This is a genomic window from Rugamonas sp. GW822-FHT03B10 (assembly GCF_058801745.1).
The window spans coordinates 225029-454472 of sequence record NZ_JBXANP010000001.1; the positions used below are offsets into that span (position 1 = coordinate 225029).

The following is a 229444-nucleotide window of genomic DNA, read 5'->3' on the forward strand; positions in this document are numbered from 1 at the left end:
CCACGCCCGCCATGACGCCGCGCAACGCCCGCCCCCCGTGGCGGGCGTTGGTTTTTCCCCATCGCAACAATCTGTGAGTATGTTGCGCAATGTACTGACTATACTAAAACCATAGGTACGGCTGGTATCACGGCCGGGCGGGCCCGATTGCCCGCGCAAACCCCATGGCGACACCCCCATCCCCGGTTCGCGGTTCCGATGTGCATCATTTTTGTCTGACGGTGCTTCTTCTACGAGGATAGCGACAATGCGCAACAACACGCCGGTCACCCAACACGAATACTTGCTGGACGACGACAAGACCATCGTTTCCACCACCGATCTGAAGGGCAAGATCAATTACGCCAATCCCTATTTCATCGAGGTGAGCGGCTTCACGGAAGCGGAACTGATCGGCGCGCCGCAGAACATCGTGCGCCATCCGGACATGCCGGCCGAAGCGTTCGCCGACCTGTGGACGACCATCAAGAACGGCATGCCGTGGACCGGCATGGTCAAGAACCGCTGCAAGAATGGCGACTACTACTGGGTGCTGGCCAATGTGACGCCGGTGATCGAACAGGGCAAGCCGGTCGGCTACATGTCCGTGCGCAGCAAGCCCAGCCGCCAGCAGGTGGCCGAGGCCGACGCCCTGTACCGCCAGTTCAAGGCCGGCAACCCGCAGCGCCTGCGCATCGTCAACGGCCGCGCCGTGTCGACCGGGGTGCTGGCGCGGCTGCGCGCGCTGACCCGCTTGTCGTTCAGCCGCCATGTGGCGCTCAACGCCGGCTTCATCACGCTGATGATGGCCGTGTTCGCGGTCGCGTTCTGGCGCATCGACGGCAGCACCACCGATGGCGCGCGCATGGGCCTGACGGCGGCGGCCGGCGTCGCGGCGGCCGTCATGCTGGCGTTCTGGGTCAGCCTGCAGCGCAGCGTGGCCGAACCGCTGCGGCGCGCCACCAGCGCGGCCCGCAAGATGGCCGGCGGCGACCTGACCGGCGTGATCGAGGTGCCGCGCGACGACGAGATGGGCCAGCTGCTGGCCGCGCTGCGCCAGACCAATGTCAACCTGCACAGCATCATCGGCGACGTGCGGCGCAATTTCGACGAGATCACGGTGGCCACCGGCGAGATCGCCACCGGCAATTTGGATTTGTCGGGGCGCACCGAGTCGCAGGCGTCGAGCCTGCAGCAGACGGCGGCCAGCATGGAGCAACTGACCACCAACCTCCAGCAAAGCGCCAGCAGCGTGGCCAGCGCCAATGAACTGGCGGGGCGCGCGTCCAGGGTGGCCGAGCATGGCGGCGAGATCGTCGAGCGCGTGGTGCACACGATGGACGAGATCAGCGCCTCGTCGCGCAAGATCCAGGACATCATCGGCCTGATCGATGGCATCGCGTTCCAGACCAACATCCTGGCCTTGAACGCGGCGGTGGAGGCGGCCCGCGCCGGCGAGGAGGGCCGTGGCTTCGCCGTGGTGGCCGGCGAAGTGCGCAACCTGGCGCAGCGGGCGGCCACGGCGGCCCACGAGATCAAGCAGCTGATCGACCTGTCGATCGCCAAGGTCAACGCGGGCGCGGAGCTGACCAGCAGCGCCGGCGCCACCATGCACGAGGTGATCGCGTCGGTGTGCCAGGTGACGCAGGTGATGGACGAGATTTCCACCGCCACCCGCGAGCAGAGCCACGGCATCGGCCAGGTCAACATCGCCGTGGGCCAGATCGACGACCTGACGCAGCAGAACGCGGCGCTGGTGGAGCAGGCCGCCGCCGCCGCCGGCAACCTGGCGCAGCAGGCGCAGCACGTGGCGCAGGCGATGGCCGTGTTCAAGCTGCAAGCGATGCGCGCGGCGGCCGGCGCCGCGCACGGCCAGCCGCCGTCACCGCGGCGCGGCGCGCCGTCACGGCCGCCGGTGCCGGCATCGCAGCCGGTGCGCCAGCTGGCTTGAGATCGCCGCGCCCGCATTCGGACACCGCTTGCCGTTTCCATCTATCATGTCGCTTCAACGACAACGGGGCGGCGCAGGATGGACACGGTGGCACGGCGGATCACGCTGGAAGGCAAGCAATGGCAATTCGACGCGGGCGCGGAGACGACCGTGCTGGCGGCGGCCGAGCAGGCCGGCATCCGCCTGCCCAGTTCCTGCCGCAACGGCACGTGCCGCACCTGCCTGTGTCAGCTGCGCAGCGGCAGCGTGCGTTACAAGATCGAATGGCCGGGTGTCAGCCTTGATGAAAAGCGCGAAGGCTATTTTCTGCCATGCGTGGCGCTGGCCGAGACGGACCTGATCATCGTCGCGCCGGCGGCAACTAAGATCGCCTGAGTTGGCGTGGCCAGCGCCGCCGGTTAGCCGGTCCGGGCCACCACCCGCACCACGGTGTGCCGGTGCTCGGCGAAGCCCATGCGCTGATAAAGCTGGCGGGCCGCGTCGTTGGCCGCCATCACGTGCAGGTAGGACTGTTCATCGCGCAGCATGTGGTTGCGGATCAGCTTGAGCATCAGGCGCCGCGCCAGCCCCCGGCCCTGGTGATCGGGAGCGGTGCACACGCCGCTGATTTCGCGCAGGCCGCTGGCGCAGGTGCGCTCGCCGGCCATGGCGACCAGCCGCCCGCCATCGACATAACCGTAGTAGTCGCCCAATTCCAGCGTGCGCGGGCCGAACGGGCCGGGTTTGGTCAGATCGGCCAGCGCCACCGCCTGCGCCACGTGTTGCGGCCCCAGCGCGATGGCGTCCGGCGCCGCGTCGGCGGCGGGCAGGCTGCCGCGCCAGACCATGCAGATCATCATCGCCTCCACTTCCACCGCCCAGCCTTCCGGCGCCGGCCCGGACCAGCCGGCGCAGTAGAAGCGCTCGCCCGGCGTGCAGAACGGCGCCAGCGCCGCGAAGTCGGGCTGCTCCGGGTCGGCGAAGCCGATGATGGGGGAAAAGCCCGGCGCGAAGCGGCGCGCGGCGCCGACGCCCGTGGCCAGGTGCGCTTGCGGCCCGCTCAGCGCGTGCCAGAAAATGTTGTCGAGCTGGTCAAGCATGGCGCCACGGTGTGGGTTGAGGTGGCGCCAGTGTAGCACCGCGCCGGCCACCCCGCGTGGGGGGGCGGGCATGGGCGCGCGCCCGTCGCTCAGTCGCCCTTGCTCAGCCGGCTCAGCAGGGCGGCCGTGCTCTCGCTCAGCGGCAGGCCGTGGCGCCGCAGCAGCTGGACGTTGAGGACCATGTTTTCCAGCACCAGCTTGGCGGCCACGGCCAGCAGGGTCAGTTGCCGGTCCTCCTCGCTGAAGTTCGCCATCGCGTCGGCCATCTCGCACAGGTGGTTGGCGATCAGGGCGCGCAGGTCGTGCTCGTCGAACGGCAGGTCGGCGAAATCGATCGGGTCTTCCCGTTCCACTTCCTCCATCAGCACTTCCAGTTGTTGCGGGGTGATCGTCATGGCGCGCTCCGGTGGTTGGCACGATTCAATTGTAGACCGGGCACGGCGCGAACCGCGTTAGAATCGCTGTTCCGATGACGAAAAATTAACGGCGATGGCGCACCTGATCTTTACCCAGCAGCTGGCCCGCTTCCTGCCCGTGCCCGAGGTGGACACGCGCGCGGCCGACCTGCGCGGCGCGCTCGACGACGCCTTCGCCGGCCAGCCCCGCCTGCGCGGCTATGTGCTCGACGAGCAAGGCCACCTGCGCGAGAACGTCGTCATCTTCATCGACGGCCAGCGCACGCGCGAGCGCCAGCGGCTCGACGATGCCCTGCGTCCCGATTCCCGGGTGTACATCCTGCAAGCCTTATCCGGAGGTTGACATGGCAGCACGCGCGTTTCTCGGTACCCGCAAGGGCTTGTTCGAACTGGCGCCGGTGAACGGCGTGTGGCAGCTGGGCGCCAGCCACTTCCTCGGCGATCCCGTGTCCATGGTGCTGGCCGATCCGCGCGACGGCGCGCTGTACGCGGCCCTCAACCTCGGCCATTTCGGCGCCAAGCTGCACCGGCGCGACGCCGGCGCCGACACGTGGACGGAGGTGGGCGTGCCCGCCTATCCGCCCAAGCCCGAGGGCAGCGACGACCCGCTCGAATGGAAGCTCAAGCAGATCTGGTCGCTGGCGGCCGGCGGCGCCGACGAGCCCGGCGTGCTGTGGGCCGGCACCCTGCCCGGCGGCCTGTTCCGCTCGGCCGACCGCGGCGCGACCTGGCAGCTGGTGGAGGCGCTGTGGCACGCGCCCGGGCGCACCCAATGGGCAGGCGGCGGCTACGACGTGCCGGGCATCCACAGCATCTGCGTCGACCCGCGCGACAGCCGTTCGGTGCTGGTGGGCGTGTCCACCGGCGGCGTGTGGCTGACCACCGACGGCGGCGCCAGCTGGACGCTGCGCGGCAAGGGCTTGCGCGCGAGCTACATGCCGCCGGAACTGGCCGAGGACCAGCTGGCGCAGGATCCGCACCGCATCGTGCGCTGCGCCGGCGCGCCCGACACCTTGTGGTGCCAGCATCACTGCGGCATCTGGCGCAGCACCGACAATGGCGCGCTGTGGGATGCCGTGCAGACGGCGCCGCTGTCCGGTTTCGGTTTCGCCGTCGCCGTCCATCCGCAGGACGGCGGGACGGCCTGGTTCGTGCCGGCCGAGGCCGACCAGCGCCGCATCCCGCCCGACGCGGCCCTGTCCGTCACGCGCACCACCGATGGCGGCGCGACGCTGGCGTCCATGCGCAGCGGTCTGCCGCAGGAAGATTGCTACGATCTGATCTACCGCCACGGCCTGGCTGTCGACGACGACGGCAAGACCTTGCTGATGGGCTCGACGACGGGCGCGGTCTGGCTGTCGGCCAATGGCGGCGAGCACTGGCAAACCATCGGCGTGCACTTGCCACCCGTGTACGCGGTGGCGTTCGGCTGATGGCCGGCCCGACGCTTGCGGTTTCCACGCATGGCCCCACATAACGACGACCCCCACCATCGGCCGCCCCGGCGACTACCGACATGACGACTGCCACCGCCCGCCTCAGCGCCACATTGAGCAAATACCATCAGAAGGATGGCAAATACCGCAATCCGGCCCGCATGCGCCGGGGCGGCCTGCTGAAAGGTCTCGGCATCGCGCTGCGCTTCCTGTTCGCCAAGCCGGCCAACACGGCGCCGAGCAAGCCGCTGCCCGTCCACGGCCTCAGCGCAGAACAATTGTTTGATGCTGATGACAATAGTTTGTTCCGTTTGGGCCATTCCACGCTGCTGCTCAAGCTGGGCGGCCAGTTCTGGCTGACCGACCCCGTGTTCTCGGAGCGCGCCTCGCCCGTGCAGTGGGCCGGGCCGCAACGCTTCCACGCGCCGCCGATCGCCATCGCCGACTTGCCGCCCATCCACGGCGTGATCCTGTCGCACGACCATTACGACCACCTGGACAAGGCCGCCGTGCTGGCCCTGGCCGAGCGCACCACCCACTTCGTCGCGCCGCTGGGCGTGGGCGACACGCTGGTGAGCTGGGGCATCGCGGCCGACAAGGTGCATCAGCTGGACTGGTGGCAAAGCAAGCATCTGGACGGCGTGAAGCTGGTGGCCACGCCGGCCCAGCACTTCTCCGGACGCGGCATGTTCGACGGCAACCGCACGCTGTGGTCGTCGTGGGTCATCGAGACGGCCCACACCCGCATCTTTTTCAGCGGCGACAGCGGCTATTTCAAGGGATTCAAGGAGATCGGCGACCTGTACGGTCCGTTCGACCTGACCATGATCGAGACCGGCGCCTACGACCCGCAGTGGCCGGACGTCCACATGCAGCCGGAGGAGAGCCTGCAGGCCCACGTGGACCTGCGCGGCAAGGTGCTGTTGCCGATCCACAATGGCACCTTCGACTTGGCCATGCACGCGTGGCATGAGCCGTTCGAGCGCATCGTGGCGCTGGCCCGCGAGCGCGAACTGCCGATCGCCACGCCGGCCATCGGCAAGGCGCTCAGCCTGACCGAACCGGACGCGCGCGAACACTGGTGGCTGCACGCGAAATAGGGCGGCGGCCGGCGCGCCGGTTCAGGCGACGGTGTTGATGAATTTGCCGATGGTCTGGCCCAGCGTGTTCACTTGCGGCCTGGCCGTGGTCAGCGCGGACGGCAGCGCTTGCTGGGAGGGGAGCGGTTTCTCGATGGCGTTGTCGATGCGGACCGGCGTGGCCGCTTTCAGCGCCGGCTGGGACGCCTGGCGGCTTTGCTGCTGGGCATCGCTGAGCTGCTGCTTGTCCTTGGTCAGCTGGGTCTGGCTTTGTTCCAGCCGGCTGGCATCCTGGTTCACGCGCGTCTGGTCCTGCTGCACCAGCTGTTGGGCCTGTGCGACCGATGCTTGCAACGCGTTGACGGATGTAAGGGCAGCCACCTCGATCACCTCAAAACGGAAACCGGCAGCGCAATCGCAGGCACGCGCCGGCGCCATCGCCACCAATCCTGTACATTTCAAGCGTAGGTCAAAATACGCACGGATGCCAGCAGTATCTGCCAAAACGGGCGCGTTGTCACGATGTCACCATGCATGGCGTCATGCGGGCACGCAAAATGGCGGCGGGCGCCGGCGGCGCTATCATGTTGATTATGTTGCATTTTTCCAAGAGCATGCCGGCGCCGGGGGCGGAAAAAGATTGCTGATTAAGCTATAATCGACGGTCAACACGGAATTGCAGGTATGAATCTCAAGAGTCTGGCCAATCTGCTGGGTATATCCAAGACAACGGTGAGCCGCGCATTGAATGGCTACCCGGAAGTGAACCGCCGCACGCGCGAGCGCGTGCTGAAGGCGGCCAAGGAGGCCGGTTACCAGGCCAACCCCATGGCCCGCAGCCTGGCGCTGGGGCGTTCCAACGTGTTCGGCATCATTTATCCGCTCGCGCCCAGCGACCTGGGCGACCCCATGTTCCTGGACGTGGTGGGCGGCATGTCGGAGGCGCTGGAGCAAGCCGGCCGCAACCTGATCATCGCCCCCGTGTCGCCCCAGAACGAGCTGCGCTCGTACCAGCAAGTGGTGCGCGGGCGGCGCGTGGACGGGCTGGTGGTGGCGCGCACGCTGGTGCACGACGAGCGCATCGCCTTCCTGAACAAGATCGGCTTCCCGTTCGTGGCCCATGGCCGCACCGAACTCGATGCGCCCTACGCGTGGTTCGATTACGACCACGAGGCCGGCATGCGGCTGGCCGCGCAGCATTTGCTGGCGCACGGCCACCAGCGCATCGCCATGTTGAGCGCGCCGCTGGAACTCAATTTCGCGCGCGCGCGCCAGGCCAGCCTGCTCGCCATCCTGGCCGAGGCGGGGCTGGCGCCCGACCCGCGCCACCTGATCGCCAACATCCTGGACCGCCGCAGCGGCCACCACGCGATGCAGCAGTTGCTGGCCTGCTCGCCGCGGCCGACGGCCGTGATCGTGGACAACCACCTGTCCGGCGTGGGCGCCGTGCGGGCGCTGGTGGACGCCGGCATCGCCATCGGCAAGGAGATCTCCATCATCGTGTGGGGCAACATGCCCGACACGCTGGCCTGTTCCGACGTGACCATCATCGACCAGCCCGAGCCGCGCCGCGCCGGCGAGCGCATGATCGAAATGCTGCTGGCGCTGGCCGACGGCACGCCGGCCGGTGAGTTGCAGGAGCTGTGGCAGCCGGTGCTGGTGCCCGGTTCCACAGTCGGCCCGCGCCCCGCCTCTTAAAAACAAACCGGGGTCAGGTCATACCGTCACGCAAGATGCGCGCATCTTGCGTGACGGTATGACCTGACCCCGGTTTTGGTTGGCGCCTGCGGCTTACATGTTGCGGCGGTACTGGCCGCCCACTTCGAACAGCGCCGTCGTGATCTGGCCCAGCGAGCAGACGCGCACGGCGTCCATCAGCTTGTCGAACACGTTGGCGTTGTCGATGGCGGCCTGCTGCAGCGCGGCCAGCGCGGCCGGGGCGGCGGCCGCGTTGCGGGCGTGGAAGTCCGCCAGGCGCGTGAGCTGCGATTGCTTTTCATCGTCCGTGGAACGCGCCAGTTCGATCTTCTGCGGCGCGTCGCTGGCCTTTGGATTGCGGAAGGTGTTGACGCCGATGATGGGCAGCGTGCCGTCGTGCTTCTGGTGCTCGTACAGCAGCGACTCCTCCTGGATCTTGCCGCGCTGGTAGCCGGTCTCCATCGCGCCGAGCACGCCGCCACGCTCGGCGATGCGCTCGAATTCCTGCAGCACGGCTTCCTCCACCAGGTCGGTCAGCTCGTCGATGATGAACGAGCCCTGGTTCGGGTTCTCGTTCTTGGCCAGGCCCCATTCGCGGTTGATGATCAGCTGGATCGCCAGTGCCCTGCGCACCGATTCGTCGGTCGGTGTGGTGATGGCCTCGTCGTAGGCGTTGGTGTGCAGCGAGTTGCAGTTGTCGTAGATGGCGATCAGCGCCTGCAGCGTGGTGCGGATGTCGTTGAAGTCGATCTCCTGCGCGTGCAGCGAGCGGCCCGACGTCTGCACGTGGTACTTGAGCTTCTGGCTGCGGTCGTTGGCGCCGTACTTGTCGCGCATGGCCACGGCCCAGATGCGGCGCGCCACGCGGCCCAGCACCGTGTATTCCGGGTCCATGCCGTTGGAGAAGAAGAACGACAGGTTGGGCGCGAAATCGTCGATGTGCATGCCGCGCGCCAGGTAGGCTTCCACGAACGTGAAGCCGTTCGACAGCGTGAACGCCAGCTGCGAGATCGGGTTCGCGCCCGCCTCGGCGATGTGGTAGCCGGAGATCGACACCGAGTAGAAGTTGCGCACCTGGTGGTGGACGAAGTATTCTTGGATGTCGCCCATCACCTTGAGCGAGAACTCGGTCGAGAAGATGCAGGTGTTCTGGCCCTGGTCTTCCTTGAGGATGTCGGCCTGCACCGTGCCGCGCACGTTCTGCAGCACCCAGGCGCGGATCTTGGCCGCTTCGTCGGCGCTCGGCTCGCGCTGGTTCTCGGCCTTGAACTTGTCGACCTGCTGGTCGATGGCGGTGTTCATGAACATGGCCAGGATGGTGGGCGCCGGGCCGTTGATGGTCATCGACACCGAGGTGCTCGGGCTGCACAGGTTGAAGCCGTCGTACAGCACCTTCATGTCGTCCAGCGTGGCGATCGACACGCCCGAGTTGCCCACCTTGCCGTAGATGTCGGGGCGCACGGCCGGGTCGGCGCCGTACAGGGTGACCGAGTCGAACGCGGTCGACAGGCGCTTGGCGTCCATGCCGGTGGAGACCAGCTTGAAGCGGCGGTTGGTGCGGAAGGCGTCGCCTTCGCCGGCGAACATGCGGGTCGGGTCTTCGCCTTCGCGCTTGAAGGCGAACACGCCGGCCGTGAACGGGAACGAGCCGGGCACGTTTTCCAGCATCAGGAAGCGCAGCACTTCGCCGTGGTCCTCGTAGCGGGGCAGGGCCACCTTGCGGATCTTGGTGCCCGACAGCGTGTGCTGGATCAACCGGGTGCGGATTTCCTTGTCGCGGATTTTGACCACGTAATCATCGCCCGCATACGCTGCCTGCAGGTCCGGCCATTGGGCCAGCAGCTTCTTGGCGCCGGCGTCCATGGCGCCGTCGCGCTCGGAGATCAGTTCGTCGAAATCGGCGCCCAGGTTCAAGTTTTTCTTGGCGGCGGCCAGCATGCGCTTCGATTCGGTCAGCTGCTGGCGTTCGCGCGCCAGCGTGACCTGCTTGCCGGTGAATTTGTGGTAGCCGCGCACGGTGTCGGCGATTTCGGCCAGGTAGCGGGCGCGCGCCGGCGGCACGATCACGTGCTTGCCGCTCGAATATTTGACATCGACGGCGGCCAGCTTGCCCGGCTTGGCCTGCAGGCCGAACTGGGCCAGCTTGGGCAACAGGCCTTGATACAGCGCCGTGACACCGTCGTCGTTGAAGCGCGACGCCTGGGTGCCGTACACGGGCATCTCGTCGGGGCGCTTGGACCACAGTTCGCGGTTGCGCTGGTACTGCTTGGCCACGTCGCGCAGCGCGTCCTGCGCGCCCTTGCGGTCGAACTTGTTGATGGCGATGAAGTCGGCGAAATCGAGCATGTCGATTTTTTCCAGCTGCGAGGCGGCGCCGAATTCGGGCGTCATCACGTACATCGACACATCCACGTGCGGCACGATGGCGGCGTCGCCCTGGCCGATGCCCGAGGTTTCCACGATCACCAGGTCGAAGCCGGCCACCTTGCAGGCGGCGATCACGTCCGGCAGCGCCTGCGAAATCTCGGAGCCAGCCTCGCGCGTGGCGAGCGAGCGCATGAACACGCGCGTCTGGCCGGCCCACGGGTTGATGGCGTTCATGCGGATGCGGTCGCCCAGCAGCGCGCCGCCCGATTTGCGGCGCGACGGGTCGATCGAGATCACGGCGATGTTGAGCGCGTCGCCCTGGTCGAGGCGGATGCGGCGGATCAGTTCATCGGTCAGCGACGATTTGCCGGCGCCGCCGGTGCCGGTGATGCCCAGCGTGGGCACGCCCAGGCCGATGGCCGCGTCCAGCAGTTCGGCGCGCAGCGCGGGCGATGCCTTTTCATTTTCCAGCGCCGTGATCAGCTGGGCCAGCGGCCGGTGGCGCTGGGCGATGTCACCTTCCTTGAGCGGGGCCAGCGAGGTGGGCGAGTACTGCGACAGGTCGATGTCGCACTGCTGCACCATCCACTGGATCATGCCCACCAGGCCCATGCGCTGGCCATCCTCGGGGCTGAAGATGCGGGTCACGCCGTAGGCATGCAGTTCCGCGATCTCGTCGGGCACAATCACGCCGCCGCCGCCGCCGAACACCTTGATGTGGGCGCCGCCGCGCTGGCGCAGCAGGTCGATCATGTACTTGAAGTATTCGACGTGGCCGCCCTGGTAGCTGGAGATGGCGATGCCTTGCACGTCTTCGGCCAGGGCCGCCGTCACCACCTCGTCGACCGAGCGGTTGTGGCCCAGGTGGACCACTTCCACGCCGTTGGACTGCAGGATGCGGCGCATGATGTTGATCGAGGCGTCGTGGCCGTCGAACAGGGAGGCGGCGGTGACGAAGCGCACCTTGTTGGCCAGCTTGGGCTGTTCCGGCACGGCGGCGATTTTCGGAGCGGAGAGGTCGTTCATGGGTGTCCTTGTCATTCTGGGCGCGAGGCGTGGTCAGGCTGTCGTCAAATTATATGACGTTTACGTTAACGTCAAGTCAAGCGAAATCGCTGGCTGGCGATTCGCTTGTATGACGCCAGCCACGCCCCGGCCCGGGTGGTGTCTGCTGGCGGCGGGCCGGCCTTGATTTCCGGGCAAGATTGCACGGGAATGCGGGCCGGCCGCGCCTTTGGAATCAGGCCGCGTGCTGGCGGCCGCCGTCGAGCACGCCCATCAGGCGCGCCTTCTCGGCGTGGAACAGGGCCACGGCCTTTTCCTTCACGTGGCCGAAGCCGCGCACTTTCTCCGGCAGCGCGGCCAGCGCCACCGCCGTTTCGTGGTTTTCGGCCGTCAGCTTGCCGAGGATGGCGGCCGTCATCTCGCGGTATTCCGCGATCAGGGCACGCTCCATCTTACGCTCTTCCGTGTAGCCGAAGATGTCGAACACGCCGCCGCGCAGGCCCTTGGCCTTGGCCAGCAGCTGGAACGCGCGCCACATCCACGAGCCGAATTCCGCCTTCACCAGGTGGCCTTTGGCATCCTTGCGCGCCAGCAGCGGCGGGGCCAGGTTGAACTTGAGCGTGAAGTCGCCGTCGAACTGCTGCTGGAGCTGTTCGACGAAGCGGCCATCCGTGTACAGGCGCGCCACTTCGTACTCGTCCTTGTACGACATCAGCTTGAAGTAGGACTTGGCCACGGCCGTGGTCAGCTTGTTGCCGAGGCCGAGCGTCGTCTCCTTGGCGCGCACCTGCGCCACCAGTTCCTCGTAGCCGGCCGCGTAGGCTTCGTTCTGGTAGTCGGTGAGGAACTGCACGCGGCGTTTGATGATCGTGTCCAGGCTTTGCGGCATCTGCACCACGATGGCCTGGGTCGGCGTGGCGATCTTTTCCACGCGCTTGAAATCGACGGCGGCGCGGCGGCCCCACAGGAAGCTCTGCTTGTTGGCGGCGATGCCCACGCCGTTCAATTCGATGGCGCGCAGCAGCGACGCCTCGTTGAGCGGGATGCGGCCCTTCTGCCACGCGTAACCGAGCATGAACAGGTTGGCCGCGATCGAGTCGCCCATCAGCGCCGTGGCCAGCTTGGTGGCGTTGATGAAGTCGGCGCTGTGGTACTGCGCGGCGCCCACCGATTCGCTGATCAGGGCGCGCACCTCGTCCACCGGGTACTGCCAGTCCGGTTGCTGGGCGAAGGTGCCGGGCGGCTGCTCGTGCAGGTTGACCACGGCCATGGTGCGGCCCGGACGCATCTTGGACACGGCGTCGGCGGCGCCGGCCGTCAGCATGTCGCAGCCGAGCACCAGGTCGGCCTCACCGGTGGCGATGCGCTGGGCGCGCAGGTGGGCCGGGGTGCGGGCGATCTTCACGTGCGAGGTGACGGAGCCGTTCTTCTGCGACATGCCCGTCATGTCGAGCACGGACGCGCCCTTGCCCTCCAGGTGGGCGGCCATGCCCATCAGCGCGCCGACCGTGATCACGCCGGTGCCGCCGATGCCGTTGATGAGGATGTTGTACGGCTGTTCGCAGTCGGGCAGGGCGGGCACGGGCAGCGCGCCGAAGCCGTCGTCCTCGTTATCCTTGCGCACGCCCGTCTTCGATTTCTTCAGGGTGCCGCCTTCCACTGTCACGAAGCTGGGGCAGAAGCCTTTCACGCACGAGTAGTCCTTGTTGCACGACGACTGGTCGATGGTGCGCTTGCGGCCGAACTCCGTCTCCTTGGGCAGGATGGAGGTGCAGTTGGACTGGATGCCGCAGTCGCCGCAGCCTTCGCACACGGCTTCGTTGATCACCATGCGCTTGGCCGGGTCGGGGAACTCGCCCTTCTTGCGGCGGCGGCGCTTCTCGGCCGCGCAGGTCTGGTCGTAGATCAGCACCGACACGCCTTGCACTTCGCGCAGTTCGCGCTGCACGGCGTCCATCTCCTTGCGGTCGTGCAGGCTGACGATGGTGGGCAGGGCCGAGCGGTCGGTGTAGCGGTTCAGGTCTTCCGTCACCAGCGCGATGCGCTTCACGCCTTCGGCCGCCATCTGCTGGGCGATCATGGGCACGGAGGTGGTGCCGTCGACCGGCTGGCCGCCCGTCATGGCGACGGCGTCGTTGTACAGGATCTTGTAGGTCATGTTGACCTTGGCCGCCACGGCCGCGCGGATCGCCAGGTAGCCGGAGTGGAAATAGGTGCCGTCGCCAAGGTTCTGGAACACGTGCGGCAGCTTGGAGAACGCGGCCTGGCCGATCCACGGCGCGCCTTCGCCGCCCATGTGGGTGGTCAGCTTGTTGTGTTCTGGGTAGATCGAGGTGGCCATCACGTGGCAGCCGATGCCGGCCAGCGCCAGGCTGCCGTCGGGCACCTTGGTCGAGGTGTTGTGCGGGCAGCCGGAGCAGTAGAAGGCGGGGCGGAAGGGCGTGTCGATGGCTTTCTTGAGCACGGCGTCCTTGGCGTCCAGGAAGCTCAGGCGGGCCTTGATGTGGTCGCAGGTCACCGGGTCCGAGATCAGGCGCGACACCCGGCTGGCGATCACGCGCGCCACCTGCGACACGGAAAAGTCGGCCTTGGAGGTCAGCAGCCATTCGCCGCGCGGGGCCACCCATTCGCCTTTTTCGTCGAACTTGCCGATCACGCGCGGGCGCACGTCGTCGCGCCAGTTGTACAGCTGTTCCTTGAGCTGGTATTCGACGATCTGGCGTTTTTCCTCGACCACCAGGATCTCGTCCAGACCCTGCGCGAATTCGCGCACGCTGTCCGGTTCCAGCGGCCACGGCATGGCGACCTTGAACAGGCGCAGGCCGACCTTGGCCGCCATCTGCTCATCGATGCCCAGTTCCTCCAGCGCTTCGAGCACGTCGAGGTAGGACTTGCCGGAGGCGATGATGCCGAGCTTGGCGTCGGGGCTGGTGATGGTGGTGTGGTTGAGCTTGTTCTCGCGGGCGTAGGCCAGGGCCGCGTAGATCTTGTAGTCCTGCATCAGCGCTTCCTGGTTGCGCGCCTGCTGGCCCAGCGGGATGCTGGACAGGCGCGCGTTCAGGCCGCCTTCGGGCATCTGGAAATCCTGCGGGATCTTGCATTCGACGCGGAACGGGTTGGCATCGACCGAGGCCGACGATTCGACCGTGTCGGCCAGCGCCTTGAACGCCACCGTGCAGCCGGAGAAGCGCGACATGGCCCAGCCGTGCAGGCCCAGGTCCAGGTACTCCTGCACATTGCATGGGTACAGCACGGGGATCATGGAGGCCGAGAACAGGTGGTCGGACTGGTGCGGCAGCGTGGACGAGTAGGCGCCATGGTCGTCGCCGGCCACCAGCAGCACGCCGCCGTGCCTGGACGTGCCCGCATGGTTCATGTGCTTGAAGACGTCGCCGCAGCGGTCCACACCGGGACCCTTGCCGTACCACATGGCGAACACGCCGTCGTACTTGGCTTCGCCGATCAGGTCCACCTGCTGCGAGCCCCACACGGCGGTGGCGGCCAGGTCCTCGTTGACGCCGGGCACGAACTGGACGTGGTGCTCGGCCAGGTGTTTCTGCGCCTTCCACAGGTTTTCATCGAGGCCGCCCAGCGGCGAGCCGCGGTAGCCGGAAATGAAGCCGGCCGTGTTCAGGCCGGCGGCCAGGTCGCGCTGGCGCTGCATCATGGGCAGGCGCACCAGGGCTTGGATGCCGGACAGGAAGATGGCGCCGTCGGTGGCGGTGTATTTGTCGTCGAGGGTGACGGTGGTGAGGCGGTCGGTGGCGGTCGCCGCGACGCCGGTGGACGTGGCAGGGCCGTTGGCCGTGGTATCAGGCATGGTGTTGTCTCCGTGGTATCAGATCGCGCCCGGTCTGTGGAAGCGCCGGGTAGGCGCACCAGGGTCGGGCCATTGGCCGCCGGTTATGGCGGCGAAGCGGATCGTTGGGGCTCAACAATCCGCGTCGCGCCCAGTGTAGAGATTAGTTGACGTGAACGGAAATAGCGTTTGCGGATGGGGGTATAAGAAAAATTGATGGGATGGGGCGATCGGGCGCACTGCTGCGTTGGCACAAATCCGGCTGATTGGGCGAGCGCAGACTGGGGCGGTTGGCCACGGTCGGCTGCAGTTATCAATCCGGTCTAGGTTTCACTTGACAACCGTGGAGGTGGTGACTAATCTGGAGGCAGCAATGAAACGAACATCGCATCCGCACAAAGATGTTGATGCCGCATTACGGTACGCAGAGGAACATGGGTGGTCAGTCAAAGTGGGTGGTAGCCATGCGTGGGGGCGGATTTACTGCCCCTACAACAACAATGACTGCCGCTGCGGCGAATTTTGCATCACCAGTATCTGGAGCACGCCCAAGAACCCGGGCAACCACGCCAAATCCATACGGCGCGCCGTTGATAATTGCACCGAGCATAAGGCTGTTGTAGCGGCAAAAAAACCGGAGTGACATCATGGAATATCTGTTTATCCTCAAGTATCAACTGTCGGCGCAAGACTGCAATCAGGAAGATATTGTGGAACGCTTGGGCGCCGCCGGCTGCGACGATGCGCTGATCGGTATCGGCCAACCGGGCCGCATCGCGCTGGAATTCACCCGCGAGGCTGACAGCGCGCAAGCGGCGCTGCTCAGCGCGCTGGCCGACGTCAAACAGGCCGTGCCCAGCGCCCGGCTGATCGAGGCCGGCCCCGATTATGTTGGCCTGACCGATGTGGCCGAGCTGGTCGGCACCACGCGCCAGAACATGCGCAAGATGATGGTTAACCACGCCACCAGTTTTCCACCGCCTGTGCATGACGGCAGCATCGCCGTGTGGCATCTGGTGGACGTGTTGAAATGGCTGCTGGCCAGGGGGGCCTACCCGGTCGCCGCCGGCGTGGCCGAGGTGGCGGAGACGGCCAAGCAGGTCAATCTGGCCAAGGCCGCGCCCGCGCTGGCGCCGGGCATGCAGCGGCAATTGCAGGCGCTGCTGGTCTGAGTGGCGACGGCCGCCGACTAGGGCAGTGGCCGGGCGCCCAGCCAGGTGCCGCCGGCGCACAGTTCGGCCGCCACCTGCACCGCCAGCCGGCTGATGGCGTTCGCCGCAGCGGTCAGCGGGATGTTTTTCGACGCGCACAACACCACCGTGCGCGAGATGGCGGGGTTGTGGATGCGGTAGCTGCGCATGGCGCCCCGTTCCACTTCGTCCTGCAGCGGCGCCACGGGCAGGATGGTGGCGCCCATGCCGGCCAGGATGGCCGACTTGAGGATGGCGATCGAATTGATCTCGATGACGTCGCCGGGCGTGAGTCCCGCCGTGCGCGCCACGCTTTCGATGCGCGGGCGCACGCCATGCTGCAGGCCCGGCAGGATCAGTGGCGCGGCCAGCGCCTGCGCCAGCGTGATGGATGCGCCTTCCGGCGCGCAAGCGGCGTCGGCGCGGCAAATGAAGCGTAATTCCTCCTCCGCCAGCACGGTGCAGGCGAACGGCGTGAGCTGGCCGTCGTCGAACAGCACGGCCAGGTTGACCCGGCCCGATTGCAGCTGTTCGCTCAGGTTGCCCGTCAATTCCTCCGTCAATTGCAGCGTAATTTCAGGATAGTGCTGGCGGGCGGCCATCAGCAGCGGCAGCGCCAGCGCGCCCGAGATGCTGTGCGGCAGCCCCAGGGTCACGCTGCCCGACGGGCGTGTGGCCGACTGGGTCACGGCCGAGCGGGCGTCGGCCACCTGCTTGAGGATGGCTTGCGCATGCTGGTAGAACACCTTGCCGGCCTCGGTGCTGAGCACGCCCTGGGCCGTGCGGTGCAGTAGTTGCGCGTCCAGTTCCTGTTCCAGCTGGCGTAGCTGCTGGGTCAGTGCGGGTTGGGCCACGTGCAGCACCAGCGCCGCGCGCGATAGCGAGCCATGATCGACGATAGCGACAAAATAGCGGAGTTGACGTAATTCCATGGGACTTGTGTTGCGCAGTATGTAAAAAACCGGATACAAATGCTGCCGGAATAGCAAAACATAGTCCTGGACAGAAACTATTTGTTATACTCATTCTAACGCTTCCTGTCCCTCCAGCTACCTTTGTGAGTGTTTTGTATGTTTAAGAAAGTCGATTCCTCACAGCTGAAAGTGGGCATGTACATCCATGATCTCAGTTGCGACTGGATGACCCATCCGTTTATCCGCAACCGTTTCCTCATCGGCAGCGAAGACGAGATCCGCAAGATCATCCAGGCCGGCATCCACGACGTCGTGATCGACAGCGACAAGGGGCTGGACGTGGAGGACGCGCCCACGCTGGACGAGGCGCAGGCGGAAACGGAACGCGAACTGGTGGAGCTGGCGGCCAAGCCGGTGGTGGTGACGCGCGTGTCGCTGGGCGAGGAAATGGCGCGCGCGACCCAGATCCGGCACCAGGCCTCGAACCTGGTGCGCACCGTCATGCGCGACGCCCGGCTCGGCAAGGCGATCGAACTGGACCAGGTGCAGCCCGTGGTGCAGAACATCACGGAGTCGATCCTGCGCAATCCGGGCGCGCTGGTCGGTTTGCTGCGCATCAAGACCAAGGACGATTACACCTTCCTCCATTCCGTCAGCGTGTGCGCGCTGCTGGTGGCGTTCTGCCGTTCGCGCGGCATGGACGCCGCACTGACCCACCAGGCCGGCCTCGGCGGCCTGCTGCACGACACCGGCAAGGCGCTGGTGCCGGACGCCATCCTGAACAAGCCGGGCCCGCTGACGGACGAGGAGTTCGCCATCATCAAACGCCATCCCAAGGATGGCTACGACATCCTGTTGCAGTCGCCCGAGGTGGGCCCGATTCCGCTCGACATCACGCTGCACCACCACGAGCGGCGCGACGGCAGCGGCTATCCGAACAAGCAGGCCGGCGACGAGATCAGCGAATTGGCGCAGATGGCGGCCATTGTCGACGTTTATGATGCGATCACGGCCGATCGCTGCTATCACAAGGGCATGTCGGCGGCGGCCGCCCTGCGCAAGATCTACGAGTGGAGCAAGTTCCACTTCAATCCCGCCTATGCGCAGGACTTCATGCGTTGCGTGGGGATTTATCCGGTCGGCACCATGGTGCTGCTGGAATCGGGGCGGCTGGCGGTGGTGATCGAACCGCACGAGACCAATCTGCTGGCGCCCAAGGTCAATGTGTTCTTCAACACCAAGCAAAACCTCTACATCAAGCCGGAAACCATCGACTTGTCGCGCGGGCTGGGCTTCGGCGGCGGCGACAAGATCGTCGGCCACGAGTCGCCGTCCAAGTGGAAGGTCGATCCCATGCGCTTCCTCACGCTGGCCTGACGCCGACGCGCGCCGGCGTCAGAAGAATTCGGCCGTATCGTTCGATTCTATGGTTTGCAGCAAGCCGCCTTCGACCAGCTCGTCGTAGTGGCAGGCCAGGTTGCGGCCGTGGCTCTTGGCGTAGTACAGCGCCTGGTCGGCCTTGCCCAGGATGATCACGGGCGCCTCCACCGCGCTGATGCTGACGAAGCCGACACTGACGGTGACCCGGCCCACTTGCGGGAAATCGTGCGCCTCCACGTTCATGCGGAAGCGGTCGATGATCTTTTTGACGTTGTCGAGCGTGGTCGAGCGCAGCAAGACGACGAATTCCTCGCCGCCGAAGCGGAACACGCGGTCCTGGGCCCGGAACGAGGACGTCATCAGGTTGGCGATCAGGATCAGCACCTCGTCGCCGTACAGGTGGCCGAAGCGGTCGTTGACATGTTTGAAATGGTCGACGTCCACCACGGCCAGCCACTGCTTTTCCTGGTCCCGGTGGTGGCGCCGCTCGGGCTCGCCGGGCAGGGTCACCGGTTCCGGCTCGGGGCTGGCGGCCAGCATCTTGCTGAGCTGGTCGTCGAAGGTCTTGCGGTTGAGCAAACCCGTCAGCGAATCGCGCTCGCTGTAGTCGAGCAGGTTCTGGAAATTGCGGTACACGCTGACGATGCCGCCGATCACGTGGATGGTGTCGCTCGTGTAGGGCGTGGGATTGACGATTTCCAGGCAGGTGTCGGCCTTGTCGCCCAGCCAGATCGGCAGCCACAAGGTGTGCTCGCCTTGCGCGTTGGCCACGTCGGCGCTCGCCTCGTGGCCCGCGATGCAGGCCGCCAGCGCGGGGAAATTGCTGATCGGTTCGCCGGGGCTGCCGGGATCGGGATTGTCCACCATCCTGGCGGGCAGGCCATCGGTGATGATGGCGCGCGGACGCACGAACAGCTGGCCGCGCACCTGCGCCAGTGACAAGACCCGGGTCTGAGTGGCATGGGCGAGCTCCTGCACCGCCGAGATCACGGAGATGTCGAGCATCGTGTGATCGCGGTGGCCGGTCATGTCCACCATGTGTTTCAGTAGGGAATCCATTCGCGTCTCTGGAAAATTTTCACACAACCATTGTGACTAGCCACATTTCGTTCACGTCTATCAAGTATCAGCGCAAGGTTTTTTTGATAGTAAGGCGCACAGTGAAACGATTGCACGGGGCCTTTCCAAAGAACAGCTAAGCAGGATAATAGCTTTTTGCATTCTAGGCAATTCATGTGTGCGAAAAAAAACATTCCTCACGATTCCATGCATCTTTTTCCCGACACCGGCGGCCGGCCTTAGCCTGTGCCAGCGTACTCGCGGGAAAACCCATGCAGTTTGACATAAGCCAGCCCCAGCGTGTGCATGCTGCTGAAATTTTCCGCAGAAATGGTGCCGCATGGAAAGCTTGCGTAACGTCAACTTCCACTTCGCGGCAGACCCTATAGTGAACCCAATGGCGCGGTAATGACAGAGGGAAACTGAAGTTTCTCTCTTGTATGTTCGACACGCGCCAGGGGCAGGGTATTTCAATCACTTTTGGGAGTTTGTCATGAATGCATACATAACGGCGGTGAAGCAATTTGCCAACGATGAGGCGGGGATCACGGCCATTGAATACGGCTTGATCGCGGCGGTGATGGCGGCGGCCGTGCTGGCCTCGGTCGCGCTGCTGAAACAGCCGCTGATCGATACCTTCACCGGCATCGGCACCAAGCTGACCTCGCCTTGAACGGGCCCGTCCTCTCGGGCTGGCCATGCCGGGAGGACTACCGCGCACAGCCGACATCATGAATGACGCCATCGAACTGATCCTGATCTGCATGGTCGCGCAGGCTGCGTACACGGACTTGTCCGTGCGCCGCATCCCCAACGTGCTGGTGCTCAGCGGCCTGCTGCTGGCGCTGGTGCTGCACCTCTTGGGCAACCACCACTGGGCGCCCGTGAGCGACTGGCTGGCCGGCGCGCTGGCCGGCTTCTTTCTTTTCCTGCCGCTGTACCTGGCGCGCGGCATGGCGGCCGGCGACGTCAAGCTGATGGCCATGGTGGGTGCGTTCACGGGCCCGCTGGCGGCGCTGAAGATCGCCGTGCTGGCCTGCCTGATCGGCGGCTTGATGGGCCTGGCGATGCTGGTCTACAGCGGCCGCTGGCGCGCGGGCTGGCGCAATCTGGTCGCCCTGAGCCAGCCGCTGTTGCTGCGCTTGCTGGGCGTGCCGCTGCGGGCCGTGCCGTTGCCGGCCGGCGCCAGCGCGGGCGGCATGCCCTACGGCCTGGCCATCGCGCTGGGCACCCTGGCTTATGTGCTGTGGGGACAGTCCTAGTCCGTTGCCTTGTGGCGGATCAAAGCCGAACCCGCCCCCATCGCTAGAATCGATTGCTCGTGGGAACAATCTTGCGAGCCAGACAGATTGAGGAGGACCACCATGTCCGAGCTTGAACTGCAAGTGTGTGCCGCCGACGGTTTGCCACCGCTGCCGCCCCAGCCCAAATCGGTGCGGGAGACGGGACTGGAGCAGGCGCTGCTGGTCGAGCTGATCGCCAAGTGCCTGTACATCGGTGGCCGCACCCATCTGCCCATCCTGACCGGCAAGCTGCGCCTGTCCATCAACGTGCTGCGCGAAACGCTGGACTTCATGGTGGCCGAGCAGCTGGCCGAGGTGGCGTGGCGCGGCGAGTCCGACATCGATGTGCAGTACCAGCTGACCACGGTGGGCAAGCAGCGCGCGGCCACCTGGCTGGAGCGCTGCGCGTACGCGGGGCCGGCGCCCGTCACGCTGGACGCCTATCGCGCCATGGTCGAGCAGCAGGCCGCGCTGCTGCCGCCCGTCACGGCCGACGACCTGGCCGTGGAGGTGGCGGACGACCATCTGGCGCCGGCCATGCACGGCTTGCTGGGGGCGGCCATGTATTCGGGCCGCTCCATCCTGTTGTACGGATTGCCCGGCAGCGGCAAGACCTGGCTGGCGCGCAAGCTGGGGCGGCTGCTGCAAGGCGTGGTGGCCGTGCCGCACGCGGTGGCCGTGGGCCAGGACATCATCCAGCTGTACGACGCGGCCGTGCATCAGGCCCCGCCGCCACGGCTGGCGGCGCGGGTGCGCCAGGCGCTGGAGCGGCGCAGCTGCGATTCGCGCTGGATGCTGTGCCAGCGGCCGCTGGTGTCGCTGGGCGCCGAGCTGAGCGCGGACCTGCTCGAGCCGCAGTGGGACGCCAGCAGCGGCGGCTACCGCGCGCCGCCCCACTTCAAGGCCAACAATGGCTTGCTGGTGGTGGACGACCTGGGGCGCCAGCGCATGCCGGCGGCCGATGTGCTCAACCGCTACCTGGGGCCGCTCGACGCCGGCTGCGACCAGGTCACGCTGCAGGGCGGCGTCAAGTTCGCCGCGCCGTTCCGGCTGCTGCTGATGTTCGCCACCAACCGGCCGCCCGAGCATCTGCTGGATCCGGCCGCGCTGCGCCGGCTGGCCTACAAGATCGAAGTGGGGGCCCTGAGCGAGGCCCGCTACCGCAGCCTGTTCCGCGAACTGTGCGACGGCGCGGCCGTGGCGCCGGACGAGGCGGCCCTCGATTACCTGATCGAACAACTGCACGCGGGCAGCGGCGAACCGCTGCTGGCAAGCTACCCGCGCGACATTCTGGCCCGCATCGCCGATTTCGCCGGTTTCGCCGGCGAGCCGCCACGGCTGACGGTGGCCGCGCTGGACCAGGCCTGGATCAGCATGTTCGCCGCCTGCGGCGGCGCGGCCGACAGCGAGAACACCATCCTGTGCGAGAAAATAGCATGAAGCACCGGCGCGCCATTTTGATGCTGGGGCTGGCCGTGCTGCTGGGGCTGGGCGCCGTGGTCATGGCCTCGCGCTGGCTGCTGCACCAGGCCGCAGGGGCGGGCAACAAGATCGTGGTGGCCGCCGCCGACGTCAACCTCGGGCAGCGCCTGGCGCCGGAGCTGGTCAAGCTGGTGGACTGGCCGGCCGACAGCCTGCCGCGCGGCGCCCTGCGCGATCCGGCCAAGCTTGGCGGCCGGGTGCTCAAGAGCAGCGTGCTGCGCGGCGAACCGCTGACGGAAGCCAAGCTGGCGCCGGCCGGCACCCTGGGCGGCCTGTCGGCCCTGATCGCCGAGGGCAAGCGCGCCATCACCGTGCGCGTGAACGATGTGGTGGGCGTGGCCGGGTTCGCGCTGCCGGGTAATTTCGTCGACATCATCGTCTACACCCAGAGCGAAGGCGCGGCCGGCCGCGACCAGGGCATTTCCAAGATCGTGCTGGAGCGGATCCTGGTGCTGGCCGTGGCGCAGGAGGTGGGGCGTGACGAGACCAAGCCGCGCGTGGTCAACGCCGTCACGCTGGAGGTGACGCCGGAACAGGCCGAGAAGCTGGATCTGGCGCGCAGCGTGGGCACGCTGTCGCTGGCGCTGCGCAACCAGGTCGACCCGCAACCAGGGGTGACGGAAGGGGCGACCAAGGCTTCCTTGCTGGGTCAGCGCGCGTTGCCGGCAGCGGCGCCGGTGGCGGCCGAGATGGCGCCTCCTGTGCCGGCGCCGCAAGCCTTGCCCGCCATGCGCGCGGAACTGGCGCCGCGCCAGCCGCAACGCCATTGCATCGCCGCCATCGACGGCTTGCGCAGCACGCAGGAGTGCCTGTGAACGCGCCGGCCACGATGGTGGCGTCGATGCCGGTGCCGGTGCCGATGCCGATGCCGATGCCAATCCCGATGCGCGGCGCGCTGGCGTGCGCGGTCGTCATCCTCATGGCCGGCGGCGCGGTGGCCGCGCCGGCGGCGGGCAGCTTGCCGCGCGCAGACATGGGGCCGGCCGTCGCCGCGCTGGCGTCGGCGCGTGCCGGCGGCGCCGCCCCGGCCGCCCCGGCTGCCGCCCCGGCCGCGCGCCAGGACGCGCAGCTGCGTTGCACGGGCGAGGCGGCCACGCCGGGCCAGCTCACACTGGGGCTGGGCAAGTCCACCTTGATGCGTCTGCCCGAGACGGTGGCGGCGCGCGCGGTCGGCAATCCGGCCGTGGTGCAGGCGATGCTGGTGTCGCCCGACACGCTGTATGTGGCGGGGGTCGACGTTGGCAGCACCAACCTGATCGTGCAGGGCCGCAGCGGCACCTGCAGCGTGGTCGACGTGACGGTGGGGGTAGACCCGGCCGCGCTGCAGGCCACGCTGGCCGCGCTGCTGCCGCAGGAGCGCAATATCCGCGTCAGCGCGGCGGCCGATGCGCTGGTGCTGAGCGGGACGGTGGACGATGGCGCCACCCTGGCCCACGTGCTGGAGCTGGCGGCGGCCTATGTGCGCCGGCCGGCGCAGCCGCTGTCCGCACCCAAGGGCGAGGCTGGCGGCGGGTCCGCGTCCGCATCCGCGTCCAGCGCCGGCGCAGCGGCCGGCGGCGCCGGCACGCCGCGCATCGTCAACCTGCTGGGCGTGAGCGCGCCGCAGCAGGTGATGCTGGAAGTGAAGATCGCGGAAGTGTCCAAGACCCTGCTCGACAAGCTGGAAGCGGGCGCCACCTTGCGCTTCGCTTCGGGCAGCTGGAGCGGCAAGCTGCTGTCGAACTTCCTGAGCGGCACGCTCCGGGGCATGCTTGATGCGAGCAAGTCGAACGGCAGCCAGCTCACCGTGGAGGCGGAGAAGCAGGATGGCCTGGTGCGCATCCTGGCCGAACCGACGGTGATGGCCATCAGTGGCCAGGAGGGCAGCTTTCTGGCTGGCGGCAAGATCTTCATCCCGGTGGCGCAGGACAACAACAAGGTCACGCTGGAGGAGAAGGAGTTCGGCGTCGGCCTGCGCTTCACGCCCACCGTGCTGGCCGGCGGCCGCATCAACCTGCGGGTGGCGCCGGAAGTGTCGGAGCTGTCGCGCGATGGCGTGGGCATTTCGGCGGCCGGCTTTTCCAGTGGCGCGATCCTGCCGCTGATCACCACGCGGCGCGCGGCCACCACAGTGGAACTGATGGATGGCCAGAGCTTCGCCATCGGTGGCCTGATCAAGAACAACCAGGTCAGCAACATCCACGGCCTGCCCGTGCTGGGCGAGCTGCCGGTGCTGGGCGCGCTGTTCCGCAGCACGGACTTCCAGCACGACCGCACGGAGCTGCTGTTCGTGGTCACTGCCCATCTGGTCAAGCCGCTGCCGCCCGACTACGCGCTGCCGACGGACGCCATCGGCACGCCGGGCCGGGCCGCGTTGTTCCTCGGCGGGCGCATGGAAGGCAAGCCGCCCGCGCCGGCCGTCCCCCGCGACGGCACGCGCGCCAATTCGAACTGAGATGAACGGAGGCCCGACCATGATGTTCGCTGTCTCGTCCCGCGCCCGCGCGCGGCTGGTCATGTGCCTGGGCGTGGCGCTGTTGCCGGCCTGCGCCGCCACCACCCCCGATTGGGACCGCCGGTTCGGCCAGGCCACGCGCGCCACGCTGGCGCAGCAGGTGCTGCATCCGGAGGCGGCGCGCAACGCCGATCCGGTGGCCGGCATGGACGGGCGGGCGGCCGGCGCGGCCCAGGCCCGTTACCAGAAATCGTTCGCCGAACCCAAGCCGCAGCCGGCCAGTTTCACCATCGGCGTGAGCGGCGCCCGATGACGTACCGGCCCGCGCGCGCGGCCGCCCTCAACAACGATGTGAAGGAACCGGAATGAAAGCGCTGATGATTAGCCGCGACAGCCTGCTGCATGCGGAAATCGCCGCCCAGGGGTCGGCCCGCATGCCGCCCGTGCAGCTGGTGGCGTCCCGCAACGGCCTGCGCGACGCGGTGGAACGGTTGATGCCGGAGCCGCCCGCGCTGGTGATCTTCGACGCCAGCGAGGTGGCGGCCGCCGAGGCGGAGCTGGTCGAACGGCTGAGCAAGCACTATCCGTCCGCCTCGTTCATCCTGCTCACGCGCGAGGCCCAGCAGGACTTGCTGATCCGCGCCATGCGGGCCGGCATGCGCGAAGTGCTGCAGCTGCCGCTGGTGCACCGCGCCTTCCACGAGGCGATGGACCGGATCGAGGTGGCGGCCGGCGTCAGCCATATGCGCGACGGCAAGGTGCTGGCCTTCATCTCCTGCAAGGGCGGCAGCGGCGCCACCTTCCTGTCCACCAATTTCGGCTACGCGCTGGCGGCGCTGGCCGAACGCAAGGTGCTGCTGATCGACCTGCACGGCCAGTTCGGCGACGCCACCCTGTACGTGTCGGACCAGAAGCCGGCCATGACGCTGTCGGACATCTGCGCCCAGATCGCGCGCATGGACGGCGCCTTCCTCGATTCCTGCCTGGTGCACGTGGCCTCCAACTTCGGCGTGCTGGCGGCGGCCGATGATCCCAACCACGCGGTGGACATGAAGCCCGAGCACATGGACACCATCCTGCGCGTGGCGCGCCAGCACTACGACTACATCGTGCTCGACGTGGGGCGCCAGATCGACGCCATCTCGCTGCGCGCGCTGGACCAGGCCGACGCCATCCATCCGGTGCTGCAGCTGGCGCTGCCCGATATCCGCGACGGCCGCCGCCTGCTCGACATCTTCCGTTCGCTCGGCTACCCCACCGACCGCACGCGCCTGATCGTCAACCGCTACGAGAAGGGCGGCAAGCTGCGCCTCGCCGACCTGGAACACGCGCTGGGCGCGGAAGTGGTGCACACGGTGCCCAACGATTACATCTCGGCCACCGATTCCGTCAACCAGGGCATCCCCGTGCTGCAGCTCTCGCGCAGCAGCGCCGTGGCGCGCAGCCTGGCCGACCTGGTGGAACTGGTGACGGCGCGCCGCGTCTCCGAGAGCAAGGGACTGTTCGACCGGCTGTTCGGTCGCAGCGTGGCGGAGTAGGGCCCATCACCGGAAGGAGAGCGACATGAGTCTACGCGAACGGCTGGCCGTGGCCGACGAGCCCAGGGCGAACCACGGCGGCCCGCCGGCGCTGGCCGCCAGCGCCTACCTGGAGCTGAAGAAGCGCATGCACCAGACCATCCTGGACCGCATCGACCTGGAGCGCCTCAAGCGGCTCACGCCGGAGCAGTTCAAGCACGAGCTGGCGCTGCTGGTCCAGCGCATCATCGAGGACGAGCGGATCGCGCTCAACCAGAACGAGCGCCACAGCCTGGTGCTCGACATCCAGCACGAGATGCTCGGCTTCGGCCCGCTGGAGCCGCTGCTGGCCGATCCCGGCGTGTCCGACATCCTCGTCAACACCTGCGACAAGGTGTATGTGGAGCGCGCCGGCCGGCTGGAGCTGACCGACGTGAGCTTCCACGACAACACGCACCTGATGAAGATCATCGAGAAGATCGTCTCGCGCGTGGGGCGGCGGGTGGACGAGTCGAGCCCGATGGTGGACGCGCGGCTGCCGGACGGCTCGCGCGTGAACGCCATCATCCCGCCGCTGGCCGTCGATGGCCCCATCCTGTCGATCCGCCGCTTCGCCGCCAACCCGCTCACCATCCAGCGCCTGCTCGACTACAAAAGCCTCACGCCGCCCATGGTGCAGGTGCTGCAGGCGCTGGGCCAGGCCAAGATCAACATCCTGATCTCGGGCGGCACCGGCAGTGGCAAGACCACCCTGCTCAACGTGCTGTCGGGCTTCATTCCGGCCAATGAGCGCGTGGTCACCATCGAGGACGCGGCCGAGCTGCAATTGCGCCAGCCCCACGTGGTGCGGCTGGAGACGCGGCCGCCCAACATCGAGGGCAAGGGCGAGGTCAACCAGCGCTCGCTGGTGCGCAACGCGCTGCGCATGCGGCCCGACCGCATCATCCTGGGCGAGGTGCGCGGCGCCGAGGCGCTCGACATGCTGCAGGCCATGAACACGGGCCACGAGGGCTCGCTCGCCACGATCCACTCCAACACCCCGCGCGACGCCCTGTCGCGACTGGAGAACATGGTGGGCATGGCCGGCGTGCACCTGACGCCGCGCGCCATGCGCCAGCAGATCTGTTCGGCCGTGACGGTGGTGATGCAGGTGTCGCGCCTGACGGACGGCACGCGCAAGCTGGTCAGCCTGCAGGAGATCACGGGCATGGAGGGCGAGGTGGTGGCCATGCACGAGATCTTCCGTTTCGAGCAGACCGGGGTCGACGCGGCGGGCAAGGTGCTGGGCCAGTTCTACGCGACCGGCGTGCGGCCGCGTTTCGCGGACCGGTTGCGCATGTTCGGCGTGCCCGTGCCGGATGCCGTGTTCGATCCGGACCGGGTGTTCGAATAGGAGGACGCGATGGACATGTTCATGACCGGCTTCGCGGTGCTGCTGTTCGCCGCCGTGATCCTGGCGATTGAAGGCAGCTGGCTGTGGTGGTCCGGCAGCCATGGCGGCGGCGCGCGCCGCATCGCCCGGCGGCTGCGCCTGATGGCGGGCGGCGCCGACGGCGGCGTCGAACAGCTCAGCATCCTCAAGCAGCGCCGCTACGCGACGGCGCCGGCGCTGGAGCGGATGCTGCGCCGCGTGCCGCAACTGGCGGCGCTGGACCGCTTGTTGTTGCAGGCGGGCGTCGCGTGGACCGTGGCGCAGTTCCTGGGCGTGTCCTTGGCGACGCTGCTGGCCGGGGTGCTGCTGCCGGCGCTGTGGGATCTGCCGGTGCCGGCAGCGCTCGCGGCGATGGCGGCGGGCTTGCTGCTGCCGGGCGGCTTGCTGTTGCGTGCGCGCGCGGCGCGGTTGAAGAAAATCGAGCAGCAACTGCCGGAGGCGGCCGATTTCCTTGGCCGCGCCCTGCGCGCCGGCCACTCGTTCGCCAACGTGCTGCACATGGCGGGCGAGGAGATGCCCGACCCGATCGCCGCCGAATTCCGCTACACCCACCGGGAAATCAACTACGGCGCGCCGATGAATGAAGCGCTGCACAACCTGGCCACGCGGGTGCCGTTGACGGATCTGCGCTACCTGGTGATCGCGGTGCTGATCCAGCGCGAATCGGGCGGCAATCTGGCCGAGATCCTGGGCAGCATCAGCCGCCTGATACGGGCCCGCCTCAAGTTGCTGGGCCAGGTGCGCGTGATGTCGGCCGAAGGAAGGATGTCGGCCTGGATCCTGGGACTGCTGCCGATCGGCGTGCTGCTGGTGATGACGGTGGTGAACCCGGAATACGTGCGGCCCTTGTGGCACGATCCGACGGGCGTGCGGCTGATGTGGTACGCGGCCGGCATCAGCGCGCTCGGTGTGTTCTGGATGCGCAGCCTGATCCGCATCCGCGTGTGAACGGGGGCGCGACATGGACGGACGGCAGATCCTGTTTCTGGTGATCGTATTCGCGGTGGTGGTGGCGCTGGTGCTGCTGGCGATGTTGATGTTCTCCCCGGTGCCGCTGCGTGAACGGCTGGGCGCATTCATCGCCGCGCCGGCGTCCGAGGCGCAGGGCGATAACGACGAAAACGGCTGGGTCGAGCGGGTGGCCAAGGTGGCGCAGCCGTTCATGAAGTTGTCGTTGCCGGAGGAGGGCTGGGAGAAGCATCCGCTGCGCACGCGCTTCATGAACGCCGGCTGGCGCAACGCCAACGCGCCCACCGTGTACTTCGGCGCCAAGACGCTGCTGGCGCTGGGCGTGCCGGCCATGCTGGCCGTGCTGGGCGCGGCCGCCCTCGACAGCGTGCTGCACAACGGCTTCCTGCTGTTGCTGCTGCTGGGCGCGAGCCTCGGCTATTACAGCCCGAACGTGATCCTGGCGCGGGCCGCCGCCCGCCGCCAGCGCGAGATCTTCGAGAACTTCCCGGACGGGCTGGATCTGCTCACCGTGTGCGTGGAGGCGGGCCTGAGCCTGGAGCGCGCGCTGGCCAAGGTGGCCGGCGAGATCCATATCAAGAGCGTGGCGCTGGCCCAGGAGCTGCAACTGGTGTTGATGGAGATGCGGGCCGGCTTCAGCAAGGAGAAAGCGCTGCGCAATCTGGCCCTGCGCAGCGGCGTGGAGGACGTGGACACGCTGGTGGCCATGCTGATCCAGTCCGAACGCTTCGGCACCAGCATGGGCGACTCGCTGCGCGTGCATTCGGACAACCTGCGCCACAAGCGCAGCCTGGCGGCCGAGGAGTCGGCCGCCAAGATTGCGCTGAAACTGCTGTTCCCCCTGATCTTCTGCATCTTCCCCACGCTGATGCTGGTATTGCTGGGGCCTGCGGCCATGCAGATCGTGCGCGTCCTGTTGCCGACGCTGGCCAACACAACGTAACCGAGGGAGCCGATCATGCGAACTGCGATCCATTTGTTGAGTGCCGCCTGTGCCGGCACGGCGCTGCTGGCGTGCGGCAGCGCCGGCGTGGCACCGCCGGTTGTGCCATCGGCGGCCTTGCCCGCACCCGCACCCGCACCCGCACCCGCACCCGCACCCGCACCCGCGCCCGCACTCGCGCAGGAGGTCGCCGCACTGGAGAAGGCTTGCGTGCATGACCCCTTGGACCCCATGCATTGGGAACAGCTGGCGCAGGCGCTGGAGCGGCAGGGACAAGACGCCCGGGCGGCGCTGATGCGCAGGCAGGCGCAATCGTTGCGGGACCATGACGTGCAGCGCGACTATGCACTGCTGGCTGAGCAATCGGCAGCGGCGGAACCTCGCCTGCCGCTGGCGCGCACCGAGGTGGTCGCGGTGGGCGGCGCGATGGTGCTGGTGCGGCGGGTGGCGGCGCCGGGCGTGGCGTCAACTTTGCCAGTGCAGCCGGCGGCTGGGTCATCGCGGCCTTCCTTCGCGCTTGTGCCGCCGGCACTGGCGGCGGACGGCGCGCTCCCCGTCCGGCTGGAGATCAGCAACGGCAACGGCGTGACCGGCATGGCCGCCGCGCTGGCGCGCACCCTGCGCGGCGATGACGTGAAGGTGGTGCGGCTGACGAATGTGCGGCCGTTCGTGGTGCCCGTGAGCCGGGTCGAATACCGCGCCGACCAGCGGGCGGCGGCCAAGGTGCTGGCCACCAGGCTGGGCATGACGGTGACCGCATCCAGCGAGGGTCAGCAGCGTGGCGACGTGCGCATCGTGCTGGGACGCGATCTGCTCAGCCCCGCTGTGCTGCGGCAGCGTTATTTGAAGTAAGCGTGCGGACGAAAAAAAAGTCCGGGGGAGGGGCCCGGACTGAAGAAAAACACACCCAAGAAATCGTTCGTCGCGCCGGGCCGCAATGTTATTCCCAGTGCACACTTCCCATGCCGCGCGCGTTGGCCTGGCGATTGGCCGGATTGCCGTAGACGGTCGCCGAACCAAGGCCCGTCAGATTCATGTTGGCGCTGTCCTTTGCGAACAGGCGCGCGCTGCCCATGCCCGTCAGGCTCACGTCGATGCTGTCGGCCTGTAGTTGGCGCGCATCGAGGCTGCCCACGCCGCTCAGGATGGCGTGCAGCTTTTTGGCCTGGCCGTGGACATGCATGCTGCCCGCGCCGCGCAGGTTCAGATCCATGCTGTCGCTGCTGCCCGCGTCGAGGTTGATGCTGCCCACGCCGGCCAGCTTCACGTTCACGTTCCGGTAGTGCGACTTGGCGTTGATGGCGCCGGCGCCATCGAGCACCAGGCGCAGCGTGTCGCCGTTGAAGCCGTTGATCTCGGTGGAGCCCACGCCGCCCGACAACAGTTCATGCAGATTGGGCAGCGTCAGCTCGGCGCGCAGGTCCGTTTTCCCGATGTGGAAACCGCGCAGTTCGGTGCCGATGTGCAGGCTGTCGCCATGCTGTTCCACCACCACCTTGGGCAGGTAGCGCGGTTCGCCGTAGATGGTCAGCGCGGCCGGTCCCTGCTTGATGTTCAAGCTGATCACGCCATCGAGGTTGATGTTGACGGTGCGCGCGTCGACGGCCCGCTGTTCGCTGACTGTATCATCGGCCAGCGCGGTGTGTGCTCCGCTGCACAGTGCCGTGGCCAGGAATGCGGCGCCTAAGATTCGCTTCATGTCGATGCTCCCGTCGTCGTGATGTGGCGTTGGTGTGCGCTTAGTTGCCCAGCGCGGCTTTCTGTTCCGGCGTCAGGCGCTTGGCGCTGATGGTCACCACTTGCATGGGGGCGTTGTCGACCTTGGCCACGGCGTGCGGGGCGGCGTGGTGCGCGGGAACGGCGGCGGTGGCCAGGCTGGTGCCGGCGATCAGCACGGTGGCGATGATGAAGATGGCTTCCATGTTTTTGGCGATGTTCATGATGATGCTCCTTGTCGTTGGTGCTGCGTTTGAATGTGTGCTGCGATGAGTGAACTATAGACGCGCCCCATCCACCCCACCATCGGGATGCGACGAACTGCGTTTTTTGCGGGCCAGAATGCGGATAGCCAGCGGGAAGCGCCGCGCGGCGCGGCGGCGGGAAGGGCGCGGGGACAGGACAAAACAGCTATTGCGCCCCATCGGGCGACACTCTAAGCTGGCACTTCGATAGTCTCGGGACAGGACGGCAACGATGACGCTACTCTATGCCAGCACGATTTTTCTGAGCGCCTTCCTGCTGTTCCAGATCCAGCCCATGGTCGGCAAAATGATCCTGCCGTGGTTCGGCGGTTCGGCCGCCGTGTGGAGCACCTGCATGCTGTTCTTCCAGTTGCTGCTGTTGCTGGGCTATCTGTACGCGCACCTGACCGTGCGGTTCCTGCGTCCTCGTCGCCAGGCCGTGCTGCACATCGCTCTGCTGGCCGCCAGCCTGGCCCTGCTGCCCGTCGTGCCGGACGCCAGCTGGAAGCCCGCCGGCGACGCCGACCCCTCGTGGCGCATCCTCGGACTGATGGCGGCGATGATCGGCCTGCCGTATTTCCTGCTGTCGTCCACCGGACCGCTGGTGCAGGCCTGGTATGCGCGCGAGGAGGCGGGGCGCATCCCCTATCGATTGTTCGCGTTGTCCAATTTCGGCTCCCTGCTTGGGCTGCTCAGCTATCCGCTGTTCTTCGAGCCCCGCCTGGCGACGGGCGCCATGTCGCTCGGATGGTCGGCCGGCTATGGCGTGTTCGTGCTGTGTTGCGTCGTGCTATCCACGCGTGGGGCGTGGATGGCGACCGGCGCGTCCATGCCAGCGCCCGCCGCCGCGCCGGATGCGCTGCCGCCCCATGCGTACGCGCGCTGGGCGGGGCTGGCGGCGTTGCCGACGGTGCTGCTGATGTCCATCACCAGCCACCTGACGGAAAATATCGCGCCCATCCCGCTGCTGTGGGTGCTGCCGCTGGTGCTGTACCTGCTCAGTTTCATCCTGTGCTTCGAGGGGGGCGGCTGGTATCGGCGAGAGCGCTACCTGCCCCTGTTCGCCGTCACCGTGCCGGTCATGATCGTGCTGTGCATGTTCCCTCTGCTGCTCAGCGGGAATGTGATATGGCAAGTGCTGTTCTTCAACGCCGGCCTGTTCGTCTGCTGCATGGTGTGCCATGGCGAGCTGGCCAGGCTAAAACCGGCGCCCGCCCGCTTGACGGCCTATTACCTGATGATCGCCGCCGGTGGCGCCCTCGGCGGCGTGTTCGTCGCGCTGCTGGCGCCACGGCTGTTCAACGACAATTACGAACTGGCCATGGCCGCCATCGGCGCGCTGTTGCTGGTGTTTCTCACCGTGTGCCGGGAGCCGGAAGTGGCCATGCCATTCAATCTGTCCGGCGCATCATGGAAGAAGGCCATCGTGTTCACGGCCACGCTCAGCACCTGCCTGTTCGTGGCCAAGGAATTTCTGATCGAACGGGGCATCACCAAGGTCAGGAATTTCTACGGCATCGTCAAGGTGCGCGACGTGGGCGAGGGCAGGGACGCCGCGCGCCAGTTGTCGCATGGAACCATCCTGCACGGTTTCCAGTACCTGCGGGCCGACCGGCGGCGCTGGCCCACGTCCTATTACGGGAGCGCCGGCGGCGCCGGGGTGGGCATCGCCGCCAGCCGCACGGACGCAGCGCAACGGGTGGGCGTGGTCGGCCTGGGCGCGGGCACCATGGCCGCCTATTGCCGGCCGGGCGACTACTACCGCTTTTACGAAATCAATCCGCTGGTCAGCAAGCTGGCCGCGTCAGCGTTCAGTTTCCTGTCCGATTGCAAGGCCACGCTCGAGATCGCCCATGGCGACGCCCGGCTGTCGCTGGAGGCCGAGCCACCCCAGCATTTCGACCTGATCGTGCTGGACGCCTTCTCCGGTGACGCCATCCCCGTCCACCTGCTCACGCGCGAAGCGTTCGGCGAATACTTCCGCCACCTCAATGGCGGCGGCGTGCTGGCGGTGCACGTGTCCAACCTGCACCTGGACCTGGTGCCCGTGGTGCAAAGCGCGGCCGCCTACTACCAGCGTGATAGCTTCCTCGTCGATTCGTACTCGGACCCGCAAGCGGGCCTGACGCGCGCCCAGTGGGTGCTGGTGGGGCGGCCGGCCAGCATCGCCCATCCGGAGCGGATACGGCACGTGGCTGCGCAAGTGCCGCGCCGCAGCGCGATCCGCCCGTGGACGGATGACTACAGCAGTATTTTCAGCATCCTCAAATAAGACAGGACGGCCGTGGTGGCAGATTTCTTGCTTATAATGCAAGCAAGCTGATCCCGATGGTAAAGATGGAAAAATGCCACAGTTGGTGGCGTTTTTTTGCCATTCTTGCACTGATTCGTGCACCATGCGAGAGCGCAGATGTCATTACATGGAGCAACCTCGCCACTCTTGGAAAGATCCGCATGAAAATACGCAGAAAAGTTCTCGTCGCCGCCGTGGCCGCCGCGCTGGGCGCGCCGGCATGGTCGCAACAGGTGCAGTCCGACCAGATCGAGGTGGTCAAGGTCACCGCGCAAAAGCGCAAGGAAGACCCGAGCAAGGTGGCGATGAGCATCAGCGCAGTCACGGGCGCGCAACTGCAAAACGAACACGTCAACGACATCACCGACCTCACGCGCGCGGTGCCGAACGTCTCCTTCACGGCCGCCACCGGCAACGGCGGCGCCGGGCCGGGTACCTCGAACATCGAGATCCGCGGCATCAGCTCGGCCGCCGGCGCGGCCACGGTGGGCATCTACCTGGGCGAAGTGCCGGTCACGGTGGGCAATGTCTACACGATGGGCAATATCGAACCCAAGTTCTTCGACCTCGACCGCGTGGAAGTGCTGCGCGGGCCGCAGGCCACGCTGTATGGCGCCGGCTCCATGGGCGGCACCATCAAGTTCGTGCCCAACGAGCCGGACCTGAAGGAGCGCGAATTCACCACCTACACGGAAGCGTCCAGCACCAAGGGCGGCAGCATGAATTACGCCGCCAACGTGGTCGGCAACTTCCCGCTGGCGAAAGATGAACTGGCGCTGCGCATCGGCGCGCAAGTGCAGCACACGGGCGGCTTCATCAACCAGGTCGATGGCGCCGGCGACACGCTGGCCAACAACATCAACAAGATCGACGACCAGGAACTGCGCGTGGCGCTCAAGTGGTTGCCGACGCGCACGCTGACGGTGTCGCCGTCGATCTACTACCAGAAGGTGAACGCCAAGGACATCGCCGCGTTCAACCTGGAGTTGCCGCGCTACCAGGCGCAAAAGCAGGTGCGCGAACCGTCCAACGACGTGCTGTTCGCGCCCAGCGTGACGGTCAACTGGGACATGGGCGCGGCCGACCTCACGGCCAGCACCAGCTATTTCCAGCGCAAGTTCGACCGCACGCAGAACGGCTCGGCCTACAACAGCTATTCGCTATCGACCTTCCTGACCTCCGTGGCCGATGGCGGCACGGCGCCGCAGGAATTGATCGACGGCGTGGCCGCGCTGCCGTCGGCCGTCTACCTGAACAACCAGGTGCGCCAGATCGCGCAGGAAGTGCGGGTTGCATCCAAGCCGTATGACGCGGCCGTGTCGCCGTGGACCTGGCTGGCCGGCGCCTACTATGCCAACCAGCACACCAATGTGACGGAGAACGACCCCATCTTCGGCGTCGACGCGCTGTTCCAGCAATTCGGCCTCAGTACCTCGGACCCCGATGTGTTGCCGGGCGCGTTCCCGAACGACTTCCCCAACGACAACTCGTTCTCCGGCAACTTCCACTACCGCGAACGGCAGGGCTCGGTGTTTGGCGAGGCCAATTACTACTTCACGCCCACGGTGCACGCCACGGTGGGCGCGCGCTACCTGAAGGCCACCTCGACGCTGTCCCAGCTCAATGGCAACTACCTGGCCGGCGCCGGCAGCAACGGCGGCGGCGAGCAGTCGTCCAAGGCGTTCACGCCGAAATACGCGCTGACGTGGGAGGTCGACCCCAGCAACACCGTCTACACCAGCGTGGCCAAGGGCTTCCGGCTGGGCGGCTCCAACGTCTACGTGCCGCCCACCACCTGCGGCCAGGATCTGGCGGCCAACGGCATCACGGCCGCACCGGGCACCTATGCGCCGGACAGCCTGTGGAGCTACGAGGTCGGCAACAAGTCGCGCTTCATGGGCGGCCGGCTGACCGTCAACGCCGACCTGTTCTACGTGAAGTGGAAGAACATCCAGCAGGGCGTGTATCTGCCGACCTGCGCCTACACCTACAACGCCAACGCGGGCGACGCCACCAGCAAGGGCTTCGAATTCGAGATCAAGGGCAAGCCGGTGTCCGGCCTGACCTTGAGCGCGTCGGGCGGGTACGTGAAGGCGGAACTGTCGAACGATATCGGGCTGCAGTCGGGCATCGTGGGCGCGCACGAGGGCGCGCCTATCCAGGGCGTGCCCAAGTACAACGCGGCCATCAATGCGCAATACAACTTCGCCGTCGGCGAGCGCGGCGCGTTCGTGATGGGGGGCGTGCAGTGGGTGGGCGCCAGCCATGGATCGCTCGATCCGGATCAGACCGATTACCTGCGGCCGGCCTATCACACGGTCGATCTCAGCGCCGGCACGAGTTTCGACCGCGTCAGCCTGACCGTGTTCGTGAAGAACGCGCTGGATGAGGATACGTTGATCCAGCACCCGCAGGTGGCGTCGATCGTGCAGGGTTACCGCGTCAATCCGCGCAGCATTGGGATGAGCTTGTCGAGCAAGTTCTGATGGTAGTTTGAACGTTGGAGCGAAGGCTGATCGGGCAACTGATCGGCCTTTTCATTTTTGGGCTGCCTGGCGCCCGTCAGGTCGCTTCCTGCAACTGCATTTGGACTTGCAGTCCGGCAAGGAACGCCAAGGACGCAGCGACGATGGCTCCCAAGAACGACGTCACGGTTGACTCAAAAAAAATCATACTGACTTCAAGCACTATTTTTTGTCGCAAAAAATTGCATGAATGGACATATTTTGCGCATGTCTAGTGGTGGGTTTTCAGATCATTTTTTGATCAATTTAAGATAAGAAGAATTGTCAACTTTCACAAGTATTTGATTGTACAAGAATTTTTCTTAAAAATTTGAGATAATTGTTGACGCCATTGTTAATAACTTTTGACATGATTATGGATAGCCCCAAACTCACGCACTTCGCTCTCCAACTGCACAACCCGACGTTTGACTCGCCGCTGGTTGATGTCGTCACTGAACTGGAGCATCTTCGGCGCTTACAACTCGGTGGGACTACCCCACCTGAGGTCTTCTTTCAGTTGAAGCAAATATTTCATCTGCTTGAGAGTCTAGGCTCTGCTCGTATCGAAGGCAATCACACTACGCTCGCAGACCTTGTGGAAAACACCGTGCAAGGCAATCCCGGCGATGGCGACCAGATGAAGGAAATCACCAACATCGAAGAAGCTATGAAGTATGTCGATGACGCGATGACGCCCGGAGCGCCGCTCACCGAAACCTTCATTCGTGAGCTGCACAGCATCGCCGTAAATGGCTTACAACGAGAAGGAGACAAGACGCCAGGTGCGTACCGAGAACGCCCGGTCAAAATTGCGATGTCTGCCCATCTGCCACCTGAAGCAATGGCCGTTTCTCAGTACATGAGGGAGCTCACCGACTTCGTAAATCAACACGTAGCCCCCAAGTACGACCTGATCAAAGTTGCCCTTACCCATCACCGCTTTGGCTGGATACATCCGTTCTCCAATGGTAATGGCCGTGTCGTTCGACTGCTCACGTACGCGCTGCTCATCAAGTATGGCTTCAATGTGAAGGACGGTCGCGTACTAAATCCAACGGCAGTTTTCTGCAACGACAGGGAACGCTACTATCAGATGCTCAGCGCCGCCGATACTGGACAAACGGAAGGCATCGACGCATGGTGCACCTACGTACTCGAAGGCATCCTGACTGAACTGAGAAAAGTAGACCGACTTACCCAATATGACTACTTGGAACGACAAATCCTAGTCCCAGCACTGTCAGTTTCACGCCAGCGGCAACTGATTACCATTGATGAATACCACATCCTGCTTGAGGTTGTTAGACTCAAGAGCGCAAAATCTGGTGATCTCAGGAAGGTGATGCCCAAGCTCACTGACAACCAACGAAACTATCAAGTCAAAAAGCTTGTCGAGCGGAAAATGCTACAACCAATCCACGAAGGCGCGAGACAGTATTCGATCTGCTTCACCAACAACTACCTGCTCCGGGGAGTAGTGAAGGCACTAACAGACGAGGGCTTTATCCCCAACTCCCTGGAGGTATAAGTTCATCTTTTAGCTGCGTCGAGTTGCTACGCGACTGTGTAGCTACTCCATTGACTCCTGCGAGCTAGCAGCGTCTTTACCCGTGTCCGTTAATGCCATTGCCTCGCCCTTTGTTGGTTTGCAGTTTTTTCCACTTCGTCGATACCAACAAAAATCCCATCATTTTGTTGGTATCGCATGCTATTGCATAACTTGGGGTGAGACAACAAAAAACCCGCGTCACCTATGAGGCGAGCGGGTTTCGATACTGCGTAATACAGGGTGATGCGTGTTGCTGGTGCCGACTGCCGGTTTCGAACTGGCCACCTGATGATTACAAATTAGCTGAGAAGACCGTATGTCTTTGATTATTAAGCTAATTATACCGTAAACTGTAGAAAGCAAGAGTACTTTAGAATCAGTAACTTACCGTAATTTCGCGAAGTCGATACGAACTGACGGTTGTGCCGAATTTGTACCTCATACGATAGCTTTGCTGGCTATGCCGCGCTTGAGGTGAATGACTGAAAGCTTGAGCTAAGGGAGAAAGCCACTTCGGCGGCTGGTGACGCGACAGCGTTAGAGCTAGAGAGGTTGGCTGCGTCTTGGCTGGCATTGCCGTCAGAAGACAAACACGTCTCGCATAACAAAACGCCCAGATCTTTCGATCTGGGCGATTGCGTATCCCTCTAGGGGAAAAATTTTACTACTGGCCTCGATGGGCGATGAACAGATTATGCCCAACGTCGACCGACACTGCAATCCGGGAGACATGAAGGTCTAGGGGTAGTTTTAGCCTATACGTATAGTTACTTTTGTTCTTGCCTATAAATTTATCATTATTAGGGAGACTTGAATGACTCCCGTGCCAGAGACATACATGACTCTCCTCCCCAGGACATAAATTCGCCGTTTTTGGCTTGATTTGTCATTGCAGAGAGCGTATCTTCATTCTGTCTTAGTTGCAAGAGGTTGTGATGGCTGAAATTATTGATAGCGAAGTGGAGCGTGCGGATCGTCCGAAGAAGGAGGGGCAGCAGGCGTCTTCCAAAAAATGGGGTAAGGCCGTCTTAGGCTTGGGATTTTGCGTCATCCCCTCGCTGCTACTGCGGGGGCAGGCCAGATTGGGAATCAGCCCAGTTCAACTAGTTATTCTTTTGCACATTATCGATCACTGGTGGTACGCGGAACAACTACCCTTCCCCAGCAAGGCCAGTATCGCCAGTAGATGCAACCTCAGTCCTCGACAAGTACAGAGATATCTGACTGAGCTAGAGGACCGTGGATACATTCGGCGCGTTGATCGCTTCGTGGATCACAAAGGTCAGCAAAGCAACTACTACGATTTGAGCGGCCTGGTGGCCCAGCTCAAGAAGCTTGAACCGGAATTTTCCTCCGTTGAAGAATTGCGTAAAGCAGTTGCCAAGCGTGGCGGACTGGCAAATCTTCAAGCTGGCATCATAAAAAATTGAACTCCAATAATGTTGCATTAAAATAATCAAAAGAGATAAGAAGATGGCAATTAGTCGTAGTCCTAATGTGGGTGAGGTAATTCAGTGTGATTTCGGCGACGATTATCCTCGCGACGCCCAAGATGAGGTAATTAAAACAGAGCTGAGCGTAAACACACGTTTGCCACCTGAAATGGTTAAAAAACGCCTCGTCGTTGTACTCAACGGTAAGATGGCCGGTGGGTGTGTGGTGGTGCCAATTTCCTCGTCAAAAAAGAGAGGTCAAAGCACGACAACCTCTAAATTCCATGTTCATATCCCTCCCGGTGTAGTTCGGGGGCACGATTACTTTACTAGCGATGTTGACCGCTGGGCCCTCGCACAACAGGTACAGTTGGTTAGTAAGGACCGGTTGAATCCCTTTCACCCGGACCCAAGCATGACCTTGTCCTTATCTCACGCACTGGTAACTCAGATTCAGAGAGCTGTGGTTAAAGCGATTAGCGCTGGCAGCTTACTCATACCGGATGCAACGACTGCTGCGCCGCAAACTGTTGAGACTGCGCCGGTAGCACAAGTTCCAACGAGTTCCCTCGGCGCAGCATTAAAAGCTGCTCAAACAAAAAAAGCGGCCCGGCCAGAGCCGGTACGTCCCACCGTCTCGTTGGAACAGGGGGAAATGAAGGGACAGGCGGTCCCACCAGACGGTAAGGAAGCCGCCTAGTTCGGACGATGGGTCGCGATTGCGCGCGAATTCGTCTATGACGGTCTGAGCCACAACAAGAGCCACTCGGCCTTCTTGAGTCATCGTCACAACCGCATCCAAGAGGGGAATGTGGTGGTGGTCTTTGGTCAGGTCGAGCCATACCGATGTATCGATTATTAGATTCAAGGAAACTCGCGTCCATTCCCCTCATTTGCGGTGTCGATTTCACTCACTTTCGAAGGACGGATCGTTGGACTTGCCGTTAGTAATTCGCTCAATCGACTTCAGAAAACTCTCCGCTGCCAACTGCTGGTCTTGCGTCAGGCTTCCGTTTGCTATCGCTTTAGAGACATGATCTTGAAAAAGGCTAATGTCCACGAGTTCAGCTATGTTTTCCGCACTCATGCTCACAATGCGCTTTGTTCCAGGATCACCCATAACTTGCGAAGAACCGACTTGCTTAAACTTATCGAGAAGAATTGCACACGCATCCTCACGGTCAAACGCTGGCTGCAACTTCCCTTTTACTAGATCGGGTCCACCCCATCGGTGCCAAGCGAACGAGACCATCGCTAGATTATTGAGTGCCAAGAACTCATCAGTCGTCATTCTAGCAAGCCGGTCATTCACGATTGCCTGCAAATCTGCATACTCAGGTTCTCCCATTGGCGCGAAAGCTGCGCCAGGTGACTCACTGGGTTTGTCGAGATACTGCCTAAATCTGTCCACTGTAAATACGCAGAGGCCAATTGCTGTCCCATTAGACACAAGCTCTCGCAACGTGCGGTGCCGCTCCTGCTCATCCACATGGATCAAAAGATGATTGACAGTTCCCATGAGCCGCCAGTGGATGGGTACTTGAAAAAATCCCCGGCCGGCGTCTCCTAAACTCAGGATTGTGTCGCCAACTTCAAATAGAGCACGTAAAAGTCCTGTAGCAACAGCCGGCGAAATCTCGCGATCAAGGTCGCGCAGACGCTCAAGATATCCACCTGCTTTACTACTTCCGTCTAAGCGAAATATTGTTGCGGATTGCTGCAATAAGCCTACAAGCCCCACGTGATCAGTGGTAGCTAACTCCACAAGGCGGTTTAATTCTGCACGGCGAATGACTTCGTGCGGGACGCCAAATTGGAAATAGATGTCGAAAAGGTCGGGCGAGCAAACACGAAGATCGCCGCGCCAAGACGCTAGCCAGTCGGAATCGGTTCCAGCCTCTCCCCAAGCACTTGCGGCTTTTGGAAACAGGCGAGTGATTATCGATTTTGCGATGTGACGTCGATCGCCAGGCAATTTCTCAAGAACAGCGTCATGGAATTTTCGTACCGGTTCCGTAGGGTCACGATTCTGATTCGCGTGACCCGCGTAATGTTCTCGATTGTTCCGTATCTCCTCATACAGGGTGGGTTCGAAAACGCGTATCGCTTCTATTGCAATAAAGTCCACCGCGTTCACCTCACCGGCCACGGCAGGATAGGAAACGAAAAGGGCATTTGTGAGGCGAACCACGTCTCTCGGCTTTTCAATCAAACGATCAATTCCATCAAAATAGACATTCTCCCAATGGACCTTTTCAAATCGTGTATTACTGAAGGCACCCAATAAGTCATTCAGGTTATCAAATAGATGTTTTCTCAAGCGTGGCTTGTCGATAAGAGGCAACGTAAAGGGGACTTGTACGATCTTTTCTAGATAGGACGCACCATTGATCTTAAGCGAAGTGCCAAGCGCACTAGCCACCACATCGCGATCAAACGACAGTAAATATATTACATTTGGAAAGTCGGCCAGTGCTTTAATAACCTTAAACACTTCGCGGATTTCGTCAGGAGTCAGACGATCTATATCGTCAATGACAAACAGCACTCGGAGTTTAGATTCATTAAGGACCTTCGCAATGTTCTTCTTAAGCTGAGGTAGTTCTTCCTTCTTAATTTTGAACCAGCTCAGAAATGCTGCAACTGGCTTTAATGCCCAAGGAACACCCATGCTAGTTGTTGCTGTGGTTGCCAATCCTGTCGAATACTTGGCCATAAGGTCACCAATTTTTCGAATTGCTGTTGGCTCAAGTTTCAGAGCCGACATGAAGCTTGCTGTAAATTGTGCAGCCAAATGGTCCTTGTCGCTGAACCACCAAGGATTGAAATCGATTACTAGAACTTGTTCCTCAATCGGTTGACTAGGGAAGAATCGAAACCAGATTTTCTGAAAGACGTTATGTTCTTGAGCAGTCTTTTTCGAATTAAGTTGGTACTTAATAAAATTGAGTAATGTGGATTTGCCAATACCCCACTTCCCATTAATCGCCATAACAAGGCCATTCGGGCTAGGTGTTTTGAGTATTGCTTCCGCTATCTGCTCAGCGAACGCTGCGTATCCATAGGCATCATCAGAGGGAGAGGTTTTGGGGGTGTCTGAACCAAGTGAAAGTGATGAGGATGGCAATTTTTCAGAACTAGGCATCAGATACCCCTCCATGCGAAATTAACAACCATTTTCGCATAGTTTTTGCCCAGAAATTCTCAGCTTGTCTATCCAGATGCGAATCGCTGAACCGGATAGCTTTTCCCCTGACTTGCCGCCAAGGTCACTCAGCCTCAGTGCTCCTGAGCGACAGGGAAGCTTGTCTTTTTCAAAGCCCGCGCTTCCATCCGACGATAGCCTCCAACCAACTCTGCGTCATCGATCTCCCTGAACTGGATGACCTCCACCAGCGTGGGGGGGATATGTAAAACCATCCATGCTTCATCTGCCCCCAGTTCGCCCAACTCATCTAAGTCGAAGCGCGTGATTGGATTCACTATCATCGTCTTCGTACTGTTGTCCTCCCAGACCACGAAGTACAGACCGCTCAACTCGATCAGGTAGTGAATCTCCCCGTAACCGAAAACCTCTCCGGCCGGATCGTAAAAGAACTCAGTACGCTCAATACAGGACAGCCGCCATAACGCATCATGGATTGCGCCAATTTCATTCATAACTTGTCTTCTCCGTCGTTGGAATATCTTTCAAAAGAATCAAGAATCAATAGGCTCCGCGCCTGTACCCAGTCGAGGGCGTCCGTCGGCATCCTCATATCTGGCGTCGCATGTTGGCGTTGCATCCCAATTTGAGCAATACCAGAACAATCCGCGTTTCCCCTCTTTGCATTTCAATATGCCAGTTCCACAAGCTGGGCACTCGAGTGCTGCAGAGTTTTTCGAGGTCATATATGTGGTGATCTTCGCTCTCCCTTGAGAAACCATCATTAAAGGCAAATCCCGAAAGAAGGCTTCAGTACGCTCACGCTGAATTTCTTTGGCCGCAGCCTTATCTGCAACCGCCGGAAGCGCGAACGCCAGCCATTCCCTCAGATAATCCAACATGCCTGCAATGAGTTGCTGTTCCGCTCGGTCCTTTTCTACTTGGCGGCCTAGCCGGTTAATAGCCGTAGCGATCCTTGCCTCTACTTCTGACAAGTAATCCTTCTCTTCTTGCTGTCGTAAGAAATCATTAATAGCCGTACGGATAAGGTGTCCGACCGGCAGTCCAATCGAGTCTGACCGTTCTTCAAGTTGCCTGCGCTGTTGTTCATCCAACCGCACGGAATATGTCTGTTTTGCCACCATGTTCAATCCTAAAATTCGTATTGCTAATCCGTACTGCAATCGCCATACATTTCGGAGAATCGCAGTACGTGAGAATTCGCATAATGCCGAATGAAACCACCAATAAAAGCCACCCAGCGCAATACCCCCTTTATGTTCCACTACCTTATTCATGGGGTTGTGGTGAAATGCATTTCGTTGCCGATCTCGCTGTGTATAGCCTTCCGGGGCCACCGCAGCAGCGGCGGGTAGCCAGCTGAACGAGAAGTCGCGTTGAGGGATGCACTTCGGATGCAACAACGCAACGAAAAACTTACATGCGGCTGAGGTGACTCAACAAAAACTCAACAAAAAACTTACACGCCACAACAGAAACCCCACAAATACTCAACAGAAAACTTACATCGCGCCACATCAAGAACAGCAAAGGCGGCGCGTGTACCAGCGCTGGCAATGGATGAAATGGCGAGCGCGAGACATGGAGGCAGTGCTTTCTTATTCATGGATTCACTCCTTACTTTGGTTGACTGAAGACTGGTGCGTAGGTGGGCGAGGGCTAGTAACCATCCCTTTGATATGAGCCAGCGCTTGCTTCGCTGCAGCCTTGTCTGTAGGTCGTGACGTGGCATCGCGGATAGCGGACGATGATTCTTCTTGGCGTGCCCGTCGCGAAGCGACTCGAAGGCCTCCTACGGCTACGAATTCGCCCTTGCTATATCTCGTGACCAAGCCGCGGAACCAACGCATGGCGTTGGTTTTGATGGTGGCTGTCTCCAAAGCGTCAGCTAACTCATCAAGCAAGGCTTGCGCATCTTCCCGAGGTATTGCACGTGCGAGCGATGAAATCCCTTGCCGCTCTAGCTTGGATAACGTGCTCGGAATGTGTAGTGGTTGTTGTTCAGATTCATGTTGTGGTTCTAGTGGTGACGCAGCTATGTCACCGACGTAGGTGACAGGACCTGACACCATCGACCCTGACAAATTGTCACCTGCTGCTTCTTTTGATTGGCGTGGGGGTGACAAATTGTCGGGGTAGGTCTGCGGGGCGATATTGAGCCGGTATTTGTTCGATGTGCATCGGCCATTTCGGGGATCGTGCTGGGCCTTGATAGATACCAGTTTCGCAGCGTCGAAATCCTGAAGCACTCGCTGAACCGTGCGCTCAGAGACGCAGCACTTGCGGGCAATGAACCGAATTCCGGGCCAGCACTCGTCCTTGTCGTTGGCAGCGTCCGCCAATGCCATCAAGATCAGCTTCGGCGTCGGTGATAATTCTTGTTCCCAGGCCCAGTTCATGGCGCGAATACTCATTTGCCTTGTGCGTCATCCAAGATTTGGCTGATGACGCTGGCTTTGAACAAGATGCGCCGGCCGATCTTCACTTTCGCGGGGCGAAGACGATTGGCGAATTCGTTATCGCCGGAGAGAGTGACCCGCAGCCCCTCTGCGCTTCGGCAGAATAGTTCGGCACAGTCACGGAGGGAAAGCAGCACGCCGTAGCGGTGAATCAGGATTTCTTCAGTGGTCATTTCCGGCTCCAATTTATTGATGGAAGCCAATGTAATTTGACGGAACTTGGTCGTCAATTACGCATAAATCGCGAATGTTTCGCAGATTTTCGGAAAATTCTCTGAAATTTATGAGGGGCAAGCTACCCGGGTTTTTGTTTCCGGGCGCTCAAGAATGCAATTTCGGGAATAAGCATTTTTATGGAATCAACCACTTATACTCAATGTTGTATTTGAGATAATTATTGCGCAAATGATTGTTAATTCGGGCGATGATGTGAGATGTTCCTGTTACAAATTGTTTCAACTCTCCCTGTGCCTTTAAGGCTGAAAAGCTTACTCAGTTGATTTCTGAGGCGGTTGCTCTTGTTTTAGCTTGTCGAGCTTTGCCACAAGGTCCTCGGCACGAAGGTGGGTATAGCGGCGCAACATTTGCATCGATTTATGTCCGCTGATTGCTGCCGCTTCCTGATCGGTGAAGCCGGCCTCTACCAGGCGGCTGACGGCCTCATGACGCAGATCGTGGAAGTGAAGGTTAGCAATGCCAACTTCGCGCTTTATGCCATCCCAAATCTTCACAAACTGATAGGGGCGTCGTTCGCCGTCTTTGCCTGGCTCGCCGAAGAACACTAGGTCAGTTTCTTTAGGGCGAATTGGATTTGCCAATGCCTGCTTGAATGCCTCCGTGGCGGCTGGACTGAGAGGGACGGTACGTGCGCTGTTGTTCTTGGTGTCCTTCAGACGAATAACCCGATTTTGCATATCCACGTTGGGTAATCGCAGGTTTAGTATTTCGGACTGCCGCATACTGGTTTCAATTGCGATTCGGACAATCCAGCCCAACATCGGATTACTGTGACGGTCTACTGCATCTAGCAGGCGCTGCTCCTCGTCCTGGCCTAACCTGCGATCACGACCTTGACCTGGGCTTGGCTTGCGGATTGAAGCCACCGGATTGTGTGTGAGGCCCAGCCCCCATTCTTGAATCGCTATGGTGAAGAGATTGCTGAGCAATGCCAGCTCGATTCGCACGGTATTGTTGGACTTGCCGCCTGCAATGCGGTGATCGCGGTATGACGCGACCAGCTCGCTTGATAGCGCAGCCATGGAGTACTTACCGAGGAAGCTGATGATATGCTGGGCGGAAGTCTTCTCGCTGCGCTGGGTGGTCGGCTTCTTCGTTGGAGTCACCTCAGAGAGGTAGCGTTGAAGAGCTTCACTGACGGCGAGACGCTCCGCGCCGGCGCGTGATATGTAGACGCCCCGCACCATCTCATCCTCAGTGCCACGCGCCCAATCAGTGGCGGCGCGTTTGGTGCGAAAAGTCTTGGACGTGATGGGCCAACCCTGCTTGCGGATGATCGCTTTCCACGTGCCGGAATCGGTCTTAACAAATGTAGCCATGAAGCCTCCGTGATCTGTGACTGTACCTAAAGTGTACCCATTCTCGATTCACAAAGACAAACGCCTTACGTGAAAGACACGTAAGGCGTTGAATTCAAAGCTAATTTTTGGTGCCGACTGCCGGTTTCGAACTGGCCACCTGATGATTACAAATCAACTGCTCTACCAAATGAGCTAAGTCGGCGAAACTTGTACGGTGCGGATTATAGCTTATTTAATTCGCGTGAGGGTGGGGCGGCCACCCTTTTTGGGCGGGTCGGTGTCGTCGTCCGGGGCGCCGGCGGAGGCGCTGTCGGGCTCGCCCTGGGCCGGCGGCACGGCGGCCAGCGATGGTGCGGACGGGGCCGGTTCCGGGGCCGGTTCGGCGTAGCCGGGCTGGGTTTCGAACGCCATGCCCTGGCCGTTCTCGTTGGCGTAGATCGCCATCACGTTGTTGACCGGGACGAAGATTTCACGCGAGACGCCGCCGAAACGGGCGTGGAAGCGGATGCTGTCGTTGTCCATCTTGAGGCCGGAGGTGGCGCCGAAACTGATGTTGAGGACGATCTCGCCCTTCTTCACATATTCCATCGGGACCGTGGTCGCGCCATCGACCTTGACGGCCAGGTAGGGGGTGTAGCCGCTATCGGTGCACCATTCGTAGATGGCGCGCAGCATGTAGGGCTTGGTTGAGATTTCGGACATGATGAGTCAGCAGTAAAACGCGGCGCGCCGCCGCTGTGGGCGAAGGCGTGCCGATACTTCGAGTGAGGCGGTCGGCGTCCGCTTCGAAGTCATTTCAAAAAGCCCCTGGCGTCGTTGCGGTGCCTTGCCGTGCTAGCGCACTGTCTTCGGCACCACGCCTAGCCATGGTCATTTTGAAACGACTTCTTAGCGGCGCATGACCTTTTCCGACGGGGTCAGCGCTTCGATGTAGGCGGGGCGCGAGAAGATGCGCTCGGCGTACTTCATCAGCGGCGCGGCCGTCTTCGACAGTTCGATGCCGTAGTGGTCGAGGCGCCACAGCAGCGGGGCCACGGCCACGTCCAGCATCGAGAACTCGTCGCCCAGCATGTACTTGTTCTTCAGGAACAGCGGCGCCAGCGTCGTCAGGCGGTCGCGGATCTCCGCGCGCGCCTTGTCGTGGCTCTTGTCGTTGCCCTTGGCGCGTTCGCTTTCCAGCACGTGCACGTGGACGAACAACTCCTTCTCGAAGTTGAACAGCATCAGGCGCGCGCGCGCGCGCATCAGCGGGTCGGCCGGCATCAGTTGCGGGTGCGGGAAGCGCTCGTCGATGTACTCGTTGATGATGTTCGATTCGTACAGGATCAGTTCGCGCTCGACCAGGATCGGCACCTGGCCATACGGGTTCATGGTCGAGATGTCTTCCGGCTTGTTGAACAGGTCGACGTCGCGCACCTCGAAGTCCATGCCTTTTTCAAACAGGACCAGACGGCAGCGCTGGGAAAATGGGCAGGTCGTACCCGAATAGAGAACCATCATTTTTATAGTTCCTTAGAAACAAAGAGGGTGAATCCGAAAAAACGGATCACCCTGGATCGCCCGCCAACGCGGGCCACGCAAACACATGCGCCGCCACGTCGCCGCGGCGGCGCACAATCTTATTTGACTTCTTTCCAGTAGGAGGCGTTCAAACGCCATGCCAGCAAGGCGAACAGCGACATGAACATCACCACCGCCACGCCGAGGCGCTTGCGGGTTCCCTGGGCAGGTTCAGCCATCCATTCCATGTAGCCTACCAGATCGGCGACGGCCGTATCATACTCGATCTTGGACATCTTACCCGGCGTGACCTGCTCGAAGCCGGCGAAATGGTGGATTTTCTTGCCCGGTTCATGCGGATCGTCGATCTCTTCCATCTTGGCCGTCTGCACGCCTTGCAGTTCCCACAACACGTGCGGCATGGCCACGTTGGCCAGCACCAGGTTGTTCCAGCCGGTCGGGCGGGTGTCGTCCTTGTAGAACGTGCGCAGGTAGGTGTACAGATAGTCGCCGCCGGTGCCGGCGCCCGACGCCTTGGCGCGGGCGATCACGGACAGGTCGGGCGGCACCACGCCGAACCATGCTTTCGCATCCTTCGGATTCATGGTGGTGGTCATCATGTCGCCCACCTTCTCGCCGGTGAACAGCAGGTTGGCCTTGATCTGGTCTTCCGTCAGGCCCAGGTCCTTCAGGCGGTTGTAGCGCATGGAGGAGGCGTTGTGGCAGTTCAGGCAATAGTTGACGAACAGCTTGGCGCCGTGCTGCAGCGCGGCCATGTTGTTGGAACGGTCGGGTGCCTTGTCCAGCGGATAGCCACCCTCGTTGGCCAGTGCCAGGCCTGGCAGCAGGGCCAGCATGGCGAGCAATTTCTTCGTGAAATTCATGTAATGTCCTTTGTGTGCTGAGCGTGGGTCGGCTTAGTGCGCGTGGAACGTCACACGGTCCGGCACTTTCTTGAAGCTACCCATGGTGCTCCACCACGGCATCAGCAGGAAGAAGCTGAAGTAGAACAGCGTGCACACTTGCGAAATCATGGTCTTGGTTTCCGTTGGCGGCTGGGTACCCAGGTAGCCCAGCGTGATGAACGCCAGGCCGAACAGCAGGTACACGTATTTGTGCCAGTTCGGACGGTAGCGGATCGACTTCACCGGCGAGTGGTCCAGCCATGGCAGGAACGCCAGGATCACGACCGAGCCGCCGAAGAACACCACGCCCCAGAACTTCGCGTCCAGCACCTGCGGCAGCATGCCGATGATGGCCAGCAGGGCGATGCCGGCGATGGCGGCCTTGACCTTGCTTGGCAGGCGCGACTTGAGCCACACGAACGACACATAGGCGGCCGTGGCGAACATCAGCACGTACATGAAGTCGGCCGTGGTGGCGCGCAGCACCGAGTAGAACGGCGTGAAGTACCAGGTCGGGGCGATGTGCAGCGGGGTCTTGAGCGAATCGCCCGGCAGGAAGTTGTTGTACTCCAGGAAGTAGCCGCCCATTTCCGGCGCGAAGAACACCACGGCGCTGAAGATGGTCAGGAACACGGACACGCCGAACAGGTCGTGCACGGTGTAGTACGGGTGCGACGGGATGGAATCGACCGGATGGCCGTCCGGACCCAGGTTTTCCTTCACCTCGATGCCGTCCGGATTGCTCGAACCGATCTCGTGCAGCGCGATCAGGTGGGCGGCAACCAGGCCCAGCAGCACCAGCGGGATCGCGATCACGTGGAACGCGAAGAAGCGGTTCAGGGTGGCGTCGGACACCACGTAGTCGCCGCGGATCCACAGCGACAGGTCGGGGCCGATGAACGGAATGGCGCCGAACAGGTTGACGATCACCTGTGCGCCCCAGTACGACATCTGGCCCCATGGCAGCAGGTAGCCGAAGAACGCCTCGGCCATCAGGCACAGGAAGATGGCGAAACCGAACAGCCAGATCAGTTCGCGTGGCTTGCGGTAGGAACCGTACATCAGGCCGCGCGTCATGTGCAGGTAGACGATGATGAAGAACGACGAGGCGCCGGTCGAGTGCATATAGCGCACCAGCCAGCCCCACGGCACTTCACGCATGATGTATTCGACCGAACCGAAGGCCAGGTTGGCGTCCGGCTTGTAGTGCATGGTCAGGAAGATGCCGGTGACGATCTGCAGCACCAGCACCAGCATGGCCAGCGAACCGAAGATGTACCAGAAGTTGAAGTTTTTCGGGGCGTAGTACTTGCCCCATTGGTCGTTCCACAGCTTGGTCAGCGGGAAGCGGTCGTCGACCCAGCCCAGCGCCTTTTGCGCCACCGGTGCGTCGGCGGGGAATTTGGTTTCTTTGAAAGCCGCCATATTATGCCTCGCCCTTTTCGTCTTTACCGATGACCAGTTTGGTGTCGCTCAGATACATGTGGCGCGGCACTTGCAGGTTGTCCGGCGCCGGTTTGTTCTTGAACACGCGGCCGGCCAGGTCGAAGGTCGAACCGTGGCAAGGGCACAGGAAGCCGCCGGCCCAGTCGTCGGGCAGCGAGGGCTGCGGACCGGGCGCGAATTTGGACGAGGGCGAGCAGCCGAGGTGGGTGCAGATGCCGACCGCCACCAGGAATTCCGGCTTGATCGAGCGCCATTCGTTGCGCGCGTACTCGGGCGTGAATTCGGCCGGATTGCGCTTCGAGTCCGCGTCGGCCACCTTGCCGTCCGTTTGCTTGAGCGAGGCGATCATCTCCGGCGTGCGGCGCAGGATCCACACCGGCTTGCCGCGCCATTCGACCGTCTTCATCTCGCCCGGGTTGAGGGTGGAGATGTCCACTTCCACCGGCGCGCCGGCGGCTTTTGCCCGCTCCGACGGCTGGAATGTACTCACCAAGGCTCCTGCGGTGCCTACACCGACCACACTGCCCGCCGCACACGTGGCGACGAGCAAGCCACGTCGGCCGGAATCGACCTGCTTTTCGTTACTCATACAAACCCCAATCAGTCAAAATGCGAACAAAACTCGAAAGCTTACGATGCGCTAAGATAGCCGCTAATAACCTTAAATTATATGTGAACCGTGTTGCGAGTTAAAGCAAAAACGTTGCCCAGACCGTAAGTGAGATCAAGCCGGAGCCACTCAGGACTTGAATTTCCGCAACCCCGTCCCGAAGTGGGCGCACCCGCCTCGCCAAACTGATGCAAATCAAGCTTATAGCGCAAAAAGCATGCGTTGCGTGCAACTCTATGCGTTGTTTGGCTTCTAAATGAATCAATAGTATGATCGAGTGGCAACTTTGTTCAAAATTGACCACATAGCGAGGATAAGAAGATGGCAATGATGCAGGAATTTAAAGAATTCGCCATGAAGGGCAACGTGGTCGATCTGGCCGTCGGCGTGATCATCGGCGGCGCGTTCGGCAAGATCGTCGACTCCCTGGTGCAAGATATCATCATGCCGCCCATCAGCAAGCTGTTCGGCGGCCTCGACTTCGCCAACTATTACCTGCCGCTCAATGGGCAGGACCCGGCGCTGAGCCTGGTGGAGGCGAAAAAGCTCGGGGCTGTCTTCGCGTACGGTAACTTCGCCACCATCCTGTTAAACTTCGTCATACTGGCGTTCGTGATCTTCCAGATGGTACGCCTGATGAACAAGGCGCGCCACCTGGCCGAACCGGTCAAGCCGGCCGAGCCGGAAGCGGCGCCGCCCACGCCGGAAGACGTGGTGCTGCTGCGCGAGATCCGCGACGCCCTGAAGAACCGCTAGACCCCGGCCATGCCCGCGCGCACCAGCGCGGCGTGCCCACCTGATAGAAACGCTATGCGACGACTGTGGTTATTGTTTGCGCAAACGGTGACCATCGTACTGGCACTGTATTTTGTCTATACGGCCCTGGGCAACGGGGCCGTGGGCGGGCGGGCGCCCGCGTCCGCCGGTCCGGCGCCGGCATTGGCGTTGCCGGCGTCGTCGGCGCACAGCTCGGGCAGCTACCGCCTGGCGGCCGCGCGCGCCATGCCGGCCGTCGTCAACATCCTCACCAGCAAGGCGCCGCGGCGCGGCAAGCATTTGCTGCGCGACCCGTTCTTCAAGAAATTCTTCGGCGACCGCGACGGCGAGCCCGACGATGAGGAATCGAGCCTCGGCTCGGGCGTCATCGTCAGCCCGGAAGGCTACATCCTGACCAACAACCACGTGGTGGAGGCGGCCGACGAGATCGAAGTGGTGCTGGCCGATGGCCGCAAGTCGGCCGCCAAGGTGGTGGGCACGGATCCGGAAACGGACCTGGCCGTCATCAAGATCGGCCTCGACAAGCTGCCCGTGATCGTGCTGGGCCAGCCCGAGCAAGCCCAGGTCGGCGACGTGGTGCTGGCCATCGGCAACCCGTTCGGCGTGGGCCAGACCGTCACCATGGGCATCATTTCCGCGCTGGGCCGCAACAACCTGCACATCAACCACTTCGAGAACTTCATCCAGACCGACGCCGCCATCAACTTCGGCAACTCGGGCGGCGCGCTGATCGACACCAACGGCAACCTGCTCGGCATCAACTCGGCGATCTACTCGCAGACCGGCGGCTCGGTCGGCATCGGCTTCGCCATCCCCGTCTCCACCGCCCGCTCCGTGATGGAGGCGATCATCAAGTCCGGCCACGTGGTGCGCGGCTGGATCGGGGTGGAGACCCAGGAGATCACGCCCGAGCTGGCGGAAAGCTTCGGCCTGAGCCGGCAGAGCGGCGCCATCATCGCCGGCGTGGTGCGCAACGGCCCGGCCGACAAGGGCGGCATGAAGCCGGGCGACATCCTGCTGTCGGTGGAAGGCCGGCCGGTGGCCGACACCAATGAAGTGCTGAACCTGATCGCCCAGCTCACGCCGGGCGGCAACGCCAAAATGACGGTGCTGCGCAAGAGCCGCGAAACCACGCTCGACATCGTCGTGGGCAAGCGGCCGGCCGGCGTCAAATAACCTCACCGGAACCTGCATGCACCTGCGCGACCTGACCCATTACCTCAACGAGCTGGAACAGAACAACAACCGTCCCTGGTTCATCATGAACAAGCCGCGCTACGACATCCTGCGCGAGGAGTTCCTGCAGGTGGTGACGGAGCTGATCGCCGCGCTGGGCAAGTTCGATCCGGCCGTCAAGTTCTGCAATCCCAAGAAGGCCATGTTCCGCATCAACCGCGACGTGCGCTTCGCCCACGACAAGAGCCCGTACAAGACCCGGTTCTCGGCCGCCATCGCGCCCAACGACATGCGCCGGCCCAGCAAGGCGGGCGGCCCGACCTATTATTTCCAGATGGATGGCAACGGCAAACTGTTGTTCGGCGCCGGCGAGTACATGCCGCCGCCGGGCCGGCTGCGCGCCCTGCGCCAGCTGATGGTCGACGACGCGGCCGGCTTCACCAAGGTGCTCAAGAACAAGCGCCTGCGCGCCACCTTCGGCGACATCCAGAACGAGGGCAAGCTGATGCGTCCGCCCAAGGGTTTCGATCCCGAGGCCGAGCACATCGAATACATCAAGCTGAAAAGTTTCTTCGTGTGGACGGAGATCGACTTGCCGATCAACCGGCCAGAGCAACTGGTGCCCACCATCGCCGGCGGCATGCACGATGCGTTCGCGCTGGTGACCTGGATGCGGCAGGCGAAAGAGGAAGAAGCGGCCGAATAAGGCCGCCAGGGCGACTTAGTTGCCGCTGTCCGGCGCGATCTTCTCGTCGCGCGGGTCGCGCGCCAGCAGGCGCGCCACCATGGCCTTGGGCGGCACACCGTCGAACAGCACGCCGGCCACGGCGTTGGTGATGGGCATGTCCACGCCCAGCTTGGCGGCCAGGTCGCGCACGGCCTTGGCGCACGGCACGCCCTCGGCCACGTGGCCCAGTTCCTGCACGATCACGTCCAGCGGCTTGTCCTGGGCCAGGCCCAGCCCCACGCGCCGGTTGCGCGACAGGTCGCCGGTGCAGGTCAGGATCAGGTCGCCCATGCCGGTCAGCCCCATGAACGTTTCCACCTGGCCGCCGAGGCGGGTGCCGAGCCGCGTGATTTCGGCCAGGCCGCGCGTGATCAGCGCGGCGCGCGCGTTCAGGCCCAGGCCCAGGCCGTCGGCCACGCCGGTGGCGATGGCCAGGATGTTCTTGACGGCGCCGCCCACTTCCACCCCCACCAGGTCGGTGCTGGCGTACACGCGGATATTGCCGCCGTGGACGGCCGAGACGACGGCCTCGCGCAACGGCGCCGAGTCGGAGGCGATGGTCAGCGCGCAGGGCAGGCCGCGCGCCACTTCCTGCGCGAACGAGGGGCCGGACAGGGCGCCGGCCGGCACGCTGTCGCCGAGCACCTGGCGCACGATCTGGTGCGGCAGCAAGCCGGTGCCGTATTCGAAGCCCTTGCACAGCCACACGAGCTTGCCGATGGCGCGGCTTTTCAGTTGCTCCAGCAGCGGGCGCAGGCCGGCCACCGGGCAGGCCGCGATCAGCAAGCCGTCCGGGCCGGCCGCGTGGGCCACGGCCGCGTCGAAATCGGGCTCGACGGTCAGGCCGGCCGGGAACGGGAAGCCGGGCAGGTAGTGCTGGTTCTCGCCGGCCGCCGCCATGGCCTGCATGGCGGCCGTGTCGCGGCCCCACAGGCGCACGGCGTGGCGCTGCGCGAGGGCGATGGCCACGGCCGTGCCCCAGGCGCCAGCGCCCAGCACGGTGATGTTGCGCGCGACGGCGGTCTTATTGCTTGATTGGTCTTGCATGGCGCCTCGGGCAGCGTTGTATGGGCGGCACCGGGCCGCCCGGGCCTCACAGGCCCCAGATGTCGGTATTCTTGATGTAGCCGGTCAGGCCGTCGCGGTGCCGCACCTTGACCCAGCCGCCGGCGGCCGGTTCCAGCAGTTCCAGCAACACGCCCTTGTCGGCGGTGAACACGGGGGCGCCATTGTCGTCGGCCGTGGCGCGGATCTTGACGTTGGCGCTGCGCACGATCACGTTGCGCTTGGCGCTCAGGCCCTTGGCCTCCGTCCACGCCAGTTCGCCGCTCAGGTCGCGCACCTTGACCCATTCGCCATAGGTCAGCACCACTTCCAGCGGCGTGCCGCGTGGAACGATGAACAGCTTGCCGCCCTTGGTGGAGGGGGCATCGTACAAAATGGCCGGGGCCGCGCCCACCGTCTTGAAGTCGAACGCCTGGCTGGTGGCCGCGGCCAGCATCAGCAGGGCGCCTGCGATCCAACGGGGTAATGTCATTGCTTGCCTTAATGGTAACAGACCGGCGGGCGCGTGTGACGCGGCGCGCCGGTCTGGCTTGCTGTGCTGCTTAGAAGTCATCTCAAAAAGCCCATGGCGTCGTTGTGGCTCCTTGCCGTGCGGGCGCACGGTCTTCGTCGCCACGCCTCGCCACGGTCGTTTTGAAACGCCTTCTTAGTTTGCTGGGGTGGCGTCGCCGTTGGCCTTGGCGGCCGCTTCGGCCATCGCCGCCATGCGCTGCTGGTAGAACACTTCGAAGTTGATCTCCGCCAGGTGCACGGGCGGGAAGCCGGCACGGGTGATCACGTCGGCGATGTTGGCGCGCAGGTAAGGGTAGACGATGTTCGGGCAACCGATGCCCAGCAGCGGATCGAGCTGCTCGGCGGGGATGTTGCGTGCCTCGAAGATGCCGCCTTGCTTGCCTTCGACCAGGAACGCCACTTTGTCCTTGATCTTGGCGGTCACGGTGATGGTCACGGTCGACTCGAAGATGCCGTCGGCCAGGGGCTCGGCGCCCACGTCCAGTGCCACTTCGATGGTCGGCGCTTCCTGTTCCAGGAAGATGGCTGGGGAATTCGGTTGCTCCAGCGACATGTCCTTCAGGTAGACGCGTTGGATTTGGAATACTGGTTGCAGGTTTTCTTCAGACATGGAACGCTTTCGTTATAGTGGACACGAGCGGCGGTCGCCGCCCCATATAGGTTTGTTTGCGAGGTCTTCTGGAAGGCTCAAATCAAACGCGAGGGCAATTGTATCAAAACCAATTCAAAATCCGACGATTTCCACCCTCACGTTGTATTTGGGGTGTTTTAACCTTTTAACAAGGGGTCCAGGCCGCCCGCCTGGTCGAGCGCGTACAGGTCGTCGAAGCCGCCCACGTGGGTGTCGCCGATGTAAATCTGGGGCACCGTGCGGCGGCCCGTGCGTTCCATCATTAGCACGCGCTGGGCCGGATCGAGGTCGACGCGGATCTTGTTGATGTCGGTCACGCCCTTCGCTTCCAGCAGGCGCTCGGCGCGCACGCAGTAGGGGCAGACGGCGGTGCTATACAGGGTTACGGGTGCGCTCATGCGGCTTCCTTCCATTATTTCGACAGCGGCAGGCCGGCGGTTTTCCACGCGGCAACACCACCATCCAGATTGACGACATCGGCGAAGCCGGCCTTCTGCAACAGGCCGGCGGCCGAGGCGGCGCGCGCGCCGCTCTGGCACACCACGATCACGCTCTTGCTTTTCGCGCCATCGAGTTCGCCCACGCGCTTGGCCAGGTCGGCCAGCGGGATGTTCTTGGCGTTAGGCAAGTGTCCGGTGGCGAACTCGGTGGCGTCGCGTACATCCACAATGGTGGCTTTGCCGCGGTTTATCAACTGGGTCACTTCCAGCGCGGAGGCGCGCTTGCCGCGTTGGGTCAGGGCCGGCCACAGCAGGGCGCCGCCCGAAACGAGCACGATGGCGATGATGAAAATATTATCAATGAAGAATTTCACGGTGGTCCAATGGTTGAAGTTGATGCGCGCATTATAAAATAGAAGGCTGGAAGAGTTCTGTTAGCCGCGTCTTTCTGTCCGTTCACTCCTTTTTGAAGATAGTCCTATGTACAAAATCGTATTCATGCGCCATGGCGAATCCACCTGGAACCTGTCGAACCGCTTCACCGGCTGGACCGACGTCGACCTGACGGAAAAGGGCATCGCCGAAGCGACGGCGGCCGGCGCCGTCCTGAAGGAAGCCGGTTTCACCTTCGACCTGGCCTACACCTCGGTGCTCAAGCGCGCCATCCGCACCCTGTGGCTGACGCTGGACGCGATGGATATGATGTACTTGCCGATCAAGCATGACTGGCGCCTCAACGAGCGCCACTACGGCGCGCTGCAGGGCCTGGACAAGGCGGAAACGGCCGCCAAGTACGGCGACGACCAGGTGCTGGTGTGGCGCCGCAGCTACGACACCCCGCCGCCGCCGCTGGCCGAGAACGACGACCGCACCTCGTTCAACGACCCGCGCTACGCCGGCCTGCCCAAGTCGTCGATCCCGCTGACAGAATGCCTGAAGGACACCGTGGCGCGCGTGATGCCGGCCTGGGACGAGGAGATCGCGCCCGCCATCCGCGCCGGCAAGCAGATCCTGATCTCGGCCCACGGCAACAGCCTGCGCGCCCTGATCAAGATGCTCGACGGCATCAGCGACGAGGACATCGTCGGCCTGAACATCCCCAACGGCCAGCCGCTGGTGTACGAGCTGGACGCCGACCTCAAGCCGATCCGCCACTACTACCTGGGCGACGCGGCCGCCATCGCGGCGGCGCAGGCGGCCGTGGCCAACCAAGGGAAGGCCAAGTAATTTGCCGCTGCCTCAAGTCCCCCGCGGCCGTGGCCGCGGCGTAGCCGTGCTGTTGTGCGCCTTGCTGTCCCTGGCCCTGGCCGGCGGCGCGGCGCACGCGCGCACCACGGAACGCGCCAAGCAGAAAGCGGCGGCCGAGGCCGAGCGCGCCGGCTTGCAGCAAAAGCTCAGCGCCCTCAAGCGCGACATCAGCAAGACCGAGTCGGCCAAGGACGACGCGGCCGACACGCTGGCCGAGTCCGAGCAGGCGATCTCCGACGCCAACCGCACGCTGCGCGACCTGACGGCCGAGCAGGCCGCCACCAACGACAAGCTGGCCCGCCTGTCGGTCGAGCACGACCGGCTGGTGGTGACGGTCGAGCAGCAAAAGCAGCAACTGGCGCGCCTGCTGCGCCAGCAGTACGTGGCGGGCAACGAGGACCGCATCAAGTTATTGTTGTCAGGTGACAACCCCAACCGCATCAACCGCGACCTGCAGATGCTGGCCTATGTGTCGCAGGCGCAGGCCCGTCTGCTCGAGGCCTTGCGGGCCAATCTGAAGGCCGTGGAAGCCAACCAGGCCGAGGCGCAGAACGCCAAGGACGAGCTGGCCGAGATCGCGGAAGAAGAATTGCAGCAAAAAGCCTTGCTCGAGCAGGAGAAGGGCCGCCGCGCGGCCTTGCTGGCCACGCTGTCCAAGCGGCTGGTGGCCCAGCGCAAGGAAGCGGGCAACGTCGAGCGCGACGAGCAGCGCATGGCCGGCCTGGTCGACAAGCTGTCGCGCCTGATCAAGGAACAGGCCGAGGCCGCCGCCGCCGAGCAGCGCCGCCAGCAGGAACTGGCCGCCGCCCGCGCCGCCAAGGCCAAGGCCGACGCGCAGGCGAAGGCCCAGGCGCTGGCCCAGGCCCGCGCGGCCGAGGCCGCGGCGCGCGCCGAACGCGAGCGTCTGGCCAGGGCCGGCAAGACCGGCGCGGCCGTCAAGCCAGCGCCGGCGCCCGCCAAGCCGCCCGTGAAGCTGGAACCGATCGACGCGGACGAACCCAAGGTCGCCCAGCAGGCGAAGCCGGAACCGAAGGACGAGCCAGCCGCCAAGCCGGCCGACATCGCCCTGGCCCCGGCCGCGCCGGCCGGCGCGTTCGAGGCCCTGAAGGGCCGGCTGCGCGCGCCCGTGGCCGGCAAGCTGGCCGCCCGGTTCGGCGCCAAGCGCGGCGACGGCCCGAGCTGGAAGGGCGTGTTCATCCGCGCCACCGAAGGGGCCGACATCCACGCCATCGCCGCCGGCCGCGTGGTGTTCGCGGAATGGCTGCGCGGCTTCGGCAACCTCATCATCGTCGACCACGGCGGCCAGTACATGAGCATCTATGGCAATAACCAGTCGCTGCTCAAACGGGCCGGCGACATCGTCAAGGCCGGCGACGCCATCGCCAGCGCCGGAAACAGCGGCGGTAACGAAGAATCAGGTTTATACTTCGAGCTTCGCCACCAGGGCCGTCCGTTCGATCCGGCCGGTTGGGTCAGGTTCTAGCGTTTTCCGCCGTTTTAGTCCGCCGTTTTAGGCCGCAGAGGTTTCATGGGCAACAAAGTCAAGAGTTTCGGCCTGATCGGCCTGGGCATGGTGGCCGGCATCGCGGCCTCCCTGCAGTTTTCCGCCATCGCCCAAAAGGCCGGCGTGTCGCCCCTGCCGCTGGAAGAGCTGCGCCAGTTGTCGGATGTGTTCAGCCTGATCAAGTCCGACTACGTGGAAAGCGTGGACGACAAGAAGCTGCTGACGGAAGCCATCTCCGGCATGGTGTCGTCGCTCGACCCCCATTCCGTCTACCTGGACAAGAAGGCGTTCAAGGAGATGCGCGAGACGGTGGCCGGCAAGTTCGTCGGCATCGGCATCGAAGTGGGCATGGAGGATGGCTACATCAAGGTGGTGTCGCCGATCGAGGACACGCCCGCGTTCAAGGCCGGCATCAAGGCCGGCGACCTGATCACCCGCATCGACGGCAACCCGATCAAGGGCCTCACGCTGGAGGAGGCCGTCAAGAAGATGCGCGGCGAGCCCCATTCCAAGGTGGTGCTCAACATCACCCGCAAGGACCTCGACAAGCCGCTCACGCTGACCATCGTGCGCGAGGAGATCCGCGTCCAGAGCGTCAAGGCCAAGCTGATCGAACCCGGTTACGCGTGGGTGCGCATCTCGCAGTTCCAGGAACCGACCGTGGAGGACATGGCGAAGAAGATCAGCGCCCTGTACGCCCAGGAGCCGCACATCAAGGGCATGGTGCTCGACCTGCGCAACGATCCGGGCGGCGTGGTGCCGGGCGCGATCGGCGTGTCGGCCGCCTTCCTGCCCAAGGACGCGGTGATCGTGTCCACCAACGGCCAGCTGCTCGAATCGAAACAGACCTTCTACGGCCGCCGCGAGTTCTACGCCGGCCGCAACGGCGGCGATCCGCTGGCCAAGCTGCCGGCCGCGCTCAAGGATGTGCCGCTGGTGGTGCTGGTCAACGGCGGCTCGGCCTCGGCCTCCGAGATCGTGGCCGGCGCGCTGCAGGACTACAAGCGCGCCATCATCATGGGCTCGCAGACCTTCGGCAAGGGCTCGGTGCAGACGCTGCGCCAGCTGACGGCCGACACGGCCGTCAAACTGACCACGGCGCGCTACTACACGCCGCATAACCGTTCGATCCAGGCCAAGGGCATCGTGCCCGACCTGCTGGTGGACGAGACGGCCGACGGCGACGGCTTGAACGGCTTGCGCGTGCGCGAGGCCGACCTGCAGAAGCACCTGGGCAGCGACGATGGCCAGGATGGCGCGCAAGGCGCCGTGGCCCGCGCCGACAAGCGCGACGAGCTGGAGGAGGAACAGCGTCTGCTGGCCGCGGCCCGTAAGCAAAAGCCGTTCGAATACGGCTCCAAGGACGACTTCCAGCTGGCGCAGGCGCTCAACCACTTCAAGGGCTTGCCCGTCAAGCTGGCCAAGGCCGAAGGCGCGGCCGTGGCCGACGTGAAGGCGGATGCCAAGCCGGCCACCAAGTCCGACGTGGACGCGATCCCGGCCGTCAAGACCGACGCCAAGGCGGATGCCAAAGCCGACGCAAAGGCCGACGCCAAGGCCGACGCCAAGGCCGACGCCAAGGCGGACGCCAAACCCGACACCAAGCCGACTCCGACCAAAAAATAAGCGGCCGGCGCGCGAGTGCCGGTCCAGTCCCACTACCGATGAACGACTCGCAACTGCTGCGCTACTCGCGCCACATCCTCCTCGACGAAATCGGCATTGAAGGCCAGACCGCGCTGTTGCAGTCGCACGCGCTGGTGATCGGCGCCGGCGGCCTCGGTTCGCCGGCCGCGATGTACCTGGCCTCGGCCGGCGTGGGCAAGCTGACCCTGGTCGACAACGACACGGTGGACCTGACCAACCTGCAGCGCCAGATCGCCCACACGACGGCGCGCGTGGGCCAGCCCAAGGCCGCCTCCGCGCGCCTGACGCTGGAGCAGATCAATCCAGAGATCGTTATCGAGGCGCTGGTCGAACGGGTGGACGACGCCCGCCTGGCCGAACTGGTGGCGGCGGCCGACGTGGTGCTCGACTGTACCGACAACTTCGCCACCCGCCACGCCATCAACCGCGCCTGCGTGGCCCACGACAAGCCGCTGGTGTCGGGCGCCGTGATCCGCTTCGACGGCCAGGTCAGCGTGTTCGACCCGCGCGGCGGCGACCAGCCGTGCTACTCCTGCCTGTTCCCGCAGGACCAGCAGTTCGAGGACGTGGCCTGCTCCACCATGGGCGTGTTCGCGCCGCTGGTGGGCGTGGTGGGCGCCATGCAGGCGGCCGAGGCGCTCAAACTGATTATGGGCATCGGCCAGTCGCTGGCCGGCCGGCTGCTGCTGCTCGACGGCCTGCACATGGAGTGGACCAGCATCGCCGTTGCCCGCAACGGCGACTGTCCCGTGTGCGCCGGACACCACCCGCCGGCCGCATAGTCTCAAAAAATTCAATGCAAGACGACGTTCCATCCTTTCCCTAAAAAACGGAGATCCCCACGATGCTGAACCGCCTTTCCCTGTTGTCCCTGGCCCTGGCCGCCGCGTTCGGCGCGTCCGCCCATGCCGCCAGCACCACGCAATACCTGATCATCGCCGAGAACGGCAAGCAGATCGGCCAGCAGGTGGTGCGGCACGAAGACGATGGCCTGACCAAGGTGAGTTTCAGCTACAAGGACAATGGCCGCGGCCCGGAACTGGAGGAGCAGTTCCGCCTCGGCGCGGACGGCACCATGACCGAATACACGGTCAAGGGCAGTTCCACCTTCGGCAACGCCGTCAATGAACATTTCGTGCGCCACGGCGACCGCGCCGAATGGAAGTCCAGCTCCGAGCAGGGCAGCAAGACCGTCAGCGGCCCGGCCGCCTACCTGCCGTTGAACAGTTCCTTCGAGGTGGTCTCGGCCGGCATCGGCGCGCTGGCCGCCACGGCCGACGGCAAGCTGCCGCTGCTGCCGTCGGGCACCCTGAGCCAGCGCGTGATCGACACGGTGGAAGTGACGGGCGACGACGCGGCCCACCCGCAAACCCAGACCGTGCAGCTGCTGGCGCAAACCGGCGTCGGCCTGTCGCCGTCGTTCTACTGGGCCACCACCGGCGCCAAGCCGCGCCTGTTCGGGGTCGTCATTCCCGGTTTCGCCACCATGCTGGAGCAGGGCTGGCAGCACAATGGCGCGGCGCTGGCCGTGCGCCAGAAGGCGGCCGAGAGCAAGATGCTGGCCGACGTGGCGGCCCAGCTGCAACACCCGCTCACCGGCCTGACCGTGGTGCGCAACGCGCGCGTGTTCGACAGCGAGAAGGCCACCGTGGGCGCGCCGTCCGACGTGTACGTGCTGCGCGGCCGCGTCACGGCCGTGCTGCCGGCGGGCGCGCCCGTGCGCGGCGCCGTCAACCAGATCGACGCGGCCGGCCGCATCATGCTGCCCGGCCTGTTCGACATGCACGGTCACGTGGACCGCTGGTCCGGCGCCCTGAACCTGGCGGCCGGCGTGACCAGCGTGCGCGACATGGGCAACGACAACGCCCAGTTGCAGCAGATGCTCGATGAGACCATCGCCGGCAAGCTGCTGGCGCCGCAGGTGGTGCCGGCCGGTTTCCTGGAAGGCGAGAGCCCGTATTCGGCCAACGGCGGCTTCGTCATCAAGGATCTGGCGCAGGCCAAGAACGCGATCGACTGGTACGCCGAACATGGCTACCCGCAGCTGAAAATCTACAACTCGTTCCCGAAAGAGATCCTCAAGGAGACGGTGGCCTATGCCCACAGCCGTGGCATGCGCGTGTCCGGCCACATCCCGGCCGGGCTGCGCGCGCAGCAGGCGCTGGACGCCGGCTACGACGAAATCCAGCACATCAACCAGGTGCTGCTGAACTTCCTCGTCACGCCGACCACGGAAACGCGCACGCTGGAGCGCTTCACGCTGCCGGCGGAAAAAGTGGCGGGCCTGGACTTCAATTCCAAGCCGGTCAGGGATTACGTGGCCGAGCTGGCGAAAAAGCAGATCTCGATCGACCCCACCATGTCGGCCTTCGCCTTCTTCAAGCAGCGCGACGGCGACATGAGCGAGCCGTTCGGCCCCATCGCCGACCACATGCCGCCCGACGTCAAGCGCGGCTTCTCGGTCGGCACCATGAAGATCGCGGACGACGCCACCTACCGGCGTTATCGGAAATCGTACGACAAGATGGTGCAGTTCGTCGGCATCCTGTACCGCGCCGGCGTGCCCATCGTGGCCGGCACCGACGATCTGGCCGGCTTCACGCTGCAATCGGAACTGCAATTGCTGGTCAAGGCCGGCCTCACGCCGGCCCAGGCGCTGCAGGTGGCCACCCGCAACGGCGCGCGCTACACGCGCACCAGCAATGAGCGCGGCAGCGTCACGCCGGGCAAGCTGGCCGACCTGGTGCTGGTGGACGGCGACCCCACCAAGGACATCGCCGACGTGCGCAAGGTGGCCGCCGTCATCACGCGCGGCTACCTGATCTACCCGCGCGAGATCGACGCGGCGCTGGGCATTACGCCGTTCGTCGAGCAGCAGCCGGCGGTGCAGGCGCTGGCGCCGGTGTCGACCAACCACGCCTCGGCCGGCGGCAACGACGGCGCCCGCGCCCGCATCGAAGCGCTGGCCCGCCAGCGCGACTAACGCCGGGAGCGTGGCATGCGATTAACCCCGCTTTAAGCGTGGCCCGGGCATAATCGTCGGCGCGGTTTTGCTGGCCGCGCCGGTTCGGCCTTATACTCAGCACTCTTTTCAAATATTTAACCTACTTTTGCCGGTCCAATGAAAAAACAGTCCATCCCCCGCCGCGCCGCGCGCGGTTTTACGCTGATCGAAATCATGGTGGTGGTGGTCATCATGGGTGTGCTGGCCGCGCTGGTCGTGCCCAAGCTGCTCAGCCGCACGGGCGAGTCGAAGATCGCGGCGGCCAAGGTCGATATCGCCACCGTGATGCAGGCGCTCAAGCTGTACAAGCTCGATAACCAGCGCTATCCGACCACCGAGCAGGGCTTGCAGGCGCTGCTGAGCAAGCCCACCACGGGCCCGGCCGCCAATGGCTGGAAGTCCGGCGGCTACCTGGAGAAGATGCCGAAAGACCCGTGGGGCAATCCCTACCAGTACCTGTCGCCCGGCATCAAGGGCGAGATCGACGTGTTCTCGCTGGGCGCCGACGGCCAGCCGGGCGGCACCGGCGATGATGCCGACATCGGCTCCTGGGACAATTAAGGCGGGAGCCAGCTGTCATGCGCGCCGTGTCGCGCGGGTTCACCCTGATCGAACTACTGGTGGTGATGGTCATCCTGGGCATCACGCTGGGGCTGGTGTCGCTCAACGCCATGCCGAGTCGCCAGCAGGGCATGCAGCAGGAAGCCCAGCGCATCGCTCTGCTGCTGCAGCTGGCGCGGGACGAGGCCATCGTGCGTAACCGCCTGATCGCGTTCGAGGCGGAGTCGGACCGCTACCGCTTCCTGGTCCGCAACGAGCAGCGCTGGCAGACCGTCACCGGCGACGATCTGCTGCGCGAGCGCGAATTCAAGCATGCCCCCATCACGTTGTTGCTGGATCCGCCGTCCACCACGCCCGGGCCCAGCCTGCGCATCACGTTCGGCCGCGAGCCGGTCGACAAGCCGTTCGTGCTGACCCTGGCCAGCGACAGCGGCACGGTCGCCATCCGCGCCGACGGCATCGGCCATTTCACGGTCGACTGAACCATGGGCCGCATCCCGTCATCCTCCGTCCGCCGCCAGCGCGGCTTCACGCTGCTGGAAGTGCTGGTGGCGCTGGTCATCGTCGGCACGGCGCTCGGTGCCTCGCTGCGCGCCGTGGGCAGCCTGACCCAGAACAGCAACGGCCTGCGCAGCGCCATGATGGCCACCTGGTCGGCCGAGAACCGGCTGGTGCAGATCCGCCTGGCCCGCACCTTCCCGCCCGTGGGCAAGCAGAGCTTCGACTGTCCGCAGGGCGACCTGCAGCTGGTGTGCCAGGAGGAGGTGATCGCCAGCCCCAATCCGCGCCTGCGCCGGGTCGAGGTGAGCGTGGTGGACCAGAACAATCCCGAGCGCCGCATCATCAAGCTGGTGCAACTGGTGCTGAACCAATGACGACGCGGCGTCATCGTCCGCGCATGCGCGGCTTCACCCTGATCGAACTGCTGGTGGCCATTTCCATCCTGGCCATCGTGGCCGTGCTGGGCTGGCGCGGGCTAGATGGCATCATCCGTTCGCGCCAGGCGTTGACGGCGCAGATGGAGCAGACCCGCGGCATGCAGCTGGCGTTCGCGCAGATGCAGAGCGATTGCGAAAACCTGGCGCCCACCGCGCTGCTGCATGGCCGCGCCAACCTGCTGGCCGAGACGGACCGTTTGACGCTGGTGCGCACGGTGCTGACGGAGAATGAGCCATCGCGCCTGCTGGTGGTGTCCTACCGCGTGCGCGACGGGGTGCTGCTGCGGCGCGAATCGGCGGCCACCCGCGACTTGGCGCAGCTCGACATGCTGTGGCAGGGCGCGCGCAGCGACACCGATCCGGCGCCGGCCGTCACCCTGCAATCGGGCCTGACCGGGATGACCATGCGGTTGTGGCAGAACGGTAGCTGGCGCGCGGCGGCCAGCGTCTCGCTGCCGGCTGCGGGCCCGCAGCAGGTCACGGTCACCTCCGGCCAAGGTGGACAAGGCGGTCAAGGCGGTCAAGGCGGCGCGCCGGGCGGTGGGGGAGGGGCGAATCCGCCCACCGCCACGCAGGTGACGGCGCCGCTGTCCAACAACGCGCCGACGGGGTTGGAAGTGTCGTTGCAGATGCCGGGGCTGCCGACGGCGCTGGTCAAGATCTTCCTGCTGGGGGCCGTATGATGGCGCGCCGCCCGCGTCCCTTGCTGCGCCAGGGCGGCGTGGCCGTCGTCACGGCGCTGCTGCTGACCACGTTGGCCGTGACCATCGTGGCCAGCCTGTTCTGGCAGCAGCAGGTGCAGGTGCGCTCGATGGAGAACCAGCGGCTGCAACTGCAAACGCGCTGGATCCTGCGCGGCGCGCTGGACTGGGCGCGTCTGATCCTGCGCGAGGATGGCCGGACCGGCGGCGGCAAGGTCACGACGTTGGACGGCGTGTGGGCCACGCCGCTGGCAGAAACCCGGCTGGACCAGTACGTGGAACGGGAGCGGGTGGAGGGTGAGAACTTCAACGCTACTTTGTCAGGCCGGATGACGGATGCCCAGTCGCGTTACAATCTCGCCAATCTTGCGGAGGCCCGGGTGCCGTTGGCGGAGCAGGTGGCCGTGTTCCAGCGCTTGTTGACGGTGTTGCAGCTCGATGGCTCGCTGGCGCAGGCCGTGGCCGACGCGGTGGCGCGCGCGCAGCAGCCCGCGCCCCAGGGGCAGGCCGCGTCGAACGCGCTGCCGGTGCAGGCTGGCGTCGAGCCGATGGAGATGATGCGGGTCGAGGACTTGCTGGCGGTGGCCGGTTTCACGCCGCAGGCGATCGAACGGCTGCGCGATTTCGTGATCGTGCTGCCCACGCGGACGGCCATCAACGTCAACACGGCGCCGGTGGAACTGCTGGCGGCGCTGCCCGAGAATTTTTCGATGGCCGAGGCGGCGGCCCTGGCCTACCACCGCAAGCAGGCATCCTTCAACTACGTGAAAGATTACAAGGATCAGTTGTACGGCAAGCAGGTGAGTGGCAAAGTGGCCATCGACGTCAGGAGCGATTACTTCCTGGTGTTGAGCCAGGTGCGGCTGGATCGCGCCAACCTGGACGCGCAGGCGCTGATACAGCGCGAGAACGGTGTGAATTTCAAGACAGACCTGGTCTGGATACGGCAAAACTGAGATGGCGAAACACGAAAGCGAGCTCCTTTGACTACCCTATTTATCCGCTATCCGGCCAAGGCCAGCATCGACAGCGGCGCGGCGCAGGCCTGCCCGTTCGCGCTGGTGGGCGACGGCGGCAATGTGCTGCAGCAGGGCGCATCGCCGCTGGGCAGCCTGGCCGACATGGTGGCGTCCGCGCGGCGCGTGACGCTGCTGCTGGCCGCGCCCGACGTGACGCTGCTGCGCGTGAGCGTGCCGCCGCTGTCGCCGGCGCGCCTGAAGGCGGCCCTGCCGGCGCTGGTGGAAGAACACATCCTCGGCGATCCGGCCGACTGCGTGCTGGCCGTGGGCCCGGCGCCGGACGGCGGCGCCGAACGCACGGTGGCCGTGGCGCAGCGCGCCTGGCTGGAAGTGCTGGTCAAAGCCTTGCAGGCGCAGGGCGCGCACAGCATTGCGCTGCTGCCGGCCCAACTGTGCCTGCCGCTGCAGCCGGGCGCCGTGTCGGCCGCGCTCAGCACCAATGATGGTGGTTGTGAACTGACGCTGCGCCAGTCGCAGACGGATGGCCTGGGCCTGGCCCTGCCGGCCCAGCCGGAAGCTGTGCTGCAAACGCTGCGCGCGCTGGCCGGCGATTCGCCCGTCACGCTGTACCTGCCGCCCGTGGAGCTGCGCCGCTACGAGACGCTGGCCGCCGCGCAGCCGGCCGGGCAGCCCGCCATCACGCTGCAGGAGGACCAGTGGCCGCACTGGATCGCCGCCGCGCGCACGGCCGCGCCCGACCTGGCCGCCGCCGTGGGCGCCAGCGGCCTGTCGGCGCGCCAGTGGCAGCGCTGGCGCTGGCCGCTGCGGCTGGCCGTGCTGGCGCTGGCCGTCAACGTGGCGGGCATGAACATCGAATGGCTGCGCCTGAAGCGCGAGGCCGGCCAGTTGCACCTGTCGATCCAGCAGATCTTCAAGTCGGCCTATCCGAACGAGTCGATGCTCGACCCGGTCGCCCAGATGCGCCAGCACATCGCGGCCGCCAGCGCCGACAATGGCGCGCTGGCCGGCGATGAATTCGGCGCCCTGGCCGCCGCCTTCGGCGAAGCGCTGGCCAGCCTGCCGGACAAGAACATCGTGGCCACGCTCGAATACCGCGAGCGCGCGCTGCAGGTGAAAGTCAAACCCAACATGGTCGATGCCGCCGCCATGGGCCAGATCCGCGCGGCGCTGGCCGCGCGCAAGCTCGATCTGTCGGAAGCGGCGCCCGGCGTATGGAAGATCCGCGTCGGCACCGGGAGCAAAGCATGAGCACATTGAAAGCGTCGCTGGCCCAGTACCGCGCCGGCGCGGAGCAATTCTGGCAGGCGCGCACGGAACAGGAGCGCAAGTTCCTCACCGTGGGCGGGGCCGTGGTGGGCGTGGCGCTGGCCTACGCGGTGTTGCTGGCGCCGGCCATGGAAGGGCGAGTGAAACTGCGCAAGGAACTGCCGCAGTTGCACCAGCAGGAGGCGGAATTGCAGGCGCTGGCGTTGCAGGCCTCCGCGCTCAAGGGCCAGGCCCGGGTGGCGCCGCCGGCCATGACGCGCGACAGCCTCACGGCCAGCCTGGCCGCGCGCAGCCTGACGGCGCAGTCGGTCGCCATCACGGGCGAATACGCGCGGCTGCAATTGAATAACGTGTCCTACCCCGGCCTGATCGACTGGCTGGCCACCCAGCGCCGCGACGGCCGCATCACGGTGGAGGAGGCCGTGATCAACGGCCTGCCCACGGCCGGCCAGGTGGACGCCTCGCTGACGCTGCACCAGGCGGGCCCGCAATGACGGGGCGCCGGTCCATGCGCTCCGTGGTGCCTGCTCCATGAAGCGGGCCGCGTTGTGGCTGCTGACGATCGCGCTCAGCGCCATCGTCACGCTGCTGGTCTGCTTCCCGGCCAGCTGGCTGGGCGCGCTGGTCGAGCGCCAGACGGGCGGACGTTTGACGCTGGGGGACGCGCAAGGTACGCTGTGGCGCGGTTCGGCCTTTATCGGCGGCGCGGCCGGCGGCAACGGCCCCGTCACCCCGCTGCTGCCGGGGCGCTTCACGTGGCAGGTGTCGCCGCTGGCGCTGCTGGGCGCCGTGGAACTGCGGCTGGAGAACAGCGAGGCGCTGGCCCAGCCCGTGACGTTCCGTGGCGGCTGGCGCCAGTGGCAGCTCAGTCCATCGGCCCTGCTGCTGCCGGCCGAAGGCTTGTCCGGCCTGGGCGCGCCGCTCAACACGATCGCGCCGGCCGGCACCATGCGGCTGTCGTGGACGGCGCTGGAGCTGGCCGTGGCCGGCGGCGCAGTCAGCGTGAACGGCCGCACCACGCTGGAAATGACGGACATGGCGTCCAAGCTGTCGGCGATCCGGCCGCTGGGCAGTTATGCGCTGGCGCTGGACTGGCATGGCCAGCAGGCGCAGCTGACCTTAAGTTCGGTCAAGGGGCCGTTGCTGCTCAGTGGCAGCGGCAGCCTCGATCAGGGCCGTCTGCAGTTTTCCGGGCAGGCGCAGGCGGCCGATGGATATGAAGATACGCTGGCCAACCTGTTGAATTTGTTGGGCCAGCGCCGTGCAAACAGCGACAAGAACATCATCGCCTTAGAGTTCAGACAATGAAAAAACAGACCGTGAGCAAACCGACCCTTCCCGCGCTGCGCCGCCTGAGCGCGGGTGCGCTGTTGTGCTGCGCCGTGGCCGCCGCCGCCGTGCCGCCTGCCGCATGGGCCGCCAACGATGATGCCGCGCTCAATTTCGTCGGCGCCGACATCGAATCGGTGATCAAGGCCGTGGGCCACTACACCAACATCACGTTCGTGATCGATCCGCGCGTGAAGGGCACGTTGACGCTGGTGTCGGAGAAGTCGATCAGCAAATCGCAGGCGTTCTCGCTGCTCACGTCGGCCCTGCGGCTGCAAGGCTACGCCGTCGTCAGCGGCGACGGCTACGCCAAGGTGGTGCCGGAAGCGGAGGGCAAACTGCAATCGGGGCCGACCCTGATCGGCACGGCGCCCAGCGCCATCAAGGGCGACCAGATCGTCAGCCAGGTGTTCCACCTCAATTACGAGTCGGCCGCCAACGTGGTGACGGTGCTGCGGCCGCTGATCTCGCCCAACAACACCATCAACGCCAATCCCGGCAACAACTCGGTCGTCATCACGGACTACGCGGACAACCTCAAGCGCCTGACCAAGATCATCGCCGCGCTCGACGCGCCGGCCGCCACCGACCTGGATGTGATCCCGGTGCGCTACGCCATCGCCAGCGACCTGGCCACCATGGTCAACAAGCTGATGGAGACGGGCGCCGGCAGCGGCGCCACGGACGCGGGCCGCGTCAGCGTGCTGGCCGATCCGCGCACCAACTCCCTGATCCTGCGCGCGCCGTCGGCCGCGCGCGCCAACCTGGCCAAGTCGCTGATCGCCAAGCTCGATCAGCCGACGGCGGAACTGGGCAACGTGCACGTGGTCTACCTGAAGAACGCGGAGGCGACCAAGCTGGCGCAGACGCTGCGCGCCGTGGTCTCGAACGACGCCTCGGCCGGCGCCACCAGCGCCACGGGCGGCGCGGCCCAGGGCGGCACCGGCGGCCAGTCCGGCCAGGCGGGGCAGGGCGGCATGGCCGGCGCCAACCAGGGCACGGGCGCCAGCAGTGGCCCCAGCAATCCGCTGCTGAGCAACAGCGCCGCGCCGCAGCAGGCCGGCTCCAGCTCGGCCGGCTTCATCCAGGCCGACGCCTCCACCAACACCCTGATCATCACTGCGCCCGAATCCGTGTACCGCAACCTGCGCGCCGTGATCGACCAGCTCGACGTGCGCCGGGCCCAGGTCTACATCGAGTCGCTGATCGTGGAGGTCACGTCCGACAAGGCGTCCGAATTCGGTGTGCAGTGGATGGGCGCCACCGGCAACGAGAACAGCACCTACCGCATCGGCGGGCTGCAGTCCTACAACACGGGCGGCGCCAACAACAACATCGCGGCGCTGGCCCTGTCGCAGCGCGCCGGCACCAGCACCACCACCACCGCGCCCACGCTGCCCGGCGGCGGCCTGTCGATCGGTGTGTTCAAGCAGGTGGCCGGCCAGCTGGGCCTGGGCGCGCTGGCGCATTCGCTGGAATCGGACGGCAACGCCAACATCCTGTCCACGCCCAACATGATCACGCTCGACAACGAGCTGGCCACCATCCAGGTGGGCCAGAACGTGCCTATCCTGACGGGCCAGTTCACCACCACCTCGGGCACCAACTCCAACCCGTTCCAGACCATCGACCGCAAGGAAGTGGGCCTGACGTTGAAGGTGCGGCCGCAGATTTCCGAAGGCGGCACGATCAAGATGGCGATCTACCACGAGACCTCCAGCGTCGATAAATCGACCCTGACGGCGCAGGCCGGCATCACCATCAACAAGCGCGTGATCGAGAACAACGTGATCGCCGACGACGGCCAGATCATCGTGCTGGGCGGCCTGATCGAGGACACCACGGGCGACGGCACCGACAAGGTGCGCGGCCTGGGCGACATCCCCATCCTGGGCAACTTGTTCAAGTACCAGACCCGCAGCCGCAAGAAGACCAACCTGATGATCTTCCTGCGCCCGGTGGTCATCCGCAACAAGGAGCAGAGCACCAGCCTGGCCACGGATCGTTACGACTACATGCGCAACGAACAACTGGGCATCAAGCCGGCCGACAGCATCCTGGTCAACGACTTTGGCCAGCCCGTGGTGCCGCCGCTGGTCAACGGCCGTCCCGCCGGCAGCGCCACCGTGGCGCAGCCCGTGCCGCCGGCGCCCCAGCCCAAGCCGGACCAGGCGCCCGGCGCGGCCACGCCGGTGAAGAACTAGGGCGGCGCCATGAGCAATCTGCTGCCCTACGCCTTCGCGCGCGACTTCGTGCTGCTGGCCCATCCCAGCGACGAGGCGGAGAACACGGTCGAAGTGCTGACCTGCGGCGCCACGGCGCCGGCCGCCATCGCCGAGGTGTCGCGCCGCTTCGGCCGCGTCACCCTCAAGAGCATGACGCGCGCCGACCTGGAGACGGCCATCGCCGCCGCCTACGCCAGCGCCGGCGGCAACGCCTCGCTGGTGGCCGACGAATTCGACGCGGAGCTGGACCTGACCAAGCTGCTGCAGGACGTGCCGGCCATCGAGGATCTGCTCGAATCGTCCGACGACGCGCCCGTGATCCGCATGATCAACGCGCTGCTGACCCAGGCCCTGCGCGACGGCGCCTCCGACATCCACATCGAACCGTTCGAGCAGACCTCCGTGGTGCGCTTCCGCGTGGACGGCAGCCTGCGCGACATCGTCCGTCCCCGCAAGGCCATCCACGGCTCGCTGATCTCGCGCATCAAGATCATGGCGCAGCTCGACATCGCCGAGAAGCGTCTGCCGCAGGACGGCCGCATCACGCTGCGCATCGGCGGCAAGCCGGTCGACGTGCGCGTATCGACCCTGCCCACCGGCCACGGCGAACGGGCCGTGCTGCGTTTGCTGGACAAGGAGGCGGGCCGGCTCGACCTGCAGCACCTGGGCATGAGCGATCCCATGCTGGCCCAGTTCAATGCCTTGATCAACCAGCCGCACGGCATCGTGCTGGTGACCGGCCCCACCGGCTCCGGCAAGACCACCACGCTGTACGCCGCGCTGTCGCTGCTGAACGCGTCGAGCACCAACATCATGACGGTGGAAGACCCGATCGAGTACGACCTGGCCGGCGTGGGCCAGACCCAGGTCAACGCCCGCATCGACATGACCTTCGCCAAGGCCCTGCGCGCCATCCTGCGCCAGGACCCGGACGTGATCATGATCGGCGAGATCCGCGACCTGGAGACGGCGCAGATCGCCGTGCAGGCGTCGCTGACGGGCCACCTGGTGCTGGCCACGCTGCACACCAACGACGCCGCCGCCGCCGTCACCCGTTTGCTCGACATGGGGATCGAACCGTTCCTGCTGTCGTCGTCCTTGCTGGGCGTGCTGGCGCAGCGGCTGGTGCGCAAGCTGTGCCCGAGCTGCAAAACATACGAAGGCGGCCAGTGGCACGCCGTCGGCTGCACCCATTGCGGCCAGACCGGCTACCAGGGCCGGGTCGGCGTGTACGAGCTGCTGCAGACCACGGAGCAGATCCGCGCCCAGATCCACAACCGCGCGGCCGAGGCGGAAGTGAAGGCGGCCGCCATGGCCGGTGGCATGCACACCATGCGCGAGGATGGCGAACGCTGGCTGCGCGAAGGCGTGACCACCCAGGCCGAACTGCTGCGCGTGACCAAGGACTAGGATGCCAGCATTCCGATATGAGGCCGTCGACGCCGGCGGCGCCACCAAGAAGGGCGTGCTCAACGCCGACAGCGCCCGGTCCGCGCGCGCCGATCTGCGCACCCAGGGCCTGCTGCCGATCAAGGTGGACGCCATCGGCGCCCAGGTCGATTCGGCCGGCGTGGCCAAGGGCCGTGGCTTCGGCGAACGGCTGTCGACCACCGAACTGGCCCTGTTCACGCGCCAGCTGGCCAGCCTGCTGGAGGCGGGGCTGCCGCTGGAGCAGGCCTTCACGGCCCTGCTGGAACAGGCCGAGCGGCCCTATGTGCGCGACCTGATCGCCTCGATCCGTTCCGAGGTGATGGGCGGCGCGTCGCTGTCGGACGTGCTGTCGCGCCACCCGCGCGACTTCGCCGAGATCTACCGCGCGCTGGTGGCGTCGGGTGAGCAGATCGGCCACCTGGCGCGCGTGCTGTCGCGCCTGGCCGACTACATCGAACGGCGCAACGCGCTGGTGCAGAAGGTCAAGCTGGCGTTCACCTATCCGGCCATCGTGACGGTGGTGGCGTTCTCCATCGTGATCTTCCTGCTCACCTACGTGGTGCCGCAGATCGTGTCCGTGTTCGCCAACACCAAGCAGAAGCTGCCGTTCCTGACCATCGTGATGCTGGCCGTGTCGGACTTCGTGCGCCATTACGGCGTGCTGGTGGCCGTGCTGCTGGTGGGCGCGTGGTTCATGTGGCGCCGCGCGCTGGAGAACCCGGCGCTCAAGCGGCGCTGGCACAGCTGGCTGCTGACGGCGCCCCTGTACGGCAAATTCGAGCGCAGCCTGAACACGGCCCGTTTCGCCAGCACGCTGGCCATCACCACCGGCTCCGGCGTGCCCATCCTGCGGGCGCTGCAAACGAGCCGCGACACGCTGTCCAACGTGGCCATGCGCGAGCTGGTGGACGAGGCCAGCGACAACGTGCGCGAGGGCGTGAGCCTGGCGCGCGCGCTGTCGGCCCAGCAGCATTTCCCGCCCATGCTGATCCACATGATCCGCGCCGGCGAACTGACGGGCGAGCTGCCGGCCATGCTGGACCGCGCCGCCAGCGCGCAGGAACAGGACCTGGAGCGCCGCACGCTGACCATCGCCGGCCTGCTGGAGCCGGCCCTGATCCTGGCCATGGGCGTGGTGGTGCTGCTGATCGTGCTGGCGGTGCTGATGCCCATTATCGAAATCAATCAGCTGGTGCGCTGAGCAAGGAACCCATGAAGCGTCTGCCTTTCATACTCACCGTGGCCGCCGTGGCGGCCTTGTCCGCCTCGCTGGCCTACTGGGGACTGCAGTTGTTCAAGCCGCAGCAACGCCCGATCGCGGCCGCGCCTTTGGTGCCCGCGCCGGAGCCGAGCCTGGACGCGGCCAAGGGCCTGTTCGGCGGCCAGATCGCCGTGGCCGTGGCCAGCAACTACCAGCTCAAGGGCGTGGTGGCGGCCGGCGATGGCCGCGACAGCGCCGCCATCGTGTCCGTCGACAACAAGCCGGCCATGGCGCTGGGCGTGGGGCGCGAAGTGGCGCCCGGCGTGACGATCAAGGAAGTCCATCCCAAGTACGTGCTGTTGTCCGAGGGCGGCGTGGTCAAGCGCATCGACCTGGCCAGCGACGCCGGGCCGCAGAACAATCCCAACCTGGCGCCGCCGTCCATCACGCAGCCGCCCATGCCGCAACCGGCCTCGCAGCCGGTGGTGATGCCGCAACCGCAGATCCAGCAGTCGCCGCCGCCATCGGCGACGGCGGTGCACACGGGCGTGGCGCCGACGGCGCCCGGGCCCGGCGCCGACCGCCAGCGATGATACGGCGGCTGTAGCATGTGGTTCCCCCGCGTCCTGAGCGTCGCGCTGTGCTGCTGGCTGGTGGCCGCGCGCGCGCAATCACCGGCGCCCGTGCCCGCACCGGCACTCGCGCACGCGCCTGCACTGGCGCCCGCACCGGCCCCCGCGCCCGCAACTGCCCCCGCACCCGCGACGAACGCCGATCCCGTCCACCACCGCCCCCGCATCGCGCTGGTGCTGTCGGGCGGTGGCGCGCGCGGCTTCGCCCACATTGGCGTGCTGCGCGTGCTGCAGGAACTGCGGGTGCCGGTCGACATCGTGGTCGGCACCAGCATGGGCAGCGTGGTCGGTGGCGCCTACGCGGCCGGCAGTTCCGTGTCCCAGCTTGAACAGCTGGTGCGCCGCACCGACTGGAACAGCGTGGTGGCCGACCGTCCGCCGCGCGACGAACTCAATTTCCGCCGCCGCGAGGAGGACTTGCTGCTGCCCTCGCGCATTGAATTCGGCGCCACGCTGGACGGCATCTCGCTGCCGCCGGCCGCCGCCGGCAACGAGGCGCTGGAACTGGCCTTGACCCGCGTGCTGCCGCAAGGGACGCGCGACCGGCCCGTCAACCAGTTGCCGCTGCCGTTCCGCTCCGTCGCCTCCGACCTCGTCACGGGCGAACTGGTGGAGCTGGACGACACGCCGCTGTTCCTGGCCATGCGCGCCTCGCTGGCCGTGCCCGGCGTGTTCGCGCCGGTGCGGGTCAAGGAGCGGCTGGTGGTCGACGGTGGCCTGGTGCGCAACCTGCCGGTGGACGTGGCGCGCGCCATGGGGGCCGACGTGGTCATCGCCGTCAACGTGGGCACGCCGCTGGCGCCGGAGAAGGAGTTGAGCAGCGCGATCCGGGTGGCCCAGCAGATGCTGCAGATCCTGACCGAGCAGAACGTGCAGCGTTCGCTGAAGGAGCTGGGGCCGCGCGACATCCTGCTGGCGCCCAACCTGAACGGCATCAGCTTCCTCGACTTCGCGCGCCACGACCGCGCCATCCTGGCCGGCGAGAAGGCGGCGCGCGCGCTGTCGGCGCAACTGGTGCAGCTGGCCGTGCCGGAGGCCGAATACACGGCGTTCGAGCAGCACCGCCTGGCCGGCCCGGTGGTGGCCGACCAGCCGCTGCCCATCACCAAACTGGCGGTGGAGCCGAGTGGCCACATCAACCCCAAGGCGCTGGAGGTGCAGTCCGGTCTGGCGCTGGGCCAGCAAGTCACGGTGGAGCAGGCGCAGCAGGCCGGCGCCCAGTTGTTCGGCCGCGGCGACCTGGCGCGCGTGGAAACGGAAGTGCAGGACGTGAACGGCGGGCGCCAAGTGCTGATCAAGCCGACCGAGGCCGAGTGGGCCCGCAGCCGCCTGCGCGTGGGTCTGGAGCTGGCCAGCGACTTCAGCGACAACAACACCTTCGCGCTCAAGATGATGCATGTGCGTTCCTCGCTCAACGACTGGGGCGCGGAGCTGCGCAGCTCGGCCCGCATCGGCACCGAGCGCGCGTTCGAGGTGGAGTTCTGGCAGCCGCTGGGCCCCGGCTCGCAGTGGTACGTGGCGCCGTCCGCCCGCTATGGCGCGGCCGCCTCCGACACCTTCAGCCTGACGGGCCAGCGCCAGAACCGCATCGGCTACAACTACGCCGGCACCAGCGTGGTGCTGGGGCGCCAGCTCGGCAATTGGGGCGATGTGCACCTGGGCGTGGCGCGCCAGAGCGCCAACGTGCGCGTGACGATACCCGAGGATGCGTCGGTGCCGGCGGCCCGCGTGCACCAGACCGTGCAGACGCTGGCCTACAGCGTGGACACGCTCGACTCCGTGGCCTTCCCCACGCGCGGCGGTCTGTTCAACCTCAACCTCGAACGTTCCGTTGTCAGCGCGGCCAACCGCGTGTCGCTGATGCAGCAGAGTGTGGAAGGCTTGCGCGCCTTCCATGGCGGTAACTGGGCCGGTCACTTGTATGCGGAATGGGCGCGCAGCCAGCAGGGCCTGGCGCCGCTCAACCTGGGCGGCTTCCTGCGGCTGTCGGGCACGGCGCCCGAATCGGTGGCCGGCAACCGGGTGGTGCTGGGTCGCATCGTGATGGCGCGCACGGTGGGCGCCATGCCGGCCGCGCTGGGCGGCGATGTGCGGCTCGGCTTCTCGCTGGAGGCCGGCGCCGGGTATGGCGCCGACAATCCGCTGCACTGGGCCAGCGTGAAGCAGGCCGCCAGCATCTTCACGGCCGTCGACACGCGCTTCGGCCCGCTGTACTTCGGCGCCGGCAGCACCAAGGGCAACAGCGGCACGCTGTACCTGTTCCTCGGCCCGGTCTGGTAAGGCCGGCGGCCGGTGCGCGCCGGCGGCTGATGCCGCTGCCGTTGCCGGCGTTGCGGCTTATGCGGCTTATGCGGCTTATGCGGCTTATGCGGCTTATGCGGTCTGCGCCGGCTGGCGCCGCAGCGCCGTGAACGCGGCGAATTCCCATGAACGGAATCCCACCAGCAGCGTGTAGCCGTCGCGCTCGGGCGCGGGCAGGCGGCGGTCGCCCTGGTGCAGCCGCGCCAGTTCGCCGGCCAGCGACTGGATCTTGGCCGCCAGCTCCAGCGCGCTGGCACGCGACAGCCGCGCGGGCAGGCACAGCAGCGCTTCGCCGGGGCCGTCGAACTGGCCGCTGAAATAGTCGTTCACCACGTGGCTGCGGAAAAATTGCTGCACCGGGCCGTCGGCCAGCCAGTGGAAGGCGTTCGACACGCGCAGCCGGTAGCGGTTCAGCGGCTTCAGTTCGATCAGGCCCAGCCGGTCCAGTTCGGCCAGCAGCACGATGGATTCGGGTTCGCTCAACTGGTAGGTTTCCAGCACCTGCTCCAGGCTCCAGTGGCCCAGGCAGCAGATCGCCATCAGCAACAATCGCGGGTGGGCCACCAGCGCTTTTTCCTGCAGCAGGGTCAGCGTGTCCGCATGGGGCGTGGCGTCGGCCGCGCCGCGCAGCACGTCCTCCAGCGCGATGCCGGCCGCCTTGCAGATCTGCGCCAGCCGCGTCAGCGTCATGTCCTGCTGGCCGAACATGCGCTTGACGCTCGATTCGCTCATGCCGATGCGGCTGGCCAACTCCTTGTACGTGACGCCGGCCGCGCGCAACTGGGCGCGCAGCACGTGCAACAGCAATTCGGGTGAACTCATGCCTGCCCCTGTGCTTGTCATAAAGGCAAAAAGGTAGCACGGTTCGCTACCATCTGTACAGGATTTTGCGCCCTGGTACTTTCCGCTAGGACTTTCGGGTGAACAGGATCACACTGCGCGGCGATGTCACTCGTAGCAGCGACGTCATCCAGCCACAAGAGACGATGAGGGGAATGATGATGAAACAAACCGTACGCGCCGCGCTGCTGGCCAGCGCCTTCCTGGGCGCCAGCGGCGCCGCCGCCGCCGCCGACCTGTCGCCCGGCTACCTGGGGGTGGACGTGGGCTACCGCAACCACTACAACTTCGACTGCCTGAGCGGCAGCCCGTGCGAGCGCAACGCCGGCGCCAGCACCCGCGTCTACGGCGGCTATGCCATGAGCGAAACGACCGCGTTCGGCCTCCCGACCACGCGCGCCATTGAAGTGGCCGCGTTCACGGGGGGCGCCGTCAAGGGGGCGTTCAATAACGGCGCGGGCGTGCTGAGCCCGGGCGAAGGAAAGTTGTCGGGCGTGAGCGTGACGTCCCAGTCGTCGTCGAAGTTGAGCGAGAACTGGGCCTGGACCACGCGCCTGGGCCTGGTCGCCGAACACGGCAAAGTCGACTACACGTCCGGCGGCAGCGACAGCACCAACACGCTGGCCGTGACGGTGGGCACGGGCCTGTCCTACGCGATCGACAAGCATTGGGCCCTGAATGCGGACTGGAACTATCTGCCGGCCCGCATGGGCAAGGCCGCCAAGTCCAACCTGAATGTGTTCTCGGTGGGCGCCGCCTACCACTTCTGATCACCCGAGCGCGGGCGCCAACCCCGGCGCCCGCTGACGGTTCACGTTTCGTCCTTGCCCTTGAGCAGGGCCTTGGCCAGCGCCCGCTTGGCGGCCTGGCGCTGGCCGGACGGCGTTTTCACGTGCGGCCCGGCCGCGCGCAACTTGGCCGCCACCGCCACCGGATTGCGTGGCTTGGGCGACGGTCCCACGCGGAACAGCATCTTTTGCCGGGTCGCCAGCGCCTTGTTGGCCATCGCCTCCTCCGTTACAGCACGTAGCGCGACAGGTCTTCGTTGACGGCCAGTGCGTCGAGCCGCGCGTTGACGTAGGCCGCGTCGATGGTGATCTGCTTCTCCGACGTTTCCGTGGCCGTGAACGAGATTTCCTCCAGCAGCTTTTCCATCACCGTGTACAGCCGGCGCGCGCCGATGTTCTCGGTGCGTTCGTTGACGGAGAACGCGATCTCGGCCAGGCGGTTGATGCCGTCCGGCGCGAATTCCAGTTTCACGTCCTCGGTGGCCAGCAGCGCCTCGTACTGCTTGGTCAGGCAGGCGTCGGTGCTGGTCAGGATGCGCTCGAAATCGGCGATGGACAGCGATTCCAGCTCCACCCGGATCGGGAAGCGGCCCTGCAGTTCCGGGATCAGGTCGGACGGCTTGGCCAGGTGGAAGGCGCCGGACGCGATGAACAGGATGTGGTCGGTGCGGATCATGCCGTACTTGGTGTTGACGGTGGTGCCCTCCACCAGCGGCAGCAGGTCGCGCTGCACGCCGGCGCGCGACACGTCGGCCCCGCCCACCTCCGAGCGCGAGGCGATCTTGTCGATCTCGTCGAGGAACACGATGCCGTTCTGCTCGACGTTCTGGATCGCCTTCTGCTTCATCTCGTCCTCGTTGATGAGCTTGGCCGCCTCCTCGTCCACGAGGAACTTCATGGCGTCCTTGATCTTGAGCTTGCGCGATTTCTTGCGCCCGCCGCCGATGCCCGAGAACATGGTCTTGATCTGCTCCGTCATCTCCTCCATGCCGGGCGGGGCCATGATTTCCATCTGCGGGCTGCCCTCGGCCAGTTCCAGCTCGATTTCCTTGTCGTCCAGTTCGCCCTGGCGCAGCCGTTTGCGGAAGGTCTGGCGGGTGGCGTCGCCGGCCTGCGGTTCGCTGCTGGCCGTGTTGAAGCCGAAGTCGCGCGCCGGCGGCACCAGGATGTCGATCACCCGGTCCTCGGCCGCGTCCTCGGCGCGCGCGCGCACCTTGGCCATCTCGGCCGAGCGGGTCTGCTTGACGCCGATGTCGATCAGGTCGCGGATGATGGTGTCCACGTCGCGCCCCACGTAACCGACCTCGGTGAACTTGGTCGCTTCGATCTTGATGAACGGCGCGTCGGCCAGCTTGGCCAGGCGGCGCGCGATCTCGGTCTTGCCGACGCCGGTCGGACCGATCATCAGGATGTTCTTGGGCGTGATCTCGTGGCGCAGCGGTTCGGCCACCTGCTGGCGGCGCCAGCGGTTGCGCAGCGCGATGGCGACCGCGCGCTTGGCCTTGGCCTGGCCGACCACGTGTTTATCGAGTTCGCCGACGATTTCCTGTGGTGTCATGTTCATGGGTTCAGTCCAGGGTTTCGATGATGTGGGACAGATTGGTGTAGATGCACAGCTGGCCGGCGATGGTCAGCGACTTTTTGACAATGTCGGCCGGTGACAGTTCCGTGTTTTCCTGCAGCGCCAGCGCGGCCGACTGGGCGTAGGTGCCGCCCGAGCCGATGGCGCCGATGCCGTTCTCCGGCTCCAGCACGTCGCCGTTGCCGGTGATGACCAGCGTCGATTCGCTGTCGGCCACCAGCAGCATGGCTTCCAGCCGGCGCAGCACGCGGTCGGTGCGCCAGTCCTTGGCCAGTTCGACCGAGGCGCGCAGCAGATTGCCCTGGTGTTTCTCCAGCTTGCCTTCGAAGCGGTCGAGCAGGGTGAAGGCGTCGGCCGTGCCGCCGGCGAAGCCGCACAGCACTTTGCCCTGGTACAGCTTGCGCACCTTGCGGGCCGTGCCTTTCATGACGATATTGCCGAGTGTGACCTGGCCGTCGCCGCCCAGTGCGACTTGCTTGCCGCGGCGCACGCACAGGATGGTGGTGCCGTGAAATTGTTCCATAGTGACCTCGGTGGGTGGATGCGGTTCAAGTCCAGCACATGGGGCTGGCCACCAAATTTGCAAGGCGGGTCAGTATTTGTGCGGATAGATCTTGGCCAGCTCGCCGTAGCCGAGCAGCCGCAGCAGGGCCGCCACCAGGTGGTTGACGTCGCGGAACTCCACCTTCTTGCCGTCCTGCACCAGCGCTTGCAGCCTCGCTTGCAGGGCGTTGGCGGCGCCGAATTCCACGCGCGCCAGCCGCGAACAGTCAAACACGAGGGTCTGGTACTGTTCAGCATAGCCGGCCAGCGCGGCAAGTAAAGCGTCGAGCGGCCCTTCGACCACGGCCGGCAGCAGGTAGCGGTCGGGCGCGCCGGACAGTGGCTGGCGGGCCGCCGTGGCCACGGCGCGCGGCGCCACGAACGAGGGCGGCGACACTTCGAACGTGACGCAGTAATCCATGCCCGTTTCCTCGAATTCCTTTTCGCGGTTGAGCAGTTGCAACAGTTCGAGCAGCAGCAGCCACGGCGCGGGGCCGCCCTCGCGGTTGCCCACGGCCACGGTGGCCTGGATCAGGGCCGCCAGGTGGTCGGCCGCCACCACGATCAGTTCGCGCTCGCCGCCGTGCAGTTGCTGCAGCACGGGCAGCAGCAGCGCGCAGCCGTCGGGCGTGACGCCCTGCACCCGGCTGAAGTCGAGCCGCAGCACGGGATGGCTGGCCATCTGCTGCTGCAGGCGCTGCAGCTGGGGAACGATGGCGGCGTCGAGCTGGCCCGAGAACAGTTCCGTGGGCGTGACGCCCGACCAGGCCCGGCCGGCGGCGGCGGCGGCCGGGGGCGGCGGCGCCTTCCATGGCGGCGGCGAGGTCTCGAACGTGCTGGCGTAGTCGATCGACAGGCTGTCGAACTTGTCCTGCTGGCCGGTGACCTGGTACAGGTCGAACAGCATCCACCACAGTGTGCGGTCCTGGGCGCCGGCCGGCGGCAGGTTGTCGACCAGCATCTGCTCGGCCATGTCGGCCTGGCCGTTGGCGTACACGATGGCGATCTCCTCGACCACCGGCGCGGTCTGGGCCGCCACGGCCTGGGCCGGCAGGTCATCCTCGCCCAGCAGTTCCGTGGTGTCCTCGTCCAGCAGCGGCAGGGTGGGGTTGTCGCCGGCCACGGCGGGGCGCGGCGGGCGCGCGGGGCGGCTGCCCCAGGCCGGTTCCGTGTCCTGGAAGATGTCGAGCGCCATGGCGGCCTCGATGGCGTCGATCTTCATGGCCGTGGCGCGGGCCAGGTCGCGCTGCAAGGCCTGGGCCTGCTGGCGTTCGAGCTCGCTGTTCGGGCCCAGGCGCGCGCCATCGTCGGCGCCGGCCGTGGCGGCCGGCGCGCGCTGCGCATCCTGTTTCCTGAAAAGCGAAAAAATGCCCACGTCGTGTCCCGTTGTGTTTCACGCTGGCCGGCACGCGCACAGCGCATGCCGCAGGACTGTAAGTGTAGCTCATAGGAAAGGTCTTGCCATGGGCGCGCGCAATTGGATACGACAATTTTCACCAATTTCCACAATTCGGGCGGCGGGCGCGCATGGCGACGCGCGCGCGGGCGAAAAAAAAGCACGCGAGGGCATCGCGTGCTTTCGTCGGGGGCCGGACGGCTCAGTCGCCGTACAGCTTCTGCTTCAGTTCGCGGCGCTGCTGGGCTTCCAGCGACAGCGTGGCCGTGGGACGGGCGATCAGGCGCGGGATGCCGATCGGCTCGCCCGTTTCCTCGCACCAGCCATAGTCGCCGGCGTCGATGGCGACGATCGATTGCTGCACTTTTTTCAGCAGTTTGCGCTCGCGGTCGCGGGTACGCAGTTCCAGTGCGTGCTCTTCCTCGATGGTGGCGCGGTCGGCGGGATCGGGCACCAGCACGGTTTCGCGCAAGTGCTCGGTGGTCTCGTCGGCGTTCTTCAACAATTCTTTCTCAAGTGCCTGCAGCTTGGCCTTGAAAAATGCCATTTGCGCCGGGTTCATGTAATCCTTGTCATCCATCTTCAGAATTTCTTCTTCGGTCAGGATGCGTTCAGTGCTCGCGGCGGGGGTCGATTTATTAGTTTTGGTCATCACTTCGCTTACCTTCGATACGACAGAGTTTTCAAATGGAGGGGCTGTTGGGTGCCAGGCCACACAGCCGCACACGGTATCCGCAGCGGCACTGCTTGCCGGATGTTGTAACACTTAAATTTTAGTAATGATCTTCCGCATCATACGCGTTCGAGCGATCCATGCCCGGTTCCGGAGAGCCTGTCGCTTAAAACGCAGATAGTTTATACCAAACATTGTTCCAAACCGCGAATAAAGATGTCTTTCGGTAGATTTTTGCCAATAAACACCATTTTGCTACCACGGTTCTCCGTTTCCCCCCACGGCGCGCCCAGGTCGCTGCCCATCAACTGGTGCACGCCCTGGAACACCACCTTGCGTTGCGCCCCTTGCATCCACAATACGCCTTTATAGCGCAGCATGCGAGGGCCGTACACCTGGACCAGTCCGTTCAGGAATTCGTCGAGCTTGGCGCTGTCGAACGGCCGCTCGCTCTTGTAGACGAAGGCGGCGATGTCGTCCGTGTGGTGGCTGTGGTGGTGGTCGTGGCCGTGGCCGCAATCGTGGTCGTGGCCGCAGTGCTCGCCGTGCACGTGCCCGTGGTCGTGCGCGTCCTCGGCGGCCAGGAAATCGGGGTCCAGCTCCAGCTTGTCGTTCAGGTTGAAGCCCTTCAGGTCCAGCACCTCGGCCAGCGGCAGGCGGCCGAAGTCGGAGCGCACGATGGGGGCGCGCGGGTTGATGTGCTTGATGCGGGTCGTGAGCGCGTCCAGCTCGGCCGCCGTCACCAGGTCGGTCTTGGACAGCAGCAGCTTGTCGGCGAAACCGATCTGGCGCTGGGCTTCCTCGTGCTCGTCCAATTGCTGCATGGCATGGCGCGCGTCGACCACGGTGATCACGGCGTCGAGCATGTAGTGGGCGCCCACTTCCTCGTCGATGAAGAAGGTCTGGGCCACGGGGCCGGGGTTGGCCAGGCCGGTGGTCTCGATCACGACGCGGTCGAACTGCAGCTGGCCGGCGTCGCGCTTTTGCGCCAGCGCCGTCAGCGCCACGATCAGGTCGCCGCGCACCGTGCAGCAGATGCAGCCATTGTTCATCTCCACGATCTGTTCCCGGCTGTCCTGCACCAGGATCTCGTTGTCGATGTTCTCCTGGCCGAATTCGTTCTCGATCACGGCGATGCGCATGCCGTGCTGTTCCTGCAGGATGCGGTTGAGCAGCGTGGTTTTGCCGGCGCCGAGAAAGCCCGTCAGGATGGTGGTGGGGATGAGTGCCATGGTTGCTTGTCGGATAGGGTGGAGGAAGGCTCAGGAACCGGCCCGGGGCGATCCCGGCCAGCCGCCGATTATGCCGGAATTTCGCAAACGGTTGCAATGCGTCCGTTTGCGGCCCGTCAAACCATTGTGCGCGCTATTTGATTTTCGCGCGCGGATGGGCCCGGTCGTAGACGTCGGCCAGGTGCTGGAAGTCGAGCGCCGTGTAGACCTGGGTGGAACTGATGCTGGCGTGGCCCAGCATGTCCTGCACCGCCCGCAGGTCGCCCGACGATTGCAGCACGTGCGAGGCGAACGAGTGGCGCAGCATGTGCGGGTGGACGTGGACCGGCATGCCGCAGGCCAGCGCGTGGGCGCGCAGCCGCTGCTGCACCACGCGCGGGCTGACGCGGGCGCCGCGCGTGTTGACGAACAGGGCCGCGCTGCCGTCGGCCGGGGCCGGGCGCACGGCGATCCAGGCCGCCAGCGCCGTGCGCGCCGCGCCGCCCACCGGCACGGTGCGCATCTTGTTGCCCTTGCCGGTGACGACGGCCTCGCCCTGGTCGAGGTCGAGCCAGCCCAGCGAGGCGGGCAGGGCGCCGTCGGCCTTGCGGTAATGGAGGTCCATGGCGGCCAGTTCCGACACGCGCAAGCCGCTCGAATATAAGAGTTCGAACATGGCGCGGTCGCACAGCGCGGCCGGTTCCGGCGCCGCGCCCGGCTGCGGCCGGCCGGCGCCGCTGACCAGATGCACGGCGTCGTCCACCGACAGCGCGCGCGGCAGGCCGCGCGCCCGCTTGGGCGCGCGCACGCCGGCGGCCGGGTTGGCCGACAGCTGGCCCTGCTCGATCAGCCAGTCGAAAAAGCCGCGCCAGCATGACAGCTTGCGGGCGATCGAGCGCGGTTCCAGGCCCTGGCCGTGCAGGGTGGCGGCCAGCCGGCGCAGGTCGGCCTGGCCCAGTTGCCGCCATTCGCGTCCGGCCGTCAGGGTGGCCAGCTGGCGCAGGTCGCGGCCATAGGCGGCCAGCGTGTGGGGCGACAGCTTGCGCAGCGTGCGCAACTGCGCCAGCCAGGCGTCCGGCCAGTCCTGCGTGGCGTCCCCGGCGTGGTCCATGTGGAAGCGGCCGCTCAGGCCAGCAGCGGCAGCAGCGCGGTGCTGCTGGTTTCGCCGATGTGGACCAGGAAGTCGGTCGCCATCATGGCCGTGAAGCGGGCCGGGTCGGCCGAGCCGAGGATCAGCAGGCCGAAGGCGCCGCCCTTGCTGCCGGGCTGGCGCAGCGGGATCATCACGGTCGACCGCACGCTGGCCGCGTCGTCGAGCCAGCGCACGGCTTCGAAATCCTTGTTGCTGCCGCAATACGGCGCCAGCAGGCTGTTGGCGAACAGGCGCGCATCCTCGGACACGCCGCGCGTGAACCAGGCCGCCTCATGCTCGGGCGCCGTGTTCCACAGGCGCAGCGTCACCTGCGGCACGTCGAAGGCCGTGCGCAAGCCGTCCGACACGGCGCCGGCCAGCGCCTCGGCGCCGCGCGCCGTCACCAGGGCCTGGGTCCAGCGGTGGAATTTGTTGGCGATGGCCTCGTTCTCGGCCGCCAGGCGCATCAGCTCGGCCATGCGCAGTTCCAGCGCCTTGTATTTGTCGCGCATCACTTCCATCTGGCGTTCCTGCAGCGAGACGGCGCGCCCGGTCAGCGGGCTGGCCAGCCTGATCTCGCCCAGCAGGTGGACGTGTTCTTCGAAGAAGTGCGGATGGTCGGTCAGGTATTGCGCGACGGCGGCGGAGTCCAGGAGGGCGGTCATTGATGGTGTCGTTCAAATTAAGAGAGGGGGCAGGCGCCATTTTAACCGAGCCGACGCGAAAACCGGGGTCAGGTCATGCATACGCGCATATTTTACGCGTGGCATGACCTGACCCCGGTTTGGCGGCGTTGCAACGGATCAGAAGCGGTGGCGCATGCCCAGCTGGATACCTTTGCTGGCCTCGCCCGGGTGGGCCGTGAAGCCGCCCGAGGCGCTGGCCGCGCCGATCGCGTACTGGCCATCGTTCTGGTTCTTGATGTAGGCCACCACCGCGTACAGGTCGGTGCGCTTGGACAGGTTGTGGTCGTAGCCGAGGCCGTACTGGGTGGCGTCGCTGTTGGACGCGCTGCGGTCGTTCTGGCGCACCACGGACGCCATGATGCGGCCCTGGCCCACGCGGTAGTGGAAGCCGAGCTGGTAGCTGACGGCGTCGAGCAGGAAGGTGCGCTGCAGCGTGCTGTCGAGCTGGCCGGCCAGCACCGGGCCGAGCGCCGGGCCGAACGCGGCGAAGGTGGGCGCCAGCGCGTCGTGGGCGTAGCGGATGATGACGGAGTTGTCGTTGTTCTGCTTGTGGTAGCCGGCGAACAGTTTCCACTGGTTCAGGCTGTACGAGCCGCCCACCGTGGTGGTCACCAGGCCGCGCGCGCCGACCTGGTCGGTGCCGTAGTTGTGGCCCACGCCGACGTCCCAGCCGTTGGCCCTGTAGCGCAGGTTGGCGCCCCACGAGCGCTTGTCCATGCCGATGTAGCCCGAATGCTCGGTGCCGTACATCAGGGCGGCGGCCACGCCGTTCGGCAGTTCGATCCGGTATTGCACCGACTTGTCGGAACGGATCGCCACGCCGGCCGTCAGCAGGCCGCCGGTGCCGCCCACGATGCCGCCCCAGCCGGCCGCCGTGCCCGATTCGAACACGTCGGCGTTGTTGAACACCTCATAGTCGGGCGTGTACATGCGGCCCAGCAAGACCGCGCCGACCGGCGTGACCAGGCCGGCCATCGAGGTGCGGTCGAACAGCGCGTTGTTGATGTTGACGTTGATGGCCGGCTGCAGGGCCGACTGCACGCCGGCCAGCAGCTTGGCGGCCGTGGCGGCGCCACCGGCGGCGGCCGGCACGGTGAAGGCCAGCCCCTTGGTCAGCGCGTAACCCTGGTTGCTCGACAGGTTGCCGGCCTGCTGGCCGCCCGTGTCGAGCTGCACGCGCGCCTCCAGGTTGAACACGGCCTTGTAGCCGTTGCCGATGTCCTCCGTGCCCTTGAAGCCGAGCCGGGAGCCGTCGGCGATGCCGCTCACGATCTTGGTGCGGCTGTCGTTGCCGCCGTTGTTCGCGTACATCACGCCGGCGTCGGCGATGCCATACACGGTGACGGACGACTGGGCCAGGACGGGGGCCGCGCAGCCGGCGGCGATCAGGCCGGCCAGTACTTTGATTTTCATTGAGTCTCCAGTTTTTATGGGTTTTATTGTCACGACTTAAAATAGCACGTGCGTGCTAATCAACTATGACAGCGAAGACTTATGCTGTACAGCAAGGTTTGCGTGTGGCGCCGCGCGAGGTTGCGCGGAACACACGATCGTCGAGGGAATTCAAAAAAAGTGCGCGCCATCCGGCCGGCGGCGGCGGGGCGGGGGCGAAAAAAAACGGACAAGGTTGCCCTTGTCCGTTGTCGTGAAGGCAAGCGGCCAAGGGCCGCCGCGATCAGAAGTTGTGGTGGATGCCCACGCCGTAGAAGTTGACGGTGGTGGCGGCGCGCTTGTTGGACGCGTCCAGGTAGACGTAGGTGCGGGCCGACAGGCTGTACTCGTAGCCCAGCGATGCCTGCTTGGTCTTGACCAGGCCGTCCGGGGTCTTCTGGCCGTAGCCGGCCAGGATCTTGCCTGCGCCGACGGTGTAGTTGGCGCCCAGGATCCAGGACTTGGTCTTGGCGTTGGTGAACACGGTCTGGCCCTGGTCCTGCTTCTGGTACGAAGCCATCAGTTTCAGCGCGGGGATAGGCTTGACGGACGCGGCCACCGACCACAGCTTGGTCTCCAGCGCGTTCTTCTCGTAGGCGGCCATGGCGGCGAACTGGCCGTTGTCCACGGTGGCGCTCAGCGAGTAAGGCGTGGTGTTGGGCACCATGTTGGCCGGGATGGCGACCGAGTTGGCGGTGGCGGCGACGGCGGCGTTGCCGTTCGCTTCCTTGGCCTGGATGGCCGCGTTCAGCTGGAACACGCCGGCCACGACCGGGGTGTTATAGAAGAAGGCGTTCGAGAAGCGGTTGCCCGAGTTGCCGGTCTGGTCCAGCGGCGAGCTGGTGTAGCCAGCCACTTGCAGGTCGGTCTGGTAGCCGGCCACCGATGGGATGCCGCTCCATGGTTCGAACGCCGTGATCGATTCCTGGAACGGGGTCAGGCCACGGCCCAGACGCACGGTACCGAAGTCACCCTGCAGGCCGACGCGGCTCTGGCCCTGGAACAGCGGACGGCTGCTGGCGCCGGACGTGCTTTCGATGGTGCCGGTGTCGGGCTCATAGCGGATTTCCAGTTGGAACAGCGCCTTCAGGCCGCTGCCCAGGTCTTCCACGCCTTTGAAGCCCAGTTTGTTGTTGTCGCGCTTGCCGATCGCCGTGCTGGTGCCGCTTTTCTTGGTGACGCCCGCATCCACCGTACCGTAGATGGTCACGGACGATTGCGCGTACGCAGCGGAAAACGCGCCCATGAGTGCCAGAGCCACTAAAGATTTTTTCATTTGTTCTTCCTTTTGAGAGTGAAACGTCCAAACATCTAAAAGCCGACAAGTGCGCCTAACGCCACCTGGGATGAGCTGAACCTTAATAGCTGTCCGCGTCAATGGCGCCGGTTTGGTTGATTATGGGGGCGAGTCTTGGCCGAAAAGGCCAAAACCCCGTTCCCCTGTTGTATTTTTGAAACGCTTGACCGGCTATCCAGAACCGTGCCGCCCGCATGATTTCCTTTCACGTGTGGATCAGGGATTGCTTTCACACTACACGGCACATAGCGCGGAGATTTGCGCCATATCAAGCAGATAGGCGCACCGTCGCGTGCACGCCACGGCGCCGGCCGTGGACCGCGCTACACTGGCCTCTGTGTTTATCTGGCCTTATCTTCGTCTTTCATGGCAAGATATTGACACAACACCAGACGTCCCAAGCTCGCGCAGACGGCGAGGACGCGGCGCAAGCTTCCATGAATCACATGCATAGTGAGACGATGGCAAATCGAGAAGAATTAGGGATCATCCGGGGGGCACGCGCGGGAGACGCGGTCAGCCAACTGGCGCTGGGCAAGCTCTACCTGTTTGGCGGCGCGAGCTTGCCACGCAGCATGCCCACGGCCCTGCACTGGCTGAGCCGGGCGGCCCAGCAACAGCAGGACGAGGCGTGGATGCTGATCGGCAACCACATTCCATTTGAATACGCACAACATTGCAGACCTGCCGTGCTGGACTGGTACGACCGCGCCTATGACGCCGGCGTGGCGCCGGCCGGCCTGGTGCTGGCCCAGCTGGTGCTGGATGGCCAGGACCAGGGCGGCGACGACGGCTTGCGCGCCAAGGCCATGCTGGCGCTGGAGGATGCGGCGCGCGACGGTTCGGCCGAAGCGCGGCGCCTGCTGGCCAGCCAGCGCGGCGAACCGGCGGCGCCGGCCGCCGCCCCGGCCAGCGCGGCCAGCGAACGGCGATCGCGGCCCGCGCCGGGCGCCGACCAGTACGGATTGCTTGAACAGGCCTGGCAGGCGCAGGACTTGCGCGCCTATCTGGCGACGGCATTGCCGCTGGCGCGCGCGGTGTTGCAGGGCGCCCCGGCCGACGCCGAGGCGGCGCGCGTGGCCGCCTGGCCGGTCGAACCGCAGCAGGTGCAATTGCTGGCGCGCTGCGCCGAGGCGCTCGACCATCTGGCCGAGCGCGATCCGGAACTGCAGCAATGCCGGGAACTGGCCGCCCATGGCGGCGACCGCCAGGCGCAGCTGGCGCTGGGCCTGTGGTTCGCGCGCATGAACTGCGCCGGCGAGCGGCTGGCGGCCGGCATCGCCGCCGTCAACTTCAAGCGCGCCATCCGCTGGCTCACGCTGGCCGGCGAGCAGGGCATGGCCGAGGCGTGGTTCGCGTTGTCGCGCATCTATCTGAAACCGGAATTCTCGCAACGCTCGGTGGCCGAGGCCCAGTGCTACCTGGAGCGGGCGGCCGAGATGGGGCATCGCGTGGCCCAGCTCGAATGCGGCCTGTACGCGTGGCGCACGCGCCGCAACGGCGAGATGAGCGATGTGCGGGCCGCGTACTGGCTGCAAAAGGCGGCGGCCCAGGGTTGCGCCGAGGCCGAGGCGGTGCTGGCCAAGATCGCCGCGCCGGTCGCCGCCCCCGGCTGGACCGAGGCCGTGCTGCCGCTGCTGACGCGGGCGCTGGCCGACAGCCAGCCGTTGCTGGCGGCCCGCATCGAACTGGCCAGCCTGTTCGGGCTGACCCGGGCCGAGACGTTGCTGCTCGATGTGAAGGCGGCCGACCATGGGCACTGCCTGGTGGTCGACATCCGCGCCAGCTACGGACGCAGCAAGCGGCGCCTGATCCTGTTGCGCACGGCGCAGCAACGCCAGGCGCTGGACCGCATCGTGCGCCAGTTCGAACATGTGGACAGCGGGCCGGATGGACTGGAAGGCAACTACCGCCAGCGGCTATACCGGCTCAAGACGTGGCTGGGGGCGGGCGTGCCCAGGCTGTTGGCGGCCTGAGCACTGAAAACGCCACGGGCCGGCGGTGGCCGGCCCGGGAGGGGGAACATCGGGGAAGAGGCCGGGATCAGATCTCGATCTCGCCCTCGAACACGGTCACGGCCGGCCCCGTCAGGAACACGGGCTGGCCCTCGCCGTCCCACGCGATCGACAGCTGGCCGCCGCGCGCGTCGACCCGCACGGGCGAGTCGAGCAGGCCGCGCCGGATGCCGGCCACCACGGCCGCGCACGAGCCGGTGCCGCAGGCCAGCGTTTCGCCCGCGCCGCGCTCGTAGACGCGCAACTTGACGTGGTGGCGGTCGACGACCTGCATGAAGCCGGCGTTGACCCGGTTCGGGAAGCGCGGATGGTGCTCGATCAGCGGGCCGGTCAGCTCCACCGGCGCCAGTTCCACGTCGTCGACCACCTGCACCGCGTGCGGGTTGCCCATCGACACGGCCGACACCAGCACCTGCTCGCGCGCGCCGCCCAGTTCCAGCAGCAGCGGCCACAGCGTGTCGCGGCCCTCGGGCTGGCCCTGCAGGCCGTCGGCGTCGAACGGCACGCGGGCCGGTTCCAGCACGGGCGCGCCCATGTCGACCGTGATGCTGCCGTCGTCCTCAAGCCGCGGCGCGATCACGCCGGCCTTGGTTTCCACCGTCAGCCGGCGCGCGCTGCTCAAGCCTTTTTCCGCCACGAACTTGACGAAGGCGCGCGAGCCGTTGCCGCATTGCTCCACTTCGCCGCCGTCGGCGTTGAAGATGCGGTAGCGGAAATCGCAGCCGGGCACGGTGGGCCGTTCCACCAGCAGGATCTGGTCGGCGCCCACGCCGAAGCGGCGGTCGCCCAGCTTGCGCCACTGCTCGGGCGTGAAGTCGATCTGCTGGTGGATCGCGTCGATCACGACGAAATCGTTGCCGGCGCCATGCATTTTGGTGAATTTCAGTTTCATCGTCGCTTATATTCGCTTATCTACTCTTATCTGTCGGATCAGGGCGCCGGTCGCTGGTAGAGCGACGGCTCGCCCTGGGGCCGCGTCTTGAACCGCTTGTGGGTCCAGAAATACTCGGCCGGGGCCAGGCGGACCTCGTCCTCGATAAAGGCGTTCATCCTGCGGGTGGCGGCAACCATGTCGGTGCCCGGGTAATTGTCCCACACCGGGTAGAACTTGACACGCCAGCCCTGGTAATTGGGCAGGAAGGTGGCGATCACGGGCATGACCTGGGCGCCCGTGGTGGCGGCGATGCGGGCCGTGGCCGTCAGGGTGGCGGCCTGGATGCCGAAGAAGGGCACGAATTCGGCGTCCTTCTCACCGAAATCCATGTCCGGCAGCATGAAGTACGGCAGTTTCTCCTTCAGCGCGCGCAGGATCGGCTTGATGCCGTCCTGGCGCGTGAACAGCCGCACCGGCTTGAAGCGCGAGCGGCCCTGGCGCAGCACCTTGTCGAACGCGGCATTCTTTTGCTGCACGTACATGGACGATGCGCTCGCTTCCATGGCGATGGCGACGCCGGCCACGTCCAGGCACACGAAGTGCGGGCACAGCAGGATGGTCGGGCGTTCCGTCATCTGGGCCACGGGCACCGGGCCCGGTTCCAGCTTGATCAGGCGCCGCAGCCGCGCCTCCGAGGCCCACCACAGGATGCCGCGCTCCCACACGCTGCGCGAATAGGCCTGGAAATGCTGGCGCGCCAGCGCCACGCGCTGCGCTTCCGTCAGTTCCGGCATGCACAGGCGCAAGTTGGTGAGCGCGATGTGGCGGCGCGAGCGCAGCAACACGAACAGGATGCTGCCCACCAGGTCGCCGAAGCGGCCCAGCAGGGGCAGGGGCAGCCAGTGCAGCAGCCACATCAGACCAAGCATGGCTTTCATTGCGCACCCTCCTGCGCGGCGTCGGGGGCGGCGGCGCCGGCCGGCACCTTGTAGCGGTTGTAGCTCCAGAAATACTGGGCCGGGGCGCGTGCGATCAGCTGTTCCATGGCGGCGTTGATGGTGCGCGCCTGCCGGGCCGGCGTGCCGTCCAGGCTGTCCGTGAACGGCACGAAGCGGATCAGGTAGCCCTTGCCGCGCGGCAGGCGCTCGGCGTAGGTGACGATCACGGTGGCGTCGCCCATCTGGGCCAGCTTGGCCGGCAGCGTCATCGTGTAGGCGGGGCGGCCGAAGAACTCGGCCCACACGCCCTCGCCCTCCTGCGGCACCTGGTCCGGCAGCAGGCCGATCGGGCGGCCTTTCTTGAGCGTCTTGGCCAGGATGCGCACACCCGACATGTTGGCCGGGGCCAGCAGCAGGTTGTCGCGCGCGCGCGCGCCCTCCACCAGCGGTTTCAGGGCCGCCTTCTTCGGCGGCCGGTACATCACGGTCAGCTCCGTGCGCAGCGCGATCTCCTGCGCCACGATCTCGAAGCAGCCGAGGTGGGGCGTGAGGAACACGATGCCGCGCCCGGAATCGAGCGCGTCCTGCACCAGTTGCCAGTTCTCATCGCTGGCATGGCGCGACACGCGTTCGGGGGCGGCGCACCAGATGAACGGCAGTTCGACGATGCTCTTGCCCGCTTCGGCGATGGCGGCCGGCAAATAGGCGCTGTAGCCGGCCTGGGCCAGGTTGTCGCGCATGCGCCGGCGGTAGGACGGCGAGGACAGGTAGACCACCCAGCCGAGCGCGGCACCGAGGGCATGTAAAACCGGCAACGGGAAGATGGACAGGAAGCGGAACAGGAATACGAGCATGGCGTTTGGTTATATTGATATGAGGCAAGAATCCGAAGGTTGCCTAGCCAAATTTTTTTTAAGAAGCGTAAAATACCACGTATGCAGTATCCGCTGAGTTAACAGACAACTTGCGAGGCGGAATATAAATCTCGCTAAAGCGTCGCAAGCCGTATTGGTAAGCGACAACATTTTTTTCACCAATATGAGGAGCTTGCGATGTCCAACGATTACCTTTTCACCTCTGAATCCGTGTCGGAAGGCCACCCGGACAAGGTGGCCGACCAGATTTCGGACGCCATCCTGGACGCCATCCTGGCCCAGGACCCCAAGGCCCGCGTGGCCGCCGAAACGCTGTGCAACACCGGCCTGGTGGTGCTGGCCGGCGAGATCACGACGCACGCGAACGTGGATTATATTCAAGTCGCGCGCGAAACCATCAAACGCATCGGTTACGACAACACCGACTTCGGCATCGACTACCGCGGCTGCGCCGTGCTGGTCGGCTATGACAAGCAGTCGCCCGACATCGCCCAGGGCGTGGACGAGGGCGCCGGCATCGACCTCGACCAGGGCGCCGGCGACCAGGGCCTGATGTTCGGCTACGCCTGCGACGAGACGGCCGAGCTGATGCCGGCCGCCATCCACTACGCGCACCGCCTGGTCGAGCGCCAGTCGCAGCTGCGCAAGGATGGCCGCCTGCCATGGCTGCGTCCGGACGCCAAATCGCAGGTCACGCTGCGCTACGTCAACGGCCGCCCGGTGGCCGTGGACACGGTGGTGCTGTCGACCCAGCATTCGCCCGACATCAGCCATAAGCACATCGAAGAAGCCGTGATCGAGGACATCATCAAGCAGGTGCTGCCGCGTGAATGGCTGGGCGACACGCGCTACCTGGTCAACCCGACCGGCCGCTTCGTCATCGGCGGCCCGCAGGGCGACTGCGGCCTGACCGGCCGCAAGATCATCGTCGACACCTACGGCGGCGCCAGCCCGCACGGCGGCGGCGCGTTCTCGGGCAAGGATCCGTCCAAGGTCGACCGCTCGGCCGCCTACGCGGCCCGCTACGTGGCCAAGAACGTGGTGGCGGCCGGCCTGGCGCGCCAGTGCCAGGTGCAGGTCAGCTACGCGATCGGCGTGGCCAAGCCGATCAACATCACCGTCTACACGGAAGGCACGGGCGTGATCCCGGACGAGAAGATCGCCCAGCTGGTGATGGAGCATTTCGACCTGCGTCCGAAGGGCATCGTGCAGATGCTGGACCTGCTGCGCCCGATCTACCAGAAGACGGCCGCCTACGGCCACTTCGGCCGCGAAGAGCCGGAATTCACGTGGGAGCGCACCGACAAGGCCGCCATCCTGCGCGACGCCGCCGGCCTCAAGTAAAGCAGCACCGGCCGCGCGGCGGCCACGTTGCCGGCGTCGATTTCGCCGAAAGACGTGGCCGCCGCGCGGTTTTCTTGTAAAATACCCCTTCCGAGGAGCGTTGCGACGAATCAACCCGATTCGCCAGGCTCGGAATCTGCAACCGCGCTCACGTTACTTTTTTCTATCGAAAGGAGGGCGTGATGAACGCCGTACTCAAATCCGCACAAGACTACCTGGTCGCCGACATCTCCCTGGCCGCCTGGGGCAACAAAGAAATCAAGATCGCCGAGACGGAAATGCCGGGCCTGATGGCCATCCGCGAGGAATTCGCGGCCAGCCAGCCGCTGAAGGGCGCCCGCATCACCGGCTCGCTGCACATGACGATCCAGACGGCCGTGCTGATCCAGACGCTGGAAGCGCTGGGCGCGCAAGTGCGCTGGGCCTCGTGCAACATCTACTCGACCCAGGACCACGCCGCCGCCGCCATCGCCGCCAACGGCACCCCCGTGTTCGCCATCAAGGGCGAAACCCTGGACGAGTACTGGGATTACACCCACCGCATCTTCGAGTGGCCCGCCGACGCGGCCGGCAACCCGGTCTACTCCAACATGATCCTCGACGATGGCGGCGACGCCACGCTGCTGCTGCACCTGGGCGCGCGCGCCGAGAAGGACATCTCGGTGCTGGCCAACCCCGGCTCGGAAGAGGAAATCTGCCTGTTCAACGCCATCAAGGCCCACCTGGCCAAGGACGCCAACTGGTACTCCAAGCGCCTGCCGCACATCCTGGGCGTGACCGAGGAAACGACCACCGGCGTGCACCGCCTGTACCAGATGCACAAGGAGGGCAAGCTGGCCTTCCCGGCCATCAACGTCAACGATTCCGTGACCAAGTCCAAGTTCGACAACCTGTACGGCTGCCGTGAATCGCTGGTGGACGGCATCAAGCGCGCCACCGACGTGATGGTGGCCGGCAAGGTCGCCGTCATCGCCGGCTATGGCGACGTGGGCAAGGGCTCGGCCCAGGCCATGCGCGCGCTGTCGGCCCAGGTGTGGGTCACCGAGATCGACCCGATCTGCGCGCTGCAGGCGGCCATGGAAGGCTACCGCGTGGTGACCATGGATTACGCGGCCGCGCACGGCGACATCTTCGTCACCTGCACCGGCAACTACCACATCCTGACCGAGCAGCACATGCTGGCCATGAAGGACCAGGCCATCGTCTGCAACATCGGCCACTTCGACAACGAGATCGACGTCGCCTCGCTCAAGAAGTACACGTGGGAGAACATCAAGCCCCAGGTCGACCACGTGATCTTCCCGGACGGCAAGCGCATCATCCTGCTGGCCGAAGGCCGCCTCGTCAACCTCGGCTGCGGCACGGGCCATCCGTCGTACGTGATGAGCTCCTCGTTCGCCAACCAGACCATCGCCCAGATCGAGCTGTTCGCCAACACGGCCAACTACCCGGTCGGCGTGTACGTGCTGCCCAAGCACCTGGACGAGAAGGTGGCGCGCCTGCAGCTGAAGAAGCTCAACGCCCAGCTGACGGAACTGACCGACGAGCAGGCCGCCTACATCGGCGTGCAGAAGCAGGGTCCGTACAAGCCTGAGCACTACCGCTACTAAGCGGCGCCACGGTGGCCGGCCGGCGTTCGCCGGCGGGCCGCCGCTTTCCGACTTTTCTGCCGCGAGCTCCTCATATGCGTTTGGTCCTTACCTGGTTAATCAATGCCGCTGCCCTGCTGGCAGTGCCCTACCTGATGCATTCCGTCGATGTCACAAGCATAGGCGCAGCCCTCGTCGCAGCCCTCTTGTTGGGTCTGGTAAATACGCTGATCCGGCCGGTGCTGCTGGTGCTGACCCTGCCCGTGACCGTGGTGTCGCTGGGCCTGTTCATCTTCGTCATCAACGGCTTCATGTTCTGGCTGGTGGCGCAGTGGGTGACGGGCTTTCATGTCGATAGCTTCTGGTCGGCCATGGGCGGCGCCCTGCTGTACAGCGTGATTTCCTGGGCTTTGTCTACCTTACTTTTGAAGAACGCCGATGGACAACCCTAATTTCAGTATCGAATTCTTTCCGCCCAAGACGGCGGAAGGGGCGGAGAAGCTGCGCGCCACGCGCGCCAAGCTGTCCGAGCTGCATCCCAAGTATTTCTCCGTGACCTTCGGCGCGGGTGGCACCACCCAGCGCGGCACGCTCGACACCGTGCTCGAGATCATGGCCGCCGGCGAACAGGCCGCGCCCCACCTGTCGTGCGTGGGCGGCACGCGCGACTCGATCCGCGCCATCCTGGCCGAGTTCAAGGCGCACAACATCCGCCGCATCGTCGCCCTGCGCGGCGACCTGCCCAGCGGCTACGGCGCGGCCGGCGAATTCCGCTACGCCAACGAGCTGGTGGAATTCATCCGCGCCGAGACCGGCGACTGGTTCCACATCGAAGTGGCGGCCTACCCGGAGACGCATCCGCAAGCGCGCTCGCCGCAGGACGACCTGCTGGCGTTCGAGCGCAAGGTGAAGGCCGGCGCCAACGCCGCCATCACCCAGTACTTCTACAACGCCGACGCCTACTTCCAGTTCATGGACGAGTGCGGCAAGCTGGGCATCACCGTCCCCGTCGTGCCCGGCATCATGCCGATCACCAACTACACGCAGCTGATGCGCTTTTCCGACATGTGCGGCGCCGAGATCCCGCGCTGGGTGCGGCTCAAGCTGGCCAGCTTCGGCGACGACACGGCGTCCATCAAGGCCTTCGGCCTGGACGTGGTGACGGCCCTGTGCCAGCGCCTGCTGGCCGGCGGCGCGCCCGGTCTGCACTTCTACAGCATGAACCAGGCCGCGCCCACCACGGCGCTGTGGCAACGGCTGGTCTAAAAAACCGGGGTCAGGTCCGGTAGCGTGACTACATGACCTGACCCCGGTTCGTCGTTCAGGCGCCCAGTTCCGTGACGATGCAGTCGAGCGCGATGTCGTGCGGATCGTCGCCGAACGACGCCTGCTGGCAGGCGTAGGCCACGCCCACCGTGCGCGGCCGTGGCAGCGCCTCCAGCGTGCGGTCGTAGAAGCCGCCGCCGTAGCCGAGCCGGTAGCCGTGGCGGTTGTAGCCGAGGCAGGGCACCAGCAGCGCCGGCGGCCGCGGCGCCAGCCGCAGGTCGGCCGGCACGGCCACCCCCATCCCATCCTTCACCATCGGCTCGCCGATGTCCCATTGCGCGAACGCCAGCGGCGCGTGTTTTTCCACCACCACCGGCAGCAGCAGGCGCACGCCGCGCCGCGCCAGTTCGGCGTAGGCGGCCTGCAGATCGGGCTCGTCGCGCAGCGGCCAGTACACGCCCAGCGCGCCGACGGCCGCCGTCTCCGCCCATGCCAGCACGTGCCGTCCGATGGCCGCGTCCCACGCGGCGCGCGTGGCCGGGTCCAGCGCGCGCCGCGCGCCCAGCAATTGCTTGCGCAAATCGGCCTTGGACAGGGGTGTTGCCGCTGGCGGCGCCGTGGCGGTGCGTGGTATTCTAGGATCGCTGGTCATATGACTGTTTTAAGACTTCGATTGAGAGTTGCACATTGAATTCCGCTTCAAAATGGATAGCCGGCGCCGTGATGGCCGTAGCCTGCCTGGCCTCACCATGGAGCCGCGCCGACGATAGTGGAATCGACAGCAGCCGCAGGGACGACGACGCGTTCCTGCTGCTGCGCGACGCCGTACGCCAGGACGATGCGGCCAAGGTTGCATTCTATGCCGACCGGCTGGCCAACTACCAGATCCCTTCCTACGTCGATTACTACCGCCTCAAGTCGCACCTGCGCGACGCCGCCAATGGCGAGGTGCGCGACTTCCTGCACCGCTACGAGGGCAGCGCCATCGCCGACCGCCTGCGCAACGACTGGCTGCTGGAACTGGGCCGCAAGCGCGACTGGGCCACGTTCGACGAGCAGCTGCCGCTGTTCGTGCTGGACGACGACACCCAAGTCAAGTGCTACAACCTGATGTCGCGCGCGCTCAAGGGCCAGCGCGTGGCCGAGCAGGCGCGCGTGCTGCTGGTCAACCCGACCGTGTATGGCGAGGCGTGCTCCGGCCTGATCGCCACGCTGGCCCAGAACGGCCAGTTCGACAGCGACGACTTGTGGACCCAGGTGCGCCTGGCCGGCCAGTTCGACGCTACCGGACCGGCCAAGCGCGCCATGGTGCTGCTGGGCGGGCCGGAGAAGCGCATCGGCCAGGCCATCGACCTGCCGGCCATCGCGCTGGCCAAGGGCGCGGGCAGCGGCCGCATCGACCACGAGATCTACCTGGTGGCCGTGGGCCGCATGGCGCGCACCAGCGTCAAGCTGGCCGCGCTGGCGCTGCGCAAGGCCACCCCCAGACTGACGGCGCAGGAACAGGCGATCGGCTGGGCCAACATCGCGCTGGCCTCGTCCTACACGCTGGCGCCGGAGACGGCCGACTACTGGCGCAAGTCGTCCGGGGCGCCATTGTCGCAGGAGGCCTTGCAGTGGAAGACCCGCTACGCGCTGCGCGCCGGCGACTGGAAGCAGGTGCGCGCCGACATCCGCGCCATGCCGCCGGCGCTGCGCAACGAGCCGGCCTGGATCTACTGGCAGGGCCGGGCGCTGATGGCCGAGGCGGGCGCCAGCCAGCCCACGGGCGAGGCGGCGCAGCTGTTCCGCAGCATTTCCGACCAGTCCAATTTCTACGGCCAGCTGGCGCTGGAGGAACTGGGCCAGCTGATCACGATCCCGCCGGCCGGGCCGCCGATCACCCAGGCCGAGATCACGCCGTTCGCGTCCGACCCCAATTTCCAGCGCGCGCTCAAGTTCTTCTCGATGCGGCTGCGCTTCGAGGGCACGCGCGAGTGGAACTGGGCGCTGCGCGGCCTGAGCGAACGCCAGCACCTGGCGGCGGCCGAATTCGCGCGCCAGAACAACATCCTCGACCGCATGGTGAGCACGTCCGAGAAGACCCGCATCCAGGTCGATTACACGCAGCGCTTCCCGGCGCCGCATGACGACATCATGCACCCGGCCACCCAGACCCTGGGCCTGGACAAGGCCTGGGTGTATGGCCTGATCCGCCAGGAATCGCGCTTCATCATGGATTCGCAGTCGGCCGTGGGCGCTGCGGGCCTGATGCAGGTGATGCCGTCCACCGGCCGCTGGGTGGCCAAGAAGATCGGCCTGACGGACTTCGTGCAGAACATGCTGAGCGACGTGCGCACCAACATCCTGCTGGGCACCAATTATATGAACATGGTGCTGGGCAGCATGGACGGCTCGCAGACGCTGGCCACGGCCGCCTACAACGCCGGCCCGGGGCGCCTGCGCAGCTGGCGCGCGGCGCTCGACAAGCCGATGGAGAGCGCCGTCTTCATCGAGTCGATCCCGTTCCCCGAAACCCGCACCTACGTGAAGAACGTGATGTCGAACGCGACCTATTACGCGGCCCTGTTCGAAGGCCGGCCGCAGTCGCTCAAGGCCCGCCTCGGCACGGTCGCGCCCAAGGGCTTCACGGCGCAGGAACAACAAGAAACCAGCTTCGGCTCCCGTTAGCATCCACCGCATCCATCCGGACCATTCCATGCAAACCACTGAACTCGATCCCACCCTGTCGCAAGCCCTGGCCAACGCGCGCGCGCCCGGCCTCACGCTCATCATCGGCAACAAGAACTACTCGTCCTGGTCGATGCGGCCGTGGGTGGCCATGACGGCGTTCGGCATCCCGTTCCAGGAAGTGAAGGTCCTGCTCGACCAGCCCGACACGGCCAACCGCATCGCCGCCTACTCGGCCGCCGGCCGCGTGCCGGTGCTGCTGGCCGGCGAGATGACGATCTGGGACAGTCTGGCCATCTGCGAATACCTGGCCGAGCAATTCCAGGAGCTGCACATGTGGCCGCAGGACGTGGCCGCGCGCGCCATGGCCCGTTCCGTGTGCGCGGAGATGCACGCCGGCTTCGCCGACCTGCGCACGGCCATGTCGATGAACATCCGCGCCAGCTATCCGGGCAAGGGCCGCACCAACGGCAGCCAGGCCGACATCGGCCGCATCAGCGAGATCTGGGAGGAGTGCCTGTCGCGCTTCGGCCACCACCAGTTCCTGTTCGGCGAATTCACCATCGCCGACGCCTTCTTCGCGCCCGTCGTGATGCGCTTCCGCACCTACGGCGTGACGCTGGCGCCGGCCCTGAACGCCTATTGCGACCGCGTGCGCGCCCATCCGGCCGTGGCGCGCTGGGTCACGGAGGCGCTGGCGGAGACGGAAATGGCGCCGCGCCACGACGCCGAAATGCCGGACTGACGCATGCGTACCTATGTGGTGGGCGGCGCCGTGCGCGACGCCCTGCTGGGCCTGCCCGTCAAGGATCACGACCACGTGGTGGTGGGCGCCACGCCCGAGGCCATGCTCAAGCTGGGCTACCGTCCGGTGGGCAAGGACTTCCCCGTGTTCCTCCATCCGGACACCCACGAGGAATACGCGCTGGCCCGCACCGAGCGCAAGACGGCGCCCGGCTACCGGGGCTTCGTGTTCCACACGGCGCCCGACGTCACGCTGGAACAGGACCTGGTGCGGCGCGACCTGACCATCAACGCCATCGCGCGCGCCGACGACGGCACGCTGACCGACCCGTTCGGCGGCCAGCGCGACCTGCAGCTGCGCGTGTTCCGCCACGTGTCGGACGCGTTCGAGGAGGACCCGGTGCGCATCCTGCGCGTGGCCCGCTTCGCGGCGCGCTTCCCCGAGTTCACGGTGGCGCCGGAAACCAACGTGCTGATGCGGCGCATGGTGGAGCAGGGCGAGGTGGACGCGCTGGTGGCCGAGCGGGTCTGGCAGGAGTTGTCGCGCGGGCTGATGGAGCAGCGCCCGTCGCGCATGCTGCAAGTGCTGCGCGACTGCGGCGCGCTGGCGCGCGTGCTGCCGGAACTGGATAAATTGTGGGGCGTGCCGCAGCCGGTGCAGCACCATCCCGAGGTCGACACCGGCCTGCACATCGAGCAGGTCATCGATTGCGCGGCCGACGCCGGGCTGGCGCTGCCCGTGCGCTTCGCCTGCCTGCTGCACGACGTGGGCAAGGGGGGCACGCCGCCCGACCAGTGGCCGGCCCACCATGGCCATGAGGGCCTGGGCGTCAGGCTGATCGAGCAGTTGTGCCAGCGCCTGCGGGTGCCGACCGAATGCCGCGACCTGGCCGTGATGACGGCGCGCGAACATGGCAACGTGTGCCGCGCGCTGGTCCTGCGTCCGAACACCATCGTCAACCTGCTCGAGCGCTGCGATGGCTTCCGCAAGCCGGCCCGTTTCCTGCAGATGCTGGAGGCGGCCCAGTGCGACGCGCGCGGGCGCAGCGGCCCCACGGGCAGCTTCCGCGACCAGCCGTTCCCCCAGCTGGCCCACCTGCGCTGCGCGCTGGAGGCGGCGCGTGGCGTCAACGCGGGCGAGGTGGCGCAGCGCTGGAGCGAACAGCCGCAACGCATCCCCGAGATGGTGCGCAAGGCTCGGGTCGCGGCCGTGAAGGCGGCGCTGGGCGCGGCCGCGCCGGACGACGATGATGATGAAATCAAGCCCGGACCCGATAGCGGCGCCGGTGACGCCGGCGCGCCGTCCCGGAGCGCCTGAGCTGCGCTACAATAGGCGCATGTTGCGCCGCACCATGCGCGCTTTCCACCTTCTTGTTTTGCGGCGGCGAGGAGCCCACCAGTGAACCCGACCGATATGTTTTCCAACCCGTTCCGGCGGCGCGACAGCAACGGCGAGCGCAAGCGGCCCACCGTGCTGGTCAAGGAACTGAGTGAGCGCGACCGGCGCCGCATGGTCAAGCATTTCCTGGCGCTGGAGCCGCGCGACCGCCTGCTGCGCTTCGGCACCATGCTGCCCGACGAGCAGGTGGCGGCCTACGTCAACCGCATCGACTTCGCGCGCGACAATGTGTTTGGCGTCTACAACCGGCTGTTCACGCTGGTGGCCGTGGGTCATCTGGCGTTCGCGCCCGCGGAGCCGGACAAGAACGCGGTGACGGAAAAGGAGCACGTGGCCGAGTTCGGCGTGTCCGTCGGCAAGGCCGCGCGCGGCATGGGCGTGGGCACCAAGCTGTTCGAACGGGCCGCCATCCACTGCCGCAACAACGACGTCGACACCTTGTACATGCACTGCCTGTCGTCCAACGCCACCATGATGCACATCGCCAAGAAGGCCGGCATGGAGATCCACCGCGACTACGGCGAGGCGGACGCCTACCTGAAGCTGCCGCCCGCCAATCCGACCAGCGTGCTGCAGGAAGCGCTCGACGAGCAGTTCGCCACGCTCGACTACACGCTCAAGGCCAACAAGCGCTTCGCCAGCAAATGGCTGCACAAGCTGGTGGGGCGCAAGGCGCGCCAGGACTGAGCCGCATCGAGGGTTTGACTCTAGGGTCTGACCCTCCGGGTCTGACCCTGGTTTGGCGGTAAAACTACACCAGCGGCAGCGCCGTCGTATCCTTAATGCGCTGCAGCGCGAACGACGACTTCACATCCAGCACAGCCGGATGGCGCAGCAGGGTGGCCATCATGAAGCGCGAGAAGTGGTCCATGTCCTCCACGTGGACCCGCAGCAGATAATCCATCTCCCCCGTCATCGCATAGCAGGCCACCACCTCCGGCCACTGCTCGACGGACACGGCGAAGTCGGCCCGAGGCGAGGCCGGCGCGGCCGCCGCGCCCAGCGCGCGCGCGTTGCTGTGGGCGGCCGCCTCGCTGTGCTTCTCCAGCCGCACGTTCACATAGGCCAGCAAGCCGAGGCCGATCTTGTCCGGGTCCAGCAGCGCCACATACTGGCGGATCACGCCCGCTTCCTCGAGCCGCTTGATGCGGCGCAGGCACGGCGAGGGCGACAGGCTGACCAGCTCGGCCACGTCCTGATTGGACAGGCGGCCGTCCCGCTGCAGGATGGCGAGAATCTTGCGGTCCGTCTTATCCAGCGTTATCTTGGTCATAAATCCCTCAATAATGAAATTTCCAGGCAATATTATTGCTCAGATTCCCGGATCGCGGGAATGGTTTGCAATTTAATGCTGGCGGGCCGGGACTATACTGTGCGCTATTCTAACGAGGAGATCACTATGCAATTCCAGCCTTGGGACAACCCGATGGGGACCGATGGTTTTGAATTTGTCGAGTACGCGGCGCCGGACCCCAAGGCGCTCGGCGCCCTGTTCGAGAGCATGGGTTTCACGGCCATCGCCCGCCACCGCCACAAGGACGTGACGCTGTACCGCCAGGGCGACATCAACTTCATCATCAACGCCGAGCGCGATTCGTTCGCGCAGCGCTTCGCGCGCCACCACGGCCCGTCCGTGTGCGCGATCGCCATCCGCGTCAATGACGCCGCCTACACCTACAAGCGCGCGCTGGAACTGGGCGCCTGGGGCTTCGACAACAAGACCGGCCCGATGGAACTGAACATCCCCGCCATCAAGGGCGTGGGCGACTCGCTGATCTACTTCGTCGACCGCTGGCGCGGCAAGGGCGCCGGCAAGGACGGCGCGCAGCCGGGCGCCATCGGCGACATCAGCATCTACGATGTGGACTTCGTCGCCATCCCGGGCGCCGTGGCCAACCCGGTCGGCAACGGCCTGACCTACATCGACCACCTGACCCACAACGTGCACCGTGGCCGCATGAAGGAATGGGCCGAGTTCTACGAGAACCTGTTCAACTTCCGCGAAGTGCGCTACTTCGACATCGAAGGCAAGCTGACGGGCCTGAAGTCGAAAGCCATGACCTCGCCGTGCGGCAAGATCCGCATCCCGATCAACGAATCGTCGGACGACAAGTCGCAGATCGCCGAATACCTGGACCAGTACCACGGCGAAGGCATCCAGCACATCGCGCTGGGCACGGACGACATCTACACCTCGGTGCAGCAGCTGCGCGACAGCGGCATCGTGTTCCAGGACACCATCGAGACCTACTACGAGCTGGTCAACCGCCGCCTGCCCAACCACGGCGAGCGCCTTGAGGACCTGCGCCGCATGCGCATCCTGATCGACGGCCGCAGCACGGAAACGGAACGTGAACTGCTGCTGCAGATTTTCACCCAGAACGTGATCGGGCCGATCTTCTTCGAGATCATCCAGCGCAAGGGCGACCAGGGCTTTGGCGAAGGCAACTTCCGCGCCCTGTTCGAGTCGATCGAGCTGGACCAGATCAAGCGCGGCGTGCTGCAGGATCCGGGCAAGACGGCCGCCTGAGTTGAAACCGGGGACAGACCCCCAAAAAAAACGTGAGTTAAAACCGGGGACAGACCCCAAAAAACGGGGTCAGTCCCCTGAACAGTCTGGTAGCGCCGCGCAGAACGGCGCGCCAGCCTGTGCTACTCTGTAGCTAACCATATCCGTGCCGGTCCGCCCACAAGGCGGGCCGGCTCGCGCGCTTCCGGGCCGATCCCGCCCGGCGGTGCACCGCAATGAGAATATTGGAGACAAAGTAATGAATGCACCTCACAAGGGCTCGCAACTGGAGCCGGCCGTCCACTCGGACGCGCCTATTTCCCTCGACGACAAGTGGACCCTGGAACGCGGCCGCGCCTTCATGACGGGCACGCAAGCCTTGATCCGCCTGCCCATGATGCAGCGCGAGCGCGACCTCAAGGCCGGTCTGAACACGGCCGGCTACATCACCGGCTACCGCGGCTCGCCCGTCACCAGCGTCGACATGACGGCCATGAAGGCCAAGAAATACCTGGACGAGCACCACGTCAAGTTCCACCCCGGCATGAACGAAGACCTGGCCGCCACGGCCGTCTGGGGCACGCAGCAGACCAATCTGTTCAAGGATGCCAAGTACGACGGCGTGTTCGCCATGTGGTACGGCAAGGGCCCCGGCGTGGACCGCTGCGGCGACGTGTTCAAGCACGCGAATAATGCCGGTAGCGCCAAACACGGCGGCGTGCTGGTGCTGGCCGGCGACGACCACGCGGCCAAGTCCTCGTCCACCGCCCACCAGTCCGACCACATCCTCAACGCCTGCGGCATCCCCGTGCTGTACCCGTCGTCGGTGCAGGAATACATCGACTACGGCCTGCACGCCTGGGCCATGAGCCGCTACACGGGCCTGTGGGTGTCGATGAAGTGCGTGACCGACATCATCGAGTCGGGCGCCGTGGTCGATTTCGACCCGGACCGCGTCCAGACCGTGATCCCGGACGACTTCGACCTGCCGGCAGGTGGCCTCAACATCCGCTGGCCCGACACCGTGCTCGACATGGAAGTGCGGATGAACAGCTACAAGTGGTACGCGGCCCTGGCCTATGCGCGCGCCAACAAGCTCAACAAGATCATCTGGGACAGCCCCAACCCCAAGATCGGCATCATCACGGCCGGCAAGTCCTACCTGGACACGCGCCAGGCGCTGGCCGACCTCGGCATCGACGAGCAGGCGGCGGCCGACATCGGCCTGCGCCTGTACAAGATCGGCATGACCTGGCCGCTGGAGGCGGACGGCGTGCACGCGTTCGCCAAGGGCCTGGACGAGATCCTGGTGGTGGAGGAAAAGCGCCAGATCCTCGAATACGCGCTCAAGGAAGAGCTGTACAACCTGCCCGACGGCCAGCGTCCGCGCGTGGTCGGCAAGTTCGACGACACCGGCGAATGGAGCAACAAGGGCCACACCGGCCACGGCGACTGGCTGCTGCCGGCCACCTATGAGCTGAACCCGGCCCAGATCGCGCGCGCCATCGCCAGCCGCATTTCGCACTACTGCGCCGGCCACCCGGTCGAGCAGCGCGTCAAGGAGCGCATCGCCTTCCTGGAAGCGAAGGAACTGGTGCTCAAGTCGGTGTCCGTCAAGCCCAATCCCGAGACCGACCGCACGCCGTACTTCTGCTCCGGCTGCCCGCACAACACCTCGACCAAGGTGCCCGAAGGCTCGCGCGCGCTGGCCGGCATCGGCTGCCACTACATGGTGCTGTGGATGGACCGCGAAACGTCGACCTTCACCCACATGGGCGCGGAAGGCGTGACCTGGGTCGGCCAGGCGCCGTTCACCAACGAGAAGCACGTGTTCACCAACCTCGGCGACGGCACCTACTTCCACTCCGGCCTGCTGGCCATCCGCGCCGCCGTGGCGGCCAAGGTCAACATCACCTACAAGATCCTGTTCAACGATGCCGTGGCCATGACGGGCGGTCAGGAATTCGACGGCCCGCTGGACCCCGGCATGATCTCGCGCCAGATCGCGGCCGAAGGCGTGGGCCCCATCATCGTCGTCACCGACGAACCAGAGAAATACCCGGCCGACTACAAGTGGGCCGAAGGCGTGACCGTGCGCCACCGCAGCGAACTGATGGACGTGCAGCGCGAACTGCGCGACAAGCCGGGCGTGTCGGCCATGATTTACGACCAGACTTGCGCGTCCGAGAAGCGCCGTCGCCGGAAGCGCAACGAGTACCCGGACCCGGCCAAGCGCGCCGTCATCAACGAGGCCGTGTGCGAAGGCTGCGGCGACTGCTCGGTGCAGTCGAACTGCCTGTCGGTGGAACCGCTGGAGACGGACCTGGGCCGCAAGCGCCAGATCAACCAGTCGTCGTGCAACAAGGACTTCTCGTGCGTGACGGGCTTCTGCCCCAGCTTCGTGACGGTGGAAGGCGGCGCCTTGAAAAAGCCGAAGAAGGCCGCCGCCGGTGATGCCGCCATGCCGGCGCTGCCATCGCCCGTACTGCCCGGCACGGCCGAGCCGTACGGCATCCTGATCACCGGCATCGGCGGCACCGGCGTGGTGACGGTGGGCCAGATCCTGGCCATGGCCGCCCACGTGGAAGGCAAGGGCGCCATCGTGCTCGACATGAGCGGCCTGGCCCAGAAGGGCGGCCCCGTCATGTCGCACGTACGGCTGGCCGACCACCAGGCCGACCTGCACTCGACCCGCGTGGGCACGGGCAGCGCCGACCTCGTGATCGGCTGCGACCTGATCGTCACGGCCAGCCGCGACGCCTTGTCGCGCATGGGCGAGGGCCGCACCTACGCGGCCATCAACTCGACCGGCTCGTCGACGGCCGCCTTCGTCAAGAATCCGGACTGGCAGTTCCCGGACGCGTCCTCGCGCGGCGAGATCGTCAAGGCCTGCGGCGCCGACCACACCGACTTCGTGGACGCCGGCCAGATCGCCACCGCGCTGATGGGCGACTCCATCGCCACCAATATGTTCATGCTCGGCTACGCGTTCCAGAAGGGCCATGTGCCGCTGTCGGAAGCGTCGATACTGAAGGCGATCGAGCTCAATGGCGTGTCCGTCAGTTTCAACAAGGCCGCGTTCGCGTGGGGCCGTACGGCCGCGCACGATCTGCCGTCCGTGCTGCGTTTGACCACGCCGGCCAAGGTGATCGAGTTCAAGCGCACGCAGTCGCTGGACGACATCGTCAGCCGCCGCGTCGAACTGCTGACGGCTTACCAGGACGCGCGCTATGCGTTCGAGTACAAATCGTTCGTCGATGAAGTGCGGGCGCAGGAGGCCAAGCTGGGCAAGGGCACGCGCCTGACCGAAGCAGTGGCGCGCTACCTGTACAAGGTGATGGCCTACAAGGACGAGTATGAAGTGGCCCGCCTGTACACGGACGGCGCGTTCCAGCAGAAGATCGCCGGCATGTTCGACGGCGACATCAAGCTCAAGTTCCACCTCGCACCGCCGCTGTTCGCCAAGCACGATGCCAAGGGTCAGCTGATCAAGCAGGAGTTCGGCCCGTGGATGATGAAGGCGTTTGGTGTGCTGGCCAAGCTCAAAGGCTTGCGCGGCACGGCGCTCGACATCTTCGGCTACACGGCAGAGCGCAAGATGGAGCGCGCGCTGATCGGTGAATATCGCCGGACCGTGTCGGCCCTGCTACCCAAGCTGACGGCGGACAACTTGGCGCAAGCCGTGGCCATCGCCAGCATCCCCGAGGACATCCGCGGCTACGGCCACGTGAAGGAGCGCCACTTCAAGGCCGCCAAGCAGAAGGAGGCGGCGCTGGTGGCCGCCTTCCACGCCCCGGCCGGCGCAGCGCACCACGCGGCCTGACGGGCGGCGGTAAGTAGTCGTCTCCAGAAGTAGTAGTAGTCCTTACGACCGGCAAGTGCGAACTTGCCGGTTTTTTTTCGCTGCGCCTGTGGTGCCGCCTGAGTCGGCAGAGCTGCGCGCTGGCTCCCCGCCGGCGGCCATGGCTGGCTCCTGCGCGCGACGGCCATGCCGATTATAATTTTGGCACCAACGCGCGTGGCTTATCCGCCGCGCGCGCGGCCTTCCCCAACCTTGCAGAAAGCCCGTCCATGCTACGTAACGTCCTGCTGTTCGCCCTCGCCGCTGCCGCCCCACTGGCCCACGCCGCCCCATCCGATGACCTGATCACTGTCGCCGAACGCTCCGCCTTCCAGAGCACGGGCCGCTACGATGAAGTGGTGGCGCTGTGCACGCGCTTCCAGCACGCTTACCCCAAGGCCGTGCGTTGCTTCGAATACGGCCGCACCCCGGAAGGACGGCCTATGCTGGCGCTGGCCGCCTCGCGCACGGGCGCGCTGACGCCGGCGCAGGCGCAGCGGCGCGGTCTGCCCGTGCTGCTGGTGCAGGGCGGCATCCACGCCGGTGAAATCGACGGCAAGGACGCCGGCTTCCTGGCGCTGCGCGAGGCGCTGGAGAACAAGGCGGCGTCCGGCGCGCTCGATAAGCAGGTGTTGTTGTTCGTCCCCGTGTTCAACGTCGACGGCCATGAGCGCTTCGGCCAGTGGAACCGCCCTAACCAGCGCGGCCCGGTGGCCATGGGCTGGCGCACCACGGCGCAGAACTACAACCTGAACCGCGATTACATGAAGGCCGAGGCACCCGAGATGCAGGCCATGCTGGCGCTGGTCAACCAGTGGGATCCGCTGGCCTACGTCGACCTGCACGTGACCGATGGCGCCAAGTTCCAGCCCGACGTGTCGATCCAGGTGGAACCCGTGCATGGCGGCGATGGCCCGCTGCGCGCGGCCGGCACGGCGCTGCGCGACGGCGTGATCGCGGACCTCAAGCGCCAGGGTTCCGATCCCAAGCCGTACTACATGTCGTTCGCCGTGACGGACGATCCGGCCTCCGGTTTCATCGACGAAATGGCCACGCCGCGCTATTCGACCGGCTACTTCATGCTGCGCAACCGCATGGCCATGCTGGTCGAAACCCATTCGTGGAAGGATTACCCGACCCGAGTGCGGGTGACGCGCAACACCGTGGTGTCGCTGCTGGAGCAGGTGGCCGCGCACGGCAAGGACTGGCTGCGCACGGCCCATGAAGCCGACGCGCGCGGCGCCTTGCTGGCCGGCGCCGAGGTGCCGCAGGGCTACCGCACCACCTACAACAGCAAGACCATCGACTTCCCCGGCTATGCCTACACGCGCACCCGGTCCGACGTGTCCGGCGCCCTGATGACGCGTTACGATGAGGGCCGGCCGCAAACGTGGAGCGTGCCGCTGCGCGACGAGATCGTGCCCGACGTGCTGGTGGCCGCGCCGCGCGGCGGCTATCTGGTGCCGGCGGCGCAGGCCGCGATGGTGGCGGCCAAGCTGCGCCTGCACGGCATCGCCTACCAGGTGCTGGGCGCGGCGCTGGAGAACGCGCCGGTGCAGGCGTTCCGCGCCGAGCGCGCCACGCTGGGCGCGCAATCGTTCGAAGGACGCCAGTCGCTCAAGGTGGACGGTGAATGGCGCGACGAGACGCGCAGCCTGGCCAAGGGCGCGCTGTTCGTGCCCATCGCCCAGCCCAGGGCGCGCCTGCTGATGGCGCTGCTCGAACCGCGCAACGTCGATTCGCTGCTGGCCTGGGGTTTGTTCAACAACGCCTTCGAGCGCAAGGAATACATGGAAGCGTATGTGGCGGAGGACGTGGCGCGCGAACAGATGGCGGCCGATCCGGCGCTGGCGGCCGCGTTCCGCGACAAGCTGGCCAGCGACCCAGCCTTCGCGGCCAGCCCGGAGGCGCGGCTGGAATTTTTCGCCCGTCGCCATCCTTCATGGGACGAGCGCTACAACCTGTATCCCGTGCTGCGCACGGATCGCAAGCTGTAAGCAGGCATGCTTGGTGTCGCCCGCCCCGCACATGCCGCGTCACGCTGGCTTGCGGGCGACGTGGCGCAACTGAAGCACAACAATGTTCGATTGCTGGACCCGATAGCGAAGCAGGTAGTTGGCGTGCACAACGAGTTGGCGTACGCCAGGGAGCGATTCTTTGCCCAATTGGGGAAATTGGCGGAGTAATTCGACTTGATGCTGGACACTGGCGGCAAATTGGATAGCCGCCAGCGGATTGGCCGACCTGATGTACTCAACTATCCTGATGAAGTCGGAAAGTGCGCGCGGCGTCCAATGAAGCCCGAGTTTAAGCGCCATATCGGGCAAACACTTCCCGAACTTCCTCTTCCGTCGCAAATTCCCCGCGATCCGCTTGGGCGACCGCAATCCGAAGGTCCCGGATTTCCGGCAGTCGCCATGCGAGATAGTCGCGCAGTGCCGTACGCCGGATTTCGCTCTCGGATTGGCCGGTCAGCGCAGCCAGTTCCGCGAGGTCTTGTTCCAGTTGATCAGGCAATTGTTTGTCGTTCGGTAAGCCCATAGCCGCCTCCAATTGGATATCCATTGTACGCCTCACCGTACCCAGCGTGAGGCGTCACGGCTTGATGGCGCTCAGGTCGACTGCAGCGGTATCGTGCCCGGCATCGTGGTCGGCGTCGCGCACGGTTCCTCGTCGAACGCGATGTCGCCCAGCGGGTTGGGCACGCCGTCGGCCTTGACGTTGACGAAGTCGTACAGCGCGTGGTCCATCAGGTGCGACGGCACCACGGTCGACAGCGACGAGTAGATGTTCTCGACCCGGCCTGGATGCTTCTTCTCCCACTCGCGCAGCATGGCCTTGATCTGCTTGCGCTGCAGGTTCTCCTGCGAGCCGCACAGGTCGCACGGGATGATGGGGAAGCCCTTGACCTCGGCGTAGCGCGTGGTGTCGGCCTCCTTCACGTAGGCCATGGGGCGGATCACCACGTGCTTGCCGTCGTCCGACACCAGCTTGGCCGGCATACCCTTGAGCTTGCCGCCGAAGAACATGTTGAGGAAGAAGGTCTCCAGGATGTCGTCGCGGTGGTGGCCGAGCGCGATCTTGGTGGCGCCCAGCTCGTCGGCCACGCGGTACAGGATGCCGCGCCGCAGCCGCGAGCACAGCGAGCAGGTGGTCTTGCCCTCCGGGATCAGGCGCTTGACGATGCTGTAGGTGTCCTGGTTCTCGATGTGGAAGGCGACGCCCAGTTCCGTCAGGTAGGCCGGCAGCACCTCGGCCGGGAAGTTCGGCTGCTTCTGGTCCAGGTTGACGGCCACGATGTCGAAGTGGATCGGGGCCCGCTCGCGCAGCGTCATCAGGATGTCGAGCAGGGCGTAGCTGTCCTTGCCGCCGGACAGGCACACCATCACCTTGTCGCCATCCTCGATCATGTTGAAGTCGCCGATGGCCTGGCCCACCAGCCGGCACAGCCGCTTGTGCAGCTTGTTGTTCTCCAGCGCGATCTTCTCGGCCGATTTGCCGCCCTGGACGGCTTCGTTCAGCACGGCGCTCATACGTTGTCCTTGATCTGGAACACTTCCACGCCCACGCCCTCGCAATCGGGATAGACGTCCGGCTTCATGGTCGACACGCGCGCGGCGCGCACGCGCGGGTGGGCCAGCATGGCGCGCACCACGTCGTCGCACAGGCTCTCCTGCAGGTGCACATGGCCTTGCGCCATGCGGCGCGCGATGGTTTCGCGCATGAAGTCGTAATCGACCACTTCTTCGAGCTGGTCGTGGGTGGGCGTGGACAGGGCCAGCGGAATGTACAGGTCGACGTTGATCAGCACGCGCTGTTCGCCCTTCTTCTCGAAGTCGTGCACGCCGATGTTGATCAGCACTTCGTAATTGCGCAGGAACAGGCGCCGGCAATCGGTCAGGCGCGGGTGGGATAGAGCGGACAACATGGTTTACCTTCTTTCGGAAATACGGAATAAACGATATAAATAATATGTAGCGACTGGTGCGGACGGTGACGCTACTGGGCCAGGAACATCACGTCGCGCGCCAGCGGCATCAGGTGCTGGCCGCCGTCAACCAGCAGCGTGGTGCCGGTCACGGCCCGGGCTCCGGCCGCGTAGACGACGGCGGCGGCGACGTCGTCCGGTGTGCTGGAACGGCCCAGTGGCGTTTGCCGGTGGGCCTGGACAAAACCGGCCTCGGTCTGCTCGCCCGACACCATGGTGATGCCGGGCGCCACGCCCACCACCCGCAGCCTGGGCGCCAGTTGCTGGGCTAGCATGGTGGTGGCCGTCTGCAACGCGGCCTTGGACAGGGTGTAGGACAGGAAGTCGGGGTTGAGATTGTACAGTTTCTGGTCCAGCAGGTTGATCACGACGCCCTGGCCCCCGTCCGGCGTGGCCGCGTGCAGCGCCTGCGCCAGCAGGATGGGCGCGGCCAGGTTGGCGCGCATGTGGGCCTCCATGCGGGCCACCGTGAAGTCGGTCGCGCTGTCGTAGTCGAACAGCGAGGCGTTGTTGACCACGCAGCCGAGCGCGCCCAGCGCCGCCACGGCGCGCGGCACCAGCTGGCGCACGGCCGCCTCGTCGGCCAGGTCGGCGTCCAGCGCCACGGCGCGCCGGCCCAGCGCCTCGATGGCGGCCACCACGTCGCGCGCCGGTCCATCGGAGGCGCGGTAATGGACGGCCACGTCCCAGCCGGCCCGCGCCAGCGCCAGCGCGATCACGCGGCCGATGCGCCGGCCGGCGCCGGTCACGAGCGCCACCGGCGCCGTGGCGGAAGGGGAGGGATGCTGTGAGCTTGTCATGTGTTCGTCAATGGATCGCTGGAAAAATAAGGCCAACCCAAACATGGCCGACTGGCGCCCGCGCGCGCCGATTCGCTACAATGCGGGAATGTCCCTACCCGTACCTACCTCCGACGCGCTGGCCGCGTCGCACGCCCTGCAGCACCGGATCGCCGCCGACATCGAACGGCACGCCGGCGCCATTTCCTTCGCCCGCTACATGGAGCTGGCCCTGTACGCGCCCGACCTGGGCTACTACAGCGGCGGCGCCGCCAAGCTGGGGAAGGATGGCGATTTTACAACGGCGCCCGAGCTCTCGCCCCTGTTCGGGGCCGCGCTGGCGCAAGTGGCAGCCGCTATTATCGCCCAAAGCGCGCCGCGGATCCTCGAATTCGGCGCCGGCACGGGCAAGCTGGCCCATGACGTGCTGACGGAACTGGCCGCCGCCGGCGTGACGGTGGACCGTTACGCCATCGTCGACCTGTCGGGCGAACTGCGGGCGCGCCAGCGCGAGACGCTGCGCGACTTCCCCCAGGTCGAGTGGCTCGACACCTTGCCCGAGGCGTGGGACGGGGTGGTGCTGGCCAACGAGGTGCTCGACGCCATGCCGGTGCAGCTGGTGCGCAAGACGCCGGCCGGCTGGCGCGAACTGCAGGTGACGGTGGAGGAGGGCCGCTTCACCTATGTGGAGGCGGCGCCCGACGCGGCGCTGGCGGCCCAGGTGGCGCGCCAGATCGCGCACCCGGACGAGCTGCCCGACGGCTACACGACGGAGGTGCATGGCGCGGCCTGCGGCTTCATGGCCTCGCTGGCGGCCATGCTGGCGCGCGGCCGGGGCGGCGCGGCCATCCTGCTCGACTATGGCTTCCCGGCCCATGAATACTACCTGGGCCAGCGCGAGGCCGGCACGCTGATGTGCCATTACCGCCACCACGCCCACCCGGACCCGTTCTACTATCCCGGCCTGCAGGACATCACGGCCCACGTGGACTTCACGGCCATGGCGCTGGCGGCCCAGGATGGCGGCGCCGACGTGCTGTGCTATATGAACCAGGCCGGTTTCCTGATCGGGGCCGGCATCGGCGAACTGCTGCTGCGCACCGATCCGGCCGACGCGCGCCGCTACCTGCCGCAGGCCAACGCGCTGCAAAAGCTGGTGTCGCCGGCCGAAATGGGCGAGTTGTTCAAGGTGCTGGTGGTGGGGCACGGCGTGCAATTGCCGGCCGCCATCCTGGCCCACGACCGCTGCCACCGCCTGTGACCGGTGTGGCCATCGCTAGAACAGCCGTCACTTTCTCCTTGAATTCCATGCGATTTCACGTCAAAACTCGGCTATGATGACTGATTCAGCGTGAACACCCGTCGCGGCGCGCTGGTTGAAAACTGAACGGAACGATGGGAAAGATACACACTCACTATGACAACCTGAAAGTGTCGCGCATGGCGCCACAGGAAGTCATACGTGCCGCCTACAAGGCCCTGAGCCAGAAATATCATCCGGACAAGAACCCCGGCGATGAGAAGGCCGCGCGCATCATGGCCATCCTCAACAGCGCCTACGGCACCCTGTCCGACCCCCAGCGCCGCAAGGAGCACGACGAGTGGATCGCGGCCGAGGAATGGGAGATCGAGTGGCTCGAGAGCACGCGCCACGAGGACAACCGCGACGGCCACGGCCGGCCGCGCCACGATGCGCCCCAGCAGGCCTGGGGCACGGAGGACGAGGAGCCGCGCCAGCCGCGCCGGCGCCGCAACTGGCGCCTGTGGACCGGCCTGGCCCTGAGCCTGGGCCTGGGCTGGGCGGCCGGGGTGAGCATGGTGGGCACGCCCCAGCTGCTGGCCACCATGCTGGCCTCGGCGTGGGGCGACAAGTCCGACGGCGCCGACGACAGCGGCGCGGCGCGCGCGACCGGCAAGCAGTCCGCGCGGCAGGAAGGCCGGGCCGACGCGCGCAACGAGGGCGCCCCCGACAGCTGGGCCGTGGCCCACCCCTACCAGACCGAGGCGGCCAGCGCGCGCCCGGCCGCCATCAAGGTGCTGGCCCTGTCCCAGATCGTGCTGCCCGGCACGCTGGCCGACTGCCAAGGCGCCACGCCCGCCACCAGCGCGCCCAACGGGGAACCGTGGCCGGCCCAGTCGGGCTACGTGGACGGCTTCCCCGTGGCCGCCAAGGGCGACGACATGCAACTGCTGCTCGACAACAGCGCCAGCGCGTCGGCCGCCTTCATCAAGGTGTACGACATGGACCGCCACGCCAACGTGCGCTATGTGTTCGTGCAGGCGCACGACAAGATGATGGTCGATAAGCTGTTGAGCGGCAAATACGAGATCCGCTACCAGAACATCGACCTCGGCGCCGGCTGCCCGCCGCCCACTCCCACCACCACGGCCAGCAACTGAGCGCCGCGCCCGGCGCCGGGCCTCGGGCCTCAGGCGCTGGGCGCGTCGCTCAGGCCCATCTCCGGGCTCGACATCAGTTTGTCGATGTCGACCAGGATCAGCATGCGCTCGTCGATCGTGCCGAGGCCGATCATGTAGTCGCTGCTGAAGGCGGTGCCCATCTCGGGCGCCGGCTTGACCTGGTCGGGCGTGAGCGTGGTCACGTCCGACACCGAATCGACCACCATGCCCACCACCCGCCCGCCGATGTTGAGGATGATGACGACCGTGAACTGGTCGTACACCGGTTCGCCGAGCCGGAACTTGATGCGCATGTCGACCACCGGGATGATGATGCCGCGCAGGTTGATCACGCCCTTGATGAATTCGGGCGCGTTGGCGATGCGGGTCACGGCTTCGTAGCCGCGGATCTCCTGCACCTTCAGGATGTCGATGCCGTATTCCTCCGAGCCGAGGGTGAAGGCGAGGAATTCGCGCCCGGCGATGTCGTTGCCGGACAGGGTGGCCGATGCGGGTTCTTGCATGCTAGGGTCCTTTGCGTCGTGGGGCGGTCCGCGCGCTGCGGACCGGATGCCGGCCGGCTTGCGCCGCCGGGTTGGTCTTGCTTGGTCGCCGCGGCCCGTCCAACTGGTGACGCCGCCGTGCAAGAGTAGCAGAGTCGGTGCCGGAATACGAGCGCGGCGGGCCCTGTTTTCGCGGTTGGCCGGCCCCCGCCGGCGTTCGGTCCGCAAGGGGTTGTCACCTTGTGGGAATCTGATTATGCTAGGATCAACGCGGCACCGAGACCGCCTGCCGGGCGGCAAGCGCCCCATGAGGAGACTGTATGACCGATTCCAACGCTGCGGACGAGAACTGGCTGATCGACGAGGACGAGGACGAGGCCGCGTCGGCCAGCCCGGGCGCGCCCGACCAGCGGCTATGGCGTGTGCTGATCGTCGATGACGACGTCGACGTCCACGCCGTCACGCGCCTGGCCCTGCGCAACGTCAGCTTCAAGGGCCGCGAACTGGAACTGTATTCGGCCTACAGCGGCCGCGAGGCGTTCAACATCCTGCGCGACACGCCCGACATCGCGCTGGTGCTGCTCGACGTGGTGATGGAGACCGACGACGCCGGCCTGATCCTGGCGCGCCGCATCCGCGAGGAACTGCACAACAGCATCGTGCGCGTGGTGCTGCGCACCGGCCAGCCGGGCCAGGCGCCCGAGCAGCGCGTGATCATCGAATACGACATCAACGACTACAAGGCCAAGACCGAGCTCACCACGCAGAAGCTGTTCACCACCGTGATCTCGGCGCTGCGCGCCTACGAGAGCCTGAACATGCTCGAGCGCAGCCGCATCGGGCTGGGCAAGATCCTGGCCGGCGCCACCAACCTGTACCAGATCCACTCGCTGCGCGAATTCGCGTCCGGCGTGCTGAACCAGGTGTCGGCCATCCTCGACGTCGGCTCGGACGGCGTGCTGTGCCTGATGCAGGGCGACACCGGCGTGACGACGGTGGTGGCCGCCACGGGCGGCTACGCGGCCTTGAACGACACCGAGCTGATGCCGGCCAGCCATCCGCTGTGGCCGACCATCGCCAAGGCCTTCGCGGAAAAGAAAAGCCAGTTCGAGCATCCGGCCAACGTGCTGTTCATCCACACCCAGGAGAACCGCGAGGTGGCCATCTCCGTCACGCCGCCGTGGCCGCTGGCCCAGATCCAGCGCGACCTGCTGGAGGTGTTCTGCCAGCGCATCGCGGCCGCGTTCGACAACCTGTACATGTTCGGCCAGCTGCGCAAGGCCCAGGAGGCCACCGTGGTGGCGCTGGCCGACCTGGCCGAGTTCCGCGACAGCGGCACCGGCGGCCATGTGCGGCGCGTGCAGCAACTGTCGAGCGCGCTCGCGCTGCGGCTCAAGGAGCGCGGCGTCTACCTCGACGAGCTGACCCAGCAACTGCTCGACATGATCGGCCTGGCCAGCATCCTGCACGACGTGGGCAAGGTGGCCACGCCCGACCACATCCTGCTCAAGCCGGGCCTGCACACGCCCGAGGAGCGGGCCCAGATGCGCAGCCACGCGGAGGTGGGCCGCACCATCCTGGAACGGGCCGCCAACATGGTCGACGGCGTCAGCTACCTGACCTATGGCGCCGAGATCGCCGGCGCCCACCACGAGCATTACGACGGCCAGGGTTATCCGAACGGTCTGGCCGGGCGCGCCATCCCCATCTCGGCCCGGATCGTGGCCGTGGTCGACGTGTTCGACTCGCTGCTGCACGAGCGCCCGTACAAGGAACCGTGGCCGCACACGGAAGTGATGAGCTACATCACGGAGCGGGCCGGCAAGCAGTTCGACCCGGAAGTGGTGGCGGCCCTCGTCGACCTGATCCACAGCGACCCCACCATCGGCCACACGCCGGACTGAGCGCGCCGGTGCCGCCCGGGCGGCGGCATCGGGCTTAACCACGGCGCGGCCGCGCTGTGGTTCAAATCTCACAGAAAACCACCAAAATCGGGGCCGCCCTGGCCGTGCCGTATATACTGGGGCCGAGGGCCGGCCCGACCATGGCGCCGCCCGATCGCGGAACCGTTGAACCATGAAAGATTTACAAGGCCTGAGTGCGCTGATCATCGAGCCGCACCAGGGCATGCGCGCCAGCCTGCATGGCATGCTCGGCCAGTGCGGCCTGTCGCGCATCACCGACGCGGCCAACGCCAGCCAGGCGATCCGCCAGATGGCGCTCAAACCCTACGATCTGATCCTGTGCGAGTACGACCTCGACGCGGGCCAGGACGGCCAGCAGATGCTGGAGGACCTGCGCCACCACCGGCTCATGCATCCGGCCACCCTGTTCTTCATGGTGACGGGCGAGGGCCGGATGGGCAAGGTGGTCAGCGCGGCCGAGCTGGCGCCGGCCGACTACATCCTCAAGCCGTTCGCGGCCGACGCCATCCTCGAACGCATCGCGCGCGCGCTCGACAAGCGCGCCGTGTTCCTGCCCATCCACGCCCTGATCGACATGGGCGACCAGGCGGGCGCCATCGCCGCCTGCGTGGCCGGGGCCGAAAGCCAGCCGCGCTACGCCGTCGATTTCGACCGCCTGCGGGCCGAGCTGCACCTGGAGCTGGGCGAGGCGGCCGTGGCCGAGGGCCTCTACCGCGCCCTGTATGAAAGCCGTGGCCTGGGCTGGGCCAGGCTGGGCCAGGCCAAGACCCTGTTCCTGCGCGGGCGCTACGCGGAGGCGCAAGCCATGCTGGAGCAATTGCTGGCCCGCTATCCGCGCTTCCTCGACGCCTACGACTGGCTGGCCCGCGCGCACGAGGCGCAGGACGGCCTGCCGCGCTCGCAGGCCGTGCTGGCCGAGGCGGTGGCCTTGTCGCCGCACGCGCTGCGCCGCTGGCGCCGGCTGGGCGAGGTGGCGTTCGCGGCCGGCGACCTCGACACCGCCGGGCGCGCCTGGCGCCAGGTGGTCGACCAGTCGCGCTATTCCGAATTCCGCGACCCGCAGGACCACACGCGGCTGGTGCAGGTGCTGCTGCGCCAGGGCGACCCGGTGCAGGCCGCCACCGTGATCCGCGACCTGGACAAGGCCATGACGGGCCAGCGCAACGGCGTCGCCTGCGGCGCCATCGCGGCCGTCATGCTGCACGACTACACCGGCAACGACATGCGGCTGCAGCGTGCGCTGGACCAGGCGCTGGCCGGCTGCCGCATCGCCCAGAACCTGTCGCCCGACCTCAAGCTGGAACTGGCGCGCGCCTGCCTGGCCCACGGCCGCGCGCGCCAGGGCGCCGAGCTGGTGCGCGAAGTGATGCGCAACGCGCCCGGCCCGGCCGGCGTCGACAAGGCCGGCGCCATGCTGACCGAGGCCGGCCACGGCGCGCTGGCCGAACGGCTGGCGCGGGAGAGCCGGCAGGAGGTGGGCGACATGGTGGCGCATGGCGCGGCGCTGGCCAAGCATGGCGATTACCGGGGCGCGGTGGAACTGATGCTGGAGGCGGTGGCCAAGCTGCCCGACAACCCGCAGGTGGTGTTCAACGCGGCCGTGGCCGTGCTCAAGTGCCTCGAGCACACGGGCTGGGACGACCGCCTCGGCCAGCACGCGCTCAACCTGATCGCCGGCGTGCGCCGGCTCGACCCGCTCAACGCCAAGCTCAACGCGCTGGCCGCCCTGCACCAGCAGATTTTGAGGAAATACAACATCCGGGCCGCGCGCTGGAACGACACGACGAAACTGGCGCTGCTCTGACCGTGGGCGGCGCTACAATGATTGTTATTGCTGAGACACATTCGGAACCCCTATGGAACAGGCACCCTTGCGCAGCGCCGCCGGCGAACCCCGTCCGGTGCGTGGCCTGTTGCTGAAAAAGTTATGCGGCGACGAGGGCATGTTCGCGCTGGGCGCCTCGGTGGCGCGCGTGGTGCAGCTGGTCGATTCGGACGACCAGGGCACCCACAGCCTGGCCTACTACGTGCTGTCGGACGTGGCGCTGACCCAGAAGATCCTGCGCCTGGCCAACACGCCGGCCTACCGCACGGCCGGCGGCACGCCCGTCACCACCATTTCGCGCGCCATTTCCCTGCTCGGCTTCGACAACGTCAAGACCACGGCGCTGGCCATGCTGCTGGTCGACACGCTGGCCAACAGCAAGCACGCGCAGGCCGTGCGGGTCGAGCTGGAGGCGGCCCTGTGCGCCAGCCTGGTGGGACGCGAGATGGCCCGGCTGTCGGCCTACCAGGGCGCCGAGGAGGCGTCGATCGGGGCCCTGTTCAAGAACATCGGCCCGCTCGTGATCGCCTCGCAGGAGCATGAGCGCTTCCGCGAGATCGCGGCCCTGATGGCCGGCGGCAAGCACACCCAGGCCCAGGCCTCGCAGATGATCCTGGGCAGCACCTACGACACCCTGTCGGCCGCCATCCTGCATGAATGGAAGATCCCGGACGTGATCGTGCGCGCCCTCAGCGCGCTGCCGCCGGGCAAGCAGAAGCCGGCCCTGAACCGCCAGGAATGGGTGCGCCAGGTGGTCTCGTTCAGCATCGACGCGGCGCGCCTGCTGGCGCGCAAGCAGGGCCCGGCGGACCCGGATGGCGTGGCCCTCGAGCAGCGCTACGGCGCGGCCCTGAACCTGGACCAGGACAAGCTGCAGCAAGTGTTCGCCACCGTGCGGCGCGACATGGCGGCCCTGCTCGACAGCATGCAGCTGGGGCCGCAGACCGAGGTGGAGGAGGCCACGGCCGACGGCCTGCCCGACGTGCTGCTGCTGGCCACCATGAACGGCGGCGGCCGCGAACAGGAGGGCGTGCACCCGAGCGGCAAGCCGTTCAACGCGCGCGAGCTGTTGCTGGCCGGGGTGCAGGAGGTGACGCAGATCCGCGCCACGGCGCACAGCAAGGCCAACGAGGTGATCCAGGCCGTGCTCGAGACGCTGTACCGCAGCATGGGCTTCCGCTTCGCCACCGTGGTGCTCAAGGACGTGCGCAGCGGCCAGTACCGGGCCCGCATCGCCCTGGGCGAGCAGCACGCGGCGCGCCAGGCCGGCTTCGTGTTCCCGCTGCCGTCCGACGGCGGCCTGTTCCACCTGGCCATGGAGAACGACGCCGACCTGATGATCGCCGACGCCAGCGCGCCCAAGATCCGCGACCTGCTGCCGGCCTGGCACCGGGCCCTGCTGCCCGACGCGCGCAGCTTCATCGTGCTGCCGCTGGTGGTGCAGGGCACGCCGCTGGGCCTGTTCTACGCGGACCGGGTCCAGCCCGCGCCCGAGGGCGTGCCGCCGGACGAGGCTTCCCTGATCCGCGCCCTCAAGGGCCAGGTGCTGGTGGCGCTCACGCCGGGCTGAGCGCGCCCGTGGCACCGGCGCGCTGAGCCGCCGATTCAGCCCGCCTGTGCCACCGGCGCGGCCAGCAGCGCCTCGAACTGCGCGGCCGGCATCGGGCGCGCGAACAGATAGCCCTGCCCCTCCTCGCACTGCTTGGCGCGCAGGAAGTCGCGCTGGGCCGCCGTCTCCACCCCCTCGGCCACCACGCTCAGCCCCAGCGAATGGGCCAGCGCGATGGTGGCCGCCACGATCACGGCGTCGTTCGGATCGGTCTCGATGTCCTTGACGAAGCCGCGGTCGATCTTGATGCGGTCGATCTCGAACAGCTTCAGGTAGCTGAGCGAGGAATAGCCGGTGCCGAAGTCGTCGATGGCCACCTTGCAGCCGCGCGCGCGCAGTTCGCGCAGCAGCTTGCGGCTGCGCTCGGGGTCCTGCATGGCGGCCGATTCCGTGATCTCCAGTTCCAGCAGCGACGGCTCGATCCCGTGCTCGGCCAGCAGCCGGTCCAGCTGGGGCAGCAGGCCGGGGCCGTGGCACTGGCGCGCCGACAGGTTGACGGCCAGCCGCAAATGGCCGAGGCCGCGCCCGCGCCAGCCGGCCAGCAGCGTGGCCGCCCGCTGCAGCACCCAGTCGCCCAGCGCCAGGATCAGGCCCGATTCCTCGGCGATGGGGATGAAGCGGTCCGGCCCCACCAGCCCCAGCTCCGGATGGTGCCAGCGCAGCAGCGCCTCGGCGCCGATGATGGCCTGGTCGGCCAGCCGCACCTGCGGTTGCAGGTAGAGCTCGAACTCGTGCTGCTCGAGCGCCAGCCACAGCCGGTTCTCCAGCATCAGCCGTTCGTGGGTGGCCACGTTCATGGCCGCCGAGAAGAACTGGAAGTTGCCGCGGCCCTCGTTCTTGGCCGCGTACATGGCCGTGTCGGCGTGGCGCAGCAGGGTGCCGGCGTCGGCGCCGTCGGCGGGGAACATGGCCACCCCCACGCTGGCGCCGCTGTGCACGGTCTTGCCGCCCAGCCGGTAGGGCGCGCCCAGCGCCGCGACGATGCGCACGGCGATGGCGCTGGCCTCGTCCGGGGTCACGCTGCCCGAGGTGACGACGATGAATTCGTCGCCGCCGAGGCGGGCGATGGTGTCCACCTCGCGCAGCAGTTCCTGCAGCCGCTGGGCCACCGCCTGCAGCAGCAGGTCGCCGGTCTGGTGGCCGTGGGTGTCGTTGATCTTCTTGAAGTGGTCGAGGTCGATGAACAGCACGGCCGCCGTGCCGTGCGTGCGCCGGGTCTGGGCCAGCAACTGCTCCAGCCGCAGGTTCAGCGACAGCCGGTTGGCCAGCCCCGTCAGCGGGTCGTGGTGGGCGAGGCGGTGGATGCGTTCCTGGGCCCGGTGCTGTTCGGTCAGGTCGTGCAGGATGGCCACGAACAGGTGCTCGTCGGGCAGCTCCACCTCGCTCACCGACACGGCCAGCGGGAAGCGCTGGCCGTCGCTGCGCGCGCCCGTCAGCGCGTGCGCGTGGTTGTCGCTGGCGGCGATGCGGCGCAGCACGGTGGCCGCCGTCTGGTCGGCCGGGCCGCCGTCGTCCGGCGGCAGCAGGCGCGCCAGCGGCAGGCCCGGCATCTGCTCGGGCAGGTAGCCGAACAGGCGGCCGGCGGCGCCGTTGGCCGACATCAGGCAACCGTCGTCGCCGATGGTGAGGATGGCGTCGGCCGCCTTGTCGAGGATGGCCTGCAGGCGCGCCTCGCGCTCGCGCAGGCGCGCCGTGCTGTCCTTGACCTGGGCCTGGATGCGGGCCCGCTCGCCGCTGATCAACAGCATCAGCGCGCCCAGCAGGCCGGTCAGCACCAGGCCGCAGGTCAGCACGATCCAGCTCTGCCAGCCGCGCTGGGCCAGCAGGTAGCCGGGCGTGGGCGCCAGCGTGAGGCGGAAGATGCGGCCGCCGAAGTGCAGCTGGCGCTGGAAGTCGCCGGGCTGGGCGGCGCGGCCCAGGCCGTCGCGCACCACGCGCAGCGGGCCGTTGTCGTCCGTGTCCTCGAAGCGCACCAGGAAGTCGGGGAAGTCGACCTGGCGCAGCGCGTGGTCGAGGTAGCCATCCAACTGGACGGCGATCAACAGCATGCCCAGCGCGCGGTGGCGGTCGTTGGCCGCGTAGGTCGTCTGCAGCAGGAACATGCCGCGCTGCGTGCTGTCCAGGTGCAGCGGCAGCGGCGGGCTGGCCGTGGGCTGGCCCGATTGCAGCGCCTGTTCCACGGCCTGGGCCCGCACCGGATCGGACAGGAAGTCCAGCCCCTGGTAGTGGCGGCTGGCGGGCGGTTCGATGAAGGTGGCGGCCACGTAGCGGGCGCGCGCGGCGGCCGGGCGCGGCCGGCCATCGGGCCCGGCTTCGCGCACGGCGAAGCCGGGGTCCAGGTGGCGCCGGCCCCACGCTTCAAAGGCGGGCCGCTGTTCCTGCGTTAGCGGTTGCAGCCAGGCCAGCGACTGCAGCTCGGGACGCTGGTCGAGGTAGCCGTTGGCCAGGTTGCTGAAGTCCTCCGCGCTGAGCACGCGCTGGGGGTCGTTGAGGGCCTTGGCCATGGCGAAGATGAAGCGTTCGTGCTCGCTGAACTGGGCTTGCAGCAGGTCGCCCATCTGCTGCGCCTTGAGCCGGAACGTCTGCAGCTGCTGCGACGATTCCCAGCGCGCCGCCTGCAGGTAGATGGCGACGAAGGCGCCCATGGCCAGCAGCAGCGGCAGGCCCACCAGCGCGCGCCGGCGCCACCACAGCGTGCGCGGACGGCCGATCGCGATCCACGCGAGCGGCGCGCCCAGCAGCATGCCGATGGTGTCGCCTATCCACCACGTGAGCCAGTCGGCCGGCAGGCGCTGCCATTGCTCCATGCCGGCCAGCGCCATGCCGGTCAGCGTCACCGTGCTGCTGACCAGGGTGACCACCGGGGCCAGCAGCAGGAAGCGGCCCACGTCGCGCCCGGAGCCGAGGCTGGTCTCGATGTGGCGGCGGAACAGCCGGCTGCCCAGCAGCGCCTGCAGCATCGCGCCCAGCGCCCCCATCAGCGCGCCGGTGAGCGCGGTGCCGGTGATGCCGGCGGGACTGAGCGCCGGGTAGAACAGGTCGACGGCCAGCGCGCCGGCGCCGATGGCGGGCAGCAGGCGCAAGCCGCCGCTGACGCAGGCGGCCAGCGCCATGCCGGCGGGCAGGAACAGGGGCGAGGCGTAGCTGGGCGGCTGGGCCAGCAGCAGGCCGGCGCGGCCCACGGCGAAGTACAGGGCGGCCAGCGCCAGGTTCGCCAGCAGCGGGTGGCGCCAGGGGGGCCGGCGCTGCCGGCCGCCGCTATGATCATTCAACGCGGGTGCTCCTGAGGAGGTGGGGTACAGCGGTCGATTGTATAAGAAAAATTGAAACGTAAAAACAACACTTGCACATTCGCAGTCGGGCCTATACAATTTCGCCCCGAAGCAGACGAAACATCGTTGCAGCAGCAAATAACTGCCCAAAACGGTTGACACGTCGAAGAAGTTGCTTCATACTCTGCGGTTCCTCGCGGAGGGGTGGCCGAGTGGTTAAAGGCGACAGACTGTAAATCTGTTCTCTATGAGTACGCTGGTTCGAATCCAGCCCCCTCCACCAAGTTGTTGCAGGACGACTGAGTGGCAATGAAGAAGTGAACGGAACCTCGCGGGTGTAGCTCAATGGTAGAGCTGAAGCCTTCCAAGCTTATGACGAGGGTTCGATTCCCTTCACCCGCTCCAGCATGACGCGGCATATATGGTGTGTCGCAACAATAAGCCCTTGTAGCTCAGTGGTAGAGCACTCCCTTGGTAAGGGAGAGGCCACGTGTTCAATCCACGTCAAGGGCACCAGAATTCGCGGTATTCGTAGCAATACGGCAGTATAAGTAGCACTATCATTGACAGTCGGGCGCGAGCCCTGGCAATCACACCAATTCGTTAGGAGTCTAAAATGGCAAAAGAGAAATTCGAGCGGACCAAGCCGCACGTCAACGTCGGCACCATTGGTCACGTTGACCACGGCAAGACCACCCTGACCGCTGCGATCGCAACCGTACTGTCGAAGAAATTCGGCGGCGAAGCTAAAGCCTACGACCAGATCGACGCTGCTCCTGAAGAAAAAGCACGCGGCATCACCATCAACACCGCGCACGTCGAGTACGAAACGGCCACCCGCCACTACGCTCACGTTGACTGCCCAGGCCACGCCGACTACATCAAAAACATGATCACCGGCGCAGCGCAGATGGACGGCGCGATCCTGGTGTGCTCGGCCGCCGACGGCCCAATGCCACAGACCCGCGAGCACATCCTGCTGGCCCGTCAGGTTGGCGTGCCTTACATCATCGTGTTCCTGAACAAGTGCGACCTGGTCGACGACGCAGAACTGCTGGAACTGGTGGAAATGGAAGTGCGCGAACTGCTGTCGAAGTACGAGTTCCCAGGCGACGACCTGCCTATCGTCAAAGGTTCGGCCCGTATGGCGCTGGACGGCGACACCGGCCCGCTGGGCGAACAGGCCATCATGCAACTGGCCGACGCGCTGGATTCCTACATCCCAACGCCAGAGCGCGCTGTGGACGGCGCCTTCCTGATGCCTGTGGAAGACGTGTTCTCGATCTCGGGTCGCGGCACCGTGGTGACCGGCCGTGTTGAGCGTGGCGTGATCAAGGTCGGCGAAGAGATCGAAATCGTCGGCATCAAAGACACCGTGAAAACCACCTGCACCGGCGTGGAAATGTTCCGCAAGCTGCTGGACCAGGGTCAAGCCGGCGACAACGTCGGTCTGCTGCTGCGCGGCACCAAGCGTGAAGACGTGGAGCGTGGCCAGGTTCTGGCCAAGCCAGGTTCGATCAAGCCGCACAACCACTTCACCGGCGAGATCTATGTGCTGTCGAAAGACGAAGGTGGCCGTCACACCCCGTTCTTCAACAACTACCGTCCTCAGTTCTACTTCCGTACCACGGACGTGACCGGTTCGATCGAGCTGCCAGCCGATAAAGAAATGGTCATGCCAGGCGACAACGTGTCGATCACCGTCAAGCTGATCAACCCGATCGCGATGGAAGAAGGTCTGCGCTTCGCAATCCGCGAAGGCGGCCGTACCGTCGGCGCCGGCGTGGTTGCAAAAATCATCGCCTAAGGACTGATCCTGACTACCACCTGGGGTGTCCCGGGTGGTAAGATAGATCCTTCCTCTTCAAGTTTTACGTAGGGACGTAGCTCAATTGGCAGAGCGTCGGTCTCCAAAACCGAAGGTTGGGGGTTCGATGCCCTCCGTCCCTGCCACCAATTCTGGTGCAGTGGCACCGAAAGTAGAAAATGTCAAATCAATCCGTGCAGACTGTTAGCACGTCGAATGACAAGATCAAGGTTATCGCGGCGATCGTCGTGATGATCGCAGGAGTGGTCGGGTTTTACTACCTGGCGGACAAACCAGCTCTGGTACGCGCAGGCGCACTAGTAGCTGGTTTGGCTTTTGCCGTTTTGATCTTGTGGACTTCGACCACCGGCCGTGAATTCCTCAATTTCGCCAAAGAAGCCGTGCGCGAAACGAAGAAGGTGGTATGGCCGACCCGCCGCGAAGCTGGTCAGATCACGGGTATCGTGTTCGCCTTCGTGCTGGTCATGGCGATCTTCCTGTGGGGCACGGACAAGACGCTGGAATTCCTGTTGTACGACGTTATCCTGGGTATTAGAAAATAATGAGCGAAAATGTGCAAGATGACGTGCCGGGTGATGTCCCGGCACAAGATGCTGGCGCTGAGCTTAGCACGCCCGTGAGCGTCCCCGTCTCGAACAAGCGCTGGTACGTGGTGCACGCCTATTCCGGCATGGAAAAGAGCGTGCAGCGCGCGCTGATGGAGCGCGTCGAGCGCGCCGGCATGCAAGACCAGTTCGGCCAGATCCTGGTGCCCACCGAAGAAGTGGTGGAAGTCAAGAACGGCCAGAAATCGGTCACCGAACGTCGTTTCTTCCCCGGCTATGTGCTGGTGGAAATGGAAATGACGGACGAAACGTGGCACCTGGTGAAGAACACCAACAAGGTCACCGGCTTCATCGGCGGCAAGTCGAACAAGCCGACCCCGATCCCGGCCCGCGAAATCGACAAGATCATGCAGCAGATGCAGGAAGGCGTCGAGAAGCCCCGTCCCAAAGTGCTGTACGAAGTGGGCGAGCAAGTGCGTATCAAGGATGGTCCGTTCACCGACTTCAACGGCAACGTCGAGGAAGTCAACTACGAGAAATCCAAGGTGCGCGTCTCGGTCACCATCTTCGGCCGCGCCACCCCCGTCGAACTCGAGTTCGGCCAGGTCGAAAAAGTCTAAGCGCCCACCGGAGCGCGCGGCAGTTCAGCGAATCCGGCTAAGAGGAGCCCCGCCACGGCAAGCAATTGCCCGGTGGGGCGCTACTACTCAATCCAACGATAGGAGCCATCATGGCAAAGAAAATCATTGGTTTTATCAAGCTGCAAGTGCCAGCTGGTAAAGCAAACCCATCCCCACCGATCGGCCCAGCGCTGGGTCAGCGCGGTCTGAACATCATGGAATTCTGCAAGGCGTTCAACGCCCAGACCCAAGGTATGGAACCAGGCATGCCGATCCCCGTCGTGATCACCGCCTTCGCCGACAAGTCGTTCACCTTCGTGATGAAGACGCCACCCGCGACCTACCTGATCAAGAAGCACTCGGGCGTCACCAAGGGTTCGCCGAAGCCGCACACCGACAAAGTGGGCAAACTGACCCGCGCTCAAGCGGAAGAGATCGCTAAACTGAAGACCCCGGACCTGACCGCTGCCGACATGGACGCCGCTGTGCGCACCATCGCCGGTTCCGCTCGTTCGATGGGCATCACGGTGGAGGGCCTGTAATCATGGCAAAACTGTCTAAGCGCGTTAAAGCAATCAAAGCCAAGGTCGACCGCACCAAGGCCTACCCGTTCGACAACGCCGTCGCCCTGATCAAGGAACTGGCCACCGCCAAGTTCAATGAATCGATCGACGTGGCCGTGCAACTGGGCGTGGATCCTAAGAAATCCGACCAGGTGGTGCGTGGTTCCGTCGTGCTGCCAGCCGGCACCGGCAAGACCGTGCGCGTGGCCGTGTTCGCCTCGGGCGAAAAGGCTGAAGCTGCCAAGGCAGCCGGCGCCGACGTCGTTGGTATGGAAGACCTGGCCGAGCGCGTCAAAGCCGGCGACATGCCTTTCGACATCGTCATCGCTTCGCCCGACACCATGCGTATCGTCGGTACCCTGGGTCAGATCCTGGGCCCACGCGGCCTGATGCCTAACCCGAAAGTCGGCACCGTGACCCCTGACGTCGCCACCGCCGTCAAGAACGCCAAGGCTGGCCAGGTGCAGTACCGTACCGACAAGTCCGGTATCATCCACGCCACCATCGGCCGCAAGTCGTTCGCCGACGCCGATCTGAAGAGCAACCTGGTTGCCCTGATCGACGCGCTGAACAAGGCCAAGCCAGCCACCAGCAAGGGCGTGTACCTGCGCAAAGTGGCGATCTCGTCGACCATGGGCGCTGGCGTCCGTGTTGACCAGGCTTCGCTGGCAGCTTAAGTTTCAAGAATTAAGTCCCCGTGCAAACGGGGCGCATCTTTGGGCTGGCTGTCCTGGGTTTTTCGCAGGGCAGCCAGACAATCAAAGACCGTTGGGCCGACCGTGATCGCACATGCGGGAGGATAAGCAGCAAGCCGGGCAACCGGGGCGCGCCCAACGCAGATGGTGTACCCGAGCAAGTTTTGTAGTCCATGCTGCGTGAATGTATCCGCTCAGTTCTGTACTTCTTAACGTCGGACGCCGTGTTCGAACCGATGCGAGGTCCCTGGCCATAGGGTCAGGTACACCGAACATCATTTAAGGAGGTTGACCGTGGGTCTCAATCTGAATGACAAAAAGGCCGTCGTCGCCGAAGTTTCCGCAAAAGTAGCAACTGCGCAAACCATCGTCGTGGCCGAATATCGTGGCATCCAGGTTGCTCACTTGACGCAACTTCGTGCTAAAGCGCGCGCTCAAGGCGTGTACCTGCGAGTGTTGAAAAACACCCTCGCTCGTCGCTCCGTCGAAGGCACGCAGTTCGCCAACCTGGCCGATGAAATGACCGGTCCGCTGATCTACTCGATCTCGGACGACGCCGTTGCCGCAGCTAAAGTCATCAACGACTTCGCTAAAACCAACGACAAGCTGGTCATCAAGGCAGGTAACTACGCCGGCAAGCAGCTCGATAAAGCTGCCGTCGCCGCGCTGGCGAGCATTCCTAGCCGTGAAGTCCTCATCTCGCAGCTGTTGGGCGTTATGCTGGCTCCGGTGTCGGGCTTTGCACGTGGTCTGGCCGCTCTGGCGGCGAAGAAATCGGAAGGCGCTCCTGCGGAAGCAGAAGCCGCCGCGGCGTAAGCTGGCCGGTTTTTTCTCAAGTACCAATCGATGTTTTAACGAATCAAAAAATTATTGGAGTTTCAAATGGCAATTAGCAAAGACGACATCCTGAACGCAGTGAGCGAAATGTCCGTGATGGACCTGAACGAACTGGTCAAAGCTTTCGAAGAGAAGTTCGGCGTTTCGGCCGCTGCGATGGCTGCTCCTGCAGCTGGCGGCGCCGCTGCCGGTGCTGCTGTTGAAGAGCAGACCGAGTTCAACGTTGTTCTGACCGAAGTCGGCGCGAACAAAGTTGGCGTGATTAAAGCTGTCCGCGAAATCACCGGTCTGGGCCTGAAAGAAGCCAAAGACGTGGTCGACGGCGCACCGAAGACCGTGAAAGAAGCCCTGTCGAAAGCTGACGCTGAAGCCGCTAAGAAGAAGCTGGAAGAAGCTGGCGCCAAGGCCGACCTGAAGTAATCAAGTTGTACGGCGGCTAGTTAGCGCCACGAGCCAAAGCTGCGGATACCCCCTGCGAAGGGGGTAATCCGGCTTTGGCTCCTTTGTCGTCTTTGTCGTATTTGTAGCGTTTTTACTACGTTACCGAAGTACGCAGTTCATTGAATCAGCTGGAAATGGTAGAGCCTTGAGGTTTCGTCTGTGTGACACGCAGCCGACGCTGCTGATATACAAGCAAAACCTGAACTTTCTATCCTTTCTGTCACTCACGGAGTGTCCATGCACTACTCATTTACTGAGAAGAAACGCATTCGCAAATCATTCGCGAAGCGCGCCAACGTTCACCACGTTCCGTTCCTGCTGGCTACCCAGCTCGAGTCCTACCACAGCTTCCTGCAAGAGGATGTCGCCCCATCCGCGCGCAAGAACGACGGCCTGCAGTCGGCCTTCACCTCCATCTTCCCGATCGTGTCGCACAATGGTTTCGCGCGCCTCGAGTTCCTGTCGTACGTGCTGGGCGACCCCGCCTTCGACGTCAAGGAATGCCAGCTGCGCGGTCTGACGTTCGCCTCGCCGCTGCGCGCCAAGGTGCGCCTGGTGATCCTGGACAAGGAATCGCCGACCAAGCCTGTGGTCAAGGAAATGAAGGAACAGGAAGTCTACATGGGCGAACTGCCCCTGATGACCACCACCGGCTCGTTCGTGATCAACGGTACCGAGCGCGTGATCGTTTCTCAGCTGCACCGCTCCCCTGGCGTGTTCTTCGAGCACGACCGTGGCAAGACCCACTCGTCGGGCAAGCTGCTGTTCTCGGCCCGCATCATCCCTTACCGCGGCTCGTGGCTGGACTTCGAGTTCGACCCGAAAGACATCCTGTTCTTCCGCGTCGACCGCCGCCGCAAGATGCCCGTGACGATCCTGCTGAAAGCGATCGGCATGTCGCACGAGCAGATCCTGGCCAACTTCTTCGTGTTCGACAACTTCAACCTGCGCTCGGAAGGCGCCGAGATGGAGTTCGTGGCCGAGCGCCTGCGTGGCGAAGTGGCCCGTTTCGACATCGTCGACAAGTCCGGCAAGACGCTGGTGCTGAAGGACAAGCGCATCAACGCGCGCCACGTGCGCGACATCGAGGCCGCCGGCATCAAGCACATCTCCGTGCCCGAGGACTACCTGCTGGGCCGCGTGCTGGCCAAGAACATCGTCGACCCGGAGACGGGCGAAGTGGTGGCCAACGCCAACGACGAGCTGACCGAAGACGTGCTGGGCCGCCTGCGCGAAGCCAACATCTCGGCCATCCAGACCCTGTACACGAACGACCTGGACCAGGGCGCCTACATCTCGCAGACCCTGCGCATCGACGACACGGCCGACCAGATGGCCGCCCGCGTCGCCATCTACCGCATGATGCGTCCTGGCGAACCGCCGACGGAAGACTCGGTGGAAGCGCTGTTCAACGGCCTGTTCTACAGCGCCGACCGCTACGACCTGTCGGCCGTGGGCCGCATGAAGTTCAACCGCCGCATCGGCCGCGATGAACTGACCGGCGCCATGACGCTGTCGAACGAAGACGTGCTGGCCGTGATCAAGATCCTGGTCGAGCTGCGCAACGGCCGCGGCGAGGTGGACGACATCGACCACCTGGGCAACCGCCGCGTGCGTTGCGTGGGCGAGCTGGCCGAGAACCAGTTCCGCGCCGGCCTGGTGCGCGTCGAGCGCGCCGTCAAGGAACGCCTGGGCCAGGCCGAGGCGGACAACCTGATGCCGCACGACCTGATCAACTCCAAGCCGATCTCGGCCGCCATCCGCGAGTTCTTCGGTTCGTCGCAGCTGTCGCAGTTCATGGACCAGACCAACCCGCTGTCGGAGATCACCCACAAGCGCCGCGTCTCGGCCCTGGGCCCTGGCGGTCTGACCCGCGAGCGCGCCGGCTTCGAGGTGCGCGACGTGCACCCGACCCACTACGGCCGCGTGTGCCCGATCGAAACGCCTGAAGGCCCGAACATCGGCCTGATCAACTCGCTGGCGCTGTACGCCCGCCTGAACGAATACGGCTTCCTGGAAACGCCATACCGCAAGGTCACCGACTCCAAGATCACCGACCAGATCGACTACCTGTCTGCCATCGAAGAGGGCCGCTACATCATCGCCCAGGCCAACGCCACCATCGACGATAACGGCAAGCTGTGCGACGAGCTGGTGTCGGCCCGTGAAGCCGGCGAGACCATCCTGGTGTCGCCCGAGCGCATCCAGTACATGGACGTGGCCCCGGGCCAGATCGTGTCCGTGGCGGCCTCGCTGATCCCGTTCCTCGAGCACGATGACGCGAACCGCGCATTGATGGGCGCCAACATGCAACGCCAGGCCGTGCCTTGCCTGCGTCCCGAGAAGGCGCTGGTCGGTACCGGCATCGAGCGCACCGTGGCGGTCGACTCCGGCACCACCGTGCAGGCCCTGCGTGGCGGCGTGGTCGACTACATCGACGCCGGCCGCGTCGTGATTCGCGTCAACGACGACGAAGCGCAAGCGGGCGAAGTGGGTGTCGACATCTACAACCTGATCAAGTACACCCGTTCCAACCAGAACACCAACATCAACCAGCGTCCCATCGTCAAAGTGGGCGACCGCGTGGCCAAGCGCGACGTGATCGCCGACGGCGCATCGACCGACCTGGGCGAGCTGGCGCTGGGCCAGAACATGACCGTGGCCTTCATGCCATGGAATGGTCTGAACTTCGAGGATTCGATCCTGATCTCGGAAAACGTCGTCAAGGACGACCGTTACACCTCGATCCACATCGAAGAACTGTCCGTGGTGGCCCGTGACACCAAGCTGGGCGCGGAAGAAATCACGCGCGACATCTCGAACCTGGCGGAAAACCAACTGGCTCGTCTGGACGAGTCCGGTATCGTCTACATCGGCGCCGAAGTGCAGGCCGGCGACACGCTGGTCGGTAAAGTGACGCCGAAGGGCGAGACCCAGCTGACGCCGGAAGAGAAGCTGCTGCGCGCCATCTTCGGTGAAAAAGCATCGGACGTGAAAGACACCTCGCTGCGCGTGCCTTCGGGCATGGTCGGCACCGTGATCGACGTCCAGGTGTTCACCCGCGAAGGCATCGTGCGCGACAAGCGCGCCCAGCAGATCATCGACGACGAGCTGAAGCGCTTCCGCCTGGACCTGAACGACCAGATGCGCATCGTGGAGGGCGACGCCTTCCAGCGTCTGGAGAAGATGCTGACCGGTCAAGTGGTCAACGGCGGTCCGAAGAAGCTGGCCAAGGGCGCCAAGATCACCAAGGAATACCTGGCCGATCTGGACAAGTACCACTGGTTCGACATCCGTCCGGCCGACGACACGGCCGCCACCGCCCTCGAAGCGATCAAGGAATCGATCAACGAGAAGCGCCACCAGTTCGATCTGGCCTTCGAAGAGAAGCGCAAGAAGCTGACGCAGGGCGACGAGCTGCAGCCTGGCGTGCAGAAGATGGTCAAGGTCTACCTGGCCGTCAAGCGCCGCCTGCAGTCGGGCGACAAGATGGCGGGCCGCCACGGTAACAAGGGTGTGGTTTCCCGTATCGTGCCGGTGGAAGACATGCCGTACATGGCCGACGGTACGCCGGCCGACGTGGTGCTGAACCCGCTGGGTGTGCCATCGCGTATGAACGTGGGTCAGATTCTCGAGACCCACTTGGGCTGGGCCGCCAAGGGTCTGGGCATCCGCATCGGCGAAATGCTGCAGCAGCATATCAAGGTCGAGGAGATGCGCAAGTTCCTGGCCACCGTCTACAACGAGAAGGGCCGTGGCGAGGATCTGTCGCAGTTCGACGACGAAGAGATCATGAAGCTGGCGCACAACCTGAAGAAGGGTGTGCCGTTCGCGACCCCGGTGTTCGACGGCGCGCACGAGTCGGAAATCCGCCGCATGCTGGACCTGGCCTATCCGGACGACATCGCCGCCAAGCTGGGCATGACCCCGTCCAAGAACCAGGTCACCATGTACGACGGCCGCACCGGCGAGGCGTTCGAGCGCAAGGTCACCGTGGGCGTGATGCACATGCTGAAACTGCACCACCTGGTCGACGACAAGATGCACGCCCGTTCCACCGGTCCTTACTCGCTGGTGACGCAGCAGCCGCTGGGTGGTAAAGCCCAGTTCGGTGGCCAGCGCTTCGGTGAGATGGAGGTGTGGGCACTGGAAGCGTACGGCGCCTCGTACGTGCTGCAGGAAATGCTGACCGTCAAGTCGGATGACGTGAACGGCCGTACCAAAGTGTACGAGAACCTGGTCAAAGGCGACCACGTGATCGACGCCGGTATGCCTGAATCGTTCAACGTGCTGGTCAAGGAAATCCGTTCGCTGGGTATCGACATCGACCTCGAACGCAACTGATCGACAGCGTTCCACCTGTCTTTTGGTTTGAGACAGACTAAGCCCGGCGGGGAAACCCGGCCGGGCGATGGTGTCTCAGGTAATACGAAATTTAATCACCTCTGGAGTGATACATGAAAGCACTGCTCGATCTATTCAAGCAAGTACAGACGAACGAGACCTTTGACGCGATCAAGATCGGTCTCGCTTCGCCTGAAAAAATCCGTTCGTGGTCCTACGGCGAAGTCAAGAAGCCGGAAACCATCAACTACCGCACCTTCAAGCCTGAGCGCGACGGTCTGTTCTGCGCGAAAATCTTTGGCCCGATCAAGGACTACGAGTGCCTGTGCGGCAAGTACAAGCGCCTGAAACACCGCGGCGTGATCTGCGAGAAGTGCGGCGTCGAAGTGACGCTGGCCAAGGTGCGCCGCGAGCGCATGGGCCACATCGAGCTGGCTTCCCCCACCGCCCACATCTGGTTCCTGAAGTCGCTGCCATCGCGCCTCGGCATGGTGCTGGACATGACCCTGCGCGACATCGAACGCGTGCTGTACTTCGAGGCATACGTCGTGACCGACCCCGGCATGACCCCGCTGAAGAAGTGCCAGATCATGTCGGAGGACGACTACGCCGCCAAGTACGAAGAGTACGGCGACGACTTCACCGCCTTCATGGGCGCCGAAGGTATCCGTGAACTGCTGCGCTCGATCGACATCCACCGCGATGCCGAGACCCTGCGCGTGGAACTGAAGGAATCGAAGTCCGAAGCGAAGATCAAGAAATACGCCAAGCGCCTGAAAGTGCTGGAAGCGTTCCAGCGTTCGGGCATCAAGCCCGAGTGGATGATCATGGAAGTGCTGCCGGTGCTGCCGCCGGAACTGCGCCCGCTGGTGCCGCTGGACGGCGGCCGCTTCGCGACCTCCGACCTGAACGACCTGTATCGCCGCGTCATCAACCGTAACAACCGTCTGAAACGCCTGATGGAGCTGCGCGCTCCAGAGATCATCACGCGCAACGAAAAGCGCATGCTGCAGGAAGCGGTCGACTCGCTGCTGGACAACGGCCGTCGCGGCAAAGCGATGACCGGCGCCAACAAGCGTCCGCTGAAATCGCTGGCTGAGATGATCAAGGGTAAGGGCGGCCGCTTCCGTCAGAACTTGCTCGGTAAGCGCGTCGACTACTCGGGCCGTTCGGTCATCGTGGTGGGTCCGCAGCTGAAACTGCACCAGTGCGGTCTGCCGAAGCTGATGGCGCTGGAACTGTTCAAGCCCTTCATCTTCAACAAGCTCGAACTGATGGGTCTGGCGACCACGATCAAGGCCGCCAAGAAACTGGTCGAGATCCAGGAACCGGTCGTGTGGGACATCCTGGAAGACGTGATCCGCGAACACCCGATCATGCTGAACCGTGCGCCTACGCTGCACCGTCTCGGTATCCAGGCGTTCGAGCCGGTCCTGATCGAAGGCAAGGCGATCCAGCTGCACCCGCTGGTCTGCGCGGCGTTCAACGCCGACTTCGACGGTGACCAGATGGCGGTCCACGTGCCGCTGTCGATCGAAGCGCAGATGGAGGCGCGCACGCTGATGCTGGCCTCGAACAACATCTTGTTCCCGTCGAACGGCGAACCGTCGATCGTGCCGTCGCAGGATATCGTGCTGGGTCTGTACTACGCGACCCGCGAGGCGATCAACGCCAAGAACGAAGGTATGCTGTTCCCTGACGTGTCGGAAGTCATCCGTGCCTACGACAACAAGGAAGTGGAACTGACCACCCGCATCACCGTGCGTATCGTCGAGAATCCTAAGGACCACGCGACGGGCGAATTCGTCCGCACCGTGACCCGTTACGAGACCACCGTCGGCCGCGCCATCCTGTCGGAAATCTTGCCGAAGGGCCTGCCGTTCAGCGTGCTGAACCGTGCCCTGAAGAAGAAGGAAATCTCGCGCCTGATCAACACCTCGTTCCGCAAGTGCGGCCTGCGCGCCACCGTCGTGTTCGCCGACCAGCTGATGCAGTCGGGCTTCCGCCTGGCGACGCGCGCCGGTATCTCGATCTGCGTGGACGACATGCTGGTGCCGCCTCAGAAGGTGACGCTGATCTCGACCGCCGAATCGGAAGTCAAGCAGATCGAACAGCAGTACGCTTCCGGTCTGGTGACCGCGGGCGAGCGCTACAACAAGGTGGTCGACATCTGGGGCAAGACCTCGGACGAAGTCGGCAAGGCCATGATGGACCAGCTGAAAGTGGAAGACGTCATCAAGCGTGACGGCACCAAGTCGACCCAGGAATCGTTCAACGCGATTTACATGATGGCCGACTCGGGCGCCCGCGGTTCGGCGGCCCAGATCCGTCAGCTGGCCGGTATGCGCGGTCTGATGGCGAAACCGGACGGTTCGATTATCGAAACCCCGATCACCGCGAACTTCCGCGAAGGTCTGAACGTGTTGCAGTACTTCATTTCGACCCACGGCGCCCGTAAGGGTCTGGCCGATACGGCGCTGAAGACGGCAAACTCCGGTTACCTGACCCGTCGTCTGGTCGACGTGACCCAGGATCTGGTGGTGATCGAGGACGATTGCGGCACCTCCAACGGCACCGTCATGAAGGCGATGGTCGAGGGCGGTGAAGTGATCGAGGCGCTGCGCGACCGTATCCTGGGCCGCGTGGTGGTCAACGACGTGGTCAATCCTGAAACCCAGGAAACCCTGTACGAAGCCGGCACCCTGATGGACGAGGACATGGTCGAGGAGATCGAGCGTCTGTCGATCGACGAAGTCAAGGTCCGCACCCCGCTGACCTGCGACACGCGCTACGGCCTGTGCGCCAAGTGCTACGGCCGCGACCTGGGCCGCGGCATGCTGGTCAACGCCGGCGAAGCCGTCGGTGTGGTGGCGGCGCAGTCGATCGGTGAGCCGGGTACCCAGCTGACCATGCGTACCTTCCACATCGGTGGTGCGGCGTCGCGTGCGGCGGTGGCCTCGTCGGTGGAAGCCAAGTCGAACGGCACCATCCGCTTCACCTCGACCATGCGTTACGTGACCAACGGCAAGGGCGCGCAGATCGTCATTTCCCGTTCCGGCGAAGTGCTGATCACCGACGACCACGGCCGTGAGCGCGAGCGTCACAAGGTGCCGTACGGCGCCACCCTGATCGTCAAGGATGGCATGGTCATCAAGGCCGGCACGGCCCTGGCGACCTGGGATCCGCTGACCCGTCCGATCATCACCGAGTACGCCGGTACGGTGCGTTTCGAGAACGTCGAAGAAGGCGTGACCGTGGCCCGTCAGGTGGACGAAGTGACCGGTCTGGCCACCCTGGTGGTGATCGACGCGAAACGTCGCGGTTCGCTGACCAAGACCATGCGTCCGCAGGTGAAACTGCTGAACGACGAAGGCCACGAAGTGAAGATCGCCGGCACCGAGCACTCGGTGGCGATCGGCTTCCAGGTCGGCGCGCTGATCATGGTGAAGGATGGCCAGCAAGTGTCCGTCGGTGAAGTGCTGGCGCGTATCCCGACCGAATCGCAGAAGACCCGCGATATTACCGGTGGTTTGCCGCGCGTGGCCGAGCTGTTCGAAGCCCGTTCGCCGAAGGATGCCGGTATGCTGGCGGAAGTCACCGGTACGGTGGCCTTCGGTAAGGAAACCAAGGGCAAGCAGCGTCTGGAAATCACGGACATGGACGGCAACAAGCACGAGTTCCTGATCACCAAGGACAAGCAAGTGCTGGTGCACGACGGCCAGGTGGTGAACAAGGGCGAGATGATCGTGGACGGCCCGGCCGATCCGCAAGACATCCTGCGCCTGCTCGGTATCGAAGCGCTGGCCCGTTACATCGTCGACGAAGTGCAGGACGTGTACCGTCTGCAGGGCGTGAAGATCAACGACAAGCACATCGAAGTGATCGTGCGCCAGATGCTGCGCCGCGTGCAGATCACCAACGCCGGCGACACCAACTACATCGTTGGCGAGCAGGTCGAGCGTTCGGAGCTGCTGGAGGAGAACGACCGCGTGGTCGCCGAAGGCAAGATCCCTGCGACCTACGAAAACGTGCTGCTGGGTATCACCAAGGCATCGCTGTCGACCGATTCGTTCATCTCGGCCGCATCGTTCCAGGAAACCACCCGCGTGCTGACGGAAGCGGCGATCATGGGCAAGCGCGACGGTCTGCGCGGCCTGAAGGAAAACGTCATCGTCGGTCGTCTGATCCCTGGCGGTACGGGTCTGGCCTTCCACCGCGCGCGCAAAGAGAAGGAAGCGTGGGAAGTGGAAGAGCGCCAGGCACTGCTGCTGGCGGAAAAGGCCTCGATGGCCGCCAGCGCCGAAGCGGAATCGACCGAACAGGTCAGCCCGCACAGCGACGAAGCGTAAGCGCGCCTCACGGCAAACAGAACGGCACCCTCGGGTGCCGTTTTTTTTGGCCTGTTGACCTTGCCGACCGGCATGGCGTCGACTTTGCGTCGGCCTGGCGCCGGAATTGCACTCAGTAAATTGCACGCAGTATTACAAATGCTTGCGATTGAAACCTTTAACCGCTGTATCGTGCGCGCCTCAGCAAGTAGGCTAATGGATTCGGCATGGGCCAGCGCCGCCGCATGGTCGGGCTGGCCGAGCGCAACCCATCAACAGGAGTCTTCTTTGTTAGAGCACAAACATACCCAACCTGAGACGGTCATCAAAGTCATCGGCATAGGCGGGGCCGGCGGCAACACGGTCAACCACATGGCGGCCGCCGGACTGGCTTCCTTTGAATTCATCTGCGCCAATACGGATGCGCAGGCGCTGTCCATCGCCCGCGTCGAGAAGAAGATCCAGCTGGGCGAGAGTGGCCTGGGCGCCGGCAGCGACCCGATCGTCGGCCGCGAAAACGCGCTGCGCGAACGCACCATCATCGCTGACGCGCTCAAGGGCGCCAACATGGTGTTCCTCACCGCCGGCATGGGCGGCGGCACCGGCACCGGCGCGGCGCCGGTGGTGGCCGAGGTGGCGCGCGAGATGGGCATCCTCACCGTCGGCGTCGTCTCCAAGCCATTCGAATTCGAAGGCCCGCGCCGCATGCGGGTGGCGGAGGAGGGCATCGCCATGCTGGCCAAATGCGTGGACTCGCTCGTCATCGTCCTCAACAGCCGGCTGGAGGAAGTACTGGGCGACGACATCACGCAGAAGCAGGCGTTCGCCGCCGCCGACGAGGTGTTGAGCAAGGCGGTGGCCGGCATCGCGGAAATCATCACCGTGCCCGGCATGATCAACGTCGACTTCGAGGACGTGCGCACGGTCATGCGCCAGACCGGCATCGCGATGATGGGCTCCGCCCAGCACAGCGGCGACGACCGCGCCACCAAGGCGGCCGAGGAGGCCATCGCCTGCCCGCTGCTCGATGGCTCCAACCTGCAGGCCGCGCGCGGCTTGCTCGTCAACATCACCGCCTCCGAGGAAACCCTGAAACTGCGCGAAACCAAACAGGTGATGAACGTGATCTGCGGCCAGGTCGGCGACGACGCCATCATCAAATTCGGCGCCGTCTTCGATGACACGCTGGGGGATGCCATGCGGGTGACCGTGGTCGCCACAGGCTTGAACCGGCCCAGCGACTTCGCCGCCGGCGCGCGGCGGTCGCCGGTGTCGCGGCTCATGCCGGGCGGGAATTTGGGGCCGGGCGCGGCCGGCGTGCTGCGGGGCGGCGGATCGCGCGAGGCGCCGCCAACGATACAGCGCCCGAGCGCCCACTAGGATGCGGGCTACGCGATAGACGCACCGTGTTGATGGAGACGGCACCGGGTCAGCCGCCCCGATAGCCGTGCGGGCCAAGGCGCGATGATGTCTTTCATGCCAAACTTCGGCGTATTCATGCTAGGATTTGGCGCATGATCGCCCAAGCCCTCTTCACTCCCGCCCAGCAAAAGCTGCTGGGACTGCTGTTCGTGCGCGTCAATGATGGATTCCACCTGAACGAGATCATGCGCCTGACGGGCCTCGGCAGCGCCTCGGCCCAGCGCGAACTGAAGCGCCTGAACGACGCGGGACTGATTATTTCCGAGCGGATCGGTAATGTGCGGCGCTTCCGGCCGAATAAGGAATCGCCGGTCTACGAGGAATTAAGCAGCCTGGTCAAAAAGAGTTTCGGCCTGGTCAGCGTGCTGCGCGCGGCGCTGGTTCCGCTGCAACGGGTGCTGAATGTCGCTTTTGTGTATGGCGCCACGGCCAAGGAGCAGGAAGCGGTGGATACGCCGATCGAATTGTTGTTGATCGGCGATAACACCAGCTACGGGGAATTATTATCGCGCTTGCCGGTGGCCGAGCGCCTGTTGCGGCGCAAGATCAATCCCAATCTCTATGCCGTTCCTGATTTCCGCCGCCGCCTGCGCGAGCAGCAGGGCTTTATTCTCCAGGTATTGCGGGATAAGAAGTTATTCGTGCTCGGCGACGAGGCCGATCTCGACAAGATCATACTGGGCGACGCCGGCATCGAAGCGGATGCGCAATGGCGCCAGTTTCAGCAGATTCACCAGCGACCGGGCGTATAAACAACGCTGGAATAAAAAAACGGGGACGGCATCGCGGTGGATGCCGTCCCCGTTGTGCGATCGCCCCTTAGTGCTGCGCCTGTTTCTGGCTCGCGATCCAGTTGTCGATCTTCTGTTCCAGCAGGGCCAGCGGCAGGGTGCCGTCGCCCAAGACGGCCTCGTGGAACTTCGGCAGGCTGAACTTGTCGCCCAGCGCGGCGGCCGCGCGCTGGCGCAGTTCGACGATCTTCAACATGCCGATCCGGTAGCCGAGCGCCTGGGCCGGCCACGCCATGTAGCGCTCCGTCTCGCTCTTGGCCACTTCATCGTAACCGAGCGTATCGTGCATGTACTGGATGCTTTGTTCGCGCGTCCAGCCCTTGGCGTGCATGCCCGTGTCCACCACCAGGCGCACGGCGCGCAGCAGCGCATCGTTCAGGTGGCCGAAGTACTGGGCCGGGTCGTCGAACAAGCCCATTTCCTTGCCCAGCGTTTCCGCGTACAGGGCCCAGCCTTCCGTGTAGGCGTTGTTGCCGCCGTATTTGCGGAAGTCCGGCAAGTTCAGTTCCTGCATCAGCGCGATGTGGAAGTGGTGGCCGGGCTTGCCTTCGTGCAGGAACAGCGTCGTCATGCCCGTGCTGCCGTACTTGGTCGGGTCGTTGACGACGGACCAGAACACGCCGGGACGCGAGCCGTCGCCGGCCGGCGCCGTGTAGTGGTCGGACGCCGTCGCGCGGCTCAGTTCCGGCTCCAGCCGCAGGTCCAGCTTGGCCTTGGGCACCAGCGTGAACAGTTGCGGCAGCTTGGTGTCGAGCACGTCGTTGAGCTTGCGGTAGACGGCCTGGACTTCGTCCTCGGTCTTGAACGGACGGAACTTGTCCTGCTGCGCCACCCACACGGGCAGGCCGGAAGCGGGGCCGGTGTAGCCCAGTTTCGGGCCCAGCAGTTCGAACTCATGCTGGATGGTCGCCACTTCACGCAGGCCGATCGCGTGGATTTGCTCGGGGTTGAGCGACGTTGTGGTCTGGTTGGCGACACGGGCCTGATACCAGGCCATGCCGTCCGGCAGCTTGCCGAGCCCGGTCGTGGTGCGGCAGGCCGGGATGTATTCCTTCTCCAGGAAGGTGGCCAGGCGGGCCAGGGCCGGCATCACCTTGTCGGCCACCGTGCTGCGGTAGGCGGCCGTCAGGCGCTGCTTGTCGGCGTCGGAGAACGCGGCCGGCAGCTTGGTGATCGGCGTGTAGTAGATGTTCGTTTCCGGCGTGGCGCTCACCAGTTTCTGGAACTGGGGCAGGGCCGACACCATGATGGCGCGCGGCTGGGTCACGCCCTTGCGCATGCCTTCGCGCATGTTGGCGATGGCTTGATCGATCCAGGCCGGCAGTTGCGATACGCGGCTCAGGTAAGCGTCGTATTGCGCCACGGTGGCGATCGGCTGTGACGCTTCGCCGCCCGCGTAGTTGGCCAGCATTACCGGCACGCTGTCCATCTGGTTGATCGGCAGCAGGTGCTCGGGGAAGCGCTCCATCGCCAGCAGGCCGTGCAATTCAAAGGCGAGGATGTCGTAGTTGATGCGGTCGCCGCGGTCGAGCTGGGCGCGCGGGATGGCGGCCAGTTGCTTGCTGTACTGGCGGTACAGCGCGAATTGTCTGGCGCGGTTGGCCGGCGCGATGCTCAGGCCCAGCTGGTCGTCGAAGCGGTTGTCGCCGTTCTCCGTCGCGCCGATCGGCTCGAAGCGGGCCGTGGCCTGGTAATAGGTGTCGGCCAGGGCCAGCAGTTGCTTGCGCACGGCGGCCGGGGTGGCGGCGGGGATGGCTTGGGTGGCTTGCACGGCCGGGGTAGCGGCGTGGTCGGCGGCATGGCTCAGCGGTGCGCAGGCCAGGGCCACGGCGGCGGCCAGCGGAGCAAGCATGAAGCGGAGGTGGTGCGTCATATTCGGTTCCTGATTTGAATTGTCGGGGATAGGTCAAAACGGCGCTAAGCATACGCCATCGTGTCGTCCCTGCCCAACAATTTATGCCAAGCCGCTCAGGCCGCCTCGCGCGCGAAGCGGCTCTCGTAGAGCGCGGCCACCAGGTCCGATTGCGTGACGATGCCGGCGAATCGCTCCTGTTCGTCGACGATGGGGATGTGATGGAAGCCGACGTCGGCCATCAACGGCACCAGGTCGACGATGGGTGTGTCCAGCCGCGCCGTGACGGGCTTGCTGCGCATGATCTGGCCCACCACTTCCGCCTTTTCCGTATGGGTCAGGCCGCTCGGGCGCAGGAACTGGCGCAGCCGCTGGCGCACGCCGCGGTAGTCGTCCAGGCCGCCATGTTCGAGGAAGTCGCCCTGGGTCACGATGCCGATCACGCGCCGCGCCCGGTTCAGCACGGGCAGCGAGGCCACCTTGTGCCCGCGCATGTCGCGCCATGCCTGGTCCAGTCCGGTGCCGAATTCGGCCGTGATGACGTCCTTGGACATGATGTCGGCGCAGCTGATGATGCCGAAGCGGCGCTGGTAGGCCCGCTGCTCCGTCTGCAGGAACAGCGCCTCCAGGTCGTCGCGGCTCACGTCCAGCACCTGGTTGTATTCACGCAGCACGGCGTCCAGGTCCTCCGGCGAGAAACCGAGGCGCGAGGTCGGCACGGCGTCGGCCGTGGCGTGCGGATGGGGATGCGGGGTCTGCTGGGTGTGCGGGTAGCGCCGCCCCGTCAGGTTGTTGTACAGCACGGCCGCGCTGACCAGCACCACGCAGTTGAACAGCACCGTCACCAGCGGGAAATGGAAACCGGCAGCCAGCACGGCCGGGCCGCCGATCACGGCCGTCAGGGCCACGGCGCCGCCCGGTGGATGCAGGCAGCGCAGCGCGAACATGGCGGCGATGGCCAGGCAGCCGGCCAGCGCGGCGACGGGCACGCTGGCGCCCAGCCAATGCACGCAGGCCACGCCGACCAGGCCGGACACGACATTGCCGCCGATCACCGACCACGGCTGGGCCAGTGGGCTGGCCGGCAGCGCGAACAGCAGCACGGCCGAGGCGCCCATCGGCGCGACGAAGAACAGGCTGATGCCGTCACGGGCCAGGATGAAATGGCCGATCAGGCCGGTCAGCAGCAGGCCGGCGGCCGCGCCCGCGCACGCGCGCAAGCGCTCGCTACGGCTGGCCGTGTGGGGAGCCGGCAGCCAACGTTCCAAAAACGCAAACATATTGTCAGGTGAAAAAACGGGAGTCGGGCATTATCCCACGATGCGCCGCGACGCGCTCAGCTCGGCAATCCGTGCGACAGCAGCTCCAGCGGCAGTGCCGTGGTGAACTTGATCTGTTCCATCGAAAACGCCGAGGACACCCCGGTCAGCTGCGAAACCTTGATCAACTTCTTGTAAAAGCGGTCATATCCGTCGATATCGCTCGTCACGACCTTGAGCAGGTAGTCCACATCGCCGCTCATGCGGTGGAATTCCAGCACTTCCGGCAGCGCGATCACGGCGGCCGCGAAGCGCGCCAGCCATTGCTCGTCGTGGTGGCTGGTGCGCACGCTGACGAACACCGTCACCGGCAAACCCACCTTGCGCCGGTTGACGATGGCCACCCGGCTTTCGATATAGCCTTCCTCCTCCAGCCGGCGCACCCGTTTCCAGCACGGCGTGCTGGACAGGCCGACCTTCTCGCTGAGCTGGGCGATCGACAGCGTGCCGTCGGCCTGCAGCGCGGCGAGGATGGCGTAATCGTAGCGGTCAAGATGTTCCATGCTGTTTTTTGAATAAATAGAGAATGCTCATGCTAAATGACGACCAATATGCAGTCATATTAGAACATAATTTCATCGCGGAGAACGTAAGCTATATGGCATCACAGCAACCTTCATCCGCCCCACCATGCCCACCGAAATCTACCTTGATGGCAACGCCACCACCTGTGTCCTGCCGGCCGCCATCGCCGCCGCCGTGGACGCCATGGGCCGGCAATTCGGCAACCCCAGCAGCAGCCACAGCGCCGGCCTGCGCGCCAAGGCCGTGCTGGACGGCGCCCGCGCCTGCGCCATGCGCGTGCTCGGCGTGGGCACCGGCCGGTTGATGTTCAACAGCGGCGCCACCGAGGGCATCCAGACCGCCGTGCTGTCGGCCCTGTGCGCGCTGCGCGAACGGCGCGCGCGCGGCGAGGCCACCGGCGAGCTGCTCGTCTACGGCGCCACCGAACACAAGGCCGTGCCGCAAAGCCTGGCCCACTGGAACAGCCTGCTGGGCCTGAACCTCACGCTGCACGCCTTGCCAGTGCAGGGCGACGGCCGCCACGACCTGGACGCCCTGCGCGCGCTGGCGCCCCGCGCCGCGCTCGTGTGCACGATGGCCGCCAACAATGAAACCGGTGTCGTCTCCGATCTGGCCGGCATCGCGGCGGTGCTCACGGAAACGGCCCCGGCCGCCTACTGGCTGGTCGATTGCGTGCAGGCGCTGGGCAAGCTGCCGCTGGACCTGGCGCGCACCCGCATCGATTACGCGCCGTTCTCCGGCCACAAGCTCTACGCGCCCAAGGGCATCGGCATGCTGTACGTGCGCGACGGCGCGCCGTTCACGCCGCTGATCATGGGCGGTGGCCAGGAGGCGGGCTTGCGTTCGGGCACGGAAAACATGGCCGGCATCGCCGCGCTGGGCGCCGTGCTGGCGGCGCTGGAGCAGGGCGCCACCTTCCGCAGCCACGCCGAACTGGCCGCCTTCCGCGACCGCCTGGCCGACAGCCTGCGCGCGGCCTTGCCCGGCATCGTGTTCAACCATGCGCTGGCCGACTCGCTGCCGACCACGCTCAATTTTTCCGTGCCCGGCGTGGGCAGCCGTGCCCTGATGGATGTGTTCGACGCGGCCGGGGTGCGCGTCAGTTCCGGCAGCGCCTGCTCGGCCAAGGCGGCCGCGCCCAGTTACGTGCTGGTGGCGATGGGTGTGCCGGACTGGCGCGCCAGCGGCGCCATCCGTCTGTCGTTCGGGCCGCTGACCGATGCCGCGACCATCGCCGCCGCCTGCGACCGCATCGCCCGTTGCGGCGCGGCCCTGCGCAGTGGCGGCCTGTTGCCGGCCGATGGCATGCCGGCCGTCCACGCCGCAAGGGAGGACCTGCCATGCGCCACCGCACCCGCGCCCGCACCCGCACCCGCACCCGCACCCGCACCCGCACCCGCGCCCGACGCACCCACGCCCGACGTGGGCATGCCGCCGGCCGACGACAGCCTGCGACTGGCGGCGTCCGCCTTGCACGCCTTCCTGCAAGCCCATCCCGACGCGCGGCTGGTCGACGTGCGCGAACCGTACGAATGCGCGGCCACGGTGGCGCCGGCGCCCGGCGGGCGTGCCGCCATCAGCGTGCCGCTGGGCCTGCTGGACGGCCAGCTTGACCAGTGGCTGCGCGAGGCGCACGTGCCGCTGGTGTTCTACTGCCGCAGCGGCAACCGCAGCCTGAAGGCCGCGCAACGCCTGCGCCAGCACGGCCACCCGCAGGCCTGGAGTCTGGACGGCGGCCTGGCGCTGGCGCCCGCCGCCCAAGACGCCTGAGCCACCACAGGCGCGGGTCATCCCGCGCCGCCCCGCACCAGTCCGCACCAGCCCGCACCAGCGCGCCGGACGGCCCCGCCGTACTGCTGAGTTCCAGCCAGCCGTGCGCCCCTGTATGTTTGATCGGCAGATAATTTTTCCATTGCGTGCGCCGCGACACGGCCGGAAGGTGTGGTCATGTCGTGCCCGTTCGTTAGCTCAACTAGTTAGCTCAACTAGCGAGGACCGATGGAAAAGCACACCACCCTGTTGCCCAGATTTACGCTGGGATTTGATGCCGCAGAGGCCGGCGCCCTGCGCGCGGACGAGGAAGAGGAGATGCCGCTGCGGGCCGAGCTGTTCAGCGCGGCCCAGATGGCGGCCCACGGCCGGGCGCTGGCGGCCCAGCACGAGCCCAGCCCAGGCGGCGGCCGCGACCGCCTGCTGGCGCGGCTGGCCGACAACGCCGCCGTCATCGCCGCCACCTGCGACGCGCTGACGGACGCCATCCAGGCCGGACGCCAGGTGACGCCCGCCTCCGAATGGCTGCTCGACAACTACTACCTGATCGAAGACCAGATCCGCACCGCGCGCCGCCACCTGCCCAAGCATTACAGCCGGCAACTGCCGCGCCTGAACGGCGGCACGGGCGCCGGCAACGGCGTGCCGCGCGTGTACCGGATCGCGCTCGAGATCATCGCCCACGGCGACGGCCGCGTCGATCCGGAAAGCCTGTGCCGCTTCGTCGACGCCTACCAGGAAGTGGCCACGCTGCAACTGGGCGAGTTGTGGGCCATCCCCATCATGCTGCGCCTGGCCCTGATCGAGAACCTGCGCCGGGTGGCCGCGCGCGTGGCCGACAACCGCGTGCAGCGCGACCAGGCCACCGAATGGGCCGACCGCATGGTGGAGGTGGCCGACCAGAACCCCAGCGGCCTGATCCTGCTGGTGGCCGACATGGCGCGCTCCAATCCGCCCGTCACGAGCGCCTTCGTGGCCGAGCTGGCGCGCCGGCTGCAGGGGCAGAGCCCGGCGTTGACGCTGGCGCTGACCTGGCTGTCGCACCGCCTCGCCGAGTCGGACCAGACCATCGAACAACAGATCCAGGCCGAGATCCAGTTGCAGGCCGCCGAGCAGGTGTCGATCGCCAACAGCATCGGCAGCCTGCGTTTCCTCGGCACCATGGACTGGCAGGAGTTCGTCGAGAACATGAGCGCCGTCGAGCGCGCGTTGCGGCACGACCCGGCCGGCATTTACACCGGCATGGACTTCGCCACCCGCGACCAGTACCGCCACGTGGTTGAAATGCTGGCGCGCCACGCGGCGGCTACGGAGGAGCAGGTGGCCGAGCGGGCCGTGCGGCTGGCGCAGGACGCGGCCGGCGCCGCCGAGGCGCGCCAGCGCCATGTCGGCTACTACCTGGTGGGGCCGGGTTCGGCCGAGCTGGCGCGGCTGGCCGGCGTGCGGCTGCCGCTGGCCCAGCGGATCGGCCAGCTGGCGCGGCGCGCGCCGCTGGCGTGCTACCTGGGCGCGATCGGCCTGCTCACGGCCGGCGCCAGCGCGTGGCTGCTGGCGCGCACGGCGCGGGACGGGGTTGACCAACCGTGGCTGCTGGCGGCGCTCGGCGTGCTGGCGCTGCTGGGCAGCAGCCAGCTGGCGCAAGGCCTGGTGAACTGGGCCGCCACCGTGCTGACCGCGCCCCATCCGCTGCCGCGCATGGATTTCCGCGCCGGCGTGCCGGACGACGCGCGCGCCGTGGTGGCCGTGCCCACGCTGATCTACAGCCGCGACAATGTGGACGAGCTATGCGAGCAGCTGGAGGTGCGCTTCCTGGCCAACCGCGATCCCAACCTCGTGTTCTGCCTGCTCACCGATTTCCCCGACGCCAGCGCGGAAACGCTGCCCGACGATGGCGCCGTGCTGGCCCATCTGCAGCAGCGCATGCGCGCGCTCAACGTGCGCTACGAGGGCACGCCGTTCCTGCTGCTGCACCGGCCGCGCCTGTGGAATCCGCGCCAGGGCGTGTGGATGGCGCACGAGCGCAAACGCGGCAAACTGCACGCGCTCAACCGCTACCTGCGCGGCGGCGCGCGCGACGCGTTCTCGCTGGTCGAGGGCGACAGCGAACAGTTGCGCGGCATCCGCTACGTGATCACGCTCGACACCGACACCCAGCTGCCGCGCGACACGGCGCGCCAGTGCATCGCCACCATGCGCCATCCGCTCAACCAGCCGCGCTACGACGCCGCGCGCGGGCGCGTGGTGGAAGGCTACGGCGTGCTGCAGCCGCGCGTGACGGCCAGCCTGCCGGGCGAGGCCGCCTCGCGCTACGAGCGACTGGGCGGCGGCGAACCCGGCATCGACCCCTACACGCGCACCGTGTCCGACGTCTACCAGGACGTGTTCGGCGAAGGCTCGTTCATCGGCAAGGGCATCTACGATGTCGACATGTTCGAGCAGGTGCTGGGCGGCCGGCTGCCGGACGACCTGATCCTCAGCCACGACCTGCTCGAAGGCTGCTACCTGCGGGCCGGCCTGCTGAGCGATGTGCAGTTGTACGAGGCGTGGCCGGCCACCTACGCCGACGACGTCAGCCGCCGCCAGCGCTGGTTGCGCGGCGACTGGCAGTTGTGCGGCTGGCTGGCCGGCCCCGTGCGGCGCGCCGACGGCCGGCGCGAGCGCAATCCGCTGTCGGCGCTGTCGCGCTGGAAGCTGTTCGACAACCTGCGCCGCAGCCTGACGGCGCCGGCCCTGCTGCTGGCGCTGCTGGTGGCGTGGGGCGCGTTGCCGGACCCGTGGCTGTGGACGGCCGCCGTGCTGGCCGTGCCGCTGCTGCCGCCGCTGGTGGGCACGCTGCACCACGCGGCGCGGCGCCCGCGCGACACCTTGTGGCGCCAGCACCTGTGGGCCGTGCTGCGGCTGGCTGGCGTGCACTTCTCGCACGCGCTGCTGATGCTGGCCTGGCTGCCGTACGAGGCCGCGTTCGCGCTCGACGCCATCGGCCGCGCGTTGTGGCGGCTGCTGGTGTCGCACCAGCGCCTGCTCGAATGGCGCGCCTCGGGCCTGGCCCGCGCCGGCGCCAGCCCGGCCGACTGCTGGCGCGCCATGCGCGGCGCGTCGCTGCTGGCCGTGGCCACGGCCGCCGCGCTGGCGCTGTGGCGGCCGGCCGGCATCGCGCCGGCCGCGCCGTGGCTGGCCGCCTGGCTGGCCGCGCCGTGGCTGGCATGGTGGATCAGCCGGCCGGTGCCGCGCCCGCCCGTGCGCCTGAGCGTGGCCCAGCTGCGCTTCCTGCACCAGCTGGCGCGCCGCACGTGGGCCTGGTTCGACCGCTACGTGGGGCCGGACGACAACTGGCTGCCGCCCGACAACATGCAGGAGCATCCGGTGGCCGTGGTCGCGCACCGCACCTCGCCCACCAACATGGGCCTGTCGCTGATGGCCAACCTGAGCGCGTGGGACTTCGGCTACCTGACCACGGGCCAGCTGCTCGAACGCACCGGCAGCGCGCTGGGCGCGATGGAATTGCTGGAGCGCTACCAGGGCCACTTCTACAACTGGTACGACACCCAGAGCCTGAAGCCGCTGCACCCGGTCTACATCTCCACCGTCGACAGCGGCAACCTGGCCGGCCACCTGCTCACGCTGCGGGCCGGGCTGGCCGCGCTGGCCGACCAGCCGCTGCTGGGACCGCAGTGCATGGACGGCCTGGCCGCCACGCTGGGCGTGCTGCACGAGGCGCTGGCGGCGATGGAGCCGGCGGCGCCGGCGTTGACCGGCGCGCCGGCGCTGCGCGCGCTGGACGGCCTGCTGGTGCCGGCCGGACGGCCCGATCCGGCCGACATGGGCGCGCTGCACGACTGGCTGGCGCGCGCCTGCACCAGCGCCGACACCTTGCTGGAGGCGGCCGCCGCCCATGGCGACGAGGCCGTGCGCGAGTGGGGCACGGCGCTGGCGGCCCAGTGCCGCGCGCTGCGCGAGGAGCTCGAACGCTACGCGCCGTGGCTGGCGCTGGGGCCGGACGCGCTGTGCGACAGCCGGCTGGCGCGCATGCCGACGCTGCGCGCGCTGGCCACCTGGCCCGGCATGGAGGCCGCGCCCACCGACCTGGCGCCCGACGAGCGCGCGCGCCAGCAGCGGCTGGCCACGCTGGTGGCGCAGGGCGGGGGCCAGGCGCGCGCGCGCGTGGCCGCCATCGACACGCTGCTGCTGCGCTGCGCGGCCTGCGCCCAGCCCGACTACAGCTTCCTGTACAACCCGACCACCAAGCTGCTGGCGATCGGCTACAACCTGAGCGAGCGCCGGCTCGACGCCAGCTATTACGACCTGCTGGCGTCCGAGGTGCGGCTGGCCAGCTTCGTCGCCATCGCCCAGGGCCAGCTGCCGCAGGAGCACTGGTTCGCGCTGGGGCGCCAGTTGTGCATCGTGGCCGGCAAGCCGGTGCTGCTGTCGTGGAGCGGCTCCATGTTCGAATACCTGATGCCGCTGCTGGTCATGCCGACCTACGCCAGCACCTTGCTGGACCAGACCTACCACGCGATGCTGGACGCCCAGATCGACTACGGCCGGCGCCGCAACGTGCCGTGGGGGATCTCGGAGTCCGGCTACAACACGGTGGACGCCAGCCTCAACTACCAGTACCGCGCGTTCGGCGTGCCGGGCCTGGGCATGAAGCGCGGCCTCGGCGACGACCTCGTGGTGGCGCCGTACGCCACCATGCTGGGCCTGATGGTGCGGCCCGAGGCGGCCTGCGCCAACCTGCAGAAGATGGCCGCGCTCGGCTACATGGGGCGCTACGGCTGCTACGAGGCGATCGACTACACGCCGGCCCGGCTGCCGCGCGGCCAGGCGGCGGCCGTGATCCGCTCGTTCATGGTGCACCACCAGGGCATGGGGCTGCTGGCGCTCGACTACCTGCTGCACGACCGCCCCATGCAGCGCCGCTTCATGGCCGACCCGCTGCTGCAATCGGCGCTGCTGGTGCTGCAGGAGCGCAGCGCCCAGGTCGGCGCGTTCCACTCGGCCACCGAGCAGCAGCTGGCCGCGCCCGGCCCCAGCGCCGAACAGGCGATGCCGATGCGCATGCTGAACCAGGCCACGCCGCTGCCCGAGGTGCAACTGCTGTCGAACGGGCGCTACCATGTCATGGTCAGCAACGCCGGCGGCGGCTACAGCCGCTGGAAGGACCTGGCCGTGACCGGCTGGCGCGAGGACGGCACGCGCGACCACTGGGGCAGCTTCCTCTACCTGCACGACGTCGACAGCGGCCTGACCTGGTCGGGCGCGTGGCAGCCGACGCTGGCCGAGCCGCGCAGGTACGAGGTGATCTTCTCGGAGGGGCGGGCCGAGTTCCGCCGCAGCGACCACGGGCTCGAGCTGTACACCGAGATCGTGGTCTCGCCCGAGGACGACATCGAGCTGCGACGCCACCGGCTGACCAACCAGAGCGACCGCGAACGCACGATCGAGCTGACCAGCTACGCCGAGGTGGTGATGGCGCCGGCGGCGGCCGAGGCGGCGCACCCGGCGTTCACCAAGCTGTTCGTGCAGACCGAGATCCTGGGGCCGCGCCACGCCATCCTGTGCACGCGCCGGCCGCGCGGCAAGGACGAGCATCCGCCGTCGCTGCTGCACCTGATGACGGTGCACGGCGCCACCGTGCTCGAGGTGTCGTACGAGACCGACCGCGCCGCCTTCATCGGCCGCGGCCGCGGCAGCCACGCGCCGCAGGCGCTGCGGGTGGCCGGCCCGCTGGGCGGCGGCCACGGCTCGGTGCTCGACCCGGTGGTGGCGATCCGCCACCGCATCACGCTGGCGCCCGACCAGAGCGCCACCATCGACCTGGTGACGGGCATGGCCGACACGCGCGAGGCGGCCCTGCACCTGGTCGACAAATACCAGGACCGCCACCTGGCCGAGCGCGTGTTCGAGCTGGCCTGGACCCACAGCCAGGTGGTGCTGCGCCAGCTCAACGCCAGCGAGGCCGACGCCCAGCTGTACGCGCGCCTGGCCGGCAGCGTGCTGTACCCGAACGGCGCGCTGCGGGCCGAGCCGGCCATCTTGCAGCGCAACCAGCGCGGCCAGTCCGGGCTGTGGGCCTACGCCATCTCGGGCGACCTGCCGATCGTGCTGCTGCAGATCCGCGACCCGGCCAACATCGAGCTGGCGCGCCAGCTGGTGCAGGCGCACGCCTACTGGCGCCTGAAGGGGCTGGTGGTGGACCTGGTGATCTGGTACGAGGACCAGGGCGGCTACCGCCAGGTGCTGCACGACCAGATCATGGGCCTGATCGCCTCGGGCATCGACGCCCAGGCCATCGACCGCCCGGGCGGCATCTTCGTGCGCCTGGCCGACCAGATCGCGCCCGAGGACCGGGTGCTGCTGCAGTCGGTGGCGCGCGTGATCGTCAGCGACAGCCGCGGCACGCTGGCCGAGCAGGTCAAGCGGGCCGTGCCGCCGCCGCTGCGGGTGCCGGCGCTGGTGGCCGACCCGCGCGCCGCCGCCGCCGCCGCCGCCGACGGCGCGTCCGCCCCGCCGGTGGCGCCGCCGCTGCTGCTGTTCAACGGCAGCGGCGGTTTCACCGAGGACGGGCGCGAATACGTGATCGTCGGCGGCCCCGGCCAGCGCACGCCGGCCCCGTGGTGCAACGTGCTGGCCAATCCCCAGTTCGGCAGCGTGATCTCCGAGAGCGGCCAGGCCTACACCTGGCATGAGAACGCGCACGAGTTCCGGCTCACGCCGTGGCACAACGACCCGGTCACGGACGCCAGCGGCGAGGCGTGGTATGTGCGCGACGAGCAGAGCGGCCAGTTCTGGTCGCCCACCGGCCTGCCGGCGCCCGGCGCCGGCCCCTACCTGACCCGCCACGGCTTCGGCTACAGCGTGTTCGAGCACACCGAGGGCAGCATCGCCACCACCCTCACCACCTTCGTCGCGCTCGACGCGCCGATCCGCTACACGGTGCTCGAGGTGCGCAACGACGGCGCCGTGCCGCGCCGGCTGTCGGCCACCGGCTACGTCGAATGGGTGCTGGGCGACCTGCGCGCCAAGACCGCCATGCACGTGGTGACCGAGCTCGACGGCGCCAGCGGCGCGCTGTTCGCGCGCAACGCCTACAACACCGAGTTCCCGGGCCGGGTGGCGTTCTTCAACGCCGACGGCGGCACCGCCCGCAGCGTGACGGCCGACCGCGCCGAATTCATCGGCCGCAACGGCAGCCTGGCGGCGCCGGCCGCGCTGCGGCGGGCCCGCCTGTCGGGCCGGGTGGGGCCGGCGCTCGACCCGTGCGGCGCGATCCAGGTGCCGTTCGAGCTGGCGCCGGGCCAGCGGCGCGAGATCGTGTTCGTGCTCGGCGTGGGCGGGCGCCGCAACGCCGACGTGAGCGTGCTGGTGCAGCAGCACCGCGGCGCGGCGGCCGCCCACGAGGCGCTGGCGGCCGTGCGCGCCCACTGGCAGCGCACGCTGGGCGCGGTGCAGGTGGACACGCCCGAGCCGGCGCTCAACGTGCTGGCCAACGGCTGGCTGATGTACCAGACCATCGCCTGCCGGCTGTGGGCGCGCAGCGGCTACTACCAGTCGGGCGGCGCGTTCGGCTACCGCGACCAGCTGCAGGACGCGATGGCGGCCGTGCACACGGCGCCGCAGCTGCTGCGCGAGCAGTTGCTGCTGTGCGCGGGGCGCCAGTTCATCGAGGGCGACGTCCAGCACTGGTGGCATCCGCCCACCGGGCGCGGGGTGCGCACCCACTGCTCGGACGACTACCTGTGGCTGCCGCTGGCGGCGGCCCGCTACGTGGCCGTCACCGGCGACGCGACGGTGCTCGACGAGCCGGTGCCGTTCCTCGAGGGGCGCGCCGTCAAGCCCGAGGAGGACGCGTACTACGACCTGCCGGTGGCGGCGCCCTACAGCGCCACCGTGTACGAGCACTGCGTGCGCGCGATCCGCCACGGCCAGCGCTACGGCGTGCACGGCCTGCCGCTGATCGGCTCGTGCGACTGGAACGACGGCATGGACAAGGTGGGCGAGCATGGACGCGGCGAATCGGTGTGGCTGGCGTTCTTCCTGTGCGAGGTGCAGCAGCGCTTCGCCGAACTGGCCGAGCGCCGTGGCGACGCCGACTTCGCCGCCGCCTGCCGCCACGAGGTGCGTCAGCTGGCCGCCAGCGTCGAACAGCAGGCGTGGGACGGCGCGTGGTACCGGCGCGCCTACTTCGACGACGGCACCCCGCTCGGCTCGGCCGGCGGGGTCGAGTGCCAGATCGATTCGCTGTCGCAGAGCTGGGCCGTGCTGTCGGGCGTGGCCGACCCGGTGCGCGCGCGCGGCGCCATGGAGCAGGTCGACCAGCGCCTGGTGCGGCGCGAGGCGGGCCTGGTCCAGCTGCTCGATCCGCCGTTCGACCAGGCCGGGCCCAACCCCGGCTACATCCGCGGCTACGTGCCGGGCGTGCGCGAGAACGGCGGCCAGTACACGCACGCGGCCATCTGGACCGCGATGGCGTTCGCCAGGCTGGGCGAGGGCGCGCGCGCGTGGGAGCTGGCGCGCATGATCAACCCGGTGCGCCACGGCGCCACGCCGGACGCCTGCGAACGCTACAAGGTGGAGCCGTACGTGGTGGCGGCCGACGTGTACGCCGTGCCGCCGCATGTGGGGCGCGGTGGCTGGACCTGGTACACGGGATCGGCCGGCTGGATGTACCGGCTGCTGCTCGAATCGCTGCTGGGGGTGACGCGCAACGGGCCCATGCTGGCGCTGGCGCCGTTGCTGCCGGCCGGCTGGGATGGCTACACGGTCACTTACCGCTTCGGCGCCACGCCGTACACGATACGTGTGACGTGGGCCGGGCCGGACGAGGCGCCCGGTCTGACGGTCGATGGCCAGCCCGTGGCCGGCCACAACGTGGCGTTGATCGACGACGGCCGTGAGCACGCCGTGACATTGCGGCTGGCGCCACCGGCTGGCTGACGGCGCGGCGGGGCGGTGGCCGCGCTGGCGGGCGTTACAAGCCCACGCCGGCGCCGGCGCCCAGCAGCGTGAGCACGCCCAGCACCGCGAACACGGCGGCGGCCACGCCGTGCACCAGCTTGAGCGGCACCTTGCCGGCGATGCGCCCGCCCAGGTAGACGGCCGGCACGTTGGCCAGCATCATGCCCAGCGTGGTGCCGGCCACCACCGACACCAGGCTGTGGTAGCGCGCGGCCAGCGCCACGGTGGCGACCTGGGTCTTGTCGCCCATCTCGGCGGCGAAGAACGCCACCAGCGTGGTCAGGAACACGCCGTAATGGGCCAGCTTGGCGTCGTCCTCGTCGATCTTGTCCGGCACCAGGGTCCAGCCGGCCATGGCGATGAAGCCCAGGCCCAGCACCCAGCGCAGCACGTCCGGCCCCATCAGGGCGGTGAGCCAGCTGCCGATGGCGGCCGCGAACGCGTGGTTGGCCACGGTGGCCACGAAGATGGCCGCCACGATGGGCAGCGGCTTGCGGAACTTGGCGGCGAGGATAAAGGCGAGCAACTGGGTTTTATCGCCGATTTCGGCGAGCGCGACGATGCCGCTGGAGACGAGGAAAGCTTCCATGATGAGATGATGGTACGTGGGCCGGATGGTTAACCGATGAGCCATGGGCGGCTCCGGCCCATGCGGCCGCCCCTGGTTCATGGTCTCGTCAAGTGATCCACCAGCTGTACCACGGCCTGCGGGCCGATGATGTTGATACAGCTTCCTGCGCGCGGGCGCAGGACGACTACTCCCCACAACTGGCGGCATGATACCGCACAACGGCCGGGCCGGTCCAGAAAAGGCTGTGGTATTCTGCAACGCGTCCGCGTCCGCGTCGCGCCGCCTCCGGCGCCACACTTTTCCATCCAACGACCCGACCACCATGCCTACCGCCACCATCCCGCGCGCCGTGTTATCCGCATTGCTGTGCTGCTGCGGCGCCGCCTGGGCCGACCCGCTCAGCTACGCACAATACGACCAGGTCCGCACCACCGACCTGCACCTGGACCTGAAGGCCGATTTCAGCCACAAGACCCTGTCCGGCTACGCCGAACTGACGCTCGACTGGCTGGCGCCCGACGCCCGCAGCCTGGCGCTCGACACGCGCGACCTGCGCATCGCCCAGGTGCGCCTGCAGCGCCCGGACGGCCGCTGGGCGCCCGCCTCCTACCTGCTCGACCCGGCCGAGCCGGGCCAGGCCGAGAAGGGCAGGGCGCTGCGCATCGCGCTGGCCGGCCAGCCGCGCAAGGTGCGCATCTACTACCGCACCGCGCCCGGCGCCGCCGCCTTGCAGTGGATGACGCCGCAGCAGACCATGTCGGGCAAGCGGCCCTTCATGTTCAGCCAGTCCGAGACCATCAACGCGCGCTCGTGGGCGCCGGTGCAGGACACGCCGGCCGTGCGCTTCACCTACAGCGCCCACATCGACGCGCCGTCCGGCCTGCGCGTGGTGATGAGCGCCGAGAACGATCCCAAGGCCACCGGCGCGGGCGGCTGGAACTTCCGCATGCCGCAGCCGGTGCCCGCGTATCTGCTGGCCATCGCCATCGGCGAACTGGAAGTGCGCAGCGTCGGCCCGCGTTCGGCCGTGTACGCCGAACCGGCCCGCATCGATGCGGCCGCCTACGAGCTGGCCGACACGGAAAAGATGATCGAGGCGGCCGAGTCGCTGTACGGCCCTTATCGCTGGGGACGTTACGACATGCTGGTGCTGCCGCCGTCGTTCCCCATCGGCGGCATGGAGAACCCGCGCCTGACCTTCCTCACCCCGACCATGATCGCCGGCGACCGCAGCCTGGTCGACCTGATCGCCCATGAACTGGCCCACTCGTGGTCGGGCAACCTGGTCACCAACGCCACCTGGAAGCACTGGTGGCTCAACGAAGGCTTCACCAACTACGTCACCACGCGCATCGTCGAAAGCCTGTACGGCGCGGAGGTGGCCGACATCAACCTGCAGGTCGAGCAGGAGGAGGCGCTGGCCTCGCTGCCGTCGATCGCGCCGGCCAAGCAAGCCTTGCTCACGCGCGGGCCCGACGTCAACCCGGAGGCTACCTACACGGACGAGGAGCTGGCCTATCCCAAGGGCGCCTGGCTGCTGCGCACGCTCGAGCAGCGGGCCGGCCGCGCCGTGTTCGACCCGTTCCTGCGCGGCTGGTTCGACCAGCACGCGTTCCAGTCGGCCACCACCGAGCAGTTCGTCACCTACCTGCACCGCAACCTGCTCGACACCCACCCCGGCCTGATGACGGACGCGGAGCTGGACGAGTGGCTGTATGGCCCCGGCATCCCGGCCAGCGCCGTGCGCGTGGCCTCGCCGCGGCTGGCGGCCGTGGACGCCCAGCGCAGCAGCTGGCTGCGCGGCGAACTGGCCGCGGACAAGCTCGACGCCAGGCACTGGATCGCGCTCGAATGGATGCACTTCCTGAACGACATCGACGGCAAGGCCAGCGCCGGCCAGATGCGCGAACTGGACCAGGCGTTCGGCCTGGGCAAGAGCGGCAACAATGAGATCGCCTACCGCTTCTTCCTCGCCTCCATCAAGGCCGGCTACGACGTGCGCGCGCCGCTGCAAGCGTTCCTGATGAGCGTGGGGCGGCAGAAGTTCGTCGTGCCGCTGTACGGGGCCCTGCTGCAACGGCCGGACGACCGGGCCTGGGCGCAGGCGCTGTACGTCAGGGCGCGTGAACGTTACCACCCCGTCACGCAGGCCGCCGTCGACAGGAAGTTCGCCGAGAAGTGAGGCGGACGCCGGGCGCGGCGCCGCCGCGCCACGAATGGGCTATACCGTATAAACCGTTTATCACGATAGAGACATGGATTTGAAAACTCGTCTGGCCGCCGCGTCGCTGCTGGCCCTCGCCGGCATTTCCGTGCCGGCCCTCGCCGCCGCCCCGGCGGCCGCGCAGACCGCGCCCGCGCCCGTTCCCGCTTTCGACCTCGACGCCGACGTCAACCAGGCGTTGAAGACCTTCGGCGTGCCCGGCATGGCCATCGCCATCGTCAAGGATGGCCAGGTGCTGGCCGCGCGCGGCTACGGCGTGCGCCGCCTCGGCGAACCGGCGCCCGTGGACGGCAAGACCCTGTTCGAGGTGGCGTCCAACTCCAAGGCGTTCACGGCCGTCGCGCTGGCCATGCTGGTGGACGAGGGCAAGTTGAACTGGGAAGACCGCGTCACCGACCACCTGCCCGGCTTCCGCATGTACGACGACTACGCGAGCGGCGCCATGACGGTGCGCGATCTGCTCACCCACCGCAGCGGGCTGGGGCTGGGCGCGGGCGACTTGCTGTGGTGGCCCACCAGCACCTTCAGCGCCGACGACATCATCCACCGGCTGCGCTACATCAAGCCGGCCACCACCTTCCGCGACAGCTACGCCTACGACAACCTGCTCTACATCGCGGCCGGCAGGATCGTGGCGGACAAGGCGGGCAAGCCGTGGGGCGAGGCCGTGCGCGAGCGCATCCTGGCGCCGCTGGGCATGGACGGCACCGTCACCAGCGTGGCCCGCATGCGCGCCAGCGGCAATTACGCCGCGCCGCACAGCAAGGTCGGCGAACGCCAGACCGTGGTCGAGCCGATGCTGGCCGAGAACGCGCTCGGCGCCGTCGGCATCGACACCAGCGCCGCGGACATGGCGCGCTGGATGAACGTGCTGCTGGCCGGCGGCAAGCTGCCCGACGGACGCCGGCTGTTCAGCGCCGAACGGGCGCGCGAACTGTGGACCGAGACCACGCCGATGAAGATCACCGAACCGCCGCCCGCGCTGGCCGCCACCCGCCCCAATTTCGCCGGCTACGGCCTCGGCTTCAACCTGCGCGACTACCAGGGCCGCAAGCTGGCGCTGCACGGCGGCGCGCTGCAGGGCTTCTATTCGCGCGTGCTGATGGTGCCCGACGAGAAGCTCGGCATCGCCATCCTCACCAACGCCGAGAACAGCCCGGCCATCTCGGCCCTGCAGTGGCGCATCCTCGACCACTACCTGCGGGTGCCGGCCAGCGACTGGATCCGGCTGTACGCGGACGACGAGGCGCGCAGCCACCGCGAGGAACTGGCGCGCCAGGGCCAGGCGGTGGCGGCGCGCGCGGCCGGTTCGGCGCCGTCGCTGCCGCTGGCCGCCTACGACGGCCTGTACCGCGATCCGTGGTATGGCGACGTGACGATCGCCGCGCGCGATGGCCAACGCGTGCTCAGCTTCAGCCGCTCGCCGTCGCTCACCGGCGTGCTCGAACACTTCCAGCACGACACCTTCATCGTGCGCTGGCAGGCGCGCAACTTCAACGCCGACGCCTACGTCACGTTCGCGCTGAACCCGGACGGCAGCATCGAGCGCATGAGGATGGCGCCCGTGTCGAGCGAGACGGATTTCAGCTTCGATTTCGCGGACCTCGATTTCAAACCGGTCAAGCCCGCCCGGCAGGACAAGGGCAAAGCCGGGGGCTAGGCGGGCGCCGCGCCGCTCAAGCCGGCTCGCACTCGACCCGGTTGCGGCCCTGGTGCTTGGCGCGGTACAGCGCCAGGTCGGCCGCGTGGAACAGGCTGTCGAGCGCCAGGTGCGGACCCTGCGAGGCGGCCACGCCGAAGCTGGCCGTCACGTGCAGCACGTGGCCGTTGGCCAGCGTGAGCGGCGCCGACTCGATGGCGCGCCGCATCCGTTCGGCCACCGCGCCCGCGCCCTGCAGGTCGCAGTTGCCGGGCATGATGACGAATTCCTCGCCGCCGTAGCGGGCCAGGATCTCACCGTCGCGCAACTCCTCGCGCGCCAGCGCGGCGATGCGGATCAGCACCTGGTCGCCGGCGTCGTGACCGTGGTTGTCGTTGACGGCCTTGAAGCGGTCCACGTCGAACAGGATCACGGCCAGCGACAGCCTGTGCTCGCGCGCGCGCCGCAGCCGCTGGTTGCCGGCCGCCGTGAACGCGCGCCGGTTCAGGATGCCGGTCAGGTAATCGGTGTCGGCGCGCAGCCGCAATTCCTCGATCAGGCGCTGGCGTTCCATCTCCAGCTGCTGCTTTTCCAGCCCGGCCGCGCGCAGCTGGCCCAGCGCGCGCAGCAGGTCGCCGATCTCGTCCTGGCGCCGCGTCTCGTGCACGCGGATCGAGAAGTCGCCGTTGCCCAGCTTGACCAGCGCGCGCGTGGCCCGCGCCAGCGGCACCATCACGCGCGCGCGCAGCATGATCATCAGCAGCGTCATGGCCAGCAGGATGGCGCCGCCCGTCAGGCAGGCCAGCAGCAGCCCGCTCTGGGCCGTGTCGTAGTCCTGCTGGGCCTGGTCCAGCGCCGCCTCCAGCAGCACGTCGCGCACGCTCAGGATGGGTGTCATGAACGGCACATAGCGCTGCGCGAACTGGGCCGTGTCCATGCCGTAGGGCTGGTGGGCCCGGCTGTCGCGCTCCACCCCCGTCACCAGCGCCAGGCCGCTGGTGAAGTAGCTCTCGTCCATCGCGCGCACGGCCGCCAGCACGCGCGGATCGCGGTCGATGGCGCTGGTCGACATGACGATCAGGTGGCGCAGCTGCTCGATCTGGCCGCGCAGGAACTGGATCTGCGTGTGCTCGGTCTCGGCCAGCGGCTGGCCCGAGGCCAGCGCCACCGTCAGGCGCGAGCCGAGCCGGCCCGCGTATTCGCGCAGCTCGACGGCGAAGCGCGCCTTCATGAGGATCTTGGCCAGGTTCGGGTAGGCTTGCTCGGCCGCGCCCGCGTAGCCGGTCACGTCGTCGAGCACCACGGGGATCAGCGCGAACATCTGCTCCACGGCCGCCGTCAGCCGCTGCGGCGTGCGCTCGGCCGGCGGCAGGTCGGCCACCGCGTCGACCGCGCGCCGCGCGGCGGCCAGCCGGGCTTTGATGCCGGCCACCGTCGGCGGCCGGCCGTCGCCGCTGGCGGGGTGGCCCGCCAGCGCGGCCGCCAGCCGGTCCAGCGCCTGGTCGCTGGCGGCGCGGGCCACGGCCAGCCGCGCCCGCTTGGACGGGTCGGGCGGCACGGCGTCGCCCATCACGGCGTTCACCGGGCCCCGTTCAAACGACAGCTTCTCGGCCGCGATCATGCCCCGCTGCACCAGTTGCAGCGCGTGCACGCCCGCGCGCGCGGCCCGGTAATTGTTCCATTCCCCCCACAATATCCGGCCCAGCATGGCGCCCACCAGCAACGCCAGGATGGCCATGGACACGGCGAACATGCGGGTCAGTCTCATTTCTACTGCGCTCCTTGCGGCTGCCTGCCACACGGTACGCGGAGCAGCGTTTTTCCAAGTTGCAATATGCCATAAGCGCCGCCCGCTGTCGCCCCCAGGCGGGCCGGAAACGGCACGGGGCAGGGAACTAGTGGTACGATTGCGACCGCGCATCAAGGCGGAACGGTCCTCGGGTCCGGCCGGCGGGCCAGCCGGCCTCCGGGATTGCTTTGAGGCAAGCCTTGAACCCCCCATTTAACGAAGGATGAAGTGATGTCTATGCAACGAGTTATGCTGCGTGCCAAGCTGCACCGGGTCACGGTCACGCAAGCGGACCTCCACTACGAAGGTTCCTGCGGTATCGACCAGGATCTGCTGGATGCGGCCGATATCCGGCCCAATGAAAAGATCGAGCTGTACAACGTGAACAATGGCGAGCGCTTCGCCACCTACGCCATCCCCGGCCTGCGCGGCAGCGGCGAGATTTCGCTCAACGGCGCGGCCGCGCGGCGCGCCCAGCTCGGCGACCTGCTCATCATCTGCACCTACGCGCCGATGACGGAAGAGCAGATCGCCGGCTACGAGCCGAAGATCGTCTTCGTCGATGGCAACAACAAGATCACGGGCCTGAAGAAGTAAGCGCGGCCCCGCCGCAAAAAAAAACGGCGCCCGCGGTGGGCGCCGTTTTCTTTTTCAGGCCGCCTTGGCCAGCGCGTCCTGCCGCAGCAGCTGCGACATGTACTGCGGCGTGATGCCGAGGAACGAGGCGATCACCTTCTGCGACACGCGCGCCTCCAGCCCCGGATACTCGTCGCGGAACGCGGCCAGCCGCGACTGGGCCGAGGCGGCGCTGCTGTTGTAGATGCTGCGGCCCTGGCGCAGGATGCTGGCCTCCGACACCTTCACGTAGTACGCGCGCACCACCTCGTGCAGTTCGCACATGCGGCCCACGTCGGCCCAGTCCATGCGGAAACCGTGCAGCGCCGTCTCGGCCACCACGAACTGGCGCGCCGGCAAGCCATCGCGCGCGCGCAGCAAATCCTCGTGCGAGGCCACCGACTCGCCCTCGGTCCAGAAGCGCAGCGTCACTTCCGTGCCGCCCTCCGTCACGAAGCCGGCCCGCGCCACGCCGCTGTAGATCCAGTGCAGCGATTGCGCCACCACGCCGCTGCGCTGCAGCAGCTCGCCCTTGCGCGCGCTGATCGGCACCACCAGCGGCGCCATCAGGCGGTTGATGGCGTCATACATCTGTTCGGTGACGCCGTACTGGCGCATCACGTGCGTCTTGTATTTTTCTCGTTGTTCCAGGAATCCGTGTCTCATGTTGATGCGTGCAGGTCCGTCGTTGATAAGCTGACAAGCAATATAATTGAATCAACCGACAGAAACAATTGCCCATTGGTGCAATATGTTGCAAAATAGAACTGTTTGTGTCATTTTATTTCAAACTTAAAGTAAGTGAATCGGCAGGCGGCCGCATGTCCTTATACTGCTGTGCCCGTTTGCCGGCGGCGCGCGGACCCTGTCCCGCCGCCGCCATTCACGCTACCATGGCTCGGCCCGCGCCCACACGCAGCGGGCGGCTGGCACGCCGGTGCCGGACCTCAAACCAATCAAGGGAGTACAGTGCATGAAGATGGCTAATCTGGGCATAGGACAGCGGCTGGCGCTGGGGTTCGCGGTGGTGCTGGCGATCCTGATCGTCAACACCGGCCTCGGCATCTACCGGCTGCAGGGCGTGGCCGGCGCCACCCGCACCATGATGGAGGTGCCGCTGGCCAAGGAGCGCATGATCGCCGACTGGTACCGGCTGGTGTACGCCGGCATCCGCCGCACCTCGGCCATCGCGCGCAGCGACGATCCGGCCCTGGTGGCGTTCTTCGCCGACGACATCGCCAGCTCCACCCGCAGCGCGCAGGCGCTGGTCAAGCAGATCGAGGACCTGGCCGGGGCCGACGACCAGACCCTGATCGCGCAGATGAAGCAAGTGCGGGCCAACTACATGCGCGCGCGCGACGCCGTCTCCAAGACCAAGGCGGCCGGCGACGCGCAGGGCGCGCAGACCATTCTCGAGCAGCAATACCTGCCGGCCTCGCGCGAGTACGAGGCCAAGCTGCAGCAGATGCTGGAGCACCAGCGCAAGGCGATCGACAACGCGGCGCGCGCCATCGACCAGGTGGCCGAGCGCAGCCGCGACCAGCTGCTGTTGCTGGCGCTGCTGGTGGTCGGCTTCGGCGTGGTGTTCGCGTGGTGGCTGACGCGCGGGATCACCGGCCCCATCAACGAGGCCGTGGGCGTGGCCCAGCGCGTGGCCGAGGGCCAGTTGTCGGCCGGCGGCGGCGCGCGCCAGTTCGCGCGCGACGAGCCGGGCCGCCTGCTGCACGCGCTGCACCGCATGTCGGGCAATCTGGAGCGCATCGTGCGCGAGGTGCGGCAGGGCACGGAAACCATCGCCTCCGCCTCCGGCCAGATCGCCAGCGGCAACCTCGACCTGTCCGCGCGCACCGAGCAGCAAGCCAGCTCGCTGGAGGAGACGGCGGCCTCGATGGAGCAGTTGACGATCACCGTCAAGCAGAACGCCGACCACGCGCGCCAGGCCAACACGCTGGCCGCCTCGGCCTCGGACGTGGCCCAGCGCGGCGGCGCCGTGGTGTCGGACGTGGTGCAGACCATGGCCTCGATCGACGCGTCCTCGCGCAAGATCGTCGACATCATCGGGGTGATCGACGGCATCGCGTTCCAGACCAACATCCTGGCCTTGAACGCGGCCGTGGAGGCGGCCCGCGCGGGCGAGCAGGGCCGTGGCTTCGCGGTCGTCGCGTCCGAGGTGCGCGGGCTGGCCCAGCGCTCGGCGGCGGCGGCCAAGGAGATCAAGCAGCTGATCGACGATTCGGTGGGCAAGGTGGCGGCCGGCACCCGTCTGGTGGACCAGGCCGGCAGCACGATGGAGGAGGTGGTGGCGGCCATCAGCCGCGTCACCGCCATCATGGCCGAGATCAGCGCCGCCAGCGGCGCCCAGACCGACGGCATCGAGCAGATCAACGACGCCATCGCCCAGATGGACACGGTCACGCAGCAGAACGCGTCGCTGGTGGAGGAGGCCGCCGCCGCGGCCGAGGCCATGCAGGAGCAGGCCGTGCGGCTGGCCCAGGCCGTGAGCCTGTTCAAGCTCGACGGCGGCGAGGGCCAGGCCCGCGCGGCCGGCCCGGCCGCCACGCCGGCGCGCCGGCTGGCCGCCTGAGCGGTCCGGCCAGGGGGCCACGGCGCCCCGGGCGGGCCGCGGGCAGCGGACCCGCCCCTTCCCGTCACCTCAGTCCTTGCTGCCGATCAAGCGGTACACGGCCGCGCCCAGCAGCGCGCCGGCGATCGGCGCCACCCAGAACAACCACAGCTGGCTGGTGGCCCAGTCGCCCACGTACAGCGCCACGCCCGTGCTGCGGGCCGGATTGACCGAGGTGTTGGTGACCGGGATGCTGATCAGGTGGATCAGCGTCAGTCCCAGCCCGATCGGCAGCGGCGCGAAGCCGGCCGGCGCGCGCGCGTCGGTGGCGCCCAGGATGATCAAGAGGAACATCATCGTCATCACCACCTCCGTCACCAGCGCCGCCGTCAGCGAATAGCCGCCCGGCGAGTGGGCGCCGTAGCCGTTCGAGGCGAAGCCGGCCGCCAGGTCGAAGCCGCTCTTGCCGCTGGCGATCAGGTACAGCACGCCGCCGGCCGCGATCGCGCCCAGCACCTGCGCCACGATGTAGGGCAGCAGCTTGGAGGCGGGGAAGCGGCCGCCGGCCCACAGGCCGATCGAGACGGCCGGGTTGAGGTGGCAGCCGGAGATGTGGCCGATGGCGTAGGCCATGGTCAGCACCGTCAGGCCGAACGCCAGCGCCACGCCCAGCAGGCCGATGCCCACGCCGGGGAAGGCCGCCGCCAGCACGGCGCTGCCGCAGCCGCCCAGCACCAGCCAGAAGGTTCCAAAGAATTCCGCGCCATATTGTTTCATGTGATTCCTTTTGCGAGATGCGGCCCGCGGGCCGCGATTGAGTTAGCTGCCGAACAACGTTGTCAATTTACCGCGCGCAAACTGAAAAGTCCACCGCGCCGGCCGCGCACGCCGAGTTGTGCATTAACAACATGGCGTGACGCCGAACCATTTTATGCGCAGCAAATAGTTTCGCGTGTGAATCTATTTGAATGGCGCCGGCGGCGCGCGCCCCTAGAATCGACCGGCCGCACAAAGGTGGCGGCGGGGATTTTTTTATTTAAAACATATGAGCAACGGACCTGCATTTTGCGATACAGTTTGACGACGGCGCCTCGCGCCGGGACGGTGCCGACTGACCATTTTTCGATGGGGTCCAATGAATAGATTGTCCGGCTTGAGCAGCACGACAGTTCTTCCGCTGGGGCTGGCTATCGCCGGCGCGGCGGCCACCTTGACCGCCGGCGGCGCCGGCGTCTACGCCATCGTGTTCGCCGTGCTGCTGCTGGCGGCCGGCGCGCTGGCCGCGCGCCACCTGGGCGCGGCCGAGGCGGCGCGCCAGCGCATGATAGAGCACTACCTCGACGGGCGCGAACAGTTCGGCGACGCCGTGCTGCCGATCTGGTGCCGCCACATCGAATCGTCGCGCAGCCAGATGGAGGAGGCCGTGGCCGACCTGGCCGGACGCTTCTCGAACATCGTCGACAAGCTCGACAATGCGCTGCACGTGTCCAGCCTGCAGCAGCAGGGCGGCGGCGGCCCGGCCTTGATCGACGTGTTCGCCAGCAGCGAGAACCAGCTCGGTTCCGTGGTGACGTCGATGAAGTCGGCCATGGCGTCCAAGCAGACCATGCTCGAGCAGATCCAGCAGCTCGAGCGCTTCACGCGCGAACTGCGCGACATGGCCGAGGGCGTGGCCAGCATCGCGGCCCAGACCAACCTGCTGGCGTTGAACGCGGCCATCGAGGCGGCCCGCGCCGGCCCGGCCGGACGCGGCTTCGCCGTGGTGGCGCAGGAGGTGCGCAACCTGTCGAACCGCTCGGCCGAGACCGGGCGCAACATCGCCGACCGGGTCGGCCAGATCAGCGCCGCCATCCTGTCGGCCAGCGCGGCGGCCGAGCAGTCCAGCGCCGCCGAGGACGCCTCTATGCAGTCGGCCGAGGGCATGATCGACGCCGTGCTGCGCGACTTCCGCCAGGTCACCGACGCGCTGGTGCAGTCGTCCGAACTGCTCAAGCAGGAATCGATGGGCATCCAGAGCGAGGTCGGCGAGGCGCTGGTGCAACTGCAATTCCAGGACCGCGTCAGCCAGGTCATGACCCATGTGCGCGAGAACATGGAACGCCTGCCCGCCCTGCTGCGCGACAACCGCGCCCACTACGAGCAGGCGCAGGCGCTGGCGCCGCTGGAGGCCGCGCCGCTGCTGGCCGAACTGCAAAAAACCTATGCCATGGCCGACGAGCACGCCGTCCATGGCGGCGCGCTGACCACCCGGCGCCAACAGCCGGCGGCCGCCGACGAGATCACGTTCTTCTAAGGAATCACTATGGCAAAGACCATCATGGTAGTGGACGACTCCGCCTCGCTGCGGCAAGTGGTCGGCATCGCCCTCAAGGGCGCCGGCTATGACGTCATCGAGGGCCGCGACGGCGTGGACGCGCTGTCCAAATGCACGGGCCAGAAGATCCACCTGGTCGTGTGCGACGTCAACATGCCCAACATGGACGGCATCACCTTCGTCAAGCAGTTCAAGGCGCTGGCCAATTACCGCTTCACGCCCGTCATCATGCTGACCACCGAGTCGCAGGAGGAGAAGAAGCGCGAAGGCCAGGCGGCCGGCGCCAAGGCCTGGGTCACCAAGCCGTTCAAGCCGGAAGTGTTGCTGGGCGCCGTGGCCAAGCTGGTCCTGCCCTGACCGCGCCCCGACCGCGCTTCGACTGATGATGGACGCGGGGCCTGCCGCACCCGGTCCGCGTCCCGATCCGCCCACCGCCCAACCGCCCAACCGCCCAACCGTCCACCGGGAGCCACCATGTCCGCATCCTCCGCCAACGCCTTGCCGGTCCGTTTCGCCATCGAGGGCGAGCTGACGATCTACCGCGCCGCCGACGTCAAGGCGCTGCTGCTCGACGCGCTGCGCCAGGCGGCCGTGCTGGAGGTGGACTTGTCGGGCGTGACGGAATTGGACACGGCCGGCCTGCAGGTGCTGATGCTGGCCAAGCAGGTGGCCGCCGCCGACGGCCGCGAACTGCGGCTGGCGGGCCACAGCCCGGCCGTGGTGGACGTGTTCGAGATGCTGGACCTGGGCGGCTACTTCGGCGACGCCCTGCTGATCCACGCGGCCGCCTGAGCGCCACGCCATGACCGCGCACCGACCGCGCTCCGACCGCGCACCGACCGCGACCTTCACCCTGGGGATGACGCCATGAACCTGGACCAAGCGCTGCAAACATTCATCGCGGAGAGCCGCGAACTGCTGGAAGAGATGGAGAACGCCCTGCTCAACGTCGACCTGGCCGGCGACCAGGGCGAGGCCATCAACGCCATCTTCCGCGCCGCCCACACCATCAAGGGCTCGGCCGGCCTGTTCAGCCTCGACCACATCGTCGCCTTCACCCACGTGGTGGAAAGCCTGCTCGACGAGGTGCGCGACGGGCGCGTGGTGCTCAACGACGAGATGATCGTGCTGCTGCTGTCGTGCTGCGACTTCCTGTCGGGCATGACGGAGGCGCTGGCGGCCGGCCAGCTCGAGGCCGACCCGGACAGCGCGCCCGAGGGCGACGCCCTGGTGGCGCAGCTGCGGCGCCACATGGCGGCCGCCCACGGCGATGGCGGGGAACCGGCGCCGGCCGCGCCGGCGGCCCCGCTGGCGACGGTGGAGCCGGCCGTCGAGCGCATCGGCGCGGCCTCGGACGCGCGCGACCACTGGCACATCTCGCTGCGCTTCGGCCCCGAGGTGCTGCGCAACGGCATGGACCCGATCGCCTTCCTGCGCTACCTGGCCAGGCTCGGCACCATCGTCGGCATCGCCACCGTGCCCGACGCGCTGCCGGCCAACCCGGACCAGATGGACGCCGAGCTGTGCTACCTGGGCTTCGAGATCGCCTTCGACACCACGGCCGACAAGGCCGCCATCGAGGGCGTGTTCGAGTTCGTGCAGGACGACTGCCAGATCCGCATCCTGCCGCCGCACAGCAAGGTGTCCGAATACGTGGACCTGATCCGCGCCCTGCCCGAGCAGGACGCGCGCCTGGGCGAGATCCTGGTGCGCTGCGGCAGCGTGACGGCGCGCGAGCTCGACAGCGCGCTCGATCAGCAGGCCGGCAGCGAACCGCAGCAGCTGGGCAGCATCCTGGTCGAGGGCGGCAGCGTGCCGCCGGTGGTGGTGGAGGCCGCGCTGGCCAAGCAGAAGCAGGTGTCGGAGCAGAAGGCCCAGGAGAGCCGCTCGATCCGCATCGACTCGGACAAGCTCGACCGCCTGATCGACCTGGTGGGCGAACTGATCATCGCCGGCGCGCGCGCCAACATGATCGGCCAGCAGATCCACAACGCCGAACTGCTCGAATGCACGGGCGTGCTGTCGAACCTGGTCGAGGAGGTGCGCGACGCGGCGCTCGAGCTGCGCATGGTCAAGATCGGCGCCACCTTCAACCGCTTCCAGCGCGTGGTGCACGACGTGGCGCGCGAGCTGGGCAAGGACATCGGCCTGATCGTCGACGGCGAGGACGCCGAGCTCGACAAGACGGTGGTCGAGAAGATCGGCGACCCGCTGATGCACCTGGTGCGCAACGCCATGGACCACGGCATCGAGCCGGCCGAGGCGCGGCTGGCGGCCGGCAAGCCGGCCCGCGGCATGATCAAGCTGAACGCCTTCCACGAGTCGGGCAACATCGTGATCGAGGTCAGCGACGACGGCGGCGGCCTGCGCAAGGAGAAGATCCTGGCCAAGGCCATCGAGCGCGGCCTGGTCGAGCCCGAGCGCAAGCTCAGCGATTCGGAGATCTACAACCTGATCTTCGAGGCCGGCTTCTCGACGGCCGAGAAGATCACCAACCTGTCGGGCCGCGGGGTGGGCATGGACGTGGTCAAGCGCAACATCTCGGCCCTGCGCGGCAGCGTCGACGTCGGCAGCGTGGCCGGCCAGGGCACCACCGTCACCGTGCGCCTGCCGCTGACGCTGGCCATCATCGACGGCTTCCTGGTGCAGGTGGGCGGCTCGGTGTTCGTGATCCCGCTCGACATGATCGAGGAGTGCATCGAGTACGCGGCCGAGCCGGGCCAGGACTACTGCAACCTGCGCGGCCAGGTGCTGCCGTTCATCCGCCTGCGCGAGCTGTTCCGCCTGCCCGGCGCGGCCACCCGGCGCGAGAGCATCGTCGTGCTCAAGTACGGCAACCAGCGCGCCGGCCTGGTGGTCGACACCCTGCTGGGCGAGTTCCAGACCGTGATCAAGCCGCTCAGCCCCATGTTCAGCGAAGTCAAGTGCATCAGCGGCTCGACCATCCTCGGCAGCGGCGACGTGGCCCTGATCCTGGACGTGGCCGCCCTGATGGCCACCGTCAGCGCCAAGGGCCAGCCCCAGCTGGCCGCCTGACGCCGGCCACCCACGTCCACGGAGGAAACCATGAACCAAGTCGTCAACAGCGCCGCCCCGGCCGCCCCCGGCCGCGCCGCCGTGGCCCTGCAGCAGGGCGCGGCCCCGCCGGCCAGCCAGTACCTGACCTTCATGCTGGGCGAGGAGCAGTTCGCCGTCGGCATCCTCGGCATCAAGGAGATCATCGAGTACGGCAGCCTGGCCGGCGTGCCCATGATGCCCGACTGCGTGCGCGGCGTGATCAACCTGCGCGGCGCCGTGGTGCCGGTGATGGACCTGGCGGCCCGCTTCGGCCGCCCGGCCAGCCCGGTCACCAAGCGCAGCTGCATCGTCATCGTCGAGGTGCGGGAGGCCGAGGGCGAGGGCCAGCAGGTGCTGGGCATGCTGGTCGACGCCGTCAACGCCGTGGTCGACATCGCGGCCGCCGACATCGAGCCGGCGCCGTCGTTCGGGACCCGGATCCGGCCCGACTTCATCGCCGGCATCGGCAAGGTCAACGGCAGGTTCGTCAGCCTGCTGGCCATCGAGCGCGTGCTGTCGAGCGGCGAGATCGTGGAACTGGCGCGCCACAACCTGGCCGCCCGCAACTGAAGGCCCGCCTCGGGATCCCGCCATGTCGCTCATCTCGATCACCGATCGCGAATTCAGCCAGTTCCAGCGCTTCATCTACGAGGCGGCCGGCATCTTCATGGCCAACGGCAAGCAGGCGCTCGTCAGCGGCCGCCTGGCCAAGCGCCTGGCCCACTACCAGCTGGGCAGCTACAGCGACTACCTGCGCCTGCTCGAGAGCCGGGCCCAGCCCGCCGAGCTGCAGATGGTGGTCGACCTGCTGACCACCAACGAGACCTATTTCTTCCGCGAGCCCAAGCACTTCAAGCTGCTGGCCGAGCTGGCCCAGGACGCGCGCGCCAGGGGCCGCGCGCTGCGCGTGTGGAGCGCGGCCTGTTCCAGCGGCGAGGAGCCGTACAGCATCGCCATGGTGCTGGCCGACGTGCTGGGCGACGCCGCCTGGGAGGTGCTGGGCACCGACATTTCCACCCGGGTGCTGGAGCGGGCCCGCAGCGGCCACTATCCGATGGAGCGCGCCAGCCAGCTGCCGCAGGCCTACCTCAAGCGCTTCTGCCTCAAGGGCCAGCAGCGCGAGGCGGGCACGCTGCTGATCGAGCGGCCGCTGCGGGCGCGGGTCCAGTTCCAGCACCTGAACCTGAACGAGCCGCTGCCCAAGCTGGGCACCTTCGACGTGATCTTCCTGCGCAACGTGATGATCTACTTCAACCTGGAGACCAAGCGCCAGGTGGTGGCGCGCCTGCTCAACCAGCTCAAGCCGGGCGGCCACCTGCTGATCGGCCATTCGGAAACCCTGAACGACATCTGCGACACGGTGCAGGCCGTGGCGCCGTCGATCTACCGCAAGAGCTGACCATGCCCGACCACAAGTGCATCGACATCTTCCTCATGCCCGGCGACTGCTTCGTCGGCGACGAGCAATACCGGGTGCGCACGCTGGTCGGCTCCTGCGTCTCGATCACGCTGTGGCATCCGCGGCTGCGGGTGGGGGCCATGTCGCACTTCCTGTTGCCGGGCAGCGGACGCCGGCGCGACAAGCCCGGCCCCGGCGCCGGCGCCTACGGCGAGGACGCGATGGACTACCTGCTGGCCGAGCTGGCCCGGCGCGGCGTGCCGCTGCCGCAGTGCGAGGGCAAGATCTTCGGCGGCGGCGCCATGTTCCCGCGCCACGCGCGGGTGCAGGACATCGGCACCCAGAACGGCGACTGCGCGCGCGCGATGATGCACGCGCACGGCATCCGCATCGTCTCCGAGAGCCTGTTTGGCGTGGGCCACCGGCAATTGATATTCACCATCCGCACCGGCGAAGTGCTGAGCCGCCAGGTGCCGCCGGAGTTCGCCCTGAACCCGCGCAACAAGGAGCAGGCATGAAGGCCATCGAAGTGATGATCGTCGACGATTCGGCCGTGGTGCGCCAGGTGCTGAGCGCGCTGCTCAACGCCGCGCCCGGCATCACCGTCACCCACGCCGTGGCCAATCCCATCCTGGCCATGGAGCGCATGAAGAGCCAGTGGCCGGACGTGATCGTGCTCGACGTGGAGATGCCGCGCATGGACGGCATCACCTTCCTGCGCAAGATCATGGCCGAGCGCCCCACGCCGGTGGTGATCTGCTCCACGCTGACCGAGAAGGGGGCCCAGACCTCGGTCGAGGCGCTGGGCGCCGGCGCCGTGGCCATCATCACCAAGCCGCGGCTGGACCTCAAGCAGTTCCTGCACGACAGCGCCGAGGAGCTGGTGTCGGCCGTGCGGGCGGCGGCCGGCGCCAACGTGCGCCGGCTGGCCGGGCGCGCGGCCGCGCCGGCCCAGCCCGGCGTCAAGCACAACGCCGACGTGATCCTGCCGCCCATCGAGCACGCGCGCGCCATGGTGCAGACCACGGAGCGGGTGGTGGCCATCGGCACCTCGACCGGCGGCACCCAGGCGCTGGAGGAGGTGCTGACGGCCCTGCCGCGCGTGACGCCGGGCATGGTGATCGTGCAGCACATGCCGGAGAAATTCACGGCCGCCTTCGCCGCGCGCCTCGACAGCGTGTGCCAGATCCGCGTCAAGGAGGCCGCCAACAACGACCGCGTGCTGCAGGGCCAGGCCCTGATCGCGCCCGGCGGCAAGCACATGCTGCTGCGCCGCACCGGCGCCCAGTACTACGTGGAGGTGGTCGACGGCCCGCTGGTGAACCGGCACCGGCCGTCGGTGGACGTGCTGTTCCGCTCGGTGGCCCGCTGCGCCGGCGCCAACGCGCTGGGCGTGATCATGACCGGCATGGGCGACGACGGCGCGGCCGGCCTGCTCGAGATGCTCAAGGCCGGGGCCCGCACCGTGGCCCAGGACGAGGCCAGCTGCGTGGTGTACGGCATGCCCAAGGAGGCCGTGAAACGGGGCGGGGTGGAGAAGTCCGTGCCGCTGAACCTGATCTACCGCGACATCCTGGCCCAGCTGGCCGGATTCGGCAACTGAGGCCGGCGCCGCCATGAACGCCACCACCACCGAAGCCAGCGCGCCGGCCGCCGCCCGGCCGGGCGCGCCCTGGCACGGCCAGCGCGTGATGGTGGTGGACGACAGCGCCGTCCAGCGCAGCTACCTGGTGGGCCTGCTGCGCGAGCTCGGTTGCGGCACCGTGCTGGAGGCGGCCGACGGCAACGAGGCCCTGCGGCTGCTGGAGGCCGAGCAGGGCGTGCCGCTGTTCCTGGTGCTGACCGACCTCGAGATGCCGGGCATGGACGGCATCGAGCTGACCTGCCAGCTGCGTGAACGGCGCCTGGTGCGGCACCTGATCGTGGTCAGCGCGCGCGACCCGCGGCTGCTCGAGATCATCGAGAACATGGGCTCCGAGGACGCCGCCATCGGCCTGCTGGGCACGCTGCTCAAGCCGGTCCAGCGCGACGCGCTGGCGGCGCTGCTGGCGCGCGCCGGGCGCGGCGAGGCGGCCCCGGCGGCGCCGCCCGAGCAGGCGCTGCCGGCCGCCGGCGAGCTGGCGCAGGCGCTGGCGGCCGGCCAGTTCCTGCTGCACTACCAGCCCAAGGTCACCATGCAGACCGGCCACCTGAAGGGGCTGGAGGCGCTGGCCCGCTGGCAGCACCCGAGCCGCGGCCTGCTGGCGCCGCCGCACTTCATCCCGGCGCTCGAGGGCACGCCGCTGATGGCCGAGTTCACGCTGGCGCTGGTGCGCCAGGTGCTGGCCCAGCTGACCGAGTGGCAGCGCGCCGGCCTGCCGCCGCTGTCGGTGTCGGTCAACCTGTCGGCCGACAACCTGGCCGACCGCGGCTTCGTCGACCGGCTGGCGGCGGCCGTGCAGGCGTCGGGCGTGGCGCCCGCCGCGCTGGTGTGGGAGGTCACCGAGACCAGCGTCATGCGCCAGCTGTCGCAGGCGCTGACCAACCTGGGGCGTCTGCGGCTGATGGGCTTCGGGCTGGCGATGGACGACTTCGGCATCGGCTATTCGTCGATGCAGCAGTTCGCGCGCTGCCCGTTCACGGAGTTGAAGATCGACCGCGCCTTCGTCAACGGCGCGGCCCAGTGGCCGAACCGCCACATGGTGCTGAAGAGCGCGCTGGAGCTGGGCCAGCGGCTGGGCGTGGCCACGGTGGCCGAGGGCGTGGAGACGGAGGCCGACTGGGCTTTGCTGCGCGCGCTCGGTTGCGACCTGGCGCAGGGCTACCTGCTGGCGCGGCCCATGCCGGCCGACGAACTGGTGACATGGATGCGGACACAACGGCGGCGCCTGCGGGCGCTGGCGGAAGGACACGGGCGCGCGGACTGAACGCAGGGCGCCGCGCGACGCAGCGAGACGATAACAGGACGGATGTCCATAACTGGGGAGAGCAATATGTTTGCACAATTGACGGTCAAGACCAAGATCAGCGCCTTGCTGGCGGTGGCTGTGCTGGCGCTGGTGGCCGTGATGATGGTGGCCTTCATGGGTTTGAGGAAGCAGAGCGAGATGCTGGGCGAGGTGGGCCGCAACCGCCTGCCGTCGGTGCAGGGGCTGCAGATGGTCAACGAGGGCCAGACCGCGCTGCGCTCGTCCAACCGCGGCATCGAGGCGCTGGCGCCCTATCCCGAGCAGTGGGCCGAGGTGGGCGAGATCCTCAAGCGCAAGGCCAACATCTGGGCCCGCGTGGACAAGGGCTGGAAGATCTACGAGCCGCTGACCCAGACCCAGGAGGAGGAGCGCCTGTGGAACCAGTTCGTCAAGGAGTGGAATGAATGGAAGGAGGGCGACGTCAAGGTGGACCAGATCGCCGCCCAGATCGCCAGTGCCGACGGCGCGGCCAGGAAGAAGGCGCTGTTCGACGAGCTGCACCGCGTGGTGCTGGAGGGGACGCCGCGCTTCTCGGCGGCCGAGGCCAGCCTGGGCAAGCTGGTGGACATGAACGTCGGCTACGGCGACGCCGCCGTCAAGGACGCCGACGCCGCCTCGGCCCGCGCCGCCAGCCAGATGTACACGGCCTCGGCCGTCGCGCTGGCGCTGCTGCTGGGCCTGGGCCTGCTGATCCTGCGCGGCATCCTGCGCCAGCTGGGCGGCGACCCCGGCTACGCGGCCGAGATCGTGCGCCGCGTGGCCGACGGCGACCTGACGGCCGAGGTGACGCTGAAGGCCGGCGACACCACCAGCCTGCTGGCGGCCATGAAGGGCATGATCGAGAAGCTGTCGCACGTGGTGCAGGAGGTCAACAACGGCGCCGAGGCGCTGGCCAGCGCCTCCGAGGAGGTGTCGGCCACGGCCCAGTCGCTGTCGCAGGCGGCCAGCGAGCAGGCCGCCGGCACCGAGCAGACCTCGGCCTCGGTCGAGGAAATGACGGCCTCGATCTCGCAGAACACCGAGAACGCCAAGGTCACCGACGGCATCGCCAGCAAGGCGGCCCAGGAGGCGGCCGAGGGCGGCGAGGCCGTCAAGTCGACGGTGGCGGCCATGCAGCAGATCGCGCGCAAGATCAGCATCATCGACGACATCGCCTACCAGACCAACCTGCTGGCGCTGAACGCGGCCATCGAGGCGGCCCGCGCGGGCGAGCACGGCAAGGGCTTCGCGGTGGTGGCGGCCGAGGTGCGCAAGCTGGCCGAGCGCAGCCAGGTGGCGGCCCAGGAGATCGAGCAGGTCGCCAGCAGCAGCGTCGAGCTGGCCGAGAAGGCCGGCAAGCTGCTCGACGAGATGGTGCCCAACATCCGCCGCACCTCCAACCTGGTGCAGGAGATCACGGCCGCCTCCGAGGAGCAGTCGTCGGGCGTGGGCCAGATCAACTCGGCCGTCACCCAGCTGTCGCAGACCACCCAGCAGAACGCCTCCAGTTCCGAGGAGCTGGCCGCCACGGCCGAGGAGATGAGCGGCCAGGCCGAGCAGTTGCAGCAGACCATGTCGTTCTTCAAGCTCCAGGGCGGCGAGCGCCACCAGCCGGGCGCCCTGCGCAAGACGGGCAAGGCCGCCATCAAGCTGGCGCGCGGCTTCGGCGGCGCGCGCCAGATGCGCGAGATGAGCGATCCCGACGAATCGCACTTCGTCAAATTCTGAACCGGGAGCTTGCCATGAGCGCACCGACCGTCCCCTCCGCCGCGCCGGCCGACGCCGGTCCGGCCCAGTTCCTCACCTTCATGCTCGGCGGCGACATGTTCGCCATCGGCATCCTGGCGATCAAGGAGATCATCGAGTACGAGGCGGTGACGGGCGTGCCGCAGATGCCGGCCTGCATCTGCGGCGTGATCAACCTGCGCGGCGCGGCCGTGCCCGTCATGGACCTGGCGCGCCGGCTCGAGCGGGTCCCTTCGCCGGTGGGCAAGCGCACCTGCATCATCGTGGTCGAGGTGGAGGCCGCCGACGGGCCGTTCGTGATCGGCATCCTGGTCGACGCCGTCAACGCCGTGCTCGACATCGCGGCGGCCGACATCGAGCCGGCGCCGGCCTTCGGCGCCCAGGTGCGCTCCGACCTGCTGCAGGGCATAGGCAAGGTGCAGGGCCGCTTCGTGCTGCTGCTCGACGTGCGGCACGTGGTGGCGGCCGCCGACATCGACGCCGTGGCCGCGCTGGCCTGACGCGGTCCCGGGCCGCGCCGCCTGTCGGCGACCGGCCAGCGACGGCGATCCGCACACGGGCCGGCGCGGCACGGTGGCGGCGGCCCGCGCCTGGCCAGCCCGGCAACGGCCGTGCTCTGAGGCCATTTGATTGACCCGCGGACCGGGCCCGTCAAGAGAACCAGGCAGCGTTTGAAGGCTTTCCCCCGGCCATGCGCCGGGCCTGATGTTTATCCGTCGAGGAATTCAATTGAACCAGTTGCCATCGCCTCCCGCCGGCCACGCCGCGCGGCAACCAAGGCGGCCTCGCGCCCGCCTTCCGCTCGCCGGCGTGTGGGCGCCGGTGTTATTGTTCGGCCTTGCGTCGGTCGCGCCGGCGAACGATGCGCGCGGCGCGAACCCCGCGCCCCCGGTGGCGCTGGTGTCATCGGCGACATGCGGTATCGAGCTGCGATCGCCGACCATCGATTGGCGCGTGCCGGATGAGGTCGAGGGCGGCCTTGCGCAGCCCAATTTGAACGTGGTGCAACGCGCCTCCGATCTGTTTTCGTGGCAGCTGCTGATCGCGCTGAATTGGCCGGCCAAAGCCGGACAGAGCGGTGTGCCGGACCCGGACAAGAAGCTCGGCGCAAGCGGTGCGCGGGTATGGGAAACGTGGCGCGACACGGGCGAGGTGTTCCGCAAGGATGCGCAAGGCCAGCCGCTGCCGCCGGTCGCGTGGCATGCGCCGGCCGCGCCCGCGCCGGCGAGTTGCCGTGCCGGCAGTCGCCTGCTGCGGCACACGTCGACCGCGCACGCCAGGCTGGCGCAAGACATCCTGAGCATAGACGAGCAACCCACTGGTTCACGCGCTGGGCCGGTGACGCTGACCGACAGCAAAGGGCGGCCGACTTACTTCGAGATCCGGCTCAACAAGGTCGCCTATGACGCCATCGTCGCCGGCAAATGGTGGGACGCCAATCGGCAAAACGGGCTCGATCGCGTCCGTTTCCCGGCCGGCGCCATCATCGCCAAGGCGGCATGGACGCCGATCGACGAGGCCGACAGGAATCGCTTCGAATCGATGGATGCCTGTGTCTGCGACCAGCAGCCCGGTCAAATCGAACCGGCTTGTTCGATGCGCCAGGTCGGCCTGGTCGGCCTGCATCTGATGAGCAAGACCAAGAGCGCGCCGCAATGGATCTGGTCGACCTACGAGCAGAACGACAACGTCGGCGTGCCGCATGCGACCTACGCCAATCCGAAGGGCGCGACAGCGCCCAATGTGCAGACCGCGCCGGGCGTGCCGAACCAGCTGACGCGGGTGATTCCCATTCCGTCGCAGGAGCCCGATTGCGGCGACGCCCGCGCAGCGGTCGACAACCTGCAGCGGCTCAACCGGGACATGCAGCAAGCACTGCAACCGGCGCCGCTCGCCAATTACATGCTGGTCAATACGCAATGGCCGCTGGCTGGCAAAGGCCGCGCACCGCATACCGTGTTCCAGGTCAGGCCTGCGTTGTTGGGCAACACGACGCTCGAATCGTTCGTCCAGGAAAGTTCGAGCTGCATGGGTTGCCATGCGATGGCGCGCACCCAGCGGCCGGGCCGGTTCGTGTCGTCCGACTTCACGTTCGTGTTGAACGACGCCGCGCCGACCCTCCCGAATCCGCGGGTGATACCGGGGCCGGTCCAGGGCGCAGTGGCGGCGCCAGTCTGGCAAGGCCATCAGCTCGTCAACAAGACCTTCGAAATGCTGCCGTCCAACGCCAGGGCTAAACTGCATTGCAGCAGCTGCCACCTCGATGGCGGCCGCAATGTCGATGCCGCGTGGTTTCGCGGCGCCATCGCCTACCAGGACCAACATTTGCCCGATGGCGGCATCGCCCGCCGCATCAATCAATGCTTCACCAACAGCTTGAACGGTGTCGCCCTGTGCACGCCGGATGTGCCTGGCCAGCCAACGCCCGCGAATGCGTGCAGCGGCAACCAGACGATGCAATCGATCATCGCTTACATGCGGTGGATCGACGCGCAGCCAAGTGCGATCGCGCCGCCGCCGTCGCCGTTCCCCCCGATGCCGGCGGCCAAACCGGGCCAGGCCGGCAACGGCAAGCGCGTCTACCTGCAAAAATGCGCGTTCTGTCATGGCGACCAGGGCCAGGGCCGTTACCAGGATGACGTGTATTTCCGCCCCGCGCTGTGGGGGCCGCATTCGTTCAACCAGCAGGCCGGCATGGACACCCATGTCGATCTCGCGCGTTTCCTTTACAGCAATATGCCGCTGCATTCGGGCGGTGAACTGACGGCGCAGGAAAGCGCGGACTTGGCCTGCTTTATCGACGGCCAGGAGCGTCCGGTCGGCCCCGGGCCCGCCAGCCATGCGCGCTCCGGCGCCGCGGCCAACCGCTGCGGCGGGCGGCGCTAGCCTTGGCGCGAGGCCGCGCCAGCGCGATCTCGCGCATGCCGGGTCGATCGACGCCGCGGCCGGATCGGCGCCAACGATGCGAGGGCGGCAGTGCTTGCCGCAACGCCAGGCCCCAAGCGCCCGAGCCGGACATGGACGCGCGGGCTTGCCCAACTGCTCACAACGAAGGAAAGCGGCCATGACTTCCACATTATGGACCAGACTCGGCGCGTGCTTGCTGATGGTGGCGCTCGCTTCCTGCGGCGCCCGCGGCGATGGGGGCGCGCGTCCGAACGGCAAGCTCAACATCATTCCGGACCGTGTTCAGCTCAGAAGTGGCGCCAGCAAGGACGTCGCCTTTGAATTGGCGGAGAGCCAGGCACTGGTGAATCAAGTCGTCAATTTTCGCGTCTCCGACCCTGACCTCGCCCACGTGACGCCATCCTCGTGCGTGGTCTCGAGCGGCCCGGGGAAAAGCGCGGCTTGCACCGTCACCGTGACGGGCAAGAAAAAGGGCGCACTCAGGATATTCGCCGAAGCGGACGGTTTTGAGCGCGATTCCGCTCCCGTCACGGTCTCGGATGAAAATCCCTATGGGACGCTGTCAGTCACGCCATCATCGGCCACGTCGGTGTCCTACTACACCAAGGGACGGCAGATCCCGTTTCATTTCACGGTTCAATTGACGCCCACCGCGGGGGGGAAGTCCATTCCCAGGGAAAATCCGCTCGCCGTTTTCATGAACCAGCCGGCGGGGAATCCATTCACTTTTGTGGCGCAGCAGTGCGTCGTATGGACGACCTCCGCAAGCTGTTCCATTGCCGGCACGCTGGATGCGACCAAGGTCGCCGCAACCGGTTTTGCCAGCACCATCAGCGTGGTCGGGGCCTGGCAAGCGGCGCCGCTGGCGGCGTTCAATCAAGATGACGACATCACCATCACCTGGACAGGCTCAGCCGCACAACAGCCCGGGGATATCACGATCTCGTCGCAAAATCAGAGCAACCAGGTCTACACCGGGATGAAGGCGCCGATGTTCGTGGAGCTCGCCGGCAACACGCTTGATACGGCAAGCTATCAAGTCACCGTCACCAGCAATGATCCGTCGAGACTCGTTTTCTACCAATTCCCCGACGGCGTCAACGACCTGGGCAAAATCGATCAGTATTCGACGAACGCGGTCACCTGTAACTTGAGCCTGGACAATACCAGCGCACTGGCCAAACAAAATTCCACGACCAGTTGCGGATACGGCTTGTATCCAAAAGCAAGTGGCGCCGCCGCTTTGACGGTGACGGTCAGCGGCACTTCGACGCCGGCGGCAGCCACCCCAGACTATTCGACCACGGTGAATTTCCTGATCGTGGACGCCGGCCAATTGAGCAACGGCCGTACCATCACGCTGATCAATGACGCATCCGAGATGATCGTGTTCAACGCCAATAGTGGCACGTCGACCGCCTATGCCTCGTCCGTTTCCATGGCCACGGGCGCCGCGCCCGCGAATCCGGCGCAATCAACGCCGGGAGCGCAGGCGCAGTGCGGCCCGTCCAACCCGCGCAACGCCTGCCCCATCGGCTCCACCTGTGTCCAGGGGGGCCGGGCAGTCAAGCCCCGGGCCGGCATCCCGTTCTATTGTTATTGGGATGCGCCGACATTCGTTTCGGCGTCGCACACCACGCCGGCCAACCATATGCCACCGAATTCGACCGCCTCGTTGTTCATCCCCGGCTGGTCGGGCGTCACCACCGGCGCGCAACAGGTGCAATGGTCTGGAAATTATTACGTCCAGAAGTGCGAGAACGGCGTTTGTCCGGCTTCCCCTCCAACGCTGGGCACGGGATCGACCTATCCGGCCGAGACCCTGGTGGAAGTCACTTACCAGCACAATACGAGTGACTTCTATGATGTGTCGATCATCAACGGCGTCAACTACGGTATGCGGTTTGGCCCGGCCGGGACGACGCCCGATGCATCGAATGCCTACCTCTGCGGAACGGCGGGGTCGATGAGTCCGATGTCTGGCACCCCGGCGGCGAACCCCGGGGGGTATTTGCCGGCCAGCACCTGGCACTTTGCGCCAGACGCATCGAATTTCCCGGCAAGCTTGCCCGGCACGGACAGTCCCTCGTCCTACTATGCGGTGGTGGAACCGGCTCCCACGTCAGCGGTGGCGACGTCCTGTTCACAGCAGTCCGATTGCCAGCAGCCCGGCACCAGCGGCCCCCAGTGTGGCTGGAACTATGCGAAAGTGGGCACCGGCACGTTCACCTTCGGTTCCGCCGATCGGATATGCGGGACGTTCAATTCCTGGGCCACCGCCAACCAGGTCTGGGGCTGGAATATGACGGAGACAAATGCCGCGCCTTTCAACCTGCGGACATCGTTCGCGGTTTCCCCGTCGTTCAACGGGCAAACGACGGTCTCCGGCGGCGACCTGCAATTGTGCATCAACAATACCTACAGCGCCTACACGACGCCCCAGCCGGTGAACGCGCCCGATGGCACAGGGAACATGAGTAACGCTTTGGCATGCGGTGGAACCGACTGGACCGGGATAACCCGGCCATCGGCCAAGGTGACGACGGCAAATCCGAATTGGATCAGCAACGTGCTGCCAACAATCGGATGGTTGAAGGCCGCATGCCCGACCTGCTACACCTTCCCTTACGACGATCCGTCATCGACGTTCACATGCGGGAACAGCATTGGCAACAACGGCAGCAATACGCTTAATTACACGCTGACCGTTCATAACATCACCAATACGTTCAAATGACCGCGTCGCCGTGGCCGCGCTGGCCCCGGCCGTGGCCTGACGCCATCGTCCTTGCGTCGTGCAAGGCAAGAATCTGTGAGTATTGGCGCGATTTAATCCGTCACAATAGGGCGCAAGCCCCTGCGTCCGGCGCGCCCGTGCGCACCATCGCGCGCCGCTGCGGGCCCTCCCGATCCGCCCCGCGGCCGCGCCGCCGGGCCGGCCCCACCAACTTTACCGCGCCGCGCGCTGGCCGCCCGACGTCCAGGAGTATGGCATGCTCAAGCAGATGAAAATGGAAACCCGGCTGCACTTCGGCATGGGCGCGATCGTGGTGCTGGTGATCGCGCTGGGCCTGGTGGCGTTCACCAACCTGTCGGCCCTGCAGGGCACGTGGAGCAATGTGGAGAGCGTCACGCTGGTGCGCAAGGACGCCGTGCTCGGCATCACCAAATGGAACGGCGACGCGATGCAGGACTTCAAGAATTACATCCTGCGCGGCGGCAACGCGGCGGCCGAATTCCGCAACGACCTGGCCGCCATCGACAAGCAGGTGGCGGCCTACCGCGCGGCCGGCGAGCCGGGGCGCGACGAGTTGCAGCAGCTCGACGCGCTGCAGGCGGCCACCCGCGCCTTCAACGACGCCATGACCCAGCTCGAGGGCCTGCGCGAAAAGGGCGCCACCGTCGCCGAGCTGGACAAGGCCGCCAAGGGCAGCGCCACCGCCATCTCCGCGGCGGCCGAGAAGCTGGCGCAGCTGAACGAGGCCGACACCAGGGCCGCCTCGGCCCACATGAGCGCGGTGGCCAACCAGGCCAAGGTGTGGATCATGTCGTTCGACGTCGTCATCGCCGTGCTCGGCTGCACGCTGGCCGTGTGGATCTCGCGCAGCCTGTCGGCCATCGTGCGCGACGTGCAGGGCGTGGTCGGCACGCTGGGCGCGGCCGCGCAGGAGGTGAACGCGACCGCCCAGTCGCTGTCGCAGGCGGCCAGCGAGCAGGCCGCCGGGGTCGAGGAGACCAGCGCCTCGATCGAGCAGATGACGGCCTCGATCGCCCAGAACGCCGAGAACGCCAAGATCACGGACGGCATGGCGACCCAGGCCGCGCACGACGTCACGCGCGGCGGCGACGCCGTCAAGGCCACGGCCACGGCCATGAAGCAGATCGCCGACAAGATCGGCATCATCGACGACATCGCCTACCAGACCAACCTGCTGGCGCTGAACGCGGCCATCGAGGCGGCCCGCGCGCACGAGCACGGCAAGGGCTTCGCGGTGGTGGCGGCCGAGGTGCGCAAGCTGGCCGAGCGCAGCCAGGTGGCGGCCCAGGAGATCGGCAAGGTGGCGTCCGACAGCGTCGAGCTGGCCGTGCAGGCCGGCCACATGTTCGACCAGATGGTGCCCAACATCCGCAAGACGTCCGACCTGGTGCAGGAGATCGCGGCCGCCTCGGAGGAGCAGTCGTCGGGCGTGCGGCAGATCAACGGCGCCGTCGGCCAGCTGAGCCAGACCACCCAGGTCAACGCCGCCAGCTCCGAGGAACTGGCCGCCACGGCCGAGGAGATGAGCGCCCAGGCCGAGCAGCTCGACCAGCTGATGGCCGTGTTCAAGCAGTACGCGGCGGCCGATCCGATGCGCCGCAACGGGGCGCGCCGGGCCGTGCCGCTCAAGCCGGGCGGCGCGCGCAAAGCGGCCGTCGGCGCCGCCAAGTCCGGCACCGCGCTGGCCGTGACGGCCGGGCCGGACGAGGCCCATTTCACCCACTTCTAGTAGATCGGCGCCAGCTCCGCCGGCGCGGTCGGCCAGTCGCGCACATAGGCCGGCGCCGGCGCCGCGCACAGCGGGTCGGCCACCGGCGCCACGCGCGCGCGCGCGAACGGCAGCACGCCGGCCCAGGCCGGCCAGGCCAGGTCGCCCGCGTCGTCGTCGGGGCCGCCCGCGCGCACTTTGCAGGCCGCCTCGGCCAGGCTGATGCGCAGCACCGTGGTGGCCGCGTATTCCTTGTCGTTGCCGGGCCGGATCTCGCCCTGGCGGCCCGGCGCCAGCTTCTCCATCAGCGCCTCCAGCGCGGCGCGCTTGCCGGCGTCGTCGTCCACCGCCTCGAAGCGGCCATACACCATGGCCGAGCGGTAATTCATCGAATGGTTGAAGGCCGAGCGGGCCAGCACCAGGCCGTCGAGGTGGCTGATGGCGACGCAGCAGGTCTGGCGCATCAGCTGCCCGAGCAGGCGGCTGCCGTTCGAGCCGTGGATGTACAAATGGCCGCCGCTGCGCCAGCAGGCCGTGGGGATGCAGTGGGCGCCATGGTCGTCGCTGAACGCGATGTGGCACAGGTAGGCATCGTCGACGACCGCGTGCAGCGTGGCTTCATCATAGCGGGCGTTCTCGGCGATGCGGCGCACGCGCGTGCGTTCGCTGGCGGGCAGGGGGGCGGCGGAGTCTTTCATCGGTGCGAGGGTCCGGAAAAATTGTTGAGTACTCAATATAATGGCGTGCTGGCTCTGGCGACAGGTCCAGCGCCACGCAATTTCATGGAGCCACCAATGGACTACGCCCGCCTGATCGACCGCTTTACGGAACGGCACCGCCAGCACGGCTGGCCGCGCCAGCGCCTGCTGCACGAATGCCTGCGCGCCGCGATCCGCGATGGCACGCTGGCCGCCGGCACCCGGCTGGTGGCCACGCGCGCGCTGGCCGAGGAACTGGGCGTGGCCCGCAACACCGTGCTGTACGCGTATGAACAACTGGCCAGCGAGGGCTATCTGCGCACGGACCGGCGCGGCACGGTGGTGGCGGCGGTGGCGCCCGAGCGCCCGGTGGTGGCCGCCGCGCCGGCCGCGCGCGCCGGCCTGGCGCGCCGCATGCGCCAGTTGCCGGCCGCGCCGGCCGGCGACGAGGCGGGCGCCTTCGTGCCCGGCGTGCCGGCGCTGGACCAGTTCCCGCTCACCTTGTGGCGGCGCCTGCTGGAGCGGGCCTGGCGCGGCCTGACGGCGGCGCAGCTGAACTACGGCGACCCGGCCGGCGAGGCGGCGCTGCGGGCCGCCATCGCCGACCATCTGCGGGCCGCGCGCGGCGTCGTGTGCGAGGCAGGGCAAGTGTTCATCACGGACGGCACCCAGAGCAGCCTGGACCTGTGCGCGCGCGCCTTCGCCGACGAGGGCGACACGGTGTGGCACGAGCATCCCGGCTACGCGGGCGCGCTGGCCGCGTTCCGCGCGGCCGGGCTCGAGGTGCACGGCGTCGCCGTGGACGAGGAGGGCATGGCGCCGCGGGCGGCCGACTGGCGCGACCGGCCGCCGCGTCTGGTGTACACGACGCCGTCGCACCAGTACCCGACCGGCTCGGTGCTGAGCCTGCGCCGGCGGCTGGCGCTGCTGGCGGCGGCGCGCGCGGCCGGCGCCCTCATCATCGAGGACGACTACGACAGCGAGTTCCGCCACGACGGCGCGCCGCTGTCGGCCATGCAGGGCCTGGAGCCGGACGCGCCCGTGCTGTACCTGGGCACGTTCAGCAAGACCATGTTCCCGTCGCTGCGGATCGGCTTCGTGGTGGCGCCGCCGGGGCTGGCGGCCGCGCTGGCGGCCGTGCGCGGCCAGGCCAGCGCGCGCGGGCGCGTGGCCGACCAGCTGGCGCTGGCCGAATTCCTGCGCAGCGGCCAGTTCGCGCTGCACCTGCGCCGCATGCGCCGCCTGTACCGCCAGCGGCGCGATGCGCTGGTGGCGGCGCTGGAACGGCACCTGGGTTCGGTGGCCACCGTGCATGGCGGTTCGGCCGGCATGCACCTGGCGCTGCGCTTCACGGACCCGGCGCTGTCGGACACGGCCATCAGCGCCCAGGCGCGCGCGCACGGCATCGTCGCGCGGCCGCTGAGCGAGCACGCGGTGCACGGGGAAACGGTCTGGCACGGCTTGATGCTGGGCTACGCGCAAGTGCCGGCCGAGCGGATGGATGAACTGGTGCGGCAGCTGGCGGCGCTGGTGCATCTGGCCGCATACACGCATGGACGAAGCGGGACGGTTCGCCAACGAAAGGCCACTGAATCCGGATGTATCTGATATGCCGCAATACGACCGCTGGGGCGATCCGGTCTGATGGAGGGGCGAAATTTCATCCAGCTTGGCGCGGGCGCGCGAGGAATCTGCCATGCGCATACGGAAGTCAACTCCGGCCATGTTTTGGCGGAATCTCACATGCTTATAATCTCGGCGGGGCGTTAGGGCTTGGGGCATTTGGGGCGAAATTGGGTGGTCGTTTTTATATCTTGATGCACTAATTCAGTTCTGTTGCGACTCCGGTCCTGATAAGCCTTGTAACCTTTAGTTTGGGGTGGCTATATGAAACTAAATAAAGAAATTTCACGCCAAGACATTGTTTGGAGTCTATCGGCGGTTGCGGTCATGTTCTTTTTCTTAATCTTCGTCTATGGATTCGATATAAAATATATCTCATCTATAAGGGAGTATAAATATGGTGCCGTTATCTCTATGCTAGTAATTGGAGAGGCGATGGTTTTACTCCGTAATTTCTTCGGGAAGAAGTGACTTTTAGCTCGGCGGTCGATAAATTAGTTAGCGGACAGTTGAAGTCTCCAAAAAAAAGCTATATCACCGCCAAGTGTGAAATTCTCCCGTACTGAAGAGGTCTAACTGACATCACAGCAGCTACGGGGGCAGATGTGGTTAAACCCACGTGCGGGGATTCAATTGTACGGTTGGCGTTGGCGCGATATGCTTGCGCGGCTGGTCGCGGAGGGTTCGCTGCAACTTATCGACCGGTTGTTCGTCTGCCAGCCTTATTGTGTATGTGTGACGACCAGTCACGTGACATTATCTTGGAATACTGAAAGCTGCCATGAAGCGGATATTAATACTCATTGCCTCGGTTTTGCTTGTTTTTACGTGTTTGGTCGCTATTTCTCGGCTGGAACCCGTTGCGACTTCCGTCCTCGCCTTGGCATCCTTTTACCCAAGATCATTTAGTGGCGCCGTTCTGCTCATACTGTTCATGCTGATTTTTCTGTGCTTTAGACATAAATCGAAGAACGATTAGATCTCGGGCCATGAGGTGCAGAGCCGCCCATACATCAACATGGCGGTGTCGTACCGGCCAATTCGGATGGCGAAGAGATCGACCAGAATTCGGTTGGCGTGAACGCATTGTTGTTTATGCCGTTGCCTCTGCTCTGTTTCGAAGTGTTCGCCATATTCCAGCTCAACGCGACGCCGCATCAGGTCAGCTGGATCAACATCGCTTTTGCCGGTTATCTGGGCCTCAACCTTGAAGCGCGGTTCCGGCGCGGTTAGTCGGCTGCTGGAATTGGCCGCATGAAAAAAAAAGGGCCAGACCCGAGAGTCTGACCCTTTTGCTTACGTCACGCCGCCAGACTGGCCGGCGGCTGGGCGGCGATGCTTAGAACGCCGAATCGACGCGCACGTACATCGAGCGGCCGTTCACGCCGATCGGGCAGGTTTCCCAGCAACGGGTGAAGCCCAGTTGCGGGAACACGCCGCCGTTGGTCCATTCGTCGGGCAGGGCGTTGAACATATTGTTCACGCCCACGCTCAGGAACGTGCGCTTGGTGAACGCATAGCGCACCGAGCTGTCGACCAGCCACTTGGCGCCCCACGTCTGCAGCGGGCTGAAGTTCTCGGCCTTCACTTCGCCGTAGTAGTTGGCGCGCACGTTCACGTCCCATGGGCCGGTGGTCACGTCGGCGCCGATCACGTGGTGCTGGCGTGGCTGGCCGTGTTCGAGCAGCGTCACTTGCGACTTGTCGAACAGCTGTTCGCCGGTCAGCACGGACGACGACGAATGGCGTTTCGTCACTTCCGTCTTGTTGAAGCCCAGCTGGCCCGACAGCACCAGTTTGGCGTTCGAGAAGTGCGTGGTGTGGTCGGCCACGATGTCGATGCCGCGGGTGCGGGTGTCGACGGCGTTGGTGAAGAACTGGGCCTGGCCCACGCCCAGCGGCTTGAGGATGTTGGCGATCGGGCCGCCGTTGGCCTCAGGCGCGATCTCGCTCGAGAACACGATGCGGTCCTTGATCTTGATCTGGTAGGCGTCCATGGTCAGCGACATGTTCTTGGCCGGGCGCAGCACCATGCCGACGCTGCCGCTGGTCGAGGTTTCCTCTTTCAGCGGGGCGATGCCGAACGCCTGCGTCACCGGGCTGCCCTGGCGCGCCGTCAGCGTCTCGGTCAGCACGCCGTTGTTCAGGTTGGTCGACACGGAGCTGTAGAACTCCTGCTGCACGCTGGGCGCGCGGAAGCCGGTCGAGACGCTGCCGCGGAAGCCGACCTGCTTGCTCGGATCCCAGCGCGCGCTCAGCTTGCCGGTGGTGGTGCTGCCGAAGTCGGAGTACTTCTCCCAGCGCACGGCGCCGGCCAGCGTCAGGTTGTCGACCGGCTTGTGCTCGGCGTCCAGATACAGGGCGATGTTGTGGCGGCCCGAATCGACGGCCGTGCCCGGCGTGTAGCCGGGGAAGCCCTGGATGCCGGAGGCGGCCGTGGCGCCGCTCGGCGTGGTGATGGCGATGGCCGGGTTGTTGCTGCGGCCGTACTGGTACGACACCGGGTCGCCCGCTTCGATCTGGTAGTTGTCGGCGCGGTATTCGAAGCCGGTGGCCAGGAACACGCTGCCGGCGCCCACCGCCAGCGGGCCCTTGAGGTCGGCGTTGATGGTGGTCTGGGTGAACTTCAGCTTGCCCGTGTCGGCCTCGCGCGGCGATTCGGCGTAGATGCCGCCGCCCGGTTTCGGCTCGTACCAGTAGCTGGTGTTGACGCTGTTGGCTTCGTGGAAGTCCAGCTCGCTCTCGCCGTGGTTGATCGACAGGTCGGCCTTCCAGTCGTTGGCCAGGTCGCGGCGGAAGCCGAAGGCGAACGAGTTGTCCTTGACCGTGGTCTGGATGTTGGGCAGGAAGCCGTTCGGGTAGATGTCGGGCACGGTGCGGTCGTCGCCGGCCGAGCGGAAGAAGCCGTAGGAGTTCCCCTTGCGCTTGGACAGGCCGCCGAAGGCGTAGAACTCGCCGTTCTTGTCCACCGGCAGGGCCGCGTTCCACCACAGGTAGCCGTCCTTGGCGTCGCTGTCGCCGATGTGCTGGGTCACGCGCGGCGGGTTCACGCGCAACGTGTCGGGGCCGGCGCGGTTGGTTTCGCCGCGCTTGCGGGCCTCGGCCGTCAGGTTCAGGAAGCCGCCGTCCTGGCCCAGCGCGACGCCGGTGTTGGCGCTGGCCGAGTACAGGTCGCCGTCGCCTTTGGAGGTGGTGCCCACGGTGCCGCTGACGGTGGTTTCCTTGACCTGGCTCTTGAGCACGATGTTGATCACGCCGGCGATGGCGTCCGAACCGTACTGGGCGGCGGCGCCGTCGCGCAGCACCTCGATGTGGTGGATGGCCGCCAGCGGAATGGCGTTGATGTCGGTGCCGGCCGAGCCGCGGCCGACGGTCTGCTGCACGTTCACCAGCGCCTGCTGGTGGCGGCGCTTGCCGTTCACCAGCACCAGCACCTGGTCAGGGCCGAGCGAGCGCAGCGTGGCCGGACGGATGATGTCGGAGCCGTCGCTGATGAAGGTGGTGGAGAAGTTGAACGAAGGGTCCAGCGTCTGCAGCAGCTTGCCCAGCTCCAGCGGACCGGCCGTCTGCATGTCCTTCAGGCTGATCAGGCCGACCGGGGCCGACGTGTCGAGCGCCGTCTTGGCGGCGGAACGGGAGCCGAGCACCACCACCGTCTGTTCGGTCGGCGCGTCCGGCGCGGCGGCGGACTGGGCATAGCTGGCGCCGGCGGCCATCAGCAGGGCGCTGGCGAGCAGGGTGCGTTGGAAACGGGGTGGATGGGCGGGGTGGGCGTGGCGGGTGCGGGTGCTGCGAGGGGCTCTCTTCATAGGTCATTCTCTCGTGTGGTTTTTATCTGAGTAAACAGCCGAGGGGTGACGGCTTTCCTGCATGCTGGTGAACGGTAATCACCACCGAGAAAATACTACAGTGCACAATTGGTCTAGACAAACTTGCATGCACCAACATGTTGCATAATGAGCAGCCGGCGCAATAGTGCGTGCTTTATGCGGGGATTTCGCGTAGGCTTGTCGATCGCCGTCGCCTTTGTCGTTTCGGCGGAGCAAGTTTCTGCTGTTTTGCGCCGCCGCCGGGCCGGCGCTACTGGTGGTCGCGCATCCACGCCTTGAGGCCGTTGACCCACGACTTGGCCGGCAAATTCAGTTCCTTCTTGATGGCCCCGGCCCGCTCGTACAGCACGCTGAAGTCGAGCACGGGCGCGCGCTTGAACGCGATCACCACGATGTTGGCGTCGTGCACCTCGGGCAGCCACACGACGGCGTCGAACACCTGTTCCATGGCCAGCAGATTCTTGTCGTAGTTGCTGAACTCGCCGAACACATTGGTGGTCATCACGCCGTCGTCGCCCAGGCAGTCGTAGCAGCCCTGGTAGAACTCGGGCGTGTCGAGCACGGGGCCGCGCGCCTCCTCGTCGTACAGGTCGACCTGCAGCACGTCCACCGTGCCGTGGTTGGCCGGGTCGAGCACGAAGTCGAGCGCGTTCATCTCGCGCACCCGCAGGCGGGCGTCGTCGTCGGGCAGGCCGAACAGCGCGCGGCAGATGGCGATCACGTTCGGGTTCAGTTCGATGGCCGTCACGCGCGTGCCGGGCAGGCGGCGGTAGCAGAACTTGGTCAGCGCGGCGCTGCCCAGGCCCAGTTGCACCACATGGCGCGGGCGCTGCACGAACAACAGCCACATCATCATCATTTGCACGTATTCGAGTTCGATGTTGTCCGGCTTGGCCAGGCGCATGGCGCCCTGCACCCAGGAGGTGCCCAGGTGCAGGCTGCGCACGCCCTGGTATTCGGTGGTGGTGGCGGGAGGGTGGCCGGGCGCGTCGAAGCGGGCGGCGGAGGCGGGTATTTTGGACATGGCGTAGTTTACCAGCCCGCGCGGGGTAAAAAAAAGACGCCGCAGCGTCTTTTAAGGGGGGAGTTCAGGAGCGGCGTCGCCGCGCGACCAGGCCCATCAGCGCCAGGCCGCCCAGCAGCATGCCGTAGGTGGCCGGTTCCGGCACGGCCGACTTGATGTCCAGCGTGCCGCCGTAGCTGGCGGTGCCGAAGTCGGTGCCCTTGATGGTCAATGTGATCAGGCCGCTCACCGGCACGCCGAAGAACACGCTGCCCGACGAGAAACCATTGAACACCGGCAGCGGCGTGCCGTTGAGGTCGGCCGAGTTGAAGTTCAGCATGGTCGCCGGCCCCGACGAGAAGTTGACGAAGTTGGCGAAGAAGCCCTGCGCCGTGCCCGGCAGGCCGGAATACGAGAACGTATAGGTGTCGGTGAACGCCTGCCCGTCGCTGTGCGTGGTGCCGAACGCGGTGCTCCAGTCGCCCGCGCCACCCGCCATGGCGATGACGGGCGACGTGTAATCGTTGGCCATGGCGCCGCCCGCCGCCGCCGCCATCAAACCAGCCGCCAATATTGATTTTAATGTCATATTATCTCCGAAAAATATTTAACTAAAGACATGAACCCGGCGCTACCCGTGCACCGTACGCTGGGCAGATTTCGATGTCAATTCGTTATTTTTTTTCATCCCGACCACTTCGATAGCGCGTGCCTACTACACGGGCTGGACAATAGATAATTTCTACCAATCAATTTCCATTCTGCAAATTGTCGGCCTATTTTCCGTTTGGTCATGCTGGATTCGTTGTCTGCAGCCGACGTCCATCGCGACGGGCGCCAGCTTGCCTGGCGCCGGTTCGCCAGCCGGGACGGGCCGGGCCAAAAACGGGTCGGGTAAAAAGAGAGACGCTGGCGCGTCTCCGATGCCCCGGGGCTGCCGGGGCGGGCCGATCTGGTCGGCAAGGTGGTGGTCCGATGGGTGGACGCAGGGCCTGGCGTCAACTTGCTTTGCGGCGGCGGGCCAGCCAACCGACCACGCCCAGGCCGGCCAGCAGCATGCCATAGGTTTCCGGTTCCGGCACGGCGGACACGTTGATGTCGCCCGAATAGCTGGCCGAGGGGGTGATGGTGGTGCCCATCACGGTCAGCGTCAGCGTGCCCGACACGTTGATGGGGTTGAGTATGCCGAATTCGAAGGAGCCGGGCCCCGTCAGGGTGAGCGCGTTGCCGTTCAGCGAGGCACTGGTGAGGTTGAGGTCGTTATTGCCCATCAGCGACAGGGTCTGGATGATGGCGTTGGCCCAGCTGGGGCCGACGGCCGGGTTGAAGGTGAAGGTGTCGGTGAACGCGCCCGCGAAGTTGTGGTCGGCCCCGAAGTGCGCCGTGTAGCTGCCCGCCGACACGGTGGACATGGCCACGTTCTGGTTGAGGTCTTCCGCCAGCGCGGTGCCGGTCGAAGCGGCCAGCATGGCCGCCAGCAGTAGTGATCTTAATTTCATGTTGATCCCCTTTGGCATAAAAACACCCGGCCATCCGAGTGCTGGGAATCAACTTACAAGGCGCGCAAAATGATGTCAATTTTCTATTTTTTAATCGTAAATGTTGGGCGATAGACTAAGGCTAATGCAGGGGCGTGGCGCCGGGGCTTGGCGGCGATGAAAGCAGTTGAAGATGCAAGTCAACTGTAAAAACTGACATTTTGTCGTTTTTATCAGACGCCGGTTCCGCGCTGGTTGGTGGCTTGCGGCCACGACCGGGCGGACGCGATGGGCGGGTCCGCGCGCCCGCGCGCCTCGCCGGCGCCACGTCGTTGCTGTTGGGTCCGGGGCGGCCATGCCGGCGCGGCGCCGCCTCACTTCTCCTGCTTGAGCGGCTTGTCCTTGTCGATCACTTCGCGGCAGTCGCCCTTGATGATGGCGTTGTCGTAATTGGTCCAGCCATAACTGTCCACGTAGCGCTTGTGCTGCTTGAAGCGGGCGTTGACGAAGCTCCATTCGAGCCGCTCGCCCGGGTAGGCGATGTCGCCCAGGTCCAGCAGCGTGTGGAACATGTTCTCCGTGGCCAGCCTGGCCTTGCGGTGGCGCAGCAGCTGCCGCACCTTCTCCGGGTAGCGCTCGCGGTACTGGTCGGAATACCAGACGAAGGCCGGGATGTGGAATTCGAACTGCGTGTTGTGGCCATGGAAGGCCAGGTTGCAGCTGCCGTCGTACAGGGTCTGGCCGTGGTCGGCCACGTAGACGAGCGCGCCCAGTTGCTGCGTGCGCTTGAGCGTGGCGATGGCCTGCTCCAGGAACCAGTCCGTGTACAGGATGGAGTTGTCGTAACTGTTGTTGAGCTGCGGCTTGATCCTGGTGTCGGTGTAGACCGGCTTGTCGACCCCGAACAGCGATGGCTGCCACTTGTCGAACGTCTTCGGGTAGCGCTGGCTGTAGTTCCAGTGGTTGCCCAGCGAGTGCAGCACGATCAGCTTCTTCGGGGCCGGGTCGGCGATGGCGCGCGCCAGCGGGTCCAGCAGCACGGCGTCGAAATTGGAGCGGTTGGTGAAGCCGCCCAGGTTGAGGAACTCGATCACGTCGGCCTCCTTGGCGAACACGGAGACGGGCGTGTCGAACTGGCCGAACGACACCTGGTTCGACAGCCACCAGGTCTTGAAGCCGGCCTCCTTGTAGGCGGTCAGGAACGACTTCTCGGAGAAGCCATCCTTCAGGCTCTGCATCGACGGCTTGCGCGAAATGATCACCGGCACCGACAGCCGCGTGGCCGAGACGGCCGTGATCACGTCCGGCAGCGTCACCAGGTTGGGCTCGCGCCTGAGCAGCGGGGTGGTGTCGCGCGGATAGCCGTTCAGGCTCCAGCGGTCGTAGCGCGACGATTCGCCGATCACCAGCACCACGATCTCGGGCTGCTGGCCGGGCGTGGCCTGGTGCGCCTGGAAGCGGAAGCTGCGGCTGCGTTCGCCGAGCTCGGCCAGGTAGCGCCGCTCCTTCCAGAAGTCGGCGAAGCGGGCGGCCAGGCCGAACGGCCAGCTGGCCGTGAACGCGTCGCCGTCCACCGGCGAGCGGGCCCAGTAGGGCAGGGCCGCCAGCCTCCAGCCCAGGTGGCCGGCCGCCGGCAAGGCCGGCAGCGCCGGCGCGCTGTCCTCGTCCGCGTCCTCCTCCTCGTCGTCGCTGGCGCCGTCGCCAAAGCCGGACGCGGCCACGCCGCCGGACGCCGGCGCCGCCGCCGCGCCGGCCAGCAGGGCCGGCCGGGCCGGTGCCTTGGCGGCGGCCCTGGCCGCGGCCGACGGCTTGGCCTGGACCCCGAACTCGTAGCCCCAGCCGGCCACGGCGGCCAGCACCAGCAAGCCGGCCAGCGCGGCCCAGCGGCTGCGCCCGGTCCAGTCGAGCGCGCGGGCGCGCACGGCCACCACCTGGGCCAGCAGCCACCAGGCCAGCACGGCGGCCATGGCGCCGCCCAGCAGCCACACTTTCTGGCCCAGGAACTCCATCGCCTCGCGCGGGCTGGTCTCGGCGATGATGCCGAGGTGGTGGGTGGAGATGCCCTGGCCGTAGAACACGAACAGGTAGATCTCGGCCGGCAGCGCCGCGAACGCGGGCAGCAGCAGCCAGTGGAACCTGGCCGGGCGCTTGAGCACGGCCCAGGCCGCGAGCCAGCCCAGCGCCTCGACGGCCGCGATCTGCCATGGTTGCTCGACCGGCTTGCCCAGCAGCCAGGGCACGTAGGGCACGGCCGACAGCAGCAGATAGGTGGCGAACAGGAACAGGTTGGCGGGACGCAACAGGGATGGCATAAGCGGGGGCGGCGGGGGCGGCGGAAAAAATGTCTGCTATTATCAAGTGTTTCCTGATCATACGGCTAGTTTTTGCTGGCCCGGCGCGCGCCACCGGCGCGGCCCCGGGCCGTCCCCGCCGCCGCGAAATAGATTGACTGGCCTGCGCAGCGCGTCTATACTCGCGAGTTCTCTATTTATTCTGCACATCGTATACGCTTTTGCGGCCGCTCCAGCGCGAGTGGCTTTTCGCGCCTCCGCTGTCGGTGTAGAAAGGGACTCAGTTTTCGCCCCCGGGCAATCGCCCGGGTTATCAACGTTGTAACTTTGTTGGATTTAGAACGATGCCAACCATCAATCAACTGATTCGCAGCCCACGCGTCGCCACGACCGTGAAGAGCAAGTCGCCGGCGCTGGAAAACAGCCCGCAAAAACGTGGCGTTTGCACCCGTGTGTACACCACCACTCCTAAGAAGCCTAACTCGGCTTTGCGTAAGGTCGCCAAAGTGCGCCTGACCAACGGTTTCGAAGTCATTTCGTACATCGGCGGTGAAGGCCACAACCTGCAAGAGCACAGCGTTGTGCTGCTGCGCGGCGGTCGTGTCAAAGACTTGCCAGGTGTGCGTTACCACATGGTCCGCGGCGCGTTGGATACCCAAGGCGTGAAAGACCGTAAACAAGCCCGCTCGAAGTACGGTACCAAGCGTGCCAAGGCCGGTAAGAAGTAATACCCCAAGTTTCGCTCAGTGGCAGTAAGAGCTAAGTGAATGTAGTCGACCGCAACGGGTCGAGTAAGTGGATGGCTATGATGGCCCTCCGTGAGAGTGCGAACCCATATCTGCGCACCTCAACTGAAGATTGAAAGGAATTGATATGCCACGTCGTCGTGAAGTACCCAAGCGCGAAATCTTGCCAGATCCTAAATTCGGCAACACGGATGTCGCCAAGTTCGTTAACGTGCTGATGCTGTCCGGTAAAAAATCGGTCGCTGAAAACATCATCTACGGTGCCTTCGAGCACATCGCCGCCAAGTCGGGTAAAGACCCGCTGGAAGTGTTCGCCACCGCCATCAACAACGCCAAGCCGCTGGTCGAGGTGAAATCCCGCCGCGTCGGCGGCGCCAACTACCAGGTGCCAGTCGAAGTGCGTCCGGTGCGCCGCATGGCCCTGTCGATGCGCTGGCTGCGTGAAGCCGCCAACAAGCGCAGCGAGAAGTCCATGCCACAACGCCTGGGCGGTGAGCTGATGGAAGCGGCCGAAGGCCGCGGCGGTGCGATGAAGCGTCGCGATGAAGTGCACCGCATGGCGGAAGCGAACAAGGCGTTCTCGCACTTCCGCTTCTAATAAAACCGGCCGGACCCTGTGCGGTCCGGCTGTTATCTGTTGTTCGAGGCCGGGCTCATTTTTTAGCAAAAAAATGGTGCTCGGTTTTGTCCATTCAAAGATTTAGGATTAATTATGGCCCGCAAGACCCCCATTGAGCGCTACCGCAACATCGGTATCTCCGCTCACATCGACGCAGGTAAGACCACGACCACCGAGCGCGTGCTGTTCTACACCGGCGTGAACCACAAGATCGGCGAAGTGCACGACGGCGCCGCCACCATGGACTGGATGGAGCAGGAACAAGAGCGTGGTATCACGATCACCTCCGCTGCGACCACCTGCTTCTGGAAAGGCATGGCCAACAACTTCCCTGAGCACCACATCAACATCATCGACACCCCGGGCCACGTCGACTTCACCATCGAGGTGGAGCGTTCGATGCGCGTGCTGGACGGCGCGTGCATGGTCTACTGCGCCGTGGGCGGCGTGCAGCCACAGTCGGAAACCGTGTGGCGTCAGGCCAACAAGTACAAAGTGCCACGTCTGGCCTTCGTCAACAAGATGGACCGCACCGGCGCCAACTTCTTCAAGGTCTACGACCAGATGCGCGCGCGCCTGAAGGCCAACCCGGTCCTGATCCAGATCCCGATCGGCGCCGAAGAGAACTTCAAGGGCGTGATCGACCTGGTCAAGATGAAAGCCATCATCTGGGACGACGCTTCCCAGGGCATGAAGTTCGACTACGTCGACATTCCAGCCGAGCTGGCCGATTCGGCCGCCGAATGGCGCGAGAAGATGGTCGAAGCCGCCGCTGAAGCCAGCGAAGAGCTGATGAACAAGTACCTGGAAGAGGGCGACCTGTCCGAGGCCGACATCAAGAAGGCACTGCGCGAGCGCACCATCGCCTCCGAGATCGTGCCGATGATGTGCGGTACCGCGTTCAAGAACAAGGGCGTGCAAGCCATGCTCGACGCCGTGATCGAGTTCCTGCCATCGCCGATCGACATCGCCGCCGTGAAGGGCACCGACGAGCACGAAGAGCCAGCCACCCGTAAAGCGGCTGACGACGAGAAGTTCGCGGCACTGGCCTTCAAGATCATGACCGACCCGTTCGTCGGCCAGCTGGCCTTCTTCCGCGTGTACTCGGGCGTGATCAACGCCGGCGACACCGTCTACAACTCGGTCAAGGGCCGCAAGGAACGCCTGGGCCGTATTCTGCAGATGCACGCCAACCAGCGTGAAGAGATCAAAGAAGTGCGCGCCGGCGACATCGCCGCCGCCGTGGGCCTGAAAGACGTGACCACCGGTGAAACCCTGTGCGATCCAGCCTCCATCATCACGCTGGAAAAGATGGTGTTCCCTGAGCCTGTGATTCAGCAGGCTGTCGAGCCTAAGACCAAGGCCGACCAGGAAAAAATGGGCCTGGCCCTGAACCGCCTGGCACAGGAAGATCCTTCGTTCCGCGTGAAGACCGACGAAGAGTCGGGCCAGACCATCATCGGTGGTATGGGCGAGCTGCACCTGGAAATTATCGTCGACCGTATGAAGCGCGAATTCGGCGTGGAAGCGACCGTCGGCAAGCCACAAGTGGCATACCGCGAAACGATCCGCAAGTCGGTGTCGGACGTGGAAGGCAAGTTCGTCAAGCAGTCCGGTGGTCGCGGCCAGTACGGCCACGCCGTGCTGACGGTCGAACCGCAAGAGCAAGGCAAGGGCTTCGAGTTCGTCGACGCCATCAAGGGCGGTGTGGTTCCTCGCGAATACATCCCCGCGGTGGAAAAAGGCGTGCGCGAAACGCTGCAGAACGGTGTTCTGGCCGGCTACCCAGTGGTCGACGTGAAAGTCACCCTGACCTTCGGTTCGTACCACGACGTGGACTCGAACGAAAACGCGTTCCGCATGGCCGGTTCGATGGCGTTCAAGGAAGGCTGCAAGCGCGCCAACCCCGTCATCCTGGAGCCAATGATGGCCGTGGAAGTGGAAACGCCGGAAGACTACGCCGGTACCGTGATGGGCGACCTGTCGTCCCGCCGCGGTATGGTGCAGGGCATGGACGAAATCCCAGGCGGCGGCGGCAAGATCATCAAAGCCGAAGTGCCGCTGTCGGAAATGTTTGGTTACTCGACCACCCTGCGTTCCGCAACGCAAGGCCGCGCGACCTACACGATGGAATTCAAGCACTACTCCGAAGCGCCTAAGCATGTGATCGACGCGATCGTCACCGCGAAAGCCAAGTAATTTTGAAATTGGGCGGCCGGGGAGATCCTCCGGCCCCTTTAACACATTGTTTTAAGGAAGAATAAAATGGCAAAAGAGAAATTCGAACGGACCAAGCCGCACGTCAACGTCGGCACCATCGGTCACGTTGACCACGGCAAGACCACCCTGACCGCCGCGATCGCAACCGTACTGTCGAAGAAATTCGGCGGCGAAGCGAAAGCCTACGACCAGATCGACGCTGCTCCTGAAGAAAAAGCACGCGGCATCACCATCAACACCGCCCACGTCGAGTACGAAACCGCTACCCGTCACTACGCACACGTTGACTGCCCAGGCCACGCCGACTACATCAAAAACATGATCACCGGCGCAGCGCAGATGGACGGCGCGATCCTGGTGTGCTCGGCCGCCGACGGCCCAATGCCACAGACCCGCGAGCACATCCTGCTGGCCCGTCAGGTTGGCGTTCCTTACATCATCGTGTTCCTGAACAAGTGCGACCTGGTCGACGACGCAGAACTGCTGGAACTGGTGGAAATGGAAGTGCGCGAGCTGCTGTCGAAGTACGAGTTCCCAGGCGACGACCTGCCTATCGTCAAAGGTTCGGCCCGTATGGCGCTGGACGGCGACACCGGCCCGCTGGGCGAACAGGCCATCATGCAACTGGCCGACGCGCTCGATTCCTACATCCCAACGCCAGAGCGCGCTGTGGACGGCGCCTTCCTGATGCCTGTGGAAGACGTGTTCTCGATCTCGGGTCGCGGCACCGTGGTGACCGGCCGTGTTGAGCGTGGCGTGATCAAGGTCGGCGAAGAGATCGAAATCGTCGGCATCAAAGACACCGTGAAAACCACCTGCACCGGCGTGGAAATGTTCCGCAAGCTGCTGGACCAGGGGCAAGCCGGCGACAACGTTGGCCTGCTGCTGCGCGGCACCAAGCGTGAAGACGTGGAGCGTGGCCAGGTTCTGGCCAAGCCAGGTTCGATCAAGCCGCACAACCACTTCACCGGCGAGATCTACGTGCTGTCGAAAGACGAAGGTGGCCGTCACACCCCGTTCTTCAACAACTACCGTCCTCAGTTCTACTTCCGTACCACGGACGTGACCGGTTCGATCGAGCTGCCAGCCGATAAAGAAATGGTCATGCCAGGCGACAACGTGTCGATCACCGTCAAGCTGATCAACCCGATCGCGATGGAAGAAGGTCTGCGCTTCGCCATCCGCGAAGGCGGCCGTACCGTCGGCGCCGGCGTTGTGGCGAAAATCATCGCCTAATTTTTAAGCGCTGATGCAAGAGGGCCGACAAGGTGTGTTACCATGTCGGCCCTTGCAGTACCCACCGTTCTTTTTAAAATTGCTGGCGCTACAAAGTTGCCAGTTCGCTCTTTGAAGGAATTACCATGTCCGTCACCAATCAAAAAATCCGTATCCGCCTGAAGGCCTTCGATTACAAGCTGATCGACCAGTCCGCCCTGGAAATCGTCGACACCGCCAAGCGCACCGGCGCCGTGGTCAAGGGTCCAGTGCCTCTGCCTACCCGCATCCAGCGTTTCGACGTGCTGCGTTCGCCGCACGTGAACAAGACCTCGCGCGACCAGTTCGAGATCCGCACCCACCAGCGCCTGATGGACATCGTCGATCCTACCGACAAGACCGTTGACGCCCTGATGAAGCTGGACCTGCCAGCTGGCGTGGACGTCGAAATCAAGCTGCAATAATTGCTGCCAGGCCGGCGGGGCAACCCGCCAGCCGGAACGAACCGGCCCCTCCGCATCGCGGACGGGCCGGTTTTCTTTTTTTTAGGGGAGGGGGCCGGCATGCGGCGCGTGCGCGCGACCGGTTCGGGCTTGGTGCGCTTAGGCAGCGCAGGTCCGTCGCCGGACGCGATGTGTGGCGTCGCGGCGACGCCGTGCCGTCAGACCGGGGCCGGCCGCCGAGGCGCTCAGCCCTGGCGCCGGGGGCGGCGCAACGCGGCCACCAGCAGCAGGCCGGCGCCCAGCATGGCATAGCCGGACGGCTCCGGCACGGCGGAGATGCGGCTGGTCGCGTTGTTGATGCCGGCATACAGATAGAGCGTCACATTGCTGTCGCTCTGGTTGGCGTAATACATCTCCAGCGGCGTGTCGAAGCCGCCGGTGAACGTGAAACCATCCGTGTCGGTGCTCTGGTTGAAATAGCCGATCCAGTTGTGGTCGGCGTCCTGCAGGCCGACCATGGCCCCCGCATGGGCGAGATAGGAGGCCGGGTCGAGCATGTCGGCCACGCTGACGGCGCCCGTGGCATGGCCGGTGATGGTCAGCGCCGTATGGGGCAGCAGCGTCAGCACGGCCGTGTTATTGCCGGCCGCGAAGGCGCCGCCGTCGAGCGGCGTCCCTTCCTGCAGCGTGGTTTCGCCGTGCTGGTCGCCCAGCTGGCCATTCTGGCCGCCGGCGCTGTGGGCGTAGGCGTTATCGAGCAGCGTGCTGGCGGCCGCCAACGTGCCCGTATACGACTGGGTCATGGTGGGCGAGGCCGGTGGCGGACCGGGCTCATCGAGCCGGCTGTTGAGGTAGGAAGAAAGCAGGTCGTACTGCATGCCGGCGCCCTGGCCGTCGGCGGGCGTGAGGTCGGTCAACTGGAATACTAGGGGGGACAGGTTGCTGCTGGCGCTGGTGTGGCCGGCTGCGGACGCGGTGCCGCAGGCCAGGGTCAAACTGGCTCCCAGCAGTGCCGTGGCAAAGATGGGCGTAAATTTCATGAAAAAACTCCCTGGTCTGTGGTGAACAAAAAAACGGCGCGCGCGACAAGGCTCGCCCATGTCGGAGAAATAATTTTACGTCAATTATAACAATAGAAGTTACTTTATTATCATCTGTGTGTGCCAGTTGCACACGCCCGGCCTTGGCGCTGGCGGGACGGCGTGGCGCGGGCCGCCGGAAACCCGACATACCCCGTATTTAGTTGTTGCGTCAAGACCCAAATGACGCTACACTAGCCGGCTTCGGTATGGATTCGCCTTTTTCTGGTCCGTACTAATTTTGTAGTTCAACAAAGCCCCGCCCAATCGTAGGTGGGAATGGAGAAAAAATGAGCCTTGGCCTCCTCGGTCGCAAGGTTGGTATGATGCGCATCTTCACCGATGACGGGGATTCGATCCCAGTCACCGTGTTGGACGTATCGAACAACCGTGTTGCGCAAATCAAAACGCCTGAAACGGATGGTTATTCCGCAGTTCAGGTTGCATTCGGTCAACGTCGCGCTTCCCGCGTGACCAAAGCCGTCGCTGGTCACCACGCTAAAGCGGGTGTTGAAGCCGGTACTCTGTTGAAAGAGTTCCGCGTCGACGCCGCCAAAGCTGCCGAACTGAAAGCAGGCGACGTCGTTGCCGCTTCGCTGTTCGAAGTCGGTCAGAAGATCGATGTGCAGGGTGTGACGATCGGTAAAGGTTACGCCGGTACCATCAAGCGTCACCACTTCGCTTCGGGCCGTGCCACCCACGGTAACTCCCGCTCGCACAATGTTCCAGGCTCCATCGGTATGGCGCAGGATCCAGGCCGCGTGTTCCCAGGTAAGCGCATGACCGGTCACCTCGGTGACGTCAACCGCACCATCCAGAACCTCGAAATCGCCCGTATCGACGCCGACCGCCAGCTGCTGCTGGTCAAGGGTGCCGTACCTGGCGCGAAAAATGGCCAGGTCGTCGTTTCGCCTGCCGTTAAAGTTAAAGCAAAGAAGGGAGCTTAAACGATGGAACTCAAGCTCTTGAACGCGCAAGGTCAAGCCGCCTCGAACGTAGCAGCCGCCGACACCATCTTCGGCCGTGACTACAACGAAGCGCTGATCCACCAAGTGGTCGTGGCCTATCAGGCCAACGCACGCAGCGGTAACCGCAAGCAGAAAGACCGTGAAGAAGTTCACCACACGACCAAGAAGCCATGGCGCCAAAAAGGCACCGGCCGCGCTCGTGCCGGTATGTCGTCGTCGCCACTGTGGCGCGGCGGTGGTCGCATCTTCCCGAACTCGCCCGACGAGAACTTCACCCATAAAGTGAACAAGAAGATGTACCGCGCTGGTATCTGCTCGATCCTGTCGCAACTGGCCCGCGAAGACCGTCTGTCGGTCATCGAAGATCTGACCATCGAAGCCCCGAAGACCAAGCTGCTGTCGCAAAAGCTGACCGGCATGGGCCTGGACTCCGTGCTGATCATCACCGACGTCGCCAACGAAAACCTGGAACTGGCTTCGCGCAACCTGCCTAACGTGCTGGTTGTGGAACCACGTCACGCAGATCCGATGTCCCTGGTGTTCTACAAGAAGATCCTGGTCACCAAGGCTGCACTGGCTAAGATTGAGGAGATGCTGGCATGAGCGCAGTGAAATTTAGCGAAGAGCGCCTGATGAAGGTGCTGCTGGCTCCGGTCATTTCCGAAAAAGCGACCATGGTCGCGGAAAAGAACGAACAGATCGTGTTCCGTGTTACCACCGACGCGACCAAGCCAGAAATCAAGGCCGCCGTTGAACTGCTGTTCAAGGTGGAAGTGGAATCGGTGCAGACCGTCAACCGCGAAGGTAAGCAGAAGCGCACCGGTGCCCGCACCGGCCGTCGCAACCATACCAAGCGCGCTTTCGTGTGCCTGAAGCCCGGCCAGGAAATCAATTTCTCCGAGGAGGCTAAATAATGGCACTCGTTAAGATGAAGCCAACCTCGCCAGGCCGTCGCGGCATGGTGAAGGTGGTCAACGCCGACCTGTACAAAGGCCGTCCGTTCGCCGCCCTGGTTGAGAAAAAATCGAAGACCGCCGGCCGTAACAACAACGGCCACATCACCACCCGCCACATCGGCGGTGGTCACAAGCAGCACTACCGTCTGGTCGACTTCAAGCGCCAGAAGGACGGCATTCCGGCGAAAGTGGAACGGATCGAATACGATCCTAACCGCACCGCCCACATCGCCCTGCTGTGCTACGCCGACGGCGAGCGCCAGTACATCATCGCCACCAAGGGCATGAGCGTCGGCGACACCGTGATGAACGGTTCGGAAGCCCCGATCAAGGCCGGCAACTGCCTGCCGATCCGCAACATCCCGGTCGGTACCGTGATGAACTGCGTCGAGATGCTGCCAGGTAAGGGTGCCCAGATGGCCCGTACCGCCGGCGCCGGCGTCGTGCTGATGGCCCGCGAAGGCACCTACGCTCAAGTGCGTCTGCGCTCGGGCGAAGTGCGCCGCGTGCACATCGAGTGCCGCGCCACCGTTGGTGAAGTCGGCAACGCCGAACATAGCCTGCGCAAGATCGGTAAAGCCGGTGCCATGCGTTGGCGCGGTGTGCGTCCGACCGTGCGTGGTGTCGTCATGAACCCGATCGACCACCCGCACGGTGGTGGTGAAGGCCGCACCGCTGCTGGCCGTCACCCAGTGTCGCCATGGGGCCAGCAGACCAAGGGCAAGAAGACGCGCAGCAACAAGCGCACTTCGTCGATGATCGTCTCGCGCCGCGGCAAGAAATAAGGATAAATCATGACTCGTTCATTGAAAAAAGGGCCGTTCTGTGACGCCCACCTGGTGAAGAAGGTCGAAGCCGCGCAAGCTGCCAAGGACAAGAAGCCAATCAAAACCTGGTCCCGTCGTTCGACCATCATGCCTGACTTCATCGGCCTGACGATCGCCGTCCACAACGGCAAGCTGCACGTGCCCGTGTACGTCTCCGAGAACATGGTTGGTCACAAGCTTGGCGAATTCGCGCTGACCCGCACGTTCAAGGGCCATGCCGCTGACAAGAAGGCGAAGAAATAATGGAAACTAAAGCTATCCTCAAGGGTGTGCGCTTGTCGGATCAGAAAGGCCGCCTGGTGGCGGACCTGATCCGTGGCAAGAAGGTTGACGCTGCGCTCAACATTCTGCAATTCAGCCCGAAAAAAGGCGCGACCATCATCAAGAAAGTGCTGGAGTCCGCGATCGCGAACGCCGAGCACAACGATGGTGCCGACATCGACGAACTGTTCGTGAAAACGATCTACGTCGAAAAGGGCCCGATCCTCAAGCGCTTCACCGCGCGTGCAAAGGGTCGTGGCGATCGTATTTCGAAACAATCGTGTCACGTGTACGTGACCGTCGGTAACTAAGGAGCCACGATGGGTCAGAAAATTCATCCAACTGGTTTCCGCCTGGCGGTTACCCGTAACTGGGCCTCGCGTTGGTACGCGGGCAACGGCAACTTCGCTTCGATGCTGAACGAAGACCTGAAGGCACGCGCCTACCTGAAGACCAAGCTGAAGAACGCCTCGGTCGGCCGCATCGTCATCGAGCGTCCAGCCAAGAACGCGCGCTTCACCATCTACAGCTCGCGTCCGGGCGTGGTGATCGGCAAGAAGGGCGAAGACATCGAAGTGCTGAAGTCGGCGCTGACCAAGATCATGGGCGTGCCAGTGCACGTCAATATCGAGGAAATCCGCAAGCCGGAAATCGATTCGCAACTGATCGCCGATTCCATCGCCCAGCAGCTGGAAAAGCGCATCATGTTCCGCCGCGCCATGAAGCGTGCGATGCAAAACGCCATGCGTCTGGGTGCCCTGGGCATCAAGATCATGTCGTCGGGCCGTCTGAACGGCATCGAAATCGCCCGCAAAGAGTGGTACCGCGAAGGCCGCGTGCCTCTGCATACCCTGCGCGCCGACATCGACTACGGCACCAGCGAAGCATCGACCACCTACGGCATCATCGGCGTCAAGGTGTGGGTTTACAAGGGTGACCGCAACGCCGCCGGCGAAGCGCCAGTCATCGAGACCCCAGCTGACGAGAAGAAGAGCCGCGGTCCGCGTCGTGACGACGGCAAGCCAGCCGGCCGCCCACGTCCAGCCGGTGCGAAACCATCCTCAGCGCCAGGTGCGCGTGTGCGTGCCGCCAAGCCGGCCGCTGCGCCAGCTGAGAAAGCAGGAGAATAAACATGCTGCAACCAGCACGCAGGAAGTATCGTAAAGAGCAGAAGGGCCGTAACACCGGTATCTCGCACAGCCGCGGCACCGCCGTGTCGTTCGGCGAGTTCGGTCTGAAAGCCGTTGCCCGCGGCCGTATCACGGCCCGTCAAATCGAGGCAGCACGTCGCGCCATGACCCGTCACATCAAACGTGGTGGCCGGATCTGGATCCGCGTGTTCCCGGACAAGCCAATCTCGAACAAGCCTGCCGAAGTCCGTATGGGTAACGGTAAGGGTAACCCCGAGTACTACGTCGCCGAAATCCAGCCAGGCAAAGTCCTGTACGAGATGGATGGCGTCGCAGAAGAGCTGGCACGCGAAGCGTTCCGTCTGGCCGCTGCCAAACTGCCGCTGGCAACCACCTTCGTGGTGCGCCAGGTTGGCCAATAAAAGGAGTGAAATATGAAAGCATCTGAACTCCGCGGCAAAGACCAGGCAGCTCTGCAACAAGAGCTGAACGATCTGCTGAAGGCCCAGTTTGGTCTGCGTATGCAAGTCGCTACGCAACAGCTGAGCAACACTTCGCAGCTCAAGAAGGTACGCCGCGACATCGCGCGTGTAAAAACGGTAATGAACACCAAGGAAGCCAAATGACCGAACCAGTGAAAAAGCCGCTCAAGCGCACGCTGATCGGTAAAGTGGTGTCCGACAAAATGGACAAGACCGTAACCGTTCTGATCGAACGTCACGTCAAACATCCTTTGTACGGCAAGATCATCGTGCGCTCGAACAAGTACCACGCGCACGACGAGACCAACCAGGTGAAAGCCGGTGACACGGTGGAAATCGTGGAAGGTCGCCCGATCTCGAAGACGAAGGCATGGACCGTGACCCGTGTGGTGCAAGCCGCACAAATCGTTTAATTAGAAAAACCTCCCGCCCGGCGACGGTCGGGGGGTGTTTTTAATTAGTTCTTGCAAGCCCGCAAATTGTATGTAATACTTGCGGGCTTCGTTCATGTAACGCCGCAAAGTGTCTGGCCACAGACGCTGAACCGTGCGGTCAGTGCAGTACGAAGGTCAAGCACCCAAACAACGGGGCCTGCATGGGCGCCGCTGGCGGGACCAAGACTGACCGCAGGTCCGCATTGTGTGGATTCTTCGGCTTAAGTTGGGAAAGAGAATACTATGATTCAAACTGAAAGCCGGCTCGAAGTGGCCGACAACACCGGTGCCAAGGAAGTGATGTGCATCAAGGTGTTGGGCGGCTCCAAGCGCCGTTATGCTGGCATCGGCGACGTGATCAAGGTGACCGTGAAGGTTGCCGCGCCACGCGGCCGTGTCAAAAAAGGTGAAATTTATAACGCCGTGGTTGTGCGCACCGCCAAAGGTGTGCGTCGCCAAGATGGTTCCCTGGTCAAGTTCGACGGCAATGCCGCCGTGCTGCTGAACGCCAAGCTGGAACCGATCGGTACCCGTATTTTTGGACCAGTGACGCGCGAGCTGCGCACTGAAAAGTTCATGAAGATCGTGTCCCTGGCACCGGAAGTCCTGTAAGGAGTCGTAATGGATAAGATTCGTAAAAACGACGAAGTCATCGTGCTGACCGGGAAAGACAAGGGCAAGCGCGGCGTCGTTTCGCGTCGCGTCGACGCTGAGCACGTCGTGGTTGAGGGCATCAACGTCGCCAAAAAAGCGACCAAGCCTAACCCTATGACTGGCGTACAAGGTGGTATCGTCGATAAGACTATGCCGATTCACGTGTCCAACGTCGCGTTGTTCAACGCGGCGACTGGCAAGGCAGACCGCGTTGGTTTCAAGGAAGTGGATGGCAAGAAAGTCCGCGTCTTCAAATCGTCCGGCGAAGTAGTGAAGGCTTAAGAAATCATGGCACGTCTCCAAGAATTCTATAAAGAAAAAGTCGTCGCCGACCTGACCGCGAAATTCGGTTACAAGTCGGTGATGGAAGTTCCTCGTCTGACCAAGATCACCCTGAACATGGGTGTGGGTGAGGCGATCGCCGACAAGAAAGTGCTCGAGCACGCTGTCGGCGACCTGACCAAGATCGCTGGCCAGAAGCCAGTGACCACCAAATCGCGCAAGGCTATCGCGGGTTTCAAGATCCGTGAAGGCTACCCGATCGGTACCATGGTCACCCTGCGTGGCGCTCGCATGTACGAGTTCCTGGATCGCTTCATCACCGTGGCCCTGCCACGCGTGCGCGATTTCCGCGGTGTGAACGGCCGTTCGTTCGATGGTCGTGGCAACTACAACATCGGCGTGAAAGAGCAGATCATCTTCCCGGAAATCGAGTACGACAAGATCGATGCGCTGCGTGGTATGAACATCTCGATCACCACCACCGCCAAGACCGACGACGAAGCGAAAGCTCTGCTCGCCGCCTTTAAATTCCCGTTCAGGAACTAAGTAGATCATGGCAAAACTCGCACTGATTAACCGTGAGCAGAAACGTGTCGACCTGGCGAACAAGTTCGCCGCCAAGCGCGCTTCGCTGAAGGCCATCATTGATGACCAGTCGAAATCGGAAGAAGAGCGTTACGAAGCGCGCCTGAAACTGCAGGCCCTGCCACGTAACTCGGCTCCGACTCGCCAGCGCAACCGCTGCGCCGTCACCGGTCGTCCACGCGGCACCTTCCGTAAATTCGGTCTGGGCCGTATCAAGCTCCGTGAATTCGCCATGCGTGGTGAGATCCCGGGTATGACTAAAGCAAGCTGGTAATAGGAGAATAAGCAATGAGTATGAGCGATCCTATCGCCGATATGCTGACCCGCATTCGCAACGCCCAAGGCGTTCAAAAAACGACCGTGGCCATGCCATCGTCGAAAGTCAAAGTAGCGATTGCCAACGTCCTCAAGGACGAGGGTTACATTGAAGATTTCGCCGTCGCCGAAGCTGGTGGCAAGGCGGAACTGAAAATCGGTTTGAAGTATTATGTTGGCCGTCCCGTCATCGAGCGCCTTGAGCGCGTGTCCCGTCCGGGCCTGCGCGTCTACAAGGGCAAGGACGAGATCCCTACCGTGATGAATGGCCTGGGTGTGGCGATCGTGTCGACCCCGCAAGGCGTCATGACGGACCGCAAAGCACGCGCTACCGGTGTCGGCGGCGAAGTCATTTGCTACGTCGCATAAGGAGTTAGACATGTCTCGTGTAGCTAAAATGCCAATCGCTGTGCCAGCTGGCGCTGATGTCGCCATCTCCGCACAGGCGATCACCGTCAAAGGCCCGCTGGGCGTGCTGACCCAGGCCCTGAACGGCCAGGTCACGGTGGAAAACAATGCAGGAACCCTGACGTTCGTCGCCGCCAACGACAGCCGCGAAGCCAATGCCATGTCCGGCACGCTGCGCGCGCTGGTCAACAACATGGTCAACGGCGTCACCAAGGGTTTCGAGAAGAAGCTGAACCTGGTCGGCGTGGGTTACAAGGCGCAAGCGCAAGGCGACAAGCTGAACCTGTCGCTGGGCTTCTCGCACCCTGTCGTGCACACCATGCCAGCGGGCGTCACCTGCGCCACCGCAACGCCAACGGAGATCGTCATCAAAGGCATCGACCGTCAGCAAGTGGGCCAGGTCGCCGCTGAAGTTCGCGCTTACCGCGCTCCCGAGCCTTACAAGGGCAAGGGCGTCCGTTACTCGGACGAAGTGGTGAAGATTAAAGAAACCAAGAAGAAGTAACTAGGGGCTGACGATGGACAAGAAAGAATCACGTCTGCGCCGCGGACGCCAAACCCGGATCAAGATCGCGCAATTGAAAGTGAACCGCCTGTCGGTCCACCGCACCAATCTGCACATTTACGCGAACCTGATCTCGCCGGACGCCAAAGTACTGGTGTCGGCCTCCACGGCCGAAGTCGAAGTGCGCAACGAACTGGCAGGCAAGTCGGGCAAGGGCGGCAACGCCGCCGCTGCCGCACTGGTCGGCAAGCGCGTCGCAGAGAAAGCACTGAAAGCAGGAATCACCGAAGTCGCGTTCGACCGCTCCGGTTTCCGTTACCACGGCCGTGTGAAGGCGCTGGCAGAAGCCGCGCGCGAAGCCGGTCTGAAGTTCTAAGGAACGATCATGGCAAAAATGCAAGCAAAAATGGCAAGCGACAAGCCGGATGACGGCATGCGCGAGAAAATGATCGCGATCAACCGCGTGACCAAAGTGGTCAAGGGTGGTCGTATCATGGGTTTCGCCGCGCTGACCGTGGTTGGTGACGGCGATGGCCGCATCGGCATGGGCAAGGGCAAGTCGAAGGAAGTACCGGTCGGTGTGCAGAAGGCGATGGAAGAAGCCCGCCGCAACCTGATCAAGGTGCCTCTGAAGAACGGCACCCTGCAGCATACGGTATCGGGTCGCCACGGCGCCTCGAAAGTGATGATGAGCCCGGCCAAACCTGGTACGGGCGTCATCGCCGGCGGCGCAATGCGCGCAATCTTCGAAGTAATGGGCGTGACGGACGTGGTGGCGAAATCCACCGGCTCGTCGAACCCTTACAACCTGGTGCGCGCCACGCTGGACGGTCTGGCAAAAATGAGTACTCCTGCTGACATCGCCGCCAAGCGCGGTAAGTCGGTGGAAGAGATCCTGGGCTAAGGTGGACATCATGACGAAAACTGTCAAAGTACAATTGGTCAAGGGCTTGATCGGCACGCGTGAAGACCACCGTGCCACCGTACGCGGCCTGGGCCTGCGTCGTGTCAACTCGGTACGCGAGTTGCAGGACACCCCAGCCGTGCGCGGCATGATCAACAAAGTCTCGTACCTCGTTAAAGTTGTTGCGTAAGCCCCTGGGCTTACGTACGGAGAAAACATGGAACTGAATACCATCCAACCAGCCGACGGCGCTAAGCACTACAAGCGTCGCGTCGGCCGCGGTATCGGCTCCGGTCTGGGTAAAACCTCGGGCCGTGGTCACAAAGGTCAAAAATCGCGTTCGGGCGGCTTCCACAAAGTCGGTTTCGAAGGCGGTCAGATGCCGCTGCAACGCCGTCTGCCTAAGCGCGGTTTCAAGTCGCTCAACGCCACCTTCAAAGCTGAAGTGCGTCTGTCCGACCTGAACGCCCTGGCCGTGGGCGAGGTCGACATCCTGGTGCTCAAGCAAGCTGGCGTGCTGAACGTGCTGGCCCGCGACGTGCGCGTCATTCTGTCCGGCGAGATCACCAAAGCGGTGAACCTCAAAGGCCTGAAAGTGACGGCCGGCGCCAAGGCAGCCATCGAAGCAGCCGGCGGCTCGGTAGCCTGAGTTGCCCGCTAACAGCTTGATCGGAGCGAAAATTGGCGACTAATCCACAACTTGCTAAGAGTGCTGCGGCCGGATTCCCATGGGGCCGGCTCTGGTTCCTGCTTGGCGCATTGGTGGTTTATCGTATCGGCGCTCACGTCCCGGTGCCCGGGATCGATCCGGTACAATTGGCCGCGCTGTTCAAGTCGCAAGAGGGTGGCATCCTGGGCATGTTCAACATGTTCAGCGGTGGCGCGCTCTCGCGCTTCACGGTGTTTGCGCTGGGTATCATGCCTTACATCTCGGCCTCGATCATCATGCAATTGCTGTCGATCGTGTCGCCTCAGATGGAAGCGCTCAAAAAAGAAGGCGAAGCAGGCCGACGCAAGATCACCCAGTACACCCGGTATTTCACGGTGGCGCTGGCGATGTTCCAGGCGTTCGGCATCGCAGTCGCCCTGGAATCCCAAGCCGGCCTGGTGCTGGATCCGGGCCTGGGGTTCCGCTTCGTGACGGTCGTGACGCTGTTGACTGGCACCATGTTCCTGATGTGGCTGGGGGAGCAGATTACCGAGCGTGGCTTGGGTAATGGCATCTCCATCATCATTTTCGCCGGTATCGCCGCCGGTCTGCCGAACGCGCTGGGGGGCTTGTTCTCCCAGGTCGCCAACGGTTCGATCGGCAGCTTCTCGGCGATCATCATCGTGGCCCTGGTGGCGGCGGTAACGTTCTTCGTGGTGTTTGTGGAACGTGGCCAGCGCAAGATTCTGGTGAATTATGCTAAGCGCCAGGTCGGTAACAAGATTTACGGTGGACAAACGTCGCACCTGCCATTGAAGTTGAACATGGCCGGCGTGATCCCACCGATCTTCGCATCGTCGATCATCTTGTTCCCGGCCACGATCCTGGACTGGTTCGCCAAGGGCGCCAATCCGGCCAACCCGGTGATCCGCTTCCTCAAGGATGTGGCAGCATCGATGGGTCCAGGCGAGCCTATGCACGCCCTGCTGTACGCCATTGCAATCGTGTTCTTCTGCTTCTTCTACACCGCTCTGGTGTTCAACAGCAAGGAGACGGCGGATAACTTGAAGAAGAGCGGGGCCTTCGTGCCAGGGATTCGTCCCGGTGAGCAGACAGCCCGCTACATCGACAAGATCCTGACCCGGTTGACTCTGGCAGGCGCAATCTACATCACGTTGGTGTGTTTGTTGCCGGAATTCATGCAAGCCGAGTGGAAGGTGCCGTTCTATTTTGGTGGCACTTCTCTGTTGATTATTGTGGTTGTGACCATGGACTTCATGGCGCAAGTGCAAAACTACGTGATGTCGCAGCAATATGAATCGCTGCTGCGCAAAGCAAACTTCAAAGGCGGAATTCCGACGCGATAAGCGCGGTTTCAAACATACCGAATGGCAAAAGACGACGTCATACAGATGCAGGGCGAGATTCTCGAGAATCTGCCGAATGCAACATTTCGAGTGAAGCTGGAAAACGGACACGTGGTGCTCGGGCATATTTCGGGTAAAATGCGGATGAACTATATCCGCATTCTTCCTGGCGACAAGGTGACGGTAGAGCTGACACCTTATGACCTGAGCCGGGCACGCATCGTGTTCCGGACCAAGTAACCTACAACATTGAACCAAGAAGAGAGTGCAAAATGAAAGTTAACGCCTCAGTCAAGCGGATCTGCCGCAACTGCAAGATCATCAAGCGCAAGGGTGTTGTTCGCGTCATCTGCGTCGAACCACGTCACAAGCAGCGTCAAGGTTAATAACCGTTATTTATCGAGGAATAACGAATGGCACGTATTGCAGGGGTTAATATCCCCAATCATCAGCACACCGTAATCGGCCTGACGGCCATCTACGGTGTTGGCCGCCCACGCGCGCAGTTCATCTGCGCGGCGACGGGCATCGCGACCAACAAGAAGGTCAAAGACCTGGACGACAGCGAACTGGAAAAGCTGCGCGATGAAGTAGCGAAATTCATCGTCGAAGGCGATCTGCGCCGCGAATTGTCCATGAACATCAAGCGTTTGATGGACCTGGGTTGCTACCGTGGTATGCGCCACCGCAAGGGCCTGCCGGTCCGCGGCCAGCGTACTCGCACCAATGCACGTACCCGCAAGGGCCCGCGCAAAGCCGCACAATCGCTCAAGAAATAATCTAGGGAAATCACATGGCTAAGCAACAAAGCAGCGCAGCAGCAGCTCGCGTTCGTAAAAAGGTCAAGAAGAACGTCGCTGAAGGCATCGCCCACGTGCACGCTTCCTTCAACAACACCATCATCACCATCACCGACCGCCAGGGCAACGCTCTGTCGTGGGCGACCTCCGGTGGTGCTGGCTTCAAGGGTTCGCGTAAATCGACCCCGTTCGCAGCGCAGGTTGCGGCTGAAGCGGCTGGTAAAGTGGCCGTCGAATGCGGCGTGAAGAACCTGGAAGTGCGCATCAAGGGCCCTGGTCCTGGTCGCGAATCCGCAGTGCGCGCACTGAACAACCTGGGCATCAAGATCACCGAGATCCAGGACGTGACCCCAGTGCCACACAACGGCTGCCGTCCTCCGAAGCGTCGTCGTATCTAAAGCACAGTCGGCGGCGGCGGGTTCGCCCGCCCGCCAGCCTTCTGTGGTGCAGTACCCCGTTTCACCCGCAGCACAAAAATCGCTGGAGCAGAAAGCCGGAAACGGTTATACTGCCCGGCTGTTGTCGCCTGTCGAACCCGTTCGGCGGGTCATCATTGTCAGCCACCGTCTGGCCGAACGCGGACCAGACTAGCGCCTAACTGCATGGAAGCATGTGGCTGGGGCGTTATTATTTATAAAAAGGAAGCATCGTGGCACGTTATATCGGACCAAAAGCAAAACTGTCCCGCCGTGAAGGTACGGACCTGTTCCTCAAGAGCGCACGCCGCTCGCTCGACAGCAAGTGCAAACTGGACGTCAAGCCAGGCCAGCACGGCGTCAAATCGGGTGCCCGCACCTCGGACTACGGCAACCAGCTGCGCGAAAAGCAGAAGGTCAAGCGCATGTACGGCGTCCTCGAGCGTCAGTTCCGCCGCTACTTCGCCGAAGCCGACCGCCGCAAGGGCAACACCGGCGAAACCCTGCTGAAGCTGCTGGAAACCCGTCTGGACAACGTCGCTTACCGCATGGGCTTCGGCTCGACCCGCGCTGAAGCGCGTCAGCTGGTGTCGCACAAAGCGTTCACCGTGAACGGCCAAGTGGTCAACATCGCTTCCTACTCCGTGAAGATCGGCGACGTGATCGCCGTGCGCGAAAAGTCGAAGAAGCAGACCCGTATCATCGAAGCGCTGTCGCTGGCTGAACAAGTCGGTATGCCAAGCTGGGTGTCGGTTGACGCCAAGAAGATGGAAGGCACCTTCAAGTCGCTGCCAGAGCGTAACGAAATCGCCAACGACGTCAACGAATCGCTGATCGTCGAATTGTACTCGCGTTAATCGTAGTCGCTAGTATCGCCGCCCACTCCACGGAGTGGGCGTTTTCACTAATGCCATCAGCCTTATCGGCCTAACGCGCCGAGGGTATTGAAAAGGACATTTCATGCAAAACAGTTTGTTGAAACCACGTATTATCGATGTCGAGGCGCTGGGCGCCGGCCACGCGAAAGTCGTGATGGAGCCGTTCGAACGCGGCTATGGCCACACCCTGGGCAACGCGCTGCGCCGCGTGCTGCTGTCGTCGATGATCGGCTACGCACCCACCGAGGTGACGATCGCCGGCGTCGTGCACGAATACTCGTCGCTCGACGGCGTGCAGGAAGACGTGGTCGACCTGCTGCTGAACCTGAAGGGCGTGGTCTTCAAAGTCCACAACCGTGACTCCGTCACCCTGACCCTGAAGAAGGAAGGCGAAGGCGCCGTCCTGGCCTCGGATATCGATCTGCCGCACGACGTGGAACTGATCAATCCGGACCACGTGATCGCCCACCTGACCGCCGGCGGTAAGCTGGACATGCAGATCAAAGTGGAAAAAGGCCGCGGCTATGTGCCCGGTAACGTCCGCCGCCTGTCGGAAGACACCAACAAGACCATCGGCCGCATCATTCTGGATGCATCGTTCTCGCCCGTGCGCCGCGTTTCCTACTTCGTCGAGTCCGCTCGCGTGGAACAGCGTACCGACCTGGACAAGCTGATCATCAACATCGAAACCAACGGCGTGATCTCGCCGGAAGAAGCGATCCGCCAGTCGGCGCGCGTCTTGGTCGACCAGTTGAACGTGTTCGCCGCCCTGGAAGGCACGGAAGCGGCCGCCGAAGCGCCATCGCGTGCTCCGCTGGTCGATCCTATCCTGCTGCGTCCAGTGGACGACCTGGAGCTGACCGTCCGTTCGGCCAACTGCCTGAAAGCGGAAAACATCTACTACATCGGCGACCTGATCCAGCGTTCGGAAAACGAACTGCTGAAGACGCCGAACCTGGGCCGCAAGTCGCTGAACGAAATCAAGGAAGTGCTCGCCTCGCGCGGCCTGACCTTGGGCATGAAGCTGGAAAACTGGCCGCCTGCCGGTCTGGAAAAGTAACAAATTGGGTGACAGTGCTGGACATCGCGCAGCGATGTTCTGCCCTGTTACCAACTGATTTGCAGTAAGTTTTACCGCCCGGCGCATGTTGCGCCGGGCGTTTATCCCCTAGAACCGGTCCGCGCTCCCGCCCTGGCGGCAGCGATCGAAGAACTCGGATTTAAACATCATCGAAAGGAAGTACCATGCGTCACCGTCACGGCCTCCGTAAGCTGAACCGCACCTCGTCCCACCGCCTGGCTATGCTGCGCAACATGACCGTTTCCCTGCTGCGTCATGAAGCCATCAAAACCACGCTGCCTAAAGCCAAGGAACTGCGCCGCGTTGTCGAGCCTATCCTGACCCTGGGCAAGACCGACACCCTGGCCAACAAGCGTCTGGCCTTCTCGCGCCTGCGCGACCGCGAAATGGTCGTCAAGCTGTTCGCCGAACTGGGCCCACGCTACGCTGCCCGTAACGGCGGCTACCTGCGTATCCTGAAAATGGGCTTCCGCGTTGGCGACAACGCGCCAATGGCTTACGTCGAGCTGCTGGACCGTCCAGAAGTCACCGCTGTGGAAGACGCGCCAACCGCCGAGTAATCGCCGGTCGTCGTCTTGACAGAAAAGCCAGGCTCTGCCTGGCTTTTTTGCTTTTCGGCGACCCATCTTAAGGCCGCGCTCAGACGGGACCGCGCGCGCCGGTGTACTATTGCCCGTTGAGTCCAATCCGCCGTTACCGACCACCTTATGCCACGAACCGCCGCCTTCTCCTTCGCCTCCGCGCGCGCCCTGCCGTCCCTGGGCCGGGCGCTGCTGTCCTCGTCGCTGCTGTTGACGCTGTTGCTGGCGATGCTGCTGGCCCTGGCCGCCGGCCGTCCGGCCCGCGCCGACGAGGACTACCTGGAGCCCGACGCCGCGTTCCGCTTCTCGGCCCGCATGGCCGATCCGCACACGGTGGCCGTCACCTACCAGATCGCCGACGGCTACTACATGTACCGCGAGCGCTTCAAGTTCGCGGCGCAGGGCGCCACGCTGGGCGCGCCGGCCATCCCGCCCGGCAAGATCCACTTCGATGAAACGTTCCAGAAGAACGTGGAAACCTATCGCGGCAGCGTCACCATCGCCATCCCCGTCGAGGCCGGCGGCAGCTTCACGCTCGTCTCCACCGGCCAGGGCTGCTCGGACAAAGGCTTGTGCTACGCGCCGCAGGAAGCCAAGGCCAACCTGACGGCCAGCGGCAAGCCCGGCCTGGCCGCGCTGGCGCTGGGCCAGTCCGCCCCGCCGGGCGGCGCCAGCCAGTCCGGGCCGGCCGCGCAATCGGCGGCCCCGTCGGCGCCCGTGTCGCCCGGCGTCACCGTCAACGCCGTGCCCACGCCGGCCACCACCGTGCTGAGCGAGGCCGCCGGCGCGCCCGTGCCGGCCGTCGCGCCGGCCCAGCCGGGCAACGTGGAGGCGGCGCTCAAGGGCGGCAAGCTGCTTGTCATCGTGCCGCTGTTCATGCTGCTGGGCCTGGGCCTGGCGTTCACGCCGTGCGTGCTGCCCATGGTGCCCATCCTGTCGTTCATCATCGTGGGCGAGGGCGCCAAGGCCAGCCGCGCGCGCGGGTTGCTGCTGTCGGCCACCTACGCGCTGGGCATGGCCATCGTCTACACGGCGCTTGGCGTCGCCGCCGGCCTGATCGGCGAAGGGCTGGCCGCCGCCCTGCAGAACCCGTGGGTGCTGGGGGCGTTCGCATTGCTGATGGCGGCCATGGCGCTGTCCATGTTCGGCTACTACAACCTGCAGGTGCCGGCCGCGCTGCAAACCCGGCTCAGCGCCATGTCGCACCGCCAGGCGGCCGGCAAGCTGGCCGGCGTGTTCGTGATGGGCGCCATCTCGGCCCTCATCGTCGGCCCCTGCGTGGCCGCGCCGCTGGCCGGCGCGCTGGTCTACATCAGCCAGACGCGCGACGTCGTGATCGGCGGCAGCGCCCTGTTCGCGATGGCCGTGGGCATGAGCGTGCCGCTGCTGCTGGTCGGCGTGTCGGCCGGCACGCTGCTGCCCAAGGCCGGACTGTGGATGGATGGCGTCAAGCGCTTCTTCGGCGTGCTGCTGCTGGCGATGGCGTGGTGGCTGGTGTCGCCCGTGCTGCCGGCGGCCGTGCAGATGCTGGGCTGGACCGCCTTGCTGGTCGGTTACGGCGTCTACCTGCTGCGCAACAAGACGGGGCACTGGGCGGCCAAGAGCGCCGGCCTCGTGTTCGCGGCGCTGGGCCTGGTGCAACTGGTCGGCGTGTCCACCGGCGGGCGCGATGTGCTGGCGCCGCTGGCCCACTTGCAGGCGCAGGGCGCGGTCCAGCCGCTGCCGTTCAAGCGCGTCAAGACGGTGGCGGAACTCGATGCCGTGCTGGCCCAGACGGGCGGCAAGGGCGCGATGCTCGACTTCTACGCCGACTGGTGCGTGTCCTGCAAGGAAATGGAAAAGCTGACCTTCGCGGCCCCGGCCGTGCGCGCGCGGCTGGCCAACACGGTGCTGCTGCAAGTGGACGTGACGGCCAACGACGACGACGACAAGGCCATGCTCAAGCGCTTCCACCTGTTCGGCCCGCCCGGCATCATCCTGTTCGATGGTAAGGGTCAGGAGCTGGCCGACGCCCGGGTGATCGGCTTCCAGAACGCCGACACCTTCCTGCAATCGCTGTCGCGGCTGCCGCAATAAATAAAAAGGCGGCGCCCGGCCATGCCGGGTGCCGCTCGTGTCCACTGCCCGCTCATCGCGGGCTTACCGCCGGCGCGTTGCTGGCCCGCCTCGGGCTCGCTGCCGGCTCATCGCGGCCTCACTGGCGGTGGCGACCCATCATCGGATGCTGGCCATGCGCGCCGCCCATCACGTGGTCGTCGAAGATGGCTTTCTGCTCGGGCGTCAACTGGCCGTAGAAGGTGTTGAGCGCGCCCAGGTGGCCTTCCATGGTCAGCGTGCGCTGCTTGCTCAGGTCGATCATCTTGGCCAGCCGGTCCGGGGCCGGCAGCTTGGCCATGGCCGCGCGGTCGATGCGCTCGGCCGGCGCGGTCGGCTTGATGGCGTTCTGATAGGCCGTCCAGGCCGGTTCCTGGGCCGGCGTCAGCTTGAGCAGGTCGTGCAGCTTGGCCTGATGCTTGGCGAACCATTCGCCCATGCGGGCCTGGCGTTGCTCGCTGTTGGCCTGCCAGCCGTGGCGGCCGGCCGTGTCGTCGGCCATGGCGGCGGCGCTGGCGCCGGCCAGGCCCAGCACGGTCATGCCGATCAGGATGCTTTTGCGTACGGTGTTCATGGTGTTTCCTTTATCAAAGTCGTGGGGAGACGCTGCGCTCTCGTTCGTCTCATGGAACATATGGTGGCAGTGCCGTGTTTCGACCAAGTGTCCCGGCCGCCGGTTTTTGTATCAAACTGTTTCCCCCGCAAGGGGGCACTACAAGCCGATACAAATGGCCCTTGGTCAGGCGCGGCCAAACTGGCGATAATGAACGCATGGAATCCATCTCGACAATTCTGATCGTTGACGACGATCGCGACATCCGCACCCTGCTGGCCGATTACCTGGAAACCAACGGTTACCGCACGCTGGGCGCGGCCGACGGCACGGCCATGTGGAAGCTGCTCGACGAGTCGCGGCCCGACCTGGTGGTGCTGGACCTGAACCTGCCCGGCGACGACGGCCTCACGCTGTGCCGCAAGCTGCGCGCCCATTCGACCCTGCCCGTCATCATGCTGACGGCCCGCAACGAGCCGCTGGACCGCATCCTGGGCCTGGAGATGGGCGCCGACGACTACCTGCCCAAGCCGTTCGAGCCGCGCGAGCTGCTGGCCCGCATCCGCAGCGTGCTGCGCCGCAGTAACGCCATGCCGGCCGGCCACGGCGGCGACAAGGCCGAGCGCATCCGCTTCTCCGACTGGACGCTGGACTTGACGGCGCGCCACCTGCTCAATCCGGACGGCCTGGTGATCATGCTGTCGGGCGCCGAATACCGCCTGCTCAAGGTGTTCCTCGAACACCCGAACCGCGTGCTCAACCGCGACCAGCTGCTGAATCTCACCCAAGGACGCGACGCCGACCCGTTCGACCGCTCGATCGACATCCAGATCAGCCGCCTGCGCCAGAAGCTGGGCGAGGATGCGCGGCTGCCGCAAATCATCAAGACCGTGCGCAACGGCGGCTATGTGCTGGCCGGCCAGGTGGCCGTGGAGCCGCAGGCGTGAAAGCATTCATCGGGTCGATGACCGGGCGCGTGTTCCTGGTCCTGCTGCTGGGCATCGTCGCCTCGGCCGCGCTGACCCAGTGGCTGGCCGTGAGCGAGCGCACGCGCGCGCTGGAACGCTACCGCGACTTCCACGCGCTGGAACGGGCCGAACAGCTCATCACGACGGCCGACGTGGTGCCCGAGGCCTCGCGCGCGACCTATCTGCGGGTGGCCAGCCGGGGCAGCGTGCGGCTGGCGCCGGCCGCCGCCGCCGCCGCGCCAGCCTTGCCGGCCACGGAATTCACCCAGGCCCTGCAGCAGCGGCTGGGCGCCGGCTTCACGCTGCATCCGCTGGCCGAACGGCCGCCCGAATGCGACCTGCGGCGCAAGCCCATGACGCTGTTCGGTCCCAATCAATGGCGCGGCACCTGCGAAACCATGCTGGTGCGCATGCACGACGGCGCCCTGATGACGCTGTCCGTGCTGCCGCCGCGCCCGCCACCCGGCGGCGGACGCAATGAGCCGCTGACCTTGCTGCCCTTCCTGCTCAGCATCGCCGTGCTCGCGTATTTCGTGGCGCGCATGGCCATGCGCCCGCTCAAGCAGCTGGCGCAGGCGGCCAAGGACCTCGGCAACGACATCAACCGCCCGCCGCTGGCCATCGGCGGCGCGTCCGAGATCCGCCAGGCGGCCGGCGCGTTCAACGCCATGCAGGCCCGCATCCGCCAGCACATTTCCCAGCGCACGGAAATGCTGGCCGCCATCACCCACGATTTACAGACGCCGCTGACGCGGCTGCGGCTGCGGCTGGAGAAGGTGCGGGACCACGAGTTGCAGCAGCGCCTGGTGGACGACCTGTCGGCCATGCAGCAAATGGTCAAGGAAGGGCTGGACCTGGCGCGCAGCATGGACACCACGGAAACCATGCAGGCGCTGGACCTCGATTCGCTGCTCGACAGCGTCTGCTCGGACGCGGCCGACAGCGGCCAGCAGGTGGACCTCAAGGGCCGCGCCGCCATGGCGCTGATGGGCCGGCCGCTGGCGATCCGGCGCTGCCTGGTCAACCTGCTCGACAACGCCGTCAAGTACGGCCAGTACGCGCACGTGACGGTGGAGCGCATGGTGGGCGCGGCCCGCATCCGCATCCGCGACGGCGGCCCCGGCATCGCGCCGGAGCAGATGGCGCGCGTGTTCGAGCCGTTCTACCGGATCGAATCGTCGCGCTCGCGCGCCTCCGGCGGCACCGGCCTGGGCCTGACCATCGCCCGCAACATCGCCGAGCAGCACGGCGCCAGCCTGATGCTGGCCAACCATGCGCAGGGCGGCCTCGAAGTGACGCTGATCGTGCCCGAACACTACGCCGGCCGCTGAGCCGTCCATCCCCGCGGCGGCGCGCCGGCGCCGCACGGATATGCGACAATGCTTCGCTTATGCCCGGCGGCAATACTCTTGAACAACATGAAAAAATCCTCCTTCGCATTCCTGGCCGGCGCCGTCATCGCGGCCGGCTATGGCCTCTGGCACACCACCCACCAGGCCGGCGCGCCGGCGGCGGCCAAGTCCGGCGCGCAAGGCCCGACCACGGTCAGCGTGGTGACCCCGCGCCGCCAGGATGTGCCCGTGATCTTCCAGGCCAACGGCACCGTCACCCCGATCAGCACGGTGGACCTGCACCCGCAAACGACAAGCACCATCGCCAAGGTCCACATCAAGGAAGGCCAGTTCGTGCGCGCGGGCGAGCTGATGTTCACGCTCGACGACCGCAGCGCGCGCGCCAGCGTGGACAAGGCGCAGGCCCAGGTGGCGCGCGACCAGGCCGCGCTGGCCGACCTGCAGCGCCAGTACCAGCGCAGCCAGGAATTGTTGAGCAAAAACTTCATCGCCCAGGGCGCCGTCGACACGCTCAAGAGCCAGGTGGAGTCGGCCCGCGCGCTGGTGCAGGCCGACACGGCCGCCGCCCGCTCGGCCGGCGTGGACGCCAGCTACACGGCCATCCGCGCGCCGATGGCGGGGCGGGTCGGCGCCATCAACGTCTACCCGGGCAGCCTGGTGCAGCTGAGCACGTCGCTGACCACCATCACCCAGCTCGATCCCATCACGGTCGCCTTCACCCTGCCCGAAAGCGCGCTGGCCGACGTGCTGGCGGCCCAGCGCGCCGGCCGCGTGCCGGTGCAGGTGACGGCCGGCGACGCCGCCGGAACCGGCCTCGACGGCGCGCTCAGTTTCGTCGACAACACGGTCGACCCCGTGGCCGGCGTGATCCGCGTGAAGGCCCAGTTCGCCAACGCGGACACGCGGCTGTGGCCGGGCCAGTACGTCAACGCCCGCCTCACCGTGCGCACGCTCAGGGACGCGCTGGTGGTGCCGCAAAACGCCATCATCAGCAACACGCGCGGCACCTTCGTCTACACGGTGGCGCCGGACCAGACGGCCAAGACCAATCCCGTCGTGCGCCTGTACGCGTTCGGCGCCGACGCCGCCGTCTCCGGCCTGGCCGGCGACGCGCAGGTGATCGTCGAGGGCAAGCAGAACCTGCGGCCCGGCGGCAAGGTCAAACTGGCGGGAGCGGGCGGGCGCGACGGCGCCTCGGCCCAGGCCGCGCCCGTGGCGGAAAAAGGTAAAGTGGAATGAACCTGTCCGAACTGTGCATCCGCCGCCCCGTGATGGTGGTGCTGCTGTCGCTGTCGCTGATCCTGGCCGGCGTGCTGGCCTACACCAGCATCCCGGTGGCGGCGTTGCCCAGCTTCAACACGCCCGTCATCAACGTCAACGCCGACCTGCCCGGCGCCAGCCCCGACACCATGGCCTCGTCGGTCGCGCTGCCGCTGGAGAAGCAGTTCTCGACCATCGCCGGCCTCAACCTGATCACCTCCACCAGCACGCTGGGCACCACCTCGCTCACGCTGGAATTCGACCCGTCCATCGACGTCAACGCGGCGGCCGTGGACGTGCAGGCGGCCCTGCTGCGGGCCCAGCGCTCGCTGCCGCAGGAGATGACGGAACTGCCGTCCTACCGCAAGGTCAACCCGGCCGACGCGCCGGTGCTGTTCATGACCATGACCTCGCCGTCGCTGAGCCTGTCGGAGCTGAACGATTACGCGGAAAACCTGATCGCGCCCAGCCTGTCGACCCTGCCCGGCGTGGCCCAGGTGGGGGTGAACGGCCAGAAGCGGTTCGCCGTGCGCATCCGCGCCCGCACCGAGCAGCTCAACGCGCGCAACCTGACGCTCGATGAACTGGCCAGCGCCGTCAAGGCCGCCAACGCCAACAGCCCGCTGGGCATCCTGGACGGCCCCACCCAGACCCTCACCATCCAGGGCAACGCCCAGCTGATGAAGGCGTCCGAATTCGCCGAGCTGATCGTGGCCACCCGCAACGGCCAGCCGGTGCGGCTGAAGGACGTGGCCACCGTGGAGGACAGCTACCAGTCCGTCAAGACGGCCGGCAGCTACAACGGCGAGCGCTCGATCGTGCTGCTGGTGCAGCGCCAGCCCAACGCCAACACGGTGCAGGTGGTGGACGGCGTGCGCCGCCTGCTGCCGCGCTTCCTGGCCCAGTTGCCCAGCTCGATCAAGATCAACCTCGTCAACGACCGCTCCGTCTCCATCCGCGACGCCATCCACGACGTCAACATCACGCTGGCGCTGACGGTGGGCCTGGTGGTGCTGGTGATCTTCCTGTTCCTGCGGCGCGCGGCCGCCACCTTCATCCCCGCCATCACCATGCCCATTTCGCTGCTCGGCGCGCTGGCCTTGCTGTACGCCTTCGGCTACAGCCTCGACAACGTGTCGCTGCTCGGCATCACGCTGGCCGTGGGCCTGGTGGTGGACGACGCCATCGTGGTGCTGGAGAACATCGTGCGCCATATCGAGCTGGGCAAGAAGCCGTTGCAGGCGGCGCTGATCGGCGCGCGCGAGATGGGCTTCACCATCGTCTCGATCTCCATCTCGCTGGTGGCCGTGTTCATACCCATCTTCTTCATGCCGGGCACGATAGGCTTGCTGTTCCATGAATTCGCCGTCGTCGTCTCGCTGTCGATCCTGGTGTCGGCCATCGTCTCGCTGACGCTGGTGCCCATGCTGGCCAGCCGCTTGCTGCCGGCCGACTCGCACGACGCCGAGGGCGACGACACCTTCATCGGGCGCTGGTTCGAGGCCGGCTTCTCGCGCCTGCGCCACGGCTACGCGGCCACGCTGGACCTGGCGCTGGCGCACCGCTACGTGGTGCTGCTGATCGCGCTCGGCACGTTCGCGCTCACGGCCGTGCTGTACGTGACCATCCCCAAGGGCTTCTTCCCCGAGGAGGACCTGGGCCAGATCCGCGTGACGACCGAGGCGGCCGAGGACATCTCGTCGTCGGCCCTGATGGCCCTGCAGGAAAAGGTGGCCAACGTCATCAAGGCCGACCCCAATGTGCAGGACGTGACCTCCTTCGTCAGCGGCGGCAACAGCGGCCGCATGTTCCTCGTGCTCAAGCCGCGCGACCAGCGCGCCAAGATGCCGCAAGTGCTCGACAGCCTGCGCAAGGCCACGCGCGCCGTCCCCGGCGTGTCGGTCTACCTGAGCCCGATCCAGAACCTGCAGCTCGGTGGCCGTCCCAGCAAGAGCCGCTACCAGTACACGCTGCAATCGGTCAGTCCCGACGCGCTCGGCGACTGGGCCACCAAGTTCCTCGACCGCATGCGCGCCGACAACGACTTCCGCGACGTCACCAGCGACGCCCAGAATCGCGGCCTGCAAGCGTCGCTCAAGATCGACCGCGACAAGGCCAACAACCTCGGCGTGCAGATCGCCGACGTGCGCACGGCGCTGTATCTGGCCTTCGGCGAGCGCCAGGTGTCGACCATTTATTCGTCGGCCGCCAGCTACTTCGTGATCCTGGAGGCGGCCACCGAGGACCGCCAGTTCGACGACGCGCTGACCCGCATCTCGGTGCGCAACAAGGCCGGCCAGCTGGTGCAGCTGTCGAGCTTCGTCACCGTCGAGCGCACGGTGGGGCCCACGGCCGTCAACCACCAGGGCCAGCTGCAGGCGATCACGCTGTCGTTCAACCTGGCGCCCAACGTGCCGCTGGGCGTGGCCACGGCCAAGATCGACAAGATGGGCGCGGCCATGAACTTGCCGGCCTCCATCATCACCAGCTACGGCGGCGACGCGGCCGTGTTCCAGAGTTCGCAAGGCAGCCAGGTGATCCTGATCGTGGCCGCGCTCGGCGTGATCTACGTGCTGCTCGGCGTGCTGTACGAGAGCTTCATCCACCCGCTCACCATCCTGGCCGGCTTGCCGTCGGCCGCCGTGGGCGCCTTGCTGACGCTGCGCCTGTTCAACCTCGACCTGACCATGATCGCCATCATCGGCATCCTGATGCTGATCGGCATCGTCAAGAAGAACGCCATCATGATGATCGACTTCGCCCTGCACGCGCAGCGCGACGAGGGCATGACGCCGGCCGAGGCCATCCGCGAAGCGTGCGTCCTGCGCTTCCGCCCCATCATGATGACCACCATGGCGGCCCTGATGGGCGCGCTGCCGATCGCGCTGGGCCTGGGCGCGGGCGCCGAACTGCGCCAGCCGCTGGGCCTGGCCGTGGTCGGCGGGCTCGTGTTCTCGCAGGTGATCACGCTCTACATCACCCCCGTGATCTACCTGTTCCTCGACAAGTACAGCGGCAGCGGCCCCATGGCCGATGCCGTGCTGGCCGACGAAGCCACCACCGCGGCGACTGCTGCCAATGTCGCATTGAAGGCTGTTAATTCCATCAAGCATTGAGCGGCCACAAGCCGCCGCGCGCGCCCCTCCGTATCATAGGCAAGGACTTTTTTCCTTGCGGCAAGGAGGGGCGATGAAGCGATACACCGTCACCATCATCGGCATGGGGCCGCGCGGCTTGAGCGTGCTGGAGCGGCTGGCGGCCCAGATCCGTGGGCGCGACCTGCTGCTCGACCTGGTCCTGGTCGAGCCGGGCGAATGCGGGCAGGGCGTGCATTCGGCGCGCCAGCCCCAGCATTTGCTGATCAACACCATCGCCAGCCAGGTCACGCTGTTCCCCGCGCCGGGCGTGGTGAAGGACGGCCCCGTGTGCGCCGCGCCCTCGCTCACGCAATGGGCGCGCGAGCGCGGCTACCGGCGCGTGGGCGAGCAGTACTACCGCATCGGCGCCACCGGGGCCGGGGCCGAGATCGGCGAGCTCGATTACCTGCCGCGCCGCCTGCTCGGCGAATACCTGACGTGGGCCTATGAACAACTGGTGGCCAGCCTGCCGGCCGGCGTCACGCTCACCCACCACCGGCTGCGCGCGCACGACCTGTGGCGGCAGCCGGACGGACGCTGCGTGGTGGAACTGGAGAGCGGCTTCATCATCCTGAGCGACTTCGTGTTCCTGACCACGGGCCACGGCAACAACGTGCTCAGCGGCCACGACGCCTGGTGCCGCAAATTCGCCCAGGACCATGCGCGCTACAACAGCCGGCTCGGCTATTACCGCCACATCTACCCGCTCGGTTTTCCCGTCGAGGGGCCGCACGATTACACCCATGCCTTGCCGCGCCCCATGATGTGCTCGCGCCAGGTGCTCGACGCCGACCGTTGTGTTTCCGCCATGCTGGCCCAGATCCCCGTCCCGCCACGGCGCCCGCCGCAGCGCCGTCCCGGGGCCGGCGCCGACCATTCCCCTCAGCCGGCCTTGCCGCGCGTCACCGTGTAGCGTTGCTGATACATACCGTAACATTCATCAAGGCCAAGCTCCGGTAAGCTACCGGAACTCAGGCTGGCCCACCTGCGCGCCGCGCGCGGGCGGCCCGGACCTGGCGGCGCGGTTCCAAAAATGGCGGGACTCTGGCACTATGACCGCATTTTGACGCTCACGCTCCACGAAGGTTCGCTCTTGCACGACGATACGCACACGATGTCAGCAGATTCCGAGTATTGCCACAGCTGCGGCCAGCGCCTGCCGGCCCGCGACGGCTACGGCTATGGCCGGCGCAAGCGCCTGTCGGACCGGATCGGCATCGCCATCTCGATCGGCCTGCACTTGCTGGCCGTGCTGTACTATTTCCTCAAGCCCAGCGAGCCGTTCCACCGCACGCCGCCGCGCGGGGGCGGGGAGATGGTCTACATCGCGCCGCTGCTGGACAAGCCCAACAAGCCGAACAAGCCGGAGAAGAAGACGGAACTGGCCAAGGTCAAGCCGCCGCCGCGACCGAAGCGCGCCGTGGCCACCATCACGCGGCCGGCCGCCGCCCGGCCCAAGCTGGAAACCTATGTGCCGCCCGTGGTGGCGCCGATGAAGCCGCCGCCCGAGATGGACATGTCGGAAATGATCGCCAAGCGCCGCGCCCAGCGGGCGGCCGAGAATCCGCAGCCGGCCGAACCGGCGCCGGAAAGCGAGAACGACCGCGCCATGCGCATCGCCAAGGCCAACATCGCCGGCGCCCAGGGCCGTTCGAACGGCCGCGACCGCGACGACACGGGCGGCCTGTTCTCGATCGCCGACCGCACCTACCACGGCGCCGAGGTCAAATTCCGGGGCTGGAACACGAATTTCCGCCGCAACTGGACGCAGCAGGTGCACGTGGAGGTGGGCGACTGGCCGGACCTGGAGACGGCCATCGTGAAGAAGATGATCGAGATCATCCGCAAGGACCACCCCGGCGACTTCCCGTGGGAATCGCAGCGGCTGGGCAAGGTCATCGTGATGAGCGCCCGCAAGCAGGACGAGCCGGAACTGACGGCCTTCTTGTTGAAGGAAATGTTCCCCGAATACCGGCGCGGCCGGTAAAGGAAACCGGGGTCAGGTCATACTTTCTCGCAAGCTTGCGAGAAAGTATGACCTGACCCCGGTTTTGGTTTAGGCGCGGGCCTTGAGCAGGCGCGCCACGTCCAGCGCGAAGTAGGTCAGCACGCCGTCGGCGCCGGCCCGTTTGAACGACATCATCGCTTCCATCATCACCTTGTCGTGGTCCAGCCAGCCGTTCTGGGCGGCCGCCTTCAGCATCGCGTATTCGCCGCTGACCTGGTAGGCGAAGGTCGGCACCTTGAACTCATCCTTCACGCGGCGCACCACGTCCAGGTAGGGCATGCCGGGCTTGACCATGACCATGTCGGCCCCCTCGGCCAGGTCCAGGCCCACTTCGCGCAGCGCTTCGTCGCCGTTGGCCGGGTCCATCTGGTAGGTGTTCTTGTCGCTCTTGCCCAGGTTCTTGGACGAGCCGACGGCGTCGCGGAACGGCCCGTAGAAGGCCGACGCGTACTTGGCCGAGTAGGCCATGATGCGGGTGTGGATGTAGCCGTTCTGCTCCAGCGCGGCGCGGATGGCGCCGATGCGGCCATCCATCATGTCCGACGGCGCCACCACGTCCACGCCGGCCTCGGCCTGGGCCAGCGCCTGGCGCACCAGCATGGCGGTGGTGGCGTCGTTGATCACGTAGCCGTTGTCGTCGATCAGGCCGTCCTGGCCGTGGCTGGTGTACGGGTCGAGCGCCACGTCGGTCAGGATGCCCAGCTCCGGGAACGCTTGCTTGAGGGCGCGCACGGCGCGCGGCACCAGGCCGTCCGGGTTGGTCGCCTCCACCCCGTCCGGGGTTTTCAGAGAACTGTCGATCACGGGGAACAGCGCCAGCACGGGGATGCCCAGCGCCACGCATTCGCCGGCCACCTTCAGCAGCAGGTCGACCGAGACCCGCTCCACGCCCGGCATCGACGCCACCGGCTCGCGCTGGTTGACGCCGTCCAGGATGAACACGGGGTAGATCAGGTCCGAGGCGGTGACGGTGTTCTCGCGCATCAGGGCGCGCGAGAACGGGTCGCGGCGCATGCGGCGCATGCGGATGGCGGGGAACTGGGCGGTAACGTGAGGCGTATGCATGGTGAGCATTCCACTTTCTACAGGTTAGGGTTGGGCGCCGCCGGCGTCGGTATCGGTCTCGTCATCGTCGGGCGCCTCGATCAGCGCCGTCTGGGCGGCGGCCTCGTCTTCCGTCAGGCCGGCCAGCTCGATGATCTTGTCGTTGGCTTCGTCGATGCCGATGCGCTTGAGCGCGGAGAACAGTTGCACGGTGAAGGGGAAGCCTTCGCCGTCCTCGTCCACGTAGCTGTCGAGCTTGGCCTTGGCCTGGCGCAGCACGTTGACGGATTCGTTGCGGTTGAGCTTGTCGACCTTGGTCAGGATGCAATGGATGGGCTTGCCCGTGGGGGCGAACCATTCCAGCATCTGGATGTCGAGGTCGGTGAACGGGCGGCGCGCGTCCATGATCAGGATCAGGCCGGCCAGTTGTTCGCGCCGTTGCACATAGTCGCCCAGCAGGCGCTGCCAGTGCAGCTTGGCCGAGCCCGACACCTCCGCGTAGCCATAGCCGGGCAAGTCCACCAGCAGGCAGCGGATCTCGTCGACGATGGTGGGGTCCTTCCGGTGCTGGGCCACGTGGGCGCCGCCGATCGAGAAGAAATTGATGTGCTGGGTGCGGCCCGGGGTCTTGGACGCGAACGCCAGCCCCTTCTGGTTGCACAGGATGTTGATGGCGGTCGATTTACCGGCGTTGGACCGTCCCGCGAAGGCGATTTCCGGCACCGTGGTATGGGGCAGGTCGCGCAATTGGTTGACGGTCGTGAAGAAGCGAGCTTGCCAGAGTATTGACATGGGATAGGTAGAAATTGCAACAAGAGGGGCGAAAGCGCGAGAAAGCTATTGTACAATAAGGGGTTACGAATTGTTGCCAAGCATATTTCATGCTAGGTTCAGGAAGTGCGGCAGGATATCGACGGCAACGGTTACCACCAATTTATTGACTAGTCTCAGGGTGTCTGAATGAATCGTGCGTTTTCACCATTTGCAAAATCCTTGATCGTCGCTCTGCTGGCTGTGTCGGCCACCGCATCGGCTGCCGAAGAGAAAAAGCCGGCCGCCGCCGAACCCGCGGTGGTCAAGGCCGATCCCGCCAAAGGCGCCAAGCTGTTCACGGAAGGCGACGCCACGCGCAGCATCCCCGCTTGCGTGTCCTGCCACGGCGAGGCTGGCAATTCGACCATCACCGTCAACCCCAAACTGGCTGGCCAGCACGAAGGCTACCTGGT

At 65.7% G+C, this 229444-nt stretch carries 203 protein-coding genes, 5 tRNA genes, 1 pseudogene and 2 riboswitches (1 of these 211 only partly in view); of the genes and pseudogenes, 142 read left to right on the plus strand and 67 right to left on the minus strand.

The window, feature by feature from the left end; all coding sequences use genetic code 11:
- Positions 1–247: 247 nt before the first annotated feature.
- A complete protein-coding gene (locus tag AC1RQG_RS01045; RefSeq protein WP_493127430.1) occupies positions 248–1930 on the plus strand; it encodes a methyl-accepting chemotaxis protein in 1683 nt (560 codons plus the stop codon).
- A gap of 78 nt (positions 1931–2008) precedes the next feature.
- The gene (locus AC1RQG_RS01050; RefSeq protein ID WP_493127432.1) at positions 2009–2305 is read left to right on the plus strand and encodes a 2Fe-2S iron-sulfur cluster-binding protein; all 297 of its coding nucleotides are present in this window, start codon (positions 2009–2011) and stop codon (positions 2303–2305) included.
- 23 nt (positions 2306–2328) lie between these two features.
- Here the strand turns inward: AC1RQG_RS01050 and AC1RQG_RS01055 are convergent, their stop codons facing one another.
- Together AC1RQG_RS01055 and AC1RQG_RS01060 are read right to left on the minus strand one after the other, a co-directional pair.
- Entirely contained in the window at positions 2329–3081 is a 753-nt protein-coding gene (locus AC1RQG_RS01055) for a GNAT family N-acetyltransferase (protein WP_493127433.1), read from the minus strand.
- Positions 3082–3098: 17 nt separating this feature from the next.
- Positions 3099–3404 (minus strand): hypothetical protein, encoded by a 306-nt coding sequence (locus AC1RQG_RS01060; protein WP_493127435.1) that lies wholly within the window; start codon positions 3402–3404, stop codon positions 3099–3101.
- Between the two features lie 94 nt (positions 3405–3498).
- On the opposite strand from AC1RQG_RS01060, the gene AC1RQG_RS01065 reads away from it, so the two are divergent.
- The 3 genes from AC1RQG_RS01065 to AC1RQG_RS01075 all read left to right on the plus strand — a co-directional run bounded on the left by AC1RQG_RS01065 (position 3499) and on the right by AC1RQG_RS01075 (position 5961).
- Complete coding sequence (locus AC1RQG_RS01065) at positions 3499–3768, plus strand: ubiquitin family protein (RefSeq protein ID WP_493127437.1); 270 nt, start codon at positions 3499–3501, stop codon at positions 3766–3768.
- Position 3769: 1 nt separating this feature from the next.
- A complete protein-coding gene (locus AC1RQG_RS01070; protein WP_493127439.1) occupies positions 3770–4858 on the plus strand; it encodes a WD40/YVTN/BNR-like repeat-containing protein in 1089 nt (362 codons plus the stop codon).
- An 83-nt stretch (positions 4859–4941) separates the two neighbouring features.
- A complete protein-coding gene (locus AC1RQG_RS01075; protein WP_493127441.1) occupies positions 4942–5961 on the plus strand; it encodes an MBL fold metallo-hydrolase in 1020 nt (339 codons plus the stop codon).
- A 21-nt stretch (positions 5962–5982) separates the two neighbouring features.
- Here AC1RQG_RS01075 and AC1RQG_RS01080 read toward each other — a convergent pair whose 3' ends face one another.
- Complete coding sequence (locus AC1RQG_RS01080) at positions 5983–6321, minus strand: hypothetical protein (RefSeq protein WP_493127443.1); 339 nt, start codon at positions 6319–6321, stop codon at positions 5983–5985.
- A 303-nt stretch (positions 6322–6624) separates the two neighbouring features.
- On the opposite strand from AC1RQG_RS01080, the gene AC1RQG_RS01085 reads away from it, so the two are divergent.
- Positions 6625–7638, plus strand: coding sequence for a substrate-binding domain-containing protein (locus AC1RQG_RS01085; protein WP_493127445.1), 1014 nt, complete (start codon positions 6625–6627; stop codon positions 7636–7638).
- Positions 7639–7731: 93 nt separating this feature from the next.
- On the opposite strand, the gene icmF is transcribed toward AC1RQG_RS01085, so the two are convergent.
- Both icmF and AC1RQG_RS01095 read right to left on the minus strand, forming a co-directional pair.
- Positions 7732–11031: a fused isobutyryl-CoA mutase/GTPase IcmF gene (gene icmF / locus AC1RQG_RS01090; protein ID WP_493127447.1), complete on the minus strand. Its 3300-nt coding sequence runs from the start codon at positions 11029–11031 to the stop codon at positions 7732–7734.
- A 214-nt stretch (positions 11032–11245) separates the two neighbouring features.
- Complete coding sequence (locus tag AC1RQG_RS01095) at positions 11246–14830, minus strand: indolepyruvate ferredoxin oxidoreductase family protein (protein ID WP_493127449.1); 3585 nt, start codon at positions 14828–14830, stop codon at positions 11246–11248.
- A gap of 352 nt (positions 14831–15182) precedes the next feature.
- On the opposite strand from AC1RQG_RS01095, the gene AC1RQG_RS01100 reads away from it, so the two are divergent.
- Together AC1RQG_RS01100 and AC1RQG_RS01105 are read left to right on the plus strand one after the other, a co-directional pair.
- Positions 15183–15452, plus strand: coding sequence for a hypothetical protein (locus AC1RQG_RS01100; RefSeq protein WP_493127451.1), 270 nt, complete (start codon positions 15183–15185; stop codon positions 15450–15452).
- Between the two features lie 4 nt (positions 15453–15456).
- A complete protein-coding gene (locus AC1RQG_RS01105; protein ID WP_493127453.1) occupies positions 15457–15981 on the plus strand; it encodes a helix-turn-helix transcriptional regulator in 525 nt (174 codons plus the stop codon).
- 17 nt (positions 15982–15998) lie between these two features.
- Here AC1RQG_RS01105 and AC1RQG_RS01110 read toward each other — a convergent pair whose 3' ends face one another.
- Complete coding sequence (locus AC1RQG_RS01110) at positions 15999–16931, minus strand: LysR substrate-binding domain-containing protein (protein WP_493127455.1); 933 nt, start codon at positions 16929–16931, stop codon at positions 15999–16001.
- 138 nt (positions 16932–17069) lie between these two features.
- Between AC1RQG_RS01110 and AC1RQG_RS01115 the strand changes: the two genes are divergently transcribed.
- Positions 17070–18290: an HD-GYP domain-containing protein gene (locus tag AC1RQG_RS01115; protein WP_493127458.1), complete on the plus strand. Its 1221-nt coding sequence runs from the start codon at positions 17070–17072 to the stop codon at positions 18288–18290.
- Between the two features lie 18 nt (positions 18291–18308).
- On the opposite strand, the gene AC1RQG_RS01120 is transcribed toward AC1RQG_RS01115, so the two are convergent.
- Entirely contained in the window at positions 18309–19352 is a 1044-nt protein-coding gene (locus AC1RQG_RS01120) for a GGDEF domain-containing protein (RefSeq protein ID WP_493127459.1), read from the minus strand.
- A gap of 493 nt (positions 19353–19845) precedes the next feature.
- Between AC1RQG_RS01120 and AC1RQG_RS01125 the strand changes: the two genes are divergently transcribed.
- The 11 genes from AC1RQG_RS01125 (at position 19846) to AC1RQG_RS01175 (ending at position 30264) form a co-directional block, all read left to right on the plus strand.
- A complete protein-coding gene (locus tag AC1RQG_RS01125; RefSeq protein WP_493127461.1) occupies positions 19846–20025 on the plus strand; it encodes a Flp family type IVb pilin in 180 nt (59 codons plus the stop codon).
- Between the two features lie 58 nt (positions 20026–20083).
- Positions 20084–20614 (plus strand): A24 family peptidase, encoded by a 531-nt coding sequence (locus AC1RQG_RS01130; RefSeq protein WP_493127463.1) that lies wholly within the window; start codon positions 20084–20086, stop codon positions 20612–20614.
- Positions 20615–20716: 102 nt separating this feature from the next.
- The gene (locus tag AC1RQG_RS01135) at positions 20717–22075 is read left to right on the plus strand and encodes a DUF8689 domain-containing protein (protein WP_493127465.1); all 1359 of its coding nucleotides are present in this window, start codon (positions 20717–20719) and stop codon (positions 22073–22075) included.
- Entirely contained in the window at positions 22072–22932 is an 861-nt protein-coding gene (gene cpaB, locus AC1RQG_RS01140; protein ID WP_493127467.1) for a Flp pilus assembly protein CpaB, read from the plus strand. Before AC1RQG_RS01135 ends, cpaB begins: the two co-directional genes overlap by 4 nt.
- Before the next feature lie 158 nt (positions 22933–23090).
- A complete protein-coding gene (locus AC1RQG_RS01145; protein WP_493128212.1) occupies positions 23091–24551 on the plus strand; it encodes a type II and III secretion system protein family protein in 1461 nt (486 codons plus the stop codon).
- A 19-nt stretch (positions 24552–24570) separates the two neighbouring features.
- Positions 24571–24864, plus strand: a complete 294-nt coding sequence (locus AC1RQG_RS01150; RefSeq protein WP_493127469.1) for a hypothetical protein — start codon at positions 24571–24573, stop codon at positions 24862–24864.
- Between the two features lie 52 nt (positions 24865–24916).
- On the plus strand, positions 24917–26089 hold the full coding sequence (locus AC1RQG_RS01155; RefSeq protein WP_493127471.1) for a CpaE/TadZ family protein: 1173 nt from the start codon (positions 24917–24919) through the stop codon (positions 26087–26089).
- 25 nt (positions 26090–26114) lie between these two features.
- Positions 26115–27461, plus strand: coding sequence for a TadA family conjugal transfer-associated ATPase (locus AC1RQG_RS01160; RefSeq protein ID WP_493127473.1), 1347 nt, complete (start codon positions 26115–26117; stop codon positions 27459–27461).
- Positions 27462–27470: 9 nt separating this feature from the next.
- On the plus strand, positions 27471–28448 hold the full coding sequence (locus AC1RQG_RS01165) for a type II secretion system F family protein (protein WP_493127475.1): 978 nt from the start codon (positions 27471–27473) through the stop codon (positions 28446–28448).
- Positions 28449–28461: 13 nt separating this feature from the next.
- Positions 28462–29412, plus strand: a complete 951-nt coding sequence (locus tag AC1RQG_RS01170) for a type II secretion system F family protein (protein WP_493127477.1) — start codon at positions 28462–28464, stop codon at positions 29410–29412.
- A 15-nt stretch (positions 29413–29427) separates the two neighbouring features.
- The gene (locus AC1RQG_RS01175) at positions 29428–30264 is read left to right on the plus strand and encodes a LytR C-terminal domain-containing protein (protein ID WP_493127479.1); all 837 of its coding nucleotides are present in this window, start codon (positions 29428–29430) and stop codon (positions 30262–30264) included.
- Positions 30265–30352: 88 nt separating this feature from the next.
- Here the strand turns inward: AC1RQG_RS01175 and AC1RQG_RS01180 are convergent, their stop codons facing one another.
- A complete protein-coding gene (locus tag AC1RQG_RS01180) occupies positions 30353–31111 on the minus strand; it encodes a GIN domain-containing protein (RefSeq protein WP_493127481.1) in 759 nt (252 codons plus the stop codon).
- Between the two features lie 40 nt (positions 31112–31151).
- The gene (locus tag AC1RQG_RS01185; protein ID WP_493127483.1) at positions 31152–31352 is read right to left on the minus strand and encodes a hypothetical protein; all 201 of its coding nucleotides are present in this window, start codon (positions 31350–31352) and stop codon (positions 31152–31154) included.
- 253 nt (positions 31353–31605) lie between these two features.
- Between AC1RQG_RS01185 and AC1RQG_RS01190 the strand changes: the two genes are divergently transcribed.
- The 5 genes from AC1RQG_RS01190 (at position 31606) to AC1RQG_RS01210 (ending at position 39855) form a co-directional block, all read left to right on the plus strand.
- Positions 31606–33645: a spermidine synthase gene (locus AC1RQG_RS01190; RefSeq protein WP_493127485.1), complete on the plus strand. Its 2040-nt coding sequence runs from the start codon at positions 31606–31608 to the stop codon at positions 33643–33645.
- Positions 33646–33827: 182 nt separating this feature from the next.
- Positions 33828–36152 (plus strand): TonB-dependent receptor, encoded by a 2325-nt coding sequence (locus AC1RQG_RS01195; RefSeq protein WP_493127487.1) that lies wholly within the window; start codon positions 33828–33830, stop codon positions 36150–36152.
- A 394-nt stretch (positions 36153–36546) separates the two neighbouring features.
- Complete coding sequence (locus AC1RQG_RS01200; protein ID WP_493127489.1) at positions 36547–37701, plus strand: Fic family protein; 1155 nt, start codon at positions 36547–36549, stop codon at positions 37699–37701.
- A 956-nt stretch (positions 37702–38657) separates the two neighbouring features.
- Entirely contained in the window at positions 38658–39152 is a 495-nt protein-coding gene (locus AC1RQG_RS01205) for a helix-turn-helix domain-containing protein (RefSeq protein ID WP_493127491.1), read from the plus strand.
- A 43-nt stretch (positions 39153–39195) separates the two neighbouring features.
- Positions 39196–39855, plus strand: coding sequence for a type II toxin-antitoxin system PemK/MazF family toxin (locus AC1RQG_RS01210; RefSeq protein ID WP_493127493.1), 660 nt, complete (start codon positions 39196–39198; stop codon positions 39853–39855).
- A gap of 207 nt (positions 39856–40062) precedes the next feature.
- Here the strand turns inward: AC1RQG_RS01210 and AC1RQG_RS01215 are convergent, their stop codons facing one another.
- The 13 genes from AC1RQG_RS01215 to petA all read right to left on the minus strand — a co-directional run bounded on the left by AC1RQG_RS01215 (position 40063) and on the right by petA (position 50758).
- Positions 40063–42300 (minus strand): KAP family P-loop NTPase fold protein, encoded by a 2238-nt coding sequence (locus AC1RQG_RS01215; protein WP_493127495.1) that lies wholly within the window; start codon positions 42298–42300, stop codon positions 40063–40065.
- 134 nt (positions 42301–42434) lie between these two features.
- On the minus strand, positions 42435–42815 hold the full coding sequence (locus AC1RQG_RS01220) for a hypothetical protein (protein ID WP_493127497.1): 381 nt from the start codon (positions 42813–42815) through the stop codon (positions 42435–42437).
- Between the two features lie 39 nt (positions 42816–42854).
- Entirely contained in the window at positions 42855–43598 is a 744-nt protein-coding gene (locus AC1RQG_RS01225) for a hypothetical protein (RefSeq protein WP_493127499.1), read from the minus strand.
- A 182-nt stretch (positions 43599–43780) separates the two neighbouring features.
- Positions 43781–43927, minus strand: coding sequence for a hypothetical protein (locus tag AC1RQG_RS01230; RefSeq protein WP_493127501.1), 147 nt, complete (start codon positions 43925–43927; stop codon positions 43781–43783).
- Positions 43928–43931: 4 nt separating this feature from the next.
- Positions 43932–44735, minus strand: coding sequence for a helix-turn-helix domain-containing protein (locus tag AC1RQG_RS01235; RefSeq protein ID WP_493127503.1), 804 nt, complete (start codon positions 44733–44735; stop codon positions 43932–43934).
- Positions 44732–44953 (minus strand): DNA-binding protein, encoded by a 222-nt coding sequence (locus AC1RQG_RS01240; RefSeq protein ID WP_493127505.1) that lies wholly within the window; start codon positions 44951–44953, stop codon positions 44732–44734. Before AC1RQG_RS01240 ends, AC1RQG_RS01235 begins: the two co-directional genes overlap by 4 nt.
- 315 nt (positions 44954–45268) lie before the next feature.
- Positions 45269–46336 carry a tyrosine-type recombinase/integrase gene (locus AC1RQG_RS01245; protein WP_493127507.1) on the minus strand — a complete coding sequence of 356 codons (1068 nt, stop codon included), beginning with the start codon at positions 46334–46336 and terminating at the stop codon, positions 45269–45271.
- 108 nt (positions 46337–46444) lie between these two features.
- Positions 46445–46520, minus strand: a tRNA-Thr gene (locus tag AC1RQG_RS01250).
- A gap of 26 nt (positions 46521–46546) precedes the next feature.
- On the minus strand, positions 46547–47020 hold the full coding sequence (locus AC1RQG_RS01255) for a ClpXP protease specificity-enhancing factor (RefSeq protein WP_493127509.1): 474 nt from the start codon (positions 47018–47020) through the stop codon (positions 46547–46549).
- Between the two features lie 186 nt (positions 47021–47206).
- Positions 47207–47818, minus strand: coding sequence for a glutathione S-transferase N-terminal domain-containing protein (locus AC1RQG_RS01260; protein ID WP_017877976.1), 612 nt, complete (start codon positions 47816–47818; stop codon positions 47207–47209).
- A 119-nt stretch (positions 47819–47937) separates the two neighbouring features.
- On the minus strand, positions 47938–48702 hold the full coding sequence (locus AC1RQG_RS01265; protein ID WP_493127511.1) for a cytochrome c1: 765 nt from the start codon (positions 48700–48702) through the stop codon (positions 47938–47940).
- Positions 48703–48735: 33 nt separating this feature from the next.
- Entirely contained in the window at positions 48736–50148 is a 1413-nt protein-coding gene (locus tag AC1RQG_RS01270; RefSeq protein ID WP_493127514.1) for a cytochrome b, read from the minus strand.
- A 1-nt stretch (position 50149) separates the two neighbouring features.
- Complete coding sequence (gene petA, locus AC1RQG_RS01275; protein WP_493127516.1) at positions 50150–50758, minus strand: ubiquinol-cytochrome c reductase iron-sulfur subunit; 609 nt, start codon at positions 50756–50758, stop codon at positions 50150–50152.
- A gap of 342 nt (positions 50759–51100) precedes the next feature.
- On the opposite strand from petA, the gene mscL reads away from it, so the two are divergent.
- The 3 genes from mscL to AC1RQG_RS01290 are packed head-to-tail and all read left to right on the plus strand — an operon-like array spanning position 51101 to position 53438.
- Positions 51101–51535, plus strand: coding sequence for a large conductance mechanosensitive channel protein MscL (gene mscL, locus AC1RQG_RS01280; protein ID WP_493127518.1), 435 nt, complete (start codon positions 51101–51103; stop codon positions 51533–51535).
- Positions 51536–51589: 54 nt separating this feature from the next.
- Complete coding sequence (locus AC1RQG_RS01285; RefSeq protein ID WP_493127520.1) at positions 51590–52732, plus strand: trypsin-like peptidase domain-containing protein; 1143 nt, start codon at positions 51590–51592, stop codon at positions 52730–52732.
- 16 nt (positions 52733–52748) lie between these two features.
- Complete coding sequence (locus tag AC1RQG_RS01290; RefSeq protein ID WP_493127522.1) at positions 52749–53438, plus strand: DUF2461 domain-containing protein; 690 nt, start codon at positions 52749–52751, stop codon at positions 53436–53438.
- 15 nt (positions 53439–53453) lie between these two features.
- Here AC1RQG_RS01290 and AC1RQG_RS01295 read toward each other — a convergent pair whose 3' ends face one another.
- From AC1RQG_RS01295 to AC1RQG_RS01315, 5 genes are all read right to left on the minus strand, one after another.
- Positions 53454–54506, minus strand: a complete 1053-nt coding sequence (locus AC1RQG_RS01295; protein WP_493127524.1) for an NAD(P)H-dependent glycerol-3-phosphate dehydrogenase — start codon at positions 54504–54506, stop codon at positions 53454–53456.
- Between the two features lie 46 nt (positions 54507–54552).
- Complete coding sequence (locus AC1RQG_RS01300) at positions 54553–54996, minus strand: SH3 domain-containing protein (protein WP_493127526.1); 444 nt, start codon at positions 54994–54996, stop codon at positions 54553–54555.
- Between the two features lie 174 nt (positions 54997–55170).
- Positions 55171–55647: a protein-export chaperone SecB gene (gene secB, locus AC1RQG_RS01305; protein WP_493127528.1), complete on the minus strand. Its 477-nt coding sequence runs from the start codon at positions 55645–55647 to the stop codon at positions 55171–55173.
- A gap of 158 nt (positions 55648–55805) precedes the next feature.
- A complete protein-coding gene (grxC, locus tag AC1RQG_RS01310) occupies positions 55806–56066 on the minus strand; it encodes a glutaredoxin 3 (protein WP_493127530.1) in 261 nt (86 codons plus the stop codon).
- Between the two features lie 14 nt (positions 56067–56080).
- Positions 56081–56482, minus strand: coding sequence for a rhodanese-like domain-containing protein (locus AC1RQG_RS01315; protein WP_493127532.1), 402 nt, complete (start codon positions 56480–56482; stop codon positions 56081–56083).
- Positions 56483–56588: 106 nt separating this feature from the next.
- On the opposite strand from AC1RQG_RS01315, the gene gpmA reads away from it, so the two are divergent.
- From gpmA to AC1RQG_RS01405, 18 genes are all read left to right on the plus strand, one after another.
- Entirely contained in the window at positions 56589–57335 is a 747-nt protein-coding gene (gene gpmA / locus AC1RQG_RS01320; RefSeq protein ID WP_493127534.1) for a 2,3-diphosphoglycerate-dependent phosphoglycerate mutase, read from the plus strand.
- Between the two features lie 49 nt (positions 57336–57384).
- Positions 57385–58839, plus strand: coding sequence for a murein hydrolase activator EnvC family protein (locus AC1RQG_RS01325; protein WP_493128214.1), 1455 nt, complete (start codon positions 57385–57387; stop codon positions 58837–58839).
- Positions 58840–58884: 45 nt separating this feature from the next.
- Positions 58885–60486 carry a S41 family peptidase gene (locus AC1RQG_RS01330; RefSeq protein WP_493127536.1) on the plus strand — a complete coding sequence of 534 codons (1602 nt, stop codon included), beginning with the start codon at positions 58885–58887 and terminating at the stop codon, positions 60484–60486.
- Positions 60487–60524: 38 nt separating this feature from the next.
- Positions 60525–61289 (plus strand): HesA/MoeB/ThiF family protein, encoded by a 765-nt coding sequence (locus tag AC1RQG_RS01335; protein ID WP_493127538.1) that lies wholly within the window; start codon positions 60525–60527, stop codon positions 61287–61289.
- A 62-nt stretch (positions 61290–61351) separates the two neighbouring features.
- Positions 61352–63490: an amidohydrolase family protein gene (locus AC1RQG_RS01340; protein WP_493127540.1), complete on the plus strand. Its 2139-nt coding sequence runs from the start codon at positions 61352–61354 to the stop codon at positions 63488–63490.
- A gap of 138 nt (positions 63491–63628) precedes the next feature.
- Positions 63629–64072 carry a type II secretion system major pseudopilin GspG gene (gspG, locus tag AC1RQG_RS01345; protein ID WP_493127542.1) on the plus strand — a complete coding sequence of 148 codons (444 nt, stop codon included), beginning with the start codon at positions 63629–63631 and terminating at the stop codon, positions 64070–64072.
- Between the two features lie 17 nt (positions 64073–64089).
- Complete coding sequence (gspH, locus tag AC1RQG_RS01350) at positions 64090–64554, plus strand: type II secretion system minor pseudopilin GspH (protein ID WP_493127544.1); 465 nt, start codon at positions 64090–64092, stop codon at positions 64552–64554.
- A 3-nt stretch (positions 64555–64557) separates the two neighbouring features.
- Positions 64558–64947 (plus strand): type II secretion system minor pseudopilin GspI, encoded by a 390-nt coding sequence (gene gspI, locus AC1RQG_RS01355; protein WP_493127546.1) that lies wholly within the window; start codon positions 64558–64560, stop codon positions 64945–64947.
- Positions 64944–65693 carry a PulJ/GspJ family protein gene (locus AC1RQG_RS01360; RefSeq protein ID WP_493127548.1) on the plus strand — a complete coding sequence of 250 codons (750 nt, stop codon included), beginning with the start codon at positions 64944–64946 and terminating at the stop codon, positions 65691–65693. Before gspI ends, AC1RQG_RS01360 begins: the two co-directional genes overlap by 4 nt.
- Positions 65690–66667, plus strand: a complete 978-nt coding sequence (gene gspK / locus AC1RQG_RS01365; protein ID WP_493127550.1) for a type II secretion system minor pseudopilin GspK — start codon at positions 65690–65692, stop codon at positions 66665–66667. The genes AC1RQG_RS01360 and gspK overlap by 4 nt, the downstream gene beginning before the upstream one ends.
- 27 nt (positions 66668–66694) lie before the next feature.
- The gene (gene gspL, locus AC1RQG_RS01370; protein WP_493127552.1) at positions 66695–67939 is read left to right on the plus strand and encodes a type II secretion system protein GspL; all 1245 of its coding nucleotides are present in this window, start codon (positions 66695–66697) and stop codon (positions 67937–67939) included.
- A complete protein-coding gene (locus AC1RQG_RS01375) occupies positions 67936–68451 on the plus strand; it encodes a type II secretion system protein M (RefSeq protein ID WP_493127554.1) in 516 nt (171 codons plus the stop codon). The genes gspL and AC1RQG_RS01375 overlap by 4 nt, the downstream gene beginning before the upstream one ends.
- A 37-nt stretch (positions 68452–68488) precedes the next feature.
- Entirely contained in the window at positions 68489–69265 is a 777-nt protein-coding gene (locus tag AC1RQG_RS01380; protein ID WP_493127556.1) for a type II secretion system protein N, read from the plus strand.
- Positions 69262–71490, plus strand: a complete 2229-nt coding sequence (gspD, locus tag AC1RQG_RS01385) for a type II secretion system secretin GspD (RefSeq protein WP_493127558.1) — start codon at positions 69262–69264, stop codon at positions 71488–71490. Before AC1RQG_RS01380 ends, gspD begins: the two co-directional genes overlap by 4 nt.
- Positions 71491–71499: 9 nt before the next feature.
- Complete coding sequence (gene gspE / locus AC1RQG_RS01390) at positions 71500–72921, plus strand: type II secretion system ATPase GspE (protein ID WP_493127560.1); 1422 nt, start codon at positions 71500–71502, stop codon at positions 72919–72921.
- 1 nt (position 72922) lies between these two features.
- Positions 72923–74143, plus strand: a complete 1221-nt coding sequence (gene gspF / locus AC1RQG_RS01395) for a type II secretion system inner membrane protein GspF (RefSeq protein ID WP_493127562.1) — start codon at positions 72923–72925, stop codon at positions 74141–74143.
- An 11-nt stretch (positions 74144–74154) separates the two neighbouring features.
- A complete protein-coding gene (locus AC1RQG_RS01400) occupies positions 74155–74736 on the plus strand; it encodes a type II secretion system protein N (RefSeq protein ID WP_493127564.1) in 582 nt (193 codons plus the stop codon).
- A 15-nt stretch (positions 74737–74751) separates the two neighbouring features.
- On the plus strand, positions 74752–77055 hold the full coding sequence (locus tag AC1RQG_RS01405) for a patatin-like phospholipase family protein (protein WP_493127566.1): 2304 nt from the start codon (positions 74752–74754) through the stop codon (positions 77053–77055).
- Positions 77056–77148: 93 nt separating this feature from the next.
- On the opposite strand, the gene AC1RQG_RS01410 is transcribed toward AC1RQG_RS01405, so the two are convergent.
- Complete coding sequence (locus tag AC1RQG_RS01410; RefSeq protein WP_493127568.1) at positions 77149–77898, minus strand: helix-turn-helix domain-containing protein; 750 nt, start codon at positions 77896–77898, stop codon at positions 77149–77151.
- A gap of 179 nt (positions 77899–78077) precedes the next feature.
- Here AC1RQG_RS01410 and AC1RQG_RS01415 point away from each other — a divergent pair, with 179 nt between their 5' ends.
- Complete coding sequence (locus tag AC1RQG_RS01415) at positions 78078–78686, plus strand: outer membrane protein (protein WP_493127570.1); 609 nt, start codon at positions 78078–78080, stop codon at positions 78684–78686.
- Positions 78687–78727: 41 nt separating this feature from the next.
- Here the strand turns inward: AC1RQG_RS01415 and AC1RQG_RS01420 are convergent, their stop codons facing one another.
- From AC1RQG_RS01420 to AC1RQG_RS01465, 10 genes are all read right to left on the minus strand, one after another.
- Positions 78728–78922 (minus strand): hypothetical protein, encoded by a 195-nt coding sequence (locus tag AC1RQG_RS01420; protein ID WP_182161713.1) that lies wholly within the window; start codon positions 78920–78922, stop codon positions 78728–78730.
- 11 nt (positions 78923–78933) lie between these two features.
- The gene (gene hslU / locus AC1RQG_RS01425; protein ID WP_493127573.1) at positions 78934–80268 is read right to left on the minus strand and encodes an ATP-dependent protease ATPase subunit HslU; all 1335 of its coding nucleotides are present in this window, start codon (positions 80266–80268) and stop codon (positions 78934–78936) included.
- 4 nt (positions 80269–80272) lie between these two features.
- On the minus strand, positions 80273–80809 hold the full coding sequence (gene hslV / locus AC1RQG_RS01430; protein WP_493127575.1) for an ATP-dependent protease subunit HslV: 537 nt from the start codon (positions 80807–80809) through the stop codon (positions 80273–80275).
- 69 nt (positions 80810–80878) lie between these two features.
- A complete protein-coding gene (locus AC1RQG_RS01435; protein ID WP_493127577.1) occupies positions 80879–82204 on the minus strand; it encodes an STAS domain-containing protein in 1326 nt (441 codons plus the stop codon).
- 223 nt (positions 82205–82427) lie between these two features.
- A complete protein-coding gene (gene dksA, locus AC1RQG_RS01440) occupies positions 82428–82877 on the minus strand; it encodes an RNA polymerase-binding protein DksA (protein WP_182151453.1) in 450 nt (149 codons plus the stop codon).
- A 203-nt stretch (positions 82878–83080) separates the two neighbouring features.
- Positions 83081–84130 carry a CobW family GTP-binding protein gene (locus AC1RQG_RS01445; protein ID WP_493127579.1) on the minus strand — a complete coding sequence of 350 codons (1050 nt, stop codon included), beginning with the start codon at positions 84128–84130 and terminating at the stop codon, positions 83081–83083.
- Positions 84131–84263: 133 nt separating this feature from the next.
- Positions 84264–85220 (minus strand): tyrosine recombinase XerC, encoded by a 957-nt coding sequence (locus tag AC1RQG_RS01450; RefSeq protein WP_493127581.1) that lies wholly within the window; start codon positions 85218–85220, stop codon positions 84264–84266.
- Positions 85221–85234: 14 nt separating this feature from the next.
- Complete coding sequence (locus AC1RQG_RS01455; protein WP_493127582.1) at positions 85235–85906, minus strand: DUF484 family protein; 672 nt, start codon at positions 85904–85906, stop codon at positions 85235–85237.
- 138 nt (positions 85907–86044) lie between these two features.
- A complete protein-coding gene (locus AC1RQG_RS01460) occupies positions 86045–87340 on the minus strand; it encodes a porin (RefSeq protein ID WP_493127584.1) in 1296 nt (431 codons plus the stop codon).
- A 262-nt stretch (positions 87341–87602) separates the two neighbouring features.
- Positions 87603–88634, minus strand: a complete 1032-nt coding sequence (locus AC1RQG_RS01465; RefSeq protein ID WP_493127586.1) for a porin — start codon at positions 88632–88634, stop codon at positions 87603–87605.
- Positions 88635–89116: 482 nt separating this feature from the next.
- Here AC1RQG_RS01465 and AC1RQG_RS01470 point away from each other — a divergent pair, with 482 nt between their 5' ends.
- Positions 89117–90631 (plus strand): tetratricopeptide repeat protein, encoded by a 1515-nt coding sequence (locus AC1RQG_RS01470; RefSeq protein WP_493127588.1) that lies wholly within the window; start codon positions 89117–89119, stop codon positions 90629–90631.
- Between the two features lie 67 nt (positions 90632–90698).
- On the opposite strand, the gene dapF is transcribed toward AC1RQG_RS01470, so the two are convergent.
- From dapF to AC1RQG_RS01485, 3 genes are read right to left on the minus strand one after another with little or no spacing between them, the layout of a single operon-like run.
- On the minus strand, positions 90699–91562 hold the full coding sequence (dapF, locus tag AC1RQG_RS01475) for a diaminopimelate epimerase (RefSeq protein WP_493127590.1): 864 nt from the start codon (positions 91560–91562) through the stop codon (positions 90699–90701).
- Positions 91563–91600: 38 nt separating this feature from the next.
- Positions 91601–92482: an LpxL/LpxP family acyltransferase gene (locus AC1RQG_RS01480; protein WP_493127592.1), complete on the minus strand. Its 882-nt coding sequence runs from the start codon at positions 92480–92482 to the stop codon at positions 91601–91603.
- Positions 92479–93336 (minus strand): lysophospholipid acyltransferase family protein, encoded by an 858-nt coding sequence (locus AC1RQG_RS01485; protein ID WP_493127594.1) that lies wholly within the window; start codon positions 93334–93336, stop codon positions 92479–92481. The genes AC1RQG_RS01480 and AC1RQG_RS01485 overlap by 4 nt, the downstream gene beginning before the upstream one ends.
- Before the next feature lie 198 nt (positions 93337–93534).
- On the opposite strand from AC1RQG_RS01485, the gene metK reads away from it, so the two are divergent.
- The 4 genes from metK to metF all read left to right on the plus strand — a co-directional run bounded on the left by metK (position 93535) and on the right by metF (position 97556).
- A complete protein-coding gene (gene metK / locus AC1RQG_RS01490; protein WP_493127596.1) occupies positions 93535–94701 on the plus strand; it encodes a methionine adenosyltransferase in 1167 nt (388 codons plus the stop codon).
- 86 nt (positions 94702–94787) lie between these two features.
- Positions 94788–94858, plus strand: a riboswitch (S-adenosyl-L-homocysteine riboswitch).
- 25 nt (positions 94859–94883) lie between these two features.
- A complete protein-coding gene (gene ahcY, locus AC1RQG_RS01495) occupies positions 94884–96311 on the plus strand; it encodes an adenosylhomocysteinase (protein WP_493127598.1) in 1428 nt (475 codons plus the stop codon).
- Positions 96312–96385: 74 nt separating this feature from the next.
- The gene (locus AC1RQG_RS01500) at positions 96386–96742 is read left to right on the plus strand and encodes a phage holin family protein (protein ID WP_493127600.1); all 357 of its coding nucleotides are present in this window, start codon (positions 96386–96388) and stop codon (positions 96740–96742) included.
- Positions 96729–97556, plus strand: coding sequence for a methylenetetrahydrofolate reductase [NAD(P)H] (gene metF, locus AC1RQG_RS01505; RefSeq protein WP_493127602.1), 828 nt, complete (start codon positions 96729–96731; stop codon positions 97554–97556). Before AC1RQG_RS01500 ends, metF begins: the two co-directional genes overlap by 14 nt.
- Positions 97557–97611: 55 nt before the next feature.
- On the opposite strand, the gene AC1RQG_RS01510 is transcribed toward metF, so the two are convergent.
- The gene (locus AC1RQG_RS01510) at positions 97612–98208 is read right to left on the minus strand and encodes a 5-formyltetrahydrofolate cyclo-ligase (RefSeq protein WP_493127604.1); all 597 of its coding nucleotides are present in this window, start codon (positions 98206–98208) and stop codon (positions 97612–97614) included.
- Positions 98209–98279: 71 nt separating this feature from the next.
- On the opposite strand from AC1RQG_RS01510, the gene AC1RQG_RS01515 reads away from it, so the two are divergent.
- The 4 genes from AC1RQG_RS01515 (at position 98280) to AC1RQG_RS01530 (ending at position 103056) form a co-directional block, all read left to right on the plus strand.
- Positions 98280–100226: a lytic transglycosylase domain-containing protein gene (locus AC1RQG_RS01515; protein WP_493127606.1), complete on the plus strand. Its 1947-nt coding sequence runs from the start codon at positions 98280–98282 to the stop codon at positions 100224–100226.
- 28 nt (positions 100227–100254) lie between these two features.
- Entirely contained in the window at positions 100255–100971 is a 717-nt protein-coding gene (locus AC1RQG_RS01520) for a glutathione S-transferase family protein (protein WP_493127608.1), read from the plus strand.
- A gap of 3 nt (positions 100972–100974) precedes the next feature.
- Positions 100975–102288, plus strand: coding sequence for a multifunctional CCA addition/repair protein (locus AC1RQG_RS01525; RefSeq protein WP_493127609.1), 1314 nt, complete (start codon positions 100975–100977; stop codon positions 102286–102288).
- Positions 102289–102384: 96 nt separating this feature from the next.
- Entirely contained in the window at positions 102385–103056 is a 672-nt protein-coding gene (locus tag AC1RQG_RS01530; RefSeq protein ID WP_493128216.1) for a GNAT family N-acetyltransferase, read from the plus strand.
- 64 nt (positions 103057–103120) lie between these two features.
- Here AC1RQG_RS01530 and AC1RQG_RS01535 read toward each other — a convergent pair whose 3' ends face one another.
- Positions 103121–103642 (minus strand): Lrp/AsnC family transcriptional regulator, encoded by a 522-nt coding sequence (locus tag AC1RQG_RS01535; protein WP_493127611.1) that lies wholly within the window; start codon positions 103640–103642, stop codon positions 103121–103123.
- 126 nt (positions 103643–103768) lie between these two features.
- Here AC1RQG_RS01535 and hppD point away from each other — a divergent pair, with 126 nt between their 5' ends.
- The 3 genes from hppD to AC1RQG_RS01550 all read left to right on the plus strand — a co-directional run bounded on the left by hppD (position 103769) and on the right by AC1RQG_RS01550 (position 110716).
- Positions 103769–104899, plus strand: coding sequence for a 4-hydroxyphenylpyruvate dioxygenase (gene hppD, locus AC1RQG_RS01540; protein WP_493127613.1), 1131 nt, complete (start codon positions 103769–103771; stop codon positions 104897–104899).
- A 238-nt stretch (positions 104900–105137) separates the two neighbouring features.
- Entirely contained in the window at positions 105138–108701 is a 3564-nt protein-coding gene (locus AC1RQG_RS01545) for an indolepyruvate ferredoxin oxidoreductase family protein (protein WP_493127615.1), read from the plus strand.
- Positions 108702–108949: 248 nt separating this feature from the next.
- A complete protein-coding gene (locus tag AC1RQG_RS01550) occupies positions 108950–110716 on the plus strand; it encodes a M14 family metallopeptidase (protein WP_493127617.1) in 1767 nt (588 codons plus the stop codon).
- Between the two features lie 39 nt (positions 110717–110755).
- Here the strand turns inward: AC1RQG_RS01550 and AC1RQG_RS01555 are convergent, their stop codons facing one another.
- From AC1RQG_RS01555 to AC1RQG_RS01575, 5 genes are all read right to left on the minus strand, one after another.
- Complete coding sequence (locus tag AC1RQG_RS01555) at positions 110756–111037, minus strand: type II toxin-antitoxin system RelE/ParE family toxin (RefSeq protein WP_493127619.1); 282 nt, start codon at positions 111035–111037, stop codon at positions 110756–110758.
- Positions 111027–111284 carry a CopG family ribbon-helix-helix protein gene (locus AC1RQG_RS01560; RefSeq protein ID WP_493127621.1) on the minus strand — a complete coding sequence of 86 codons (258 nt, stop codon included), beginning with the start codon at positions 111282–111284 and terminating at the stop codon, positions 111027–111029. The genes AC1RQG_RS01555 and AC1RQG_RS01560 overlap by 11 nt, the downstream gene beginning before the upstream one ends.
- A 47-nt stretch (positions 111285–111331) precedes the next feature.
- Positions 111332–112252, minus strand: coding sequence for a tRNA 2-thiocytidine(32) synthetase TtcA (ttcA, locus tag AC1RQG_RS01565; protein WP_493127623.1), 921 nt, complete (start codon positions 112250–112252; stop codon positions 111332–111334).
- Positions 112249–112647: a dihydroneopterin aldolase gene (locus AC1RQG_RS01570; RefSeq protein ID WP_182151429.1), complete on the minus strand. Its 399-nt coding sequence runs from the start codon at positions 112645–112647 to the stop codon at positions 112249–112251. Before AC1RQG_RS01570 ends, ttcA begins: the two co-directional genes overlap by 4 nt.
- A gap of 71 nt (positions 112648–112718) precedes the next feature.
- Positions 112719–113507, minus strand: a complete 789-nt coding sequence (locus AC1RQG_RS01575) for an SDR family oxidoreductase (protein ID WP_493127626.1) — start codon at positions 113505–113507, stop codon at positions 112719–112721.
- Between the two features lie 88 nt (positions 113508–113595).
- Between AC1RQG_RS01575 and AC1RQG_RS01580 the strand changes: the two genes are divergently transcribed.
- Entirely contained in the window at positions 113596–114747 is a 1152-nt protein-coding gene (locus AC1RQG_RS01580) for a class I SAM-dependent methyltransferase (RefSeq protein WP_493127628.1), read from the plus strand.
- 134 nt (positions 114748–114881) lie between these two features.
- Positions 114882–115886 carry a J domain-containing protein gene (locus tag AC1RQG_RS01585; RefSeq protein WP_493127630.1) on the plus strand — a complete coding sequence of 335 codons (1005 nt, stop codon included), beginning with the start codon at positions 114882–114884 and terminating at the stop codon, positions 115884–115886.
- Positions 115887–115915: 29 nt separating this feature from the next.
- On the opposite strand, the gene AC1RQG_RS01590 is transcribed toward AC1RQG_RS01585, so the two are convergent.
- Entirely contained in the window at positions 115916–116410 is a 495-nt protein-coding gene (locus AC1RQG_RS01590; protein WP_493127632.1) for a chemotaxis protein CheW, read from the minus strand.
- A gap of 299 nt (positions 116411–116709) precedes the next feature.
- Between AC1RQG_RS01590 and AC1RQG_RS01595 the strand changes: the two genes are divergently transcribed.
- The 3 genes from AC1RQG_RS01595 to AC1RQG_RS01605 all read left to right on the plus strand — a co-directional run bounded on the left by AC1RQG_RS01595 (position 116710) and on the right by AC1RQG_RS01605 (position 121709).
- The gene (locus AC1RQG_RS01595) at positions 116710–118293 is read left to right on the plus strand and encodes a DUF3369 domain-containing protein (RefSeq protein ID WP_493127634.1); all 1584 of its coding nucleotides are present in this window, start codon (positions 116710–116712) and stop codon (positions 118291–118293) included.
- 172 nt (positions 118294–118465) lie between these two features.
- Entirely contained in the window at positions 118466–120118 is a 1653-nt protein-coding gene (locus AC1RQG_RS01600; protein WP_493127636.1) for a response regulator, read from the plus strand.
- 52 nt (positions 120119–120170) lie between these two features.
- Positions 120171–121709 (plus strand): HDOD domain-containing protein, encoded by a 1539-nt coding sequence (locus AC1RQG_RS01605; RefSeq protein ID WP_493127638.1) that lies wholly within the window; start codon positions 120171–120173, stop codon positions 121707–121709.
- A 35-nt stretch (positions 121710–121744) separates the two neighbouring features.
- Here AC1RQG_RS01605 and AC1RQG_RS01610 read toward each other — a convergent pair whose 3' ends face one another.
- On the minus strand, positions 121745–125020 hold the full coding sequence (locus tag AC1RQG_RS01610; RefSeq protein ID WP_493127640.1) for a bifunctional diguanylate cyclase/phosphodiesterase: 3276 nt from the start codon (positions 125018–125020) through the stop codon (positions 121745–121747).
- Positions 125021–125218: 198 nt separating this feature from the next.
- On the opposite strand from AC1RQG_RS01610, the gene AC1RQG_RS01615 reads away from it, so the two are divergent.
- From AC1RQG_RS01615 to AC1RQG_RS01685, 15 genes are all read left to right on the plus strand, one after another.
- A tRNA-Tyr gene (locus AC1RQG_RS01615) sits at positions 125219–125303 on the plus strand.
- Between the two features lie 48 nt (positions 125304–125351).
- Positions 125352–125425, plus strand: a tRNA-Gly gene (locus AC1RQG_RS01620).
- Between the two features lie 36 nt (positions 125426–125461).
- Positions 125462–125536: transfer RNA gene (locus tag AC1RQG_RS01625), tRNA-Thr, on the plus strand.
- A gap of 100 nt (positions 125537–125636) precedes the next feature.
- Positions 125637–126827 (plus strand): elongation factor Tu, encoded by a 1191-nt coding sequence (tuf, locus tag AC1RQG_RS01630; protein ID WP_493127642.1) that lies wholly within the window; start codon positions 125637–125639, stop codon positions 126825–126827.
- Between the two features lie 70 nt (positions 126828–126897).
- Positions 126898–126973 (plus strand) — tRNA-Trp (locus tag AC1RQG_RS01635).
- A 33-nt stretch (positions 126974–127006) separates the two neighbouring features.
- On the plus strand, positions 127007–127390 hold the full coding sequence (gene secE / locus AC1RQG_RS01640; protein ID WP_493127644.1) for a preprotein translocase subunit SecE: 384 nt from the start codon (positions 127007–127009) through the stop codon (positions 127388–127390).
- Entirely contained in the window at positions 127390–128013 is a 624-nt protein-coding gene (nusG, locus tag AC1RQG_RS01645; protein WP_493127646.1) for a transcription termination/antitermination protein NusG, read from the plus strand. Before secE ends, nusG begins: the two co-directional genes overlap by 1 nt.
- 110 nt (positions 128014–128123) lie before the next feature.
- A complete protein-coding gene (gene rplK / locus AC1RQG_RS01650; protein WP_093561569.1) occupies positions 128124–128555 on the plus strand; it encodes a 50S ribosomal protein L11 in 432 nt (143 codons plus the stop codon).
- Between the two features lie 2 nt (positions 128556–128557).
- A complete protein-coding gene (rplA, locus tag AC1RQG_RS01655) occupies positions 128558–129253 on the plus strand; it encodes a 50S ribosomal protein L1 (protein WP_493127648.1) in 696 nt (231 codons plus the stop codon).
- A 312-nt stretch (positions 129254–129565) separates the two neighbouring features.
- Positions 129566–130087 carry a 50S ribosomal protein L10 gene (gene rplJ / locus AC1RQG_RS01660; protein WP_493127650.1) on the plus strand — a complete coding sequence of 174 codons (522 nt, stop codon included), beginning with the start codon at positions 129566–129568 and terminating at the stop codon, positions 130085–130087.
- Between the two features lie 66 nt (positions 130088–130153).
- On the plus strand, positions 130154–130528 hold the full coding sequence (gene rplL, locus AC1RQG_RS01665; RefSeq protein ID WP_493127652.1) for a 50S ribosomal protein L7/L12: 375 nt from the start codon (positions 130154–130156) through the stop codon (positions 130526–130528).
- A gap of 258 nt (positions 130529–130786) precedes the next feature.
- A complete protein-coding gene (rpoB, locus tag AC1RQG_RS01670; protein WP_493127653.1) occupies positions 130787–134893 on the plus strand; it encodes a DNA-directed RNA polymerase subunit beta in 4107 nt (1368 codons plus the stop codon).
- A 113-nt stretch (positions 134894–135006) separates the two neighbouring features.
- Positions 135007–139242 carry a DNA-directed RNA polymerase subunit beta' gene (gene rpoC / locus AC1RQG_RS01675; protein WP_493127654.1) on the plus strand — a complete coding sequence of 1412 codons (4236 nt, stop codon included), beginning with the start codon at positions 135007–135009 and terminating at the stop codon, positions 139240–139242.
- Between the two features lie 267 nt (positions 139243–139509).
- Complete coding sequence (ftsZ, locus tag AC1RQG_RS01680) at positions 139510–140601, plus strand: cell division protein FtsZ (RefSeq protein ID WP_493127656.1); 1092 nt, start codon at positions 139510–139512, stop codon at positions 140599–140601.
- A gap of 134 nt (positions 140602–140735) precedes the next feature.
- A complete protein-coding gene (locus tag AC1RQG_RS01685; RefSeq protein WP_493127658.1) occupies positions 140736–141395 on the plus strand; it encodes an ArsR family transcriptional regulator in 660 nt (219 codons plus the stop codon).
- A 67-nt stretch (positions 141396–141462) separates the two neighbouring features.
- On the opposite strand, the gene AC1RQG_RS01690 is transcribed toward AC1RQG_RS01685, so the two are convergent.
- The 3 genes from AC1RQG_RS01690 to AC1RQG_RS01700 form a co-directional block, all read right to left on the minus strand.
- Positions 141463–143307: a DUF885 domain-containing protein gene (locus AC1RQG_RS01690; protein ID WP_493127660.1), complete on the minus strand. Its 1845-nt coding sequence runs from the start codon at positions 143305–143307 to the stop codon at positions 141463–141465.
- Positions 143308–143402: 95 nt separating this feature from the next.
- Entirely contained in the window at positions 143403–144566 is a 1164-nt protein-coding gene (locus AC1RQG_RS01695; RefSeq protein ID WP_493127662.1) for an HPP family protein, read from the minus strand.
- 56 nt (positions 144567–144622) lie between these two features.
- Positions 144623–145108: an Lrp/AsnC family transcriptional regulator gene (locus tag AC1RQG_RS01700; protein ID WP_493127664.1), complete on the minus strand. Its 486-nt coding sequence runs from the start codon at positions 145106–145108 to the stop codon at positions 144623–144625.
- Positions 145109–145235: 127 nt separating this feature from the next.
- On the opposite strand from AC1RQG_RS01700, the gene AC1RQG_RS01705 reads away from it, so the two are divergent.
- Together AC1RQG_RS01705 and AC1RQG_RS01710 are read left to right on the plus strand one after the other, a co-directional pair.
- A complete protein-coding gene (locus tag AC1RQG_RS01705) occupies positions 145236–146900 on the plus strand; it encodes an aminotransferase class V-fold PLP-dependent enzyme (RefSeq protein ID WP_493127666.1) in 1665 nt (554 codons plus the stop codon).
- 228 nt (positions 146901–147128) lie between these two features.
- The gene (locus tag AC1RQG_RS01710; protein ID WP_493127667.1) at positions 147129–155837 is read left to right on the plus strand and encodes a glycoside hydrolase family 94 protein; all 8709 of its coding nucleotides are present in this window, start codon (positions 147129–147131) and stop codon (positions 155835–155837) included.
- A gap of 34 nt (positions 155838–155871) precedes the next feature.
- On the opposite strand, the gene AC1RQG_RS01715 is transcribed toward AC1RQG_RS01710, so the two are convergent.
- A complete protein-coding gene (locus tag AC1RQG_RS01715) occupies positions 155872–156447 on the minus strand; it encodes a TMEM165/GDT1 family protein (protein ID WP_493128219.1) in 576 nt (191 codons plus the stop codon).
- 11 nt (positions 156448–156458) lie between these two features.
- A riboswitch (yybP-ykoY riboswitch) is annotated at positions 156459–156630 on the minus strand.
- 121 nt (positions 156631–156751) lie between these two features.
- Between AC1RQG_RS01715 and AC1RQG_RS01720 the strand changes: the two genes are divergently transcribed.
- Both AC1RQG_RS01720 and AC1RQG_RS01725 read left to right on the plus strand, forming a co-directional pair.
- Entirely contained in the window at positions 156752–158611 is a 1860-nt protein-coding gene (locus AC1RQG_RS01720; protein WP_493127668.1) for a M1 family metallopeptidase, read from the plus strand.
- 73 nt (positions 158612–158684) lie between these two features.
- A complete protein-coding gene (locus AC1RQG_RS01725) occupies positions 158685–160313 on the plus strand; it encodes a serine hydrolase (RefSeq protein ID WP_493127669.1) in 1629 nt (542 codons plus the stop codon).
- Between the two features lie 16 nt (positions 160314–160329).
- On the opposite strand, the gene AC1RQG_RS01730 is transcribed toward AC1RQG_RS01725, so the two are convergent.
- The gene (locus AC1RQG_RS01730) at positions 160330–162060 is read right to left on the minus strand and encodes a diguanylate cyclase (protein ID WP_493127670.1); all 1731 of its coding nucleotides are present in this window, start codon (positions 162058–162060) and stop codon (positions 160330–160332) included.
- 258 nt (positions 162061–162318) lie between these two features.
- Between AC1RQG_RS01730 and panD the strand changes: the two genes are divergently transcribed.
- Positions 162319–162678 carry an aspartate 1-decarboxylase gene (gene panD / locus AC1RQG_RS01735; RefSeq protein ID WP_493127672.1) on the plus strand — a complete coding sequence of 120 codons (360 nt, stop codon included), beginning with the start codon at positions 162319–162321 and terminating at the stop codon, positions 162676–162678.
- Positions 162679–162732: 54 nt separating this feature from the next.
- Here the strand turns inward: panD and AC1RQG_RS01740 are convergent, their stop codons facing one another.
- Positions 162733–163362 carry a Crp/Fnr family transcriptional regulator gene (locus AC1RQG_RS01740; RefSeq protein WP_493127674.1) on the minus strand — a complete coding sequence of 210 codons (630 nt, stop codon included), beginning with the start codon at positions 163360–163362 and terminating at the stop codon, positions 162733–162735.
- A 307-nt stretch (positions 163363–163669) separates the two neighbouring features.
- Here AC1RQG_RS01740 and AC1RQG_RS01745 point away from each other — a divergent pair, with 307 nt between their 5' ends.
- The gene (locus AC1RQG_RS01745; RefSeq protein WP_493127676.1) at positions 163670–165280 is read left to right on the plus strand and encodes a methyl-accepting chemotaxis protein; all 1611 of its coding nucleotides are present in this window, start codon (positions 163670–163672) and stop codon (positions 165278–165280) included.
- Between the two features lie 69 nt (positions 165281–165349).
- On the opposite strand, the pseudogene aqpZ reads toward AC1RQG_RS01745, so the two are convergent.
- A pseudogene (gene aqpZ, locus AC1RQG_RS01750) lies at positions 165350–166039 on the minus strand (aquaporin Z); the annotation flags it as partial.
- Positions 166040–166394: 355 nt separating this feature from the next.
- Here aqpZ and AC1RQG_RS01755 point away from each other — a divergent pair.
- The 14 genes from AC1RQG_RS01755 to AC1RQG_RS01820 all read left to right on the plus strand — a co-directional run bounded on the left by AC1RQG_RS01755 (position 166395) and on the right by AC1RQG_RS01820 (position 184096).
- Entirely contained in the window at positions 166395–167552 is a 1158-nt protein-coding gene (locus AC1RQG_RS01755; RefSeq protein WP_493127678.1) for a methyl-accepting chemotaxis protein, read from the plus strand.
- Between the two features lie 9 nt (positions 167553–167561).
- Positions 167562–167930: a response regulator gene (locus tag AC1RQG_RS01760; RefSeq protein WP_182151401.1), complete on the plus strand. Its 369-nt coding sequence runs from the start codon at positions 167562–167564 to the stop codon at positions 167928–167930.
- Between the two features lie 117 nt (positions 167931–168047).
- The gene (locus tag AC1RQG_RS01765; protein WP_493127680.1) at positions 168048–168365 is read left to right on the plus strand and encodes an STAS domain-containing protein; all 318 of its coding nucleotides are present in this window, start codon (positions 168048–168050) and stop codon (positions 168363–168365) included.
- A 75-nt stretch (positions 168366–168440) separates the two neighbouring features.
- The gene (locus AC1RQG_RS01770; RefSeq protein ID WP_493127683.1) at positions 168441–170609 is read left to right on the plus strand and encodes a chemotaxis protein CheA; all 2169 of its coding nucleotides are present in this window, start codon (positions 168441–168443) and stop codon (positions 170607–170609) included.
- A gap of 30 nt (positions 170610–170639) precedes the next feature.
- Positions 170640–171200: a chemotaxis protein CheW gene (locus AC1RQG_RS01775; protein WP_493127685.1), complete on the plus strand. Its 561-nt coding sequence runs from the start codon at positions 170640–170642 to the stop codon at positions 171198–171200.
- Positions 171201–171222: 22 nt separating this feature from the next.
- Entirely contained in the window at positions 171223–172029 is an 807-nt protein-coding gene (locus tag AC1RQG_RS01780) for a CheR family methyltransferase (RefSeq protein ID WP_493127687.1), read from the plus strand.
- Positions 172030–172031: 2 nt separating this feature from the next.
- Positions 172032–172547, plus strand: coding sequence for a chemotaxis protein CheD (locus AC1RQG_RS01785; RefSeq protein ID WP_493127689.1), 516 nt, complete (start codon positions 172032–172034; stop codon positions 172545–172547).
- Positions 172544–173632, plus strand: a complete 1089-nt coding sequence (locus tag AC1RQG_RS01790) for a protein-glutamate methylesterase/protein-glutamine glutaminase (RefSeq protein ID WP_493127691.1) — start codon at positions 172544–172546, stop codon at positions 173630–173632. Before AC1RQG_RS01785 ends, AC1RQG_RS01790 begins: the two co-directional genes overlap by 4 nt.
- A 13-nt stretch (positions 173633–173645) precedes the next feature.
- On the plus strand, positions 173646–174935 hold the full coding sequence (locus AC1RQG_RS01795) for an EAL domain-containing response regulator (RefSeq protein ID WP_493127693.1): 1290 nt from the start codon (positions 173646–173648) through the stop codon (positions 174933–174935).
- 66 nt (positions 174936–175001) lie between these two features.
- On the plus strand, positions 175002–176684 hold the full coding sequence (locus tag AC1RQG_RS01800) for a methyl-accepting chemotaxis protein (protein WP_493127695.1): 1683 nt from the start codon (positions 175002–175004) through the stop codon (positions 176682–176684).
- Between the two features lie 14 nt (positions 176685–176698).
- Complete coding sequence (locus tag AC1RQG_RS01805) at positions 176699–177202, plus strand: chemotaxis protein CheW (RefSeq protein WP_493127697.1); 504 nt, start codon at positions 176699–176701, stop codon at positions 177200–177202.
- Between the two features lie 229 nt (positions 177203–177431).
- Complete coding sequence (locus tag AC1RQG_RS01810; RefSeq protein ID WP_493127699.1) at positions 177432–179588, plus strand: c-type cytochrome; 2157 nt, start codon at positions 177432–177434, stop codon at positions 179586–179588.
- Positions 179589–179766: 178 nt separating this feature from the next.
- Positions 179767–182346 carry a thaumatin family protein gene (locus AC1RQG_RS01815; protein ID WP_493127701.1) on the plus strand — a complete coding sequence of 860 codons (2580 nt, stop codon included), beginning with the start codon at positions 179767–179769 and terminating at the stop codon, positions 182344–182346.
- 256 nt (positions 182347–182602) lie between these two features.
- Positions 182603–184096 (plus strand): methyl-accepting chemotaxis protein, encoded by a 1494-nt coding sequence (locus AC1RQG_RS01820; RefSeq protein WP_493127704.1) that lies wholly within the window; start codon positions 182603–182605, stop codon positions 184094–184096.
- Here the strand turns inward: AC1RQG_RS01820 and AC1RQG_RS01825 are convergent.
- On the minus strand, positions 184093–184773 hold the full coding sequence (locus AC1RQG_RS01825) for a pyridoxamine 5'-phosphate oxidase family protein (protein WP_493127706.1): 681 nt from the start codon (positions 184771–184773) through the stop codon (positions 184093–184095). The two genes, AC1RQG_RS01820 and AC1RQG_RS01825, sit on opposite strands and share 4 nt — an antisense overlap.
- A gap of 96 nt (positions 184774–184869) precedes the next feature.
- On the opposite strand from AC1RQG_RS01825, the gene pdxR reads away from it, so the two are divergent.
- Complete coding sequence (gene pdxR, locus AC1RQG_RS01830) at positions 184870–186381, plus strand: MocR-like pyridoxine biosynthesis transcription factor PdxR (protein WP_493127708.1); 1512 nt, start codon at positions 184870–184872, stop codon at positions 186379–186381.
- 1092 nt (positions 186382–187473) lie between these two features.
- On the plus strand, positions 187474–187629 hold the full coding sequence (locus tag AC1RQG_RS01835; RefSeq protein ID WP_493127710.1) for a hypothetical protein: 156 nt from the start codon (positions 187474–187476) through the stop codon (positions 187627–187629).
- 106 nt (positions 187630–187735) lie between these two features.
- On the opposite strand, the gene AC1RQG_RS01840 is transcribed toward AC1RQG_RS01835, so the two are convergent.
- The 5 genes from AC1RQG_RS01840 to AC1RQG_RS01860 all read right to left on the minus strand — a co-directional run bounded on the left by AC1RQG_RS01840 (position 187736) and on the right by AC1RQG_RS01860 (position 195018).
- Positions 187736–190204 (minus strand): TonB-dependent receptor plug domain-containing protein, encoded by a 2469-nt coding sequence (locus AC1RQG_RS01840; RefSeq protein WP_493127713.1) that lies wholly within the window; start codon positions 190202–190204, stop codon positions 187736–187738.
- A gap of 271 nt (positions 190205–190475) precedes the next feature.
- The gene (locus AC1RQG_RS01845; RefSeq protein ID WP_493127715.1) at positions 190476–191249 is read right to left on the minus strand and encodes a spermine/spermidine synthase domain-containing protein; all 774 of its coding nucleotides are present in this window, start codon (positions 191247–191249) and stop codon (positions 190476–190478) included.
- Positions 191250–191313: 64 nt separating this feature from the next.
- The gene (locus AC1RQG_RS01850; RefSeq protein WP_493127717.1) at positions 191314–191817 is read right to left on the minus strand and encodes an FxDxF family PEP-CTERM protein; all 504 of its coding nucleotides are present in this window, start codon (positions 191815–191817) and stop codon (positions 191314–191316) included.
- Between the two features lie 409 nt (positions 191818–192226).
- Positions 192227–192727 (minus strand): FxDxF family PEP-CTERM protein, encoded by a 501-nt coding sequence (locus tag AC1RQG_RS01855; protein WP_493127719.1) that lies wholly within the window; start codon positions 192725–192727, stop codon positions 192227–192229.
- A gap of 353 nt (positions 192728–193080) precedes the next feature.
- Positions 193081–195018 (minus strand): phosphoethanolamine transferase, encoded by a 1938-nt coding sequence (locus AC1RQG_RS01860; RefSeq protein ID WP_493127721.1) that lies wholly within the window; start codon positions 195016–195018, stop codon positions 193081–193083.
- A gap of 323 nt (positions 195019–195341) precedes the next feature.
- Between AC1RQG_RS01860 and rpsL the strand changes: the two genes are divergently transcribed.
- From rpsL to rpsJ, 5 genes are all read left to right on the plus strand, one after another.
- The gene (rpsL, locus tag AC1RQG_RS01865) at positions 195342–195725 is read left to right on the plus strand and encodes a 30S ribosomal protein S12 (protein ID WP_493127726.1); all 384 of its coding nucleotides are present in this window, start codon (positions 195342–195344) and stop codon (positions 195723–195725) included.
- A 145-nt stretch (positions 195726–195870) separates the two neighbouring features.
- Positions 195871–196341 carry a 30S ribosomal protein S7 gene (rpsG, locus tag AC1RQG_RS01870; protein ID WP_209723738.1) on the plus strand — a complete coding sequence of 157 codons (471 nt, stop codon included), beginning with the start codon at positions 195871–195873 and terminating at the stop codon, positions 196339–196341.
- A gap of 114 nt (positions 196342–196455) precedes the next feature.
- Positions 196456–198561: an elongation factor G gene (gene fusA, locus AC1RQG_RS01875; RefSeq protein WP_493127730.1), complete on the plus strand. Its 2106-nt coding sequence runs from the start codon at positions 196456–196458 to the stop codon at positions 198559–198561.
- A gap of 66 nt (positions 198562–198627) precedes the next feature.
- Positions 198628–199818: an elongation factor Tu gene (gene tuf, locus AC1RQG_RS01880; RefSeq protein WP_493127642.1), complete on the plus strand. Its 1191-nt coding sequence runs from the start codon at positions 198628–198630 to the stop codon at positions 199816–199818.
- Positions 199819–199943: 125 nt separating this feature from the next.
- Complete coding sequence (gene rpsJ, locus AC1RQG_RS01885) at positions 199944–200261, plus strand: 30S ribosomal protein S10 (RefSeq protein WP_117014469.1); 318 nt, start codon at positions 199944–199946, stop codon at positions 200259–200261.
- A gap of 224 nt (positions 200262–200485) precedes the next feature.
- Here rpsJ and AC1RQG_RS01890 read toward each other — a convergent pair whose 3' ends face one another.
- A complete protein-coding gene (locus AC1RQG_RS01890; RefSeq protein ID WP_493127734.1) occupies positions 200486–201280 on the minus strand; it encodes a PEP-CTERM sorting domain-containing protein in 795 nt (264 codons plus the stop codon).
- A gap of 329 nt (positions 201281–201609) precedes the next feature.
- Here AC1RQG_RS01890 and rplC point away from each other — a divergent pair, with 329 nt between their 5' ends.
- The 29 genes from rplC to dsbD all read left to right on the plus strand — a co-directional run bounded on the left by rplC (position 201610) and on the right by dsbD (position 217878).
- Positions 201610–202266 carry a 50S ribosomal protein L3 gene (gene rplC / locus AC1RQG_RS01895; RefSeq protein WP_493127737.1) on the plus strand — a complete coding sequence of 219 codons (657 nt, stop codon included), beginning with the start codon at positions 201610–201612 and terminating at the stop codon, positions 202264–202266.
- Positions 202267–202269: 3 nt separating this feature from the next.
- Positions 202270–202890, plus strand: coding sequence for a 50S ribosomal protein L4 (rplD, locus tag AC1RQG_RS01900; protein ID WP_493127740.1), 621 nt, complete (start codon positions 202270–202272; stop codon positions 202888–202890).
- Positions 202887–203201 carry a 50S ribosomal protein L23 gene (gene rplW, locus AC1RQG_RS01905; RefSeq protein WP_493127742.1) on the plus strand — a complete coding sequence of 105 codons (315 nt, stop codon included), beginning with the start codon at positions 202887–202889 and terminating at the stop codon, positions 203199–203201. Before rplD ends, rplW begins: the two co-directional genes overlap by 4 nt.
- Positions 203201–204028, plus strand: coding sequence for a 50S ribosomal protein L2 (rplB, locus tag AC1RQG_RS01910; protein ID WP_493127744.1), 828 nt, complete (start codon positions 203201–203203; stop codon positions 204026–204028). The genes rplW and rplB overlap by 1 nt, the downstream gene beginning before the upstream one ends.
- 9 nt (positions 204029–204037) lie before the next feature.
- Positions 204038–204313 (plus strand): 30S ribosomal protein S19, encoded by a 276-nt coding sequence (rpsS, locus tag AC1RQG_RS01915; protein ID WP_008444295.1) that lies wholly within the window; start codon positions 204038–204040, stop codon positions 204311–204313.
- Positions 204310–204642, plus strand: coding sequence for a 50S ribosomal protein L22 (gene rplV / locus AC1RQG_RS01920; RefSeq protein ID WP_182151929.1), 333 nt, complete (start codon positions 204310–204312; stop codon positions 204640–204642). Before rpsS ends, rplV begins: the two co-directional genes overlap by 4 nt.
- A gap of 9 nt (positions 204643–204651) precedes the next feature.
- Positions 204652–205461 (plus strand): 30S ribosomal protein S3, encoded by an 810-nt coding sequence (rpsC, locus tag AC1RQG_RS01925; protein ID WP_493127748.1) that lies wholly within the window; start codon positions 204652–204654, stop codon positions 205459–205461.
- 2 nt (positions 205462–205463) lie between these two features.
- Positions 205464–205883: a 50S ribosomal protein L16 gene (gene rplP, locus AC1RQG_RS01930; protein WP_056404292.1), complete on the plus strand. Its 420-nt coding sequence runs from the start codon at positions 205464–205466 to the stop codon at positions 205881–205883.
- A gap of 12 nt (positions 205884–205895) precedes the next feature.
- The gene (gene rpmC, locus AC1RQG_RS01935) at positions 205896–206087 is read left to right on the plus strand and encodes a 50S ribosomal protein L29 (protein WP_182151373.1); all 192 of its coding nucleotides are present in this window, start codon (positions 205896–205898) and stop codon (positions 206085–206087) included.
- Positions 206084–206356, plus strand: coding sequence for a 30S ribosomal protein S17 (rpsQ, locus tag AC1RQG_RS01940; protein WP_182151372.1), 273 nt, complete (start codon positions 206084–206086; stop codon positions 206354–206356). The genes rpmC and rpsQ overlap by 4 nt, the downstream gene beginning before the upstream one ends.
- A gap of 264 nt (positions 206357–206620) precedes the next feature.
- Positions 206621–206989: a 50S ribosomal protein L14 gene (gene rplN / locus AC1RQG_RS01945; protein WP_008444317.1), complete on the plus strand. Its 369-nt coding sequence runs from the start codon at positions 206621–206623 to the stop codon at positions 206987–206989.
- Between the two features lie 9 nt (positions 206990–206998).
- Positions 206999–207313 carry a 50S ribosomal protein L24 gene (gene rplX / locus AC1RQG_RS01950; RefSeq protein ID WP_493127752.1) on the plus strand — a complete coding sequence of 105 codons (315 nt, stop codon included), beginning with the start codon at positions 206999–207001 and terminating at the stop codon, positions 207311–207313.
- Between the two features lie 6 nt (positions 207314–207319).
- The gene (gene rplE / locus AC1RQG_RS01955; protein WP_008444321.1) at positions 207320–207859 is read left to right on the plus strand and encodes a 50S ribosomal protein L5; all 540 of its coding nucleotides are present in this window, start codon (positions 207320–207322) and stop codon (positions 207857–207859) included.
- 7 nt (positions 207860–207866) lie between these two features.
- The gene (gene rpsN, locus AC1RQG_RS01960) at positions 207867–208172 is read left to right on the plus strand and encodes a 30S ribosomal protein S14 (protein WP_008444324.1); all 306 of its coding nucleotides are present in this window, start codon (positions 207867–207869) and stop codon (positions 208170–208172) included.
- A 14-nt stretch (positions 208173–208186) separates the two neighbouring features.
- Entirely contained in the window at positions 208187–208582 is a 396-nt protein-coding gene (gene rpsH, locus AC1RQG_RS01965) for a 30S ribosomal protein S8 (protein WP_093556907.1), read from the plus strand.
- Positions 208583–208592: 10 nt separating this feature from the next.
- Positions 208593–209126, plus strand: a complete 534-nt coding sequence (gene rplF / locus AC1RQG_RS01970; RefSeq protein WP_493127755.1) for a 50S ribosomal protein L6 — start codon at positions 208593–208595, stop codon at positions 209124–209126.
- A gap of 13 nt (positions 209127–209139) precedes the next feature.
- Positions 209140–209502: a 50S ribosomal protein L18 gene (gene rplR / locus AC1RQG_RS01975; protein WP_182151368.1), complete on the plus strand. Its 363-nt coding sequence runs from the start codon at positions 209140–209142 to the stop codon at positions 209500–209502.
- A gap of 9 nt (positions 209503–209511) precedes the next feature.
- Positions 209512–210030: a 30S ribosomal protein S5 gene (rpsE, locus tag AC1RQG_RS01980; RefSeq protein WP_492718015.1), complete on the plus strand. Its 519-nt coding sequence runs from the start codon at positions 209512–209514 to the stop codon at positions 210028–210030.
- Between the two features lie 7 nt (positions 210031–210037).
- A complete protein-coding gene (rpmD, locus tag AC1RQG_RS01985; RefSeq protein WP_493128222.1) occupies positions 210038–210220 on the plus strand; it encodes a 50S ribosomal protein L30 in 183 nt (60 codons plus the stop codon).
- Positions 210221–210247: 27 nt separating this feature from the next.
- Entirely contained in the window at positions 210248–210679 is a 432-nt protein-coding gene (gene rplO, locus AC1RQG_RS01990) for a 50S ribosomal protein L15 (protein ID WP_493127758.1), read from the plus strand.
- Between the two features lie 32 nt (positions 210680–210711).
- The gene (gene secY / locus AC1RQG_RS01995; RefSeq protein ID WP_182151364.1) at positions 210712–212046 is read left to right on the plus strand and encodes a preprotein translocase subunit SecY; all 1335 of its coding nucleotides are present in this window, start codon (positions 210712–210714) and stop codon (positions 212044–212046) included.
- 21 nt (positions 212047–212067) lie between these two features.
- On the plus strand, positions 212068–212286 hold the full coding sequence (gene infA, locus AC1RQG_RS02000) for a translation initiation factor IF-1 (protein WP_005663428.1): 219 nt from the start codon (positions 212068–212070) through the stop codon (positions 212284–212286).
- 32 nt (positions 212287–212318) lie between these two features.
- Positions 212319–212432: a 50S ribosomal protein L36 gene (gene rpmJ / locus AC1RQG_RS02005; RefSeq protein ID WP_005663407.1), complete on the plus strand. Its 114-nt coding sequence runs from the start codon at positions 212319–212321 to the stop codon at positions 212430–212432.
- A gap of 27 nt (positions 212433–212459) precedes the next feature.
- Positions 212460–212825, plus strand: coding sequence for a 30S ribosomal protein S13 (rpsM, locus tag AC1RQG_RS02010; protein WP_493127761.1), 366 nt, complete (start codon positions 212460–212462; stop codon positions 212823–212825).
- A gap of 14 nt (positions 212826–212839) precedes the next feature.
- Positions 212840–213244, plus strand: a complete 405-nt coding sequence (gene rpsK / locus AC1RQG_RS02015; protein WP_008444339.1) for a 30S ribosomal protein S11 — start codon at positions 212840–212842, stop codon at positions 213242–213244.
- 251 nt (positions 213245–213495) lie between these two features.
- Positions 213496–214119 (plus strand): 30S ribosomal protein S4, encoded by a 624-nt coding sequence (rpsD, locus tag AC1RQG_RS02020; protein WP_493127764.1) that lies wholly within the window; start codon positions 213496–213498, stop codon positions 214117–214119.
- A gap of 103 nt (positions 214120–214222) precedes the next feature.
- Positions 214223–215200 carry a DNA-directed RNA polymerase subunit alpha gene (locus tag AC1RQG_RS02025; protein ID WP_072786829.1) on the plus strand — a complete coding sequence of 326 codons (978 nt, stop codon included), beginning with the start codon at positions 214223–214225 and terminating at the stop codon, positions 215198–215200.
- 185 nt (positions 215201–215385) lie between these two features.
- Complete coding sequence (gene rplQ, locus AC1RQG_RS02030) at positions 215386–215781, plus strand: 50S ribosomal protein L17 (RefSeq protein ID WP_182151361.1); 396 nt, start codon at positions 215386–215388, stop codon at positions 215779–215781.
- A gap of 147 nt (positions 215782–215928) precedes the next feature.
- Complete coding sequence (gene dsbD, locus AC1RQG_RS02035; protein WP_493127768.1) at positions 215929–217878, plus strand: protein-disulfide reductase DsbD; 1950 nt, start codon at positions 215929–215931, stop codon at positions 217876–217878.
- A 118-nt stretch (positions 217879–217996) separates the two neighbouring features.
- Here the strand turns inward: dsbD and AC1RQG_RS02040 are convergent, their stop codons facing one another.
- Positions 217997–218470, minus strand: coding sequence for a Spy/CpxP family protein refolding chaperone (locus AC1RQG_RS02040; RefSeq protein WP_493127769.1), 474 nt, complete (start codon positions 218468–218470; stop codon positions 217997–217999).
- A gap of 197 nt (positions 218471–218667) precedes the next feature.
- Between AC1RQG_RS02040 and AC1RQG_RS02045 the strand changes: the two genes are divergently transcribed.
- The 6 genes from AC1RQG_RS02045 to AC1RQG_RS02070 all read left to right on the plus strand — a co-directional run bounded on the left by AC1RQG_RS02045 (position 218668) and on the right by AC1RQG_RS02070 (position 227153).
- Positions 218668–219396 (plus strand): response regulator, encoded by a 729-nt coding sequence (locus AC1RQG_RS02045; protein ID WP_493127770.1) that lies wholly within the window; start codon positions 218668–218670, stop codon positions 219394–219396.
- Positions 219393–220748 (plus strand): ATP-binding protein, encoded by a 1356-nt coding sequence (locus tag AC1RQG_RS02050; protein ID WP_493127773.1) that lies wholly within the window; start codon positions 219393–219395, stop codon positions 220746–220748. Before AC1RQG_RS02045 ends, AC1RQG_RS02050 begins: the two co-directional genes overlap by 4 nt.
- Positions 220749–220835: 87 nt before the next feature.
- Positions 220836–222008, plus strand: coding sequence for an efflux RND transporter periplasmic adaptor subunit (locus AC1RQG_RS02055; protein ID WP_493127775.1), 1173 nt, complete (start codon positions 220836–220838; stop codon positions 222006–222008).
- Positions 222005–225145: an efflux RND transporter permease subunit gene (locus tag AC1RQG_RS02060; protein ID WP_493127778.1), complete on the plus strand. Its 3141-nt coding sequence runs from the start codon at positions 222005–222007 to the stop codon at positions 225143–225145. The genes AC1RQG_RS02055 and AC1RQG_RS02060 overlap by 4 nt, the downstream gene beginning before the upstream one ends.
- A 73-nt stretch (positions 225146–225218) precedes the next feature.
- Positions 225219–226079: an FAD/NAD(P)-binding protein gene (locus AC1RQG_RS02065; protein ID WP_493127780.1), complete on the plus strand. Its 861-nt coding sequence runs from the start codon at positions 225219–225221 to the stop codon at positions 226077–226079.
- A gap of 201 nt (positions 226080–226280) precedes the next feature.
- A complete protein-coding gene (locus AC1RQG_RS02070; protein WP_493127782.1) occupies positions 226281–227153 on the plus strand; it encodes a hypothetical protein in 873 nt (290 codons plus the stop codon).
- A gap of 69 nt (positions 227154–227222) precedes the next feature.
- Here AC1RQG_RS02070 and hemB read toward each other — a convergent pair whose 3' ends face one another.
- Both hemB and yihA read right to left on the minus strand, forming a co-directional pair.
- Positions 227223–228239, minus strand: a complete 1017-nt coding sequence (gene hemB / locus AC1RQG_RS02075; protein WP_493127784.1) for a porphobilinogen synthase — start codon at positions 228237–228239, stop codon at positions 227223–227225.
- A gap of 24 nt (positions 228240–228263) precedes the next feature.
- Positions 228264–229010: a ribosome biogenesis GTP-binding protein YihA/YsxC gene (gene yihA, locus AC1RQG_RS02080; protein ID WP_493127786.1), complete on the minus strand. Its 747-nt coding sequence runs from the start codon at positions 229008–229010 to the stop codon at positions 228264–228266.
- Positions 229011–229178: 168 nt separating this feature from the next.
- Here yihA and AC1RQG_RS02085 point away from each other — a divergent pair, with 168 nt between their 5' ends.
- A protein-coding gene (locus AC1RQG_RS02085) for a c-type cytochrome (RefSeq protein ID WP_493127788.1) crosses the window boundary here: on the plus strand, positions 229179–229444 show its beginning. 415 nt of this gene lie beyond the right edge of the window; 266 of the gene's 681 nt are visible here — the first part of the coding sequence; the start codon lies at positions 229179–229181; the stop codon falls past the right edge of the window.

What these genes read in the sequence shown, in the direction of transcription:
- AC1RQG_RS01045 (WP_493127430.1), top strand. Translation starts at nt 248, where the DNA reads ATGCGCAACAACACGCCGGTCACCCAACACGAATACTTGCTGGACGAC.
- AC1RQG_RS01050 (WP_493127432.1), top strand. Translation starts at nt 2,009, where the DNA reads ATGGACACGGTGGCACGGCGGATCACGCTGGAAGGCAAGCAATGGCAA.
- AC1RQG_RS01055 (WP_493127433.1), bottom strand. Translation starts at nt 3,081, where the DNA reads ATGCCCGCCCCCCCACGCGGGGTGGCCGGCGCGGTGCTACACTGGCGC.
- AC1RQG_RS01060 (WP_493127435.1), bottom strand. Translation starts at nt 3,404, where the DNA reads ATGACGATCACCCCGCAACAACTGGAAGTGCTGATGGAGGAAGTGGAA.
- AC1RQG_RS01065 (WP_493127437.1), top strand. Translation starts at nt 3,499, where the DNA reads ATGGCGCACCTGATCTTTACCCAGCAGCTGGCCCGCTTCCTGCCCGTG.
- AC1RQG_RS01070 (WP_493127439.1), top strand. Translation starts at nt 3,770, where the DNA reads ATGGCAGCACGCGCGTTTCTCGGTACCCGCAAGGGCTTGTTCGAACTG.
- AC1RQG_RS01075 (WP_493127441.1), top strand. Translation starts at nt 4,942, where the DNA reads ATGACGACTGCCACCGCCCGCCTCAGCGCCACATTGAGCAAATACCAT.
- AC1RQG_RS01085 (WP_493127445.1), top strand. Translation starts at nt 6,625, where the DNA reads ATGAATCTCAAGAGTCTGGCCAATCTGCTGGGTATATCCAAGACAACG.
- icmF (WP_493127447.1), bottom strand. Translation starts at nt 11,031, where the DNA reads ATGAACGACCTCTCCGCTCCGAAAATCGCCGCCGTGCCGGAACAGCCC.
- AC1RQG_RS01095 (WP_493127449.1), bottom strand. Translation starts at nt 14,830, where the DNA reads ATGCCTGATACCACGGCCAACGGCCCTGCCACGTCCACCGGCGTCGCG.
- AC1RQG_RS01100 (WP_493127451.1), top strand. Translation starts at nt 15,183, where the DNA reads ATGAAACGAACATCGCATCCGCACAAAGATGTTGATGCCGCATTACGG.
- AC1RQG_RS01105 (WP_493127453.1), top strand. Translation starts at nt 15,457, where the DNA reads ATGGAATATCTGTTTATCCTCAAGTATCAACTGTCGGCGCAAGACTGC.
- AC1RQG_RS01110 (WP_493127455.1), bottom strand. Translation starts at nt 16,931, where the DNA reads ATGGAATTACGTCAACTCCGCTATTTTGTCGCTATCGTCGATCATGGC.
- AC1RQG_RS01115 (WP_493127458.1), top strand. Translation starts at nt 17,070, where the DNA reads ATGTTTAAGAAAGTCGATTCCTCACAGCTGAAAGTGGGCATGTACATC.
- AC1RQG_RS01120 (WP_493127459.1), bottom strand. Translation starts at nt 19,352, where the DNA reads ATGGATTCCCTACTGAAACACATGGTGGACATGACCGGCCACCGCGAT.
- AC1RQG_RS01125 (WP_493127461.1), top strand. Translation starts at nt 19,846, where the DNA reads ATGAATGCATACATAACGGCGGTGAAGCAATTTGCCAACGATGAGGCG.
- AC1RQG_RS01130 (WP_493127463.1), top strand. Translation starts at nt 20,084, where the DNA reads ATGAATGACGCCATCGAACTGATCCTGATCTGCATGGTCGCGCAGGCT.
- AC1RQG_RS01135 (WP_493127465.1), top strand. Translation starts at nt 20,717, where the DNA reads ATGTCCGAGCTTGAACTGCAAGTGTGTGCCGCCGACGGTTTGCCACCG.
- cpaB (WP_493127467.1), top strand. Translation starts at nt 22,072, where the DNA reads ATGAAGCACCGGCGCGCCATTTTGATGCTGGGGCTGGCCGTGCTGCTG.
- AC1RQG_RS01145 (WP_493128212.1), top strand. Translation starts at nt 23,091, where the DNA reads ATGGGGCCGGCCGTCGCCGCGCTGGCGTCGGCGCGTGCCGGCGGCGCC.
- AC1RQG_RS01150 (WP_493127469.1), top strand. Translation starts at nt 24,571, where the DNA reads ATGATGTTCGCTGTCTCGTCCCGCGCCCGCGCGCGGCTGGTCATGTGC.
- AC1RQG_RS01155 (WP_493127471.1), top strand. Translation starts at nt 24,917, where the DNA reads ATGAAAGCGCTGATGATTAGCCGCGACAGCCTGCTGCATGCGGAAATC.
- AC1RQG_RS01160 (WP_493127473.1), top strand. Translation starts at nt 26,115, where the DNA reads ATGAGTCTACGCGAACGGCTGGCCGTGGCCGACGAGCCCAGGGCGAAC.
- AC1RQG_RS01165 (WP_493127475.1), top strand. Translation starts at nt 27,471, where the DNA reads ATGGACATGTTCATGACCGGCTTCGCGGTGCTGCTGTTCGCCGCCGTG.
- AC1RQG_RS01170 (WP_493127477.1), top strand. Translation starts at nt 28,462, where the DNA reads ATGGACGGACGGCAGATCCTGTTTCTGGTGATCGTATTCGCGGTGGTG.
- AC1RQG_RS01175 (WP_493127479.1), top strand. Translation starts at nt 29,428, where the DNA reads ATGCGAACTGCGATCCATTTGTTGAGTGCCGCCTGTGCCGGCACGGCG.
- AC1RQG_RS01180 (WP_493127481.1), bottom strand. Translation starts at nt 31,111, where the DNA reads ATGAAGCGAATCTTAGGCGCCGCATTCCTGGCCACGGCACTGTGCAGC.
- AC1RQG_RS01185 (WP_493127483.1), bottom strand. Translation starts at nt 31,352, where the DNA reads ATGAACATCGCCAAAAACATGGAAGCCATCTTCATCATCGCCACCGTG.
- AC1RQG_RS01190 (WP_493127485.1), top strand. Translation starts at nt 31,606, where the DNA reads ATGACGCTACTCTATGCCAGCACGATTTTTCTGAGCGCCTTCCTGCTG.
- AC1RQG_RS01195 (WP_493127487.1), top strand. Translation starts at nt 33,828, where the DNA reads ATGAAAATACGCAGAAAAGTTCTCGTCGCCGCCGTGGCCGCCGCGCTG.
- AC1RQG_RS01200 (WP_493127489.1), top strand. Translation starts at nt 36,547, where the DNA reads ATGGATAGCCCCAAACTCACGCACTTCGCTCTCCAACTGCACAACCCG.
- AC1RQG_RS01205 (WP_493127491.1), top strand. Translation starts at nt 38,658, where the DNA reads ATGGCTGAAATTATTGATAGCGAAGTGGAGCGTGCGGATCGTCCGAAG.
- AC1RQG_RS01210 (WP_493127493.1), top strand. Translation starts at nt 39,196, where the DNA reads ATGGCAATTAGTCGTAGTCCTAATGTGGGTGAGGTAATTCAGTGTGAT.
- AC1RQG_RS01215 (WP_493127495.1), bottom strand. Translation starts at nt 42,300, where the DNA reads ATGCCTAGTTCTGAAAAATTGCCATCCTCATCACTTTCACTTGGTTCA.
- AC1RQG_RS01220 (WP_493127497.1), bottom strand. Translation starts at nt 42,815, where the DNA reads ATGAATGAAATTGGCGCAATCCATGATGCGTTATGGCGGCTGTCCTGT.
- AC1RQG_RS01225 (WP_493127499.1), bottom strand. Translation starts at nt 43,598, where the DNA reads ATGAATAAGGTAGTGGAACATAAAGGGGGTATTGCGCTGGGTGGCTTT.
- AC1RQG_RS01230 (WP_493127501.1), bottom strand. Translation starts at nt 43,927, where the DNA reads ATGAATAAGAAAGCACTGCCTCCATGTCTCGCGCTCGCCATTTCATCC.
- AC1RQG_RS01235 (WP_493127503.1), bottom strand. Translation starts at nt 44,735, where the DNA reads ATGAGTATTCGCGCCATGAACTGGGCCTGGGAACAAGAATTATCACCG.
- AC1RQG_RS01240 (WP_493127505.1), bottom strand. Translation starts at nt 44,953, where the DNA reads ATGACCACTGAAGAAATCCTGATTCACCGCTACGGCGTGCTGCTTTCC.
- AC1RQG_RS01245 (WP_493127507.1), bottom strand. Translation starts at nt 46,336, where the DNA reads ATGGCTACATTTGTTAAGACCGATTCCGGCACGTGGAAAGCGATCATC.
- AC1RQG_RS01255 (WP_493127509.1), bottom strand. Translation starts at nt 47,020, where the DNA reads ATGTCCGAAATCTCAACCAAGCCCTACATGCTGCGCGCCATCTACGAA.
- AC1RQG_RS01260 (WP_017877976.1), bottom strand. Translation starts at nt 47,818, where the DNA reads ATGATGGTTCTCTATTCGGGTACGACCTGCCCATTTTCCCAGCGCTGC.
- AC1RQG_RS01265 (WP_493127511.1), bottom strand. Translation starts at nt 48,702, where the DNA reads ATGAATTTCACGAAGAAATTGCTCGCCATGCTGGCCCTGCTGCCAGGC.
- AC1RQG_RS01270 (WP_493127514.1), bottom strand. Translation starts at nt 50,148, where the DNA reads ATGGCGGCTTTCAAAGAAACCAAATTCCCCGCCGACGCACCGGTGGCG.
- petA (WP_493127516.1), bottom strand. Translation starts at nt 50,758, where the DNA reads ATGAGTAACGAAAAGCAGGTCGATTCCGGCCGACGTGGCTTGCTCGTC.
- mscL (WP_493127518.1), top strand. Translation starts at nt 51,101, where the DNA reads ATGGCAATGATGCAGGAATTTAAAGAATTCGCCATGAAGGGCAACGTG.
- AC1RQG_RS01285 (WP_493127520.1), top strand. Translation starts at nt 51,590, where the DNA reads ATGCGACGACTGTGGTTATTGTTTGCGCAAACGGTGACCATCGTACTG.
- AC1RQG_RS01290 (WP_493127522.1), top strand. Translation starts at nt 52,749, where the DNA reads ATGCACCTGCGCGACCTGACCCATTACCTCAACGAGCTGGAACAGAAC.
- AC1RQG_RS01295 (WP_493127524.1), bottom strand. Translation starts at nt 54,506, where the DNA reads ATGCAAGACCAATCAAGCAATAAGACCGCCGTCGCGCGCAACATCACC.
- AC1RQG_RS01300 (WP_493127526.1), bottom strand. Translation starts at nt 54,996, where the DNA reads ATGACATTACCCCGTTGGATCGCAGGCGCCCTGCTGATGCTGGCCGCG.
- secB (WP_493127528.1), bottom strand. Translation starts at nt 55,647, where the DNA reads ATGTCTGAAGAAAACCTGCAACCAGTATTCCAAATCCAACGCGTCTAC.
- grxC (WP_493127530.1), bottom strand. Translation starts at nt 56,066, where the DNA reads ATGAGCGCACCCGTAACCCTGTATAGCACCGCCGTCTGCCCCTACTGC.
- gpmA (WP_493127534.1), top strand. Translation starts at nt 56,589, where the DNA reads ATGTACAAAATCGTATTCATGCGCCATGGCGAATCCACCTGGAACCTG.
- AC1RQG_RS01330 (WP_493127536.1), top strand. Translation starts at nt 58,885, where the DNA reads ATGGGCAACAAAGTCAAGAGTTTCGGCCTGATCGGCCTGGGCATGGTG.
- AC1RQG_RS01335 (WP_493127538.1), top strand. Translation starts at nt 60,525, where the DNA reads ATGAACGACTCGCAACTGCTGCGCTACTCGCGCCACATCCTCCTCGAC.
- AC1RQG_RS01340 (WP_493127540.1), top strand. Translation starts at nt 61,352, where the DNA reads ATGCTGAACCGCCTTTCCCTGTTGTCCCTGGCCCTGGCCGCCGCGTTC.
- gspG (WP_493127542.1), top strand. Translation starts at nt 63,629, where the DNA reads ATGAAAAAACAGTCCATCCCCCGCCGCGCCGCGCGCGGTTTTACGCTG.
- gspH (WP_493127544.1), top strand. Translation starts at nt 64,090, where the DNA reads ATGCGCGCCGTGTCGCGCGGGTTCACCCTGATCGAACTACTGGTGGTG.
- gspI (WP_493127546.1), top strand. Translation starts at nt 64,558, where the DNA reads ATGGGCCGCATCCCGTCATCCTCCGTCCGCCGCCAGCGCGGCTTCACG.
- AC1RQG_RS01360 (WP_493127548.1), top strand. Translation starts at nt 64,944, where the DNA reads ATGACGACGCGGCGTCATCGTCCGCGCATGCGCGGCTTCACCCTGATC.
- gspK (WP_493127550.1), top strand. Translation starts at nt 65,690, where the DNA reads ATGATGGCGCGCCGCCCGCGTCCCTTGCTGCGCCAGGGCGGCGTGGCC.
- AC1RQG_RS01375 (WP_493127554.1), top strand. Translation starts at nt 67,936, where the DNA reads ATGAGCACATTGAAAGCGTCGCTGGCCCAGTACCGCGCCGGCGCGGAG.
- AC1RQG_RS01380 (WP_493127556.1), top strand. Translation starts at nt 68,489, where the DNA reads ATGAAGCGGGCCGCGTTGTGGCTGCTGACGATCGCGCTCAGCGCCATC.
- gspD (WP_493127558.1), top strand. Translation starts at nt 69,262, where the DNA reads ATGAAAAAACAGACCGTGAGCAAACCGACCCTTCCCGCGCTGCGCCGC.
- gspE (WP_493127560.1), top strand. Translation starts at nt 71,500, where the DNA reads ATGAGCAATCTGCTGCCCTACGCCTTCGCGCGCGACTTCGTGCTGCTG.
- gspF (WP_493127562.1), top strand. Translation starts at nt 72,923, where the DNA reads ATGCCAGCATTCCGATATGAGGCCGTCGACGCCGGCGGCGCCACCAAG.
- AC1RQG_RS01400 (WP_493127564.1), top strand. Translation starts at nt 74,155, where the DNA reads ATGAAGCGTCTGCCTTTCATACTCACCGTGGCCGCCGTGGCGGCCTTG.
- AC1RQG_RS01405 (WP_493127566.1), top strand. Translation starts at nt 74,752, where the DNA reads ATGTGGTTCCCCCGCGTCCTGAGCGTCGCGCTGTGCTGCTGGCTGGTG.
- AC1RQG_RS01410 (WP_493127568.1), bottom strand. Translation starts at nt 77,898, where the DNA reads ATGAGTTCACCCGAATTGCTGTTGCACGTGCTGCGCGCCCAGTTGCGC.
- AC1RQG_RS01415 (WP_493127570.1), top strand. Translation starts at nt 78,078, where the DNA reads ATGAAACAAACCGTACGCGCCGCGCTGCTGGCCAGCGCCTTCCTGGGC.
- AC1RQG_RS01420 (WP_182161713.1), bottom strand. Translation starts at nt 78,922, where the DNA reads ATGGCCAACAAGGCGCTGGCGACCCGGCAAAAGATGCTGTTCCGCGTG.
- hslU (WP_493127573.1), bottom strand. Translation starts at nt 80,268, where the DNA reads ATGAACATGACACCACAGGAAATCGTCGGCGAACTCGATAAACACGTG.
- hslV (WP_493127575.1), bottom strand. Translation starts at nt 80,809, where the DNA reads ATGGAACAATTTCACGGCACCACCATCCTGTGCGTGCGCCGCGGCAAG.
- dksA (WP_182151453.1), bottom strand. Translation starts at nt 82,877, where the DNA reads ATGACCAAAACTAATAAATCGACCCCCGCCGCGAGCACTGAACGCATC.
- AC1RQG_RS01445 (WP_493127579.1), bottom strand. Translation starts at nt 84,130, where the DNA reads ATGGCACTCATCCCCACCACCATCCTGACGGGCTTTCTCGGCGCCGGC.
- AC1RQG_RS01450 (WP_493127581.1), bottom strand. Translation starts at nt 85,220, where the DNA reads ATGGACCACGCCGGGGACGCCACGCAGGACTGGCCGGACGCCTGGCTG.
- AC1RQG_RS01455 (WP_493127582.1), bottom strand. Translation starts at nt 85,906, where the DNA reads ATGACCGCCCTCCTGGACTCCGCCGCCGTCGCGCAATACCTGACCGAC.
- AC1RQG_RS01460 (WP_493127584.1), bottom strand. Translation starts at nt 87,340, where the DNA reads ATGAAAATCAAAGTACTGGCCGGCCTGATCGCCGCCGGCTGCGCGGCC.
- AC1RQG_RS01465 (WP_493127586.1), bottom strand. Translation starts at nt 88,634, where the DNA reads ATGAAAAAATCTTTAGTGGCTCTGGCACTCATGGGCGCGTTTTCCGCT.
- AC1RQG_RS01470 (WP_493127588.1), top strand. Translation starts at nt 89,117, where the DNA reads ATGGCAAATCGAGAAGAATTAGGGATCATCCGGGGGGCACGCGCGGGA.
- dapF (WP_493127590.1), bottom strand. Translation starts at nt 91,562, where the DNA reads ATGAAACTGAAATTCACCAAAATGCATGGCGCCGGCAACGATTTCGTC.
- AC1RQG_RS01480 (WP_493127592.1), bottom strand. Translation starts at nt 92,482, where the DNA reads ATGAAAGCCATGCTTGGTCTGATGTGGCTGCTGCACTGGCTGCCCCTG.
- AC1RQG_RS01485 (WP_493127594.1), bottom strand. Translation starts at nt 93,336, where the DNA reads ATGCTCGTATTCCTGTTCCGCTTCCTGTCCATCTTCCCGTTGCCGGTT.
- metK (WP_493127596.1), top strand. Translation starts at nt 93,535, where the DNA reads ATGTCCAACGATTACCTTTTCACCTCTGAATCCGTGTCGGAAGGCCAC.
- ahcY (WP_493127598.1), top strand. Translation starts at nt 94,884, where the DNA reads ATGAACGCCGTACTCAAATCCGCACAAGACTACCTGGTCGCCGACATC.
- AC1RQG_RS01500 (WP_493127600.1), top strand. Translation starts at nt 96,386, where the DNA reads ATGCGTTTGGTCCTTACCTGGTTAATCAATGCCGCTGCCCTGCTGGCA.
- metF (WP_493127602.1), top strand. Translation starts at nt 96,729, where the DNA reads ATGGACAACCCTAATTTCAGTATCGAATTCTTTCCGCCCAAGACGGCG.
- AC1RQG_RS01510 (WP_493127604.1), bottom strand. Translation starts at nt 98,208, where the DNA reads ATGACCAGCGATCCTAGAATACCACGCACCGCCACGGCGCCGCCAGCG.
- AC1RQG_RS01515 (WP_493127606.1), top strand. Translation starts at nt 98,280, where the DNA reads ATGGCCGTAGCCTGCCTGGCCTCACCATGGAGCCGCGCCGACGATAGT.
- AC1RQG_RS01520 (WP_493127608.1), top strand. Translation starts at nt 100,255, where the DNA reads ATGCAAACCACTGAACTCGATCCCACCCTGTCGCAAGCCCTGGCCAAC.
- AC1RQG_RS01525 (WP_493127609.1), top strand. Translation starts at nt 100,975, where the DNA reads ATGCGTACCTATGTGGTGGGCGGCGCCGTGCGCGACGCCCTGCTGGGC.
- AC1RQG_RS01530 (WP_493128216.1), top strand. Translation starts at nt 102,385, where the DNA reads ATGTTTTCCAACCCGTTCCGGCGGCGCGACAGCAACGGCGAGCGCAAG.
- AC1RQG_RS01535 (WP_493127611.1), bottom strand. Translation starts at nt 103,642, where the DNA reads ATGACCAAGATAACGCTGGATAAGACGGACCGCAAGATTCTCGCCATC.
- hppD (WP_493127613.1), top strand. Translation starts at nt 103,769, where the DNA reads ATGCAATTCCAGCCTTGGGACAACCCGATGGGGACCGATGGTTTTGAA.
- AC1RQG_RS01545 (WP_493127615.1), top strand. Translation starts at nt 105,138, where the DNA reads ATGAATGCACCTCACAAGGGCTCGCAACTGGAGCCGGCCGTCCACTCG.
- AC1RQG_RS01550 (WP_493127617.1), top strand. Translation starts at nt 108,950, where the DNA reads ATGCTACGTAACGTCCTGCTGTTCGCCCTCGCCGCTGCCGCCCCACTG.
- AC1RQG_RS01555 (WP_493127619.1), bottom strand. Translation starts at nt 111,037, where the DNA reads ATGGCGCTTAAACTCGGGCTTCATTGGACGCCGCGCGCACTTTCCGAC.
- AC1RQG_RS01560 (WP_493127621.1), bottom strand. Translation starts at nt 111,284, where the DNA reads ATGGATATCCAATTGGAGGCGGCTATGGGCTTACCGAACGACAAACAA.
- ttcA (WP_493127623.1), bottom strand. Translation starts at nt 112,252, where the DNA reads ATGAGCGCCGTGCTGAACGAAGCCGTCCAGGGCGGCAAATCGGCCGAG.
- AC1RQG_RS01570 (WP_182151429.1), bottom strand. Translation starts at nt 112,647, where the DNA reads ATGTTGTCCGCTCTATCCCACCCGCGCCTGACCGATTGCCGGCGCCTG.
- AC1RQG_RS01575 (WP_493127626.1), bottom strand. Translation starts at nt 113,507, where the DNA reads ATGACAAGCTCACAGCATCCCTCCCCTTCCGCCACGGCGCCGGTGGCG.
- AC1RQG_RS01580 (WP_493127628.1), top strand. Translation starts at nt 113,596, where the DNA reads ATGTCCCTACCCGTACCTACCTCCGACGCGCTGGCCGCGTCGCACGCC.
- AC1RQG_RS01585 (WP_493127630.1), top strand. Translation starts at nt 114,882, where the DNA reads ATGGGAAAGATACACACTCACTATGACAACCTGAAAGTGTCGCGCATG.
- AC1RQG_RS01590 (WP_493127632.1), bottom strand. Translation starts at nt 116,410, where the DNA reads ATGCAAGAACCCGCATCGGCCACCCTGTCCGGCAACGACATCGCCGGG.
- AC1RQG_RS01595 (WP_493127634.1), top strand. Translation starts at nt 116,710, where the DNA reads ATGACCGATTCCAACGCTGCGGACGAGAACTGGCTGATCGACGAGGAC.
- AC1RQG_RS01600 (WP_493127636.1), top strand. Translation starts at nt 118,466, where the DNA reads ATGAAAGATTTACAAGGCCTGAGTGCGCTGATCATCGAGCCGCACCAG.
- AC1RQG_RS01605 (WP_493127638.1), top strand. Translation starts at nt 120,171, where the DNA reads ATGGAACAGGCACCCTTGCGCAGCGCCGCCGGCGAACCCCGTCCGGTG.
- tuf (WP_493127642.1), top strand. Translation starts at nt 125,637, where the DNA reads ATGGCAAAAGAGAAATTCGAGCGGACCAAGCCGCACGTCAACGTCGGC.
- secE (WP_493127644.1), top strand. Translation starts at nt 127,007, where the DNA reads ATGTCAAATCAATCCGTGCAGACTGTTAGCACGTCGAATGACAAGATC.
- nusG (WP_493127646.1), top strand. Translation starts at nt 127,390, where the DNA reads ATGAGCGAAAATGTGCAAGATGACGTGCCGGGTGATGTCCCGGCACAA.
- rplK (WP_093561569.1), top strand. Translation starts at nt 128,124, where the DNA reads ATGGCAAAGAAAATCATTGGTTTTATCAAGCTGCAAGTGCCAGCTGGT.
- rplA (WP_493127648.1), top strand. Translation starts at nt 128,558, where the DNA reads ATGGCAAAACTGTCTAAGCGCGTTAAAGCAATCAAAGCCAAGGTCGAC.
- rplL (WP_493127652.1), top strand. Translation starts at nt 130,154, where the DNA reads ATGGCAATTAGCAAAGACGACATCCTGAACGCAGTGAGCGAAATGTCC.
- rpoB (WP_493127653.1), top strand. Translation starts at nt 130,787, where the DNA reads ATGCACTACTCATTTACTGAGAAGAAACGCATTCGCAAATCATTCGCG.
- rpoC (WP_493127654.1), top strand. Translation starts at nt 135,007, where the DNA reads ATGAAAGCACTGCTCGATCTATTCAAGCAAGTACAGACGAACGAGACC.
- AC1RQG_RS01685 (WP_493127658.1), top strand. Translation starts at nt 140,736, where the DNA reads ATGATCGCCCAAGCCCTCTTCACTCCCGCCCAGCAAAAGCTGCTGGGA.
- AC1RQG_RS01690 (WP_493127660.1), bottom strand. Translation starts at nt 143,307, where the DNA reads ATGACGCACCACCTCCGCTTCATGCTTGCTCCGCTGGCCGCCGCCGTG.
- AC1RQG_RS01695 (WP_493127662.1), bottom strand. Translation starts at nt 144,566, where the DNA reads ATGTTTGCGTTTTTGGAACGTTGGCTGCCGGCTCCCCACACGGCCAGC.
- AC1RQG_RS01700 (WP_493127664.1), bottom strand. Translation starts at nt 145,108, where the DNA reads ATGGAACATCTTGACCGCTACGATTACGCCATCCTCGCCGCGCTGCAG.
- AC1RQG_RS01705 (WP_493127666.1), top strand. Translation starts at nt 145,236, where the DNA reads ATGCCCACCGAAATCTACCTTGATGGCAACGCCACCACCTGTGTCCTG.
- AC1RQG_RS01710 (WP_493127667.1), top strand. Translation starts at nt 147,129, where the DNA reads ATGGAAAAGCACACCACCCTGTTGCCCAGATTTACGCTGGGATTTGAT.
- AC1RQG_RS01715 (WP_493128219.1), bottom strand. Translation starts at nt 156,447, where the DNA reads ATGGAAGCTTTCCTCGTCTCCAGCGGCATCGTCGCGCTCGCCGAAATC.
- AC1RQG_RS01720 (WP_493127668.1), top strand. Translation starts at nt 156,752, where the DNA reads ATGCCTACCGCCACCATCCCGCGCGCCGTGTTATCCGCATTGCTGTGC.
- AC1RQG_RS01725 (WP_493127669.1), top strand. Translation starts at nt 158,685, where the DNA reads ATGGATTTGAAAACTCGTCTGGCCGCCGCGTCGCTGCTGGCCCTCGCC.
- AC1RQG_RS01730 (WP_493127670.1), bottom strand. Translation starts at nt 162,060, where the DNA reads ATGAGACTGACCCGCATGTTCGCCGTGTCCATGGCCATCCTGGCGTTG.
- panD (WP_493127672.1), top strand. Translation starts at nt 162,319, where the DNA reads ATGCAACGAGTTATGCTGCGTGCCAAGCTGCACCGGGTCACGGTCACG.
- AC1RQG_RS01740 (WP_493127674.1), bottom strand. Translation starts at nt 163,362, where the DNA reads ATGAGACACGGATTCCTGGAACAACGAGAAAAATACAAGACGCACGTG.
- AC1RQG_RS01745 (WP_493127676.1), top strand. Translation starts at nt 163,670, where the DNA reads ATGAAGATGGCTAATCTGGGCATAGGACAGCGGCTGGCGCTGGGGTTC.
- AC1RQG_RS01755 (WP_493127678.1), top strand. Translation starts at nt 166,395, where the DNA reads ATGAATAGATTGTCCGGCTTGAGCAGCACGACAGTTCTTCCGCTGGGG.
- AC1RQG_RS01760 (WP_182151401.1), top strand. Translation starts at nt 167,562, where the DNA reads ATGGCAAAGACCATCATGGTAGTGGACGACTCCGCCTCGCTGCGGCAA.
- AC1RQG_RS01765 (WP_493127680.1), top strand. Translation starts at nt 168,048, where the DNA reads ATGTCCGCATCCTCCGCCAACGCCTTGCCGGTCCGTTTCGCCATCGAG.
- AC1RQG_RS01770 (WP_493127683.1), top strand. Translation starts at nt 168,441, where the DNA reads ATGAACCTGGACCAAGCGCTGCAAACATTCATCGCGGAGAGCCGCGAA.
- AC1RQG_RS01775 (WP_493127685.1), top strand. Translation starts at nt 170,640, where the DNA reads ATGAACCAAGTCGTCAACAGCGCCGCCCCGGCCGCCCCCGGCCGCGCC.
- AC1RQG_RS01780 (WP_493127687.1), top strand. Translation starts at nt 171,223, where the DNA reads ATGTCGCTCATCTCGATCACCGATCGCGAATTCAGCCAGTTCCAGCGC.
- AC1RQG_RS01785 (WP_493127689.1), top strand. Translation starts at nt 172,032, where the DNA reads ATGCCCGACCACAAGTGCATCGACATCTTCCTCATGCCCGGCGACTGC.
- AC1RQG_RS01790 (WP_493127691.1), top strand. Translation starts at nt 172,544, where the DNA reads ATGAAGGCCATCGAAGTGATGATCGTCGACGATTCGGCCGTGGTGCGC.
- AC1RQG_RS01795 (WP_493127693.1), top strand. Translation starts at nt 173,646, where the DNA reads ATGAACGCCACCACCACCGAAGCCAGCGCGCCGGCCGCCGCCCGGCCG.
- AC1RQG_RS01800 (WP_493127695.1), top strand. Translation starts at nt 175,002, where the DNA reads ATGTTTGCACAATTGACGGTCAAGACCAAGATCAGCGCCTTGCTGGCG.
- AC1RQG_RS01805 (WP_493127697.1), top strand. Translation starts at nt 176,699, where the DNA reads ATGAGCGCACCGACCGTCCCCTCCGCCGCGCCGGCCGACGCCGGTCCG.
- AC1RQG_RS01815 (WP_493127701.1), top strand. Translation starts at nt 179,767, where the DNA reads ATGACTTCCACATTATGGACCAGACTCGGCGCGTGCTTGCTGATGGTG.
- AC1RQG_RS01820 (WP_493127704.1), top strand. Translation starts at nt 182,603, where the DNA reads ATGCTCAAGCAGATGAAAATGGAAACCCGGCTGCACTTCGGCATGGGC.
- AC1RQG_RS01825 (WP_493127706.1), bottom strand. Translation starts at nt 184,773, where the DNA reads ATGAAAGACTCCGCCGCCCCCCTGCCCGCCAGCGAACGCACGCGCGTG.
- pdxR (WP_493127708.1), top strand. Translation starts at nt 184,870, where the DNA reads ATGGACTACGCCCGCCTGATCGACCGCTTTACGGAACGGCACCGCCAG.
- AC1RQG_RS01840 (WP_493127713.1), bottom strand. Translation starts at nt 190,204, where the DNA reads ATGAAGAGAGCCCCTCGCAGCACCCGCACCCGCCACGCCCACCCCGCC.
- AC1RQG_RS01845 (WP_493127715.1), bottom strand. Translation starts at nt 191,249, where the DNA reads ATGTCCAAAATACCCGCCTCCGCCGCCCGCTTCGACGCGCCCGGCCAC.
- AC1RQG_RS01850 (WP_493127717.1), bottom strand. Translation starts at nt 191,817, where the DNA reads ATGACATTAAAATCAATATTGGCGGCTGGTTTGATGGCGGCGGCGGCG.
- AC1RQG_RS01855 (WP_493127719.1), bottom strand. Translation starts at nt 192,727, where the DNA reads ATGAAATTAAGATCACTACTGCTGGCGGCCATGCTGGCCGCTTCGACC.
- AC1RQG_RS01860 (WP_493127721.1), bottom strand. Translation starts at nt 195,018, where the DNA reads ATGCCATCCCTGTTGCGTCCCGCCAACCTGTTCCTGTTCGCCACCTAT.
- rpsL (WP_493127726.1), top strand. Translation starts at nt 195,342, where the DNA reads ATGCCAACCATCAATCAACTGATTCGCAGCCCACGCGTCGCCACGACC.
- rpsG (WP_209723738.1), top strand. Translation starts at nt 195,871, where the DNA reads ATGCCACGTCGTCGTGAAGTACCCAAGCGCGAAATCTTGCCAGATCCT.
- fusA (WP_493127730.1), top strand. Translation starts at nt 196,456, where the DNA reads ATGGCCCGCAAGACCCCCATTGAGCGCTACCGCAACATCGGTATCTCC.
- tuf (WP_493127642.1), top strand. Translation starts at nt 198,628, where the DNA reads ATGGCAAAAGAGAAATTCGAACGGACCAAGCCGCACGTCAACGTCGGC.
- rpsJ (WP_117014469.1), top strand. Translation starts at nt 199,944, where the DNA reads ATGTCCGTCACCAATCAAAAAATCCGTATCCGCCTGAAGGCCTTCGAT.
- AC1RQG_RS01890 (WP_493127734.1), bottom strand. Translation starts at nt 201,280, where the DNA reads ATGAAATTTACGCCCATCTTTGCCACGGCACTGCTGGGAGCCAGTTTG.
- rplC (WP_493127737.1), top strand. Translation starts at nt 201,610, where the DNA reads ATGAGCCTTGGCCTCCTCGGTCGCAAGGTTGGTATGATGCGCATCTTC.
- rplD (WP_493127740.1), top strand. Translation starts at nt 202,270, where the DNA reads ATGGAACTCAAGCTCTTGAACGCGCAAGGTCAAGCCGCCTCGAACGTA.
- rplW (WP_493127742.1), top strand. Translation starts at nt 202,887, where the DNA reads ATGAGCGCAGTGAAATTTAGCGAAGAGCGCCTGATGAAGGTGCTGCTG.
- rplB (WP_493127744.1), top strand. Translation starts at nt 203,201, where the DNA reads ATGGCACTCGTTAAGATGAAGCCAACCTCGCCAGGCCGTCGCGGCATG.
- rpsS (WP_008444295.1), top strand. Translation starts at nt 204,038, where the DNA reads ATGACTCGTTCATTGAAAAAAGGGCCGTTCTGTGACGCCCACCTGGTG.
- rpsC (WP_493127748.1), top strand. Translation starts at nt 204,652, where the DNA reads ATGGGTCAGAAAATTCATCCAACTGGTTTCCGCCTGGCGGTTACCCGT.
- rplP (WP_056404292.1), top strand. Translation starts at nt 205,464, where the DNA reads ATGCTGCAACCAGCACGCAGGAAGTATCGTAAAGAGCAGAAGGGCCGT.
- rpmC (WP_182151373.1), top strand. Translation starts at nt 205,896, where the DNA reads ATGAAAGCATCTGAACTCCGCGGCAAAGACCAGGCAGCTCTGCAACAA.
- rpsQ (WP_182151372.1), top strand. Translation starts at nt 206,084, where the DNA reads ATGACCGAACCAGTGAAAAAGCCGCTCAAGCGCACGCTGATCGGTAAA.
- rplN (WP_008444317.1), top strand. Translation starts at nt 206,621, where the DNA reads ATGATTCAAACTGAAAGCCGGCTCGAAGTGGCCGACAACACCGGTGCC.
- rplX (WP_493127752.1), top strand. Translation starts at nt 206,999, where the DNA reads ATGGATAAGATTCGTAAAAACGACGAAGTCATCGTGCTGACCGGGAAA.
- rplE (WP_008444321.1), top strand. Translation starts at nt 207,320, where the DNA reads ATGGCACGTCTCCAAGAATTCTATAAAGAAAAAGTCGTCGCCGACCTG.
- rpsN (WP_008444324.1), top strand. Translation starts at nt 207,867, where the DNA reads ATGGCAAAACTCGCACTGATTAACCGTGAGCAGAAACGTGTCGACCTG.
- rpsH (WP_093556907.1), top strand. Translation starts at nt 208,187, where the DNA reads ATGAGTATGAGCGATCCTATCGCCGATATGCTGACCCGCATTCGCAAC.
- rplF (WP_493127755.1), top strand. Translation starts at nt 208,593, where the DNA reads ATGTCTCGTGTAGCTAAAATGCCAATCGCTGTGCCAGCTGGCGCTGAT.
- rplR (WP_182151368.1), top strand. Translation starts at nt 209,140, where the DNA reads ATGGACAAGAAAGAATCACGTCTGCGCCGCGGACGCCAAACCCGGATC.
- rpsE (WP_492718015.1), top strand. Translation starts at nt 209,512, where the DNA reads ATGGCAAAAATGCAAGCAAAAATGGCAAGCGACAAGCCGGATGACGGC.
- rplO (WP_493127758.1), top strand. Translation starts at nt 210,248, where the DNA reads ATGGAACTGAATACCATCCAACCAGCCGACGGCGCTAAGCACTACAAG.
- infA (WP_005663428.1), top strand. Translation starts at nt 212,068, where the DNA reads ATGGCAAAAGACGACGTCATACAGATGCAGGGCGAGATTCTCGAGAAT.
- rpmJ (WP_005663407.1), top strand. Translation starts at nt 212,319, where the DNA reads ATGAAAGTTAACGCCTCAGTCAAGCGGATCTGCCGCAACTGCAAGATC.
- rpsM (WP_493127761.1), top strand. Translation starts at nt 212,460, where the DNA reads ATGGCACGTATTGCAGGGGTTAATATCCCCAATCATCAGCACACCGTA.
- rpsK (WP_008444339.1), top strand. Translation starts at nt 212,840, where the DNA reads ATGGCTAAGCAACAAAGCAGCGCAGCAGCAGCTCGCGTTCGTAAAAAG.
- AC1RQG_RS02025 (WP_072786829.1), top strand. Translation starts at nt 214,223, where the DNA reads ATGCAAAACAGTTTGTTGAAACCACGTATTATCGATGTCGAGGCGCTG.
- rplQ (WP_182151361.1), top strand. Translation starts at nt 215,386, where the DNA reads ATGCGTCACCGTCACGGCCTCCGTAAGCTGAACCGCACCTCGTCCCAC.
- dsbD (WP_493127768.1), top strand. Translation starts at nt 215,929, where the DNA reads ATGCCACGAACCGCCGCCTTCTCCTTCGCCTCCGCGCGCGCCCTGCCG.
- AC1RQG_RS02040 (WP_493127769.1), bottom strand. Translation starts at nt 218,470, where the DNA reads ATGAACACCGTACGCAAAAGCATCCTGATCGGCATGACCGTGCTGGGC.
- AC1RQG_RS02045 (WP_493127770.1), top strand. Translation starts at nt 218,668, where the DNA reads ATGGAATCCATCTCGACAATTCTGATCGTTGACGACGATCGCGACATC.
- AC1RQG_RS02055 (WP_493127775.1), top strand. Translation starts at nt 220,836, where the DNA reads ATGAAAAAATCCTCCTTCGCATTCCTGGCCGGCGCCGTCATCGCGGCC.
- AC1RQG_RS02060 (WP_493127778.1), top strand. Translation starts at nt 222,005, where the DNA reads ATGAACCTGTCCGAACTGTGCATCCGCCGCCCCGTGATGGTGGTGCTG.
- AC1RQG_RS02065 (WP_493127780.1), top strand. Translation starts at nt 225,219, where the DNA reads ATGAAGCGATACACCGTCACCATCATCGGCATGGGGCCGCGCGGCTTG.
- AC1RQG_RS02070 (WP_493127782.1), top strand. Translation starts at nt 226,281, where the DNA reads ATGTCAGCAGATTCCGAGTATTGCCACAGCTGCGGCCAGCGCCTGCCG.
- hemB (WP_493127784.1), bottom strand. Translation starts at nt 228,239, where the DNA reads ATGCATACGCCTCACGTTACCGCCCAGTTCCCCGCCATCCGCATGCGC.
- yihA (WP_493127786.1), bottom strand. Translation starts at nt 229,010, where the DNA reads ATGTCAATACTCTGGCAAGCTCGCTTCTTCACGACCGTCAACCAATTG.